Source organism: Ruegeria sp. HKCCD7303 (assembly GCF_013111185.1).
GTDB lineage: Bacteria > Pseudomonadota > Alphaproteobacteria > Rhodobacterales > Rhodobacteraceae > Ruegeria.
Genome location: NZ_WVRE01000002.1, coordinates 340595 through 567790 on the forward strand (window position 1 = coordinate 340595; position 227196 = coordinate 567790).

A 227196-nucleotide genomic window follows, 5' to 3' on the forward strand; every position below is an offset into this window, starting at 1 on the left:
CATCACGGCTGTACAATGTAACCGCGCGGTTAGCTTTGGCGATAGTGTCCTCGACCAAAGCGCGTGGAAATCTAATGCGTCCATCGTCCCCAAAGGTGCAGCCTGCATTTACAAGGTAGTCGATACCGCTTTGCGGGGCGTCAGCCAGACCGATGGTTTCCAGCGCGGTCAGTGCGGCCTCGTGAATACGTTCAATTTGTGCCTGCGTCAGAACATTTAGAACTCCGCCCTTCATTCCAGGGCGCACGGGGCGAAGATGGTCGGGCAGGGCCGTTGCGCGGGCGGCACGGCGTGCAGCGCGGCCTCCGCTGCGTGACGTGTTGCGGGATTGGTCGTTCATGTCTTGATCCGGTTGTTGAGTGATGCTTTGGGGCGCGGAATATCCCCTTACGGCCGTCCCCGAGCGGCACGTCCACGATCCGCACCAATGGTGCGGCTGATCAGGCTGATTTTCCAGTCGTGGTCTGTCATTCGGGTTCTCAACTTCTGGCCTTAGCCTTCCAAAACACTACGACACAATCTGTCCTGTTTACGACCTTTGTTGGTTTTTGCAGCTCATCGTGACGGTTTGCTGCCGGATAAAGGAGGATCGGGCAGATTTTCTCCCGTTTTGGAAGAATTCTGTTATACTGCATTCACTTACTTTTGAGTTTTGTGACCCTAGAATTGAATTCTGATGAAGCGAAACGCAGATTAGAATAAGTTTGCGTCTTTAGATCGAAACAAGAGCGACATAATTTTGTACCCGTGCAAAAAACCTCTTTCTGTCCTGTTCGTGGCGACCTGTCTCGCCAGCGCAGGCCCGGTTTTTGCCGAAGATTGGACAGGTGGTTATGTGGGCCTCAGCTTTGGATATGCGGATGCGGATGGACCGGGCGGCTCCAGCGGTGATGACACCGCTTTTGGTGCGCATATTGGTTATGATCAGGACTTTGGGAATTTTGTCCTGGGTGGTGAGCTGGAATACAACCGGCTCTCGTTGGATTTGGGCTCGTCCCAAGGCAGTTTGGACAGCATGACTCGTCTGAAGCTGCGCGGTGGATATGATTTCGGCAACGCGCTTGGCTATGTGGTTATCGGGGCGGCGCGGGCTGAAACCTCGGTCGACAGCGACACGGCAGCGGTTTACGGCATCGGCGTGGCGTACCCGATTGGAGAAAACTTTGTGATCAGCGGCGAGGCGTTGCGGCAAAATTTCGACGATGTCACCCGTTCCAGCGGCAGTCTGGATTCCAACGTTTTCAATTTACGAACAACGTTTCGTTTTTGAATACTATTCCGCAGCGTGACGCTGCGCGAGCTGTTCGGCAAAAGAGCACAGCGTTTTCAGTGCGCTAGCGAAACGGTTGTCTTCAACAGTCATGGCCACCCGAACATGCCCGGCGGCGGCTGAGCCAAAGCTTTCTCCGGGCATGACGGCAATGCTGTGCGTGTCCAACAAAGCATTGGCAAAACTTTCCCCGGACAACCCGGTCTTGCGCACGTCCAGCATCAGGTACATCGCCCCCTGTGCGGGCACCAGGCCAACGGTGGATTGATCCTGAAGAATCGCCACGGCCTGTGAACGTCGACGACGAAACGGGGCGGCGATCTTTTCCTCCAGCTCGTGTCCTGCGGTCAGAGCATAACTGGACGCGTCCTGTATGAAGCCTGGTACGCCATAGGTTGTGTGGGTGGCCAGATTGATCAGATGGGCGATGACCTCTTCGGGGCCGACAATCCAACCACAGCGCGATCCTGTCATGGCATGGGATTTGGACATCGAGCCAATGACAAGCGTCCGATCCTCCATACCGGGTAGAGCGCGCGGCGACAGGTGTTCACCCTGCCAAACCTGCGTGTCATAGACTTCATCCGAGATCAGCCACAGGTCGCGTCGCTGGCAAATTTCGGCAACGTCTTCAAGCGATTGGCGGGAATAAACAACCCCGGTTGGATTGTTTGGTGTGTTGATCAAAAGCGAAACAGCACCGTCAGCCGCAGCATCGATCCGTTCGGCGCAGGGCTGAAAGGCGTCTTCTGCTGCGGTCTGAATTGCGCGGGCAACTGCTCCGACCCCACGAATTGTTCCGGGATAGGTGGCGTAATAGGGATCTAGGAACAGCCCCACATCACCGGGATCACAAACTGCCATATGGGCCGCAAACAGCGCAGACTGGCCGCCGGGTGTGATCAAAACGTTGTTGCGCGTTGTTGGGACGCCCGTCCGCGTTTGCACCCGAGCCGCCACCGTGTCGCGCAGAAGATCTGTACCGGGCACCATGGCATAACCCGTGTGTCCTTCGCGGGCGGACAGGTCCATGGCATGCAGGATCGATGGATCGGTGCGGATGTCATGTTCGCCGATGGTCAACTCGGTCACGGCCTGACCTTCGCTCAGCATCCGACGGGCCCGATAGAACACGTCCCAGCCGTCGCTGCCGCCGCCTGTAATCTGCGTGATGCGTTTAGAGAGTTTCATACCACTGCTCCGGGATAGCTTTTGGCTGAATGGGACAGAGCGGCAGAGCTTTGTCAATCAGCTTCGCGGCGGCAATGTCGCTTGCAGCTTTTTAGTCAGCGATGCCCGGACAATGTCGTATGACACCGTCAGGCGGTGGCGCAATTCCTGAGGATCAGCATCAAACGGAAGGCGCACCCAACTGCGGTGGAAATAGGAGGCTTTCACGCCCACACCGGCATCAATCACCATCTGGGCCGTTTCCACATCGGGTGTTTTGACGGAAACACCATCGTTCGCTGTACCGATGCAGGCAAACATCTTGCCACCGATTTTCCACGCATCGTGCCCGCCGCCCCAGGGGTCCGACAACGCGGCCCCGGGGAATTCCTTGCAAATCGTGTTGACGTAATCTCGGTCCATGATCCGGACGGTGACTGAGGCGACGTGCAAACTCAATACTTGGCTTGAAGATCAACCCGTGCTAACCGAAGGACATGAACCCGATGACCTGCATCATTATCTGCTGCATTACCTGCTGATTTATCAAGCGGGCCGGTTTCTTTCGTTTTCATCCCTGAGACAAGTTGCTAAGCCCGCGCCAACGCGCAAGCACATGCTGTTTCTGAGGAGCCCGACCGATGACGACGATCAAGCTGCACAACACACGGACGCGGACGAAGGAAGACTTCGTGCCGATCGACCCTGAAAATGTGCGGATGTATGTCTGTGGTCCGACGGTCTATGACCGCGCGCATCTGGGCAATGCCCGCCCGGTGGTGGTGTTTGATGTGCTGTACCGCCTGCTGCGTCATGTCTATGGCGCGGATCACGTGACTTATGTGCGCAATTTCACCGACGTCGACGACAAGATCAACGCCACCGCGCTGGCGCGTAAAAAGGCGGGCGCGGAAGGCTCGTTAGAGCAGTTGGTACAGGAACGATCCGACGAAACCATCGGCTGGTATCTGCACGATATGGGCGCTTTGGGAACTCTTGAACCCAACGAGATGCCGCGTGCGACCCAATACATTGACCAGATGATTGCAATGATCGAGGATCTGATCGTTAAGGGCCATGCCTATGCCGCCGAGGGCCACGTGCTGTTTGCCGTCGACAGTTGGAAAGAGGGCTATGGCAAGCTGTCGGGCCGCTCGGTCGATGACATGATCGCAGGCGCTCGGGTCGAGGTGGCACCCTACAAAAAGAACCCGATGGATTTCGTGTTGTGGAAGCCGTCAACCGACGAACTGCCGGGTTGGGACAGCCCGTGGGGTCGGGGGCGTCCTGGTTGGCACATTGAATGCTCGGCCATGAGCTATGAGTTGCTGGGCGAGAGCTTTGACATTCACGGCGGCGGCAACGACCTGATGTTCCCGCACCACGAGAACGAGATCGCCCAAAGCTGCTGCGCGCACCCGCAAGGTGAGTTTGCGCGGGTTTGGCTGCACAATGAGATGCTGCAGGTCGAAGGGAAGAAAATGTCCAAATCGCTGGGCAATTTCTTCACCGTGCACGATCTGTTGGAACAAGGCGTGCCGGGTGAGGTGATCCGGTTCGTGTTTCTGCAGACCCACTATCGCAAGCCGATGGACTGGACTGAGAAAAAGGCGCGTGAGGCTGAGGCGACGTTGCGCAAGTGGCGGGCGCTGACAGCGGGCGTCGAGCCCGCCGCCAGCGCGGCACCTGCGGTGGTGGTGGCACTGAGCGATGATCTGAACACTGCAGGTGCAATGACCGAGTTGTACCGTCTTGCATCGGACGGTGACGCAGAGGGTCTGTTGGCGAGCGCGCAGTTGCTGGGGCTGTTGCTGCCAGAGATGGGCGCGTGGGCGGATACGGCATCTGTTGACTTGACTGCACATGCTGACCGTTTGGCCAACGCACGGGCGTCCGCCATGCAGAACAAGGACTTCTCGGAAGTTGACCGCCTCAAGGCCGCGTATATCGCGGCAGGGCTTGAAGTGCGCATGAGCAAGGAAGGTGTGGAACTGGTGCCCGGTGCCGGGTTTGATGCCTCCAAGTTGGAGGAGGTCTTATGACCAAAGAACGCCTCTACCTCTACGACACCACCCTGCGCGATGGGCAACAAACGCAGGGCGTTCAGTTCTCCACCGCCGAAAAGGTGCAGATCGCTCAGGCTCTGGATACTTTGGGAGTGGATTATATCGAAGGCGGCTGGCCCGGTGCGAACCCCACCGACAGCGCGTTTTTCGAGGTTGCACCGAAGACCTCAGCCCGTCTGACGGCGTTTGGAATGACCAAGCGGGCAGGGCGCTCGGCCGAGAATGATGATGTGCTTGCAGCCGTGATGAATGCGGGCACGCAGGCCGTCTGTCTGGTGGGCAAATCGCACGATTATCACGTGACCCATGCGCTGGGGATCTCGCTTGAGGACAATGTCGAGAACGTCCGTGCCTCGGTCGCACATATCGTGGCGCAGGGTCGCGAAGCGCTGTTTGATGCCGAACATTTCTTTGACGGCTACAAGGACAACCCGGATTATGCGGTCGCGGTCTGCCGCGCCGCGCTGGACGCTGGCGCGCGTTGGGTGGTCCTTTGCGACACAAATGGAGGCGCTTTGCCGTCGGACGTTGGGCGGATCGTATCAGACGTGATCGCAGCAGGTCTGCCCGGTGATCGGTTGGGTATTCACACACATAACGACACCGAGAACGCGGTGGCCTGTTCCCTGGCGGCCGTAGAAGCAGGTGCGCGCCAAATTCAGGGCACCCTGAACGGTTTGGGCGAGCGTTGCGGGAATGCCAACCTAACCGCTTTGATCCCGACGCTGCTGCTGAAGGAACCCTATGCTTCGCAGTTTGAAACCGGCGTCAGCCTGGATGCTCTGGCGGGGCTGACCCGTATCAGCCGGATGTTGGATGACGTTCTGAACCGGGTTCCCAGCAAGCAGGCGGCCTATGTGGGGGCGTCTGCCTTTGCGCATAAGGCCGGACTGCATGCCAGTGCGATCCTCAAGGACCCATCGACCTATGAACATGTCGAGCCTGCAAGTGTGGGCAACTCACGCATCATTCCAATGTCGAACCAGGCCGGGCAGTCGAACCTGCGCAAACGTCTGACCGAAGCCGGGTTGTGCGTTGAGGCGGGTGATCCCGCGCTCGGTCGGATCCTTGAACGGATCAAAACGCGCGAAGCGGATGGGTACTCCTATGATACTGCGCAAGCCAGTTTCGAACTGTTGGCGCGGGACGAGCTGGGACAACTGCCCGAGTTCTTTGAAGTCAAACGCTACAAGGTCACGGTTGAGCGGCGGAAGAACAAGTACAACAAGATGGTCAGCCTGTCCGAGGCTGTTGTTGTAGTGAAAGTGGACGGTGAAAAGAAGCTGTCCGTCAGCGAGTCCATGGATGGTTCCGGCAGTGACCGGGGGCCTGTGAACGCTCTGGCCAAAGCCTTGGCCAAAGATTTGGGGCGGTATTCGCAAGTCCTGTCAGATATGCGACTGGTCGACTTCAAGGTGCGGATCACACAAGGCGGGACCGAAGCGGTCACGCGTGTCATCATCGACAGCGAAGACGGGCAGGGGCGGCACTGGTCTACCGTGGGCGTCAGCGCGAACATAGTCGATGCATCGTTCGAGGCTTTGCTGGATGCGATTCAGTGGAAACTGGTGCGCGATTGCGATCCGCAGAAGGCAGCAGCTGAGTGAGCGTGGTCTTTGACGACGATGTCAAAGCCTGTGCCGCGCTGGTACAACGGGCTGATCCTGACCGGTTCCGTGCCGCAATGGCAGCCCCGGTGGCGGCCCGTGTCGTTCTGTTCCCGTTATACGCGTTGAACGTCGAAGTGGCGCGCGCGCCCTGGGTTTCACAGGAACCGATGATAGCCGAGATGCGGCTGCAATGGTGGCGTGACGCTTTGCAAGAGATTGCCGAAGGCGCCACTGTGCGACGGCATGAAGTTGTAACGCCCTTATCGCGTGTGCTCTCGCCGCATCTGGCCGGTGTTCTGGATGAATACGTGGCCGTAAGGCGTTGGGATATATACCGTGATCCGTTTGAAGATCAGGAGCATTTCGACGCCTATATCGACCACAGTTCGGGGTCTTTGTTTGTGGCTTCCGCTCAGGCGCTGGGTATGGCGGATGAGGATGTTCTGCGCGACTATGGGTATGCGGTTGGTGTTGCAAACTGGCTTCGCGCGACCCCCGAGCTGGAAAACAGGGGTCGGATACCTTTGTTGGACGGCACCCCGGAAGGTGTGCAAACCCTTGCGCAATCTGCGCTGGAGCGTCTTAACAAGGCCCGGGCAAACCGGGTTGCGATCTCTGTCGAAGCCCGTCCAGCGCTTGCGGCAGGGTGGTTGGCTGAATGGGCGTTGAAAGAGGCTGTTGCGCGGCCTGAACGTGTTGCTTCTGGCAGTTTGATACCGGGCGAAATGCGGCAACGCTTGTCCCTGATGTGGACGGTCAGCAGTGGGCGCTGGTGATCAGGCCCGTTCCGGGTCGGCGGGACGCAGCACCAGCCACAGCAACGCGCCACCCGCTAATGTTAGCAACGGAACCATGGCCAGGTTAACCGCTGTCCAGCCTTCGATCGCAGAGCCGCCCGAGCAGTTCATCAACCCGCCTGAGGCCAGCGAGGCCAATGTGACACCTCCGAAAACCAGCAGGTCGTTCAGGCCCTGCATCCGGCCACGCTCTTGCGGGTCATGCGAATCTGCCAGCATCGTCGTTGCGCCGATAAAGCCAAAGTTCCACCCAATACCCAGCAGAACAAGCGCGAGGAAGAAGTTCCCAAGTTCAACCCCTTGCAAGGCAACAACCCCGGCGCTTGCCAAAATGGCCAGGCCCAGCGCCACGATCTTCTCAACCCCGAAACGGGCGATCAGATGACCGGTAAAGAAACTGGGGATGTACATGGCCAACACATGGCTTGTAACGATATCCGCTGCGTCGTTGGCCGAGAATCCACACCCAACGACGGCCAGCGGGGTCGAGGTCATCACAAGGTTCATCAGGGCGTAAGACACCATCGCACAAATGATCGCCACAGCGATACGCGGTGTTTTCAGCAACTCAAGCCGAGAACGTCCTTTGGGTTCGTTCTCAGTGGGTTTTGGCGGCGTTGGGATGTCGAGAAAGAAGAACAGGGCAGAGCCCAGAACGTTAATCCCGATCACAGCCAGATAGGTGCCGAGAAACGGGATGACATAGGCCTGAGAGGTGAGTTTCACGATTTGTGGGCCGATAATCGCCGCAGCCAGTCCCCCGGCCATCACGTATGAAATGGCCTTTGGGCGGTACGCGTCTGACGCTGTGTCCGCCGCAGCGAACCTATAGAATCCGTGTGCGCTCATGTAGATACCTGTCAGCAGGCTGCCAACAAGGAAGATAGGGAAAGAGCCAAGGAACAAGCCGTAAGCTCCGATCAGCCCACCCAACGCGCCAGCGGTTGCTCCAACAAGGAATCCGGCACGACGGCCCCAGCTCTGCATGATCGCCGAGATCGGCGTGGCCGCTAGCATGGAACCCAGAACAATCAAGGAAATGGGCAATGTCGCAAGGCAAGGGTTTGAGGCCAGCGACTGGCCTGCCAGCCCTCCGACAATGAACATAATGGGCATCTGTGCACCCAGAATGGCCTGTGCGGCCACCAAAACAGCTACGTTGCGCTTGGCCTGACGGTCGTCTGGAAGGGTTGAGGTCATTGTCATGGGCGAATGGTTATCGGCTAAGCCTTTGGGGTACAAGCGGCTTGCATCTGCGGCACATGCGCCTAACGTGCCCATGAACACCGAGCAGGGAGGCCGCATGTCCGTAGGCCGCATCATCGAAACGCCAGATTGCGTGGCCGAAGGCGCCGAATGGCTGGCGCAAACTTGCCCGCGCATGGCCTATGCCATCGAACAAACTGGCCCTTTGCCTCTGCGCCGCCGCCCCGATGGTTTCGCACAACTGCTCAGCGCTATTGTCAGCCAGCAGGTCAGCGTAGCTGCCGCGCGTGCAATCTGGAAACGGTTACAGGACGCGAAACTGACCGGTCCACGCAAGATTATGTGGGCCACAGATGAAGATCTGCGCGCCGTGGGTCTAAGCCGTCAGAAGATCAGCTATGCACGGGCGTTGGCTGAGGCGCGCATTGACTTCAAAGCATTGCGCGACGCGCCTGACGACGAGGTGGTTAAAACTTTGACGCAGGTGTCCGGGATCGGCGTCTGGACGGCCGAGATTTATGCGATGTTTTCCCTGGGCCGCGCCGACGTGATCGCACCCGGTGATCTGGCGCTGCAAGAGGCCGCGCGTGTCCTCTATGACCTGCCCAAACGCCCCACGGACAAGGAACTGCGCCAAATGGCACAAGCGTGGTCGCCGTGGCGCTCGGTTGCGGCGCGGGTGCTGTGGGCCTATTACCGGGTTGATAAACAAAGAGAAGGGATCAGATGACACGGGTTTTGAATGCGCTGAGGAAAGAGCCTGTTTCGGGTGACACGCGATCAGTCGTGGTGTTCGTGCATGGCTATGGCGCAAACGGCGCCGACCTGCTGGGGTTGGCCGATCCGTTGGGCGAGCATTTGCCCGATACTCTGTTTGTAGCCCCAGATGCACCCGAGCAGATTCCGGGGATGCCGAACGGCTTTCAGTGGTTCCCGATTCCTTGGATCGATGGGTCGTCCGAAGAAGAGTCGCGCCGGGGTATGGAAATGGCGGTTGAGGACTTCAACGCCTTTCTGGACGCCCTGATGGTGGACGAAGATGTACTGCCCGAGCAGGTTGTGCTGTTTGGCTTCAGCCAGGGCACTATGATGAGCCTGCACGTTGCGCCGCGCCGCGAAGACCCCGTGGCTGGGATCGTCGCCTTTTCTGGCCGGTTGTTGGAACCCGATCTTCTGCCCGACGAAGCTGTCAGCCGGATGCCGGTCCTGCTGGTGCATGGTGATGCGGACGACGTCGTGCCACCGCAATCGCTGCCAGAGGCCGCTGAAGCCCTGCAGGCTGCGGATTTCAAAGAGATCTACGCGCATGTCATGAAAGGCACCGGCCATGGCATTGCCCCCGATGGTTTGAGCGTCGCGCTGGCTTTCATGCGCGACAAGCTGAGCCTTTAACTTTACCATCCAGATCAGCGGAACGCCTTGGCGTTCCGTGCAAGATCAAGACCAAAGATGCGCTTCGGCAAACTCGATCGAGTTTCCCGCCGGGTCGCGCACGTACAAAGACCGTGCACCGCCGGGCCAGTCAAACTCGGCATCCACGGGGATGTTCCAATCCAGCAGGTGTTTGCGCATCACTGTGATTTCATCGCGTGACAAAACAAGACACACATGTCCGGGGCCGCGCGCACCATGAGGTGGGACAGGCATGTCAGGGTTAAGGGGCGGCTGTTCTGTTTGGTCGGGGTTAAAGATAAGCAGAACAGATCTGCCGATGCGGTAAAATACATGGCGGTTGTTGATGCGCTGAATACGCTCAAGCCCTAAAACCTCGCTATAAAACTGTTCCGCCGCATCCAGATCGTCCGCGTAAAGCGCGGCCTCCAGAATGGCCGAAGGGGCCGGGATATCTGGCGTGATTTTCATGCCCCAAGTATAACAGAAAAGGGCGGGTTTTGTCACCGGCGCGGACGTCGGTCACGTTTGCGTTGCGGAGCGGTGTTCAAGGTGGGCATCGGCAGGCTGTCCCATTGACCGGGCCCCAGATTATCCAGTGTCCAGTCTCCGATACGATAGCGGATCAGGCGCAGGGTTGGCAGGCCCACCGCCGCCGTCATGCGCCGCACCTGCCGGTTCTTGCCCTCTCGGATGGTCAGTTCCAGCCACCTGTCGGGTACGCTTTTTCGTTCCCGGATAGGTGGGATGCGAGGCCAGAGCCCCTCGGGCTCATCAATCTGCCGTACCTTTGCGGGGCGCGTCTGGCCGTCCTTCAACTCAACCCCGTTCCGTAACGCTTTCAAGGCGGCCTCATCAGGGATGCCTTCGACCTGTACCCAATAGGTCTTTGCCATCTTGTGCTTTGGATCTGATATCTGAGCCTGCAGTTTTCCGTGATCAGTCAGCAGCATCAAACCTTCGCTGTCACGATCCAAACGACCAGCGGGATAAACGCCAGGCAGGTCGATGAAATCGGACAGCGTGCTGCGCGGGCTTTCGGCATCGGCGCGGTCCGTGAACTGTGGCAGCACGTCATAAGGTTTGTTGAAGCGAATGAACCAGGACATGACCCGCCCATAGCCCGAAGGACGCACCCGGTGCAAGTTGTGGATAACTGTCATGTGACTGTCACAGATTCGGCTTACCCAGTCTGCGACATATTGTGGAAAATCAGGGCTTGTCAGAGTTTTAACACGATATATAGTTATCTTAAGGCCGGGGCGGGTGCTCTCCGCTCTGGTGTCACAAACGGGCAGCCGAGAGCGAGGAGCGATTCTGTGATGGACGGAGATTTCAGGACCGAATTTGTAAGAGAGCCGGGTATGCTCAAACAACACCCGGCCCTGGTTTTGAACGCCGATTACCGCCCCTTGTCCTACTACCCGCTGTCATTGTGGCCCTGGCAAGAGGCGATCAAAGCGGCCTGGCTGGATCGGGTCGACATCGTGGCCGAATATGACGAGGTCGTCCGAAGCCCGAGCACCGAGATCCGAATACCCTCGGTCGTTGTTTTGAAAGACTATGTAAAACCCAGAAAGCGCGTGGCCTTCACGCGCTTTAATTTATTTTTGCGGGATGAATTCCGCTGCCAGTACTGCGGCAGCCGCGATAACCTGACATTTGACCACGTGGTCCCACGCGCGGCAGGCGGCGTGACCAGCTGGCAGAACGTGGTGGCAGCATGCAGCCCGTGCAATCTGCGCAAAGGGTCCAAATCGCTGCGTCAGGCGGGGATGACATTGCGCAAACCGCCGCGTCAGCCTGATGCTGAGGCTCTGCGCAATATCGGTCGGAAGTTCCCGCCCAACCACCTGCACGAAAGCTGGATCGACTTCCTGTATTGGGATGCGGAACTGGACGAGTTTTAAGCGCGTGCCCGCCAGGCCGCGATCCAGATCAGCATCAGCACTGCCGAAGCGATGGCGTTCCACCCTGCCATCGAGATACCGAACATCTCCCACGGAATATCGTCGCATCGCACCAGCGGCGCATTCATGATCTGATCGAACAGGTCATCGGTGCTCAACCCACTGATATCGCCCGAGGTGCAGCTGCTGGGGCCTTCCCACCAGCCTTGTTCGACGCCAGCGTGAAAAACGCCGATGGCCGCGGTTGTTGCAGCCGCAGCTGCACCCAGCAACGGCAGGATACTAAATCTTGGCAATGCCAGCGCGACCGCACCGATCGCGATAGCCACTGCGTGCGGGTAGCGCTGCCAGATGCACATCTTGCACGGTGCAAGCCCGCCCAAATGCTGAAAGCCGAACGCCGCCAATAAAAGGGTTGCTGAACCAATCGTGGCCAGAGCCACAAGTCCGGATTGTTTTGTCATAAATATTTAACCGCCACGAACCCGCCAAAGAGTAGGATGATGAACAGCGTGAACATAAGACCCAGACGCTTTTCGATAAAGTCCCGGATCGGTTCGCCAAAGCCCCAAAGCAGGCCGGCAACCAGAAAGAATCGCATGGCACGCGCCAGAATCGATGTGGCGATGAAGGTGCCCAGCGGCATTCCGGTCCAGCCGGACATGATGGTGATGACCTTGTAGGGGAAGGGCGTGACGCCCGCAGCCAGCACAGCCCAGAACCCGAAATCGTTAAATCGGGTGTTAAATTCTTCCATCGCGTGTGCCTTGCCCATGGATTCCAGAATGGGCTGGCCGATGCTTTCATAGAAAAACGCTCCAATCGCATATCCCAGCATCCCGCCCAACACCGAAGCCACCAACGCGACGGTCGCAATCAACCAGGCGCGCGATGGACGCGCTAGAATCATCGGAATCATCAGGACGTCAGGAGGAATCGGAAAAAACGAGCTTTCGATAAAGGCGACGATGGCCAAGGCCCACAGGGCATGAGGGTGTTCGGCCAGACGAATGGTCCAGTCATAAAGCGATCGTAACATATACAGTACTCAAATCCCGTTTAGCGGCCCCAAGAAGGCAAACCATGCACCTGACGGACCGTCAACCGCCCAGATTGAAACAAATGGAATATGGGATGTTTTTTGCCTCTGGACCTTCCCGCGCTTGGGCGCTAATCCAGTGTCCGTGGCCCAAGTGGCGGAATGGTAGACGCAGGGGATTCAAAATCCCCCGCCTTCACGGGCGTGAGAGTTCGAGTCTCTCCTTGGGCACCACATTTTCTTTTAACCTGCTATTTGTTTCTCGTGATCAGATAGTTGCGTCGCTTTGTTGTCATGGCTTTTGATGCGCTGCCTTGAAACGCGCGATTGATCTGCCTTGCGAAAACTTGGGTGCAAAAAACGAAGCGGCAACGATTTGGTGTGGTTTTCTTCAACGCCTAAAATCTGAGCGGTCCAAGAAAACGAGTCAGGGGAACAGGGAAACAATTACGGCGCTGCGCTTCAATTGTTCACCGCACGTTTTTAACTTCATGGCCAAAGGCGAAGCCGGACATATGCCTCAAACCTTGTTCTGATACCATTTCAGAACAAACACCCGAATGGCCGAAGCAAGGCCAGTTTCAGGATCGCGTTCAACATCAATTTCAGCGGCCAAAACATTGATCGGAATACTTTTTTCAGCAGCTATGTCGCGGAAAGCTCGCCAGAATTCATCTTCAAGCGACACGGATGTTCGGTGACCCTTGAGTGTCAGAGAGCGTTTGATTGGGCGGCCGCTCATTCGTCTAACTCGCGCTTGTCGAGTTCGCGCTTCAGCTTGTCCCGTTCGAACTTGACGATTTCTTTCTCGGCCTTGGTGCGTCCGAAAGCGACAGCATTCTGATCCGCGCGGGCTTTCTTTTCAGCCCGCGCTTTTTCTTTACGATACCGGTTCAGGTTAACCGGCTTGCCCATTAGTCCTTCGGACCGATCATCTGTTCCGGGCGGACGACGGCGTCAAAGGTCGCCTCATCCACAAAACCCAGCGCGATGGCCTCTTCCTTGAGGGTTGTGCCGTTCTTATGCGCCGTCTTGGCAACGGTAGTCGCATTGTCGTAGCCGATTGTAGGCGCCAGCGCCGTGACCAACATCAGCGATTCCTTCATCAGCTTGTCGATGCGCGGCTCGTTGGCTTTGATGCCCATCAACATCCGCTCGGTAAAGCTGTCAGAGGCATCACCCAGCAGTTGGATTGACTGCAGCAGGTTGTAAGACATCATCGGGTTGTAGACGTTCAACTCGAAATGACCCTGGCTGCCTGCGAAAGTCATCGCAGCATTGTTGCCCATTACGTGGGCGGCGACCTGTGTCAGCGCCTCGGCTTGTGTCGGGTTCACCTTGCCGGGCATGATCGACGAACCGGGTTCGTTCTCGGGCAAGATCAATTCGCCCAGACCCGACCGCGGGCCGGAGCCCAGGAAACGGATATCATTGGCGATTTTGTAGCAGCTGCCTGCAATCGTCGCCAAAGCACCGGACAGGAAGACCATGGCGTCATGGGCCGCCAATGCTTCGAACTTGTTTGGCGCGGTGACGAAGGGCAGGCCGGTGATATCGGCCATATGTCCAGCGACGGCCTCGCCCCAACCGTGCTGGGTGTTCAGTCCTGTGCCAACAGCGGTACCGCCTTGCGCCAGTTCGTAAATCCCAGGCATCGCCGCGTGAACGCGGGCAATTCCCTGACGGATTTGATGAGCGTAACCGCTGAATTCCTGTCCCAGCGTCAGAGGCGTCGCGTCCTGCGTGTGGGTCCGACCGATCTTGATGATGTCTTTGAACTCTTCGGCCTTCTGTTCCAGCCCCGAGGCAAGTCTCTCGAGCCCCGGAAGCAGCACGTCACGCACGCTGGTCGCGGTTGCCACATGCATGGCGGTGGGGAAGGTGTCGTTCGAAGATTGACCCATGTTGCAGTGATCGTTCGGATGCACTGGGTCTTTTGAACCAATCACACCACCCAAAATTTCGATGGCGCGGTTTGCGATGACCTCGTTCGAGTTCATATTTGATTGCGTGCCCGAACCCGTCTGCCAGACAACCAGCGGGAAGTTGTCGTCAAACTTGCCTTCGATCACTTCACCTGCGGCTTGTATGATTGCGTCGGCGATCTTGGCGTCCAGCTTGCCAGTGGCCTTGTTCTGCATGGCGCAGGCTTTTTTGATCACGCCCAGCGCGCGTACGATAGCGACGGGCTGTTTTTCCCAGCCAATAGGGAAATTCATGATCGAACGCTGCGTTTGTGCGCCCCAATACTTGTCGGCAGGGACCTCTAGCGGGCCAAAGCTGTCGGATTCGGTGCGGGTCTGAGACATCTGTCACTCCGTCTGGTATGCAGTTGTATGCCGTTTAGCCGCAGCAAAGCCATGACGCAATCGGCCAGTTGGGCGCACCTTAAACTCAGGCGTACCAAAGGTATAGGTGCCGGGGTGCGTCACTTTAATGAGAAAGAGATGGATTGTGCCATTGTGCGCAGCCCCCTCTGAGCTACAATAGAAAGGTGAATCCCGTGGAGGACAAAATGCCAAATTTCCATAGATTTGCACTAGCCAAAGCCGTCGCGGTCTTTGCGGTGTGCATGGTTTGGTTGTCCGTGTTCAGCGTGTCCGCGCGCGCGGCGGACATTGCGCCGTTTGTCGGGGATTACATTGGGTCTGCAAACGTTGTGGATGCTGATGGCACCTCTACCCCGCGGGATATGAGCGTTTCTATTTTCGAAACCGAAGACGGTTTTAATGTGAGCTGGCGTACCACAACCTATAAGCTGGACGGGCGTGTAAAGAACCAAAAGTTCTCAATCGACTTTGTGCCTTCGGGGCGTGGGGATTTGTTTTCAGCCGCAATGAAGCGCAATGTGTTTGGCCACGAAGTGCCGTTGGACCCGATGAAAGGGGAGCCTTTTGTTTGGGGTCGAATCGTTGGTGATACGTTGACAGTTTATTCCTTGTTCATTGATTTGGATGGCGGGTACGAATTGCAGCAATACGATCGTACGCTTGCAGAAGGCGGGTTGAACTTGTCGTTCTCTCGCTTCATCGAAGGTGTGAAATCACGGTCGGTCGAGACTTTCCTACAAAAGAAATAACCCCGCGCGTGGCGGGGTTGAGGTCTATTTGCGGAAGCTGTCCAGTGACACGACGTCTGCGTCGTGGTGTGGTTCTTCTTCTTCGACTTCAATCGTCTCTTCTGCGATATGATCGTCATCCATATCGTCCTCAGGGCTCTCAAAGCGCAGGCCGAACTCCACAGAGGGGTCAACAAACGTCTTGATCGCGGCGTAGGGGATATAAAGCGGTTCGGGCGCATCACCGAAATTCAGAGTGATGGCAAAGCCGGTCTCACCAACCTCGAGGTTTTCGAACCAATGCTGCATGACAATCGTCATTTCTTCCGGATAACGTTCGCGCAACCAGTCGGCGATATCCACACCGTCCTCGCGCGTGTCGAAGGTAATGAAGAAATGATGTGCACCGGGTAATCCGGTTTCGGAAACATCTGTCAGCACTTTCTTGATAAGCCCGCGCATGGCGGAGTGCATCAGGTTGCCGTAATCGATGCCTTGCGACATGTGTGATCCTCAAAAGTGGTTATGCCCAGCATAGGGCTTTTGTTCGGAAACGAAAGAGCGGGTATGACCGGATTGATCAGATATTGTGAGTGACCAGCCCTGCGATGGACATCAGGGCCAACACCGTGCCCATCCCCAATTTTAGTCGAAATATCAAGACCCCAGCCAGAGCGGTTAAGCCTAATGCAGTAAAATTTAGCTGGGAAAGCTGTGGGGCAGGTATTGCCAGCGGCCCCCAGGATATGTTCGGCACTGATTCGAATAGAACGTTCAGGGCGAACCACACGGAAAGGTTGAGAATCACGCCGACAACAGCGGCGGTGATGCCATTGAGGGCCGATGACAGGCGCGGTCGCGTGGCAAGCCGATCCAGGTACGGGGCGGCCAGGAAGATCCATAGAAAACAGGGCACAAAAGTCGCCCAGAGCGCAACTGCACCGGCCGCCAACGCCAAGCTGAAGCCTCCGCTAAGTTCACCGGCAAGCATTGCAACAAATTGGGTGACAAGGATCAGGGGGCCGGGTGTCGTTTCCGCAAGACCCAATCCGTCGATCATTTGATCTGTGCTGATCCAGTGGTACTGATCCACAACCGTCTGCGTCATATAGGCCAGCACCGCATAAGCGCCGCCAAAGGTGACGACGGCCAGTCGCGCAAAGAACCAGCCCAAATCGCTGAGCAGTTGATGCCCGCTGAGGGTCAGCGCGACCAATGGTCCAAGCCAAAGCGGCAACCAGATAGCAACTGTTTTGAGTGATCGCTTCAGGTGCGATGGCTGAACTGGGCCAGGCGGTTCCGTTGGGCCACGAAACGTCGCATATCCCCAAAGCGCAGCGGCAAGAATTATCAAGGGAAAAGGCAGGTTCAGCAGAAAAATGGAAGCGAAAGACAGTCCGGCGATTATGCGGTGGTCTTTGTCCATTAAGGCTTTGCGCGAGAGATTGCGCAGCGCCTGCAAGACGATCATTATAACCGTTGCTTTGATGCCAACAAATGCGGATTGGACCAACGGAACATCGCCAAACGTGGAATATAGCGCTACCAATACCGCAATAACCAAAGCGCCGGGCAAGACAAACAAACTGCCGGCGATCAGCCCGCCTGTTACGCCGCGCAGGCGCCAACCGGCATAGGTGGCCAGTTGCATCGCCTCCGGACCCGGTAGCAACATGCAAAGTGACAGGGCGCGCAGGTAGGTCTGTTCATCAAGCCATGGTCGGCGCTCGACAAGTTCCTGATGCATCAGGGATATTTGCGCAGCCGGACCCCCAAAGGACAGCAGCCCGATCCTGCCAAAAACCCGGATGAGGTCTTTAATCGACGGCGTCATGGTCTTGCTCACGTCGCAAGATCCGAAATCTTTGACCCGATCCCGAAACTGGAGCCGTTGAAAACACTCAAGGCTATCAGGATCTGCTGTGTAGTATCGGGCGGCCAAGTCACAACATGAAATCCTGCAAGTGTCGAAAGATGCGAAACTTGCGGCACCGCCTTGGGTGTTCGCACTTGGACCCCATGGCGCTTGCTAACGTGCAAGCGCGATTGGGGTCAAGATTGGTTTGGGGTCAGGCCCAGTCCAGACGCTGCCCTGTCATGCACACGGGCAGGGTGTCGGATGGGAACTGGCCCAACTCTTCAAAGAACGAGATGAAATCAAAGTGATTATAGGCTTCAACCATCTTGTCGCCTTTGAACCGAGCCATCACCTGACCGGTGACCTCCAAAGGCGCGCCGTTATCGGCGCGGAAAGTGCGAACATTCAAAATGGCTGACACCCAATCCCCATTTTCAATGATCTTGGGCAGCTCGACCTTGATGTCGCCCAGAATATGGCGGAAAGCAGTGACCAGATCGCGGAAGTCATCAGCCCCGACCTGCATTTCGGGAATCAACCCTTCGGCCATTGTTTCAGGTGCAAAATACTGATCGATTGCCTCGGTGTTTCCGTGTTCCCAAACTTCGGAATACCACTTTCTGAGTATCTCTGAATTTGTCATTCCAGCTCTCCTGTCCAAGTGAGGGCACGATGACACTCAGAAATGAACAAACTCTGAATGCGCCCTAAAAAGGGAAATAACGTCAGACATTTCGGGGAATAATGCAGGTTTCTGTTGCCAGGTACCTGCGAACCCCGCCTTACGCGGCTAGGCGCAAGGGCTTAGATTTCGGTCTTGTTACTGCTTACGCAGCAACTGCAACCGGAGCACGATTGTCGTTTGCAATTGTACTAGTTTCGCCGATAACGGTGGCAGACAGCCGAGACAAAGCTAACCCCTTTAGACGTTCGTCGATCCTATTTCGGCCCCAAAATCCCCAAACGAAGGATGGTTGGTGGAGCCGCCGGGTACCGCCCCCGGGTCCGATCCGCTTATTACGAGCGCGTTTATGTCCATAGTCCCGAAGGACATCCCATATATAGGTGAGGAGATGGAGAGATGCAAACTCCGATTGCATCCAGATCTATGTAGTAACCCCAATTGGTTAAGTTGTCTTGTTAATGTTTGCAGCTATCAGCCAAACGGCTAGAACCAGCTCGATTCCCCCAAAGATCAACGCCTTGGTCAGAGGTGGGTTATCAAGTGCAATCGACACGAACCGGCCCAATGCCGCCCCAGCATAAACAACGCCCAGCATCACATAGGCCATCGGGTTATTCAGCCAGATCACGGCAAGTCCGGTGACGACAAACAGCCCTCCGACCGAGGCGCGCATCTCAGATAAGCCCATCGTGCTGTTGGTCGGGGCCAGATCAAGGGCCGACGCAGTGTGGGCCGGGGCCAGAAATCCAAACGCGCCGAACCCAACGGTCAGCAAGGCAGCGATGACGTTCAATGTTGTGACCATACCAGCCCCCTTGTGATTCAGGCCGCGTAGGCGGCGTCGAAGAAATCGCGTTCCAGTTCGACCGCACGATGGAACAAACGCGTGACCTCGGCCTGTTCTGCCGTATTCAGCGTTTGCCAAACCTTATCCAGCTGTCCACGCAGGTATTCGACCACGCTTTCGAATCCTTCACCTGCATGTAGCGTGATCCATTCGGCAAACCAGAAGGGCAGGTCGTCTTTGGGTGGGTTTTCCGGGCTGGCCCAGCTAAGGTAAACCCATTCTGCAACGACCAGCACCGCCAGCATGTTCTGATAACGGCCCGAGGCCACGGCCTCGGCCATCAGGTCCTGAAACGCCCGTGTGGCAGGGGCAGGCTGGGTGCTGGGTTCTGTGCCCAAAGCCTCCATCGCACGCAGGAAATAAGTGTTCTCGGGGCCTGTGATCACCGCGAGAAACTGAGCGGCAGGCACGCTGTCGCCCAGGGTCGGGGCATGCGCAATTGCACTTGCAAGCAGGCGCACAAAGCCGTCGACGAACTGATAATCCTGCTGAAGGTACCAGCGCATCTTGTCCTCGGGCAGGGTGCCGTCCGACAGTTCGCGCGTAAAGGCATGGGTGGTGGCGGCTTGCCAATCGTCACTTCTGCCGAGACGCAGCATTTCGGTTGGGCGGGTTTGGTCCTGCATTCGGAAGCTCCGTATTTGTCTTTCCGCAGACAAAGCGCGTTTCAAATCAAAGTACAAGATCAACCAAGCGCCGACCAAAGACCAAGACCGCCCACCAATATCAGACTTATCGCCCAGATGAGTTCGAGGTTAAACCAACTGCGCGACAGAACCTGCAGGCCCAGCCAGCGATAGACAGCAAAGGCCAGCAGACCGCCGCCCAGAACCATGGCAGCAGTGTGCAGCGCGGCGACGCCCAGAACCAGCAGGGTGTTTGTTGTCATGATCTGAGAAATCGCTTGATGGCCAGCATCCAGTTCATCTACGGCACACAGCCCCAGATAGATTGGAACCAGCATAAGCGCGGCCCCATGCGCGAGGGCCACAAGGAAGGACCAAAGAGCCAGCTTGCTGGGGGGAATCCGTGACAGGAAACGGGGGTGACGACGGGTGATCGCGATGTATAAACCCATCCCGATCACGATCAACGCGGCACCAATTCGGATTTCTTTCTGATAGTCGACCAGAACCGCCATCAGGGCGAAAGGCAGCAAGACCCCCAGCATGGCCACAAAATGCCCGCCTGCCAATGCCGCCAGCGCTTGCCATAGCGCAGACGGGCGTCGCTCCATCAAGGCGGAAGAAACAGCCAGCGGCCAGCCCATGCCCGGATTCAACCCGTGATAGGCGCCGCTGAGAACAACGGCCAGCCAGAGGCCAGCCGTTGATGTCATCAAGACCTCCAATTCAGACCGACGGGTAACAGAAGCTGTCGGTTGAACAGTCTCCGCCCTCTAACCTTATCTGATGGCTGCGATAGCCTTTGGGGAACTCCACCCAGAAATTCGGATCCAGCGTCAGTCCACCGCTCTCTCCAACATCCGCCTTGACCATCGCCGCGCCGCCTTCGCCCGGATAGAACTGATCGTCCCAGGTGGAATAGAGCGAGTTGGTCCAATAGACGCGTTTGCCGTCACGGCTGATTTCAACCATTTGCGGACCATAGCCGAAATCCTGACCGTTCGGGTGCTTGGTTTTCTTGACGATACCACCAATCTCTACTTTGCCAGCCAGGGTCGGATTCATTGGGTCCGAGACATCATATTGGTGCATCTCACCGGTGCCCCAGCACGAGACGTAGAGGTATTTGTCATCCAGACTCAGGTCGATGTCAGTGACCAGCGGTGGCACTGCCGAAAACCCTTTGAGCAGATCTGGCAGATCATCGGGATCGGCTGGTTGCGGATCGATGGTGATGGTTTTCTTGGCCTCGAATGTGCCGTCATCATTGCGCCACCATGTAAAGATCGCACCTTGCAGGTTGGTAGTATCGACAACAACCCCGCAGAACCCGTATTGCTTGACCGGATCATGGGCCGGGCGGATTTCCAGCGCCATCTGGTGATTTTCTCCCAGATCGATGGTTTGGATATTGGTCCGGTTGCGCAGGTTCCAGAAATGTATGCGATGGCCGTATTTATTCGACAGCAGGTCCTCAGCCACGATACCGTTCTCGAATTGCGGCGGCAGACCCCATTCGGAACTGACCATGTAGTCGCGCGGTAGATTCCACCAGAAATCATAGTGCTTGTCCTGCACGCCACGCTCGATCTCATAACGCCCGATGATCTCGAAGCTTTCGCAATCCATAATGAAGATGCCCGGAGGTCCGTCGGTACCATCCGCGCCACCGCCGCCCAGAGTACTGACATAGATGCCCTCAGGCCCGCAATGGATCGTATGCGGGCGTGAATATCCAGTCTTTGCAAAGACTTCTTCGGGTTCGATAATCTTGTGGATCTTCGCCTCAAGCGGGTTTTTGACGTCAATGACGTAAATCCTGCTGGACCGAATGCCGGGGATGATTAGATAACGTCGCTCTAGAAACGCGTGCCCGGTCAGCGGCGACAGGGCGGACGAACATGCATTCCAACCGAAATGGTGAAACTCATCACCTTTCTCAGGCATTATTACCTGATGCACGATCTTTCCGAAGTCGTCAGATGTCGGATCGACATTCACAACCGCCAGCCCGTCTGGTTGCGAAAAATCAGGGCTTAGCATCAAGGTGAAAGCAAGCGTTTCGGTGGGGCCCTCCATTGCCAGTTTGGCGGATGGATAAAAGGTTGGGTCCGGTCTTGTATTCATAACGTCCTCCCGTAAGTCATTGGTCTTCAATTCATATTGAGAGTTCCGGTCTTGTCGCCGGGTGACATTCTACCTGCTCGTCTGCCTTTCGTTCTGGTTGCGTTGCAAGTTTGGCCTTTAGGCCGGTTTACGTTTGCGATCGGCCACGTCCTGGGCCAGTTGTCGGGTGTAATGCTCCAGATCCACCAACGCGGCGTCTACGGCATCCGCATTCTGGGCCTCAAGCGCGTCCACTATTCTTGTATGTAGTCCTATTATCGCCTCTCGAGACCGCGCGGTGAATGTGATCATGTTCATCAACGGTTGCATCGCTTCTACAGCTCCGGCCAGTTGGTAAGACAAAACGGGATTTTCCGCACCATCCACCAACGCACGGTGGAATGTGACATCCGAGGCGCAAAACGCTTCATCCGTAAGGCCAGGTTGCGACTGGCGAAAGATCTCCGCCCGCATGGTGGCCAGTTGATCCGCTGTGCGTCGCTGGGCGGACAAAGGCGCACAAGCCCTTTCCAGTGCATAGCGCGCCTCGCATGCGGTATCGAAGCTGACGGCGTTCATCGATAGCAACAGGGTCGAGGTTGTAACTTGCTGTGAATAGGCGTCCTCAAAACTCAAACGGTTTACAAACGCGCCACCCGATGCGCCACGTTGTGTGCGGATCAAAGACTGAGCCGCCAGCCGTTTTAACGCTTCTCGCACGGTAGGGCGCGAGACCTGAAACTGATCGGACAACTCAGCCTCTGACGGCAAGCGGGCGTCCCCGATAAGCTCACCCGACACAATCGCATCCCGAATGGCTTGAGCGATCTGGGCGGACAGGTCAGCGGTTTTTCGGGGGGCGGTTTTCATGTTCAGAGGACCTTGGGCAAATTTTTATTTGTCTGACATTTAAAAGTCTGACATTTGAAAAGCAAGGGAGTTGAGTCGGGAGGCTGAAGTGAGTCGTACTTGGCTGCGCAGCGGAATGTGGCTGGGCTTTTATGTTCTGATCCTGTGGGCGTGGTGGGTCATGTTCTCGATGAGCCGGGACATGGACCTTGATCTGATCGGTCGCCCCGGACCCATGGGGCAGGCCATGGCGGCCATGGATCCGCGCATGGACATGTATATGCCCATGGCCGAGTTTGGGCCGCTGTTTTCAATGTGGGCGATCATGATGGCGGCTATGATGCTGCCCACGCTTGTACCAACCCTGCGCAGCTATGACGACCTGATCCGCAGCGCCAATGGAAGCCGTGCGGGTTGGCTGGGTGTTCTGGCGGGGTACTCGATCGTGTGGGTTGGGTTTGCGGCTCTGATCGCCGGGATTCAGCTGGCTTTGCTGTTTGGCGGTGCGGTCGATATGCTGGGCATCGCCAAGTCCGGCTGGATTGCAGGCGGATTGATGATTGCAGTGGGGGCCTTTCAGTTCACCCGCGCGAAAGAGGTCTGCCACGGCGTTTGTCATGCCCCGATGACCTATTTCCTGGGCCATTGGAAAACCGGCTTCGCGGGCGGGGTCCGCATGGGTTTGGGCCTGGGCGCGTTTTGCGTCGGCTGCTGTTGGGGTTTTATGGCGCTGGGATTTGTGGGCGGTGTCATGAGCTTGTTGTGGATGGGTCTCGCGACACTGTTCATGGTTTTGGAGAAACTCCCCCAAATCGGGCACGCGATCACGCGGCCCATGGGGTTTGCATTAATTGCGGGCGGTCTCGTCCTGCTCGTCTATCCAATTAGCTACGGAGGTTAAGCCAATGGCAAAAAACAGAAAACCAGAAGCCGATCGGTTGCCCATCAGTCAGCGGATTGACAGCCGGATGCCAAACCCGAAACGGCGCGAAATGAGCCCAACGGAATGGTCGATCAAGGGCGAATTGATCCTGAATTGCTCGTGCGATGTATTCTGCCCCTGTGTTGTGTCGCTGGGTGCGCATCCTCCGACCGAGGGCCATTGCCATGCTTGGATGGGCGTCATCATCGATGAAGGGCACTATGAGGGCGAAGATCTGTCTGGGCTGAATGTCGGTCTGTTGGTCGATATCCCGGGCCGTATGGGCGAAGGCCAGTGGAAAGTGGCGGCCTATGTCGACGAGCGCGCCAGCGGAAAGGCGTATAACGGTTTGCTTCAGATTTTCAGCGGGCAGGCCGGGGGAACCACCGGGCTGTTTACCATGCTGGTGAGTGAGATCATCGGGGCCGAGCGTGCCCCTGTGCAGATCGAACGCGACGGGACCAAGCGCCGCATCATGATTGGCCGCAAGATACAGGGCGAGATCGAAATGCTTGGAGGCAAGGACCCAGAGCATCCTGTCATGGTTTCGAACTCGAAATACTGGATGGGCCCTGATATTATCGTGGCGCGGGGCACGAAGTCGAAAGTGCGTGATTACGGCCGGGTTTGGGATTTTGGCGGTAAGTCAGCCGAGATTTGTCCGATTGACTGGCATGGGCCTAAGTAATGATCACCGGCGCTTATGCACGTGAGATGGCGCAGTATAATCATTGGCAAAACAAGCAGTTGTCGGAGTTTATGCAAGCTTTGAGTCACGAGGAGCTGATCCTTGAACGCGGAGCGTTTTTTGGTTCGATCCTAGGTACCGCCAACCATCTGCTCTGGGGGGACTGGATCTGGATGTCCCGCTTTGACAAGGGGGACGGGCCAGAAAGCAACATTCACCGCGCGGGCGGCGGTATTCATGAAAGTGTGTATCTGTGCCCCGACCTGTCTGCATGGCTGCCCCTGCGAGAAAAGATTGACGCCCGCATCATCCGATGGGCTGACAGCTTGGGCGACGAACCTCTGACGGGTCCGTTCACGTGGTATTCAGCCGCGAAGGAGGCTGACATTACTTTGCCCTATGCGCGGTGCGTCATCCACATGTTCAATCATCAAACCCACCACCGGGGACAAGTGCACAAGATGCTGACTGAGGCGGGATCTGAAGCGCCGGTCAGTGATCTTGTCTTCATGCCGCAGGAGGATTGAATGCCGCAAATATCTCCTTCGCGCCGTTTGAGGCGCACGCCATTCTCGGATGGGGTCGAAGCTGCTGGGGTCAAAGGATATACGGTATATAACCGTATGTTATTGCCTACTGTTTTCGAAAGCGTTGAGGCCGACTATCGGCATTTGAAGACCCATGTGCAGGTGTGGGACGTCTCGTGTGAGCGACAGGTCGAACTACGCGGGCCGGATGCCGCACGCCTGATGCAGATGCTCACTCCGCGAGATTTGCGTGGGATGTTGCCGGGGCAGTGTTTCTATGTGCCGATCGTCGATGAAACAGGTGGAATGCTAAACGACCCGGTGGCTGTGAAGCTGTCCGAAGATCGTTGGTGGATTTCGATTGCGGACAGTGACCTGTTGCTTTGGGTCAAAGGGATCGCTGTGGGATACCGTCTGGATGTTCTCGTGGACGAGCCGGATGTGTCGCCGCTTGCTGTTCAGGGCCCCAAGGCGGACGAACTCATGGCCCGCGTATTTGGCGACCGCGTGCGGGATATCCGGTTTTTCAAGTTTGACATGTTCGAGTTTGAGGGACGCGATCTGGCCGTGGCGCGCTCGGGTTATTCCAAACAGGGCGGATTCGAGATTTATGTTGAGGGCAGCGACATTGGTATGCCCCTCTGGAATGCATTATTCGCTGCAGGAGAAGACCTTGAGGTGCGTGCCGGCTGTCCAAACCTGATCGAACGGATCGAGGGTGGCTTGCTGTCCTATGGCAATGACATGACGGATGATAACACTCCGCACGAGTGTGGCTTGGGCAAGTTCTGCAACACGCATACCGCAATCGGCTGCATTGGCCGCGATGCATTGCTGCGTGTGGCCAAAGAGGGGCCCATTCAGCAAATCCGGCCTATTGCCATCGCGGGCGATCCTGTGCCGGGCTGCGATAGGCCCTGGGGTCTCTACGCGGATGGAAAATGGGTCGGGCAGGTGACTTCGGCGACCTGGTCCCCTGACTTCAAGACCAACGTAGCCATTGGCATGGTGCGATTGAGCCATTGGGACGCGGGAACGGAACTGGATGTTGAGACACCGGACGGGATGCGTCACGCAACCGTGCAGTCACATTTCTGGATTTGACACGGGGGTTGGGGGCGCTGCCCCCGTCGCTGCGCGACTCCCCCGAGGTATTTTGGGCCAGGTGAAGAACTGGTCCGGGCGCAGAAACACGAAAGGAATTGAGATATGTTCAATGCTCTTGTGATGGAGAAGGACGAAGAAATCGGTTTGGCGAGCCCATCGGTCAAGCAGTTGTCGGAAGATGATCTGCCGCATGGTGAAGTCACCGTTGCTGTCGAGTATTCGACGGTCAACTACAAGGACGGGCTCTGCCTGTCTCCTAAAGGCGGCGGGCTGGTCCGGTCCTACCCGCACGTTCCGGGCATTGACTATGCCGGTACGGTAGAGGCTTCGTCAGATGATCGCTACAAGCCAGGGGACAAGGTCGTTCTAACCGGTTGGCGTGTGGGTGAGGCGCATTGGGGCGGTTATTCTCAGAAAGCCAATGCGCGGGCCGATTGGTTGGTCCCACTACCTGACGGGTTGGACACGCGGCAGGCCATGGCTGTGGGTACCGCCGGGTTTACGGCGATGCTTGCGGTGATGGCGCTGGAGGATCATGGACTGACCCCGGATCGGGGACCGGTTCTGGTGACAGGCGCTGCAGGTGGTGTTGGATCGGTGGCCACGGCAATTCTGGGCAAGCTGGGATATGAGGTCGCCGCAGTAACCGGGCGGCCCGAAACCGGGGACTATCTGAAATCCTTGGGCGCGACGACCATTGTGCCGCGCGAAGACCTGAATGAGACCACCAAACGCCCGCTGGAAAGTGAAACCTGGGCTGGCTGTGTGGATGCAGTGGGTGGCGATATGTTGGCGCGTGTTCTGGGTCAGATGAAATACGGCTGTTCTGTTGCGGCAGTTGGTTTGGCTGGCGGGGCTGGATTGCCGGCGACAGTGATTCCATTCTTGCTGCGTGGGGTGAACCTGCTGGGCATCGACAGTGTAATGCAGCCCTTTGACAATCGGCTGCGCGCCTGGAAACGGATCGCCACGGATCTGCCGATGGACAAGTTGGACGCGATGATCCAACCCGCTGTGTTGTCAGATTTACCTCAACTGGGTGCCGATATCCTGAAAGGACAGGTCAAGGGTCGCGTCGTAGTGGATGTAAACGCTTAGGTTCGAGCTTTCCAGCAGACCTGGACGGATGATTCCGACCAGGTCTGAGGTCGCAGGTTTGGTACAAAATGGTCGCAGCGCCTCTGGCCATTGATACAATTCCCGATCATGATTGCTATACATCCCATTTGCGATGGCGTAAGACCCATCGAAAGAGTACCTGAATACGGGGAGTGAGCAGCATGTCTGACGACTTCGAACTGGACACCGACGATCTCAAGCGCCGCATGGATGGCGCCATGGCCAATCTGAAAACCGAATTTGCCTCGCTGCGCACGGGGCGCGCATCGGCTTCCATGCTGGAACCTATCATGGTTGACGCGTATGGCTCGATGACGCCGATCAACCAAGTGGGCACAGTGAACGTGCCCGAACCGCGTATGGTGACTGTAAATGTCTGGGACAAGTCACTGGTGGGAAAGGTGGAAAAAGCCATTCGAGAAAGCGGACTTGGCATCAATCCTCAGCTGAACGGCACCATCATCATGTTGCCGATTCCCGAGCTAAATGAAGAACGCCGCCGCGAGCTGGGTAAAGTTGCCGGGCAATATGCGGAAAGCGCGCGGGTTTCGATCCGCAACGTGCGCCGCGACGGTATGGACCAGATCAAAAAAGCCAAGGCGGATGGAATGTCGGAAGATGACCAGAAGCTTTGGGAAAGCGAAGTTCAGGATTTGACGGATGAAATGATCAAGGCCGTTGATGTTGCGCTTGAGACCAAGCAAGCTGAAATCATGCAGGTCTGAGCTGGACTGATGCCCAAAGATCCCCAAATCGATCCGGTTTCCGGCCCACGCCACGTGGCTATCATCATGGACGGCAATGGTCGTTGGGCACAGGCGCGTGGCCGCCCCAGACTGTATGGTCATCATGCGGGCGCGCGGCGTGTGCGAGAGGTGGTTGAGGCCTGTCCTGGCCTTGGGATCAAGTATCTGACTGTTTTCGCCTTTTCGACCGAGAACTGGAAGCGGACGCAGGTTGAGGTTGCAGGTCTGATGAGCCTGTTTCGTCGCTACATCATCAAAGAAACCCGGACACTTGCGGACAACGGAATCCGCGTTCGGTTCATCGGTGATCGCGTCCGGTTGGATTCGAAGCTGACCGATTTGATGGATGCTTTGGAACAGGAAACCAAGGACAACGACCTCGTGCATTTGACGGTGGCGTTGAACTACGGTGGCCGTGATGAGGTGGCGCGCGCCACCAAACGGTTGGCGCGTGATGTTGCCGAGGGGCGATTGAAGCCTGAAGAGGTGGACGAAGAAACTCTTCCTAAGTATCTGGATACGCGTGTTCTTCCTGATCCGGACCTTGTTATTCGCACCAGTGGCGAAGCGCGTATTTCAAACTTTCTTTTGTGGCAGTCGGCCTATTCGGAATACGAGTTTATCGATACTTTGTGGCCGGACTTTACGGCCGCCGAACTGGAAGCGCTATGCCGCAACTATGGCTCGAGAGAGCGCCGGTTCGGAGCGGTGCTGGCATGAGCGAAGGCCGATGGTCTGACCTGACAGCACGGGTTCTTTCTGCAGTCGTGCTGGTTATGGTGGGCGCGGTCGAGGTGTGGCTGGGCGGTGTTTGGTTTGAAACTTTTATCGCTGCAGCTTGCGGTTTAATGACCTGGGAACTGGTTCGGATGATCGATCCAAAAAGCCAGGGTACGGCCATTCAGCTTGGCGTCCTGACAAGCGCTGCGGTTTTGCTGAGTTACCATCTGCCACCTCTGTACACATTACCTGTCATTGTCGCGCCCGCCTTGGTGGGAATGGGGCAGGTGAGCCGATCCAAGATCCTTTATGGGCTGTTTGCTGTCTGGATTGTCGGCGCCGGGTTGGGGTTCATCTCGGTCCGCGAGAATTTTGGCTTTAGTTGGATGGTTTGGCTGATTGCCGTGGTCGTCGCCACGGATGTCGCAGGGTACTTTGTTGGAAAAATGATCGGCGGACCTAAGTTCTGGCCCAAAGTTAGCCCTAAGAAAACATGGTCGGGAACAGTGGGTGGATGGGCTGCCGCCGCCTGCGTCGGGGTGGCCTTTGCGGCCCATGCCGGTTTCGGATTCGCGTTTGTTGTTGTTTCGATATTGGCTTCAATGGCCAGTCAAGCTGGTGATATTATCGAAAGTGCAGTCAAACGAAAGTTTGGGGTCAAGGACAGTTCAAACCTGATCCCAGGCCATGGCGGCTTTCTGGATCGCTTTGACGGCATGATGGGCGCTGCCTTGTTTGTCCTTATAGCTGGGCTGTTTTACGCGCCGGGTGGGATGTAATGCGCAGGGTTTCTATTTTTGGGGCCACAGGATCGATTGGGCAAAACACGATCGATCTGATCTCACGCGCGCCAAGCGACTATGATGTCGTGGCTCTGACAGGTGGGGCGAATATTCAGAAACTGGCCAATGACGCGCGCCGTTTAGGGGCCGATCTGGCGGTGACGGCACATGAAGACAAGTTGGACGATCTGCGCGCCGCGCTTACTGGCAGCGAGGTCGAAGCAGCGGCTGGCGCAAACGCCATTGCCGAGGCTGCAACGCGCCCAGCGGATTGGATCATGTCAGCCATTGTGGGCTCAGCAGGGCTTGCGCCGGGGATTGAGGCGCTGAAACAAGGTTCAACGCTGGCGCTGGCCAACAAAGAAACGCTGGTCTGCGCAGGGTCTCTGGTCATGGAGACGGCCAAGGCTCATGATGCGCGACTGCTGCCGGTCGACAGCGAGCATTCAGCCGTTTTTCAAGCTTTGGTCGGAGAAGACATCACTGCCGTTGAGCGCGTGATCATTACGGCCAGCGGTGGAGCATTCCGGGACTGGCCGATGGAAGATTTGGTCAATGCCACGGTGGAACAAGCGTCCAGCCATCCGAACTGGGACATGGGACAGCGCATTACAATCGACAGTGCTTCGATGTTCAATAAAGCCTTAGAAGTGATTGAAACAAGGGAATTCTTCTCTGTTTCGCCTGCGCAGATCGAGGTTTTGGTGCACCCTGAATCCATCGTACATGCAATGGTCGGGTACCGCGATGGGGCTGTGATGGCCCATATGGGAGCACCGGATATGCGCCATGCCATCGGCTACGCCTTGCATTGGCCAGAACGACGCGATCTTCCAGTGGATCGGCTTGACCTGGCGAAGATCGGACAATTGAACTTCAAAGCGCCTGATCTGAAGCGATACCCGGCTTTGAAACTGGCGTGGGATGTAATGGAGCGCGGTGGTCTGGCGGGGGCGGTGTTCAATGCAGCCAAGGAACGAGCGCTGGATCATTTTATTGCGCGCCGGATCTCATTTCTGGATATGGCAGATGCCGTGGCCGCCGTTCTTGACCGATTTGACGCATCAGACGGCCTTATTGATGCCCCGATGACCCTTGATAACGTGCATCAAACGGACCATTTGGCACGTCAATGGGTCGATGACACCGTGGTGGAACGAGCAGGATAGAATTTTGGACGTACTTTCGCTGATACCTCAATTTGGCAATCTTCTTTGGACGATTGTGGCTTTTGTCATCGCGTTGTCCGTTATCGTGGCCGTGCATGAATACGGCCACTACATTGTGGGGCGCTGGTCTGGTATCCATGCCGAGGTGTTCTCGATCGGGTTTGGCCCTGTACTTTGGAGCCGCGTAGACAAACGCGGTACCCGCTGGCAGATCGCATTGTTGCCGTTTGGCGGATACGTGAAGTTCCTGGGCGATGCCAATGCCGCGTCAGGGAAAGATGAAGAGGCGATGGGCGAAATCGCCACTCAAAACCCTGAAGAGTTGCGGCGCACAATGCACGGGGCACCCTTGTGGGCGCGGGCTGCTACAGTGGCGGCAGGCCCGGCATTTAACTTTGCGATGTCCATTCTGGTTTTTGGCATGATTTTCTGGTCGCAGGGTGTTTCGCGCGAACCGTTGACCGTGGGTTCATTGCAACCTCTGCCAGGGACGGTGCAAGAGCTGCGTGAAGGTGATGTGATCATCGCGATCTCGGGCATCACTACGCCGGACTATGATGAAGAAGGGGCATGGCAGGATTTCATCGATGCACTGCCGGTGCAACCAGTTCTGGATTATACAGTAATCCGAGACGGCGAAACGCTGGACGTTCAGGCGCCTTGGATGTTTCCACCACTTATCCGGCAGGTCGCCCCGCGCAGCGCCGCAATGGATATCCAGCTTGAGCAGGGCGATGTTATCACTGCCGTGAATGGCGAGCCGATCTTTGCCTTTGATCAATTGAAGGACTTTGTCGAAAGCTCGGATGGCCGCGTTCTACTTTTGAACGTATGGCGAGACGGATCCGATCTGGAGTTTGCACTTGCGCCTCGACGCACGGACGAGCCTCAACCGGAAGGTGGGTTTGTCACCCATTGGCGGATCGGCATCATCGGTGGAATGATGTTAGAACCCGCTACTGAACCCGCCGGTCTTGTGGATTCACTGCGCGGCGGTGTCATTCAAACAGGTCGGATCATCGAAGGGTCTTTGTCCGGTATGTGGCACATGGTGACGGGAGCGATCAGCACCTGCAACATTTCCGGGCCAATCGGAATCGCCGAAACCTCGGGTGCGATGGCCAGCCAGGGGGCGCAGAACTTTATCTTCTTTATCGCAGTGCTGTCGACAGCCGTTGGTTTGTTGAACCTGTTCCCGATTCCGGCACTGGATGGCGGCCACTTGGTTTTCTACGCCTACGAAGCCGTCGTAGGTAAACCACCCAGCGACGGCGCATTGAGAATTCTCATGGGGCTGGGCATCACTATTATCCTGACTCTGATGCTGTTTTCGGTTAGCAACGATCTGTTCTGCTGATTGTGGCGTTAGGCGCTAATTTGGGCCGCATTCCTGCCTTATTTCGGGACTATGCTCTTTGCGTCGAAAGGGTATCACCATGACCAAAGCGCTTAAAAAATCGTACCAGGGGTTCAGCTTGCTTTTCATGCTGAACCGTGACGTGTTGTTGAGCTTTGCGATGACAGCGCTGGCGCTGGCAGGTGCAGCTTATCTGGCCGGGATCTATCTGGCGGGATTCTGATTCTTACCGAAATGCTGGCAGCTTCTGGTCCACCCTCGTAGTGGAATGCTTCTATTTCGCCTTTTGACAAGCTCATTTAATCCCGTTACTCAGCAATAAAGTTCTAAAATTCTGGGTAGAGCACAAAATGACTGACAGGCGAAACGCGGGCACATCCTGCGGGGGGCAAATGCCGACAAACAATATTTTGTGGCAGGCGCTAACGGTTCTTTTCCTTTTTGTTGCAGCGAGTTTGACGGCTTTTCCGAACGCGGCGCAGGCGCAAAACTTCACGATCAACTCCTTCCAGGTTGAGGGCAACCGTCGGATCGAAACCGGCACAATTATAGCCCGAACCGGAATCGAACCGGGCCAAACAGTCACCGCCGGACAGATTAATGATGCCTATCAGCGATTGCTTGACAGTGGTGTATTTGAAACAGTCGAGCTGACGCCGCGTGGCACTACTCTGGTGATCGAAGTTCAGGAATACCCCACGATCAACCAGATCAGCATCGAAGGAAACGCTCGGGTTAAAGATGACGTTTTGTTGGACGTCATCCAATCCGAACCGCGCCGAGTCTTTACCCCTCAGGTGGCAGAAGCAGACGCGGATTTGATTGCCGAAGTTTACTCAGCGCAGGGCAGGGTTGCCGCAACGGTCATTCCACGGATCATCCGCCGCAGTGACAACCGGGTCGATCTGGTTTTTGAAGTCGCGGAAGGCACAACCATCGAAGTTGAGCGTGTCAGCTTTGTTGGCAACCGGGCATTCTCGGACCGCCGTTTGCGCCGGGTTCTCGAGACCAAGCAAGCAACGTTCCTTCGGACCTTCTTCCGTAACGATACGTTTATTGGCGACCGCATCGAGTTCGACAAACAGGTCATTCGCGATTTCTACCTGTCGCGTGGCTACGTCGATTTCCGGGTGAACAGCGCCAATGTCGAATTCACGCGTGAACGGGATGCGTTCTTTCTGGTTATGAACGTCACAGAAGGGCAAAAGTTCTCGTTCGGCAAGATCACTACGGTCAGTGAAATCCCCGGCGTCAACGCCGCAGAATATCAAGATGCGCTGAAGATCAAACCTGGTGTGACTTATACGCCCACGCTGATTGAAAACTCGATTGCCCGGCAAGAACGTTTGGGCGTCAAGAAGGGCGTGGACTTCCTGCGGGTCGAGCCGCGCATCACCCGCAATGATCGCGACCTGACACTGGATGTGGAGTTTGTCCTGACAAAAGGTCCGCGCATATTTGTTGAACGGATTGACATTGAAGGCAACACCACCACGCTGGACCGCGTCATCCGCCGTCAATTTGACACGGTCGAGGGTGACCCATTCAACCCGCGCGAAATTCGTCAGGCGGCTGAGCGGATCAATGCTCTGGGTTTCTTCGCCACCGCAGATGTCGAGCCGCGCGAAGGGTCTTCGCCCAGCCAGGTGATCTTGGATGTGGATGTAGAAGAACAACCCACAGGCTCGCTTAGTCTTGGTGGTAGCTACTCGGTAACGGACGGTTTCGGGATCGCGATTGGTCTGAATGAATCCAACTTCCTGGGTCGTGGTCAGAACCTAGGTCTGACGATTTCGACCGCCCAGGACTCCGAGCAGTATTCGATCAGCTTTACAGAGCCGTATCTGCTGGGCCGTAAGCTGCGTTTTGACTTGGGGCTGGGGCTGTCGGGAACAAACTCGGGCTTTGCCAGCTATGATACCAGCTCGCTGTTCTTCACCCCACAACTGACCTATGCCATCGGGGAACTGTCGTCGCTGCGGTTGCGCTATGGTTGGGATCGCAGTGAAATGACCCAGCAGGACAACGAAGTGAACGGTGCGGTTATTTCGTCGGAAATCGCTCAGGGTAAGCGAACGTCCAGCTCTTTGGGTGTGTCTTACGTGTATGACAGCCGTCGCGGTGGTTTGGACCCGAATTCCGGCGTTCTGTTCGAGGTTGGCGTTGATGCTGCGGGTCTTGGTGGCGACAACAAATACTTCAAAACCACCGCACGCGGCATCGCACAAACCCGCGTTTGGAACGAAGAGGTCGTGCTGCGGGCGTCGATGGAGCTGGGTGCGCTGCACTGGCGGGGGAACGATTTCAGCCGTACGATTGACCGCTTTGTGCTGGGGCCCAATACGTTCCGCGGATTCGAGCCTGCAGGTCTTGGCCCACGGGATCTGTCCAACGGTCAGGATGACGCCATCGGTGGTAACTATTACTGGGTTGCACGCTTTGAAAGCGATTTCCCGCTTGGCCTGCCCGAAGAATTGGGTCTGCGCGGCGGTGTCTTTTACGACGTCGGTAACCTCTATGACATCGACAACGTCAACACCGCCGGTGCGAATATCGTCGGTGCAAACGGCTCGATCCGCCACGTGATTGGCATCGCTGTTCTCTGGGACACACCGTTCGGACCGTTGCGGTTCAACTTCTCGCAGGCTCTGAAAAAAGAGAGCTTCGACAAGGAACAGAACTTTGACTTTACGATTCAGGCTCGGTTCTGATCAGACATGTTGGATAAGATAATGAGAACAGCACTGGGCCCTTTCGGGGCCCTGTGTCTTTTGTCGGTTGTTTTGACTGCACCGTTGGTTTCGGCACAACAACTCGGCGTACCGCAAGCCAGTGTCGTTACCTTGTCCAGCGAAGAACTGTTTTCCAAGTCGGCCTTCGGTCAGCGTGTGCGGCGAGAGGTCGAAAAAGAAAGTGCCCTGCTTGCGGAAGAAAACGAACGGATTGTGGTTGAGCTCAGCCAGGAAGAAAAAGAACTGACGGAACAGCGCGCGACCTTGCCGGCTGAGGAATTCCGCCCATTGGCCGAGGCTTTTGACTCCAAGGTTCAGTCTCATCGCGAAGGCCAGCGCGCCAAGCTGGATGCCTTGGCGCGGCGCAGTGAAGAAGCGCAACAGACCTTTTTCGAGATCGTCCGCCCCATCCTTGTGGACTTGCTGCGCGAATTTGGAGCCAGCGTAATGATCGAACGATCCAATGTGGTCGTCAGCACCACCGACATCACTGACGCAGCCATCGCCCGTATCGACGCTGCAATCGGGGATGGCAGTTCCCTCCAAGAGGGCAACGGCGAATAGGGTTGCTTGCCCTTGGGTTGCTGTATTGCTAACCACGCGGAAAAGAAACATCCAAAACGGGATATCTGATCAATGACCACGGAAACCAAAAGCGCCGACATTCAGCTGATCCAGAGGATCTTGCCACATCGCTATCCGTTTTTGCTGGTCGACAAGGTGGTGGACATCTCGGGCTATCAGTCGGCGCGCGGCATCAAGAACGTGACTATGAACGAGCCGCACTTTCAGGGGCATTTCCCCGGCACACCGATCATGCCGGGCGTCACAATCGTCGAAGCCATGGCTCAGACTGCGGGTGTGATGCTGGGTGTTGGCATGGATGTCATCGATACTGAATTGCTGATCTATTTCATGAGCATCGACAAGTGCAAGTTTCGCCGCAAGGTAGTGCCAGGTGACGTTCTGGAAATGCATGTGGAAACAGTGCGCGGTAAAAAAGGCGGCAAGCTGTTCAAATTCAGCGGTCGGGCCACGGTTGAAGGAGAAGTAGCAGCCGAGGCCGAGTTTTCGGCCTATGTTGATTGGGATATGGAAAAAACAACATGAGTGGAATCCATCCCAGCGCAATTGTTGAAGAGGGCGCTCAGATCGGGCAGGGCTGTACGATTGGTCCATTCTGCTATGTCGGCGCGCAGGTCAAACTGGCGGATCGGGTCGAGCTTAAATCTCATGTGGTTGTGACCGGAGATACATCGGTTGGCGAAGACACCGTCATTTTCAATTTCTCGGTGATTGGTGAAATCCCGCAGGATCTGAAGTTCGGTGGCGAAAACACCCGCCTGGAAATCGGTCAACGTAACCGGATTCGGGAACATGTGACGATTAACACCGGCACCGACGGTGGCGGCGGCGTCACGCGCATCGGGGATGATTGTCTGTTGATGGCAGGCGTTCACGTGGCCCACGACGTGCAGATCGGCAACCGCGTCATCATGGTCAACCACGCAGGGGCAGCTGGTCACTGTATCGTGGAAGACGATGTGATTGTCGGCGGCATTTCAGGGCTGCATCAATGGGTGCGCGTCGGGCGCGGAGCAATCATTGGTGCGCTGACCATGGTGCCCAAGGACGTTATTCCCTACGGTCTGGTGCAGGCCTCACGTGGTGAGCTGGACGGCTTGAACCTTGTTGGTCTGAAACGCAAGGGTGTTTCGCGCGAGGATATCTCGGCGCTGCGCGCGGCCTTCAAGGAACTGTCCGAAGGCGATGGAACCTTTATGGACCGCGCCAGCCGGATCGGCGAAGGCAATGAAAGCGATTACGTGCAGCGGATCGTCGATTTTGTCACCGGCCACAGTGATCGCTCATTCCTGACACCGGGGAAATAAACCCATGCTGGCGTTGATTGCGGGAACAGGGGCATTGCCGACCGAAGTGGTGGCACAGTTGACCGAACGACCTTTGATCTGCGCAATGGAAGGGTTTCTACCTGACGATTTGACGGCGGATATTGTGTTTCCGCTGGAACAGCTGGGCAGCTTCATCGCCGATCTGAAGGCGCGGGGCGTGACGCAGATTTGTCTGGCCGGTGCGGTTCAGCGCCCGCCTATCGACCCAAGCCGCATTGACGCCGCGACGCTACCATTGGTTCCGGTGATCCAAAAGGCAATCATGTCCGGAGATGACGGCGCGTTGCGTGCGGTCATCGGGATCCTTGAAGATGCAGGGCTGCAAATGCGGGCCGCACACGAAATTGCGCCCGGGTTGCTTCCTCCATTGGGCTGTCTGACGGATGCGCAACCCTCCGAGGCCGACATGGCCGATGCGGTCCGTGCTTCAGGTATTCTGCGTGCAATGGGGGCCGCAGATACAGGGCAAGCCTGCGCTGTGTTAAATGGCCAGGCCCTGGCGATTGAAGGGATATTCGGCACCGCTTGGATGCTGAAATCTTTGACCCAACGACCAGATGCGGGCGGAGGAATACTGTTCAAAGGGCCCAAACCCGATCAGGACCGGCGCGCCGATCTACCGGCCATCGGACCCGATACCGTCACCGATGCGGTTGCGGCCGGGTTGTCTGGAATCGTATTGGAAAAAGGCGGCGTGCTTGTACTGCGGCAAGAGCAGGTCATCGCAGAATGTAACCGTCTGGGTCTGTTCCTATACATCCGCGAGCGGGCGGCCTGATGCGTGTCTTTCTGGTCGCCGGAGAACCTTCGGGCGACCGGCTGGGTGGCGCGTTGATGGCAGGCTTGAAAACTCTGATCCCCGATGTGGAATTTGACGGGGTCGGTGGCCCGCTGATGGAGGCGCAGGGTCTGACCAGCCGGTTTCCCATGTCCGAGCTTTCAGTCATGGGCCTTGTCGAAGTTCTGCCGAAGTTCTTTCACCTCAAGCGCCGAATCTCCGAGACCGCGCAGGCCGTGCTGGATACGAAACCGGATGTGTTGATCACCATCGACAGTCCGGATTTCAGCCTGCGTGTTGCCAAGATTGTAAAGGCCGCAAGCAACATCCGCACAGTTCACTATGTCGCCCCTAGTGTCTGGGCCTGGCGGCCGGGGCGGGCCGATAAGATGGCCAAGGTTATTGACCATGTGCTGGCGCTGCTTCCTTTTGAGCCGCCGTATATGGAACGGGCAGGGATGGAGTGCGATTTTGTCGGTCACCCCGTGGCCAGCGAGCCTGTTGCCACGCCGGAAGAGATCGCCGCGTTTCGGAACCGCTTTGATCTGGGGGATGCGCCGATCTTGTTGGCCTTGCCCGGATCACGTCGGGGCGAGATTGAACGGCTGGCAGAGTCCTTTGGCGGTGCATTGCGGCTGTTTATCGAGGCTCATCCGGGCTACCGCGTGGTGATCCCGACCGTTGGCGCGACAACCGAGCTTGTTAAAGAGCGGGTCGCGGGCTGGCCCGGAGACCCGGTAGTGTTGGACCCGCGCTATGAAGGCGCGGATCAAACGCTTGCCAATAAGCGTTCCGCGTTTGGCGCGGCCAGTTTGGCGCTTGCGGCGTCGGGAACCGTGTCACTTGAGCTTGCTGCGCAGAATACGCCGATGGTCATTGCCTACAAACTCAACTGGCTGACACAGAAGATGGCCGAACGGATGGTCAAACTGGACACCGTAACTCTGGTTAATCTGGTGTCAGATACGCGCGCTGTGCCGGAATGTCTGCTGGATGACTGCGAACCAGCAAAGATCGCCGACGCCTTGCGCAATGTGATCAACGCCCCGGATGCGCAGCAGCTTGCCATGGGTCTGACCATGGACCGATTGGGCCGAAGTGGCGAAGCCCCCGGTTTGCGTGCCGCGCGGGCTGTGTTGGATAGAATGCAGGTCGATTATGCTTGACCATGCGCTGTTCGCGGTGTCTGCCGGGATCGCGATGGTATCCACCAATCTCGACAATTTGGCCGTCTTGTTGGGTCTGATTTTGGTGATGGAACAGCGCCGCGCCATCATTGGCTTTGCGGTTGCTCAAACCCTTGTTCTGACCCTGGCGATGACCGTCGCGCTTGGTCTGAACCAAAGCGGTGTCCCGTTCTGGATCGGGTATCTGGGCATCGTGCCCCTGGTTTTTGGTTTCCGCGGTATCTGGAAACAGTATCGTGACGCCGAAGCGCAGGACGCGGATTCCAATGCGGCCGTGACTTCGGTAGTGACGCTTTTCCTAAGTCTTTCGATTGACAGTTTCGCGGTCATGACCCCTCTGCTGGCGGACTCTGCGCCCACTTTTCGCGTTGCTGCGCTGGTTGGCGCAGTAGTGGCTGCCACCGGTCTGGTCGCCGTTGCGACGTGGGGTGCGCCCCGCGCCAAAAGCCTCGGCCCTCGCGTCGCACGTCTGGATCGGATCGCGCCGTACATCATGGTCTGTGTTGGTCTCTATATTCTCTTTAATTCGCCCACGGATGTTATGTGACAGAGAGAGGATACGCCGTATATCGCATATGTGATCCTTATCCGGGTGGTGCACCGACACGGGGCTGCGATATCCTCGTCGAAAAAGGAGCTTTGCTATGACCCGCATTCCCCCATTGTCGGATCAAGAAATGACCGAAGAGGCACGCGCGTCTCATTCGGCTTTGGGCGCATATGGGCCGTTCGATAATTGGGCTCGTGTTGCGGCCTATTGCCCTTCGATTCTGGAACATGTGACGGGAATGCTGACCACATTGCGCGAACAACAGAATCTGCCCCAGCGCGCGCTTGAACTGGCGATGGTGACGGTATCCAAGCTAAACGCCTGCGACTATTGTGTTTCACATCATACACCGATGCTGACCGTCGCGGGCCTAAGTCCCGAGGGTGCTGCGCGTCTGCCGGACGTTGAGGATCATCCAGAACTGGACGCTTGTGACAAAGCCGTGGTGCGCTATGCAGAGGCCGTGACAACACGATCCGGTCGGATGCGGGACGCCGAAGTATCGGACCTGCGGGAGTGGTTCAGTGATGCGCAGATCGTTGAGCTGACCTGGCGCATCGCCCTTTGTGGAGCGTTCAACCGCTTCAACGATGCCCTTCAGATCCAGATCGAAGCAGAGGTCGAACCGGTCTCAGCCTAATTCGCGGTTGCAAGGATTTCCCTGAAAACCCAACCTTCCAATGTTCCAGACGCAATGGCCACGCTGTCCCCATCATGGTCGATGGCGGACACGGTGATCTGGTCATAGGTCGTCAGGATATTGCATTCATTTGCTGTCGCCAGTTCAGCAAGCTTTGAATGGCGATCCTTTTGCCCGTCGGCACCGAGTTGCAGTTCGATTGAAGACTGAAAATGCGATACCCAATCCGAAGTTTCGCATAAGGCAAATGTGCCGGGGTGAAGGGTATAAATTCCGTCTTCTGGAGGATGAGCAACGCCATTGGCCGCAGTGATGGGGGTGGCATCCGGAGTGTCGTCATACTGATCGTCCAGTGAGTCGAAGAAACCTCGTTGATCTTTTTCCGGTGCTTGGCTGGGATCGTCCGCGATCCGCAAAAGATGGTCGATCGCATCAGGCAGATCGCCATCTTCTTCGACGAGATCAACAGTGAAGCTGGTCTTTCCTCCATCCCATTCCAACTTGGATTTCACTTTGTAGTAATAAAATTTTGCATATGTCGAGTGACGCAGGATTTGGATCTGCTCATCGCTCAACGGAACCCTGATCGTGACGGCTCCGGTGTAGGCGTCAGGTCGAGCGCATCCACCGCAGACGCTTGCAGGGATGGTCAGTATTTCGGTGTCGTATTCATCAAAAAAAGCAAGTCGATCAAAGCTGGCAATAGCCTCGGGATTGGCCTGGTCGAGCATGTCGCTGTCTGCAAGTTTATTCAAAAAATCATGATCGTAAGCGTTCGCAGGTTCGGACCCAAACAGCCCGGTGCCGAACTGTAGCCCCGGGTTGGTTTGAAAGTGGTTTGAATCAATGCCGACCGGCTCCGGGTGGTCCAACCTGAACCACCACCGTGTATCCCGGTCGTCCTCAAGGCGTAGGCTGACATAGAAATCGCGCCATTGTATTCTTGCCTGCCAGCCGTCTGCTTCATCAAGCAGCGCTTTCAGGGTCCATTCTTCTGCATTCTCAGCCAGCGATATTGCTGGAATAGCCAGGAACAAAATAAGAAAACGGTAGAGTCTAAGCATTGTGTATTCCGGTTAAGGTATTACTTTGAAACCGAAATATCCTGTGCGATCTGCTATTTCAATAACTTGTTCAGTATCCACGCCAGATCCAGCCGCCGCCAAAAATGCGGCTGCCTTCACTTGCATAAAACACACATGCCTGACCTGGTGAAATACCTTCCTCGGGTGTCAGCAGTTCGACCTCGGCTGTGGTGTCGGACAGGGGCCTAACAATCGCCTCACGCGGGGGACGGGTCGAGCGGACTTTGACTGACAGATGCCATTCGTCGCGCGAGGTGAAAGGTTCATCGCCCAGCCAGTTGATCTCGCGTACCGGAACGACACGGGTGGCCAGCATCTCCTTGGGGCCGACAACGACCTGTTTCTTGTCGACGTCCAGTTTGATGACATAAAGCGGCTCAGTCAGGCCGCCGATGCCAAGACCGCGCCGTTGACCGATCGTGTAGTGAATCACGCCATCATGCTGTGCCAGAACGCGGCCATCCGCGTGAACGATCTCGCCCGGCTCTGCCGCACCGGGACGCAGCTTTTCGATCACGCTGGCATAGTTGCCATTTGGCACAAAGCAAATGTCCTGACTGTCGGGTTTGTCCGCAACGGACAACCCGTATTGCGCCGCCATTTCACGCGTTGCGTCCTTGGACGGCAGGTGGCCCAGAGGAAAACGCAGGAAATCCAACTGTTCCGGTGTGGTCGAAAACAGGAAATAAGATTGATCGCGGTTCGCATCCTCGGCGCTGTGCAACTCGGGTCCGTTGGGACCCATCTTGCGTTGGATATAGTGGCCGGTGGCCATGCAGTCGGCCTCAAGATCTTTGGCGGTTTCCAGCAAATCCTTGAACTTCACCCGTTCATTGCAGCGAATGCAGGGCACAGGGGTAGCTCCCGCCAGATAGCTGTCGGCGAATTCGTCGATCACAGCATCTTTGAAGATGTTCTCATAATCCAGAACGTAATGCGGAAAACCACGTTCTTCGGCCACACGACGCGCGTCGTGGATATCGATCCCAGCGCAACACGCGCCTTTCTTGGCCAGCGCCGCTCCGTGGTCATAAAGCTGCAACGTAACCCCCACAACGTCATAGCCCTGATCCGCTAGATAGGCCGCCACAACCGAGCTGTCGACGCCACCCGACATCGCAACGACCACCCGCGTTTCCGAAGGCGGCTTTGCAAAACCAAGCGAGTTCAGCGGGGTCTCGGTATCGAGGGCCATGATCAGTTCCGTTTCGGGTTAAGGAAGACCGCCGGAATATAAGAAAATTCTAAACATTCTCAAGGGGCGGTTTCACGCGCTCTTAAGTAGCCTGATGTCAGCTGTGATGCAGTAAGAAAAGGGTTGAAAGATGTTTTTGCACAAAGTGGAAGGCCCTCGGTCTGTGACATTGCCTGACGGTACCATTCTGACACGCGCTGATCTGCCACCTTCTGATACACGGCGTTGGGTGGCCTCACGCAAGATTTTGGTTGTGCGTGGCGTGCTTTACGGCCTGATCAGCTTGTCTGATGCCAAGAAAAATTACGGGATCAGTGATGAGGAGTTCAATGGCTGGGTGTCTCTTGTTGCGGAACATGGTGCCGACGCACTGAAAGCCACAGCCCTAAAAAAATATCGACAACCTAAGGGAGAGTGTGAAAAACTGATTCAACGGTAACGTCAGATTAACCATTCTTGTTCAGGTTTATTTTTAATTGGAATTGTTGACCGAATTGGAGCAGTAAAAAATGCGCGTACTTCTTGTCGAGGATGATCCGACCACGTCTAAAAGCATTGAGCTCATGCTGACGCATGCAAACCTCAACGTCTATGCAACGGATCTTGGCGAGGAAGGAATCGATCTGGCGAAACTCTATGATTACGATCTAATTTTGCTGGATCTGAACTTGCCGGACATGAACGGGAACGAGGTGCTGCGCCAGTTACGTATCGCACGGGTTGAGACACCGATTCTGATTCTGTCAGGGGCCGATGACACTGAAAGCAAGATCAAAGGCTTTGGTTTTGGAGCGGATGATTACCTGACCAAACCCTTCCACCGCGAAGAACTGGTAGCGCGTATTCACGCCATTATCCGCCGGTCGAAGGGGCATTCGCAGTCCATCATTCACACCGGTCGAGTTGCGGTAAACCTGGATGCCAAAACCGTTGAGGTGGACGGAAAGACTGTTCATCTGACCGGCAAGGAATATCAAATGCTTGAACTGCTTAGCTTGCGTAAGGGCACGACCCTTACCAAAGAGATGTTCCTGAATCACCTCTATGGCGGCATGGATGAACCTGAACTGAAGATCATCGACGTGTTCATCTGCAAACTGCGCAAAAAGCTCAGCAATGCGACCGGCGGCGAGAATTATATCGAAACCGTCTGGGGGCGTGGCTATGTGCTGCGCGATCCGCAAAGCAATACTCTCGACGAGACGCGGATGGCTGTCGGCCTCTGATTGGAACCACCCGTGCCGCTGGTGGTCCAGGGCGGCACTTTACACTCACGGCTCAGCACGTCTGGACCTGGCCATGGCCTCGCCCTATCACTGAGGTCCAAGAACGCGTGACAGGGCGAGGCCATGAGCAACTCCAATTCCATATCTGATCTGACCGAAGACCAAGCGCGCGCCGAATTGGCGCGCCTTGCGGCTGTGCTGTCTCGGGCAAACACGCTGTATCATGGGTCAGACGCGCCTGAAATTTCGGATGCGGAATACGATGCGTTGAAGCGCCGAAACTCTGAGATTGAGGCGCGATTTCCCAACCTCAAACGTGACGACAGCCCGTCGGACCAAGTCGGCGCCAAGGCAGCGGACGGGTTTTCGAAGGTAACGCATGCTGTTCGAATGATGTCGCTGGGCAATGCCTTCGATGACGAGGACGTGGCCGATTTTGACAGATCGATTCGAAAGTACCTGGGTCTGGGCTCCGATGAGCCATTGTCTTTCACGGCTGAACCAAAGATCGACGGTCTGTCGCTGTCCTTGCGCTATGAAAACGGCCAACTTGTTCAGGCCGCGACGCGAGGGGACGGTGAGGTCGGCGAGAATGTGACGGCGAATGCGCGTACCGTCTCGGATATTCCTCAGCAGTTGAATGGCGCGCCCGAAGTGCTTGAGGTCCGTGGCGAGGTCTATATGTCTCATGCCGATTTCGAGGCGCTGAATGCGCGGCAAGCAGAACGAGGTGGAAAGCCCTTTGCCAATCCACGTAACGCAGCGGCCGGGTCTTTACGGCAAATAGATGCGGAAATCACGCGATCCCGACCCCTAAAGTTTTTTGCCTATGCGTGGGGTGAGGTGTCCGAACCCTTGGCAGACACACAATTGGGTGCGATTGAGCGACTGCAATCTCTTGGGTTTTCGACAAATACACTGACGCGCCTATGTCAGACGACCCAAGAGATGATCGCGCACTATCGGGAAATCGAGGCGCAACGGTCCACCTTGGGATATGACATTGACGGGGTTGTCTACAAGGTCAACAATTTGTCGCTTCAGGCGCGTTTGGGGTTTCGCTCTACTACGCCGCGATGGGCAATTGCGCATAAGTTCCCCGCCGAACTGGCCTGGACGAGGCTAGAGGCAATCGACATTCAAGTTGGCCGCACTGGTGCGCTCAGCCCCGTGGCCCGTTTGCATCCAGTGACAGTTGGCGGCGTTGTGGTTTCGAATGCCACTTTGCATAACGAAGACTACATTGCCGGGCGCGATGCCAAGGGCAGTACGATCCGAGAAGGCAAGGATATACGTGTCGGGGACTGGGTACAGGTTTATCGCGCGGGTGACGTGATCCCGAAAGTTGCCGATGTCGATCTGACCAAACGCCCTGAGAACACTGAGACATTTCCGTTTCCGCAAGAATGTCCTGAATGCGGTAGTGCGGCTATTCGCGAGGAAGGCGATGCCGTGCGCCGCTGTACGGGCGGTTTGATTTGTCCGGCGCAAGCGGTAGAAAAATTAAAACATTTTGTGTCTCGCAAGGCGTTTGATATCGAAGGCTTGGGCGCAAAACAGATTGAAATGTTTTACGATGACCCGGTCCTTCCGATTAACACCCCTGCTGACATCTTCACATTGGAACAGCGCGACAACGGTAATCTGGCCCGGTTGAAAAACCGGGATGGATGGGGCGAGACCTCGGCCGGAAATCTGTTTGCTGCGATTGACGAAAAACGCAAAATTCCATTTGCGCGCCTACTGTTTGCCTTGGGTATTCGGCATGTGGGCGAAGTTGGCGCGCGCGATTTGGCGTTGTATTACCGTGAGTGGGATGCCATGGCGCAGGCGTTGGATGCTGCTCGCCCGGCGGCTTTGGCGCAGCGGCAAGCCGATGAGGCCGAAGATGCGGAACGAGCGACAGCGGCGACCGAGGGCCGTCGTGCCCGCGTCAAGGAAGTGCGTGATGCGGCTATCGCAACGGCCTGCGTTTCTTCAGAGGCCAATGCAGCCTGGGCTGATCTGATCGGGATTGATGGGATCGGCGCGACGCTTGGCCTTTCCCTTTCAGATGCTTTTGCAAATGAGGAAGAGAGGCGCGCATTTGATACGCTACGACAGGAGTTGACTGTCATTGCTCCGGATGCACCCGCATCGGACAGCCCGGTGGCAGGAAAAACCGTGGTGTTTACCGGGACGCTGGAAAAGATGACGCGAGCTGAAGCTAAGGCTCGGGCCGAGGCATTGGGTGCGAAAGTTTCGGGATCTGTCAGCAAGAAAACTGATATTTTGGTTGCAGGACCGGGTGCCGGATCGAAAGCCAAAAAGGCCGCAGAACTGGGTATCGAAACCTTGGACGAGGATGGCTGGTTGCAGCTGATCGAAGGCGCATGAGCGGACGGCCGGAACAGCTTTTTCCGCTTTTTGCGGATTTGGAGACGCTCGATGGTGTCGGTCCCAAAACCGCGCAAGTCATGGCGCAGACCGGCGTGGAAAGTCCGCGCGATGTTTTGTTTGGTTTGCCCTACGCAGTGGTTGACCGTCGTAGGCGTGATACGATCCAAGGCGCTGATTTGCCTTCCACGTTGACAGTTGAGGTCACTGTGGGCACGCATCGCCCGCCACGCAGTAAGGGTGGGGCCTATCGTGTTCATGTCGAAGACAGTCAGGCCGATTTTCAGTTGGTCTTCTTTCATGCGCGCGGAGATTATCTGAAAAAGGTGCTGCCTGAGGGATCGCGCCGGGTGATTTCCGGTAAGTTGGAATTGTTCGACGGTATGACCCAAATGGTGCATCCGGATCATATGCTGCCAGTAGAAAAGGCCCGAGAGATCCCGGAATTTGAACCTGTTTACCATCTGACACAAGGGCTGACCCAGAAAACCGCGTTCAAGGCCAGTCGCAGCGCGTTGGCGCGGGCGCCTGAGCTTGAGGAATGGATCGACCCCGCTCAGGTGGCGCAACAAAATTGGCCGGATTGGGCTTCAGCCATTCGCGCCGGTCACAATCCGCAGGGGGCAGATGATGTCGCTCCCTTTGCACCCGCGCGGCAGCGTTTGGCCTATGACGAATTATTTGCGCATCAGTTGACCCTGGCATTGGCCCGCCAACGGGAACGTAAATCTCGTGGAATTGTTAGTGTCGCGACCGGGAGGTTGCAATCCAAGGTGTTGGCCAGCCTTCCTTATCATCCGACCGGGGCCCAAAGCCGCGCGATCGAAGAGATCGCGGCGGATATGGCTTCGGACGCTCGGATGAACCGTCTACTTCAGGGCGATGTGGGTGCAGGCAAGACCCTGGTGGCTTTCATGGCGCTTTTGATCGCTGTTGAAGCAGGCGGGCAGGGTGTGATGATGGCCCCGACCGAGATACTGGCGCGCCAACATCTGGAAGGGTTGCGCCCGCTGGCCGAAGAGGCCGGGGTGGTTTTGGAACTGCTCACGGGGCGAGATAAGGGTGCTGAGCGTCGTGCCAAGCTTGAGGCGCTGAAACAAGGTAGTATTCAGATACTGGTCGGCACCCATGCGGTGTTTCAAAGTGACGTGGAGTTCAAGGCTCTGCGCTTGGCCATCGTCGATGAACAGCACCGCTTTGGTGTTCGGCAACGGATGGAACTGTCGGAAAAAGGGCAGGGTGCCGACGTTCTGGTGATGACGGCAACTCCAATCCCGCGAAGCCTGGCGCTTGCGCAATATGGGGATATGGATGTCTCGGTTCTGGACGAAAAACCGCCCGGGCGAAAACCGATCAAAACGGCGATTGTCAGCACGCAGCGTATGGATGAGGTCGTGTCGCATCTTCGCCGCGCGATTGAAGAGGGGCGACAGTGTTACTGGGTCTGTCCATTGGTTGATGAATCCGAGGTTTCAGACCTGACCGCTGCCGAAGAACGGTTCAAACGTCTGCGCGCTATTCTGGGGGAAGGCGTTGTGGGGCTGGTCCATGGGCAGATGCCGCCCACTGACAAAGACGCGGCGATGAGCGCGTTTCAGAACGGTGACACCAAGGTTCTGGTGGCGACAACTGTGATCGAGGTTGGGGTCAATGTTCCCAATGCCACGATCATGGTGATTGAAAGGGCCGAGATTTTCGGGCTTGCGCAGTTACACCAATTGCGAGGGCGTGTGGGGCGTGGCGATGCGGACTCAACCTGCCTGCTAATGTACCAACCGCCGCTCAGCGAAGGTGGGCGCAGACGGCTGGAGGTTTTGCGTGAAACCGAGGATGGGTTCCGCATTTCCGAAACCGATCTTGAAATGCGCGGGGCCGGGGATCTGATCGGGACCGCACAATCCGGCCTTCCTAAGTTCCATATCGCCGATCTTGAACGTCAGGCCGGGTTGATGGCTGTCGCCCAATCAGATGCGCGCGCATTGCTGAATGCAGACCCGAAACTGACGTCGGAACGGGGCCGTGCCGCGCGTGTTCTTTTGTGGTTGATGAAACAAGATCAGGCTATCCGTTTAATTTCAGTGGGTTAGGTGAAGTGTTCTAAAAAGTTCACAAATGTTCTTAAAAAGTTCTTTACCGACTCGGTTAAATATGAGAACAAAAGGTCAACAAAGGATTAAAGCTCTGACCGGAGGTGACCCTATGCTGACCCAGATCAAGACCGCTTTCACCCGCGCGCAATCGACCATTTTTCAGGATGCGGTTGGCGTGATGTCTTTGGTCGTGATCCTGATGGTAGCTTTGCACCTGCCGGTTGGTTTCTAAGCCTTTCTGCCTGCGATCTCGTGCCGAAAAAACCGCGCTGTCATCCCCATTTCAGTCAAGGGTGACCTGCCTGTCCCAAACCCCTTGAGGGGCCATGCCTCGGCCCCGCGCGGTGAACCGGACCCCACACGAGACACGCAATGCCTGCCGCCGCCCTTTCGCCCGGAAGGAGCGGCGGTTTTTTTACAGCAGACCAGTTTTGAAGATCCCAAGCAGCGCGGACAGGACAGAGTTGAGCGCGACAAACACAGCTATTATCCCGATCGGGTCAATAACAACCCAAAGCGTGACGAAATGCTCTCGCAGTTTGTTCTAACCCATTCCTCCTGAAATCTGACCTGAGGCGGAATAGGTTTACTTTAATTTGCCAAGTTTATGCGCAATGGGCCTGTTCGGCCTGTGCCATGGCCTCGGCTGTGGCATCCAGCGCCAGAAGGATCGAGGCGTGCCGGTTCTTATAATCCCGTGCCGGCATAAGGACTTCGAGCCCGTCGAAGGGAGCATCTGGGGCAGGTCCATCTTTTTTCAGCATTGCAGCCAACTGATCGCGAGCAGCTTCGACCTGAGCACGCGTCGCGCCAATGATCGCATCCCCCACGACCGCGGCAGAAGCTTGACCCAAGGCGCAGGCTTTGACGTCCTGACCAAAGGCACGCACCCGGCCGTCCTGAACCTTGACATCCACTGTCACGGTCGAGCCGCACAGCGGTGACCGTTTCTTGACCGTTGCATCTGGGTCGTCCAGACGGTCAAGATGCGGAATATCTGCCGCCAGCGCTAGAATGCGCCCGGAATACAGCTTTATCAGGTCGTTCTCGCCGCTCATGGCTTTCCCTCGTCGTGTGTTCCTCATACATAGTGGCCAGCCCACCGGATGCAAAAGGTTTTTCGAGATGACTGAGCCTGTCATATTTGACCCATCGACATTAAAATATAATGAGGCGGGCCTGATCCCCGCAATCGCACAGGATGACGCGTCTGGCGAGGTTCTGATGATGGCCTGGATGAATGCTCAGGCCGTTGAAAAGACGCTGGAAACGGGCAGGGTGACCTATTGGTCGCGGTCTCGTCAGTCTTTCTGGATCAAGGGCGAAACATCAGGCCACACACAAGAGCTTGTGGATTTTCGGATCGATTGTGACCGCGATTGCCTTCTGGTACTGGTGCGTCAGACCGGGGCTGCTTGCCACACAAATCGCCGGACCTGCTTTTATACTGCTGTTCGTGACGGGGCCGAGACAGAATTGATGGCTCCGATGGAATAAGCGCGCCGGATCAAAGCCCGACCATACGCCGAATGTCAGCGGGGCTGGCGCCTTCAGCGCGATATTTTGCGATCGCACGCGCATCGTCGCGCTTGGCCAATCGTTTGCCTGCATCATCACGGATCAGATCGTGGTGAAAATACTCGGGCGTTGGTAAATCCAATAGAACCTGAAGCAGAACATGGATGCGGGTCGCTTCGAACAGATCCCGACCCCGAACAACACGCGTGATTCCTTGCGCCGCGTCGTCCAGGACAACGGACAGATGGTAAGACGTGCCCATGTCGCGGCGGGAGAGAACAACATCTCCGACGGTTGTTTCCATCTCATCCGGAGTGAAGGTGATTACACCTGTTTCCCCGTCGGGGCCGGAACCGAGTTCAGTGAACTGAAGTCTGGACCTCTCCTGAATCGCTTGACAAGCCTTGGAAATGTCCAGCCGTACAGCTTCGTGTTTTGGGCGAAGGTGTTGGGTTAAATCTTTGCTTGCATTGAATTTACGACAGGTCCCGGGATAGATTATTCCGTCAGGCCCGTGCAGCGGTGCGCCTTCCTGCGGAGCGCTGGCTGCAGCGGCAATATCTTTGCGGTTGCAGGTGCAGGGATACAGAAAGCCCCGCGCCCAGAGTTGATCCAGGGCGGCATCGTAAACCGCCATGCGATCCGATTGGCGCATAAGAGGACGTGGCCAATTCAGGCCCAGCCAGGTCAGATCATCATATATCTGATCCTCCCAATGCCGTCGCGAACGGGATTGGTCGATATCCTCGATCCGCAGCAGGAACTGACCACTTTCAGCTTTGGCCATGTCGTTGGCCATCAATGCGGAATAAGCGTGGCCCAGATGAAGTGGCCCGGTTGGAGATGGCGCAAAGCGCGTCAGGAAAGTCACGCTTTTTCTATTATATACACGTCTGCGTTAAGGTTGATTCCGGGTAGATGCGGCCCATGTTCACGAAATAGCAAACGTGCGGCCCCCATGTCGACCCAATCCGTAACGCGGCAGGTGAAAGTGTGATCTGCCAGCGCGTGATCATTCAAAGAAAACGCAAACAGCCCTCCTTTGGGTAAAGCATGCATCAAAGCGTCGATTGTCTCTGCCGGGGCAGCGCCCTTACCGATGACACCGATGGCTGTGACAATCGAATATGCACCACGTTTGAGCGGAGCTGGCTTGGTGATATCGAAGCCGGTCAGCTTTCTGTACACACCCTTAGCATTTGCCTCTTCCAGCATTTTGGGAGTGGGATCCATGCCATCGATAGTCTCGAACCCGACTGAGCGCAAAGCCTGACCGGACATTCCGGTTCCACATCCAAAGTCCAGCACCGGGGTTTCAGGGTGGGGGTGGGCAGACCACAACGCCGCCGCCACGCGACCTGGCGTGACATATCCATGATCTTCGACCTCTTTATCATAGGTCGCCGCCCAGTTCTTGTAGTGCGATTCTGTTTCTTGTGGTGTGTCGAGGTTGTAGGTGCTGTCTAGGAACTTGTCGGTCATACCTGCATGCTAGGCCGAGACCGTATTGTGCGTCCAGTCAGCAATGCTCCAACCAGGTGCTCCATTCCAACTTGGCGCGGTCCGTATAGGCTTTGTACCGGTCCTTCCGGCCTCGCCGCCCACCTTTCAGACCATCCACCGGACGGAATAGACCAAAATTCACATTCATCGGCTGAAAGGTCTTGGCCTCGGCCCCACCGGTAATGTGATGAATCAAAGCGCCCATTGCGCTGTCCTGCGGCACGTCCGGCAGATCACGCCCAAGTATTTCTGCTGCTGCCAGACGCCCTGCCAGCAAACCCATTGCGGCGCTTTCGACATAGCCCTCGACGCCCGTGATCTGCCCGGCGAACCGGATATTCGGCTTGGATTTCAGTCGCATCTGCGCGTCAAGCAACGTGGGTGAGTTGATGAATGTGTTGCGGTGAATGCCGCCCAAGCGAGCAAAGCTGGCGTTTTCCAGGCCGGGGATCATGCGGAACACCTCGGTCTGGGCACCGTATTTCATCTTGGTTTGGAAACCCACGATGTTGAACAACGTGCCCAGTGCATTGTCGCGGCGCAGCTGCACCACGGCATGAGGTTTGACGTCCGGTGCATGTGAATTGGTCAGGCCGACCGGTTTCATAGGACCATGGCGCAAGGTTTCGCGCCCGCGTTCTGCCATGACCTCGATGGGCAGGCAGCCGTCAAAGTAACCGGCTGTTTCGCCCTCGTGGAACTCGGTCTTGTCAGCAGCCAGAAGTGCGTCGATGAACGCCTCGTACTGATCACGGTCCATCGGGCAGTTCAGATAGGCTGTGCGCTCTTCTTCTGTTTCGCCTTTGTCGTACCGCGACTGCATCCAGGCCTTCGACATGTCGATGCTCTCGGCATAAACGATGGGCGCAATGGCATCAAAGAAGGCCAGCGCCTCGGCACCAGTTTCCGAGCGGATCGCTTCGCCCAGTGCTGGCGAGGTCAAGGGCCCTGTTGCAAAAATCCATTGGCCGTCATCGGGTAGGGTGGTCACTTCTTCATCCGTGACCGAAACGCGTGGGTGGGCGCGGAGTTTTGCGGTGACGCTTTCGGCAAAAGGGTCACGATCCACCGCAAGCGCCCCTCCTGCGGGCAGGCGATGGGCGTCGGCCGTTGTCATGATCAGCCCGTTGGCAGCCCGCATTTCCCAATGCAGCAGGCCCACAGCATTCTGTTCGTCATCATCTGACCGGAACGAGTTCGAGCAGACCATTTCAGCCAGATTGCCGGTTTGATGGGCAAAGGTACCAACGGTTGGGCGCATTTCGTGAATCACCACGTCAACGCCCATTTCCGCCGCTTGCCACGCCGCCTCGGATCCGGCCATGCCGCCGCCTACAATGTGCAAAACTTGTGTCATGCGCTGCCACATAGGACAGACCACAATCGGGCGCAACTCAGCCAGCGCCAGTTTCGCTAATTTTAAAGGGGGGTCTTGGGGTCGCCGGTGCGGGAATGTCAGCGCTGGTGAGAGAGACCAGCTGGAGGGACCTTCCGCCCACGGCGACCCAAAAGTGTCCTGAGGCCTCAGCCTCGACCCAGCTTTGCCACAGAGTCGCCGTTTTGAAAAGTGCAAAAATCAAAACAGTGGCAAAAAATGTGCAAAACAATTGCCTCATTGGGTCCAATTGGGGGGGCGCTTTTCAATAAAGGCGGAAATGCCTTCTTCTGTGTCCCGGTGCAACATATTCTGCGCCATTACCTCTCCGGTATAGGTGTAGGCCTGATCCAGGGGCATCTGAAGTTGTTGATAAAACGCCTCTTTTCCGATTTTCACGGCAACGCCAAGCTTTGAGGCTACAAGCTCAGCCAATGCATTGGCTTCATGGTCCAGCTGCGATTCCGAAACGACGCGGTTGATCAGCCCAAGTTCTGCGGCCCTTTCGGCTGAAATGAACGCACCCGTCGTAAGCATCTCAAAAGCTTGCTTTCTGGGGATGTTACGGCTGAGCGCCACCATCGGAGTCGAGCAGAACAACCCAATATTGACCCCGTTCACGCCAAAGCGCGTACCCTCGGCTGCGACAGCCATGTCGCAGGTCGCAACCAGCTGACACCCGGCGGCAGTGGCGATTCCATGAACCTGAGCGATTACGGGTTGAGGAATCGATTGGATCGACATCATCATCCGGGCGCACTGTGCAAACAGATCCTGAAAATAAGCTTTTCCGCCATCCTCAGATTGACGCCCGGCCGTCATCTGTTTCAGGTCGTGCCCGGCACAGAAAGCCTTTCCAGCGCCTGACAGGATCACTGCGCGGATGGACCTGTCATCGCGCAAAGCGTCAAGTTCATCCTGAAGCGCAGCCAGCATCTCTTCGCTCAGCGCGTTCAACCGCTCGGGCGCGTTCATTGTAAGCCGTGCCACCGCGCCAGTGTCGTTACGTTCCAGAATTGCCATCTTGCCCTCCGATCCCAAGTTGGGCCAACTCTAGGTCGGGAAGAGCAGGAGGGAAAGTATGGCTTTGGCAATGAACAGGGATGAACTGTCGCAATACCTAAAAGAGGTGTTTCCTCAGGTTCATGAGGATTTTGTTGTCGAAGAACTGGCCGAAGAAAACATTACCATGCGCCTTGTGGTCCAGGACCGGCACTTGCGCCCCGGGGGCACAGTGTCTGGCCCGTCCATGTTTGGTCTGGCGGATGTCAGTGTGTACGCTATGGTTTTGGCGCGAAAAGGGCGGCAATCCCTGGCGGTGACGACCAGCAGTTCGCTGGATTTTCTTCGCAAACCCGCAGGTGGCGCCGATCTGATTGCGACTTGCCGATTGCTTAAGTTAGGTCGAACATTGGCCGTCGGCGATGTTTTGATCTATTCCGAAGGCATGGACGAGCCGGTTGCGCGGGCCAGCATGACGTATTCCATTCCACCGGCAGGCTCGGCCGCGGCGCGGTTCGGCTAAAAAAGGCCGGGGACTGGCCCCGGCCCAGGAAGAGGTCCCAATAATTGGGACTGGGGATGATTCAGATCTGCCAGAAGTAGCGTTTTACTTCACGGTCCGCCTGCGTGCGGGTCAGGCCAACATCTTTCAACAGCCGATCATCCAGATTGCCCAGATTGACGCGACTGCGACGGCGGCGTTCCCATTGAGTGACCGCAGCCGCAAACCGCACGGCCAGCACAGCGATCAGCGGCAGCCGAGGGCTGGCGTTCAGCAGTATAAGGGCGGGGTTGTGCATTGTGCGTGTCATCTCAGAGTTCCTTTCAAATTGTATTGACACAAAGCAGTGATATTCGGTACAAGATGTTGATACATTCAATATTGTGTCAAAATCAAAGGAAGAATTGTAATGGATACAATTTGGCCGGAAGAGTTGCCGAAAGCCAAGGGGCCAAAGTATACTTTGGTTGCTGACACAATACGAAAAGCAATTGAGAGCAAAGCGTTAGACATCGGATCTAAGCTGCCGCCGGTGCGCGAACTGGCGTATCGATTGCAGATCACACCGGGTACTGTTGCACGGGCCTATACGATTTTGACGGATGAAGGCTTGTTACAAGCAGAGGTCGGACGTGGTACATTTGTAGCCCCTCCGAAATCCCCGATTCTGGATGATGTCTGGTCACGTCAGTTGCATTTGGCCGAAGCACAGAATGCCAATCACGTCAGCCTGTTCAGTCCAAGATTGGCGGATATGGGGCAGGTGTCGTTGATACGGGAGTGTTTGCAGAAAGTTGCGCAGTCCGATCCCGCATTATTTATGAACTATCCAACCCGCGATGCCTACAAGCCAATGCGCCAGGCCGTGGTCGACTGGTTGTCGGATTTGCCGTTGGGTCCGCTGACAGATGACGACATCGTTTTGACTCATGGCGGTCAGAACGGATTGTGTCTTGTGTTTCAAAGTATTCTTCAAGGTCCCAAACCGGTCGTACTGGTCGAAGACCTGTCCTACGCGGGCTTTCGCCGCGCCGGTGAATTGATGCGGGCTGAGGTGGTTGGCATTCGGATGGATAAATGGGGTATCGACCCCACCGCGATGGAACATGTTTTGCGGCAGACACCCGCGCAGGCGATTTGCGTTTCACCCGAGGTGCAGAACCCGACCGCGCTGCACACCCCGCTTGAGCGGCGCAAAGAAGTGGTTGAAGTTGCGCGAAAATTCGATGTGCAGATCGTGGAAGATGACTGTTATCGCATGGGTGAGGCTAAAGAGCCCAGCTATCGTGCCTTGGCGCCCGAGCGGGGCTGGCATGTATCGTCGATCTCAAAAGTGCTGACGCCATCACTGCGCGTCGGGTTTGCCATTGCCCCGAAAGAGCGAAGTGTGGATCTGAGACGCTCGGCAGAGTACGGGTATTTTGGGCTGGCGCAGCCGTTGGCAGAGCTCACCCGATTGCTTTTGTCTGATCCCCGTACGCGGCAGATCGCCAAAGATGTCAGAACCCGAATGGGCGAATATGTACGCGTTACGGTGAACGCGTTGGGTGGTTTTGACCTCACGTGGGCACCAGACGTACCGTTTGTCTGGCTAAACCTGCCATCTGGGTGGCGGGCAGCGGCCTTCAGCCGGGCGGCAGAGCGTGAAGGAATACAATTGCGTTCGGCGGACGAATTCGCTTTGCGCGATGGCCGTGCACCAAATGCGGTTCGCATTGCAATGAACGGGCATGTCTCGTTGCAACGGTTCGAGGACGCAATGCTTCGGCTGCGTGCGTTACTGGACAATCCACCCGAGCAAATCAGCGTTTAGATTGGGGTAAAATAATACCTATTTTTTAAGATGTTGTTTTGCCTAGTAAAAAACAGGTTTACTGCGCTTGACGTGCGCGCGGCCACCCCATAGAACCCCACCATCGAATTCGGACCGCTCTGTCTTGGGGCGGTCTTTCACATCAAACAGGACTATCCTGCCATGAAAACCTTTTCTGCAACACCTGCAGACATCGACAAGAAGTGGATCCTGATCGACGCCGAGGGCGTTGTTCTGGGCCGTCTTGCCTCGATCGTCGCCATGCGCCTGCGTGGCAAGCACAAAGCGTCGTTCACCCCGAACATGGACATGGGCGACAATGTCATCGTGATCAACGCTGACAAAATCCAGATGACCGGCAAGAAGCGCGAAGAAAACTTCTACTGGCACACTGGCCACCCGGGCGGCATCAAATCGCGCACCAAGCAGCAGATCCTTGAGGGTGCACACCCCGAGCGCGTTGTGACCCAGGCGGTCAAGCGCATGCTGCCGGGCAACCGCCTGGCGCGTCAGCAGATGACCAACCTGCGCGTATACGCCGGTGCCGAGCATCCCCACGAGGCGCAAGCGCCCGAAGTTCTGGACGTTAAGTCCATGAACAAGAAAAACACCCGGAGCTAATGACCGATGGCTGATCAGATCAATACTCTCGAAGAGCTGAGCGCCGTCGCAGGCGTTGAAACCGTGGCCGAAGAAGTCATCGTGCGTGAACCCGTACGTGACGAGCTGGGCCGCTCCTACGCCACCGGTAAGCGTAAAGACGCTGTTGCCCGCGTTTGGATCAAGCCGGGTTCCGGCAAGGTCACCGTAAATGGCAAAGACCAGGACAAGTATTTTGCGCGTCCGGTTCTGCAGCTGATCCTGCGCCAGCCGTTCCAGGTTGCTGGTGTTGAAGGTGAATTCGACGTTGTCGCAACCGTCAAAGGCGGGGGCCTGACCGGTCAGGCGGGTGCGGTCAAGCACGGCATCTCGAAAGCGCTGCAACTGTACGATCCGAACCTGCGTGGCGCTCTGAAAGCCGCAGGCTTCCTGACCCGCGACAGCCGCGTTGTGGAACGTAAGAAATTCGGTAAGCGCAAAGCCCGCCGTTCGTTCCAGTTCTCGAAGCGTTAATCGCCGGGACAATCCAAAAGAAAGGGCTCGCATCTGCGAGCCCTTTTTCGTTGCATTTACTGCGACTTATTCTTCGTAGACGAGCTTCCACGCGCCGTTTTCAACAACATTGACGAACACGGTATCCGCGCCTTGATGATCATCCGGCCCATAGGTGATGTGGTTGCCGACCAGATCGTCCTGATAGTCCAGCGATTCCATGGCCTCGATGAAACTGTCATGGGTCAGATCAGGACCTGCGGCCTCCAGCGCTTTGACCATCATCTCGGCGGCGGAATAGCCCAGCATTGCAAACCCAACCGGATCTTCACCCGTGGCGGCCTTGTACTCTTCGATGAACGCGGCGGGGGCGGGCTCATCGGCGCGGGCCCACAGATCCTGCCACGAGGCGGCGGCATAGAAGCCGTCGGTCACGCCTCCGGGAACCTGCGCCACGACTGTCAGGAAGCTGGCCGAGGTGCCCAGGAATTTCATATCCGTCAGGCCCATCTTCTTGGCAGTACCCACCACAGTGATCGCCTGACGAACGCCCAGCGCCATCGTGACAATGTCACAACCTTCTTCCTTGAGTTTACTGAGCGAACCCACGAAATCGGTCTCATCTGGTTTATGAGTGGTCTCGGATCCAAATGTGATCCCGGCCTCTTCAGCCCCGGCCTGGCTGCCCTCAAGAATTTCTTCGCCGAAATCGGTAGGCAGGTACATCGTGCAAACGGTTTGTGATCCAAATTCACCTGCGAGGTATTTCACGCCAATGCGGGCTTGATCATAGTAAGTCGAGAATGAGGTGAACTTGTTGCGCATAGGCTCTTGCAACATCTGCCGCGCCGCCGTCAGGGGGGCAACGTTCGGAATTCCCTTTGGATCCAGCAGTTTGAAGCCGGCCATGTTCATCGGTGTGCCCAGTGATTGCAGCATCGCAAACACTTTGTCCCGGTTCAGCAGTTTGTTGTAACCCTGCATTGCACGCGGCATCTGATAGCCATTGTCTTCGACGACAAAGCGGATTTGTCGCCCGTGCACGCCTCCGGCTGCATTGACACGGTCAAACACAACATTTGCGCCTTTGGTGGCCGGAACGCCCACGGCTGCGAAGATACCACTCAGATCGTTGACCGACCCGATCACGATTTCATCGTCGGTTACGCCTTGGGTTTGCGCCAAACCTATGGTCGCCGAGGCGGTCAAGGCCGTGGCGACAGCCAATAGTTTGAATGACTCTCTCATTTCTCTCCTCCCGAAATTCCCTTGTCTAACTGTACATGTCTTCAATCAGATGTCCGTGTTTCTTTTCCACCAAACCCCGTTTCAGCTTCATCGTAGCGGTCAGTTCATCGTCTTCGGCTGTTAAAAGCACGTCGATCAGCCGGAAATCCTTGATCTGTTCAACCCGTGCAAACTGGGTATTCACGGCTGCAACTTCGGCACCGATCAGATCGCATACCTCAGGCGCGGCACAGAGTGAGGCGAAATTAGAAAACGGGATTTTTTGATCTTGTGCAAATTTCTCGACATTCTCCTGATCAATCATGATCAGGGCCGTCAGGTATTTTCGCCGGTCACCGATCAGGATCGCATCAGAAATATAATGACTGAACTTCAACCGGCTTTCGATCTCGGCCGGGGTAATGTTCTTACCACCCGCGGTGATGATAATGTCTTTAAGGCGGCCCGTTATGGTGACGTAACCGTTCTTGTCGACATGCCCCATATCCCCCGTGCGCAGCCAGCCGTCAGCGGTAAATGTCTCGGCCGTCTTGGCATTGTTGCGCCAATATCCCTGAAAAATATTCATGCCTTTCAGCTGGATTTCACCGTCTTCTGAGATACGGATGTCGCAGCCTTCGACGGCTTGGCCGATGGTCCCGATCCTGTTGCTTTCAACGGTGTTGAGCGTGGCCAACCCGGCGGTTTCAGTCATCCCAAAACCTTCGACCAAAGGTACTCCGATGGCCCAGTACCATTTCAGCAAGTCAGTCGAAATCGGTGCAGCTCCGGTGCCGCCACGACGCAGTTGGTCCATGCCCAGCATACGACGCAGGTTCTTCAGAACCAGTTGATCCCATATCCAGAACTGCACCGCGATACCGATCGGAACGTGTTTCCCTGCCGCCCTGTATTCGGCGCGGCGAGCGCCTGCTTTCAATGCCATCCCAAAGGCCGCGCGCCCCAACGGTGTGGCCTCCTGCGTCAGAATTTGCACATGCGCATAAATCTTTTCCCACACGCGCGGCACAGCCGTGAAGGTCGAGGGCGAGACCTCCTGCAGGTTCGCAAATACGGTTTCCGGGCTTTCCGCGAAATTCACAGTGCAGCGGGCCGCAAGCGGGAAATAGACCGACACGTCCCGTTCCAGAATATGACACAGCGGCAGGAAGCAAAGCTGCTCATCACTGGCAAGAACCGGTAAGGCCCGCGCGCCGGATTCAATGGCAGCAAGGATATTCTCGTGGCTCAGCATCGCGCCCTTGGGCTGTCCTGTGGTGCCAGAGGTATAGACAAGCAGCGCCGTATCCTGCGGTTTCGCCAGCGCGATTTCGGCCTCGAACCGCCCGTGATCGGCTGTTTCTGCCTCTCGGCCAAGCGCGTAAAGGTCGTCGATCATCATGCAGCGTGGGTGCTTGAGGTCGTGCAGACCTTCGTCTTCCAGAATGATCACCTTGATCAGGTCCGGAACTTCGGCTTCGATTTCCAGGAACTTGTCCAGATGTTCTTCATCTTCGACAATCAGGAATTTGCTGCCACTGTCATTGATCAGGTATTGCAACTGACTGGCGGAATCGGTGGTGTAAACGCCCGAGGCTATCCCCCCGACGCCCTGAATACCCATGTCGAACCACGCCCATTCCTTGCGATCCTCGGATAGGATCGAGACCACATCGCCCCGTTCCAGCCCCAGTTTCCGTAGCGCCAAACCAATCCATTTGGCGTGTTGCCAGTAATCGGCCCATGAATAGGATCTCCAAATGCCTAGATCTTTTTCCCGATGCGCGGTGCGTTCGCCCAGCTCGGCGCAGCGGTGTTGAAACAGCTCGCTTATGGTGATGCAGCCGTCCACCCGCAGCGGCCTTTGACCTGTTGTTGCGTTAAAGCGCACGCCGTTGATTGTGGTCTGCGGGGGCAGGGGGCTGGCATCCATCCGTCTTACCTCCACGTCTTTTTCCGTTTCCAGCGCCGGTTTTCCCGCGCGCCGTCTTCACGCACACCAAGATAGAAGTTCTGAATGTCCTCGGATTTCAACAAAGCCTCGGCGCTACCGTCCATGACGATGCGTCCAACCTCCATCACATAGCCATGATGGGCCAGATCCAGTGCCGCATGAGCGTTCTGTTCGACCAGCATCATGGTCATCTTCTGTTCTTGGTTGAGGCGCCTGAGGATCTCAAAAATCTCTTGCACCAGCATCGGCGACAGGCCCAGTGATGGCTCATCCAGCAACATGATGCGAGGACGGGCCATCAGCCCACGTCCGATCGCCAACATTTGCTGCTGACCGCCTGACAGTGTGCCAGCCTCTTGCCCGCGTCGATCTTTGAGGACGGGGAAATAGCTAAAGACCAGTTCACGATCCTGCTCGATCTGGTCTTTGTCCTTGCGAGAATAGGCACCAAGGCTGAGGTTTTCATCAACAGTCAGAAGGGGAAAGACCTCGCGCCCTTCGGGGATATGCACGATCCCGCGTTGCACGACCTTATGTGGTTCGGCCCCCTGAATGTCTTGACCATCAAAGGTGATTTGTCCCTTTTCCGGGTCCATCACGCCCGACACGGTTTTCATCAGCGTCGTCTTTCCCGCGCCATTGGCCCCGAGGATCGACACGATCTGCCCCTTGTGCACATCCAATGAAACCCCGCGAATGGCCATGATGGGGCCATAAAAGCTTTCGACATTGCGTATTTTCAGGATCGGCTCGGTCATGAAACTTTTCCCAGATACGCTTCGATAACAGCCGGGTGGGCCTGCACCTGCGCCGGAGAGCCCAATGCCAGTTCAGCGCCGTCTGCCATGGCCAAAACCCGATCTGACACGCCCGAGACCAGGCCCATGTCATGTTCCACCATCAGCACGGTGATGCCCATCTGACGCCGGATGTCATCGATCCACCACCGCATGTCACTGGTTTCTTCGACCGACAGGCCTGAGGCGGGTTCGTCCAGCAACAGCAGTTTGGGATCAGTTGCCAGTGCGCGCGCGACCTCAACCACTTTTCGCACGCCATAGGGCAGCCCTGCGATCATCTTGTCGCGATAGGCCTGAAGATCGAGGAAATCGATGATCTCTTCGACCTTCTCGCGGTTTTCGATTTCCTGCCGTCGGGCGGACGGAAGGAACAAAAGCTCGGAAAGCAGATTTGTTTGTCGATGCCTATGCCGCCCAACCAGAAGGTTTTGCAGAACGGTTGCGTGCTCGAACAGTTCGATGTTCTGGAACGTCCGTGCCACGCCAAAGGTTGCAACGCCCGAGGGTTTGACACGTAGCAGATCATGGCTGTCGAACCGGATCGACCCGGCGTAGGGCTCGTAGAACCGCGAGATCAGGTTGAATACAGTCGATTTGCCAGCACCGTTGGGGCCGACGATGGCAAAAACCTCGCCCTCCAGCACTTCGAACGATAGGTTATCGACCGCAGTGAGGCCGCCGAACTTCAGGGTTACGTTTTCAAACTCCAGCAGGCTCATCTTAGACGCTCTGTCTTTAGATAAGATTTTTGCCGTTTGAACATGTCCTTGCGGTAGAAGGGGAACAACTCGAACCAAGTGCGGATCTTTAGCCAGCGACCATAAAGGCCCATGGGTTCGAACAGGATGAAGGCAATCAGGATCATGCCAAAGATTCCGAATTCCAGGCCTGGAATGGCGACTGTGTTTCCTCCGAACAAGGCTCCGACATATTCTTTAGAGATCGAAAGGAATTGCGGCAGGAACCCGATCACGATCGCACCCAGAAATGCCCCGTGGATCGACCCCAGTCCGCCAATCACGATCATCATCAGCAACTGGATCGAGATCAGAACACTGAAGGTTTCATTGTTGAAGGCACCGGCAAAAAGCCCCATCAAAGCCCCGGCCCAGCCCGTCACAGCACAGGACAAGGCAAATGAGATCATTTTGGTGCGCGCAATGTCGATGCCCATCGCCTGAGCCGAAACCTCTGAGTCACGCACAGCGATAAAACTGCGCCCCAGCGGTGCTCGCAGCAGGTTGATATAGCCCAAGGTGACTAGAACCGTTACGGTTAGAACCAGCCAAAAGAACAGATCCGGCGTACCCCAGCGATCTACCAAATGGCCAAAGATCTCGACCCCGCCGACATACTTGCCTGCGACGCCTCCAGTGATGGGTTCAGACAGAACGATGATGTCATCCATCAGGATCGAAAGGGCCATGGTGAAGATGGCCAGGTAGATACCGTGAAGGCGCAAGGCAGGGATGGCAACTGTCACGCCCGCGATGCCAGTCAGTATTCCTGCCAGTGGGAAAGCGACCAGAAAGGGAACCCCTGCTTCGATCAGTGCAACGTTGGCATAGCAGCCAAAAGCCAGAAAAGCGGCATGTCCCAGACTGACTTGCCCGGTATGGCCGGTCAGGATCATCAGGCCCAGCCCAGCAATGGTCCAGATTAAAACATTTGTCAGTTCACCCAGATAGAATGCGTCCAGCCACCATGGGGCCGCTGCAACGACGGCCAGAAGGATCAGATAAAGACACAGTTGATACCGGTCTTTCCAAGGCCGGATATCCTGCATGTAGTTGGTTTTAAACACGATCCGCATGAGTCAGACCTTTTTAACCCGAACCTGACTGAACAGCCCGTTGGGCCGGAAAATCAGCACGGCCAGCAGCAGAGCATAGGGCGCGACCTGGCTATAACCCGCGGCAATATAGCGGCTGGCAAAGGGTTCAATCACACCGACGATCAGCCCTCCGGCCAATGCGCCCGGCAGACTGCCAAAGCCGCCAATGACCGCTGCTGCAAAGGCCTTGATGCCCAGCAAACCGGTGGTCGGGTCCACCGCTCCCTTGGCGGCAAACAGGATACCGGCGATCCCGGCAACGATCCCGGCCAGTGCCCAGATAAAGCCCTGAACGCGTTTGACCGGAATGCCCATGTAATAGGCCGCCAATTGGTTTTGCGACGCGCCCTGCATCGCAAGGCCCAGTTTTGTGCGGCTGAAGAAGACATAAAGCGCCCCGGTCAGAAGGATCGTAACAACAATCACCGCCACATCTTCCATCCCCAGAACCAGACCGCCAAAGCGGACCTCTTTACCGGCAAGCGGGTTTTGCAGCGTTTGCGGCTCGTGCCCCCAGATCAACCCCGCAACAAAGCGGATCACGAACCCCAAAGCGATGGTCAGGATGACGACTGCGGTCTGGCTTTCACCGAACAATCGACGGATAATCAGCCGATCCAGCAGATAGCCTAAGGCACCCATAATCCCCAGTGAGATCGGCAGGGCGAGCCAGAAGGGCAGGCCCATATATTCAGTATTCGTCAGGCCGATAGTCACAAAGGCCCCCAGCATCATGAAATCACCCTGCGCGAAATTCACCGCTTCGGTCGCCTTGTAGATCAGAACAAAGCCAAGTGCGATCAGGCCATAGACGCAGCCATTCGCCAGTCCGCTGATCAGCAGCTGTGCGTTATCCAAACTGTCCTCCCTCCAACGAGCAACAGGTGCCGTCAGCCTCACGCAAGTCTTCGGGGTGCGTGGGGTTCTTCTACTATGGCGTGATTATCACCTTTCCGTCACTCTTTTTCAGCGCATTGGCTAAATTTGGCACCAGATCTCTGAGTGTAAGGTGTTCAGAAACATCTGTTTTCCAGCGCCCGTCTGCAAAACGCGCCTGAACCTCGGCCACCACCCGCATCTGATCGGCCGGTGGCGTCGACATCATCCATTGCGTCAGCCAAAAACCTTCGATCCGCTTGCCCATAAAGATCAACTGGCCGGTTTGGGTGAGCGTCGGCGCTTCGGTCGAAAGCTTGCCATAGGTGATCCAACGCGCTCGGTTTGGCATGGCGCAGAATAATTGTTCCGACAGTTGGTCAGTCACGGCGTCAAGGAAAACGCGTGGCTTCATGGACGTGCTCAGTCCGGCAAATTGCTCAACAACATCTGAATCTGTCGTCACCAGGACTTCGGCAGCGCCGAGGCTTTTCAACGTCTCAACGGTCTCCGCGCGCCGCACGAGCGCAATGGGTTTCAGCCCAAGATCACGCCCAAGGCTGCACATCAGTTTTCCAAGCTGGCTGGTTGCGGCAGACACGACAAACGCGTCGCCGTCGGCCTTGGCCATGTCTACCATCGCCATCGCGGTCAGCGGATTGACGATCTGCGCGGCCCCGTCATCGTCCGAGATATCCGGCCTTAACGGAATGCACATTTGCATCTGCGTGACAACATATTCCGCCCAGGCCCCCGATCCGGCAGCAACAAAGGCAACCCGCTGACCTTGCAGGGCTTCGGCACCTTTTCCGGTGGCCACAACATCACCGCATCCTTCGAAACCTGCAGGGGATCCCTTTACGCGAGGTTGGCCGTACTCGCCCTTGATGAAATGCAAGTCGGACGGGTTGACCGATGCGGTTCTCAATCTGATCAGAACCTGACCAGGGCCAGGCTGTGGCACGGGTATCTCTGCGGGTTCCAACCATTCGGCTGCGTCAGATATGGCTGGCCCGCTGGATGTGCCAGAATATCCTTCATGTTTTAATAGAGTGGCAAACATGGTCTGTGGCAGTTCTGTCATTTGGTCATCCTCAACAAATCTGAAGTCGAAATCGCCGTATTAAACACGTACCCTTAACAGGCGTGGCGCGTGCCGAGCTTTGGAATGAGCCAATCAAAAGCCGCTCGGGGCGTCAATTCAATGCCGAAATAACGTGGGGGCACCTAAGATGCGCCCATAGGGTGGGGCCAAACCACAAGGTCGACCCCAAGTATTTTATTGTTGTGTCAACAGGTTGGTCAGTTCCTGGATTTTCTGAGCGATGGTCTCAGGCGACGCTTTGATATCGTTTACGATCTGGATCGCCTGCTTTTTCAGGTCGGCCGCCAGAGTGCTTTCTTCCAGCGAAGCCATGATCCCGTCATAGTCGAAATTGGCTGGGTTTAGCTTGCCTTCCTGAATCCAGGAATTCAGCAACTCCTGCCCCTGATCGGTCAGCGCGGCGACCTGATCGCCCGCCTGTTGCGCAGCTTCTGACGCCTGATCCGCGACCGACGATGCCGCTTCGGCTGCCTGATCGGCCACTGATGCAGCCGCCTCAGAGGCTTGTTCCGTTGCGGTTTTAACGGCCTCTGACACAGCGTCTTGAGCGTCAGAGGCAGCGTCGGTCAAGGCATCGCCAGCTTCCTCTGCGGCTGTTTGCAAACGCTCTGCCGGAGTAGGTTCGGGTTGGTTGAGGTAATAGTAGCCGCCAACGCCGATTACAGCGATGATGACGGCCAAAATAAGAGTGCGCGACATATGAATCTCCTTTGAATTTGTGTCGCCGGGATGCCTGAAGACTAACGCAATGACAAAGGGGAATTCCTTTGAATTCTCAGCAGAATAGAGGTTTGAGCCAGCCTACGCTGATACAAGGCTTTGCATACGGCAACATCACGCTGCTTTGGGAAATCGCGCATTGCAATTGCGCAGCCATCCGCTTGCCCCACTAAAAGCCAGAGCAATTCTCTGCACAACTTTTGAATTCAAGGCCAAGCCGGGGAGTGGCGGAGAGACAGGGATTCGAACCCTGGGTGGGCTTGCACCCAAAACGGTTTTCGGTGCTGTCAAAAAGGTTTAGTCTGCTATGCTTTTGCTGACAATAAGGTGACCGCCACGAAAGGGGCGTGCAGTAATTCACGTAGGACAAAGTCAACAGATGTGGGTTAAACCGCCAAAGCGATTAACTTTCCAAGCATACGAACCACTTTCCCTTTTTCGACCTACCAATTGGTTGGGATCTGGTTTCATTTTCAAAAGCCAGCGTCGTCAGCGTCGACCGTTTATCGATGGGGAAAGTTCACCACGTAGGTCGATAACTGGCTTCCGTTTATGACTTGCGAATAATGAATTTTGCGAAGGATTTAATCAAACCAATATGTGTGCGATAGCGGCTACCTTCGACAGCCAGACTTAATTTAGCCCGACCCTAGTTTGTCTATAAGTCAAATTCGCGCTGTACACGGCTCACCACATCAAGCCTTGGTTTCGCGTGAGTTGTGTCCGGGTTCGCATTACTTTTCGAAAAAAGCCCGGCAGGATTTGTGAACCAACGTTTGCGAACACGCTCGGTAGAGTTATCCCGAAGTTTGTTGCTATTCGGAAAAAGCTCCGCTCGGTTTGGGAACCAACGTTCACGCACACGCTCATTAGAACTTGCGTATCGATTCATTATTGTTTCACGCTGCTCGTCGCTTAGACAAGTTGCAGGCCCGTCAATCATTGACGAAGCGTTGGGATCCTCAGCTTTGGAATTAAAAGCGCGTCGTGTCGCCGTTACGATGTCAGAAAGTTTTTCGTGATTACCTGCAAGACGCTTTACTTCGCGCATTGTCTCAAGTTCGACAGCGCTAAGTGCGGGGTTGACGCGTCCGCTTGTCAAACTCGCTGGCGCATCCAGCTTTACTCCAACAGCCTTAGAAAAAGAGATATGCGAGGAAATTGATTTGTCATAGACCAAGGGAACTACACGATTGAAGCCTGCCCCAATCCTATCGAGTATCATTTCGTAATCTAACGACAATTTGCCCTCGAGCAAATCACTTTGCACCTTATTTGCCTTTTCCCAGGAAACTTTGTGCGCCTTCCACATTTGGTTTATTAAGCTTTCCGCGTATTCGTCTTGCTTTCTCAAAAACAGCATTGCCCAGGTCTCGTTTGCTGCCGTTCTGGCGCGGTCAGAGAGTATCTTCAGCGCTTCGTCAGGTAGCGCGGAGAAATTCTCGTAGGAGATTATCGCCAATCGAGTGCCAGCGACTTCTTCTAAGCTTGAAAGGAGCGGGCCATCGTCCATTTTTAGAAGTGCGTCGTGAATTGACCGATGCCACCGCCCTTGTGAAAGAGGGTAAGCAAGATCATCGGACACGTTTCTTCGAATTATTTTTTGAAGAGCTTTAGAGCCGGTCTTCGGCATGCCAAAGTGGACAATCAGGCGATCGATCTTTGGTTCTTGAACGCGACTGGTGCGAATGGATGTCATTTTTGCGGGTTGAGTTTAATTTGGTAATTCACGTGTATTCCAAAGAATATCTCGTTCGTTTTTTAGTGCTTAAGCTGGTATCATGGCAGTTACTGGTGCTCAAGCGTATTTAGTTGTTGGGTTTCGCCTGATGATCCCGATGCCAGAAGATGGCCGTTCAACATGGAATATCTCTCATAGCTCGTGGGACCGATAGGGGGTATGACCGGCGTGTCGCTCGTCGTCTTGCCGGTTCATAACCTTAGGCATCATACCGGCCCTCAATGTTGAAGCACTAAGAGAAACAGGGTTGCGGCAACGAGGAAATCTGGACACGCGTGTTTGAGTCTACGGAGCAATATTTCACGTGCGAATGATTTTTAGATGACGCGGTAGCGCTTGGGTGAAAACTGTTCACGGTTCAGCAAAAACCAGGCAAAAAATACCTTTGAAATGCGAGCCCCGATTATCTGTTCGTCTTGCGGCTATTTTTTGCGTAGCCAGGCCGTAGCCTCAATTCCAATTTAGGTGCTAATTTCTTTAAAAGTGAGAGCAATGCCAAACGGACGAACAGCGTTTTTAGGATTTCGACCAGGACAAGTTTTTAAGCCATTGAAGCAGTGGCGGAGAGACAGGGATTCGAACCCTGGGTGGGCTTGCACCCACAACGGTTTTCGAGACCGCCCCGTTCGACCACTCCGGCACCTCTCCGCGGGGGTCTGTGAGGGGGGGATTTAGTAAGGAACGGGCAGGGGTGCAAGCAGAAAATTCCAGAAATTGTCAAAGCCGGGTTTTTCCGTTGCCTGCGGGCGGAAAACGCCTACTCTAATTGCCATGACACAGCTTGCACATCGCGTAACATCTCTGCTTTTCTTGGCAGCCTTGACGCTTGTTTTGGCGGTCGCGCCCCTGTTTGCGGCCAACCGGGACCGGATCGAGGCGTTTCTGACCACAACCGGATTTGATGTGGCGCTGGAAAGCATCACGCTCAGCTCTCGTTCTGCGCCTGAGATGCTTGGCATTGACCCGGACGGGTTCGGCTCGGATTGGGCACGCCTGACAGATGAAGTATTCGATGTCGATGCCATGCATGAGACAGCTGTTTCCATTCTTGAGGAAACGCTAACCGATAAGGCCTTGGCACATGCGGTTGAATTCTATGCGTCCGATCTGGGGCAGCGTCTGGTTGCGGTCGAAAACGACTCGCACATGAATGAAGACGACGAGGCCAAGCAATTGGAAGGCCAGCAGATCATTTCGGATTTGATCAAGGACGGGTCTCAGAGGGTCGAAAGCTTCAAGCGTATGAATGCGGCGATTGATTCGACCGGCACAGCGCTTCGGGCGTGGCAGGAAATACAGCTGCGCTTCCTTCTGGCCGCCAGCGCATCGGGCGTGATCGAATTGCAGACGGATGCGGAAGGCTTGCGGGAGCTTTTGAAAAGAAATGAACCTGCGATGCGCCAGTCTCTGCAACTCTCCAGCCTTGCAGGCGCGGCTTATACGTACCAGGACTTTTCGGACGAGGATGTCAACGCATATGTCGAAGCGCTGGAACAGCCGTTGATGCAGGAAGTCTATGAGCTTTTGAATGTCATTCAATTCGAGATCATGGCCCGGCGCTTCGAGGTTCTTGCCGCGCGGATGGCTGATCTGCATCCCGCTCAGGATATTTGATGCGGCGTCTTTTGCTTGCTTTGGCCCTTGCCGTTTTAGGATTGCCTGCATCGGCTAACGAAAAGATCGATCGGTTGGCGCAGGCAATGCATTTGGCTGAGGTGATGGAGATTTTGGTGCTTGAAGGACAGGAGCACCGAAAAAATCTCGATGAAACGCTTTTGAACAATGCGGGGGGTGCGTTCTTTGAGGCCCAAGTGCAAGACATCTATGACCCGATCTGGATGCAGGACCATTTGACCGAAGCGTTTGAGACCGGCATGTCGGACACGCAACTTGATCAGGCCATTGTGTTTTTTGAAAGCGACCTTGGTCGGACCATAGTGACGCTTGAAAACTCGGCCCGCCAGGCCATGTCGGATCCCACGATCGAAGAAATGGCCCGTGATGCGTTTGCAGCAACCGAGCGCGCAACAGCTAGGTTTGCTTTGGTCGAGGAATATATCGAAGTGAACGAACTGATTGAAAAGAACGTTCAGGGCTCTTTGACATCGGACTACAACTTTTTTCGCGGGCTTGATGTTGATTCAAGCGCCGACACGCAGGGCCTGTTGGCCGAGCTTTTGTCGCAAAAGGACAGCCGGACCGAAGACACCGAAGCCTGGCTTTATGCGTTTTTGTTGCTGGCCTATCGTCCGTTGGACGAGGCGCAGATGCGTGAGAACATCGCCTTTTCAAGAACGGAAACTGGGCAAGCTCTGAACGACGCGCTTTTTGAGGGCTTTGACCGCATGTTCAACGATATTTCTTACCAATTGGGGCAAGCGGTTGCGCGCACTCTCAGGGCCTCTGAGTTGTGATGCTGCTTTGGTGTTGACTTTCCCGCCTATTCTATGGATAAGCGCGCATCCCGGCCGGTCATCCGCGCCGGGTATCGTTATTATTTGACCCTTAAGATATGTCGAAAGGGTCAGTCACACAGCCCGAGAAGGGCGCGCTGTTCGAGGTGGCTTAAGCCAGCAACACCCGAAAAGGGGACCACAGAACGCGGGTATGAAAAGGAAAGACGCATGTTTGCGGTCCTCAAGACTGGCGGCAAGCAGTACAAGGTTCAGGCGGGCGATGTGCTCCGCGTTGAAAAACTGGCTGCCGACGCAGGTGAAAAAGTTCAATTCAACGATGTTCTGATGCTGGGCGGCGACGCTCCGGTTGTTGGTGCACCTTTCGTTGAAGGCGCGGGCGTACAGGCCGAAGTGATCGAACAGATCAAAGGTGACAAGGTCATCAAATTCGTCAAGCGCCGTCGTAAGCACAGCTCGAAGCGTACCGTTGGCCACCGTCAGAAACTGACACTGGTAAAGATCACCGACATCCTGTCGTCGGGCGCTGACAAGTCGGGCATCAAAGCTGCAACCGGGTCTGCTCCGGCTGGCGAAGCGGCACCTGCTGCAAAGCCTGCCAAGAAAGCAGAAGTCAAAGCAGAGGCACCCGCCGCTGCTGCTGCCGCTGACGATCTGACCAAGCTGAACGGTGTCGGTCCTGCCGCCGCCAAAAAGCTGGTTGAGGCCGGTATCGAGAGCTTTGCCGCTCTGGCCGCCTTGTCGGACGAGCAGATTGCTGCTATCGACACCATCAAAGTGAAACCCGAATGGGTTGAGCAAGCCAAAGAGCTGGCTCAAGGCTAAGGAGAGAGAGAATGGCACATAAAAAAGCTGGCGGTTCCTCCCGTAACGGTCGCGACTCAGCTGGTCGCCGCCTTGGCGTGAAACTGTATGGTGGCCAGGCAGCCATCGCAGGCAACATCATCGTACGTCAGCGCGGCACTAAGTTCTGGCCGGGCGAAGGCGTAGGCATGGGCAAAGATCACACCATCTTTGCAACCACCGATGGCGCCGTGAAGTTCCATAAGGGACTCAAAAACCGCACCTTCATTTCGGTCCTGCCAGTGGCGGAGGCCGCAGAGTAAGCCGAGACCCAGAAGGTTAATAAAAAATTCATGGGGGACCGGCAGAAAATGCCGGTCCCTTTTTCGTTTTAACGCAGTTGTGATCCCAAAAAACCGATGCCCGTCGCAACCACCAGTTTTCTAATCTTCGCCGCCTCACAGGTGGGCACGCCGGGACCGGCCAATATGGTTCTGTTGGGAACAGGTGCGCGCTATGGTTTCCGGGCGGCCCTGCCGTTTGTTGCAGGTGTCGTGCTAGGCAAGCAGTTGATTATCTGGCCGGTGGGTTTTGGTCTCATGCAAATTGCGGAACAAGCGCCATTTGTGTTTTCCGCGCTGAAATACGCCTCTGCTGGTTATGTGTGCTGGTTGGCCTGGAAGATCGCCAATCTTCGCTTGTCGCGAAATGGAGCAAGTGGTTCGGTGCCGGGTTTTTGGGCCGGACTGATCGTGCATCCGCTGAACCCCAAGGCCTGGGCCATGATCATTGCTGGGTTTACTGGTTTCGTCGCGGCTGGCACGTCCAGTTTGGACGCAACGTTCACGATCGCTCTTTGTTTGTTTATCTGCCAGGTCGTCTTGCACCCGATCTGGACCTTCGCAGGCGATAGAATTGCTCATTCGGTTGAAGGTCGCCCTGCGGAAAAATATCTAATGTGGACGTTGGCCGGGCTTACGGTTGCGTCCGTCCTTTTTGTGTTGTTCGGAGGAGGAACACACCAATGAAGCTTGAAGCAATAATAAATCAGCCGGTCATAGAAACCGAGCGGTTCGATCTGCGCCCGCTGCGCCGTTCGGACATGGGACTGATCGAGCACTACGCGGGGGACGAGCGCGTGGCACGCATGACCACAAGCATCGCGCACCCGCTGGCGCCCGGCTCGACCGAGGCTTTTGTGACGCGTTCGATGGCAGAAGACCGGGACGAAGATGTTTGGGTTATGGATGCAATAAAAGACGGTGGCCCGGAACTGATCGGTCTGATCACACTGAAACGACTGGATCGGAACCAGTCCGAGGTTGGATATTGGGTTGCGCCTATTTATTGGAACACGGGCATTGCATCTTTGGCCGTTGAAGCATTGGTCAATGCCAACCCTCTGCAGAACGCGACCATGTTTGCCAGTGTTTTTCAGGACAATCCCGCCTCGGCTCGGGTGCTGACCCATTGCGGGTTCCAGTATCTGGGCGATGCGGAAAGCTATTCGGTGGCGCGTGATGCGAATGTGCCCACCTGGACATACAGTAAAAAACTCTGACTTGTGGCCGATGGGGCCTTTGCAGTAGGGGACAGACCATGAAATTTCTCGATCTTGCAAAGGTCTACATCCGGTCCGGGGCCGGAGGTAGCGGCTGCGTCAGCTTCCGACGCGAAAAATACATCGAATACGGCGGACCTGATGGCGGGGACGGCGGCAAAGGCGGGTCTGTGTGGGCTGAAGTTGTGGACGGGTTGAACACCCTGATCGACTTTCGGTATCAGCAGCATTTCTTTGCTAAGAATGGCCAGCCAGGCCGGGGCCAGCAGCGTACCGGTAAGGACGGAGACGATATCCTTCTGCGCGTGCCCGTTGGTACCGAAATTCTGGATGAAGACGAAGAAACCGTAATCTGTGATCTGACCGAAGTTGGGCAACGGGTTCTGCTGGCCAAGGGCGGCAATGGCGGTTTCGGAAACCTGCATTTCAAGTCCGCTACCAATCAGGCACCACGCCGGGCTAATCCGGGACAGGCCGGTATCGACAGAACCATCTGGCTGCGGCTCAAGCTGATCGCGGATGTGGGGTTGCTGGGTATGCCCAATGCGGGCAAGTCGACCTTTCTGGCAGCCACATCGAATGCGCGCCCGAAGATTGCGGATTATCCCTTCACCACGCTGCACCCCAATCTGGGTGTTGTTGGGGTCGACAACGTTGAATTCGTGGTTGCCGACATTCCCGGCCTGATCGAAGGCGCACATGAAGGGCGTGGCATCGGGGACCGGTTCCTTGGCCACGTTGAACGCTGTGCCGTACTGTTGCATCTGGTTGATGGTACCTCTGAATCAGTCGCTGACGATTACCGGACTATTATTCACGAGCTTGAAGCATATGGCGGTGAGCTGGCTGAAAAACCCCGGATCACCGTATTGAACAAGGTCGATGCTCTGGACGATGAAGAGCGTGAACTGGTCAAAGCCGAACTGGAAGAGGCCGTGGGTGGCCCTGTCATGACCATGTCGGGCGTCGCGCATCTAGGCGTGACCGAGGTTCTGCGTGCGTTGAGGGCACAGATTGACGACAATCGCGTGCGCCGGAAACCCGCTGAGGAGGCGCAGCCTTGGCAACCCTGACCTCAGCCCGCCGTCTTGTTGTAAAAATCGGATCTGCTTTGTTGGTGGATCGCGATACCGGGTTGCTTCGGTCTGACTGGTTGAACTCGTTGGCGCAGGACGTGGCCTGGCTTAAGGGGCAGGGGACAGATGTAATCCTGGTCTCTTCCGGATCGATTGCGTTGGGTCGCGGTGTGCTGGGCTTGCCGATGGCTACGTTGCCTCTGGAGAAATCACAGGCGGCTGCCGCAGTGGGACAGATCCGTCTGGCGCGGGCCTATGAGGAGGCTTTGACGCCGCACCAGATAACGACGGCGCAGGTGCTTGTGACGCTGGAAGACAGCGAGAACCGCCGCCGCTATCTGAACTCACGTGCCACATTGAAGACCTTGTTGAACCTTGGTGTGGTTCCGATCGTGAACGAAAACGACACCGTTGCTACGGACGAAATCCGTTATGGTGACAATGATCGCCTGGCCGCTCAGATTGCAGTGACGGTTGGGGCCGATCAACTGATTCTGCTGTCCGATGTAGACGGGTTCTATTCGGGCAATCCGAGCGAGGATTCCTCGGCCACGCGCTTCGAGAAAATTGATCGCATCACGCCCGAGATCGAGGCCATGGCAGGCGATGCGGGCTCAGGCCTGTCCAAAGGCGGGATGAAGACAAAACTGCTGGCCGCCAAGATGGCCACCGCCGGTGGCTGCGCAATGGCCATCACTGAAGGATCGGTTTTGAACCCCTTGAAAATGCTTGAAAATGGAGCAAGTTCAACCTGGTTTACTGCCACCTTGGACCCGCATGCCGCCCGCAAACGTTGGATATCTGCGATGAAACCACGCGGAGAGATCACCGTGGATGACGGGGCTGCCAACGCTCTGGCCAATGGCAAAAGCCTGCTGCCTGCGGGTATTCTAGAAGTTACTGGCGATTTCGGGCGCGGTGATCCTGTTGCCGTTCTTGACGCCAAAGCACGGCGACTGGCTCAGGGCATCAGCCGATACACCGCACAAGAAGCGGACGCGATCAAAGGGCGCAGGTCTTCTGAAATTGAAGCGACTTTGGGGTACCCGGGTCGCGCAGCTTTGATCCATCGGGATGATCTGGCTCTGTAAGCACTGAAAAGACGACCTGAAAGGCACGCGACATGAAAGATTTTGACAACATCCCCGCATTGATGGCCGATCTTGGGAAACGCGCCAAAGACGCATCGCGTGATCTGGCTTTTGCAAGCGCCGAGCGTAAACACGCTGCCTTGATTGCCGCTGCGGATGCGGTTTGGGCCAATCGTGCGAAGATAATCGAAGAGAACCAAAAAGATCTGGAGTTTGGCCGTGAAAAGGGCCTGAGCCCGGCGATGATGGATCGGCTGATGCTGGATGAGGCCCGTATTCAGGGCATGGTCGACGGGCTGCGCACCGTAGCGGATCAGGCGGACCCGGTGGGCGAAGTTCTGGCTGAATGGGAGCGCCCCACTGGATTGAAAATTCAGCGGGTCCGTACACCTTTGGGCGTCATTGGCGTGATCTATGAGAGCCGTCCCAATGTGACTGCTGATGCCGGTGCTCTGTGTTTGAAGTCCGGCAACGCTGTCATCTTGCGCGGTGGGTCCGAGAGTTTTCATTCCTCGACCGCGATCCATGCGTGTCTGGTCGAAGGGTTGAAAGCGGCCAACTTGCCCGAGGACGCCATTCAACTGGTGCCCACTCGGGATCGCGCGGCGGTGCAGGAGTTGTTGACCCTGACCGACTGTGTCGATGTCATCGTTCCGCGCGGTGGCAAGGGGCTGGTGGGTCTGGTTCAGCGCGAGGCCCGTGTGCCGGTCTTTGCTCACCTCGAAGGCATTGTTCATATTTACATCGACAAAGCTTCTGATCCGCAAAAGACGCTCGATGTTGTGTTGAACGCAAAGACCCGCCGCACAGGCATCTGCGGGGCCGCCGAATGTTTGCTGATCCATCAGGACGTTGTTGAAACACTGGGGCGCGATGTGATCGAGGCGCTGCTGGCCGCTGGAGTCGAGGTTCACGCCGAAGGCGCTTTGGCGGTAGATGGTGCACAGGCCGCGACGTCAGACGATTGGGGAAAGGAATTCCTTGATAGCGTGATTGCAGCCAAACCCGTGGCAGATATTGACGCAGCGATTGCGCATATCCAGCAATTTGGGTCCAACCACACTGATTGCATCATGACCGAAGACGATGCGGCGGTGGCCCGTTTCTTTGAACGTCTCGACAGTGCGATACTGATGCACAATGCCTCCACCCAGTTTGCAGATGGCGGTGAGTTCGGAATGGGCGCGGAAATCGGGATCGCCACAGGCAAAATGCATGCGCGCGGCCCGGTGGGCGCGGCGCAACTGACCAGTTTCAAGTATCTGGTCCGTGGGGACGGAACGACCCGGGCTTAAAACCTGAGCGAAACGCGCGTTGCGGTGGTTTCAACCGCGACGCGCCGTCCAATCGCCTTGGCTGTTTCCGGCAGCAGGGCAAACTGTACCTGCGCGGGCGTAAGCTTGTTTGGAAAACGTCCTGTGACCACGTTTTTCCATAGGTCGCCGTCCACGTTCAGCTTGTCTGCCGTGCCGGTCACCGTCAAATTCGCGCCCAGACTTGTGATATCGACGGTGCCACCCAACGGCATCGCGCTTTCGCAACACATCAGTGCCAAAAAGGCGAGTTTGACCTGATTGCGTGGCACAGGTTCGGTCAGGTTCCAGTTGACCCGCACACGACCTGCGCGTTCGACATCATTGAGCAGTTCAGTGATTTCGGCTCTCCCAAGTGGTTGCTCGCTGGCCGACCCGAACGCCACCCGGAAAAAGCGAATACGTGCGCCCGCACTGCCCACACTGCCCGAGATCAGCTCCATCTCGGGGCCTTGCACAGCGCCAACCATATCCAACAGCTCAAGCCCGTTGGTGATGGCCCCGATTGGGCTGATCAGATCATGGCAGATCCGAGAGCCGATCAACTCGGCCAGGTTGACGTCCGAAGCGCCCATGCGTACCTCCTGCTGTATCTGCCGCCGGATTCAGGAGCCCAGCATGACAGACATGAATGCCATTCTTGCACCGGGCATGTTTGTCCGCCACCCGGATTTTCCCGAATGGGGCGTTGGACAGGTTCAATCCAACATCGCAGGCAAGATCACCGTGAACTTTCGCGAGCAGGGGAAAGTGGTAATCGACGGAACGCGCATCGCCCTGATGCCGGTCTTTGATCCGTGAAACTGGTTTAGGAAAGGTTAACAACATGGGGCAAACCACCGGTTGTTGCCTTCGGTTGATCAACTGAGGTATCAGCGGCGAAAAGAAAGCGGATACCACCTTTATGCCGGATACAGGCAAAACCTTTACCGTCAAGCTGGCCGAGACCGAGGCGGAGTTAAAAGCTGCGCAACGCCTGCGCTATGACGTCTTCGTGCGCGAACTGGGTGGTGGTGGCGACTTGGTCGATCACGAGGCAGGGTTAGAGAAAGACCGGTTTGATCCCTATTTCGATCACATGTTGGCATATGACGACAACACTGGTGAAATCATTGGTGTTTACAGGATGTTGCCGGGTGAACGTGCCGCGGAAGTGGGCCAGTTTTATTCAGAAGATGAATATGATCTGACGGTGTTGAAAAGCAGTGGCCGCAAGTTGCTGGAGCTGGGTCGGTCCTGCGTGCATCCCGACTATCGTGGCGGCACCGCCATGTATCATCTTTGGAACGGGCTAGCGGCCTATGTCACTGAACGTGAGATCGAAGTGCTGTTTGGGGTCGCAAGTTTCCACGGCACGGATGTCACCGCATTGGCGCAACCTTTATCCATGTTGCATCACAACCATCTGGCCCCTCCCGAGTTGCGGGTGCGGGCGCAGCCTGACGTTTTTCAATCCATGGATTTGGTTGCCAAGGACGCCTTGGACCGACGGGCGGCCATGGTTCAGGTGCCTGCTTTGATCAAAGCTTACCTGAGACTTGGCGGTTTCGTAGGCGAGGGCGCCTTTATCGATCACAAATTCAACACCACCGATGTGTGCCTGATCCTAGACACTGCTCGTATGAACGACCGGCAGCGTCGCATCTATGGTGGAGCCTGACACCCGTGAACGACGCACTCTGGAACAGTGAGGACGCACCCGATCCGATCGAACTTGGAGTGATGGGGTGGCTGCTGGTAATCCTTCGAGGGCTGCCGCTGGCCGTTCTGGTCTTTGGTGGTTTGATCGTGCTTTTAACCGTGCGAATGGTTGAGTATCCGTTGTGCGGAGTGCGCAGACCCGTCACGCCGTTCATCACGCAATTTGTGTGCCGCAGTGCGTTTCGGATACTCGGCATTGGGTTCCGATCCTCTGGCGTGTTAATGAAAGAGCAGGGGGCGGTGGTGGCCAATCATACCTCTTGGCTGGACATTTTTGCCCTGAACGCGCGTAAGAGGGTCTATTTTGTGTCGAAGGCCGAAGTCGCGAAATGGCCCGGAATCGGATGGTTGGCCCGCGCCACCGGCACCGTGTTCATCCAACGGGACCGTGCAAAAGCCAAAGAACAGACCAAACTGTTCGAAACCCGCCTGAAAGCGGGACACAAGCTGCTGTTCTTTCCCGAAGGCACTTCGACGGATGGATTGCGTGTTTTGCCATTTAAAACAACGCTTTTCGCTGCGTTCTTTACGGATGAGCTGCGCGACTTCATGTATATCCAACCGGTTTCCGTCGTCTTTCATGCGCCCAAAGGGCAGCCCAAACGGTTTTACGGCTGGTGGGGCGATATGGAGTTCGGCCCGCATTTGCTCAAGACACTTGGCGCGCACAGGCAAGGTTCTGTTGAACTGATTTATCACGCTCCGGCAAAGGTAAGCGATTTTGAAAACCGCAAAGCGTTGGCAGCGCATTGTGAAGATGCCGTCAGGCACGCCCATGCTTTGGCTTTGCTTGAGAAATAAGGGCAATTGGCCCTTGCGTTGCTTCCAAACCTGCCGTATACGCGCGCCATTCAAACCCGCAGGCGGGGTTTGGGCTTTTTGAGGGAGACATCCTCATCAAGACCGCCGGTTGGAGCATCCGCTTCTTTCACCCCCGCCCAGGCGTAAACCGGAAAAGGAAAATAGCATGGCTCTTCCCGAGTTCTCCATGCGTCAGCTGCTGGAAGCTGGCGTTCACTTTGGTCACCAGACACAGCGTTGGAATCCCCGCATGGGCCCGTTTATCTACGGCTCGCGCAATGGCATCCACATCATGGACCTGACCCAGACCGTTCCGATGCTGGATCAGGCTCTGCAGGCTGTTCGTGACACCGTTGCCAAAGGCGGCCGCGTTCTGTTCGTTGGTACCAAGCGTCAGGCAGCTCAGCCGATCGCAGATGCTGCTGAAAAGTCGGCTCAGTACTACATGAACCACCGCTGGCTGGGCGGCACGCTGACCAACTGGAAAACCGTTTCCCAGTCGATCAACCGTCTGAACCAGATCGACGAAGCAATGGAATCGGGCGCCGAAGGCCTGACCAAGAAAGAGCGTCTGGGCATGGAACGTGACCAGGCCAAGCTGCAAGCTTCGCTGGGCGGTATCCGCGAGATGGGCGGCGTACCGGATCTGCTGTTCGTCATCGACGTCAAGAAAGAAGCGCTGGCCATTGCCGAAGCCAACAAGCTGGGCATCCCGGTTGTGGCTGTTGTCGACACCAACTGCTCGCCCGACGGCGTTGACTATATCATCCCCGGCAACGACGACGCAGCCCGCGCAATCGCGCTGTACTGTGATCTGGCCGCACGTGCCGCTCTGGACGGTATGACCGCTCAGATGGGTGCTGCTGGCGTTGATCTGGGTGCCTTCGAAGAAGCTCCGGTTGAAGAAGCCGTTGCAGAAGAAGCCCCCGCCGAAGCAGAAACACCTGCCGAAGCGTAAGCTGCCCGTCACGTAAATGACATATGGGGCAGGGTATGACCTGCCCCAATTCCGTTTGAATTGAGGAGAGCCAAAGATGGCAATCACAGCAGCAATGGTTAAAGAACTGCGCGACTCGACCGGCGCAGGCATGATGGACGCGAAAAAAGCGCTGACCGAAACCGGCGGCAACATGGACGAAGCCGTTGACTGGCTGCGCACCAAAGGCCTGGCCAAGGCGGCCAAGAAATCGGGCCGTACCGCAGCAGAAGGTCTGGTTGCAGTTCACGTGAACGGTGGCAACGGTGTTGCTGTCGAAGTGAACTCGGAAACCGACTTCGTTGCGAAGAACGCTGAGTTCCAGGAAATGGTTGGCAAGATCGCATACGCCGCGGAAGGCGTCGACAATGTCGAGGCACTGCTGGCCGCTGATCTGGGTGGCAAGAACGTTGCCGACACCCTGACCGACAAGATCGCCACCATTGGCGAAAACATGTCGGTGCGTCGTATGGCCAAACTGTCGGGCGACACCGTTGTGTCCTACGTTCACAACGCGGCCACCAACGGCATGGGCAAAATCGGCGTTCTGGTTGCGCTGTCGGGCGGCGACGAAGCCATCGGCAAGCAGGTTGCGATGCACATCGCAGCTGTGAACCCCGCTGCTCTGTCTGAGGCCGACATGGATCCGGCTGTTGTCGAAAAAGAAAAGCAGGTTCAGATGGACATCGCCCGCGAATCCGGCAAGCCGGAGCAGGTGATCGAGAAGATGATCGAAGGCCGTATGAAGAAATTCGTCGCCGAATCGACCCTGCTGAACCAGTCGTTCGTTGTGAACCCTGACCTGACCGTTGAAGCAGCGGCCAAAGAAGCGGGCGCAACCATCACTGGCTTTATCCGTCTGGAAGTTGGCGAGGGCATCGTGGTCGAAAAAGAAGACTTCGCAGCCGAGGTTGCCAAGGCCGCTCAGGGCTAAGCACGTTATTGAGAAAGGTTCCGCTTGGGGCCTTATCTCTGCAAAACGAAAGGGTTACGCTGTGCGTAGCCCTTTTTTGTTCGCGCAAAATCAGTCGCGATGAACGTTTTTTTGTTGTCTGAGAATGAAATGGAGGGCCCCGCTTGATGGGGATGGTCGGGGCCCCCCAAAATTCCGACACTGGTACGCGGAAGAATAAACGCCCCTTTGTCAGAGTGATTGGAGAGCTCTGTTATTGCAAAGATCCAATCGAATGTTCCCTGGCTAAAGCCACCACTCACGGAACACTCTCACTTTGCAACTTTTAGGATAGATCTGAAAAGTAGTGATTTCCTTACCTAGGGTAAACTGACGCGGGATGGCGTCAAAATCTAGCGGTCAGGCTTCCATTATGAACATCTGATTGTGTAGCGATGCCTTGAGAACAGCTTGCGCCGTTGTTTCGACCGACAACGCTTCGCGCGCGAGTCGCAGGTGCTTTTCGACCGTGGCCGATGTCAGCCCCATCAGCAAAGCGATGTCTTGCGTTGTCTTGCCATCACCCACCCACTGCAAGGCTTCCCGCTGCCGTTTTGTCAGCGCGCGGTTTGGCGGGTTGAACGGTAATGTAAGAATTTTCAGGTGTGCGACGTTGTTCATCAACAGAATGTCTTCGCCATGCTCTTCCCAGATCGAGTCAATCTCTTCCTGGCTCATCCCGGACTTTGCCGAAAGGGATATCGCGCCTTTCGATCGCATGGAGACTGAGTTGAAACTGACTGTATAGCCAGCCACAACGCCCATGGACTTGTTGAACTCATACACTTTGCGTTCTTCGTTCGTAAAAGCGCCGCTGGAGTTCATGTCCTGGAGCATCTTCCAGCTTGCAGCGCCTTCGTTGTCCAATGCCCATTTCAACATTGGGGCATGAAAGTACAGGCCGTCCTTTAGAAATCCGTCGACATAGGCGCGCTTGTGATTGGTCAGAATTACAAAGTCTTCGGGATCGCCCAAAGACGTCGCAGTTCTGTAAAGCGTATATCCATAGATAAGACGTTCGAACCCATACTGGGACATCTGGCGACAATGCGCATCCCACAGGTCTTCCATGGTTTTGGTATAGCTGACAAAACGCAGGTATTCCTTCAAGGTCATACGGCGTCACCTGCCTTCAAATGCGCGGCCAGCGCGTCCAACGCCAGGATATAGCTCTCGGCGCCGAAACCACAAATCTGACCCAGTGCCACCGGAGCGATATAAGACTTGTGCCTGAAGGGTTCGCGGGCATGAATGTTGGACAGGTGCACTTCGACCAAAGGCAGCTCAACCGAGGCAATGGCATCCATCAGGGCAATCGACGTGTGCGTATAAGCGCCCGCATTCAGGATCAGTCCAGACTGCACACCGCGCGCGGCATGGATTGCGTCAAGTAAGACGCCCTCGTGGTTGGACTGTAAATGCGACACGTCCAGCCCAACGGACGCGCCATGCTGACGGCAGCGTTCCTCGATCATATGTAAAGTCGTACTGCCGTAGACCTCAGGCTGACGTGTGCCAAGTAGATTGAGGTTAGGTCCGTTTAATACCAGAACTTTATGCATATCTATACAATCCCCATTAATGGTTCATAGACAGCAAAAGGCCGGATTGTCCACCTGACATTACATTACAAATTCCAATTTGCGACTTTGGTGCAAACCCTCGCGCAAGGTGGTTGTTTCGCGTTCAGCTCAACCCATTGTGACAACCAGTTTTCCGAGAACCGCGCGCTGCGACATCTGCTCGAGCGCCTCATGCGCGCGTTCGAGTGGGAACCGCGCGCTGATACGAGGCTTTATTTGTCCTGAAGCATAAAAGGCGAACAGATCCGCGACGTTCTGGGCATGGCCTTTGGGGTCACGGAAGACAGAAGCGCCCCAGAAAACGCCGACGATTTGACAGCCCTTCAAAAGCGGAAGGTTTAAAGGGATCTGCGGAATACCTGCGGGAAAACCGACCACAAGATAGCGTCCATTCCAGGCCATGCAGCGTAAGGACGGTTCAGCCAATGCACCGCCCACAGCATCATACACCACATCCACGCCGTTGGGACCGGCGATCTTCTTGACCTCGGCTGAAAAGGCTTTCTGCGCGTCTTTGTTCAAATCGCGTGGGTAGATGACAACCTCATCCGCGCCAATCTGGCGACAAAACTCGGCCTTTTCGGCAGAGGAGACGCCGGCAATCACTCTGGCGCCCATGGCTTTTCCAAGTTCGATAGCCGCGGATCCGACGCCACCAGATGCCCCCAGAACCAATAGAGTTTCGTTAGTCTTCAGGTTCGCCCGATCCTTCAGTGCGTGATAGGACGTACCATAGGTGAAAATGAAACAAGCGGCCTCATCATACGGTATCGCATCAGGTATCTTGATGGCGCTGTCGGCACGGATCGTTGCGTGGGTCGCGAACCCATCATGCCCTGTAAGCGCCAAAATGCGGTCGCCAATCTTGAACCCCGTGACGTTTTCACCAAGGGCTAGCACTTTACCTGCGATTTCGCCGCCGGGTGCAAATGGGCGGGGCGGTTTAATCTGATACAGATCCCGGATGATCAGCGTATCCGGGAAGTTCACGCCGGCCGCTTTTACGTCTACCAACAGCTGCCCTTTACCGGGCTGCGGATCGGGCAGGGTGGTAAGCTTCAGTGTTTCGGGTCCGCCCGGTGCGACGCTGAGTAACGCTTGCATAAGACCTCTGTTCTGCCTGTAACTTGTGATTAGGAAGTTTTGGTGCCGAACATGGGTTTGTCAACGTGAACGACCGCTGACTGCCGTAACGGCATTAAGCGGGTCAGCGCAGGCTCTAACAGGCGGGAACAAAAACGAGGAGCACGATCATGACGCCAGACACCCTGTTTTCTCTTGAGGGCAAGACTGCACTGGTCACAGGTGGCGCGACAGGGATCGGGCGCATGGCGGCCGAGGCGCTGGTCAGGGCGGGGGCGCGTGTTCTGATCGCGTCGCGCAAAGGGGATGCCTGCGCCGAAGTGGCCGCTGAACTGAACGCATTGGATGCGCCAGGCAGCGCCGAGGGGTTTAGCGGAGATATCGGAAGCGAGGAAGGGATCGCCAGCCTTGTTTCTGACATTCAAGACCGAACCGAACGACTTGATATTCTTATGAATAACTCCGGTGTGTCGTGGGGTGCTCCGCTGGGCCAGTTTCCTTATGACGCGTGGGGCAAGGTGATGTCCGTCAATGTGACGGGGATTTTCGAGCTGACCCAACGGCTTTTGCCTATACTGATGAAGTCGGGAACGGCCGATGATCCTGCCCGAATAGTCAATGTGGGGTCTGTGATGGGTGAAGTGCCCATGGGGGACGGAGCGTACAGCTATTCGGCTTCAAAGTCTGCGGTTCTGCATCTGACCAAGATCATGGCCAAAGAGCTTTCGCCATACCACATCACGGTTAACGCGCTGGCGCCGGGACCGTTTGTCTCTCGTATGACGGCGTTTGCCACGGCGGACGAGGGTACACGCGAAAAGGTTGGCAAATCGGTTCCATTGGGCCGGGTCGGGCGCGACGAAGACATTGCAGGATGTATGCTGTTTCTGTGCGGGCGTGGCGGCAGCTACGTAACCGGTGCGGTGATCCCGGTTTCGGGTGGAATCAATGTGGTAACAGCCGGAAATATCTTTGCAGAAGCCCTGTGACTGGAAGGCAAGCCATGAGCAATGACATCCATCTGGATCTTGCGGCGGTAGACAGGTATCTCAGCGCAAATCTCTCTGGTTACGAAGGTCCGTTAGAGGCGACAAAGTTTTCAGTTGGGCAGTCCAATCCAACATTTGAGCTTAGAACGCCGGGCAAAACCTATGTGCTAAGGCGAAAGCCACCTGGCGTTCTTCTGAAATCGGCACATGCCGTAGACCGCGAGTTCAGAGTTCAAAGCGCGCTGGCAGGCAGCCAAGTGCCCGTGCCCATGATGTTTCTTCTGTGCGAGGACGACAGCGTCATAGGCTCGGCCTTCTACGTGATGGAGCGTCTGCACGGCAGAATTTTTCCCGAACCAACGCTGCAGGGCGAAACCAACGAAACGCGCGCGGCCGTGATGAATGAGATGAACAGGGTTCTTGCCCAGTTGCACATGGTCGACATCGATGCCGTGGGGTTGTCCGATTATGGGCCGACTGGCAATTACTATGAGCGTCAGATCTCGCGCTGGACCAAACAGTATCGTGCGTCAGAGACTTCGGTGATCGAAGACATGGATGCCTTGGCCTCCGAGCTTGAAAACTCTGTACAGCAAGATGACGGGCAGCGAACGCTGGTGCATGGTGACTATCGTATAGACAATCTGATGTTCGCAGCTGAAAGCGCTGACTGTATCGGCGTATTGGATTGGGAACTGTCAACGATCGGGCATCCCTATGCAGATCTGGCAGCCGTGATTATGCAGTGGCAGTTGCCTCCGGGAAAACAAGGGCGCGGGTTGGCCGGAGTTGATCGCGGCAATCTGGGCTTGCCCAGTGATCAGGCCTTTGTCGCCCAATACTGCAAGCGGCGCGGTTTGGATGGAATTGAAAATTTCGGTTTTTACCTAGCTTTCAATTTCTTTCGCATGGCTGGAATTCTGCAAGGTGTCTATAAACGCGCGCTGGATGGAAATGCCTCTGACCCAGAGCGAGCCAAGGCATACGGCGCTTATGTTCCCCTGTTCGCGCAGCACGGTCTGAAAGCGCTTCACGGCACTTTCACATAAACCTGTAAGTTACAGGTTTTACACGCCGTTTGACATTAGAAGCTCAACTTCGACATTGGGCAGACTGTTCTTGCCAAAGAACATCTCGGGCCCGACGAACAGGCTTGGAACACCAAATACTCCGCGTCGCACGTTGGCTTTGGTTTGATCTTTCAAGTCCTGTTTGACGTCAGGATCGCTCATTGCCTCGCGGATCTTGCGAACGGGCAGTTCGTTCTCTTGCAAGATGTCGATCAGCACGGCGAGCTCATCGACCTTTTGCCCGTGCACCCAAATCGCATCAAAAACCGCGCTTATGTATTTACTTTCCCAAGATTTTCCCCTTGCAAAATGCGCGCCGCGCATCGCGAATTTTGTGTTCATCGGAAAATGCGGACTCATGTGAAAACTCAATCCACGCCGACGCGCAAAGCGGTGCAGGTCATGCGTGAGATACGCTGTTTTCTGGCGGTTCTCGGAAAAGGCTTGAAACGGGCTTTGGTTATGGGTCGCTTTGAACACGATAGGTAGTAGGACAGGGACATAAGTGAACTTAACATCATACCGTGCCGAAAGCTCTGGCAACGTTTTATGCGCCAAAAAGGCATTTGGGCTGCAAAAATCATAAACAAAATCTATGCTTTGCGTCATGGTGTTCCTTTCCAGTGGTCTGGTGATACCTGACTCTGTCAGCCCTTTCGAATCCAGGCCAGCCTCAGTTTAACACTTCATCGCAACGCGGGCTTGCGAAGTCTTTGGGGAAGCTACCTACTAGTAAAAAAATTCTCTGTTAACTCGCCCCTTAAACCGACACACTCAGCACGGAAACCAGATGGAAGAGGTCGAATGCCCCACCAAAACGTAAGTTTTGATCCGTCGCGATTGGATCATATTCGGGCCTGGATGGACCGCTATGTTGAGCAACGAAAATACGCAGGGTCGTCTTTTCTGTTGCGGCAAAGCGGGTCCGAAGCCTTTTATCACGCAAGCGGTCTGCGCAATCGGGAAGTCAACCTGCCATTTCAACGCGATACACTGGTGCGCATCTATTCCATGACCAAGCCGATTACATCGGTTGCCCTGATGATTCTGGCTGAGCGCGGGTTATTTCATCTGGACGCTCCGCTGTCTGATTTCCTTCCTGAATTCAAAGAAATGCGCGCGCTTGTTGCAGGAGCTGAAACTTTGGAGCAGACGGAAGACGCTCCATCGCCAAGCTTGCATCAGATGATGACTCATACCAGTGGTTTTAGCTATCCCTTCAACCCCGGAATTCTGCCCCAAGCCATGGATGAACAGGATCTTATGTTCAAGCCTGATCAAGGGCTTTTGGAAGATCGCGTCCGGGATCTGGCACGGTTTCCTTTGGCCTTTCAGCCCGGTGCGCGTTGGGAGTATTCGGTCGGCACAGATGTTTTGGGTCGTGTGATCGAGGTGGTATCAGGTCAGACGCTGGATCAATTCTTTCAACAGCACGTATTTGAACCGCTGGACATGCGTGAGACCGGGTTTTCGGTGCCACCTGGGGCAGGGGACCGATTTGCGTCGCTCTATACACCGTTGGCAGGGGACGCGATGGCGCTTAATTCAGCAGATCAGGGCGGCGACAGCTTGCGATTGGTCGACAGCTATGACGGATCGCCGTTCAATAGCACGACGACTTTATCAGGCGGCGGCGGTTTGATTTCGACACTGGATGATTACGCCAAGTTTGCAGATATGTTGCGCAATCGCGGCACTGGGAACGGCCACCGTTTGCTTGGATCCAAGACCGTAGAGTTCATGATGCGCAATCACTTACCGGGTGATATCGCATCGATGGGTCCAAAAAGTTTTGCGGAACAGCCGATGGAGGGGATGGGCTTTGGCCTTGCGGGGTCGGTGGTTTTGAACCCCGGACGTGTGCGGGTGCCCGGTTCGATTGGGGATTTCAGTTGGGGCGGTATGGCCTCGACCTACTTTTGGATTGATTGGCAGAATGACCTGACAGCCGTTTTCTTTACGCAATTGTCGCCATCCAGTTCGTACCCATCGCGGGCCGAGCTTAAAGCGCTGGTTCACGCGGCCATGATTGGATGATTTCTGTCTGCCTGATACCCGGTGGTCGAGCAAATGATCATGCGAGCACAACATGACCGAAGCAGAACGCATCTTACTGGATCTTCTGGACATTGAACGACTCGAAGTCGATTTGTTCCGTGGTACGGGGTCCGGGGGTGAAACACAAACACGCATTTTCGGCGGACAGGTCATTGCACAGGCTCTGGCCGCTGCATATCGAACTGTGGAAGACCGTCTGTGTCATTCCCTCCATGCGTATTTCATTCGTCCGGGTGATCCTGAAAAGCCCGTTATTTATCAAGTTGATAGGGCGCGAGATGGAGGTTCGTTTACAACCCGACGCGTGGTTGCCATTCAGCACGGAAAGCAGATCCTGAACATGTCAGCTTCGTTTCACGTGCAGGACGAAGGCTGGGATCATCAGCACCCGATGCCAACTATGAACGCGCCGGAAAGCTATCCGTCCCGTTCCGAGTTGCGACAGTCTTATGTTGACCGAGTGCCCGAGCGCCTACGCGGCGAGTTGTTGCGAGAACGTCCGATCGAAGTGCGCGATGTGGACCATTTGGATCCGTTCACGCCGAAGGTGTCGGATGATCGGAACCAAACCTGGTTTCGCATGGCTGCTGCGGCTTCGGCGGACGAAATTACGCAGCACCTATTGCTGGCCTATGCCTCTGACATGAACCTCATGTCCTCAGGCTTGCGCCCACATGGATTGAGCTGGTTTACCGGAGAGTTCAACGGCGCAAGTCTGGATCACGCGCTTTGGTTTCATGCGCCTGTTCAGTTTCAGAATTGGCATCTCTATGTAATGGATTCGCCCTGGACGGGGCAGGGACGAAGTTTTAACCGCGGCTCTATCTATTCCGAGGACGGAACGTTGATCGCCTCTGTAGCTCAGGAAGGGTTAATGCGCAGGGTTCAGAAAAAAGGCTAAAGGTCGCTGGTAAATTTTTGATTTAGTTTACCCATTCCCGATAACCACCTGTCATAATCGGCTGATTTGTGCTGCATGTAATCCAGAACTTGCGGATGCGGCAGGACCAAGAATTGTTCTTGCTCAATAGCTCTGACGCAAGCTCCGGCGACGTCACTGGGATCGAGCATACCGTCAATGGATGCAACCGACACGTCATGTCCTTCGGTCATTTTTGACCGGACACCTTGTGGGCACAATACCGAGACCCGTAAACCTTGTGATCTGTATGTCAGTGCAAGCCATTCTGCGAAACCGACGGCAGCGTGTTTGCTTACAGCATACGGAGCGGCTCCTGGTTGGTTCAGCAAGCCGGCCGCTGAGGCGGTTGTCAGAATGTATCCGCCACCGCGAGCGATCATACGTGGAACCAGATGCCGCGCTGTCCAAACATGTGACATCACATTGATTTTCCAAATCCGCTCCCAGTCTTCATCTGGAACGTCGAATCCGCCAAGCGTCAGAATTCCGGCATTTGCGCAAAACAAATCAATCGGACCCACAGTGTCTTCTGAGAACTCTATCAGTGCTTTGATTTGATCCTCGTTGGACACATCGCAGGGAAATGCATGGCCATCGATCTGATCCGCCACAGATTGCGCGCCGGCATCGTCGACATCGGAACACACGACAAGCGCACCTTCATCGGCAAAACGTTTGGCCAGTCCACGACCGATGCCATGCGCAGCACCGGTTACGACAACTGTTTTGTTTCTAAGGTCCATTTTCGTTCCTATACGCTCGGTTGGAATACATCGACATTGAATACATGCGTACGGTTAAGCAACCTTAGTGACTATTTACCATAATACCTATTACACGCATTATTTATGAAAGGTTTTTAGATGCTGTCATCCCGTCAACAAGTGCTCGCAAGCTCTTGGTTTAAAAGCCTTTCAGCTCATCCGAGTGCGTACCCTGCGCCGCGTACGGTCCGCACTGGATCTTCACCGCCATGTTGCGTCAACGCTTTGCGCAGCCGTCCAATGTGGACATCAACAGTTCGGGTATCCACATAGATGTCTCGGCCCCAAACGCGGTCCAGCAATTGTTCGCGGCTCCAGACCCTGCCCGGCTTTTCCATGAAGGTGCTAAGCAGACGGAACTCTGTTGGACCGAGTTTCAAAGGTTTGCTGTCTCGGCTGACTTTGTGTGTCTCAGAATCCAGAACGATGTCGTCAAACTCCAGACGTATCCCAACCGTTGCCGGACGAACCCGGCGAAGCTGTGTGCGAACGCGCGCCATCAATTCGACAACAGAGTACGGTTTCACCACGTAGTCGTCCGCACCGGTTTCCAGACCACGCACTTTGTCGACTTCTTCCGTGCGCGCCGACAGCATGATAATCGGGATCGAACGTGTCTCGGGACGACTTTTCAGGCGACGACAAACTTCGATCCCGCTGAGGTTCGGCATCATCCAATCCAGAACGATGATATCCGGACAATCTTCGTCTACCAGCAGCATGGCCTCATCGCCGCTGGCGGCTTTCGAGACGCGAAACCCTTCTGCTTCGAGGTTGTAGGCCAGCACTTCGCGTTGCGCCAGTTCATCCTCAACCACCAGAACTGTCGGTTGATCTGCGGACATCTCGGTCGTCTCCTACACGGTTTGCGACGTTGTGTCGGCCTTGGGCCGTGCCTCGGTTGGGCGTTCTCCGGTGACCAGATAGACCACCTGCTCGGCAATCGAGGTGACGTGATCGCCCATACGCTCGATGTTCTTGGCGATAAAATGCAGGTGCATACAGGACGAGATATTGCGCGGATCCTCGGCCATGAAGGTCAGAAACTCTCGGAACAGCCCATTATACATCTGGTCGACATCTTCATCGCGGTTGATGACATCGGTCGCCAGTTCCGCATCGCGTTGAATATAGGCATCCAGCGCATCGCGCAGCATCCGCTCGACTTCGCGCGCCATGCGGCGCAGGGCTGCGGCACTTCCGTTGATCTCGCCCGCATCGACCAGGACCGTGGTGCGTTTGGCGATGTTCTTGGCATAATCACCGATCCGCTCAAGATTGCCCGAGACTTTCAGGACAGACAGAACCAACCGCAAATCGCTGGCTGTGGGCGCACGCAGTGCGATCAGGCGCGCGGTTTCTTCGTCGATGATATCTTCCAGCGCATCGATGGCTTTGTCGCCTTGCCGCACTTGCTGCGCCAGTTCCACATCGCGGGTCTCTAACGAGCGCGCGGCGCTCATGATGGCGGCTTCGACAAGGCCGCCCATCTTCATGATATGCGCTTGGATCGCCTCGAGATCGCGATCGAATACGGATGCAATATGTTGTTCGCTCATTGTCAAATACCTGAACTCAGCCGATACGGCCGGTGATGTAGCTTTCCGTGCGCGGATCTACAGGGTTGGTAAAGATTTGTCCGGTTTCCCCGAACTCGACCAGATTTCCCAGATGGAAGAAGGCGGTTTTCTGGCTGACCCGTGCAGCCTGCTGCATCGAGTGGGTCACGATCACCACCGAATAGCGCGAGCGCAGTTCGTCAATCAGTTCTTCAACTTGCGCAGTCGCAATTGGGTCCAACGCCGAGCATGGCTCGTCCATCAGCAGAACTTCGGGTTCAGTCGCAACGGCGCGTGCTATGCACAGACGCTGTTGCTGACCACCCGACAGACCTGTGCCGGGCGTGTCCAAGCGGTCTTTTACCTCATCCCAGATCGCGCCACGACGCAGGGATTTTTCAACGATTTCATCCAGTTCTGCCTTGTTCTTTGCAAGACCGTGAATGCGTGGACCATAGGCCACGTTATCGTAGATCGATTTTGGGAACGGGTTCGGCTTTTGGAACACCATGCCCACCTTGGCGCGCAGCTGAACCGGGTCAACGCGTTTGTCGTAGATGTCTTCGCCATCCAGCAGGATATCGCCTTCGACCCGGCAGATGTCGATGGTGTCGTTCATCCGGTTCAGACAGCGCAGAAACGTGGATTTGCCGCAGCCCGACGGGCCGATAAAGGCGGTCACAGTCTTGTCTTCAATCGCAACATCCACGTCTTTGATGGCGTGAGTGTCGCCGTAATAGACCTGAACCTTTTTGGCGTTGATCTTGATGTCTTTGGAGTCCACGGCTCTCTCCACTCGTGTCATATCGTTCATTGTTGCCCCCTCTTACCAGCGGCGTTCAAAGCGGCGGCGCAGGATGATTGCGATGATATTCATGGTCAGCAGGAACATCAAAAGGATGATAATGCCGCCCCAGGCTTTCTCATAAAACCCAACATCGGCGCGCGCGGCCCAGGTGTAGATCTGCGCTGGCATGGCCGAGTTCGGCTCGGTGAAGCCAGCGACGAAGCCATCGGGATATCCGCGGGCCACAAAGCCCACCATGCCGATCAGAAGCAACGGTGCGGTCTCGCCCAGGGCTTGCGCCAGACCAATGATGGTGCCGGTCAGAATACCCGGTGCGGCCAGCGGCAGAACGTGGTGGAACACGGCCTGCATTTTCGAGGCCCCTACCCCCAACGCCGCGTCACGGATCGACGGGGGAACTGCCTTCAGCGAAGCGCGGGTCGAGATGATGATTGTCGGCAACGTCATCAGGGTCAGCACCAGACCACCGACCAAGGGCGCCGATTGCGGCAGATGCATAAACTGGATGAACACGGCCAGACCCAGAATACCGAACACAATCGACGGAACAGCGGCGAGGTTCGAGATGTTCACCTCAATCAGGTCAGTAAATCGGTTCTGCGGTGCGAATTCCTCAAGGTAAATCGAAGCCGCGACACCGATGGGCAATGACAGCGCCAAAACCACCAGCATCATGAAGAACGAACCAACAACCGAAGCGCCGATGCCCGCCCCTCCGGGGTTGTCCACGCCCGAGTCTGCACCTGTAATGAAGGGCCAGTTAAATGCCTGTTTGATGATCCCCGCCTCTTTCAGCGCATCAACCAGATCCAAGTCGCTCAGTTGCAGAAAGCGGCTGTCTTGCAGGGTGTCACGTGAAACGCGTCCCTTGAAGTATCCGTCAACCCGGCTTGAGGCGGCCAGATCGAACTGTACCGCTTCCCCCAGTTTGTCTGGGTTGTCCGCGTAAAAGGTGCGGATCGTGCCACCCACTTTACCCAAAAGACGCTCAATCGCGTCCTGATCGAAATCGACGGTGACACCGCTTTCGGTCAACTGATCGTTCAGCGCACCGATAAACAGGTCGGAATAGGCTTTGGTCTTGAACAGAGTGCCTTCCGCTTCGTCGCGTTGTGCCGGCGACAGTGTGAACTCGACGCTCACGACGGTACGCTGAAAGGCTGGGATGCCCTGCGAAAGGATCGAAGCGAACAGCACGATCAGAAAGAAAAGCCCGGTCGCGATTGCAACGATGCCGTAGGCCCGAAAGCGTTTTTCTGCATTCGCTCGCTTCTTTGTCCGTGCATCCGTGGCCATCAAAGAAGTCGCGTGGCGGGTCGTGTTCGGGCTGTCCATGCTTGCGTCGGTCATTCGTACTGCTCCCGATACTTACGCACGATGTAGAGGGCAAAAACGTTGAGCCCCAGCGTGAGGATGAAAAGGGTCATGCCAAGGGCAAAGGCGACTAGCGCCTCGGGCGAGGCGAAGTCCGCGTCGCCGGTCAACTGACTGACGATTTTGGCGGTGACGGTTGTCATTGCTTCAAAAGGATTGAGGCTGAGCCGGGCGGCGGCCCCTGCCCCCAAAACCACGATCATGGTTTCACCGATCGCCCGCGATGCCGCCAGCAGGATCGCACCCACGATACCGGGCAATGCGGCTGGCAGAACAACTTGGCGAATGGTCTCGGATTGGGTCGCACCCAAACCGTAAGATCCGTCGCGCATCGCCTGAGGTACCGCGTTGATGATGTCGTCAGACAGAGACGAAACAAATGGGATCAGCATGATCCCCATCACAATACCGGCGGTCATTACGGCTGTACCTGCCTTCATCCAGCCCAAACCGTTATCGCCGAACACGTCCAGCAAAAGCGGGCCGACAGTCAACAGGGCAAACAGACCGTAAACGATGGTCGGGATCCCGGCCAGAACCTCAAGCAGCGGCTTTGCGACAGAGCGCACGCGGGATGAGGCGTATTCGCTGAGGTAAATCGCGGCAAACAGTCCGATAGGAACAGCCACCAGCAGAGCCACCAGCGAGATATAGAACGTGCCCCACAGCAGAGGAATGATCCCTAGATCCGATGCGCCGCCGCGGCCCGAAAAGCTGGGCGCCCAGGTTGTCCCAAAGAAGAAGTCAGACGCGGGATAGAGCTTGAAGAACTCCCACGTGTTGAAGACCAGCGACAGAACGATTCCGATGGTCGTCAGAATCGCGATAGATGCCGCAGCCAGAAGCAGAAAGCGTATCCCCTGCTCGACCACGTTGCGGGCACGGTAGTCGGAATGTGTCTGAAACCAACTGATTGCGGCTCCAATCAGAGCCACCAGAATGACCGCACCCGTCATGATCGCGTAACCGGTGGAGTTCATGGCGCGGTAGCTTTGTGCAGCTCGCAGAACTGGCTGAGTGATCTCGGACGTCACCACCTGCCCGGCATCTTTCAGGCGTTGCGTCACGTCGGTTACGTCCGCGCGCGCGTTGCGGGCCTGATCTTCCGAAAGTACGCCGGCGGCCACAGCGTTGTTCAGCCCGTCCGCCGTGCGGCGTACTTCAGCCATAACCAGGCTTAGTGACGAGCCTTCTTTGACGGAAGTCTCTGGGATCATTTCGGAAACCTGAGACGACACGTAAAGTGGCTGTGCCAGCAGCCAAATGATCAGTAGACCAAAGGCGGGGACAACGGCCTTGAGGGCTACATTTGCACCGTAGTAAGTTGGCAGCGAGTGCAGGTTCCTGCTGTCTCCACCGGCGCTTTGCAAGGCGCGTGCGCGTCCTGACACATAACCGACTGCGGCGATCGCAAGCACGATCAGAAAGAGCCATAGTATCGGCATGACACCCCCGTAAGGTCTTGGCTGGGAATTTCGGAAAACACAGTTGGGGGCGGCATAAGTTGCCGCCCCCGGTTATTCAAGCCAAAGGCGGGATTAGCTTCCCGAACCCATGGTAACTTCGTTAGCGATGGCGTCCTGGGTCTTGGCCAGCTCAGGATCTGCAACCAGGCCGTAGTTGGCCAGAGGGCCGGAACCGCCTGCGATTTCGTCAGCAGTAAAGAACTGTGCGTATTCTTTCAGGCCAGGGATCACGCCGATATGCGCTTTCTTGACGTAGAAGAACAGCGGACGCGACACAGGGTATTCACCCGACGCGATGGTCTCGGTCGACGGTGCGATACCGCCCATGGTGGCCACTTTCAGCTTGTCGGTGTTGTTCTCATAGAACGCCAGACCGAACACGCCGATGCCGTTGGGGTTGGTGTCGATACGCGCCAGAGTTTCGGTGTAGTCACCGTCGATGTCGACCGACTTACCGTCGGTGCGGACGTCCAGGCATGCGTCTTCGGCGTCATCCTCGCTCATGCCGCCTGCAACCATGGCTTCCATGGCACCAGTGGCTTCGCAGCCTTCCAGCAAAACTTTGTCTTCGAACACTTCACGGGTGCCGTGCTTGGTGCCCGGGATGAACATTGCGATTTCAACGTCCGGCAGATCGGCGTTGAACTCGGCCCAGCTGTTGAAGCTGTTGTCGACCAATGCGCCGTCTTTCATGACTTTCGAACCGATGGCGTTGTAAATGTCGGCAGGCTCGAACGCAGTGAAGGCAGGGCCCGACTGCTGGCTGGCAAATACGATGCCGTCATAACCGATGCGGACTTCCATGATGTCGGTCACGCCGTTTTCGGCACAGGCTTTGATTTCTTTTTCGCGGATTTTACGCGATGCGTTTGCAACGTCGATGGTGTTTTCGCCAACACCCTCACAGAAACGCTTCAGACCGGCCGAAGAGCCGCCGGATTCTACAACCGGGGTCGGGAAGTCGGTGTTTTCACCGAACAGTTCAGCAACAATCGAAGCATAAGGCAGAACGGTCGACGAACCGGCAACCTGTACGTTGTCACGGGCAGCAGCAGTGGTTGCCGAGACGGCAGCAATCGCCAGCGCAGAAGCCGACAGTTTTACAAAGGACATTTCAGTCTCCCTGAAAAGGTATGTTTGATCACCCCCATGATGATCCTGCGCGAACCCCTAGGCCGCATGCGTAAGCCTTTTGTGACAAGTGTGTAACGGTTTTATGACAACATGCGTTTTGTAACGCTTTACTTGTCGTAAAGTGATCCGACTGGGCGAAGCGGCGGTTTTTAAAGTCCGCTCTGGCAACGCGTCACCGTGGCAAAATCACCGTAAAAACAGAGCCTTTTCCCAATTCGCTCTCAACTCTTAGCCGTCCCCGGTGCCGGTTGACGATGTGTTTGACAATGGCAAGCCCAAGCCCTGTTCCCCCCAGTTGCCGGGATCTGTGGCTGTCCGCGCGATAGAATCGCTCTGTCAGACGTGGCAGATGAATCGGATCTATGCCGGGGCCTTTGTCGATGACCTGAACCCGCACCGACGGCCCCCTCAGCGCAGTGTCTCGTTCCATGGACAAAACGCGTACTGTCACGTTGCCGCCGCTGCCCCCGTATTTTATGCCGTTTTCGACGAGGTTGGTGAAAACCTGACGCAACTGGTCGCTGTCGCCGGTGACCGACACCGGTCCGTCCTGCGCTTCGAGTACCAAGGCCACGCCTGCGTCCTCGGCCAGAGGGCGCACTGAGTTCAGAATGGATTGTAACAGCCCCGTTAGTTCTAGCTGTTCAATGGGTCGGACGCGTTCTTCGCTTTCGACCCGATTGAGAGACAGAAGATCGCCAACCAATCGGTTCATTCTGTTGGCTTCATCCGTCATGATCTGAAGAAACCTCTCCCGCGCGCCTGGATCATCGCGCGCCGGGCCACGTAAGGTTTCGATAAAGCCCATCAACGCGGTCAGCGGGGTGCGCAACTCGTGGCTGACATTGGCCACAAAATCCCGCCGCATCTGGCTGGCGTGTTCCAGATGGGTGATGTCCTGAAATGAGGCCAAAACAGCCCCACCTGATACCGCGCCAACACCGTTCATATAGCGGCAATCAACCTCAAACGTCGTATCCTGCGCGCCGTCATTGGACAGGTGGCGCGTCTTTTTTGTGCTTTTGGTTTGGAGGCTTTGTTCAATGGCTTCCAATACCTGCGGTTGCCGCAGGATCGTGGCGAAGTGGCGTCCGACGATATTCTGACCAAGCAGAGTCTTTGCATCGGTATTGGCGGCAATGATCCGTTCCGTCTGATCCACCATCAGCGCGGGCATCGGAATCGCTTGGACAAATTCGTCTAACAGCTCGGTGGACATGACTTAAAACTCAATTGGCCCGAACGCCTTACGAGACAGGTTTTAAAGTTTTGCGAAACTTGCGCATGTTTTCCTGATAGTGAAGTGCGCTGAGTGTGATGCGTTGCGCCGATGCCTCGTCCAACTGTCGCACAACTTTGCCCGGCGCACCCATGACCAGCGAATTGTCTGGAATTTCTTTGCCCTCGGTGATCAGGGCCCCTGCCCCAATCAGACAATTTCGCCCGATCTTTGCGCCGTTCAAAATGATCGCGCCCATACCGATCAGTGAGTTGTCTCCAATTGTACAACCATGAAGCATGACCTTATGCCCGATCGTGCAGTTTGCCCCGATGGTCAAAGGAAAGCCCGCATCGATATGCATGACGCAATTCTCCTGCACGTTGCTTCCCGCGCCTACGCGGATTTCTTCGTGATCGGCGCGTATCGTACAGCCAAACCAAACCGAGGCACCCTGCTCCAACACCACTTTGCCAATCAGGTTGGCGTCGGGCGCGACCCATGTGTCCTCGTGTAAGTCCGGTGCGTGATCTCCCAAGGCGTAAACGGTCATGACAGGCCCTCGAACTCATTTTGCAATTTGCGCACATGCTGTTGCAGCTTTGGTTGCTGGATACGGCGCATTCGCTCGGCGCTGACAATGGTCTTCAGCTTTTCTTCGGTTGCCTCAAGATCATCATTAATCAGGACATAGTCGTAATAGCCCCAGTGGCTGATCTCATCCCAGCTTTTGAGCATGCGCTTGCCAATGACGTCATCGCTGTCCTGACCACGTGTCTCAAGACGGCGGCGCAGTTCGGGGATCGACGGTGGTAGAATGAAGATCGACAGGGCATGTTTGCCAAGGTCAGAGTTTCTGATCTGCACCTCACCTTGCCAATCAACGTCGAACAGAACATCCTTGCCAGTGTTGATCGAATTGCGCACGGGTTCCGCCGGTGAACCGTAGAAGTTCCCGAAAACATGGGCGTGCTCCAGCATCTGCCCTTCGGCCACTTGTTGCTTGAACTCGTCCTCTGACAGAAAGAAATACTCGCGCCCATGTTCTTCACCGGGACGCGGTGCGCGGGTCGTGGCCGAGATCGAGAATTCCAGATCTGTGTCCCAGGCCATCAGCCGTTTGGCCAACGTGGATTTGCCTGCCCCGGACGGAGAAGACAGGATGATTAAAAGGCCGCGGCGATCCGCCATGTCAGATGTTCCCATTCTTATTCTACGTTCTGCACTTGCTCGCGCATTTGATCGATCACCGCTTTTAGCTCAAGCCCAACAGCTGTCAGATCCGAGCTTTGGGCTTTGGAACACAGTGTGTTGGCTTCGCGGTTGAACTCCTGCATCAGGAAATCCAGCTTGCGGCCGACGGCACTGTTTTTCCCCAACAGATCGCGCGCGGCTTTGACATGTGCTGTTAATCGGTCGATTTCTTCCGTGATATCGGCCTTAACTGCGATCAGGGCCAATTCCTGCGCAACTCGTTCCGGGTCGGCGCCTTGTGAATTGTCCAGCACCCGCGCCAGATTTTCCCGCAAGGCCTGTGCCATATTATCCCTGCGATGTTCGGCCAGTTCTGCCGCTTTCGCGGTCAGCGTGGCGACCTGATCCAGTTGCGTGTTCAGAACCGCTGCCAACGCGGCGCCCTCTGTTCGGCGCATATCCAAGAACGCGTCGACAAGAGCGTCAAATTCAGCCGTGAGGTGGGCAACCAGTGGCCCCGGATCATCTGAATCCGATCCCGCATCCAGCATTCCCTTTAACGCCAACAGGTCTGAGGCACGCGATGGGGCCAGAGTTATGCCACGCGCCGAGGCCATCTGTTCTGCCTGCTCAAGAGCGGTCAGCGCAGCGTTCATGGCTGTCTCGTTCAGAGCCAGTTCTGGGGCCGAGTCCTCGCGGTTCAGGCGCATCGACAGAGTAACATTCCCGCGGCTGAGGGATTTGGACAGTTTTGCCCGCAGCGCGGCCTCAAGCCCGGTCAGCCAATCCGGCACGCGCAGGCGCATGTCGAGCCCCTTGCCGTTCACACTGCGCAGTTCCCACGTCCAGCTATGTGGCCCGTGCTGCCCCTGTGCCGAGGCAAACCCGGTCATGGATCTGATCATACCCGCCCCTTCATTTGGCCCTGATGCGTCTCACTCATGTCGCACCTAATGCCATTGACCGGTGCAGGGCAAGTATTTGCTGAAAGCGCAATTGTTTGGTTCGAGTTAACCATTCGTTAAAGAATTGCTCCAAAATTGATTTAACCCGAGTCAAACTGCCCAGAGCAATGGTTTGCAGGCTGCCGCTGCTCCCGATGTGTTGCATTTTAGAAAAATGGCAGCCTTTTGGCGTAAGGGTAAAGAAGATGAAAACCTTATTCGGGATTGGTTCCGGGTCAGAATTTGGAAAGATCGTCGCAATGGATCGCTTTGACAATGGGCGCAGCCTTTCGCCGATCCGCCAGGCCGAGGCGTATTGGACCGCATTACTGAATCGTGACAGTGTCCCGATGCGGTCCCAGATTGACCCGCGCGGTCTGGAAAATATCCTGGAATACACGTTTATACTCGAGCGCATTGCGCCTGGCTTGGCCCGTTTTCGTCTAGCCGGAAGCCATTTGAACGCGCTTGCGGGTATGGAAGTGCGGGGTATGCCGTTGACTGCGTTCTTCCAGCCTGATGACCGCGCAGGCATTAAGGATGTTCTGGAACAAGTGTTCGCGGCCCCTGCTGTTGCCGAGTTGGGCATGACTTCGGGTGGAGTACTTGGTCGCACGCCTATGCAAGCCCGAATGATATTGCTGCCGCTGAAAAGTGATCTGGGCGATGTCAGCCGCGTTCTGGGCGTCATGATCGCTGACGGGGCAATTGGAAAAACGCCGCGGCGGTTTTCAATCTCGGATACGCGGATCAAAATGGTGTCTGACATTCACGTCCAAATCCCAGTGAAACCAACGCCGGCCCATGGGTTTGCGGAAGTCGAGGGAAAATTCAAACACCCTGCCAAGCATTTGCGATTGATCGTGTCACGGGACGATTAGCGTTTCCTGAAACGAAAAACAGCGGACCAAAGGCCCGCTGTTTAAATCTGTTTTTACGCGCTTAACTAGCGACGCGCTTGCTGCCGTTGCGGCGCAGATTTGTCAGTTCTTCTGCCACCAGGAAGGCCAGTTCCAGCGACTGTGACGCGTTCAGGCGCGGGTCGCAGGCGGTGTGATAGCGATCTGACAGATCTTCTTCGGTCACCGCGCGCACGCCGCCGGTGCATTCGGTCACATCCAGACCGGTCATCTCAAAATGCACGCCACCGGGGATGGTGCCTTCGGCCTGATGTACGCCAAAGAAGTCGCGCACCTCACGCAAGACTGAGTCGAACGGACGGGTCTTGTAACCGGTCGCCGATTTGATCGTGTTGCCGTGCATCGGATCACAAACCCAGGTGACCTTGGCCCCTTCTTCCTTCACAGCTTTGACCAGACGCGGCAGGTGCTCACCTGCTTTACCCGCACCAAAGCGCGCGATCAGGGTCAGGCGACCCTCTTCGTTTTCGGGGTTCAGTTTGGACATCAGAACCTTAAGGTCTTCCACGGTCGTTGTCGGACCACATTTCAGACCAATCGGGTTCAAAACTCCGCTGCAGAATTCAACATGCGCACCGTCGGGCTGACGTGTACGGTCGCCGATCCAGATCATGTGACCAGAACCAGCCAGCCAGTTGCCCGAGGTCGAATCCAGGCGCGTCAGCGCCTCTTCATATTCCAGCAGCAGCCCTTCGTGGCTGGTATAGAATTCGACGGTCGAGAATTCATGTGTGGTATCTGCCGTGATCCCGGCCGCTTCCATGAAGTCGATGGTGTCCTGAATACGATCGGCAATCTCGGAGTACTTCTGCACGTCCTGTTCATCTGTGAACCCAAGGGTCCACGAATGAACGCGGCTCATGTCCGCGAATCCACCGGTCGAAAAAGCCCGCAGCAGGTTCAGAGTGGCAGCAGCCTGTGTATAGGCTTGCAGCATCTTCTGAGGATTCGGGATGCGCGCTTCTGGTGTGAATGCCAATTCGTTGATGATGTCACCACGATAGCTGGGCAGTTCCACACCATCCACAACTTCGGTTGGTGCACTGCGCGGCTTGGCGAACTGACCGGCCATGCGGCCGACTTTGATCACCGGGACTTTTGCGCCATAGGTCAGAACCATTGCCATCTGCAGCATCACCTTAAAGGTGTCACGGATCGCATCCGCGCTGAATTGTTCAAAGCTTTCAGCACAATCCCCACCTTGCAGCAGGAAGGCCTCGCCGCGACCGGCGGCACCCAGATGTTGTTTGAGACGCCGCGCCTCACCGGCAAAGACCAGCGGGGGATACTGTGAAAGCTGGGCCTCGACCTTGGCCAGAGCGGCCGAGTCGGTATAGTCTGGCATCTGAACCCGGGGCTTGTTGCGCCAGTTCGATTTTTGCCATTCGGTCATAGCTTTGATCTCCGCTGAAGTGTTCAGGTGGCCTCTATACAAAATGCTTTGAAGAGTGACCATATCCCATTTGCGCCTCTTGACGGCGCAAACAAGCTTTGATCATGGTGAACTCTAAATATGTCGCTGGATAAGGCTGTATTCAGTGCCAAAGTAAGGACAACCCGCCATGCAAGTGCAACGCCAGGCAGTCACAGTGGAAAACGCTGAGGCCATCCCGCGCCATTATGTTTTTGTTCTTCTGGACAAGTTCTCGTTGCTATCATTTGCTTCGGCTCTTGATAGTTTGCGGATCGCAAACCGCATGGCGGACCAGGAATTGTATACTTGGACACTGTCTGGAGAAGGCGGCGGCACGGTCAAATGCTCGGCTGGAACCGAGTTCAAACTCGACACGGATCTAGAAGAACTGCAGCGCGATGATGTCGTCCTCATCTGCGGAGGCGTAAACGTTCAAACAGCGACCACAAAACGCGTCCTGAACTGGGTTCGTCGCGAGGCGCGGCGCGGCCTTCGAATCGGTGGTCTGTGTACTGCCGCGTATACGCTTGCCAAGGCAGGGTTGCTGGACAACAAGAAGGCGACGATTCACTGGGAAAACTCTGACAGTTTTATCGAGGAATTCGATGAGGTCGAACTGACGAAATCGGTTTTTCAGGTTGACGGCAACCGCATGACAACTGCTGGCGGCACATCCTCGATAGACTTGTCGCTTAAACTGATTGCGGATGATTTTGGCGAAGAATTGGCCAATGCCGTAGCGGACCAGATGATCTATTCGTCCATTCGTACTGATCAGGACACGCAACGTTTGTCGACACCGACGCGGATCGGCGTGCGACATCCAAAGCTGAGCCAGGTCATTTTGATGATGGAAAAAAACATCGAAGAGCCAATCTCGCCTTCTATTTTGGCCAAAGATGTCGGCATGTCGACCCGCCAGCTAGAGCGTCTATTCCGCAGGTATCTCAGCCGTTCCCCTAAACGCTACTACATGGAACTGCGACTGCACAAAGCGCGGAATCTTCTTATGCAGACGGATATGAGCGTCATCAACGTTGCGCTTGCATGTGGGTTCGCCAGCCCTTCGCATTTCTCGAAATGCTACAGGGCACATTATAATACGACACCCTACCGGGAACGTGGCGCGCAGAGCACGCGATTGTCGGTTTAGCCCTGCGGGGTCATGCGGTACACCGCGCCCTGCCCGACTGAAATGAACCAGATCGAACCATCCGGTGCTTCAACGATATCGCGCACACGTTCGGTTTCCGGCCCTTTGATCTGTTCGACCTCACGCAGAGACTTTCCGGCAAGTCGCGCGATATAGTCGAATTTCAGAGACCCGACAAAGATATTCCCCTTCCATTGGGGCCAGAGTTTGCCGGAATACACCAACAAACCCGAAGGCGCGATGGACGGATCCCAATACAACTCGGGCTGCTCCATGCCGGCTTTGGACGTACCTTCGCCAATTTTTTGGCCGGAATAATGCGTGCCGTAAGAAATGACCGGCCACCCGTAATTGCGGCCCGCGCGGGGTTGGTTGATCTCATCGCCTCCGCGAGCGCCGTGTTCCGAAACCCACAGCCTCCCCTGCGCGTCCAGTGCAGCTCCCTGCGGGTTGCGGTGGCCGAAGGACCAGATTTCAGGTTTGATGTTTGATTGCCCGACAAAAGGGTTGTCTACAGGGATCGATCCATTCCGGTTTATCCGAATGACCGACCCCATCGGAGAAGACCGGTCCTGTGCGTTGTCGGGCTGGCCGCGATCGCCAATGGTTACAAAAAACGTTCCATCCTGTGCTTCGACGATGCGGCTGCCAAAATGCCGCCCGCCGGAACCGCCGGGTGTTGCTTCGTAGATCACCCGAACGTTGGTCAGACGTTTACCGTTCTCCGACAGCCGCCCAACGGCAATGGCAGTGCCAGCGCCCCCGTTTTGAGGCTTTGAGAAGCTCAGAAATACCTCGCGGCTTTGTCGAAAATCGCGTGGAACCGTCACATCAAGCAACCCACCTTGTCCTCTGGCGGCAACTTTCGGAACGCCCCGCACAGTGGTCGCCTTACCATTCTGAACAAACAGCAAATCTCCGTCCCGCTCGGTGATCAGGAACGCCCCATCCGGCAAGACTCCGACGGCCCAGGGCGTATCGAGACCGCTTACCATCTTGGTCAGTTCAATGCCTCCGGCGGACGTTGACAGGGTTTGTGCGGCAACTGAGAACGCATTGAGCGTGAAAAACAGAAGTGTAACAATGCGAAGCATGTCGGCCCCTTTCGGCGGCAATCACGGAAGAGTTTCTAACAAAACAGTTAGTTTCCCAAACGGTAAAAACACGTTTGCGTTAGGACTTTTCTTTTCCAAACAGCTTGCCTAGGGTCGAGGCCAGAACAAAGACGTTCAATACAGGGAGTAAACATATGAAAAAGCTGCTGACTGCTACTGCAGCCACCGCCTTGCTTGCGGGAACCGCCATGGCCGAGGATGTGAAGCTGGGCGTGCTGTTTGGCTTTACCGGCCCAATCGAATCGCTGGCACCGGCAATGGGCTCTGGCGCCGAAATGGCGATGGCCGAAGTCACCGAGTCCGGCAAGCTGCTGGATGGTGCAACCGTCACCGGAATGCGTGCCGATACAGGCTGTATCGACAACGGTCTGGCCACCTCGAACGGTGAGCGCATGATTGCGGATGGTGTCGCCGGTATCATCGGTGGTGACTGCTCGGGCGTGACCGGTGCGATTCTACAGAACGTCGCGATTCCGAATGGTATGGTTATGATCTCGCCGTCGGCCACCTCGCCCGGCCTGTCGACCATGGAGGATAACGGCCTGTTCTTCCGCACCGCTCCGTCGGATGCGCGTGAAGGTCAGGTTATGGCGGACATCCTGAATGACCGCGGCATCAGCTCGATTGCTCTGACCTACACCAACAACGACTATGGCAAGGGTCTCGCGGACGCGATTCAGTCGTCTTTCGAGGCATCGGGCGGCGAAGTGACGATTGTTGCGGCACACGAAGACGGTAAGGCCGACTATTCGGCTGAAGTGGGCGCGCTGGCCTCGGCCGGTGGTGACATTCTGGTCGTTGCAGGCTATCTGGACCAGGGTGGTCTGGGCATCATCCAGTCTGCACTGGACAGCGGTGCCTTTGATACATTCGGCCTGCCAGGCGGTATGATCGGTGACTCGCTGCCTGCAAATGTTGGCCCCGACCTGAATGGTTCGTTCGGTCAGATCGCCGGATCCGGCGGTGAAGGTGCCGAGAAGTACTTTGCCATGGCAGAAGCCGCTGGCTTCGACGGCTCGTCACCTTACTCGCCCGAAAGCTATGACGCGGCCGCGCTGTTCATGCTGGCGATGCAGGCCGCAGGGTCAACCAACCCGGCCGATTATGGTTCAAAAGTCTTGGACGTCGCTAACGCTCCGGGTGAAAAGATCTATCCGGGTGAGCTGGCCAAGGGTTTGGAACTGCTGGCTGCTGGTCAAGACATCGACTATGTCGGCGCGTCTGGCGTTGAGCTGATCGGCCCCGGTGAAAGCGCGGGTTCCTATCGCGAAATCGAAGTGACCGACGGCGAAAACAAGACCGTCAACTTCCGTTGATCCAACGTTAAAAACCATAAAAACAAGCAGCCCGGTCCTTGTGTCCGGGCTGTTTCAATGACAAAAGGCTGCACCTCGTTTCACGGGGCAAAGGCAAGGGGATAACATGATCGTCGTCGAAGACGTGCATAAGCATTTCGGCGGGTTTCACGCGGTGGACGGGGCATCGCTGGAAATCCAAAAAGGGTCGATCACCGGCCTGATCGGGCCGAACGGTGCAGGAAAAACCACTCTGTTCAATGTGATCGCGGGCGTTTTGCCGCCAACCAGCGGCAAGGTCTTTATGGATGGTGAGGATATCACCGGCCTGCCCCCTCATGAGTTGTTTCACAAAGGTCTGTTGCGCACCTTCCAGATCGCGCATGAGTTTTCATCGATGAGCTGTCGCGAGAACCTGATGATGGTGCCCGGTGCGCAATCGGGTGAATCGCTGTGGAACACCTGGTTTGGCCGTAAGCGCATCGCGGATGAAGAACGCGCGCTGCGTGCTAAGGCAGACGAGGTGCTAGAGTTTCTGACCATCGAGCATCTGGCCGATCACAAGGCCGGTCAGGTTTCGGGCGGACAGAAGAAACTGCTGGAGCTTGGCCGCACCATGATGGTCGACGCCAAGATCGTGTTCCTGGACGAGGTCGGCGCAGGCGTGAACCGTACCCTGCTGATGACCATCGCCGACACCATCCTGCGCCTGAACAAGGAACGCGGCTACACCTTCGTGGTCATCGAACATGACATGGATTTCATCGGCAAAATCTGTGACCCGGTCATCTGTATGGCCGAGGGCAAGGTTCTGGCCGAAGGCACTTTGGACGAGATCAAGGCAAACGAGCACGTGATCGAAGCTTATCTGGGCACCGGCCTGAAGAATAAAGACAAGCTGGAGGCAGGCGCGTGAGCGACAATCCTTATCACGACGACAAGGGGAACAAGGACGCCTCTATCACCAATACGCACGGGGCTGGTACGATGATGCCAGCGAATTCAGCAAGCGGTGAAGCGCGTTACGTTGGCGGCGGCCCTTTTCTGATCGGCGACACAATGACCGGCGGTTACGGCAAAGGTCCGGACATCCTGCATGACTGCACCATTGCCGTCGACAAGGGTGAGATCGCGGTGATCGTTGGCCCCAACGGTGCGGGCAAGTCCACGGCGATGAAGGCTGTGTTCGGCATGCTGGACGTACGTGCCGGTTCGGTGCGGCTGGACGGTGAAGACATCACCAAGCTGTCACCGCAGGACCGGGTGATCAAAGGTATGGGTTTTGTGCCGCAAACCTCGAATATCTTCACGTCCATGACGGTGGAAGAGAACCTTGAAATGGGTGCGTTCATCCGCCGTGACGATATCACTGAGACAATGGAACAGGTTTATGATCTCTTCCCCATCCTGCGCGACAAACGCAATCAGGCCGCCGGAGAGCTGTCAGGCGGTCAACGCCAACAGGTCGCCGTGGGTCGCGCGCTGATGACTCAGCCGAAGGTTTTGATGCTGGACGAACCCACTGCCGGTGTCTCGCCCATCGTGATGGATGAGCTGTTCGACCGGATCATCGAGGTATCGCGCACCGGGCTGCCGATCTTGATGGTCGAACAGAACGCCCGTCAGGCGCTGGAGATTGCGGACAAGGGTTATGTTCTGGTTCAAGGACGGAATGCGTATAGCGGCACGGGCAAAGAACTGCTGGTCGATCCTGAGGTTCGTAAGAGTTTTTTGGGGGGGTGAGGATGAAAGTTTTAGCCCTCGTAGCAGTTCTTTCTGCCACTACCGGTGCGGCCACCGCACAAGACGTCACGAGATGTAAGCTGGAATACACGTGTGTTAATGTCGATGCATGTCAGACAACCAAAACGGGTCTCGGAGTTGATTTCGACTTTGTAACCTTGCCAGACAACCAGCTTCGTATTGACCTTGGAGATGACAGGTTGCCGTTGCTGAAGGTCCAGCAAGTGACAGATGACTTGATGACCGCACACGGCTGGGATTCTGATCGATCAGCATCTTACACCTTCAGCTTGTTCGCTGATGGGATTGTCGCGTACACGACCCACGTCTTTGTAGGCAAAGGTATAAGCCTGACCGGCCTTGGCCGCTGCGAGGTAAATAGCTAATGGACTTCCTCAACGCCCTTGTGGCGCTCTCCAACTTCGTCCTTGTTCCCGCAATCGCCTATGGCAGCCAATTGGCGCTGGGTGCTTTGGGGGTAACGCTGATCTACGGCATCTTGCGGTTTTCGAACTTTGCCCATGGCGACACGATGGCCTTTGGTGCAATGATCGCTGTTCTGGTCACGTGGGGCTTACAGGCCGCCGGGGTCAGTTTTGGACCTCTGCCAACTGCTCTGCTGGCCCTGCCCTTTGCCATTCTGGGCTGTATCGTTCTGGTGTTGATCACCGACCGGCTGGTTTACAGGTTCTACCGGGAACAAAAGGCCAAACCGGTGATCCTCGTGATCGTCTCGATGGGCGTTATGTTCATCATGAACGGCCTTGTCCGCTTTGTCATTGGGCCAGATGATCAGAGATTCTCGGACGGTGCGCGGTTCATTATCTCGGCGCGCGATTTCAAGGCACTGACTGGGCTGCGTGAGGGGCTTGCGATCAAGACCTCTCAGGGCATCACCGTGATTGTGGCTGTTGTCGCCGTGGCGTTGCTGTTCTGGTTCCTCAACAAGACCCGCACAGGCAAGTCCATGCGAGCCTATTCGGATAATGAAGATCTGGCGTTGTTGTCCGGCATCAACCCCGAGCGTGTTGTGATGATCACATGGATCATCGTCGCTGCATTAGCGACTACGGCCGGGGTGCTCTACGGTCTCGACAAGAGCTTTAAACCCTTCGTCTATTTCCAGCTTCTGCTGCCGATATTTGCCTCGGCCATCGTGGGCGGACTTGGTAATCCTCTGGGTGCCATCGCAGGTGGTTTCATCATCGCGTTTTCCGAGGTGACCATCACCTATGCGTGGAAGAAGGTGCTGACCTACCTGGCTCCAGAAAACTTGGAACCCTCAAGCTTGGTCCAGTTCCTGTCCACCGACTACAAATTTGCCGTCAGCTTCATCATTCTGCTGATTGTGCTTCTGTTTAAGCCCACGGGCCTGTTCAAGGGGAAAGCGGTATGACCGAGTCTGTCAAAAACACGCTGCTTTTTGCTGTTGTCGCCGGTTTGATCCTACTGACAGGGTTCACTCAAAGCTGGAACACCGCCATCCTGATCCTGAACATGGGGCTGATCTCGGCCATCATGGCCATTGGGGTCAACCTGCAATGGGGCTTTGCGGGCCTATTTAATGTGGGTGTGATGGGCTTCGTCGCGCTCGGCGGTCTGGCCGTGGTTCTGGTATCAACACCGCCCACCCCGGGGGCCTGGAGCGCTGGCGGTTACGGGATTGTATTGTCACTGCTGTTGGGGGCCGCGACCGTTGTGGCTGCTGTTCTGGTGGCGACCAAGATGCCAAAAGGCCGGGCGCAAACCCTTACCATCATCGCTGTTCTGGTCGTGGGCTTCTTTGTCTACCGCGCAGTTTTTGATCCCAATGTTGCAGCTGTCGAAGCCATTGATCCCGCGATTGCAGGCAATATCGGCGGTCTGAACCTTCCGGTTCTGCTGGCCTGGCCTGCCGGTGGATTGCTTGCGGCGGGCGCTGCATGGCTGATCGGCAAGACGGCGTTGGGTCTGCGGTCGGATTACCTGGCCATTGCGACGCTGGGCATTGCCGAGATCATCATCGCCGTCATGAAGAACGAAGACTGGTTGGCCCGAGGTGTGAAAAACGTCTACGGTATCCCGCGCCCGTCTCCTGTCGTCGGTTACGAAGTTGAGTTGCAGCAAGACCCAGCGTTCCTGGCGCGCGCGGAATGGTTCGGGCTTGACCCGGTCACGGCCTCTACCCTTTCGGTCAAGTTGGGTTATTCGCTGCTGTTCCTGATCGTCCTGTTGGCTTTGCTGTGGATGGCCCAGATGGCGTTGAAAAGCCCGTGGGGCCGTATGATGCGCGCGATCCGCGACAATGAGGTCGCAGCCGAGGCGATGGGCAAGGACGTGACCCGCCGCCATCTGCAAATCTTTGTTCTGGGGTCGGCCATCTGCGGGATCGCAGGGGCGATGATGACAACGCTGGACGGTCAGTTGACGCCAAGCGCCTACCAGCCTCTGCGCTTTACCTTTCTGGTTTGGGTAATGGTGATTGTTGGCGGATCGGGAAACAACTTCGGGTCCGTTCTTGGCGCGTTTCTGATCTGGTTTTTATGGGTTCAGGTTGAACCAATCGGCCTATGGCTGATGAACCTGATCACCGCAGGTATGCCGGATGGAAGTTGGCTGAAAGCGCATCTGGTCGAAAGCGCTGCCCATATGCGCTTGTTCACTATGGGTCTTATCCTGTTGATTGTTCTCAGATTCAGCCCAAGGGGCCTGATCCCCGAAAAATAGGGCTGATCCATAACCATTTCGTGAAGCCGCGCCGGCACTTCGGCGCGGTTTCTTGATTCTTGGCGTTTTTTTGAATAAACGGACCCACCGCAATGTTTTTCTTCTGCGGTCTGTTGCTGGCACTCACACCCGCTCAAGCCGATCTAAAACGATCATTCAAACGTGTTGATAAGAGTAAAAAATGAAAGCACCACGCTTCGGAACTGTTTTCCTACTTTCGGTTGTTGTCGTTACAACAGCCGCCTGCATCCCCAGACCAGAAGACCTGGAAACAGCACCTGTTAAGGTACAGACGCCCCAGGGCGTAGTGACTTGTCAGCTGTATCGCCAGGATAGAGTCACCTGGGATCGCGCCATCGATTTTCCAGCGACGAAGATGTCGGTACCCCAAGCAGATGCCTATTGCCGACAAGAGGGTCAACGTCGCCTGAAATAACTGTGTCGGCGCCCATTTTGGGCGCCGCGCCGCTATCTGTTTTTGAACAAACCACCCAGAATACCGCGCACGATACGTCGCCCGGTTGTTCCTTTTAGCTCCTTGATGACGGCTTCGGTCATCGCCGTCGCAAACGTGTCTTTCTTGCGCTGCACACGAGAAGACGATCGCCCCACCCTGCTGCCTGAGTATCTGCGAGCTGCAGAAAACTCCCGCTCCATTGGTGATTGAGCCTCTAGCACCTCGTCTGCTTCTGCCTGTTCCGCAGATTTTGCCGCCGCATCGGCACGAGCCTGCAGGATTTCAAATGCAGACTTTCGGTCCACACCTTTGTCATACTTGCCTGCCATCGGGGACGCCGCCAAAATCGCTTTGCGATCAGCGCCAGAAATCGGCCCCAGCTGAGATCCCGGAGGACGAATCAAGGTGCGTTGGACAATGCCCGGAACGCCCTTCTTTTGCAGCATCGAGGTCACGGCCTCTCCGACCCCGACCTCTCGGATCGCGGCTTCGGTGTCGAAAGCCGGGTTCTCTCGGTACGTTTCGGCGGCCATACGCAGGTTCTTGCGGTCTCGCGCTGTGAAGGCGCGCAAGGCGTGTTGGACGCGATTGCCCAGTTGGCCCAGAATGTCTTCAGGAATATCCGCCGGGTTTTGCGTGATGAAATATACCCCAACGCCCTTCGATCTGATCAGACGCGCCACCTGTTCTACCTTGTCCACCAAAACCTTGGGGGCATCGTCAAACAGCAAATGCGCTTCGTCGAAGAAAAAGACCAGCTTTGGTTTCTCGGGGTCGCCGACCTCGGGCAGTTCTTCGAACAATTCACTCAACAGCCAGAGCAGGAAAGTGGCATAGAGCCGGGGCGAGCCCATCAATTTGTCAGAGGCGAGGATGTTCACCATGCCCTGCCCGTTATCATCCGTGCGCATAAGGTCGGCCAGATCCAGGGCAGGTTCGCCAAACAGTTTCGAGCCACCTTGGTTTTCCAGCACCAGCAAACGTCTTTGGATTGCGCCAATCGAGGATGTCGACACGTTGCCATAGCGCAAGGATAGCTGCGCACGGTTCTCTCCGATCCAGACCAGCAACGCCTGAAGGTCCTTCAGATCCAGCAACGGCATCCCTTCTTCATCGGCCACACGGAACGCGATGTTCAAAATACCTTCTTGCGCTTCGCTAAGTTCCATCAAACGCGACAGCAGCAGCGGCCCCATTTCCGTGACCGTCGTGCGCACCGGATGGCCTTGTTCGCCAAACAGGTCCCAGAAGGTCACCGGGCAGGCAGAATAGTTGAAATCCGAAAACCCGATACGTTCAGCGCGGTCCAGAAATGCCTGATGCAGTTTATGTGCCGGACTTCCGGCCAAGGCCAGACCAGACAGGTCCCCCTTGATGTCCGAAAGGAAAACCGGAACGCCGGCTTGCGAGAACCCTTCAGCCAGGATTTGCAGCGTTACGGTTTTGCCCGTTCCGGTTGCTCCGGCGATCAAGCCGTGGCGGTTTGCGTAGTTCAACGCCAATTCCTGCGGAGTGCCATACCCTTCGCCACCGCCGCCCAAAAAAATAATTTTGCCCATTAACACTGCCTTATAGTTCACCGATCCGTGTCCAGCATACAAAGTTAACCTTTGACTGCGATAGTCATTTTGCCCTGCGGAGGCTCCGATCACGTGGGGCAGACTTCCTCCCTGTCGACTGGCCGTGCCTTCGGGCACGGCTTTTTTGTCTGCGCCAATACATGTGTATGTGCTGATTGGCAGATTAAATTTTCAGGATAGCTGTTGACCCACCAGCGCCGCTCTCGTAGGGTTTGCGCATAAATAAGTCGGCCAGTCCGACGGGGAGAACCTTTTGAGGGAGGGAGCTGATCAAACGGCTCCCTTTCTTTATGGCCGAAGGACCCTTTTCCGCCGTAAGAGCAAGAATTTGTTCACGTTGATCAGGGCGGGTCTGTTAGTGCCTGACACCGGTTCAGAACAATGCTACATGAGGCAAAAAGCGCAATCATCAAACCGAGGCATTCATGATCAAGCACCTTCTTTCTGCGAACGTACTGGCCGCCGTCTTTCTGAGCAGTGCGGTCAACGCTCAAGAATCCACTGACGAAACCCAACAACAGGCCGAGACACCTCAGACCGAAGCGGCGCAAGAGCTAGACCTGGGGGAAACTGGCCCCCGTGTTGGCGAGCAATACGTTAAGGAAACAAGTGGCGACTGGAACATTACCTGCCTTAAGACCGAAGCAGACAATGACCCTTGTTTGTTGCGTCAAATTCTTTCAGGTGCCGAGGGTCAACCCATTGCGGAAATCTCGATCAACAAGCTTCCCGAGGGTGCTGCAGCCGTGGCTGGTGCCAGCCTGATCGTGCCGTTGGAGACCTTGCTGCAAGCGCAGATCGCCGTATCCATCGATGGGGCACCAAGCAAGCGATACAACTATCATCACTGCAACCCGGTTGGCTGCGTTGCTCAGTTGGGTTTCACGCAAGGTGACATCGACGCAATGAAGGCGGGCAGCACGGCCACCATATCTATGGTTTCCATCCTTGCCCCCAATCAACTGTTGCAAATCGAAATGTCGCTGGCCGGTTTCACCAGTGGATATGATCAGTTGGAAGTCTTGCAAAACTGATTTAATGCAACAAGGGCCGCTTTGTCACAAAGCGGCCTTTCAAAACTGAGCGTCAGGTATTCTCAGACGCGCTTCAAAGCCAAGACGGCATTCAGCCCACCGAACGCAAACGCGTTGCTTAAAGCAACGTCAACCTTTGCTTCACGAGCTTCATTCGGCACCACGTCCAACGCACATTCCGGGTCCGGCTCTTCATAGCCGATGGTTGGTGCAATGACACCGTCCCGCAGCGCCATGATACAGGCCAGAAGCTCTACCGCTCCGGTGCCGCCAATCAAATGTCCATGCATGGATTTGGTGGACGAGATCATCAGATCATCCGCGTGCGGTCCGAACACATCTGCGACTGCTGCACATTCGGTTTTGTCATTGGCTGCAGTGCCTGTGCCGTGGGCGTTGATATAACAGACATCGCTGGCGTTCAGCCTTGCATCCGCCAGAGCGCCCGCCATTGCACGTGCAGCCCCTTGCTTGCTTGGCATCACAATATCTGCTGCATCCGACGACATCGCAAAACCGACAACTTCACACAGTATCTCCGCGCCGCGCGCGCGCGCGTGCTCATATTCTTCGAAAACAAAGATACCAGCCCCTTCGCCCTGAACCATTCCGTTGCGGTTGGCGCTGAACGGGCGGCAGGCGTCCTTGGACATCACGCGCAAACCTTCCCACGCTTTGATCCCGCCGAAACACAGCATGGATTCAGACCCGCCTGTGATCATCGCCGGGGCGGCCCCGCTGCGTACCATCTGAAAGGCCTGCGCCATGGCGTGGTTGGAAGAGGCACAGGCGGTCGAGACCGTAAAGCTGGGGCCTTTGAGGTTATGCTCCATGGACACGTGGCTGGCAGCCGCATTGTTCATCAGCTTTGGAACAACAAACGGGTGAACCCGGTTCTTACCATCCTCATAGACCGAACGGTAATTGTCATCCCAGGTCGAAACGCCCCCGCCCGCCGTGCCAAGTACAACACCGGATCTGGCGGCCAATTCGCCGTGAAACTCAATACCCGACTGGTCAATCGCTTCTTTGGCAGCAGTCAGAGTGAACTGAGTGAACCGGTCGTACAAGGACATCTGCTGACGATTGAACCGCCCTTCCGCCTCGAACCCCCGAACTTGACCACCGATCTTGATGGCCAGACGTTCGACGTCGCGAAACTCCAGTTCCGAAATGCCACAGCGCCCTTCGCGCATGGCCTCCAAAGTGTCGGGAACCGAATGGCCCAGAGAGTTGATCGTACCTGCGCCGGTAATGACAACACGTTTCATGAGAGCAGGTCAGACCTTTTCCGACACAAGCTGTTCGATCCCGGCGATGATCGCAGCCACATTGGAAATGTCGAAATCGTTAGCTTCTGGTTCGTTCGCATTGAACGGGACTGAAATGTCGAACTCTTCCTCGATTGCAAAGATGCTTTCGACCAGACCCAGACTATCGATGCCCAGATCTTCCAGCGTGCTTTCGGGCGTCACATCCGATGGCTCCAGCACGGCCTGCTCTGCAATGATTGCGATGACGCGGTCGCTGATGCTCATGTCGATCCCCTGATTTTCAATCTGTCGATGATTTAGTCGCTTGAGGACTGTTTGAAAACAGCCTTTTTGAGTGCCTCGACGTCGCGGGCCAGACGAGGCAGTCGGCGCTGGGATTTATAGATATTGGTGTGGGTGTCCATCTTGACCGCCGGATAGCCCATAATAACCCTTCCAGCAGGGACATTAGACAGGATTTTGGTACCCCCACCGGCGATCACGCCGTCGCCTATGAAAATGTTGTCGGCGACCCCGGTTTGGCCACCAAGGACAACATTGTTCCCAATCTCTACAGACCCGGACACGCCGGTTTGCCCACATAGCAGACAATCCCGTCCGACTCGGGTGTTGTGACCGACATGGACAAGATTATCCAGTTTCGAGCCGTCCCCGATCCGGGTGTTTCTGATCGTGCCGTTATCGACCGTGCAGTTCGAGCCAACCTCGACGTCATCTCCGATCTCAACCGCCCCCAGAGAGTGAATGCGCAGCCAGCTTTGTGCCTTGGCTTCGCCCTGATCGCCCATTGTTTTTCGCGCATTCTCAGCACCCGAAACTTCGGGGGTGACATAGCTGAAGCCATCGCCCCCGATCCGCGCACCAGGTTGTGCAATAAAACGGTCTCCGATCTGCGCGCGGGCCCCAATACTGACCATTTCGCGCAGTAACGCACGCTTTCCTAGCGTGGCATCGATGCCTATCGTGCAATGCGCGCCGATTTCGGAACCTTCGCCAATCCGTGCGCGCGCACCAACAACTGTCAGAGGCCCGATAGAAACGTTAGCACCAATCTCTGCCGTTGGATCAATAACGGCTGACGGATGAATGCCCGGCTCGGCCCCCTGCCCGCGATCAAGCATCGAAGTAATGCCTGCCATGGCCATGCGAGGGCGCGTGACAAAGATGGCCGCGCGCAGACCCAACGCTTGCCAATCGGCCCCTTCCCAAAGAACCGCAGCACGTGCCTCTCCACCCGAAAGTGCCTCGGCATATTTCGGAGACATCGCCATCGCCAAATCTGTTGGACCCGCGTCTCCGGGTTCGGCGGCACGCAAAATTGTAAGGCCGCCATCGCCCTGACATTCTGCACCCAGAGCTTCAGCAATGTGTTGAACGGTAAACTGCATGACGGGTTTCCTTTTGGCAGGATTTGACCCGTGCTTACCCCTGAACGTCTTGCAGGGCCACCCCTGCCTTTTGCAGAGCGTCCCAAATCTTGGCATCGCGGTTATAGACGTCGCGACGATACTGCACTTGACCCTTGGGGCCGATATAGGCCGTCCGATAGATCAGATGCACCGGCACATGTTGATCCAGTTCAACTTTGGTTTCCTTGCCGGTCTTGAGAACACGGTGAAAGAACGCCTTGGGGTCTTCCTCTTGTTTTGCCAGCAGCGCATACGCAAACTCGAAAGGCTGCGCCAAACGGATACAGCCATGTGAGAACGCCCGCACTTCACGCGCAAACAAACTTTTCTGAGGCGTATCATGCAGATAGATGTTGTGCTTGTTGGGAAACATGAACTTCACCAAACCCAGCGCATTGCTTTTGCTGGGGGGTTGGCGCATCGCAAACGGGAAGTTTCGCGCCGTGAACTGAGTGAAATCCACCGCCCCGCGATTAACCTGACGACCGCTGCGGTCGGTGATTTCTATGTGACCCACCGCATTTGGATTGGATTGCAGTTTCGGCAGATATTCCTTGGTTATGATCGAGCGCGGCACATACCAGCTGGGGTTGATCACCATATGCTCCATCACATCCGAAAACTCGGGGCTGCGGCGATCATGGGTGTTTTTGCCAATCACCGCACGGGTTTCAAACGTGACTTGCCCGTCATCGACAATTTTGGCTGAAAAGTCCGCCTGATTCACAAGGATATGGCGCGTGCCACGTTCCCTTGGCAACCAGCGTTCGCGTTCGAGCGCTACGTGAACAGCTTTCAAACGGTCCGATGCTGGCCGGTTCAACTCGGTGATTGTTCCCTTGCCCGCAACGCCGTCAGGCTCCAACCCATGTGCAGTTTGAAACGACTGAACGCCAGCCAGCAGTGCGTCGTCAAAAGACGGGCTGGCCGATGGCTTCATGTAACCCATCATCACCAGACGATTGCGCAGTTTAACAACATTCGGTCCTGTGTCACCGAATTCCAGTTTGGAAACGGGCACAGTTGCGCCCCAACCTCCCTGATTCACCAGGTCCTCCAGCAGCAGCTTTTGCTTCATCAGTGCTCGGTACTGACGCGTTTGGGGCGGCAATTGTTCCAGATATTGCGCGCCTTGATCAGCCAAACCGGCCAAATGCTCGGCCGCGCTCCGACGTTTCAATGTCCGAACAAGGCCATCGTCCACACGTCCGGGCTCAACAGTTCCCGAGTAAAGCGCGTCAGCATATTCGATAAAAGCCCGGCTGAGTTCTGCCTCAACCGCACCAAGATCACGAACTGAACGGGCCTGCTCCATTTTCTCTATCAAGGCTGCGACTGTTGCATCCGCCTGTGGCAGACCGTGCATTTGGGCCTTGGACAACGCATTTATCAGCGCGGTACGACGACTTGCATGCTCAACCGTTTCACCGACCCAAATGGGTGAAAACCCATTCGTGCGATAGAACTCGGCTATGTTCGAGGTCTGCGGAGTGTGTTCCGCAACTGCCATTTGAAACGCGGTGTTCGGCGCGGGGTCAGAAGCCGTGTTCGCAAAGCTTGCCGTCGCGGTAAAACACGCGGTGAGAAGGATACTGGTACTGGTGCGGAAAACAGAAAACATTATAGGGCCTTGAGTATTCAATAGCTTGGACTTGGGATATGTGCGTCAAACAACTATGGATTTGGGCGGCAAAGTTTGTCTATTCACAAATACCTTATTCAATCGCTTCTGTTGGTGGCTGATGCGTGTTTGCATCGGCCTGTCGGCGAAAGCTTCGCAGTTGCACAGTTTCTAAGAAGTACTGTGTCATTTGCGCAAAAAACTGCCGAAATTTCCCCCTTGAAATGGTGAATCTGAAACACTTCTTGGCCACCGATTTCGATTGTGTCATAAAAATCGCATCTGGGATGGGAAAAAATTAATACGGCGCGCGTAACATCGTGCGCAGGCAGGAACAGTACGGGACGAACCAAAAATGACAAAGAGCAGTTCCTCGGGCTTGACCCGGCGTGCCCTATTGGGCGCGTTTGCAGCAACCGCAGTCGCGGCAGCTCCCACCTACTCCAATGCAGCGGGCTTTTTGCGTGGCGGCGGCGATATTCGTCGCATTCGTATGTATTCCGGTCGCACGGGCGAACGGTTGGATATGATTTATTGGGTCGATGGTAAGTATATCAAGGACGCTGTTAAAGAAGTGAACCACTTCATGCGTGATTGGCGTACAGATCAGGTAAAATCCATCGATTTACGCGCGATTGATATCATGGCAGCATCACACAACCTTTTGGATGTGAACGAACCTTATATGCTGCTGTCCGGCTATCGCTCTCCGCAGACCAACGCTATGTTGCGTTCCCGGTCGCGTCGCGTAGCGCGCAAATCGCTCCATATGGAAGGTCAGGCTGCTGACCTGCGTCTAGCTTCGCGCTCGGTCTCGCAGATGGCCAAAGCAGCTATCTCGTGCCGCGCAGGTGGTGTCGGCCAATACTACGGTTCCAATTTCGTTCATATGGATTGCGGAGTCGTTCGCAGCTGGCGTGGTTAAAGCGCACACCAAACGGTTTTCGCGTTTCTGAAACGCTTTAGCAGGAAAACTGGTTTTACCTGCTATATCCCCGCATCTCCACCTCCTCCGCCTGCGTCACCCGAGTCGCTACTGGATGCAGCCTCGGCGGTCGAGCTGCCAGACTCACGCGCCTTTTCCTTTTCGACATCAGAATAAACATTAGACACAGACACATCGCTGCTCTCTGCTTCATCGTCGCTGTTTGGATCGTCGTCGGTCAGCTTGCCAAGGATGAATGCAAGCACCACTCCGACTATTATCCAGCTTATAACGCTGGGGAGGGAATAACCCGAAATAACAGTACAGCCCAAAACCGCTACTGTTACGACCACAACGAAAAACAATTTTTTTGAAGAGATGACTTGCACGTTCTTTCCTCCATCAAAGGTGACGCGAACCAACCCCATCGGGAAAGTGTATAGCAAAATGTGCTGATAAAAAATTACACTTCGAAGAGTGTGCCTGCGGGCGTTCTCAATATCCGACGAAACTGTACTTAGAATCCGTTCAAAGTGGTTGAGAACATGCAAGAAAGTGGCGCACCTGAGAGGATTCGAACCTCTGGCCTCTGCCTTCGGAGGGCAGCGCTCTATCCAGCTGAGCTACAGGTGCGTTGGTCGTTAGCTAACCTTGATCCGACTTGGGTGCAACTGGAAATCGTGCCCGTTGCGCCCAGTTTCGGATCAAAGTCAGGCGAAAAGATCATGTGCCAATTCAAGGGCATCGATCAGAATGTCGACCTCTTCCGTGGTGTTATACAGACCGAAACTGGCGCGGCATGTTGCAGTTACACCCAGGTGGTCCATCAGTGGCCCGGCGCAGTGATGACCTGCGCGAACAGCGACGCCTTTTTTGTCCAGGATGGTCGACACATCATGGGCATGCCCCGCCCCGTCCAGTGTAAAGCTGAAGATAGCGGCCTTGTCGGGGCGCGTGCCTTGAACCTGCAACCAGTTCAAGCCCATCAATCGCTGCATGGCATAATCGCGAAGGCTGGATTCATGAGCTGCAATGTTCGCCATTCCCAGATCCATCATGTAGTCCAAGGCCACGCCCAAACCTATCGTCTGAACGATACCCGGCGTGCCAGCTTCGAACTTCATTGGTGGATCGTTATAAATGACCTGATCTTTGCTGACCTCTTTGATCATGTCCCCGCCGCCAATAAAGGGGCGCATTTCTTGCATGCGTTCAGATTTGATAAAGATCGCTCCGGAACCTGAGGGACCATAGAGCTTGTGACCTGTGATCGCGTAGAAATCACAGCCGATCTCTTCGACATTCACCGGCATATGGACTGCACCCTGGCTGCCATCGACCAGAACCGGAACGCCTTTGGCATGGGCGCCATCTGTGATGGCTTTGACATCCACGACAGTACCCAGCACGTTTGAACACTGGGTCACCGCGACCAGCTTGGTCTTTGGGCCAATCGCATCAATCACGGCCTGAGGGTCCAGCCCACCCTCTGTATCCACATCAACCCATTTCAGAACAACGCCTTGCCGTTCCCGCAGAAAATGCCAGGGCACGATGTTGGCGTGATGTTCCATGACGCTCAGAACGATCTCATCCCCGGCTTCAAGGCGCGGCATTGCCCAGCCGTAAGCGACAAGGTTGATCCCTTCGGTCGTGCCCGAGTTCAGGACGATTTCGTCTTCATTAGATGCGCCAAGAAAGCGGGCGATGGTGCCGCGCACGGATTCGTATTTCTCGGTCGCAAGGTTGGACAGGTAGTGCAGACCGCGATGGACGTTGGAATATTCCTCGGCATACGCCCGCGTCACAGCGTCTATGACGACCCGTGGCTTCTGAGCCGAAGCGCCATTATCCAGATAGGTCAAAGGCTTGCCATTGACCTGACGCGACAGGATCGGAAAGTCAGAGCGGATTTTCTGCACATCATACATAAGCGTATTTCCTAGACAGGTCCGGTTGGGGTGAACATCAGAACAATGGGCAAGGCGACGATCGCGGCCAGCAGGACCACGGCAAAAGCCTTGCCGAGTGAGCCGAACTGATGCGCCTCGTTTAAAAAATGGAGCGTTATGTACAGGCTCCACCCCAGGGTCGCCAGCAGCAACAAAAGCGTCAGGGCGGGTATTGTCACGCTGGTGATGACCATAGCCAGCAAAGCACCGCTTTGTAGAAAACTCAGCCAGATCATGAGGGTCAACAGGCCGGAAAGCGTTGCATTTCCCCCAAGCACCCGCCCGACCAACAGAAAGGCGACAACGCTCAATAGCATCGCACCGGCTGATCGGATCAGGATGAATGGGATGCTTTCTGCCTCGGGGGTCAGTTGGGCGTCCGGTGTCGGGATGATCAGATCAGTGCTGAGTTGGATCAGGCAATTGAAGACCACCACAAGGAAAAAGCTTAGCCAGACTGCTTCTCGCCCCATATCCAGGGCCAAAATCTGACGGGCCGCTTCGGCAGGCCGTCTGAGCGTCAGAACAGCCAGTGGACCTAGTGGTGGAATAGTCATTCAGCCGCCCTTTGTACTTGCCTGAGACCGGATAACCAGAACCAGACAAAAACAGCAACCCACAGGAAGCCTACAATTGACAAAGCAGGTCCGGGTCCGATGAACCCGGCCACCAGACCGTTGAGCAAAACCAGCGGTGCAGACGAAAGCAGCGCCCAGAACAGGGCCAGCCTTGCCCCATAAGCAGAGCCCTTTCCGCCAACAAGGCGCGCGGCCCAATGCGAGACCAAAGCCAGCGTGTAGAAGAACAACGGCAAGATGAACACGGTGCCCAGCAGCGCACCGCCCAGCAACATATTCAGTTCAACACCTTCCAGATGAGCCTGCCGTGCGAGCCCTGGCATCTGCGCAATGAACGCGACGATGCAAAAGCCCATGACAAACACTAGCGCGCGGTCTTCACGAGGCCCCAAATCCAGAAGCCGACGCACAACGCGCCCCGGCCCCCGGTATGTCGCCAATATATCTGACGAAAGAGCCATCAGTTGCGGCGGGCGAGCCACCCCTCCAGACGGCTGACAATCGCTTCTGCCAACGCGCTGTCTTCGATTTCGTCCACCGCTTCGGCCAGGAATGCAAGTGTCAGCATATTGGTCGCGTCCTTGGTCGGAACTCCGCGCGAACGCAGGTAAAACAGCGCAGTTTCATCAATCGCGCCCGAAGTCGAGCCATGCGAACACGCCACATCATCGGCGTAAATCTCAAGCTCGGGTTTGGCTAGGAACTGGCTGTCGTCATCCAGAAGCAGCGACTGGCTGATCTGGTAGCCGTCGGTTTTCTGAGCCCCTTCCTTCACAAGAATCTTGCCTTGGAACACGCCGGTCGCACCGTTGCGCAGCACTTTCTTGAACACCTGACGGCTTTCACAATTCACTGCGTCATGCGTGATGAAGACTGTGTCGTCATGGTGAAACTCGCCATCGCCAACGCAGGCCCCCGCCACATGCGCAACCGCATCGTCGCCGGTTAGTTCTACAACCTGTTCATTGCGGGTCAGAACGCCATTCACCGTCAAAGTGAAGGATTTATAGACCGATTCCGTGCCCAGACGTGTGAACATATGGGTCGCCGCGCGACGCTCATGGTCCCTGCCCTGTGCACGGACATGATGCAGCGTACCCTTGTCGGCAATGTCGATTTCCATGCATTTGTTAAAGCGCGAGGCTGCTGGACCTGTTTCAAGGATGGTCGCCTCGGCCCCGCTTTCCACCCGAACCACGTGATGCAGGATCGCGTCTGACGTCGGCGAAGCGTGGCGATAGATCAGGTTGATCGGTTTGGACGGTTTGCCTGTCACGTGAATGGCAACACCATCCGACGCAAATGCCGTGTTCAGCGCTGCCAGCGGGCGCTGGACCGGTACCTGACCGCGGGCTTCCAGAACGCCATACAGGTCCTTGGCCCAGTGAATGTCTTTGCAGCAGATGTCTTCAAGCCGGTCGATGCTTACACCTTCCATCGACAGATCATCCGATTCCTCGGCACTGAATACACCGTCCACGAAAACGATATTCAGCCGGTCGAACTCACTGAATACCAACGGCTCATCATCTGAGAAGACAGCAGCAGGCATCGCTTCGGGCGACACCAAAGTGTCAGGTTGGGTGTATTTCCAGTATTCGTCGCGACGGTTAGGCAGGCCAGTTTCAAGCACACGTGCCAGAGCGTCTTCGCGCGCGGCACGCGTGCAACCTGCGTCAGGCATGGTCAGCGCAGATAGCCGCGCCTCGGTTGCGGTTTGTTTTGCTTCGGGCAAGGCCATCAGTTCACCTCGGCAAGAATGTCAGCATAACCGTTGTTTTCGACCTCAAGCGCGAGGTCCGGACCGCCGGTCTTGACGATACGACCATTGGCCATAATGTGCACGACGTCCGGTTTGATGTGATCCAAAAGACGCTGGTAGTGCGTGATCACCAGGAAACCACGGCCTTCATCGCGCAGGGCATTCACACCTTCGGCCACCAGCTTCATCGCATCCACGTCAAGGCCCGAGTCTGTCTCGTCCATGATGCACATCTTAGGTTCCAGCATGGCCATCTGAAGTATTTCGTTGCGCTTTTTCTCACCGCCCGAAAAGCCAACATTGACCGGACGCTTCAACATGTCAGCGTCGATCTTCAGAGTTTTCGCCTTCGCGCGCACTTCTTTCAGGAAGTCGGCGGCCGACAGCTCTTCTTCGCCACGTGCCTTGCGTTGCGCATTCACTGCAGTCCGCAGGAAGGTCATATTGCCAACGCCCGGAATTTCCACCGGGTACTGGAACGCCAGGAATACACCCGCAGCGGCGCGCTCTTCCGGTTCCATTTCCAACAGGTCTTCGCCGTCCAGCGTGGCCGAGCCTTCGGTCACCTCGTAACCGTCGCGACCGGACAGAACATAGCTGAGCGTCGACTTACCCGACCCATTGGGCCCCATGATCGCATGCACCTTGCCGGCCTCAACCGTCAGGTCCACACCTTTGAGAATTTGCTTGTCTTCTTCTTCAAGCTGCACGTGCAGATTCTTGATTTCCAGCATATTTTCCTCGGCTCTCATCTCTATTCGCGCGTCATCTTGCGCGGGTGTCATTTCGATTTGAACGTGTCGGCCTTTTCGGCCGGAACGATCAGGAAGTTTTCATTGTCGCGGTCTTGCCCAAAGCTCCGAAGAGTTTCGTAGTTTTGCTCGGCCATCCATTTCTGAAAGAACGCGCGGTTTTTGTGATCTACCTCGACAAAGATGATGGGGCGCGTCGCAGCCACCGTGCGGGACAACCCTGCCAACACGTCCAGCTCCATGCCCTCAACGTCGATCTTGATCAGATCCGGTGTCATACCTTCTAAAAGCGTATCACCGGGCTCTACCCGCAGATTTCCAGATCCCAGTGTCAATTGCGTGCCGCCTAGATTGCCCGCCTCTGGCTTAAGCTCAAAGCCAGACGCAGCCTCGCGCCCTGCTCCAACACCCAATTTCGAACTGTCAACAACATCTTCCAGGCCGTTAAGCTTGATGTTGCGCTTCAAGATGGCGATAGCGTCCGGGTTAACTTCGATCACACGTACGATCTTAGTTGCACACACGCGCCCCCAATACACTGCATGGTTACCAATATTGGCTCCAATATCAGCGATTTGCGCGTTTTTCGGCAGATAGCGCGATATGTCTTGGAGCAGACCCAACTCATACACATCACCCCAAAAATGACGTCCTTGGATCACATCACGTGGATTGGACACTTCGAACAACAGAAATTGACCGCCGGCATCGCAATACCGCACGAACGGGCCGCATAAGCTGACAAATAGTTTGGCAACCGTGCGGTCAACAAACCGTTTGATCTTGGAACGCGGGCGCATTGTTAGCCGACGCTCCCCTCAAGCGAGATCGCCACCAGCTGCTGCGCTTCCATGGCAAATTCCATCGGCAGCGCCTGCAATACGTCCTTGCAGAACCCGTTCACAACCAGCGCAACGGCCTCTTCCTCGTCCATGCCGCGCTGACGGCAATAGAACAGTTGATCGTCATCCACTTTCGACGTCGTCGCCTCATGCTCAACGCGGGACGAGTTGTTCTTGACCTCAATATACGGAACCGTATGCGCGCCGCATTTATCTCCGATCAACAGACTGTCACACTGCGTGTAGTTCCGGCTGTCTTTAGCTTTCGGATGCATCGAGACCAGACCGCGATAGGTGTTCTGCGCTTTACCTGCGCTGATGCCTTTGGACACAATGCGCGATTTGGTGTTCTTGCCCAGATGAACCATCTTGGTGCCGGTGTCGGCCTGCTGATAGTTGTTGGCAATCGCAATCGAGTAGAACTCGCCTTGGCTTTCATTGCCGCGGAGGATGCAGGACGGGTATTTCCAGGTCACGGCAGACCCAGTTTCCACCTGTGTCCACATGACTTTGGAACGATCGCCCCGGCAATCGGCGCGTTTGGTCACAAAGTTATAGATGCCACCCTTGCCATTCTCATCCCCTGGGAACCAGTTTTGCACGGTCGAATACTTCACCTCGGCGTCTTCTTCGACGATGATCTCGACAACAGCCGCGTGCAGCTGCGCCGTATCACGCTGGGGCGCAGTGCAGCCTTCCAGATAAGAGACGTACGAGCCCTTGTCAGCGATGATCAGCGTGCGTTCGAACTGGCCAGTGTTTTCGGCGTTGATGCGGAAATAGGTGCTCAGCTCCATCGGGCACCGAACGCCCGGCGGGATGTAGACAAAAGACCCATCCGAAAACACAGCCGAGTTCAGTGTCGCATAAAAGTTGTCCGAAACTGGGACGACAGTCCCAAGATATTTCTTGACCAACTCGGGGTGTTCTTTGATCGCTTCCGAGATCGAGCAGAAGATCACCCCGGCCTTTTTCAGTTCGGCCTGAAAGGTCGTACCTAAAGAAACCGAGTCGAACACCGCGTCCACAGCAACCTTGCGCCCTTCGGCAGGCGCGTCTTCAGCGCCTTCGACACCAGCCAGAATCATCTGTTCTTTCAGTGGGATACCAAGCTTTTCATATGTGGCCAGCAGCTTGGGATCGACCTCATCCAGAGACCTTGGCTTTTCTTCCATCGATTTCGGACGCGCATAGTAATACTGGTTCTGGAAATCGATTTCAGGGTAGTTGACCATCGCCCATTTTGGTTCGTTCATCTTGGTCCAGCGCTCGAACGCGGCCAAGCGCCATTCGGTCATCCACTCTGGCTCTTCGTTCTTCTCCGAGATCAGACGGACGATATCCGGGTTCACACCTTTCGGCGCGTACTCCATCTCAATATCAGTGTCCCAGCCGTACTTGTAGGTTCCGACCTCGCGTACCGCATCCACGGTTTCCTGATCGACACCCTCTTTCACCTGGGTCTGGTCCAAAGCGGCCATAACTTACCCTCCGTCAGATCACGCGGCCCGCGCGCGATGCTTTTTCTCTTTTTCAAGCCACGTTTCGGCGAAACGCAGCACATCTTCTTTCGTTGTCCGAGGGCCCAGCGAAACGCGGATTGCGCTGCTGGCTGTCACCTCGTCAAAACCCATTGCGGTGAGCACCGCGCTGGCACGAACCTTGCCGCTGGAACAGGCAGAGCCCGCACTGACCGCAAAACCCGACAGATCCATCTGCATGACCTGGGTTTCACCCTTCCATCCCGGCGAGGCAAAACACAGGGTGTTCGGCAGGCGTTGCCGCCCTTTCCCGACAAAAATAGGTGATTTTACAGCGCCCTCAAGAGCGTTTTCTAGAATATTTCTAAATTCTTCGATTTGCTCCCAAACGCCATCCGCCAAGTCACGTGCTGCGGCTTCAGCTGCGGCTCCGAAGCCAGCGATTCCAATGACATTTTCAGTGCCGGAGCGGCGCCCCATTTCCTGGCCTCCGCCCTTAATCAGAGCTGGCAGGTCGGTACCGCGCTTCATCACGACGGCGCCAACACCCTTGGGTCCGCCAAGTTTATGCGCCGAGACCAAAGCCATCTGGGCATACATCCAATTAAACGCAATCGGCAGCTTTCCAAATGCCTGCGTGGCATCTGTCACAGCCAATCCGGGCGGTAATGTCTGAACGATACCAGTCTCGGAATTTGCCAGTTGAACGGTTGAAGCCTCTGGTGTCTCAACCAGAACCTCTCCGGCCGCAGAAACCGGAAGATCCTCATGGATCCAAGCCCTTACCGCATCATGTTCAACTGCGGCACCATGCAAATTGCGCCCGGCCAAAGTTAATGCCGCGCCCTCGGTCGAACCCGAAGTGAAAACGATATCCGCACCATCAGCACCGAAAGCAGCTGCAACCTGTGCACGCGCCCGTTCGACAAGTGCCTTTGCAGCTCGGCCCTCGGCATGAACAGAGGACGGATTTCCGCAGACTTCCATCGCGGCAATCATCGCCTCTCGTGCCTCAGGGCGCAGTGGTGTTGTTGCGTTATGATCCAGATAAACACGATTCATGGATGCATCTTTTTGCCAGCAGATTTCATATGACGGTGCCGCCTTTTCGTCTTACTCGTCCACCACCGAGAACAGGCTCGGCACTGCGGGGCATGGAGCCAGGTCGTTCTTAATCACGTCAGACAGGCGCGTCTGATGCAAAAACACATAGACATGTGCGCTCAGGCTTTCCCAAAGGCGGTTGGTCAGGGATTGCGCCCGACTGCCTGAAGACGCACCAGAGGCCCCGGCCCCTTTCTGCAAAGCATCTACCGTTTCGTCCACTGCTGCCAAAATTTCGACCACACGGATTTCCGACGCGGGACGCGCAAGACGATACCCGCCGCCCGGGCCACGGACTGAAGACACCAGCTCGGCGCGACGAAGTTTGACAAAGAGCTGTTCCAGATAAGGCAGCGACACATCCTGGCGCTCTGAGATCTCGCCAAGGGTTACAAGCCGGTCTGTTGGCTGCAACGCAATATCCGCCAAGGCAACCATCGCATATCGGCCTTTGGTCGACAGCTTCATATTTAGCCCCTTCTCAGCAGGATTTGCGCGAAATCATTGACGCCGACGCTGCCAGTGCGTATCTCCGACTGACAGCGCTGACGCGCAACGTTATGTAATTAGAACCGTTCTAAGGTGTCCGACGATTATCGTCAAGTATATCCGGGCACCCGTACGAAAAAGACAGGACCAAAGCACACATGCCCGAGGTGATTTTTCCCGGACCCGAAGGCCGCCTGGAAGGCCGCTACCACCCGCAAAAGGAAAAAGACGCACCGATCGCAATCGTGCTTCACCCGCATCCACAATTTGGCGGGACCATGAACAACAAGGTGGTCTATAACCTGCACTATGCCTTCTACAACATGGGCTTCACCGTGCTTCGCTTCAACTTCCGTGGCGTTGGCCGCAGTCAGGGCGAGTATGATCAGGGTGTAGGTGAGCTGAGCGATGCGGCCTCGGCGCTGGATTATCTGCAATCCATGAACAACAATTCGAAACACTGCTGGGTCGCAGGGTTTTCGTTTGGGGCATGGATTGGAATGCAATTGCTGATGCGCCGTCCCGAGATTACCGGCTTTATCAGTGTATCGCCCCCAGCCAACATGTACGACTTTTCGTTCTTGGCGCCCTGCCCGTCTTCGGGCCTGATCATTAACGGATCAGCCGACCGCGTGGCCCCACCGGCGGATACCACGTCACTGGTGAACAAGTTGCACGAACAAAAAGGCATCACGATCACCCACACCGAGGTCGAGGGCGCAGACCACTTCTTCCAGGATCGCCACATGGACACGCTGATCACCGATGTCAGTGACTATGTGAAACGTCGCCTGACCGAGAACACCCGCTAATGTCCGACACCATCACAACTCTTGCGGCCAAACTGGCTGAAGACACGATGAAGGTTATGGACGAAACTGGCGAAGACCGTTTCTTTGTCGAGGTCGGCGAAGTTCTTGGGGCCGCTTCACAATCGCTGGAAGAGGCCTACTTGACCGAAATCCGCGTGCGCTTGGCGGAACGCAAAGCCAGGCAGTTTGTCATCAAACGCCTGGCTGCGCATCGCTCGAAACAAAAAGCGATCGAAAAACAATGACGGAACGGTTGTCGGCACAAATTGCGTTTTTAAAACGGGCCGACATGTTGAAGATGGTTGAGCGGGCAAATGTCCTGCTCAATCAGTCCCGGCCTGAAAACTCTGCCGAACACAGCTGGCATCTGGCGCTTTGGGCCTTGGTCATGGCCCCCTTGGCGGGGCCAGATGTATCAATTGATCGAGTCATCCGTATGTTGCTGTTACACGATCTGGTCGAGATTGTGGTTGGCGACCATCCTATTCACTTGGAAACCGACTGGGATCATCTGGCTGAGGCGGAACAGGCAGCCGCCTCAGAACTGTTTGGGTTACTGCCGCGGGATCAGACGCAGAAATTCCTATCTTTGTGGAAGGAATTCGAATCGGATCAGACACCAGACGCGCAATTTGCCAAAATCCTGGATCGGTGTCAGCCGCTGTTTCAGGTTCTGTGCGCTTCGGACCCTCACCCGGACCATGTGAAAATTGCACGGGCCAATCTGGATGGCGGTCGCGCGGCCTATCTTTCACAGGTTTTCCCGCTTGCTTATCACCATGCCACGGCCTTGTTGGCCGGATCACCAACCGAAGAAAACGCATTCTCAACGCGCATCGCGTTTTTGACCGAGGCAGACAAACTGAAATTGGTTGTCCGTGCGTCGCGTCTGATGGCCGGGGATCGGTTCGAGAACTCTGCCGAGCATTCGTGGCATATTATGCTCTACGCTTGGGTTTTGGCTGAGCACGCGCAATCAGAAATTAACGTGGATCGTGTGCTTCAGATGCTTCTTCTGCACGATATCGTCGAGATCGACGCCGGAGATCACCCTATTCACGGACAGGTGAATCACGCCGAACAAGAAGCCAAGGAACAGGCCGCAGCTCAGCGATTGTTTGGCTTATTACCGGACATGCAGCAGGCGCATTTCACGGATATGTGGCTCGAGTTCGAAGCCGCCAAGAGTACAGACGCAAGGTTCGCAAAGGCAGTAGATCGTTTTCAAACACCGATAGCCAATCTGGAAAACGGTGGTGGGTCGTGGGCGGACTACAACGTTACCCTCGCCCAGCTCAAAGCGCGGGTTGAACCCTCCATTACGGCCGGAGCACCTGAACTATGGAACTGGCTTCACCCGCAACTTGCGGCATTTTTCCAAAGTTTCGAAGCGACGCCGTTAGACGCATAACAGAAAAAAGGAGCCCAAAGGCTCCTTTTCCCTTCTTAGTTCTGAGTGGCGTTAAAAAACACGGCTACCATCAAACTGTTGAACCACACCGGCTGCTTCATTTTCGACGGACCCCCCGTCAGCAAGCCACCCAACTGCCACTATCAGACCAGAAACAAAAACGATCGACTTTGCGAATGTCGTCATCAAACAAAAACTCATTAACAATTAATAAAATATGTGGAGTATCTTACACTTATTCTAGGCTGATAACAGTAAGGTATACCTGACCCGACGGAAGTTAAACTTTGAGACTGACCTTGCCTTGTCCACACATTCTGTGTTCGAGGTGCTGAAACCCTATAGCCCCGCGAGACTGCAATGCCTCAAGCCTATCTGTTTTTGTTGCTGGCCGTTATGGCGGAAACCATTGGCACAACCGCCCTACAGGCGAGCCAGCAGTTCACCCGGTTTTGGCCGTCCGTTCTTGTCATTTTGGGGTATGGTGTTGCTTTCTACTTGCTGGGACTAACCCTGAAATCCATGCCCGTGGGCATTGTCTATGCAATCTGGTCCGGCCTGGGCATTGTTCTGATCGCGCTCATCGGGTTTGTGGTTTTCGGTCAAAAGCTGGATTGGCCTGCAATACTTGGACTGACCATGATTCTGGCCGGAATTCTGATCATTCACTTGTTTTCGAAGACTGCTGGCCACTGATCTGCGGTTAGGGCTGGTATATTTTGCCGCGCCGCGTTATGCGCGCGACAACTTCCCGTTCAAAGGCTGACCTCTCATGGACCTGCGCAACATCGCAATCATCGCTCACGTGGACCACGGCAAAACGACCCTGGTGGATGAGCTTCTCAAACAATCCGGTGCGTTCCGGGAAAACCAAGCTGTGGCAGAACGAGCCATGGACAGTAATGACCTGGAACGCGAACGCGGAATCACCATTCTGGCTAAGGCAACATCCGTCGAATGGAATGGCACCCGCATCAACATCGTCGACACCCCCGGTCACGCCGATTTCGGTGGCGAGGTTGAACGGATTCTCAGCATGGTCGACGGCGTGGTTCTGCTGGTCGATGCCGCGGAAGGCCCTATGCCGCAGACCAAGTTTGTGACCTCCAAGGCGCTAGCGTTAGGTCTGCGCCCGATCGTAGTTCTGAACAAGGTCGACAAACCCGATGCCGAGCCTGACCGCGCTCTGGACGAATGTTTCGACCTGTTTGCCAACCTTGGCGCCGATGACGACCAGCTGGATTTTCCGGCCATGTATGCTTCGGGCCGTTCTGGCTGGGCGGATATGGAACTGGACGGTCCCCGCAAGGATCTGAGCGCACTGTTCGATCTGATCGTCGATCACGTCCCTGCCCCCAAGCAGGTCGATCAAAAAGACCAACCGTTCCGGATGTTGGCCACGACGCTTGGCAGCGACCCGTTCATCGGCCGCATTCTGACCGGTCGCGTCGAAAGCGGAACTTTGAAGGCGGGTGACAGCCTGAAGGCGCTTAGCCGCGACGGCACGCTGATCGAAAACTTCCGAGCCTCGAAGATCCTGGCATTCCGCGGCTTGGCGCAACAGCCCATCGACGTAGCCGAAGCTGGTGACATCGTAACCATTGCAGGCATGAGTAAGGCAACCGTGGCGGATTCGCTGGTTTCGCCGCAGGTCGAAGAGGCGCTGCCCGCGCAGCCCATCGACCCGCCAACCATCACCGTGACCTTTGGTATCAACGACTCTCCGTTGGCTGGCCGCGACGGTAAAAAGGTTCAGTCCCGCGTCATCCGCGACCGGCTCATGAAAGAAGCCGAGTCGAACGTTGCGATCCGGATTACCGACACGCCGGGCGGTGAAGCGTTCGAAGTTGCCGGCCGCGGCGAACTGCAAATGGGTGTTCTGATCGAGAACATGCGCCGCGAGGGTTTCGAACTTAGTATCTCGCGCCCACAGGTTTTGTTCCGCGAAGAAAACGGCCAGCGGCTGGAACCGATCGAGGAAGTCACAATCGACGTGGATGATGAGTATTCTGGCTCGGTCATCGAAAAGATTACAGGTGCGCGAAAAGGTGAGTTGGTCGAAATGCGCCCTGCCGGTGCTGGCAAAACACGCATCATCGCGCATGTACCTTCGCGCGGTCTGATCGGGTATCACGGCGAGTTTTTGACGGATACACGTGGCACAGGTGTTCTAAACCGAGTGTTCCACGACTGGGCCCCACATAAAGGTCAAATCCCGGGCCGTCGCGCGGGCGTTCTGATCTCGATGGAAAACGGCCAGGCCGTGGCTTATGCGCTCTGGAATTTGGAAGAGCGCGGCCGCATGTTCGTTGGCCCTCAGACCGACGTCTATCAGGGCATGGTGATCGGAGAGCATTCGCGCGACAACGACCTGGAAGTCAATCCGCTCAAGGGCAAGAAACTCACCAACGTCCGCGCAAGCGGTTCGGACGATGCAGTACGCCTGACGCCTCACGTTCAATTTTCGTTGGAAGAAGCCATCGCCTATATCGATGACGACGAATTGGTCGAGGTGACGCCGAACGCTGTGCGGCTGCGCAAACGCTTTTTGGATCCGCACGAACGCAAACGAATGGCGAAATCGGCCTGATCAACCTGCGCCTGTATCGGCCCAAATGGGAAACAATGGCGATACTGTGGCATTTTTGCTTCCTATGGGTCAAAAAACGAAATTCGGAGAGCCGGGCAAAACGCCCGGCTTTTTCTTGAAAACATGTGCTTTTCTACCTTAAATTGCATTATTTTTGCTCCATTCTCTCTTCCCACATATTGCGATTAAGTCGATCTCAAGGTGTAAATGTGCCCGAAGTGTGATGATCTTCACTCACACGACCAAAATAATGGTGCATAGGGATGCACGTGATAGGTACCGAGTTCCAAGGAGTTAATGATGGTTTTTCGTTCCCTTAAGTTACCAGTTTTTTTAGCCGCCACGACTTTTGTGGTCGCTCCTGTAACCGAAGCTTTTGCAAGTGGGGCGTGTACTGTCAAAACGGCGCGCCAGTCTGCTGGTTCTCCTGGAGTGCTCTGCGAATGCGATTCAGTTACATCCGCGATGCTGCGCTATATCCAGCGTCGGGCTGATTTTCAGGAGATCGTTGCACGCTTGGGCGCAGAGTGCTCGCCGCTTGCGGATTTGCTGACTGACCTCCCCACAGCATCAATCGGCGCTTCCGATCAGAGAGCGGGGGATGGTCCAGCAAATGAAGGCCAAGATACAGGCCTTACTGGCGGGCCGGGCCCATCTGGTCCGAGCGGAAGTCCGGAAACCACCGGAGGAGAAACTCCAGGAGGAGAAGGACCACGTGGGGGCGAGCCAGAGGGCGAACAGCCCGGTGGCGAACAGCCTGGTGGTGAAGAGCCTGGTGGTGAAGAACCCGGTGGTGAAGAGCCCGGTGGCGAAGAGCCTGGTGGTGAAGAACCCGGTGGCGAAGAACCCGGTGGCGAAGAACCCGGCGAAGAGTTGCGGTGATCGCAAGCTAACTTGGTCGCTGAACCTTATTCGAAGGCCTGCTTTTTTGACGAATAAATATTTGTCGTTGCCGGTTTGGTTGGTGCAAAATTTCGAAGTACCAAGGTGAGCTAAAAAGAGATTACGGGCGCGTAATAACCTTGCGCCCGTGAATCAAATACCCAAAGTTAAAAATACACACTAGCCTTAGCTGTGCCCGTAGATGCCGACCCATCCACTGGGCCGTTTCGGGTCTTGCATCCGCAGAAACAGGTAACGTGTAGCTGCCCAGGGTTTGATGCGATTGGTTTGGTTGTCCAGGATAAGATCTCCTTGATCCGACCGGTAAACCAGAACCGCATGTGGGATACGGCGCGTGTCCAAAACTGTGGCGATCAAAAGTTTGTTTGGATCGACACCGGCATGAACCAGCTCTCGCTTTTTCAGAAGCGCAAAATCCTCGCAGTCACCCCCAAGGGCCGTCGGCAGCGCCCACCGTTCGCGAGTTTTATATTGAGATTGATCAGTAATTTCACGGGTGGATCTGTTCACCCGCCGGTTTATTTGTTCGACAACCTTTAGTTCTTGTTGACTGGACAGGGCCGCCGAACGTTTCGCCGTACATGCCCAACGGTACTGATCACACAGGTTTATCGCTCCGGACGGTGGCGGTGAAGAAGCAACAGCAGGAATAAAGCGCCCTTCCGACGCCTGGGCATCTGTTGTGCTAATAGGCGAAGCCAGGAACACGACCCCAAGGCCAATGACACACGCGGCAGCGGTCAAAACCTTTGCAATCTGTTCGTTGGTCGTTTTGATCAATGATGTCATGCCTATTCCCTGGTTCAGTATCATTCGTATGATTGCCGATACCGCAGGACTATATTCCACTTCTTGAACCTATCGCTGAACGGGCCTCAGTCGCAATCATAGAGAACCTGCAAAAGAAAAAGGGCGAAAATTCGTTCTACAATTTGACAATTTCGGGTGGGAAATTGGATAGAGTCGCCACAATTCTGGAAAACTCACGCGGAAAAAAACATTAAGAAGGCGACGTAAGATTTTGTAATAAAGTAGAATAAAAAAACAGCCTGCAAATGCAGGCTGCTCTAAGGGCTCGATACCCAACATTAAGCTGAAAACTGCTGAAACCAGCAAAACAGCGTTATGTTCTACACTTATTCGGTGATCTCGACCACGACCAACTCTCGTTCACTGGCGGTTCGGGCGTGATTCAGCGCCTGTTGGTACTCGTCTGAGTTGTAGCACTCGACCGCTGCCTCCAAAGAAGGGAATCGGGCGACCACGTTGCGGGGCCGCTCTTTTCCTTCCAGCTGAACATACCGTGCGGCGCGCGCTATGAATTCACCACCGTGCTTGGCAATGGCTGGTCCGGCAAGTTCAGCGTATTTTCCGTATGCCTCGGCGTCCGTTACCGTTACATGCGCGATCCAGAGTGCTGCCATCTTAACCTCCCATTACTTGTTCCGCGGCCTCAATTGCGGCTTCTGCATTCGATGCGTCCTTGCCGCCGCCTTGGGCCATATCCGGTCGGCCACCACCGCCCTTGCCGCCCAATTCGACGACAGCAGCTTTGACCAGATCTACCGCCGAAACGGTCCCGGTCAGGTCTTCCGTTACACCGGCTGCAACCGCTGCCTTGCCTCCCGTATCTGCAATAAGAAGGACTGCACCCGACCCCAGGCGGGCCTTGTGTTCGTCGATCAGCGCGGGAAGATCCTTACCCGAAACTCCGCTGAGCGTTTGGGCCAGGAATTTTACACCGTTGACGTCACGCGCATCAGCCCCGCCGCCCTGTCCGGCGCCTCCGGCCATTGCCAGATCGCGACGCAGTTGAGCTACTTCGTTCTGCAAGGATTTGCGTTCGTCCAACAGTCCTTTCACACGGGCGACCACGTCATCTGGCTGCGCTTTCAGTTCCAGCGCCACCTGAGCAAGCCGGTGATCTTGGGCCGAGAGGTAACGGTTGGCCTCGTCCCCGGTCAGCGCTTCGATCCGGCGTACACCGGCACTGCTGGCGCTGTCGCCCAGTACCACAAAAGTGCCGATATCCCCTGTCTGGCGCACATGAGTACCGCCGCACAGTTCTATCGACCATGTTTCACCATCCTGTCCCTTGCCGGTCGGGGCCTTGCCCATCGAGACAACACGTACTTCGTCGCCGTATTTCTCTCCAAACAGCGCCTGCGCCCCCAGTTCGCGCGCGTCGTCGGGTGTCATGACCCGGGTTTCGACGGTTGAGTTCTGGCGAATGAAGCTGTTCACTTCGCGTTCGACCTTTTGGATTTCCTCAAGGCTCAGTGCTTTGGAATGGCTGAAGTCAAACCGCAAGCGATCCGCCGCATTCAGCGAGCCGCGCTGCGCCACATGATCCCCCAGCGCCTCCCGCAACGCTTCGTGCAGCAGGTGTGTGGCCGAATGGTTGGCCCGAATGGCGGATCGGCGGGCGTGATCGACCTCAAGCTCGACCGCGTCCCCTTTGGAGAGTGTGCCGTTTTCGACTGTAACCTTATGCGCATAGACTTTGCCATCGGCAAACTTTTTGGTGTCATCCACGCGGCTTAGGTCGTCGCGATCATCAACGCGGCGCAATTCTCCGGTGTCACCGATTTGACCACCGGCCTCGCCATAAAACGGGGTCTGGTTCACGACAACCCAGCCGCTGCCACCGGCCTTGATCGCATCGACGAGAGTGCCTTCCACGACCAACGCGGCAACCTGCGCTTCGGCCTTCTCGGTCTCGTAGCCCAAGAAATCTGTCGCACCTGCCGTATCTAAGACATCAAACCACACGGCCTGATCTGCAGCTTCGCCGGACCCGGCCCAAGCCGCCCGCGCCTTGGCTTTTTGCTCTGCCATCGCAGAATCAAACCCGTGGGTATCCACGGCGCGACCCTTCTCGCGCAGCGCATCCTGCGTCAAGTCCAACGGGAAGCCATAGGTGTCATAGAGTTTGAAGGCCGCAGCCCCTGGCAAAGGCGCGCCTTCGGCAAGCCCGGCTACCTCGTCATCCAACAGCTTCAAGCCGCGATCCAGTGTTTGCTTGAACTTAGTTTCTTCAAGCAACAAAGTCTCTTCAATCAGGGGCTGGGCCTGCGTCAGTTCCGAGTAATGCCCGCCCATCTGCTGCACCAGCGTTGGAACAAGGCGGTGCATCACCGGATCCTTGGCCCCCAATAGGTGCGCATGGCGCATGGCACGGCGCATGATCCGCCGCAGAACGTAACCGCGCCCATCATTGCTGGGCATGACGCCATCGGCAATCAGGAACGAGGTCGATCGCAGGTGGTCCGCAATGACGCGGTGATGCACGTTTTGATCCCCATAGGGATCCACGCCGGTCGCATCTGCAGACGCCTCGATCAGGGTTTTGAATAGATCAGTGTCATAGTTGTCATGGCTGCCCTGCAACAACGCACCGATCCGCTCCAGCCCCATGCCAGTGTCAATGGACTGCATGTCCAGTTCGACCATCGAACCATCTTCGAACTGCTCGTTCTGCATGAAGACGACGTTCCAGATTTCGATGAAACGATCACCATCTTCTTCGGCCGATCCCGGAGGGCCTCCCCAGATGTGATCGCCATGGTCATAGAAAATCTCGGTGCACGGTCCGCAGGGACCGGTCGGGCCCATCTGCCAAAAATTATCATTGGTGGCGATGCGGATGATGCGGTCCTCGGGAACACCGACCTTTTTCCAGATCTCAAACGCTTCGTCATCGGTGTGATAGACGGTGGTCAGCAGGCGGTTTTTGTCTATGCCGAATTCCTTGGTAATCAGGTTCCAAGCGAACGGGATTGCTTCATGCTTGAAATAGTCGCCAAAGGAAAAGTTACCCAGCATCTCGAAAAACGTGTGGTGACGCGCGGTATAGCCCACATTGTCGAGGTCGTTATGTTTGCCACCGGCCCGCACACATTTCTGGGCGGTTGTGGCACGTGTGTAGTCGCGGGTTTCCAAACCAGTGAACAGGTTCTTGAACTGGACCATGCCAGAATTCACGAACATCAGCGTTGGGTCGTTGCGTGGAACCAGCGGGCTGGATGCCACAACCTCATGCCCCTGTTTTTCAAAGTAATTCAGAAAGGTCGATCGGATATCGTTCAGGGTTGGCATTGGGCTCTCTCGGCGCACATAAATCTTGGTCTCCGCAGGTTTATCCCCCTGTCAGAAAAGTGTCCACAGCAGAGGTGTGCCAGAATGCGGCAAGGCGATCCTATGGACCGCCTTGTTACAGGAGTTTCCTATTCTGTTTGAAACGAAACCCACCGAATGATCTTGCTCCGTTCTGCGGCCTTTAAGCTTCCAGGATATCGTCATCCTCAGCAGCACCCGGAGGCATATCGAAATCCAACCCATGCGCGGCGCGGATCTTATCTTCGATCTCAAATGCGATCCGGTTGTTGTCGCGCAAGTATTGCTTGGCATTTTCACGCCCCTGCCCGATCCGTTCATCGCCATAGCTGAACCATGAGCCTGACTTTTCAACCACGCCTGCTTTGACACCGAGGTCCAGCAGCTCACCCATTTTAGAGATGCCTTCGCCGTACATGATGTCGAATTCGACCTGTTTGAACGGCGGCGCAACCTTGTTCTTGACGACTTTGACGCGGGTCTGGTTGCCGACAACCTCATCCCGATCCTTGATCGCACCGATGCGGCGGATATCCAGACGCACCGAGCTGTAGAATTTCAGCGCGTTACCACCGGTGGTGGTTTCCGGGCTGCCGAACATCACGCCGATTTTCATCCGGATCTGGTTGATGAAGATCACCATGCAGTTCGAACGACTGATCGAACCCGTCAGCTTACGCATCGCCTGGCTCATTAGACGGGCCTGAACGCCAACATTACTGTCGCCCATATCGCCTTCCAGCTCGGATTTCGGCGTCAGAGCGGCCACCGAGTCGACCACGACCATGTTGACCGCCCCCGAACGCACCAGCGTATCGGTGATTTCCAGTGCCTGTTCACCAGTGTCCGGCTGCGAGATCAGCAACTCATCCAAATCGACGCCCAGTTTGCGAGCATATTGCGGGTCCAATGCGTGCTCTGCATCAACAAAGGCGCACACACCTCCACGTTTTTGTTGTTCGGCAATACAGTGCAGCGTCAGAGTCGTTTTGCCCGAGCTTTCCGGGCCATAAATTTCAACAATCCGCCCCATTGGCAGACCACCGATTCCCAGCGCGATATCCAGTCCCAGAGAGCCGGTCGAGCTTGCTTCGATATCCTGCTTGGCACCTTCGCCCAGCTTCATGATCGAACCCTTACCGAATTGCCGTTCGATCTGGGCCAGTGCGCTGTCGAGCGCCTTTTGCTTGTCTGCGTTTTTCTTGTCGCTCATTGTCAGAAGATCCGCCATTGTCCTGTCGCCTTCCCTTTTGTCACACCCTTGATCGGGCGGCAATCGCTGCTTTGTTCGCCTCTTGTTCCTTATGGGACCAAAAAGAGAACATTTCAACTAAAACTTACAGAACTCACTCTTCTGCAATTGTGTTAAAGAGTCGTTTACGACAATCTGCTCAGAGGATCAGATTGAAGCGGAACGCGATATATGCTTGTTTTTTATGAAGAACGTCTGGCTTTTCTTGCCGTTCCAAAAACCGGCAGCACGGCGTATCACAGTGCATTGCGTGACCGCGCGGATTTTGTTGTGACACATCCTCCTGAGTTGAAACATGCGCCGGTGCGCCGATTTGATCGTTTTTTTCAGAACATCTTCCTGAAAATGTACGATACAGAAATGGAAATAATGGCTGTCGTCCGTGAACCCATCGATTGGCTGGGCAGCTGGTATCGGTTTCGCAACCGCGATGACCTGATTGGACACCCTCATTCCACACATGATGTTAGTTTCGACGCTTTCGTCCAAGCCTATATGCAAGACAAGCGTCCCGAGTTCGCCGATGTTGGCAGCCAAAGCCAGTTCTTCCGCACCCGCAGCAACGGTCGTGGTGCTACGCATATCTTCAAATACGAAAACCAAACCCGGATTCTGGAATTCCTGCAGACACGGCTAAACATGGAAATCGACTTGCCGCTTGAAAACGTGTCGCCTGCCGCAAACCTGAACTTGTCAAAAGATACGGAAAGCCGATTCCGCAACAGGTTCGCCGCCGAATTTGCGATCCACGATGCGGCGTTGTAATCAGTTCAATTGTTGAAAAACGGCCTCGGTCAGTTGATTAAGTGAGAACGGTTTGGGCAGGAATGTCGAATTAGCGATACCCGGTCCAGATTCGCCGAACGCGCCCTCGGTATAGCCCGAGACAAACACCACCCGCGCGTCCGGGCGTGTTTCGTGCGCTTTGCGCACCCAAGTTGGCCCGTCCATACCCGGCATAACCACGTCGGTTACAAAGACATCCACATTCAAAGTGGTATCCTCAAGCAACCTGAGCGCCTCTTCCGCCGAGTCCGCCTCAAGCACCGTATACCCTTTCAAACGCAATGCACGCGTTGCAAAGGCGCGTACCGGCGCTTCGTCTTCGACCAAAAGCACAACCCCTTCGCCTTGCCGCGTGCTTTGTGGGTCGGGTTGGTCAGAAGTTTTTTCTTCGACCTCGTCAGCGGCGGTGCAAATCGGCAAAATGACCGTGAACTCTGTACCACGCCCCATCACACTGTCGACAAAGATAAAACCTCCGGTTTGTTTCACAATGCCATAAACGGTCGAAAGCCCTAACCCAGTGCCTTCACCCGTGCGTTTCGTTGTATAGAAAGGCTCAAACACTTTTTGCAGCTTGTCAGCCGGTATACCTGAGCCGCTGTCCACCACTTTTACCGTTACATATTCTCCGGGATGCACCGTTGCACGATCTCGGCTGAGAGGGTGTGACAGACGCATGACCTCAGTCTCAATGCGAATCTCGCCACCATCAGGCATCGCGTCTCGGGCATTGACCACAAGGTTCATCAAAACCTGTTCCAATTGCCGCTTGTCAGCGCGCACCGGTTTGAGAACTGGATCGTGGCTGAGCGTCAACTGAACCTTTTCGCCCACCAATCTGTTCAAAAGGTGAATGAGGTCCGAAATCGTGTCGCGCAGATCAAGAACTTCGGGCCTGAGCGTTTGTTTCCGGGAAAACGCCAAGAGCTGGCTGACCAATGCTGCTGCGCGGTTGGCGTTCTGATTGATCTGCACCAGATCTCCATAGTCTGGGTCATTTTGATCATGCCGCAGCAGCAACAAGTCGCAATGACCCGAGATTGCCGTCAACAGGTTGTTGAAATCATGCGCGACGCCGCCGGCCAATTGTCCCACGGCTTGCATTTTCTGGCCCTGGACAAACTGCGCCTCCAGTGTTTTCAGCTCGGTGGCATCATTCAAGACGGCAATCAGACCCGCCTTGCCCTCTAAGGCAGCTTTGCTCAATGTGACTTGCACAAAGACCTCTTTGTCATCCCGGATCAACTGCAGGAACTCTGATCGCGGCACGTCTTCGTCCGAAGCCGTTTGCGCCAGCCAATCGCGAAGTGGAATGCGCAGCCCCCGCATAATTTCATTGATGCAGGTTCCCTTGAGGCTGTCTTTCCCCAAGAGCTTTGCAGCCAGCCTGTTAGTGTCAAGAATTGTGCCATCCGAAGACAAGTTAAGGATTGGCACTGGCAGATCCTCAATCGACGCGCCTGCCCCGGGAGGTGAAGACAGTTGTATAGGGATCAATCCCAATCGCCGATGCGACCCGGATGAGGACAATTCGGCAACGGCAACCGAATCCACACCATTTCGAGTTCGAACCTGGTTGATCGCCCCCACACTTGGCGCCCCACCACAAAACAGGTCCTGAAAATCGCCAAGATCAGCCCCAAACATCTTTTCGGCGACAGAATTGAACTGCAGGATTTCACCTTTGCGTCCAACGGAGAGAACCGGGATGGTTAACTCTCGGCAGCTTTTGTCGTCGCATTCCTGAAAGCGCCAGCAATATACCTCGGGTCTCAATCGGAAAACTGTTACAGCCATCATGTTGGCATTGCTGGGAAATTCCTCGTATGCACGGTCGCTCAAATGTGCCTGAGATTGCAGCCTGAACAAAACTGCTTGCGGGTTCGAAAATGTCGACCGCAGGCACAAGGTCAGTGGTTTTTCGGCTTCGGCACCAAACCGCCTTTGTGCGTGCGTATTGGCAAGCAGAATATCACCATACCCGTTAGCAACTAGAACCGGAGCATCTTCTAGTTCCGAAAATAAGCGCATAATGGAAATGCTACGCAGTTCGAATCTGAGCTCCACCTGTTTTTTGGCTACGAAACAAAGCAGAACACCTAGCAGAGAGAGACCCGCCACTTTCAGGCCTGCGCCCCAGTTGGGCGGCACCAAATCTGTGAAAGGTGCTATCGTGATTAATAAAGCCAACACCAGCAACGATCCTACGCGCATCGCTGAGGGTTGATGGGCAGCAGTAGGGTCGCGTAACAAAGCGGCAGTATCAGGCATTAAAAAGGCTCAAGGGCAAAGGTATCGGCAGTAACAGCACAAATGGTTAACGCGCGCTTAACAAAACGCGAAAAGCGAACTTCTACCTAAGGTTGTTATTTGCCGAAAGGTCAGCGCGTCAAGTGCGCGGTGAAAAAACCATCAGACCCGTGTGTGACCTGCCATGATTTGCGGAACGTTTCTGTCCATTCGGGGTTTTGCTGCAAAAAGTCATCGACTACAGCCCCGTTTTCGTCAGCCAGGACCGAGCAAGTAGCGTAAGCCAAAACGCCGCCTGATCGGATCAAGGGGGAAATTCTTTCCAGAATACCTGCCTGAACAAGCGTGAGGTCATGCAAGCGTTCTTCGGTCAACGACCACTTTCCAGCAGGTGCACGCCGCCATGATCCGCTGCCGGAACAGGGTGCATCAGCCAGCACGATGTCATAGGGCTCGTGTTCAGCAATATCTTTTGAAGTCAATATCTTGACGTTGGCTCCCGCGCGTTCTGCTCGCGCGGGAAGGTCACGCATGCGCCCCGCATTTACATCGTGGGCGAAGACTTCTACCCCCTCATGCGCGGCCATAGCCAGCGCTTTGCCGCCACCCCCGGCGCAATAGTCAAGAACACGCATGCCTGGCTGAAGATCCAGCACTGCAACAACCCCCTGACTGGCCGCATCCTGCAACTCCACCAACCCATCTTGATAGGCCCTACCTTGCGCGATCTTCCGCGCGCCATCAGTCACTTCCAAAGCCGTTGTGCAAAACGGATGCGGTTGAGCCGTAACGCCATCCGCCCGGAGTGCGGCAATCGCAGACACCGGGTCAGTTTTCAGCAGGTTCACCCGCAGGTGTACCTGCGCGCGAGACTGCAAGGCCTCGGCCGACGCCTGTGTGTCAGGCCCTAACGAGGCGAAAAATCGAGGCCAAAGCCATTCGGGAATATCAAGCCGTTCGGCGTCGGACCGGAAGGCGCGTGGCGTCTCTGTGGGTAGCACCGGTTCAGGAGCATGACGGTCGCCGGTGAACATTGCGGAAACGTCGCCGTCCTGTGCCCGGATCGCTCCGATCATCAAACCGCGTCCAGTGTCGGCGCCACCAAGTGTTGCAAAGGACCGCTGACATCGCAGGGCGTCAAAAACGTGATCCCGCACTGCCGCGCGATCCTTTGAGCCCGCAAAACGGCTGCGACGGGCCCATCCGGTCAACGCTTTTTCAACCGGAGCACCGTCCAGAATCTCGTTGAGGATTTCAATCGCGGCCTGAACACGAGCTGCCGGGGTCATGTCGACTTCCTTAAGGTGTTAGTGAACGCAAAACGGCGCCCGTATCTGGGCGCCGCATGCAACAGGTCAGAAGATCACATCACCCGGTAATTGGGGCTTTCGCGTGTAATCTGAACATCATGCACGTGGCTTTCCTTAAGGCCTGCACCGGTGATTTTGACAAAGCTGCAGTTTTTGCGCATCTCTTCAACGGTCGCACACCCCGTGTACCCCATCGCTGCGCGCAAACCGCCCACAAGTTGATGAATCACAGCGCTGGCCGACCCTTTGTAGGGCACCTGCCCTTCGATGCCTTCCGGTACCAGTTTGTCGTTGGCTGCGTCCTTCTGAAAGTAACGATCAGCCGATCCACGTGCCATGGCACCCAGACTGCCCATCCCACGATAGGATTTGAACGAACGACCCTGATACAGAATCACTTCGCCCGGGCTTTCATCGGTGCCTGCAATCATCGAGCCGACCATGGCGCAGGAGGCCCCCGCCGCAATTGCCTTGGCAAAATCGCCCGAGAATTTGATGCCCCCATCTGCAATGACCGGAACGTCACCCGCTGCGGCGGCGCAATCTCCGATAGCAGTCAACTGAGGCACGCCAACACCCGCCACCATGCGCGTCGTACAGATCGACCCAGGGCCGATACCTACCTTGATGGCATCAGCACCCGCATCGATCAACGCTTTGGTCGCCTCGCCCGTGGCGACGTTTCCTGCAATGATTTGAACCTCATTCGACAGGGTTTTCGCGCGTTTGACGGCGTCCAGAACACCCTGAGAATGACCATGCGCCGTATCGACCACAATGATGTCGACGCCGGAATCAACCAGCTGTTCGGACCGCTCAAATCCTGCATCACCCACCGAAGTTGCAGCAGCCACTCGCAAACGACCAAGCCGATCTTTGCAAGCGGTGGGGTTCAGGACGGCCTGTTCTGTGTCCTTCAGCGTCAGAAGGCCAGTTAGTTTCCCCTGGCCGTCAACCACAAGCAGCTTTTCGATGCGTCGTGCCCGCATAAGGCTTTTGGCTTCTTCCAGATCAGCGGGTTCTTGCAGCATGGCCAAATTGTCAGCCGTCATCATCGCCTTGATCGGAGTATCGTCCGATGTTGCAAAGCGCATGTCACGGTTGGTCACGATACCCACGACACGACCTTCCGCATCCACAACAGGGAAGCCGGTGAAGTTATAGCGTTCCACCAAGGCCTGTGCATCCGCCAGCGTCTGATCCGCGCGCAATGTCACCGGGTTATAAACAATGCCCGATTCAAACCGTTTGACACGCCGCACTTCACGGGCCTGCTCTTCGACCGAAAGGTTCTTGTGGATGACCCCGATGCCACCTGCCTGTGCCATGGCGATGGCCATGCGGGCTTCGGTCACAGTATCCATAGCTGAGCTTAGCAGCGGGATGTTCATTGTGATTTCACGCGTCACCCGCGTGGTGGTATCCGCCGTTGCCGGCAGCACAGAAGATGCGCCCGGAACCAGGAGAACGTCGTCAAAGGTGAGTGCCTCACGAATCTGCATCTGAAAACCCCATGCAAAAGCCCGTTTGACGGCGACCCTATCGCATGGATTTAACCAAAGGGAAAGCCCCCCAGCGCAACTCTGAGCCATCGCTGTGCAGAAAACGCCGCTAGCTGAGCAAATCGTGCCGCTGATAGCCCTTTCCCTTTGCGCTCAACATCATATCTTGCGCCCCATACGCGCGAATATGAAAAGGTATGTCACTGATGACCACCGATCCTCTTGTAGTCTTTACGCCTTCTGGCAAACGCGGACACTTCCCCGTCGGGACCCCGATTCTCACTGCGGCCCGCCAGTTGGGTGTGGATCTGGATTCGGTCTGTGGCGGGCGTGGGATCTGCTCTAAATGCCAGATCACACCCAGCTATGGCGAATTTCCCAAGCATGGTGTCACCGTATCCGAAAACGCGCTGAGCGAGTGGAACGCGGTTGAACAGCGCTATGACGATAAACGTGGTCTGAAACCGGGTCGTCGTCTGGGGTGTCAGGCGTCGGTGCAAGGCGATGTGGTGATCGACGTCCCGCCCGAAAGCCAGGTGCATCGTCAAGTTGTACGCAAGGCTGCGGCGGCGCGTTCTATCACCATGGATCCCGCGACACGCTTGTATTTCGTGGTCGTCGAAGAACCCGACATGCACTCGCCCACCGGGGATCTTGAGCGTTTGGAACGTACCCTGCGCGAACAATGGAAGATCGAAGCTGTCACAGCCGATCTATCGCTATTGTCCAAGCTTCAGCCCGTTCTGCGCAAAGGCAAATGGGAGGTCACAGTGGCCGTTCACAAGGGCCACAACGACAGCGTTGCCCGAATTGTCGAAATCTGGCCGGGCCTGCATGAAGGCGGGCTCTATGGCTTGGCGATCGACCTCGGCTCGACCACCATTGCGGCCCACCTGACCGACCTGGAAACCGGCGAGGTCAAGGCGTCCTCGGGTCTGATGAACCCGCAGATCCGGTTTGGCGAAGACCTGATGAGCCGCGTTTCATATTCGATGATGAATCCTGGTGGCGATCAGGAAATGACCAAGGCCGTACGCGAAGCGATCAACGATCTGACGACCTCAATTGCCCAAGAGGCCGAGATCGACGCATCCCTGATCGTGGAAACCGTATTTGTTTGTAACCCGGTCATGCACCACTTGCTGTTAGGGCTGGATCCGGTTGAGCTTGGGCAAGCACCTTTTGCGCTGGCAACTTCGGAGAGCATGTCCCTGCCCGCGCGTGACATGGATCTGACGACCATGAATCCACGCGCGCAGGTTTATATCCTTCCTTGTATTGCAGGCCATGTGGGCGCGGACTGCGCCGCCGTGGCGTTGTCAGAAGAACCAGGCAAATCCGAAGATCTGGTATTGATTGTGGACGTCGGCACCAACGCGGAAATCCTGTTGGGCAACACCAGCCGCGTTCTGGCCTGTTCGTCGCCCACCGGACCTGCATTCGAAGGCGCTCAGATCAGCTCGGGCCAGCGCGCAGCCCCCGGCGCAATTGAGCGGATTGAGATCGACCCAGTCACAAAAGAACCCCGCTTTCGCGTGATCGGATCCGAGAAATGGTCGGATGAGGACGGGTTTGACCTTGATATCGCAACCACAGGAATCACCGGCATCTGTGGTTCCGGCATCATCGAAGCCGTTGCCGAAATGCGCATTGCAGGCTTGCTGGACGAAAGCGGGTTGATTGGCTCGGCCGAGCAGACTGGCACAGCACGCTGTGTCCCCGAAGGCCGAACCCATGCCTATCTGATCCACGATGCCAGCGCCGAAGGTGGCCCGCGTATCACCGTCACCCAAGGCGACATCCGCGCGATCCAGCTGGCAAAATCGGCTCTTTATGCCGGTGCACGCCTGCTGATGGATGAAATGGATGTCGACCGTGTGGACCGTGTGGTTTTGGCCGGCGCGTTTGGGGCGCATATCTCAACCAAACACGCAATGGTACTAGGCATGATACCGGATGCGCCGCTTGAGAAAGTCTCAAGCGCGGGCAACGCCGCAGGAACCGGCGCACGTATTGCACTGTGCAATATCGCAGCGCGGACTGAGATTGAACGCGTCGTACGCAAGATCACGAAAATTGAAACCGCCATTGAACCCAAGTTCCAGGATCATTTTGTCGCGGCCAACGCGATTCCACACAAAACTGATCCATTCCCGGAACTGGCGCAGGTTGTCAGGCTGCCCAACCCAAGCTTCAACACCGGCGGTGCCGACGCCGAAGCCGGTGGTGGTCGTCGCCGTCGGCGTCGCGGGTAATCATGCATTGGAGCGACCGGCTTACGTTAGCCGGTCGTTCCTTGCAGAACTTCCAAGTTCAATGGCCGTCAATGCCAGAAATCAAGTCAAACCGCGGTGCACATGCACGGCGCACGGCGCGTGACGAACAACGCGTGAAGCTGTCGATCCTAGGAAATAGTCGCTCAACCCCGGTTGGTGAGAACCAATGACGATACAATCGACACCCTGGCTTGTGGCATAATCAATGATCGTTCGGGCCGTATGGCCTTTGACGATTTCGGACTTCACCCCTTCAAGGCCCTCGACTTTTTCAAGCAATTTCAGTCGCGCTCGTTCAAAACCTTCTGCGACAAGGGATTTGTCCAGATAGGCACTGACAGACCCCTGCGGCATTTCATAAACGTGCAACGCGATTATGTCGGACCCGTTTTCCGACAATGCACGTGCAACTTCCAGCGTGTGCTGCGATATGCCGTGATCCAATGCCATAGGGACAAGAACTTTTTTATACATCGAGGCCTCCAAATCTGGCGGGACTATGCCCAGGGTCTCAGGATAATCTTGGGAGCGGCCACAGCACCAGAGCGGATATCACGAAATGCCTGCGCTCCGTCGGCCAGGGCACGTTCCTCTGCCCAGTCCAACGCACCAAGCCGTCCGTCAAAGATCGCTTCTGCCGTTTGGCGGAAATCCTTAGCCGTATAGGTGTATGTGCCGATGAAGGTGATTTCTTGCAACGTCATGCGACGCACGTCCAGACCGCCGGTGTCTTCGCCAAGACCAACATGCGCAATCACGCCGCCGGGGTCTGCGACAGCTGATGCGACGGATCGTGTTGCCGCATATCCCACAGCGTCGATAACGAGCGGGAAGTTTCCAATCGCAGCGTCCGCGATTTTGAAGTCCTCAACCTTCTGCAGATAAGTCCGGCGCAAGGCATTGGGTTCTGCAATTGTGACATCTTCGACCTCCATCGCACGCAAGGCCAATGCGGCGGCAAGCCCGATCGCGCCGCCGCCAATGACCAGAGCGCGACGGGGCATCGCCGGGTGCAACGCTTCCAGCGCCAGCCGCGCCGCATGCCAACTGACGGCCAGTGGTTCGGCCAAAGCGGCCTTCGCAAACGAGACATGATCCGGTACAACAACCAGATTTCTGTCCTGCATCGAGACAAACTGCGCAAAGGCCCCTTCGCGTGGTGGCATTGAAATGATCTGACGATCCGGGCACAGATTTTCACGACCTGCCACGCAGGCTGGACATTGACCGCAGCTCACCAGCGGATTGATCGTCACGCGATCTCCTGCGCGAAGACCCTCGACAATCACCCCGGCGGCCTCATGGCCAAGGATCAAAGGAGCCGGTCGCCGCGCATCATGGCCAAGATACGCGTGCATGTCTGATCCACAGATGCCTACGGCTTCAATCCGGATCAGATGTTCAGATGCATCGGGTACTGCATTCGGCACATCCCCGAACTCCATCTGCTCTACACCTTTGTAAACCAGTGCTTTCATTTGGCTGTGAACCCCCCATCCACCATCAAAACCTGCCCGGTCACATAGTCCGAGGCCCGTGAACACAGGAAAAGAATCGGTCCGTCGATATCCTGCATCCGACCATTGCGTCCGATGCAGGTTTGCGCCGCATTCCGCTTGGCACGCTCGGGGTCATCGAACACGGCCTGCGTCAGTTCTGTGGGGAAGAACCCCGGTCCGATGGCATTTGCAGTAATGCCAAAGGGCGACCATGCCTCGGCCATCGCCCGGGTCAATTGCCCGATCCCCGCCTTGGTTGCGCCATAGGCGATACCGCCGGGAAAGGCGCGCGTTGTTTGCAGCGAAGCAAAATTGACAATGCGCCCCCACCCCTTTTCTTTCATCGCAGGCACCATGGCCTGACTTAGAAAAAACGGTGCGCTGAGGTTCACCGCCAGCGTGGCGTCCCACCCTTCTGGCGTCACATCATCGGCGACCTCACGCGTGTTTAGCCCAGCCGCATGTACCAAAATGTCGGGCGCGCCGAACTTGGCACTGACGGCTTCCGCCACGTGCTCAATTCCGTCACGATCAGCAACATCGGCTTCCACCGAAGCGGCCCGAGAGCCAATCTCGGCTTGCAGCTGCGCCAACGCATCTTGGCGTCGAGCCACGCCAACAACCTGCGCGCCTGCGGCTGCAAGCGCGTGTGCCACTTGCCGCCCCAGCCCCGAGCTTGCGCCGGTGACACAAGCCACCCTGCCCGTCAGGTCAAACAAGGCGCGCGGGTCATCCATCTGCGGTCAGATCGAACTGCTCATCCGGGAAATACTTGGCCAAACGCACATCTGCGGCGCGTGCATGCCCTTCCATCCCTTCCAACCGAGAAATCCGCGCGGTGGCGACGGCAATGGGCTTGGACCCTTCGCGTGTTGCCCGCTGCCACGTCACGATCTTCATATATTTGTGGACACTCAGACCACCGGTATAGCTGGCCGCGCCAGAGGTCGGCAGAACATGATTGGTTCCGGTGGCTTTGTCGCCGTAGGATACAGTAGTTTCCTCACCCAAAAACAGCGAACCATAACAAGTCAGCCGGTCCAGCCACCAATCCAGATCCTCGGCCTGCACGGTCAGGTGTTCGGGGGCGTATTCATCGGAACACGCAGCCATGTCTTCGCGATTATCGCAGACGATGACTTCTGCATAGTCCCTCCACGCGGCTGCAGCGTTTTCCTTATTCAATTCGGGCAAATCGTCGATCAGCTGCGGCACCAGGTCCATGACTTTCTGAGCCAGAGCACGATCATCCGTCACCAGCCAAACCGGAGAGTTATACCCATGCTCGGCCTGACTGACCAAGTCTGTGGCGACCACATGTGCATCTGCGCTGCTATCGGCCAGAATCAGGGAGTCAGTTGGTCCTGCGATCATATCGATACCGACTTTGCCGTAAAGAATGCGCTTGGCCTCGGCCACGAACTGGTTGCCCGGCCCAACAAGGATGTTTGCGCGTGGAAGGCCGAATAGACCATAGGTCATTGCGGCCACGCCCTGCACGCCGCCCATCGCCAGAATACTGTCGGCCCCGCAAATATGGGCCGCATAGACGATCGCTGGCGCGACCCCTTCGCCCGGACGGGGCGGAGAGCAGGCGGTGATGTGGCGGCACCCGGCAACCTTGGCCGTGGTTACAGTCATGATCGCACTGGCGATATGGCTGTAGCGCCCGCCGGGCACGTAGCACCCTGCCGCATCTACGGGTATGGCCTTTTGTCCCGCCACAACTCCGGGCACGATCTCGGTCTGAACGTCCGACACAGTGGCTTTTTGTGTTTCGGCAAAGCGACGCACATTGTCATGGGCAAAGCGGATATCGGCTTTTAGTTTCTCGGGCACCAACGCTATGGCCGCGTCGATCTCGTCCTGGGTCATCAGGACATTTCCGTCGAACTTGTCGAATTTGGCGGCGTATTCCAATGCCTTGGCGTCGCCTCCGGTCTCGATATCAGACAGGATTGTCTTGACCGTATCATGCACCTCGGTCGCATGAGACTGCGCCGTCAGGGTTGCCTTTTTCAGATAGTCACGGGGCATGTTGCAAAGGTCCTATTGGTAGATTTCAGGAAGCAAGGTGGTCGAGACAGCTGGTACGTAGGCGATCAAGAGCACCACGATCAGCATAGTCAATACGAAAGGCACGGCCCGGGCGGCAATCTTCAGAATCGACTCGCCGGTAATGCCAGACACAACGAACAGGTTCAGACCCAGCGGTGGCGTGATGAAACCAACACCCAGCGCGGTGATCATCATGATGCAGAACTGGATCTCGTTCATACCGATATTGTCGGCCAAGGGTTTCAGGATCGGTGCCAGGATCACGATGTTGGGCGTCGTTTCCATCACGCACCCCGCAGCGATCAGAATGCCGATCATCAACAGGATCAGCAGATAAGGATCATCCGTCAGCGACGTTACCGAGGCCACGAACCCCTGGGGCACGCCCATGATTGCCAGCGCTTCGGCCAACGGCGCGGAAAAAGCGATGATGGGCAGGATCACCCCGTTCACTTTCGCCGAGCTGACCAACATGGACGGGAAGTCAGCCAGCGTCAGCGTGCGCAGAATGAACCCCATGATGATGGTGACCACCACGGCGGTCGCACCGGCCTCGGTCGGCGTCAGTCGGCCCGAAAAGATGCCGTAGAAAATGATGCCCGGCACGATAAAAGCGTACCAGCCTGATTTGAGGGCTTTGCCCAAGTTGGACAGCCATTCGCTCATAGTCATCATGCCGCCGCCCTCATAGGCGTATAGACGATTCATGATGATGTTGGTGATCAGGATCGATACCAGAATGGCCAGTCCTGGGATCAGAGCGGCCAGAAACAGTGTCGAGGCGGAAATACCCAGCACAAGGCCGATGATGATGTATGCGATAGAGGGTGGGATCAGGATGCCGGTACAGGCCCCGGCGGCTACTAGTGCACAGGCATAAGGGCGCGGATACCCGCTTTCGACCAGACGGTTGATGGTCATCCGGCCCACGGCAGCAGCGCCCGCCGCGTCCGAGCCCGAGATCGCCGCGAACATGCCGCAGACAAGCACGGTGGCCGAGCCGAACCCGCCCTTGGCGAAGCAGGTCAGCGCCTCGGCCACGTCCAGAAACTTGCGCGACAATCCTGTACGAACCAGAACGTCTCCGGTCAGGATGAACAGGGGCACAGCGGTCAGCGCGAATGCATCGATACCGGTGAAAAGGCTTTCGCCCACCAAGCTTAGCGGCAAGTCGCCAGACATGATCAGCATTACAATAGCTGCCGACCCAATAGCGGCCCATACAGGCACGGCCATGGCGATCAAAGCAACGAAAAGAATTACAGGGACATAGAAATCCCAGCCGAGTTCAACGGTTTGATTGAGGGAATTCCAAAGCATTCAATTTCTCCTCAGTCAAACAGCTTGTCGCCTTCGAAGACGGGGGTGCCGTCTCGCAGACATTTCAGATCGCGTATCAGGGATTGGATCAGCCGCCAGATCATCAGCGCAAACCCAGTTGGAACGGCCATGAGGAACCAGACTTTGGAAACCCGCAACCCATCTGTGACTGAGCCGAACTTGGCTGAGACATGAACCGCCTCGTAAGACCAATAGAGCGCGATCACGGCCACGACGAACATCACCAGATCGCCGAAGATATAAAGCAACGCCTTGGGGCGCAGTCCAAGGTAATGCATGATGACGTCAATTCGGATATGCGCACGTTCCTTGACCGCAGCGGCGGCCCCGATCCAGGCGAGGTAGATGAAGGAATAGCGCACGATCTCTTCGCCCCAGATCGAGGAGTAAGCGAAGATCTCACGCCGCAGCACTTCGATCGCCATGGTGATCACCAGCATCACGTAGAACACCAGCAACAACCAGCGCTCTGCGTTTCGGTCAATGTTTTGAAGAATGGCCATCTGATCCTCCGGCGACAGCACAGCCAGACCCTCGCCCGTCGTGGCGGGCCGATAACAGACTGACTGCAGAAAACAATCGTGGACGCCCGGATGGCGTCCACGGATAGCGCCTTAGGCGTCGTGAACGTAGTATTTGCCCTGCGTTCCGGCGGCTTCGACCAGCTTTTCGAAGTTTTCCATCGACCCGGCCAGTTCGGTCTTGAACGGATCCCAATCGGCGTTCTGATAGCCGCCCGCATCCTGCCATTCGGCCAGTTGGTCTTCGCTGAGCGAGTGGAATTGGACGCCTGCCTTGTTCAACTCGGCCATGGCGTATGCACGTGCTGACGGAACTTTGGAGAGGTTCTGATGCGCAGTCATTTCAGACCCCCACATGATGCCTTCCTGAACATCAGCGGGCATCGAGTTGAACCACTCGAGGTTACAGGAATAAACCTGACTGTCCGGAACCGCCTGTGTGAAGGTTACATGGCTCAGGATGTCCTTGAAGCCAAAGACAAACAGCGCCCCGACCGAGGGGTCAAGCGCATCCGCGACACCCTGCTTGATGGCCGAAGGCGTCTCACCCCAGGCAACAGGCGTCGGGTTGGCACCAACCATACGGTAATACTGCTGGAGCATCTTAGAGCCGGGAACGCGGAACTTTATGCCACTCATATCGCCCGGCGTGATGACCGCATTGCCACCCTGCCGAACCGCGACAACACGCGGGTCAATGTTAACGTAGAACAGGGCCTTGAAGCCCGCAGCTTCGACCTTGGGATGAACTTCGTTCTTCCACGTGTCAGAATGGACAAGATTGGTAAAACGCTGGTTCGAACCGCACAGATACGGCATGTTGATCAGGTCAACAGTCGACGCAAAAGGCGCGAAGTTCGAAAGCGAATGCTGCGCCGCCTGAATGGTCCCGCCCTGCACTTTCTGAACGAGGGAACCGCCAGCACCCAACTGCCCGCCCGGTGCCAGTTTGACATAGACTTTGCCATTAGTGGCGTTCTGGATGTTCTCTTTCAGGTCCAGCTGCATGATTGGATAGCTGCGTGAGGCGCCCAGAACGTAGGCCGTGGCGACCGTCATCACATGGTCTGCAGCTTGCTCGCGCTCGCGCTCTTCCTTAGCGGTCTGCGCTGCGGCCTCCGACGACCACAACACCCCGCCTGCCCCGGCTACCAAGGCAGCTGTGAACGCACCACTTGCGCTCAGCTTTAGAAAATTACGGCGTTCGGCTGACGCCAGTTCGGTCTTGTCGTTGTTCATGAATTGCCCTCCCAAGCAAAAATTCAGCTACCGTTTGTTGCGTCGCGGTCAGCTTCCTTTTTCAGAATTGCGACAACGAACAAGATCGACGCCGCGAACAGAACCAACATCTCTCCAACGTCCCCAAGAAACGCGCTGTTCGCATAGGCACCAAGGGCGACGTTGGCGAAGTAGATCGCAAAAACGACAGCAGATGCAGCGACAAACATATTCGGGGCTCCCAATAGAATCGGCTCTCAAATTCATTTGTAAGCGCTTACATGATAAATGCAAGCGCTTACATAACCACTTTCATCACACCCAAAAAACGCATAACTTAGGGCAAACGGAACTAAGAGTTTGAAAATGTCAAAGCACCGATCCGCACCGACGCTGGATGACGTTGCCAAGGCGGCGGGTGTTTCCACCGCCACGGTGTCGCGCTGTCTGAACAATCCGCAACGCGTTGTTGAAACGACGCGCCAGCGTGTTTTGTGCGCGGTTGATGAACTGGGATATACGCCAAACTTTGCAGCCCGAGTGATGGCGGCAAAGCGGTCTTTCACAATCGGTGCAATCATTCCAACGATGGAAAACTCCATTTTTGCGCGCGGTTTGCAGGCGTTTCAAGAAGAGATTCACAAACGCGGTTACACGCTGCTTGTCTCAAGCTCTGCCTACAAACCCGAAGCCGAGGAAGAGCAGATCAGAACTCTGGTTGCGCGCGGCGCTGACGGGCTTTTGCTGATCGGTCATGACCGTGAAGAACGGATCTATGACTATCTGGAACGGCAAAAGATACCAGCGCTGGTTGCTTGGTCTTTCAACCCAAGCAACCGCACACCTTCGGTCGGATTCGACAACCGGCAAGCGATGAAAACCCTGGCACAACAAGTTATCGCGCTTGGGCATCGACGTCTCGCCACGATTTCAGGCATCAGCAAAGGCAACGACCGTGCTCGGTTGAGAATCGCGGGCATCAAAGACGCGATGGCGGAAAGCGGACTGCTGCCAGACGACCTGATCGTAGTGGAAACCACTTATGAAATCGAAAGCGGTGCCGACGCTTTCAAGAATCTCATGTCTCAAACCCCTGCCCCGACGGCGGTTCTGTGTGGCAATGATGTTCTGGCCGTGGGCGCAATGCGCCAAGCGCAAGAGATGGGACTAAGCGTGCCTGACGAAATCTCGATCACCGGGTTCGATGACATCGAATTGGCCTGTATAGTTTCACCTACTTTGACAACGGTTCATGTCCCCCATCGTAAAATGGGTCAAAAAGCAGCATTGGAATTGATACATATGATTGAAACAAGCGCGCCCGGACGTTCCGTTGAACTGTCCACCCGCTTGGTTGCGCGAGATTCTTTGACCGGGGCAAAGGAAAACCAGATCCGTTAGACTCCGCATGGCCGTGGCGTGCTCTGGAGCGGGTAGCGGGAATCGAACCCGCGCGTTCAGCTTGGGAAGCTGACAGGCTACCATTACATCATACCCGCCGCGCCTTTTGAGATATCACCAGTAATGACAGAGGTTCAAGCCGGCGCGAGACAGATCAGGCGAAATTATCACTCAGTCCGGGCGCGCAGGCTGTCGATCAACGATTGGTCTACGTCAAGCGCTTCTCCGGCAGCTTCCAAGGTCCGTTTGTCCAAGTGCTGAGGGTTCAGGTCAACACCATCAGAAAACGCTTCAACAATGGCTTGCATCGCCTTGATACGAGCGTGTTTCTTGTTGTTCGCAGGTATGACGTGCCATGGGGCCAACTCGGTCGAGGTGCGCGCCAGCATTTCGTCAACGGCAACCTCAGCAACATCCCACTTTTCGCGATTTCGAAAGTCTTCGTACGTCAGCTTCCAGCGTTTCAAAGGGTTTGTCAGCCGCTCGGTAAAGCGACGCATCTGTTCTTCTTGTGAGATGTGAAAGAACAGCTTCACGATCCGCGTGCCGTCATCGACGAGCATGCGTTCAAAATCATTGATTTCCTGATAGGCCGCGCGCCACCGTTCTTCCGGTGTCAGTTTTTCAATCCGCTCGACCAGAACCCGACCGTACCAGCTGCGGTCAAAAGCCGAGATCGCGCCCGCAGGCGGCAAACGTTCCCAAAATCGCAAAAGATAGTGCCGGTTGAGGTAGTAGTTTCGCGGGGCACCGATGGGCCAAACCTTGAAACTTCGCGGGTCCAGCGCTTGGCTGATCCGGCGAATAGTTCCCCCTTTTCCTGCAGCATCCCACCCTTCAAAAACCAAAACGCCCTTGAGGCCATGAAAAAGATAAGCTTGTTGAATTCTGGCAAGCTTGGCTTGTAAATCGATCAGTTGATCAAAATAATCCTTCTTGTTTAGACGCTTAGTCAGGTCTGCATCCGAAAGTTTCGGGGGATGATGTTTACTCATGGTGCCACCTGATCTTTGTGCGAATGATCTGGCTATTGTGAAACCTTCTGCGCAATCGACATTGATCAGAGTCAAAAAGGCCGGGCACTGGGCCCGGCCTTTGGTGTCAAATTAGATCCGATCAGGCGCGGCGGCGACGGCCACCACCGCGACGGCCACCGGCGGCACCGGCTTCGTCAGGCGCTTTGTTGAACCGGATCCACTCGCCGCCATGCGGGTCGTTGTTGGTCAGCAGGTTGGCGGCCCGAATGGCCTCCATCTCTTTGCCAGCGCGCGGCTTGGTCGAACCCAAACCGAACATCTGTACAAATGCTTCGTCATCCATGCCTTCAGGCAGAATGATGCCAGCTGCGGCCACGGCTTCTTTCTTCTCGGCGATCTTTTTCTGTGTCACCGGCAACGCGACCGGGTTCATGATGGCCGAGGTCATGCCAGCGCCCATTGCCATCGGCAGGAAGGCGTTGTTGATGCCGTGACGGTTTGGCAGACCAAACGAGATGTTCGAGGCACCGCAGGTGGTGTTCACGCCCAGCTCTTCGCGCAGACGACGGACCAGAGCAAACACCTGTTGACCGGCAGTCGCCATAGCTCCAATCGGCATAACCAGTGGGTCTACCACGATGTCATGTGCCGGGATGCCGAAGTCAGCAGCACGCTCAACGATTTTTTTGGCAACGTCAAAGCGTACATCGGGGTCTTCCGAGATACCGGTGTCATCGTTCGAGATCGCCACAACCGGTACGTTGTACTTTTTGACCAGCGGCAGAACCAGTTCCAGCCGCTCTTCTTCACCAGTGACCGAGTTCAGCAGCGGACGACCCTCAGCCGCCTCAAGACCGGCCTCCAAGGCACCCGGAACCGACGAGTCGATGCACAGCGGCACTTCGACCAGACCCTGCACCAGTTCAACGATCTTGCGCATCAGCGGCGGCTCGGTCTCGTTCGGGTTGGGGTTCGAGTTGTAGACAACGCCTGCGTTGATATCCAGAACGGTTGCGCCCGCCATCACCTGCGCCAGCGCGTCTTTCTCAACGGTCGAGAAATCGCCCGCTTCCAGTTCGGCCGCCAGCTTTTTGCGGCCGGTCGGGTTGATCCGCTCACCGATCACACAGAACGGTTCGTCAAAGCCCAGAACGGCGGTTTTTGTTTTTGATTCTACGACTGTACGGGTCATGTCCGTTCCTTAGGAGTTTACAGGCTTTGCCGAAGCGCCGCCGTTATTGATCGCCCAGTTGGCATTGGTTTTGATTCCACCCAGCGGGAAGAAATGCACGTTGGTGATGTTGAAATCCGGGTTGGCCGCTTTGTGCTCGGCCAGTTCCGTAATCACGTCAGTCGGCTCATAAGGAAGCAGCAACTTGGACACGTCCATAGCGCGTTTCTGTAGAACCTTCAGCGACGGGCCAACGCCACACGCGATGGCAAACTTAATCAGCGTTTGCAGCTTTGCCGGACCCGCGATGCCGATATGGATCGGCAGATCGATACCCGCCCCTTTCAGGCTGTCAGCCCATGCGATAATCGGCTTAGCGTCAAAGGCAAACTGGGTTGCCAGCGCCATTTCGGCATCGGTGGTTTCGTTGAACTTCTGCTTCCAGCGCAGAGCATCGTCCACGTTCTTGGTCGAGCCATCGGGGTCGATGTCCTTGTTGCCTTCCGGGTGACCGGCCACGTGCAGGCGCTTGAAGCCAGCCTTGTCGAACAGGCCGGTTTCCAACAATTGCATCGAGCTGTCGAAGTCGCCATGCGGGTTGGTAACGCCACCGGCCAGCAGCAACGCCTGATCAACGCCCGCTTCGCCCTGGTACATGGAAATCCAGTTTTCCAGCGTCGCCGCGTCTTTGATGATCCGCGCCGGGAAGTGCGGCATCACCTGATAGCCGTCGGCCGCGATGCGCTTGGCGGTCTTGACCATGTCCTCAATCGGGGTGCCCTCGATATGAGCGATATAGACGCGTGTGCCTTCAGGCAGCAAAGCGCGGAAATCGTCGACCTTTTCAGCGGTACGCGGCATCACCTCGATCGAATAGCCCTGCAAAAAGGCTTCGACGGTTGGGTTCACAGGGCCGGTTTCGACCGCATCACGTTTTTTGAAGTTCAGCAAAGCCATTTCGGCCTCCCTTAAAATCTGGGCTTACGCCCAACCGTCATTGGCGATCAGCGCTTTGACGCGGTCCTGATCGTATTCTGTTTCCAGACGCACCGCCTCGGTCTCGGCAATCTCGGCGGGATCGCCATCTACTGCAAAGGGTGCGGCTTTGCGCCATTCGGCCAGGTAGGCATCACTGTCCTTGGCGTTCACCTTCATGGCAGCCCGGTCGATGGCTTGCTCGAACCGTTCTTCCAACTGCCGCTTTGCGCCACGACGGCCTTTGCCGACGATGACCTGAGCGGGAATGTCGCGCCAATACACGATTGTGACGTCAGGCATTGCTGTGATTCCTCCTAACCCGATGGGCCGGTTCTAAACTTCAAACTTAGCTTTGGTCGGTCGGTTTTCGACACACGACGCTTTTCCAGCGACCTTTTTACCAAAGCTAGCCAAGGGCGCTTTTACACAAACAAACGGCAGACGCGCATATCATAATTCTCAACGTCACTATGAAAGCGCTGCATAAAACGCAAAAACCCTGGACGGAGTTATCCGTCCAGGGCGGTATTTCAAAGGTCAGTGCGGTTTAGCCGACCAAACCACCATCTTCGCGAGTCACCGCGATGATCGCCGAACGCGGAACTGCATCACCGCCTTCGGGCCAGTGGCTGTTGCCATCCTCACCCGGGTGCTGAATGCCCACGAACATGGTACGGCGATCCGGTGACCAGCTGAGGCCGGTGATCTCACACTCATTCGGGCCGACAAGGAAACGGCGGATTTCACCGGTGACCGGGTCACCTGCCAGCATCTGGTTGTTGCCCTGCCCTTCGAAGTCGCCTTCATTGCCATAGTTGCCGTCGGTCTGGATCCACAGCAGGCCATTGCTGTCGAATTTCAGACCGTCGGGCGAGTTGAACATGTTGTCGGCATTAACGTTGTCAGACCCTCCGTAGGCATCCTGATGCACATTGGGGTTGCCCGCCAGCACATACAGATCCCAAGCAAAGCCCGAGGCGGTATGATCACCACCTTCAGGACGCCAGCGCACGATCTGGCCGTAGTTGTTGGCCTCACGCGGGTTCGGACCGTTGACCGAAGTGTCATCACCACCGGCATTCGGCTTGACGCCCCGGTTCTTGTTGTTGGTCAGACAGCAGTAAACCTCGGCCACGTTCGGGTTTGCAGCAACCCACTCCGGGCGATCCATGGTGGTCGCGCCTACGGCAGAACCGGCCTGACGAGTGTGGATGCTGATTTCAGCTTGCGAAGCCAAACCGGTCGTCTCGGGCGTCAGATCCAGCCATTCGCCCGTACCGTCGTCATTGAACTTGGCAACAGACAAGGTGCCGTTTTCCAACAAGGCATTGGTGTCAACTCCAGCGGCGTAAACGCCATCCGAAACAAAGCGATACAGGAACTCGCCACGTTCATCGTCGCCCATGTACACAACAACACGACCGTCATTGTTCACCACCGACTCGGCGTTTTCATGCTTGAATCGGCCCAGAGCGGTCAGCTTGCGCGGAGTCGAATTTGGGTCAGTTGGGTCGATTTCGACCACATAACCGGCGCGGTTCGGTTCGTTGGGGTTTTTCGAGACGTCGAACCGATCATCGATCTTGGCCCAGCCATAGCCCCAATCTTTCGACGAGACGCCATAGCGCTTCAGTTCTGCACTAACCTCGTGGTTTTCATCTTCTGCCGAAAAGTAGCCGTTAAAGTTTTCTTCACAGGCCAGGTAGGTGCCCCACGGCGTCATGCCATTGCCGCAGTTGTTCCAGGTCCCTTTCGAGGTGGTGCCTGTCGGGTCCGCAGCGGTTTTCATCAAGTCATGAGCAGCCGCAGGGCCGGTGATCGTCATATCGGTCTGCGGTGTAATACGACGGTTGTACGGGCTGTCTTTGACGATGCCCCATGTACCGTCCGTGTTGGCAATCTCGACCACAGTCACGCCGTGCGCCATCATACCCTTGGCCACATCGTCGTCCGAGGCCGCCTTGGCATCAGGGTTGTTGCCCCAAAGGATGTCACGGTTGGTATATTCGTTGTTTACGACCAGCAGCACGTGGCCATCGTGGAAGAACACGTCCTGACCGTCAGTGTTGTCGCCAAATGCACGCTCTTGGCTGGCAGCGGTGCCACGGGTCGCGTGATCGAACTCGGGCGCGTCAGACCACAGCGGGTCGCCCCAACGCACCATAACCTCGGCTTTGTAGCCTGCAGGAACAACAACATCGTCTGCAGTGGAAACCGGAATCGCTTCAAACGAGAACCGGTCGGCTGCCGCGCGTGCGCCCGTAGGAATCAGTGCACCGCCAACAGCCGTAAAACTTCCCATGGCAAGAACGCCGCCCAGAAAACCGCGACGCGACAATGCGCGTTCGACAACACGATCAAATTCGCATTCTTCAGGGCGTGGATTTACGACTTCATCGAATTCGTCAAAGGAAAGGGGACGCTCATCATTCATGGCAGGCTCCGTATCTGGCTGTAAGCTAGTAAAGAATCCCAAAATCGGGTTCGGGCACTCAAATCGCATTTCAGTATGAACGACATGTGACACTGACGTTAATTTCAAAATTGAAATCACTTGCACGTCGGCAATCCCCCGCCTAGGGTCAAGTTAACTCGAAAATCGGAGGGCGTGACGAATGGCGCCCAAGCGTCCCAAAGGTGCGGGCGCGTTCCCGAAGGCGGTCGAAAGCCCCGCGCCGGCAAGACCCGATCCGGATGCCCTTTATGCAGCACTGGATCTGGGGACAAATAGTTGCCGCATGTTGATAGCCCAACCCAAGGGGAGCGGGTTCCATGTGGTCGACAGCTTCTCCAAATCCGTGCAGTTGGGCGCGGGTCTGGAACGCACCGGACGGCTGTCGCGGGCGTCGATGGCTCGCACCGTACAAGCATTGAGAATCTGCCAGCAAAAGCTGAAACGCAACAAGGTCAATCGAATGCGTTTGATCGCAACCGAAGCCTGCCGTCGCGCTAAGAACTCGCGCGACTTCATCCGGCAGGTGAAGCGGGAAACCGGGTTGACGCTTGAGATCATCCAACCCGAAGAAGAAGCACGCCTGGCGGTGATTTCCTGTGCTCCGTTGGTCTCGACCAAGACTGAACAATTGTTGGTCGTGGACATTGGTGGTGGCTCGACCGAGCTTGTTTGGATCGACATTTCGTCCGTCCCACGCCGTGATCGTCCGGCTGCGATTATGCGGCTTCACAATGGTTTTCATACGGCCGACAGCCCTTTTCCAGCGGCGAAAGTCGTGGATTGGATCAGCGTTCCCTTGGGTGTCGCCACCCTACGAGATCAATTCAACGACGTTGAAGACGACGCGGCCCGTTTCGCACTGATGAGTTGGTTTTTTGAAGAAAACCTTGCTGACTTCGCACCCTATAAAGACGAACAGACACGTGAGGGGTTTCAGATCGTCGGAACCAGCGGCACTGTGACGACCGTTGCAGCCTCGCACCTTGGGCTCAAGCGGTATGACCGGACTAAAGTGGACGGTCTGCGCATGACCAGCGATCAGATTGACAAAGTTATCCGCGGGTATTTAGAACTCGGCCCTCACGGGCGACGCCGGGACCCCAGAATTGGAGATGACCGGCAAGCTCTGATCATGTCCGGCTCGGCCATTTTGCAGGCTTTACTTAGATGCTGGCCCACCGACCGCCTTTCCGTGGCGGATCGTGGGCTGCGTGAAGGTCTGCTCTATGCGCAGATGAGCGCGGACGGCGTATTGGAAGACGGACCGTTTTGATGGCGAAGACACCGAGTGGGAAAAACACCTCAGGCCGCGGCCAGCGCGACCTGAAGGTCAAAGTCAAAACCGCGCGCGGGCGCAAGCTCAGCTCGACCCGGTGGCTTGAGCGGCAATTGAACGATCCGTATGTGAAACGTGCACAGGCCGAAGGGTATCGCGGTCGCGCTGCATTTAAGATACTGGAACTGGACGATAAATTCAGGTTTCTCGTACCGGGAGCGCGGGTCGTAGATTTGGGCTGTGCGCCCGGAGGCTGGCTGCAAGTCGCGGTTAAACGCGTAAACGCGCTGGGCGAGAAAAGCGGTAAACGGATCGGCACAGTTTTGGGCGTAGACTTGCAAGAGGTCGAACCCGTTGCTGGTGCAACCGCCCATGTTCTGGACTTCATGGAAGACGACGCCGACGTAAAGGTCAAAGAGTGGCTGGGTGGCAAGGCCGATGTTGTGATGTCAGACATGGCCGCCGCGTCTTCGGGTCACAAACAGACGGACCATTTGCGCATTATGGCCTTGTGCGAAACGGCGGCTTACTTTGCGTTTGATGTGTTGGAAGACGGCGGCACCTTCGTAGCCAAGGTTCTGGCCGGAGGCGCCGAGGGCGATTTGCAAAAGCTGTTGAAGCAGAAATTCCAGAAAGTCGCCAACGTGAAACCGCCTGCTTCACGCTCGGACAGTTCCGAAAAATTTGTTGTGGCAACAGGGTTTCGCGGCGGAGATTAATCCTCTAGACGAATGCGTTCTTCGGTCAGGCGCTGCACGCGGAAAGAAGCGGTGGCCATACCCTGCAACATCAACGCTTCCCCATGTGACACGTATACCGGTGCGCGCCCACGCAGCTCTTCTATGCGTTGGGCAAGTGTAACCGAGCTGACAACCGCAGTTGGTCGCTTTTTCGCATTTTTAGACATGTTTCACCTCTGAACAGCACACTCATCCCGTCCTTAGCGTGAAATTTTGCCGTGAAAATGGAGCAATTCGGGCGGGGATGTGCCGGATCAGGGACCAAGCTGTTGCGACAATTGTTGAAGGTTCGGGTCGTTGGGCAACAGCTCTAGCGCCTCACGCAGAACAGCGCGCGCGGCGCCGGGACCGCGATTGATATGCGCCAGCTGCACCAACATGGGCCACGCCTCGCCCCTTTGCGGATCCAAAGTCACGACTTCGCGAAAGGCTTGTTCGGCGGCAGGCGCATTGCGCAGTGTCAAAGCCATGCCCCCCAGAACAAGGTGGGTTTCCGGGAAATCCAATCGGTTCGCAATCGCCTGCTGCCATTCTGACATACCCTGCCCGGCCAGCGATTGTTGCCGAGGTGTAAGTGCTTGCGGTGGTATCGTCAGGAACTCTTTCGCAGCAGCAATACGTACATTGCGCAGGGGGTCCGACAACAAAGGTTCCAATCTCTGAACCTGCTCAACCGGGTTGGCCTGACGCTGCAGGGCGGCTGCGTTGGCGCGGATAAGGGGGTCGTCGTCTTGCAGCAATGACGCAGTCGCCGTGGCCAAGTCCGGGGAAGCGAAGGGTTGCAGCAAGTAGGCCGCTGTTGCCCGCACGATTCCGGCATTGGAGGGGTCCATCGCAACGGCCAGCAAACCTTCGGGCGTGCCCAACCTGCCCTCAGCAGCGGCATTGAAAACCGTCCCAAAATGCGGGCCACGATGAGTGTCATCCGGGAACCACCCTTCGATCTGATTGGCCGCCCAGTCCTGATCCTTTTCTTCATGACAATCGGTGCAGGCATCGACGCCCAGCCCCAAATCAGGCCGTGGAATGCGGAAGCTGTGATCGCGGCGCCAATCGACGCCCATATAGACCCTTTCGATCATATGGCAGCTTTTGCACTGCGCGCCGTCACTGTTTTCAGGATGATTATGATGCGCGGGCGTATCATATTCCTTTGCTGTAAGCGTCGGAAAGTCCGGGTTCCCTGCCGGGGAATGACACTGTGTGCAAACACCGTTTCCTTCCGCCTTCAGCTTTGCGCTGTGGGGTTCATGACAGTTCATACACCCGACGCCTTGCGCGTACATCTTGGATTGCAGGAACGAGCCGTAAACATACACCTCATCCAATATCTGCCCGTCCGGGTGGTACGATCCGGGTCTCAACAGCGCTAGATTATAGGCATCGTGAAAGGGTGTGCCGGGCAAAGGGTTTCCATCGCCATGCGCTTCACGCCGGGAATGGCACCCGGCACATTGCTGAATTTCTGCCTCGGTCTGGCCTTTGCCCCAGCTGATCAAAAAACCAGAAGGTCCAAGATTTTCGGAAGCGCCCTGCCCCTTCACCCAATCGATGTGGGCTGAGCCGGGACCGTGACAGGCCTCGCACCCGACGCCGATTTCAACTTGTTGCGACGAATAGGATTTTGTTTCCGCGGAATAGTTCTTTTCAAACCCCGTGGCGTGGCACTCGGCGCAGCGGCTGTTCCAATTCTTGTAAGGGCCCGTCCAATGCAACCCGTCATCGGGCGGCAAATCCTGATCAGGATACAGATGATACCATTGCTTGCGCTCGGTATCCCAAACCACGTCAAAGCTCTGCAGACGCCCAGCTTCGGTTTCGAACAGGTATTGCTGCAACGGTTCGATCCCGACGACGGAATGCACGTCATAGCCTTTTGTTACGCCGTCCTTTTCGGTGACACGGGCCGAATATCTGCCAGCATCTTCCGCGAACGCGACTGTCATCCCATCAAGGTCAAATCGCGTACCGTCAAAATCTGCATCCAGCGCGCCGTGATCCACATCTGTCCAGGCCAGCGCGTGGTGCGAACTTGCCCAGGCTGCGGCTTCTGCTTGATGGCAGTCAGCACATTGTTCCGAACCAACATAGTTTTGGGCCTGTGCCTCGCTTGCCAGCATCAGGCAAATTGAAAGAGCTACACGCCTCATGTCACGGCCCCATCTGCTGCGTTTTTCAGATCCATCAACGCACCATTGAATTCAGCACCAAGGATCAGCAACGCCGAGCAAAGATACAAAAAGATCAACGCGGCCATGGCACCCGCCAACCCTGCATATGTGGCGCTATAGGTGGCGAACTGGCTGATATAGATCGAAAACGCCCATCCTCCGGCAGCCCACAAGGTCAGCGTCAGGATCACACCGGGCAGGATTTGCGTCAGTCTGTGCCGACGGGTCGGCAGTATGAGATGCGCCAAAAGGACCGTGCCTGCAGGAACGCCCACGGTAAAAGTCCAGCGCAGGCGATCGACCGATAGCCACTGCGTCACTGCCACATCAGTATGTGCAGCCACCAAGTTGGTATAGACTGGCAGTATCACCTCCACGGCGGCGATGACCAGAATTGCTGCACCCCCTAGGATAACCAGCACCAGACACAACAGCCGGGTTTTCCAAAACGGCCAGCTGTCCTGATCGTGGTAGGCTTGATTCATGGCGGCGCGCACTGCTGCCACGCCGTTCGAGGCAAAGTAGATTGCCAGAAGACCACCCAAAGTAATGACACCCGTGCCCGACCCGGCCAGAACCGCGCGCAGCTCGGCCACAATGGGGTCAGCGACGTCCTTGGGCCAAGCGCCAAAAATCAACTCGATCAACTCATCAGTCACATAGCCCTGCGACAGGGAACCGGCCAAGGCAACTGTAAACAGTACAAACGGAAACAGCGCCATCATCAGTGACATGGCGACATGACTGCTCATGACGGCTCCGTTCTTGTTGCCAAAGCGGCGGAGCGCCAGCCACAGGGCCTGGACAGGACGGCCAAACAGAGGATTCGCGGAATTGGTCATCCTGCAACCCTAACCTGCCGAAATAAAACACAGAACCCGTCATCGGTATCAAATTGACAAAAGCAGTCAGGCGCGAGCGGGAACGCATTGCATCCGAACAGCGCCGCGTGCAGGATTGTGTGGTTAATGACCGAAACGGCCCAATCAGCGTCGAACATGCAGGAAGGTAAATGACCCCGGATCATAATGACACCAATGTTCGACCCAGGCTACGTCTGTCTGTTGTCCGCGACACATGCATCATTGCAACGCTGATTGTTGTGGGTCTCTACGCGGGCGCGGCTTTTCTGATCCCGTTGGCCATGGCGTTGCTGATCAACGTCCTGATCCTTGCGCTCAGCGATCGGGTGTCGGCCCTGACCCGCGCACCCGTTTGGGTGGCCAATATTGCCGGTGTCACTGTGGTTTTGGCCGGTTTGTTCATGATTATGTACGTGCTTGGCAGTCAGGCAACACAATTTGCACGGTCGATCAGCACATATGAGAACCAGTTCGACGGCGCGGTTGAACGAATCACCGGGCTGGTGGGCAATGACGTAACCCGATTCATTCGGGACAATCTGGTCAATATCGACATGAATTTCGTCGGTCGCCTGCTTTTGGGCAGCGCCACATCGCTGTTGAACCAGTTCTTTCTCATCAGCCTCTATGTCGCCTTCTTGATGGCCGAGCGTCTGGCCTTTCGCAAAAAGATACAACTGGCCGCAGGTGACCCAAAAACCGGTGCTGAGTTTTCAACCATGCTGGACGCAATCTCGATTAGTCTCCAGCGCTATGTTGGCGTCAAAACCCTGATCAGCCTGATTACCGCAGGCATCAGCTATAGCGTGTTCCGGGCCCTGGGTCTGGAATATGCAGAAACCTGGGCTGTCCTGACCTTTGCCTTGAACTTCATACCTTCCATCGGGTCGATCATCGCGGTGTTCTTTCCTGCTATGATCGCACTGGTTCAGTTCGAGACCATCGGTCCGTTTCTGGTCATCGTCTTGGGTTGTGGGACATTGCAATTCCTGATCGGCAATTTTCTGGATCCCGCCATGCTGGGCCGTTCGCTGAACATGTCGACATTTCTGGTTATTCTGGCCCTGACCTTCTGGACAACCGTTTGGGGTCTGATCGGCGCTTTCCTGAGCGTGCCGATGACAGTGTGTATTTTGATAGTCTTCAGCCATATTCCAGCGCTGCGCCCGGTTGCCATCATGATGTCTTTGGACGGCAGATTGGGCGAAGATGATCAACAGGTCCCTGCCCGCTAAGCCATGCAGAGCCCAATTTTCATTGGATCAGAAATTTATTGCAACTCGACTTACGGATCGAAGCACCCGTTGGCCATTCCAAGAGTTTCAACCGTCATTGACCTCTGCCGCGCGTTGGGCTGGTTGACGCCCGAAAACTATCGTGTCAGCCCCTGCGCCAAACCCAGCGCGTTAGAGACATTTCATACCCCGGACTACATCGCCGCATTACAAAAGGCGGAACAGGATCAATACGTCTCGGATGAAACTCGTGAACGCTATGCGCTGGGCACATTGTCGAACCCCGTATTTCCCGAAATGTACCGACGCCCAGCCACAGCGGCTGGCGGTTCTATGCTTGCAGCGGAACTCATCCGAGATGGCGGTATCGTTTTCAACCCGGCCGGTGGCACGCATCACGGGCTGGCTGATCGGGCCAACGGGTTTTGTTATCTCAACGATCCGGTGCTGGCGATCCGGACGCTGCTGAATTCTGGTCTCGACCGCGTGGTTTATATCGACATTGATGCCCATCATTGTGACGGGGTCGAAGCTGCGTTTCATGGTTCAACAAACCTGCGTATGATTTCCATGCACGAAGCGCGGCGATGGCCTCTTACCGGTACACTAGACGATGACGCAGGCGGGGCCGCTTTCAACCTTCCGGTTGCCCGAGGCCTGAACGACGATGAATTCAGCGCGATCATGGACGAATTGATCCTTCCTGCCACGGCAGCCTTCAAGCCGCAGGCCATCGTCCTGCAATGCGGTGCGGATGCCGTGACCGAGGATCCTCTGTCGCGTTTGACCTTATCCAGCTCTTCGCACTGGAACGCGGTCGCCGCGCTGAAGGAGCTCGCACCCCGATTTCTGGTGTTGGGCGGCGGTGGTTACAATCCGTGGTCCGTCGGGCGGTTGTGGACCGGAGTGTGGGCGACGCTGAACGGGTTCTATATTCCCGATAGACTAGACACGGACACCCAAACCATTCTGCGCGCGTTGACCTGGAACCGGTCGGCAGGCCGGAACCCACCCCCACACTGGTTGGACACGCTGCGGGACGCTCCTAATTTCGGGCCGATCCAAGAAGAACTGAAACAGGACTTGCGCCGATTAACCGCGCGGATTTCTCGGTAGATCGTCCGAAGGAACACTGCTAACTTACGGGCGTCACGACAGTTTTTCTGCTCTCAGCCCTTTTCTGAACAACCACGCTGCTAACGCCGAAAGTGGACGCCAATTGGACCAGCCAAATGAATGCACTTAATCAGATAAATGATCTCAAGGCCCGCATGGGGCAATCCATCATCGGACAAACAGACGTAATCGACCGCTTGTTGATCGGGATATTGGCCAACGGCAATTTGCTGATCGAAGGACTGCCCGGTTTGGCCAAAACCCGCGCGGTAAAGGCGATGGCCCGCAATCTGGACGCAAGTTTCAGCCGCATCCAGTTCACGCCCGACCTTTTGCCCTCGGACGTCACAGGCACCGAGGTCTTTCAGCAAACCGACGATGGCGGAACCTTCCGGTTCGAGCCTGGCCCGATCTTTGCCAATATCGTTCTTGCGGACGAGATCAACCGCGCACCCGCCAAGGTTCAGGCAGCACTGCTTGAGGCAATGGAAGAACGGCAGGTAACTGTCTCAGGCACCACACATAAAATGGAACCGTTGTTCATCGTTATGGCAACGCAGAACCCGATCGAACAAGAGGGTACCTACCCCTTGCCCGAGGCGCAAATGGACCGTTTCCTGATGCATGTCCAGATCACTTACCCCCCAGTCGAAGACGAAGTAGAAGTAATCCGACTAGTGCGCGGAGAAGAGATTGCGGCGGGCCAAAGCGGGGCCAAGGATGCGCCGCCGACGATCCCTCAGGACGCCGTATTTGCCGCACGCGCCGAGATCGGGCAGATGCACGTTTCAGACGCGATGGACCGTTACATGGCCGATCTGGTGCAAGCCACACGGACCCCCGGTGCGCTGAGCGAGGAACTGGCCAGTTGGATAGACATCGGAGCTAGCCCGCGCGCTTCGCTGGCACTGGACAAGTGCGGACGCGCCCATGCCTGGATGAACCAGCGTGATTATGTAGACCCAGCCGACGTACGCGCCATCGCCCATGACGTATTCCGACATCGCATCACCCTAAGCTTCGAGGCGCAAGGCGGCGCGAAATCCGCCGACGATGTAATCTCGGAAGTCCTGCAGCTTGTTGCGCTGCCCTGATAGCTAAGGAACGCCGCGTGTCACAGACCGCCGCATATCGCGACGACCCGCGCATCCATGTGGATGCGAACCACCTTCTAAGGTTGGGGCCAAAGTCGCGCGCGATCAGCCTTTTGCCGCGTCAACCCGCCCGTTCTATTCTCAACGGACGGCACGCCTCGCGCCTGCGCGGGCGCGGTTTGAACTTTGAAGAGTTACGCAACTATCTGCCCGGCGACGACATCCGCACCATCGATTGGAAAGTCACGGCTCGCACAGGAAAACCCCACGTTAGGGTCTATACCGAGGAACGCGATCGCCCGGCCCTTTTGCTGGTCGACCAGCGTGTTTCGATGTTTTTTGGCACGCAAGTTTATATGAAGTCGGTCATCGCGGCTGAGGCTGCAGCAATTTCCGCCCACAGTGTGCTAGGCCAAGGCGACCGGGTCGGAGGGCTCGTCTTTGGCGACACTGATCTGGCGGAACATCGCCCGCAACGGCGGCCTGCCGCGCTGATGCGTTTTTTGGCATCCGTGGGTGCGCTGAACAGTAGTCTGCGCGCCTCGCAGAGCGCCTACGCGACCGTGACTTTGAACGCCGTGCTGAAACAGGCCGCCCAGATTACGCATACCAACACACTGATCTGCGTCTTTTCGGATTTCGATGGGCTGGATGACAGCTCCGAGATATTGATACGTGAACTTTCCGCGTCAAATGATCTGATTTTGTTCAATATTTCAGACCCAAGCTCTCGTGAATTGGTTCCCAACCTTAGGCTGACTGTATCGGACGGAGACAAGCAGATCGAACTGGACAGCGCGGACACGGGTTTGTCGGACCGCATCCGTCAAGCGATGGAAGATCGGTTGGCACAGTTGCAAACTTGGTCGCGCCGCTATGGCTTTCCCATCGTGCCTTTGACAACCGCGCAACCAACTCTCGACCAGTTGCTCATGCTGTTTGGTCATACCGGAGGCCGCAGATGAGTGTTGACGTCGAAGGCAAATCACTGGTGGATCTGCTTGACATGCTTGAACCCGCTCCGGCACCGGGCCCGGTTTCCATGGTGCCGCAGACTTGGGGATGGGTCGTTCTTGGCGTCCTTGTTGCAGGGCTGATCGCTTTCGGTGCTCATGCGTATCTTCGCCATCGACGGATGAATGCCTATCGGCGCGAGGCGCTGACTGAACTGGCGGTGGCGAAAGACAATCCCGCAAAGATCGCCGAGATTCTGCGCCGCGCAGCACTTGTTGCCTTTCCACGTAGCCGGGTTGCTGCCCTGCATGGAGACGAGTGGATCAGTTTTCTGACGCAAACCTCTGACCATACACATTTTTCTGATGTAGAGGCTCGCGTACTTACTGCAGCACCCTACACGACCATACCCGCCAGTCCCGAACTGACGAAGCTGGCACAGCAATGGATCAGGTCCCACAAACGCGAAAGGAGTACGTAATGTTCTCCTTTGCCGCGCCTTGGGTTTTCGTCCTGCTGCCGCTTCCCGCGTTGGTGTACTGGCTTGCCCCGCCTCACCGCGAGAAAAGCAGCTCGATCCGCATTCCTTTTTTCCGCCATGTTGCAAAGGCTGCTGGCGTCGAGCCCCGGCCAGGGTCTGTCATCCCGCGCCGTGCAGTCTTCCAGACTGTGACCGTCGTTGTGATCTGGTGCCTTCTGATCATCGCAATGGCCCGGCCGGAAAAACTGGGAGAGCCGATCGTGATTGAAAAGTCTGCCCGAGACGTGGTTCTGGCCTTGGATATCTCGGGTTCAATGAACCAGAAGGATTTCACCTCGTCCGACGGTGTGCCGACCCAACGCCTTGCTGCGGTTAAGGATGTTTTGCGCCAGTTCATTGCGGAACGACAAGGCGATCGGATGGCCCTGATCATCTTTGGCACCCGCGCCTTTGTGCAAGCCCCGTTTACCGAAGACCTCAATAGTTTGAATGGCTTTCTGGGCCAAACTCAAGTAGGTATGGCCGGTCCGAACACAGCCCTTGGGGATGCCATCGGACTGGGTATCCGCACGTTTGAATCCAGCGAGGTTGACCAACGTCTGATGATCGTCTTGAGCGACGGCGCTGACACCTCAAGCCGCATGACGCCAGTCAATGCGGCGGCTATCGCGGCGGAAAAAGGCGTTGTCATCTATACGGTCGGCGTAGGCGACCCAGACGCGTCGGGCGAGGATCGGGTCGACCTGGATGCGCTAAAGGATATCGCAGACAGAACAGGTGGAGCGTATTTCTTTGCCAATGATCAGGAAGCGCTGGCCGAAACATACGCCCGCATTGATGAGCTCAACCCAAGAATTGTGGAAACGCAAAGCTACCGACCACGTGAAAGCCTTGCGCACTATCCACTTGGGCTGGTCGTATTTTTGATGCTGATGACACTGGCCTTCCAACACGTTGCCCAACGGCGCAGAGGTGCAGCATGATTGGCGTTTTTGCAGATTTCCATTTTATTCGAGTGGCTTGGCTCCTGCTCCTCATACCGATTGCAGCACTGTGGTGGTTGATCCGCCCCACGCCAAAAACCCGTGCTCAAGCAATGTCCGGTATTGCACCGCACCTTGCCGCTGCGCTTGAGTTGGGGGCTGACAATGCGAGACGCCTCTATCCAATTGACGTTGCGATGATTGCGGCGATTTTGGTCACACTGGCTGCTGCGGGGCCAACATGGTCACGGGCACCCAACCCGCTGGTTGCGAACGCCGCTCCATTGGTGATCGCCCTGAAGGTGACCGACAGCATGGAAGAACCAGACTTGGCCCCGTCCCGTCTGGATCGCGCCAAGTTTAAAGTCACCGATCTGATCAATGCGCGCGTGGGTGCCCGAACTGCCTTGATCGCATATGCCGGTACCCCGCATCGCGTCGCACCTTTGACCGAAGACGCCAATATCCTGCGCCCGCTGCTAGAGGGCCTCACCCCCACCATTATGCCTAAACAGGGGGATGCAGCCGCTAATGCGCTGACGCTGGCCGAGACGGTTCTGAACGATAGCGAAACGCCCGGCGCTGTCCTTTTTGTGTTGGACGACCTCGACCCCTCACAACTGTCGGGTTTCGAGACCGCCACCATGCCAGTGTTCTTTCTGACCATGCTGCCAAATGGTCACAGCATCGCGCAACTCGACGGCTTGAAAGGGACAACTGTGGTTCCGTTCTCAAGCGATGATCGGGATATCAATCGCTTACAGCGTCACATTCAATCAGCATACACAGCCTCACTGGATGATGAAGACCGCCTAGACTGGCAAGACAAAGGATGGTTGCTGGCCTGGCCAACCGCCTTTCTGTCATTGCTTTGGTTTCGCAGAGGTTGGGTGATCCGGTTGATACTGCTCACCTTCTGCATTTGGTCCCCGTCTGGCCCGGCTTATGCCGATGGCTGGCGGGATTGGTTCTTGACCCCGGACCAACAGGGCCAAATCGCGATGAACCAAAAGCGCTATGCTGAAGCGGCCGAGTTGTTTCAGGACCCATATCAGGAAGGCTATGCACGCCTAAAGGCCGGGCAATATCCCGAAGCTGCTGCGATCTTTGCCGAGCTGGATACGCCCGAAGCCGCGTTTTCCGAAGGTATGGCGCGCATACGAAACCGCGAGTATCGTCCAGCCATCGCGTCCTTTGAAACCGCATTGGAACGCCGGCCGGATTGGCCAGAAGCGCAGCATAACCTCGAGGTCTCGAAAGCGATCCTCGACTATGTTGAAACCACGCGCGAACAGTCTGATACAGGTGAAGAAGCCGGGATCGGGGCTGATGACACGGTCTTTGACAACGACGCCGGGCGTGGTGAACAGACGACAATTCAGGCTCCGACAGACGGATCGCAGGCCATGTCCGCTGACCAGTGGATCAGCACAATTGATACCGACATGCAGGATTTTCTTCGCAACCGGTTCCTGTTGGAAAATCAGGAGCAGCAGCAATGAGATACCTCGCTCTTCTCATGCTTCTAATTCCGACTGAACTGTTCGCCCAGACCGGCGTCCAGCCACAGGTGACCGCCGAAACACCTACGGAACCCGTTATCGTTGGGCAACCCGCAATTGTGCGCATCAAGGTGCTAGTGCCAACATTCATGCCCTCGCCTCCGGTGTTCCCATCGCTTGAGCAAGAGAACCTGCTGGTGCGCCTGCCGGAACGTGCTTCGGGACCAGTGAGTGAAACCGTCGAAGGCGAAACTTGGTCCGGCGTTCAACGCAGTTATCGCCTCTATCCTCTGAGCGCAGAAGAAATTGCGTTTGGTGCGCAGGACGTCGTGGTCACCTTTGCCGACCCCGAAACAAATGCGCCGGTTCAGTTCAGCGTGCCCTTGCCGGACTTGACCCTAAACGCCGTGGTCCCAGAGGGCGCACGCGACCTGGATCCGCTTATCATCGCAACCGGTCTTACGGTAGATCAGCAGATCGACGGGGACAAAAATATGGAGAATGGTGGATCAATCACGCGCCGCCTGACCGCCAAGATCTCAGGAACAACGCCTTTTCTGGTGCCCGAATTGATCCCGGACAGCCCGCAATCGCTGCTGCGAGCCTATCCCAAAGAGCCACGCTTTACTGAAAATGAAGACAGGGGTGTTCTATCCGGGCAGCGTGTGGATGAGGTCGTTTACCTGGCTCAGGAAGGCGGTCAGACGCAGCTGCCTCCGGTCTCGATCCGCTGGTACAATCTGGACAGCGACCAGGTCGAAACTATCGACATTGCCCCGGTCGACTTGACACTGGCCCGACCGAAATGGAAGCCGCCAGACACAGAAACCACTATTAGGTTCGTCGTATGGTTGGTGGCTTTTGCGCTGTTCTTATGGCTTACTATCCGTTTCCTGCGCCCGCGGATCGATCGCTGGCGCCAGCTTCGTCGGGATGCGTTCCTGGCTTCGCCCGACTATGCGTTGGGTGAACTCAAGAAATCACTGCAAAATCGTGATATTGCAGCGGCTTACACAGCTTTGGAAATGTGGAAGTCCCGCAGCGATATGGCCAGTCAAACCACCAGTTTGGACCAACACCTCGCCCAGATTGGAGCCGCCAGATACTCGGCGCACCCCGACACCAAGACCGAGGATTGGGCCGCGGCGTTGTCGGCGCTCGCGTCATTGAAGCAATCCGCGCAATCGCCAACGAACCCGTTACCGCCGCTCAACCCCTGAGCTTAGCACTGACATGAGGCAATCAACTGCCGTCGGTCCTTCAGGCGCACGCGTCCATACCCAAGCTCGATCAGCCCCAAATCCGCGAGACGATGCAAGTTGCGATGCAACGTCGGTTGGGACACGGCCACCATTGCGGCCAGCTCATCCTGGGATATCACGATCCACCCATCGGACTTCGCCGTCCCCTCGTCCAAGTGCAATAAGCGCAGAACAAGACGCTTTTCCGTTCCTGTCACGGCAAGATTGGCCATGATACGCAAAGCAGTCTGCATGTTTTCATGCGACAAAGCGTAAAAATCACGGATGTAATCGGGATTGTCGTCGACCAGCCTGTCCAACCGTGACGACGGGAAAAACAGCGTTCGCGTGGTTTGGGTGGCCACGACACTCACAAGCCTGCTGGCTTCGGCAAACAGAGCCAGATCACCGATCCAGAACCCACCGCCTTGTTTGTGAACAACGAATTCCTGACCATCATCAGCGGGGGCCGTGATTTGAACCGCACCTTCCAGAACCGCATAAACCCCATTGGCCAAATCACCATACAGGTAAAGCGCTTCGTCCGCCTTGAAGTTTCTTCCTATCCCGCAGGCCAGCAGATCCGCCTGAAACCGCGCCCCACGCGCACCAAACCAGCCAGAGCCCAACAATCGCTGTCTATCATGCGGATTATCAAACATTAGTATTCTTCAATCTCATCATATGATAGGTTTCAAGACATTGTCATAGCCTAAGGTAAAGCTATCCGATTCTCGACGTAATGCGAATTTTTCCTTCCGGGAATCAATACCTTGTTGGACGATCTAATAAGATAATGATCGCCTTCCATTACTTTTACTTCAACGGGTCATTAAAACCCGGTCAGTTCAGGAGCAAACTATGTCACCACCTCGTTCGATTACAGAAAGTTGGCGCAGCACAATACGCAAATTCGCTTTAGCTTCGGTCGCTGTTGCACTGGCCCTGCCCGCATGGGCACAGGATCAAAAGCCCAACATCCTGGTTATTTGGGGTGACGATATCGGTCAGTCGAACATCTCGGCCTACACAATGGGCCTGATGGGCTACCAGACGCCAAACATCGACCGCGTTGCGAAAGAGGGCATGATCTTCACCGACTATTATGGCGAGCAGTCCTGCACCGCCGGTCGGTCGTCGTACATCATGGGTCAGTCGGTGTTCCGCACAGGTCTGTCGAAAGTGGGTTTGCCCGGTGCCGATCTGGGTATGCAAGTCGAAGATCCAACAATTGCAGGCCTGCTGAAGGACCATGGTTACGTAACCGGTCAGTTCGGTAAGAACCACCTTGGTGACAAAGATGAGCATCTGCCGACAAACCACGGTTTTGATGAGTTTTTCGGGAACTTGTATCACCTGAATGCTGAGGAAGAGCCGGAAAACGAAGACTATCCCGGCGATCAGGTTCTGGCCGATGGCCGCACGTTCCGCGAAGCGTATGGTCCGCGTGGCGTGATCAAGTCCAAGGCGGACGGCACGATCGAGGACACTGGTCCGCTGACTCGCAAGCGCATGGAAACGGTGGATGATGAAACTGTTGCTGCGGCAATCGACTTCATCAAGCGTGCGCATGAGCAGGGTCAACCCTTCTATGTTTGGTGGAACGGTACGCGCATGCACTTCCGCACCCACGTCAAAGATGAAATGCGCCAACAGGCCAACGAAATCTTTGGTGGCGTTGCGGACGAGTACACCGCCGGCATGATCGAGCACGACATGCATGTCGGACAACTGCTTGATCTGTTGGACGAACTTGGCATTGCCGACAATACCATCGTTCACTACTCGACCGATAACGGCCCGCACATGAACACATGGCCAGATGCCGCGGCCACACCGTTCTGGGGTGAGAAAAACACCAACTGGGAAGGCGGCTGGCGCGTTCCTTCAATGGTCCGTTGGCCCGGTCAGATCGAAGCTGGATCGGTTACGAACGAGATCGTGCACCATATGGACTGGTTGCCGACCTATCTGGCGGTTGCTGGCGATCCTGACATCAAGGAAAAGCTGAAAGCAGGTTATAGCTCGTCCGGCATGGGGCGTGACTACAAAGTGCATCTGGATGGCTACAACATCCTGCCCCTGCTGACCGGTGAGACGACAGAAAGCCCGCGCGCCGAGATATTCTATTTCTCGGATGACGGCGACCTGACAGCGCTGCGCTACGACGACTGGAAGCTGATCTTCCTTGAGCAGAAAGCTTGGGCCACGCTACGCGCATGGATTGAACCTTGGACCGAGTTGCGCATCCCGCTGATCGTGAACCTGCGTCGCGACCCGTATGAGCGCGCCTATCGCACGTCCAACACCTACTATGACTGGCTGCTGGATCGCGCGTATTTCCTAGTGCCGGCACAGCAATACGTGGGCAATTTCCTCTCAACCTTCGAGGAATTCCCACCGCGCCAGAAAGCGGCAAGCTTCAACCTGGATCAGGTTATGGAGAAGCTGACGACACCGACAAACAACTAAGTCGCGTGTAAATCCAAACCGGGCCGCCACTTCGATGGCGGCCCTTTTTTTCTTGAAACTAAACGAGCAATTCATGCGATACCTAGTTCTCAGCGCAGTTCTTGCCTTCGCCCCGCTGTCACTGCTTGCCGACCCGCTGCCTAGTTGGACCAATAGTCATGCCAAAGATCAGATTGTCGCTTTTGTTGACGGCGTGACCAGCCAAGACAGTCCCAACTATGTTACCCTATCCGACCGGATTGCCGTGTTCGACAATGATGGAACGCTTTGGGCCGAGCAGCCGGTATATTTCCAGTTCATCTATGCCATGGACCGTCTTGCAGAAATGGCCGAGCAAGACCCATCGATCCTGTCAACGCCTGCTTTGAAAGCTGCGGCCGAAGGGGATTTGGCCACGGTTCTGCAAGGCGGCCATGACGCCCTGATTGAAGTCGTAAACGCCTCGCACTCAGGCAGCAGCGTCGACGCGTTTCAATCTTCCGTGTCGAACTGGCTGGCCACCGAGCGCCACCCGGATACCGGCCTGCCCTATGACCAGATGACCTATCAACCAATGGTAGAACTTTTGCGCTATTTGCGAGATGAAGGGTTCACTACCTATATCGTCTCAGGCGGTGGCCTGCATTTCATGCGTGTCTTTGCCGAAGAAGCCTATGGCATTCCACCCAATCAGGTTTTGGGCACTTATGGTAACACCAGCTATGAGGTGATTGATGGCAAGCCGACGATCGTCAAGGCGCCGGGAATCGCGTTCATTGATGACAAAGAAGGCAAACCCATCAACATCGAACGCACAATTGGCAAGCGCCCGATTCTGGCCGGGGGCAACTCGGACGGTGATTTTGCGATGATGGAGTGGGTGACCGCTGGTGACGGCCCCCGACTGGGCGTGCTGATCCACCACACAGATGCAGACCGCGAATGGGCTTATGATCGTGAAGGCCTTGTTGGCAAGTTGGCTGACGGGCTGGACAAAGGCCCGAATATGGGTTGGGTCATTGTGGATATGGCGCAGGATTGGACTCGGGTCTACACTGGGGCAAACTGACAAACCCGGAGCCTTAACCCTATGTGGACATTGCTTGTTTCTGCCGTCGTCTTTGCCCTCTATGCGACGGCAGCGGTGTTTGTCGTCCGCGCTGCGCAAACAGCGCGGACCCCTCAAGGTGCCGTTGGGTGGGTCGTGTTTCTGGCCTCAGCCCCCTTTATCGCAGTGCCCGCCTACCTGTTTCTAGGCCACCATCGCTTTCGCGGATACCGCATCGCACGTCAGGAAAGCGAACGCGTTGTCGAAGGCATCAAAACCTTCGCCGATTATTCAAAACCCGATCCGTCGCGCATGTCGATCAACCCGCGCCCGTTCGAAGTTCTGGCGCATTTACCAGTTTCACGCGGGAACGGGGCCGAGCTGCTGATTGATGGGCAAGCCACATTTGATGCGATTTTTGACGCCATTGACTCAGCCAAAAGCTATATCCTTATTCAATTTTATATCGTGCGCGCTGATGAATTGGGGCTGAGGCTGCAGGAAAAGCTGATCGCTGCGGCGAAACGCGGGGTGCGCGTCCGTTTCATGGCCGACGCAGTGGGCAGTTACGGCCTCCCCTCGGATTATCTTGGGGCACTTCAGGAGGCCGGGATTGACGTGGCCAATCCGAAGGATCAGCGCGGCCCCAATTTCCGATTTCAACTCAACTATCGAAACCACCGCAAAACCGTGGTCATCGATGGGGAAACCGGATTCATAGGCGGCCACAACATTGGCGTGGAATACCTGGGACAGGACAAGCATTTCGGTCATTGGCGCGATACGCATCTGAAAATGACCGGCCATATCGTCCGCCAACTGCAGCTGATCTTCACCGAAGACTGGCACTGGGCCCGTAACGAAGATCTGATCGACGAATTGGACTGGGCGGGCTCAGAGGCCGAGCAAGACATGAACGCCTTATTGGTTGCCACCGGCCCCGGTGATGAAACGGAAACCGGTGCGATGATGTTTTTTGCCGCCATTGCCGCAGCCAAGGAAAGGCTCTGGATCGCTTCGCCTTATTTTGTGCCGGATATCGACGTAACGACTGCCCTGCAACACGCGGCAATGCGCGGCGTGGACGTACGAATTCTGGTACCGGACATGATCGACCACCGCTTACCCTGGCTGGCCGCGTTCGCCTATTTTGACGAGGTCCGTGACTGCGGCGCGCGTATTTTTCGCTATACCGACGGCTTCATGCATCAAAAGGCCTTTGTGGTTGATGACACGCTTGCGGCGGTAGGCACCACCAATCTGGACAACCGCTCATTCCGGCTGAATTTCGAGGCGATGGCCCTGTTCTTTGATGTCAGGGCCGCGAACCGGGTCGCAGACATGCTGCAAGCAGATTTCGAGAACAGTTATGAACTGACGCGCACGCTGGCCCAGCAACCTGCTCACATTCGCTTTGGCTCTCCCCTGGCACGGTTGTTTGCACCGATCCTTTAGGAAAAGAACTTTTCCTGAAAGACCCGTGTCATCATTGCGACTAGGTAAGCCGTCGACAGACCAAAGGCCAACAGTCCGGCGACCGACGCGAAAGAGCCAAAGATACGCAACCCTTCACCCAGCACGATGTCGCCGTAGCCCAATGTCGTGAATGTCACCAATGAAAAATAAATGGCCGTATTCCAATCCGGCAGCACCTCAAGCAGTACCCACACGATCGCCCAAATCCAGACCTGTATCGTGTGCGTCGCGACGATGAACGCCAAAGATACTGCAATGGGCGCAGCGGTTCCGACATACACACCTTTGTCCGCCCATTTTTTGTCCCAATTGATAATCGTGACGGTGCACCAGGTCAGCAACAGGATTTCGATCACAAAGCAGAGCCCGAGAAAGGTACTGCCCCAAATGATCTGATGCAGCAACGTCATGTTTTTCATCCTGATTTACGGCAGTGGATCTTCAGGGCAGAATGACCTTTTGAGTTACAAGGCACAACCCCGGCCAATACCAAGTTCACCTGCGGCGAATGGAACCGGGTGATGGTCTGCACTGGACAGTTTGGATTTCCGCCGCAAATTCTTGGAAGAAAAGAAAGCAGATCATGTTGTTGACCATCGACCGTGTCCAGAAAACCTATCCCGGCGGACGACCGGTGCTACGCGATGTTTCACTGGATCTGGATCAAGGTCAAACGCTGGCCCTGACCGGTGAAAGCGGAAGCGGGAAAAGTACCCTTTTGAACCTTGCCGCAGCTTTAGACAGCTTTGACGGTGGTGAGATCACGTTGGACGGGACGCGTTTGTCCACGCTGGATGACGCTGGCCGGGCGCGATTACGTCGGAATCAAGTGTCGCTGGTGTTTCAGCAGTTCAATCTGATCCCGTCTCTGAACGTTGCGCAAAACCTGTCGTTTCACGCCCGTCTTGCCGGTGTAGAAGATACCACTTGGAACAGTCATCTCGCCGAACGGTTAGGCCTATCCGATTTGCTGGGCCGCTTCCCCGAAAACCTGTCGGGCGGTCAACAACAACGGGTCGCCATCGGGCGGGCCATGGCCGCGCGTCCCAATTTGTTGCTAGCAGATGAACCAACGGGTAATCTGGACGAAACCGCCAGCGAAACTGTGTTGGACTTGATGTTGTCGCTAGTGGCAGATACCGGCGCCGCGCTTCTGTTGGTGACGCACTCACAGAAAATTGCCGGTCGATTGGATCGCCAGGTCAAGCTGAGTGGCGGGCGTATCCAATGACATGGGCCACTGTTCAGGCGTTGCTGTCCCATTGGCGGGTACATCGCTTGCAATTGGCGACTTTGCTGATCGGCATCGCTTTGGCCACCGGTTTGTGGTCAGCCGTCCAAGCCATCAATGCTGAGGCGCGCGCAAGCTATGCCCGTGCCAATGCGCAATTGGCTGTTGGGCAATTTGACGAACTGCGTGACCCCTCGGGGCCTATTCCGATGTCCCGCTATGTCGAACTGCGTCGTGCGGGTTGGCAGGTTGCCGCCGTACTTGAAGGCCCCTACCGCGTCGGTGGGCGAACCTTGCGCCTGATGGGCGTGGACATGGTAGCCTATCCGGCCTTACCCGCCGTGACCGAAGCGGAACAAAGCGCAGAAGCGACCGAGCCCGCCGACATGCTTACCGCTCCAGGTCGCCTACTTGCATCCCCGGAATTACAGCCTTTGCTGAGAGGGCAAACTAACCTTCCGCCTGTTCTAATCACATCGGCCCTGCCCCCGGACGTTATCCTGACGGATATAGGCGTGGCCGAGCGACTTCTGAACCAACCGGGCGCAATCTCGAGGCTGGTCGTGTTGCCGAACCAACCACGTGATCGTTTGCCCTTGAACCAGATCGCACCCGAGCTAAAGCGGATTAGCCCTACAACACAAGTTGACACCGCACGGCTGACCGACAGTTTCCACCTGAACTTGTCAGCCTTTGGCCTACTGTCCTTTGCCGTTGGTCTATTCATAGTGAATGGCACCGTTGGTCTGGCCTTTGCCCAGCGGCGTGGGATGATCCGCACTTTGCGTGCGTTGGGCGTTTCGATGCGGCGTTTGGTTTGGCTGATCCTGACGGAACTGACCGTGCTGGCCCTGATTGGCGGCAGCCTTGGGTTGCTGTTGGGTTTCTTTCTGGCCGGAGCGCTGCTGCCAGACGTCGCGGCCACCCTACGCGGGCTTTATGGTGCGCCTGTAACAGGACAGCTTACGCTCCAACCTAAATGGGTTTTGGCCGGGCTCGCTATGGCCGTATTTGGGACGTTGCTGGCCAGCGGCCATGCGCTATGGCGCTTGTCCAACATGCCTTTGCTCGAAGGACCGGGCGTTCAAGCGTGGCAGAGCAATTCCCGCGCACGCCACATCACCGCTGCGCTTGGTCTGATCCTGGTCGTCGGCGGGGCGTTCGCTTACATCAGTGTCGGAGGGCTGGTTGCAGGGTTCGTGCTGCTGGCTGGGCTTCTGACAGGTGCCGCGCTGTTGCTGCCCGCTCTTTTGGCCACGGCGCTGTCTGCGTTGGCTCGCACGGCGCGCGAACCTGTTTCGCAATGGGTCTGGTCTGATATGCGGGCGCAATTGCCTGGTCTGTCATTGGCCTTGATGGCGCTTTTGCTGGCGCTGGCGGCAAATATCGGCGTGAGCACAATGGTTTCCAGCTTCCGGTTAACATTTGTAGGCTGGCTGGACCAACGACTGACGGCCGAGCTCTACGTGACCGCGCGAGATGAAGACCAAGCGCGCGAGATCACCACTTGGTTACGCCCACAAGTCGATGCCATCCTGCCGATCCGAAACGTGGAACTGTTCCATGAAACGGGTCCTCTTTTCTTATACGGCGTGGTCGATGATCCCGTGTACCGGCAGCACTGGCCGTTGATTGCCTCAACCTACTCCGTTTGGGATGACGTGATGGCCGGAAACGCAGTGCTTATCAACGAACAACTGGCGCGCCGCGCGTCTCTTTGGCCTGGTGATGAACTGAAACTGTCCTCTAAACACTATCTGCCGATTGCTGGCGTCTATTCCGATTACGGCAACCCAACCGGGCAGGCGATCGTGTCAATGGCGCAGCTGGACCAAATCGCACCAGGGGCCGAGATGCGGCGGTTTGGCGTCAGAATGCCCCCAGAGGGCGCGACTGCGATGGCTCAAAACGTACGGGAACAGTTTGCCCTGTCGCCGCGCGTGGTCGTGCAACAAGCCGCGATGAAGGCGCAATCACGTGCGATTTTCGAGAAGACCTTTGTTGTGACCTCGGCGCTTAACGTTCTGACCCTTGGCGTGGCTGGTTTTGCCATTCTGACCAGCCTATTGACCCTATGGACCCAACGACTGCCGCAAATCGCCCCGGTTTGGGCTTTGGGGCTGAATCGGGCGCAATTGGCGCGGCTGGAGCTATTGCGCAGCGTGCTGCTGGCCGCACTGACCGCCTGTCTGGCCCTGCCGCTGGGGCTGGTTCTGGCCTGGGTTCTACTGGCGGTGACCAATGTACAAGCGTTTGGCTGGCGTCTGCCGATGTTCTTGTTCCCTTGGGACTGGCTGTGGCTGTTCGTGCTGACCTTGCTGGCTGCGCTTATCGCTGCCGCCCTGCCCGCATTACGAATGCTGCGCCTACCCCCTGCTGATTTGCTGAGAGTGTTCGCGAATGAACGTTAAAACCCTTCTACTTTGCTTGATGACCTTTTTCCCGCTACCGCTCTGGGCCCAGGGGTATGCCGGATTGGGTGGGTCCGCCGAGGGCTTTGACGTGCCCAAAGCGGGGTATGCGTTTGATTTCCCGAAAGATCACGGACCTCACCCCTCTTATCGGATTGAATGGTGGTATCTGACGGCCAACCTCAAAGGTGAGGACGGGCGCGATTATGGAATTCAGTGGACCCTGTTCCGGTCAGCACTGAAGCCGTTTGAGACGGATGACTGGCAAAGTCCACAAATCTGGATGGGTCACGCAGCCACAACAACGCCCGACGGGCATTTCTTTGCCGAACGTCTTTCGCGCGGTGGGATCGGTCAGGCAGGCGTAATTTCTCAACCCTTTGAGGCGTGGATCGACGAATGGCGTATGGCCGGTCCAGATTTCGACACCCTGACTCTCACGGCCAACGGAGAGGATTTTGGCTATGACCTGTCACTGACTGCTCAAGGGCCATTAGTGTTTCACGGTGATGCTGGCTATTCCGTGAAGTCAGCCGATGGTCAAGCCAGCTATTATTATTCGCAGCCCTTTTACGCGGTTGAAGGTGTCCTTAGACTGCAGGGCGGTGATGTACGCGTCACCGGACAGGGGTGGCTGGACCGCGAGTGGTCTTCGCAGCCGCTTGCCGCAGATCAAAGCGGATGGGATTGGTTTTCGCTCAGCTTCGAGGGGGGCGACAAGATGATGGCTTTTCGGTTGCGTGGGGGGCGTGGGGATTTCACCTCGGCCACATGGATCAATGCCGATGGCAGCACCGAAGCTATCCCCAACGGCACTGTCCAATTGACCCCACTGCGAACCGATCAGGTCGCAGGGCGCGAGGTTCCAACACAGTGGCGCGTCGTATTGCCGGATCGAGGTGTCGAAATCGAGGTCTCAGCCCTGACCCCCAACGCATGGATGGGAACCCGCTTTGAGTATTGGGAAGGCCCTGTCACCGTAACCGGCAGTCAAGAAGGTATCGGATACCTTGAGATGACAGGGTATTGAAACGTCAAGCTACGCAATCGGCTCAGCGCACGACGTAAACCGAAACCGTCGAATGTCGCACCACGCGCGAGGCATTGGGGCCAAGAAGGTAATCTTTGAAATCCGGTTTATGCGCGCCGATCACAATCAGATCTGATCCAGCGCTTTCAGCAGTTTTCAGGATCTCCTGATAGGCCGTTCCTGTCGCGACGACGTGGCGAATATGCTCATTCCGCTCTGCCCCAAGAGCCTTGATACACAGGGCGGTCAGAGTGGTCTGCGCCTCTTCCAGTGCTTTGTCGTGGAAGTCGGGCTCAAAGAAACCCGACACCCAGCTCTCACCGAAATCCGGTAACACTGTCACAACATCCAACTGCGCGCCTTCCAAATCCGCAAGAGCAGCCGCCTTTTGGAGGACCGGCACATCAATCTCGCCATTGCTGATGTCAATGGCACACAGAACCGAATGTGTCATGCAAGCACCTCTTGTCTTGCGGCGCGGCCGCGTTGCAACAGCGCGATAAGGCCCAGAAGAACCATCGCGGGAATATAGATCAACTGCTTAGGTGGCTGGCTGGATGGCAGGCTGACCGAGGTCAAACGCACGGCCTCATCCCCATAATAGTCGAAGTTGCCCAAATCGTCCGCAACAGGTGTGCCAAACAGCGGTTCTTCCAACTTAACCAGACCGTCCTCGGGGAACAGCAGCAGGCCCATCGCCTCCACCCGTGCAGCACCACCTTCTTCTTCGCCCACGGTGACGACAACGGTTGTATCCACCATTTCAAGCGTATCGAAGTCAGGCCCGGACACCACAAGCCGCATCTCTGTACCGGGTGGAACCTGACCGATTGTCTCTTCGAACGCAGCAGGCTCAACCGTCTGGAACGGAGGTGAAATGCGGTCCATGAAGAAGTCCGGCCTGAACAAGGCAAAGGCCACAAAGATCAGCGCGATGCTCTCATAGATCCGGCTGTGCGTCAGGAAGTAACCCATTGTACCGGCGGTAAAGACCAGAATGGCTATGGTCGCGAATATGGCGACGATTATGCCTTCGACCCATGTCACATCGATCAACAACAGGTCCGTGTTGAAGATGAACACAAACGGCAAGGCCACGGTGCGCAAGCTGTAGAAGAACGCAGTGAAGCCGGTTTTGATCGCGTCCCCGCCCGAGACAGCAGCGGCCGCGAAGCTGGCCAGACCCACAGGCGGCGTCACGTCCGCCATGATGCCGAAGTAAAAGACAAACAGGTGGACGGCGATCAGAGGAACGATCAGCCCGCTTTGCGCACCCAGTTCGACCACAACGCCCGCCATCAGCGAACTGACGACGATATAGTTCGCCGTGGTCGGCAGGCCCATGCCCAGGATCAGGCTGAGGATACCGACCATGATCAGCATCAGGATCAGATTGCCGCCCGAAAGGAACTCGACCAGATCGGCCATAACCTGTCCTACACCGGTCAGCGTCACCGTACCCACGATCACACCCGCCGTGGCGGTGGCCAAAGCGATCCCGATCATGTTCCGCGCCCCGTCGATCAGGCCCTGCCACAGGTCAGCCACACCGTCGATAAAGCGATTGTACACATCGCTTTCGCCGCGGAAGATCGCCTTGAGCGGTTTTTGCGTCAGCAGGATCACGAACAGTAACGCGGTTGCCCAAAAGGCCGACAAACCGGGAGATTTCTGTTCGATCATCAGGAAGTAGACCAGCACGATAATCGGCAACAGATAGTGCAGACCTGCCTTGTAGATGTCAGCAATGACCGGCAGTGTGACTTCTTTGGCGTTTGGATCGTCGGGCTCAAGATCCGGCACCTGAGCGGCCAGATAAAGCAGCACAACATAGATCGCGCAAACGATCAGGCTGAGGATCAATCCCGCCGCCGAAGGTGCCCAACTGGTCACCGCATCCACCGGAAATTGCGAGCTATAGCACAGACCGGCAAACACCAAGAAGAAAGACAACATGCCGACTACGGTCCGCGCCAAATGCACATCCCGGTCGCCCAGAGTTGGCATGTTCCGCTTAACCGCTTCAAGATGGACGATATAGACCAGAGCGATGTAGGAAATCGCAGCAGGCAGGAAGGCGTGGGTAATGACCTCGACATACGAGATGCCCACATATTCCACCATCAGGAAGGCCGCAGCGCCCATAACCGGTGGCATGATCTGGCCATTCACCGAAGACGCAACCTCGACCGAGCCAGCTTGTTCGCTGGAAAAGCCCACCCGTTTCATCAACGGAATGGTGAAGGTGCCGGTGGTTACAACATTGGCAATCGACGAACCCGAGATCAGGCCAGTAGCAGCCGAGCCCACAACAGCCGCCTTCGCAGGACCGCCACGCAGATGGCCAAGCGCCCCGAAGGCCATCTTGATGAAATAGTTCCCTGCCCCGGCCTTATCCAACAAGGCCCCGAACAATACGAACAAAAAGACGAATTTCGTGGAAACGCCAAGTGCGATGCCAAACACGCCTTCGGACGTGATCCACATATGGCTCATGGCCTTTTTCAGGCTCGCGCCCTTCCAGCGGATCACCTCGGGAACGTATTCGGATGAACCAAAGAAAACATAGGCCAGAAAGATCGTCGCGATGATCGCCATGGCTGGGCCAAGCGCACGACGCGCGGCCTCAAAAAGCAACAGCAAACCGCCCAGAGCGACCCACTTGTCCGTATCATCGGCCAGGCCGCCCGCATTGACGATCTTGTCATAGAAGAAATAGCCGTAAAGTGCGACGAACGCGCCCAAAAGACCCATAATCCAGTCCTGGATCGGGATATAACCGCGCGGGCTTGATTTTAACGCCGGGTAAGCCGCAAAGGCCAGGAACATCGCAAAGGCCAGATGGAACTGACGCGAGTTGTTCACAACGCTTCCGGGAAGAACATAGTTCGAAATCGGCGAGGCCAGAACAACCTGAAAAATCGACCAGATCGCCGCCACGATGGCCAGAAATATCCCTACATTCCCGACTGGATTACGCCCACCGGCGTCGGAAGATGCGACCAGATCCTGAAGCTCTTCTTCGGATAGCGGACGATTGGATTGTGTGTCGGAACTCATGCAATGTCTCCCCGTCACGGCCTTTTTCGGCCTTTTGGAACCCCGTTTAACACGGGTTGCGTGCAGGGCGCCCGAGGGCACCCTGCGTCAGGTCTGGCTTACTGAATCCAGCCTTTTTCTTTGTAGTACTTCTCGGCACCCGGATGCAGCGGTGCCGACAGGCCGTCCGCGATCATCTCTTCAGGCTTGAGGTTGGCAAATGCAGGGTGCAGCTTTTTGAAGTCATCGAAGTTCTCGAAGACCGAGCTGACAACCGCGTACACAGCGTCTTCCGACACGTCCGCCGAAGTCACAAAGGTTGCGCCCACACCAAAGGTCGACGTGTCGCCGTCAGATCCACGGTACATGCCACCGGGAATGGTTGCGGTGCGGTAGAACGAGTTGTCGTTGACCAGTTTGTCCACAGCTTCCCCGCTGACATTCACCAGAACCGAGTCACACGCGGTGGTGGCTTCTTGAATCGAACCCGAAGGGTGACCGACGGTGTAAACCATCGCATCGATCTGGTTGTCGCACAGTGCGGCCGACTGTTCAGCCGCCTTCAGTTCGGTCGCCAGTTCGAAATCGCCCGTGGTCCAGCCCATTTCACCCAGCAGAACCTCCATTGTGCCCCGCTGACCGGAACCGGGGTTGCCGATGTTGACGCGCTTACCTTTCAGATCTTCGAAATTGGTGATGCCGGAATCTGCGCGGGCCACAACGGTGAACGGCTCGGGGTGAACCGAGAATACCGCACGCAGGTTTTCGAACGGGCCAGCCTCTTCAAACTTCGAGGTGCCGTTATAGGCATGGTACTGCCAGTCGGACTGCGCCACACCAAACTCCAGCTCGCCTTCGCGGATGGTGTTGATGTTGTAGACCGAACCACCGGTCGATTCGACCGAGCAGCGCACGCCATGTTCCTTGCGGCCCTTGTTCACCAGACGGCAGATTGCGCCCCCTGTCGGGTAATACACGCCGGTTACGCCACCGGTGCCGATTGTGATGAACTCTTCCGCATATGCGGCCGGCGCCATCATGGCTGCGGTCACAAACGCGCCGAGGCTCAGTTTGCTGCTGTTTTTCATGTGTTAACTCCCACTTTTTTATCTGGCAGTTGGAACCCAAATAAGTCGTCCTGCTCAGGGAAGCGTGCCGATAATACAAACCGGCCCGTCCCGCAACAGGTACAACTCTTTGAATTTTCCATTGTCTCCCAACCCTTAAGAGGTTTCATTCAGAGACACCGATTGTCAAGGCCAGCGCCAAGATTGATCCCGCCAATCCGCATATATGAGCTTAATTTCCAAAGTTTCCCCTTCGGCCTGCCAGAAACCATCCTGTTTTCCTGGCAACACTTTAAGTTCAAACATACGCCTCATTCCTGGCGCAAATAACAGGCACCTGCACGCCAGGTTCGGTCATAATGATTGCCCATTTTGCCGGACCGAGCGAACAGAAAACCCCCAAATTTGGAACTCGAAATGGCAAAGAAATACCTCTGCGTGCTCGCAATAACAGCGATGGCGGCCACTCCGGCTTTGGCCAAGAGCACACTACACAACGATGATTTTTCGTTGGAATGTGTCTCGGATGTAGATGGCAGCAACGTTACATTGAAAAGGTCAGGCGGTTCGGACAAAGGTTTCATTTCCACAGGTGATCTTGAAGGCGAGGCTGCAATTTACCCTGTCGGAGAATCGATGACATTTCTGCTGATGCAGGACGGACAGGTCGTCACATTTGTGGTGAACTACGACAGTTTGAAATACGATATGATGGTCAAAGGTGCGGCCCAGAAATTTGATCGCGGCACCTGCCCCGCGTCCTGAAGCACGCACAAGGCCGAAGTCTATACTTCTCTTACACTGTGTTGATTTCAACTGGTGGAATTCAGACGCACGGTTGAAACAGAAAAAGCGGCGCAACTGCGCCGCTTTTATCTTTTATTTCTGAATGTTAGGCCGATGCCTTAAAGATTTTATCTATGTTGCTACCCAAAGCTGTATTGAACTCGGCATCAGATTGCTGTTTCGACAGACCTTCAGTCAGCGCACGCGAAAACGACGCGATCATCTTGCCGTTCTGACCCAGCAGATCACACGCTTGTTCGGTCGAATACCCACCTGACAAAGCAACGACGCGCACGACACGCGGGTGATCAGCCACTTCATCATAAAGGTTTGCCGTGCTCGGGATCGTCAGTTTCAACATGACGTCCTGCCCCTCGGTCAACTGATCCAGGTTATTCAGGATTTCTGCCTTCAGGATCTCTTCCGCCTCGGCCTTGGTTTCCGAGTTGATGTTGACCTCGGGCTCGACAATCGGAACCATCCCTGCCGCAACAACCTCGCGGGCCACGTCAAATTGCTGTGCCACAACGGCAGCGATGCCTTCGGCGTTGGCTTCATGAATTACCGAACGTTCCTTGGTGCCAAACACACCCTCTGCCTTGGCCAGCGTTTCGGCCAGACCCGGGATCGGTTTCATCATCTGGACGCCATTGGCAGTCTCTTCCAGACCTTTGTCGATTTTCAGGAACGGAACGATGCCTTTGACCGACCAAAGGTAATCTGCAACCTTGCGGCCGTCGATTTCTTCACCCAGCGTACGTTCGAACAGGATCGCACCGATCACTTTGTCCTTGGTGAAATCGTCCGCCAGAATGATCCGCGCGCGCATGTTCTGGATTTCGCCGAACATCTCTTCTTCCGACGCGTAAGCCGACGCGTCCACCCCATAAAGCGCCAGCGCCTTTGGGGTCGATCCACCGCTTTGATCCAGTGCGGCGATAAAGCCTGCTCCGTTGGACATCTGCGCGCGCTGTTCTGCTTTGGACATAATGATTTCCCGTTCAAGAATGATTCCGATTTCATTCCTCGCATACAGCACGGCGATGGACGATGGTAGTTTGTTAGCGCTCAACCAACCTCAACCATATCCCGTCCTTGGACCGAACGGTCAGATGCGCCACCGGAACCGGTGTTTTTCCGGGGATTGTTTCGAATTTGAATTGGCGCAACAGCATCGACAGGATCAAGGGCCCCTCAACCATCGCAAACCCCGCCCCAGTGCACACTCTTGGTCCGGCAGAGAACGGAATGTAGGCATTGCGTTGACATGTTTTGCCGTTCTCTGTCTTCCAGCGCGAGGGATCGAACCCGTCGGGATTGTCCCAAAGCCTTTCTTGCCGATGCAGGTGCCACGGGCTGACTACAATTTGTGCACCCTTCGGAACCTCTCGATCGCGAAACTGTTCAGGACATTGCGTTTCTCGAACCATCATTGGCACCGGTGGATAAAGTCGCAACGCTTCGCGAAACACATCTCGGATGACATTCAGCCTGGACATGGTCGAAAAGGACGGGTCCAGGTTTGCCTGTGCCTCTTCCGCGACCATCTCTTGCCAGTCGGGGTACAGCGCCAGCAGATAAAGCGTCCAGGCCAGGGCCGAAGCGCTGGTTTCATGGCCCGCCAGAAAGAAGATCGCGACCTGATCAATCATCTCGTCGGTTTCAAAACACTTCCCCGTGGCGGGATCGGGTGTTGTCATGATTTTTGTGGCCAGATCGTTTGGTGCCGTTCCATCAGCAATGGCCGCAGCGCGATCCGCTGTAAGTTTCTGGATCAAACGCCTGACATCATGCGCATTCCGCCGCGTGTCGCCGGCATGTAGACGAGGAACCCAACGTGGCAGAGGCAAAAAAGCCGCAAGGTTCAAAAGCGGTTGCCGCCTTTGATAGGCGCGGAATTTCTGGAATACTTCGGCTGCGATTTCATGTTCGATAGGCACCGAAAACAGTGTTCTGAAAATGACATCAGCGGCGACATGGCTGGTGATTTCCTCTACTTCAACCTCCGTTCCAACACTCGAATGCAGCCGATTGGCGCAGGCTTGTGAGGCATCTCGCATCGCTGGAAACGTGTCTTTTAACCGCCCGCCTTCAAACGCTGGATCAATGATACGACGTTGTCGCCTCCATGCCTCACCGTTTGTCAGAAATACAGACTCACCCAAAAGCGGCCGCAAACCTTCGCTGATCCGGTTAGACTTCGGGAAATCTTCGGGCCTCTTTTTCAAAACCAGATCAACCAGTTCCGGCTGATTGATCATGTAAGATATAAAGAACGGCGTTCGAAATTCCGCCATCCATGCGCGATAGAGCCGTTGGGGCTGTGCTGAAAGCAGGTCTTTCCGAAACAGTCTCAGATACTGCCACAGCGAAACTTTGTCTGGGCGTGGGGTCGGTTTTGGCGGGATCATGCGTGAACCGTAGTGTATTTTGAAACGGGCTGATCAATACGTGACGGTGAAGGCGCGCGCCCGGCAAATCGTGCAGCCAAGGTTTGGGGGCCCGCGGTGATCCGAAAATAATCGTATGCACCCGGACGGTCAAAGGCGCAGAGATACTGAAAATGCAGCTTGAAGAACCGCCAGCGATCCGCCTTCCAGCGCTCAGGTGACAGTGTTTGTGTAAACGCTGCGGACAAAACCAAGGGCCATTTCTTTTCTGGGCTGCCCACACCGCTGACCGCAACCGGGTCGCATAGCGCAAAGGCGCAGCCATCGCCGGGTGCGGTTATATCGACCCATGCCACGGTGGGTTGCTGGGATAGAAACAGCAAATCCGCGCGTAAACGGTGTGCGTTTGGCAGGAACGAAACCATGGGAACCACCTGCCCCAAAGTCAGAAACGACAAAACCGGGCCTCGGTCATACACGCCACAATCGCGGATCAGATCGGCCAGCACCGACACACCCAGATGCGCGCCAGAGCTGTGGCCGATCACCAAAACCTCGTCTACCTTTTCAGTCAAAGCGTCTTTGATCAGGTCTTGGAATGTGTCCAGCCGCGCCTGCAACTGCGGCGGAGTTTCCCCCTTCAACTGCGCAGAATACGCGTAGTCATGCATCAGGTAATAGGCAAACAGCCGGTTGTCGATTGTGCGAAACCAACGCAACACGGCATAAGCTAGGACACCCACCGGAACCAAAGCCCACGGCCCGACCATTGGGGCAAGCAGTTTCGCCGTCGCCCACGCAACCAGCAGCGCGGCCAGCAGTTGCAAAAGCAGCATGCCTACCGGATACAGCGCAGCAATCACCGGCCCTTTCCTCAGCCCCATCAACCGACGCAGAGTACCCGTTGAGATGTAGGTCCAAGCGGTTCGAGCCAGTTGCAGATAGGTGGACAGGATCGATCCCGTCATGCTGTCCCGCACGATGTCCGACCAGACCAGCACATCGACATCCGTGTGCACCCGTTCACCATCCTGAACCGAGGTGACACGCCAGCCAAAAACTTCGGACCGCTGCTTGGCTGAGACAGAAATCTCGTAGCCGGAAATCTCGGCTTGGGCCTGTGACTCAGACCGATACAACTCGCGATATCGTCGGGGCGGAAAGGGATCATAACCGGGTATGTAAAACACCCGACGTTTGCGCACCCGAGGCTGATTTGTCTGACTGCTCATGCCCTTACCTTCTGTCGTGCAGGTTAACGCAGGCTTGAGGTCAAGGTAAGGGGGTCAGCGGCTCATCCAAAATTTGCCAAAGCCGGGAAGGTTTCCAGTAACCACCAGCTGAACCGGGTAAAGAGGCCTGTGATCAACATGATACCCACGAACAACAGCAAGCCGCCCATAACCTTTTCGATCGTGCCCATGTAAGGCTTGATGCGGTTCATAACGGTCATAGAGCGATTCAGGAACATGGCCGCCAGAAGGAATGGAATGCCCAAGCCTGCCGCATAGACGCCCAGCAACACTGTACCACGCGCCACTGACGCCTCATTTGCTGCTAGCGAAAGGATTGCACCTAACTGAGGCCCAATGCAGGGCGTCCAGCCAAAAGCAAACGCCAGACCCAGAATATAGGCGCCAAAGACCGAGCCACCGGAATCACCTGTTTCGATCCGCGCTTCGCGGTCCAAAAACGGAATTCGGAATACGTTCAGAAAATGCAGACCGAACACGATCACCACTGCGCCCGAGAGCTTGGCGAAAAGCACCTGATTTTGCAGAACAAACGCCCCAAAGGCCGACGCGGTGAAGCCCAAAAGCAGAAAGACGGTCGACAGCCCCATCACAAAAAACAACGCCGACAGGGTTGCCTTACGCCGCGCGCGGGCTTCATCCTGCATCTCGTTGATTGTGACGCCGCTCATATACGCCAGATAGGGCGGCACAATGGGCAGCACGCAAGGCGATAGAAAGCTGATCAAGCCGCCCAGAAGGGCGACGAACATGGCGGGGATCAATCCCGCGTCTATGATTTCAATTCCGAACATGTCTCTGCACATAAGTGATGAAGGTCGATCCGTCACGGGGCCATTCAGTCACATCCTCGTGGTTGGAATCTGGACAATATTTCAACTTGGTCCTATCCCGAATGACATGACCGAGATTACAGAAACGTTGGACGCCCTTGGGCTTTTGTGTCCTCTGCCCGTCCTCAAAGCCCGCAAACGGCTTAAATCCTTGCCTGCAGGGGCCGTACTGCGTGTTTTGGCCGATGACCCGGCGGCTATCGTCGATGTCCCGCATTTCTGCGCCGAGGCTGGGCATACATTGTTGTCGCAAGATCTTGATGGGGCGCATCAGATTTATTTGATTCAAAAATCTGTCTGAAAACCCCTGCCCCAACGAAAAAAGGCGGGCCCATCAGCCCGCCTTTCATTATTTACCCAACGACCACCATCCGCGCCGTTTCGGCTTGGCAGGTCCCGGTTCCGGTTCTTCCGCTACGGTTTCCAGCACGGGTTCGGGCGTTTCTTCCACTGGCGCTTCTGCGGCGGGCTCAACCTCATTCGCAGTAGGTTCTTCAACCGCTTTTGCTGCGGTTGATTCTACATCCGCAGCGGGTTCTCCGACGTTTGCATCCGCACCGATGGCTTTGTCGGCCGCATCCGCAACGCTGGCCTCTTCGGCAATCACCGGTTCTTCAACCGCAGCTTCAGATGCCGCATCAACCGCCACGCCTTGCTCCCGAGCGACCTCTGTTACGTCGCCCTCAGGGGTTTCGGCAACTTTTTCAGCCGCAGGTGCATCCGTTACCGTCTCAGCTTCGGCAACTGCTGTTTCAGCCTGTTCGACCGTTTCTTCTGCTATTACGTCTTTCTTCCGACGACGTGGCGCGCGCTTGCGCTTGGGCTTGGCAGGTTTTTCTTCGTCAGCGGCTTCTGCCTCGACAACCTCAGTCGCAGCTTCTTCATCGGTGGCCTCGCCCTCAGAAGCCTCCTGTGTCTCGTCGTCATTGCCGTCGCTGGATTGCTCTGTCGCATCCCCATTGCCCCCGCCCTTCTTGCGGCGACGACGACGGCGCTTGCGCTTGGGCTTGGATTCCTCCTCTGCCTGGGCAACTTCGTCTTCGGCGACTTCTTCGTCCGACGAATCCACCAAATCCATCAGTGATGCATCGACGGATACAACAGGCGCAGTGGCTTCCGGGACAATCCGACTGGCGGTCTTGAATTTCTCCATCGAGAAATCGGGGCTGACCAAATGAACGTCACCCTCGATCCGCACCGACAGACCGTACCGCGCCTCAATCTGTGCAATGTGCTCGCGCTTTTGATTCATAAGGAAGTTGGCGATGCTGACAGGGCAGCGCACCAGAACCTCACGCGACCTACGGCGGGTTCCTTCCTCTTCGATCTGACGCAGAATCGACAGGGCCATATTGTCGTCCGAACGGATCAAGCCGGTTCCATGACAGGCCGGGCATGGCTGAGTCGTGGCCTCGATCATACCAGGGCGCAGGCGCTGACGGCTCATCTCCAACAGACCAAAGCCCGAAATCCGGCCAACCTGAATACGCGCCCGATCAGTTTTCAGCTTATCCTTCAGACGCTTTTCAACCGCTGCGTTGTTCTTGCGCTCGTCCATGTCGATGAAATCGATGACAATCAGACCGGCCAAGTCACGCAGACGCAATTGACGGGCAACTTCTTCGGCGGCCTCCAGGTTGGTCTTCAGCGCGGTTTCCTCGATCGAGCCTTCCTTGGTCGCCCGACCCGAGTTCACGTCGATCGCCACCAAAGCCTCAGTGACACCGATCACAATGTAGCCACCGGATTTCAGCTGAACCGTCGGGTTGAACATCCCTGCCAGATAGCTTTCGACCTGATACCGCGCGAACAGAGGCAGGGCATCCTCATACCGTTTCACGTTCTTAGCGTGAGACGGCATGATCATTTTCATGAAGTCCTTGGCGATGCGGTATCCGCCCTCACCCTCGACCAGGACCTCGTCGATATCGCGGTTATAAAGATCACGGATCGACCGTTTGATCAGGTCGCCTTCTTCATAGATCTTTGCAGGCGCAATCGATTCCAGTGTCAGGGCGCGGATCTGCTCCCACAAGCGCTGCAGGTATTCGTAGTCGCGCTTGATCTCGGACTTGGTGCGCTTGGCGCCCGCTGTACGAATGATCAAACCGGCCCCGGTCGGGACATCAATGTCCGCGGCAATTTCTTTCAGTTTCTTGCGGTCGGCGGCGTTGGTGATTTTGCGGCTGATACCGCCACCGCGCGCAGTGTTCGGCATCAATACGCAATAGCGACCGGCCAAAGACAGGTAGGTTGTCAGTGCAGCGCCCTTGTTGCCGCGCTCTTCCTTGACCACCTGCACCAGCAGGACCTGACGAACCTTGATAACTTCCTGAATCTTATAGCGACGCGGGCGAGGTTTGCGCGGTGGACGGATGTCTTCGCTGTCATCCTCATCCGCTACGGATTCAATTGAATCATCCTTCGAGGACGCATCGGCCCCCGTGCCTTCGGCGCCTTCTTCATCCGCGTCCTGATCATCGTCGGAGTCTGAGGAGGTTTCAGCCGAGGTATCATTATCTTCAACAGCCGAAGCCTCTGCCGCTTCCTCATTCGCTTTGTCCGAAGCTTCCTCGGCTTGATCTACGACATCTGCTGACGCCTCATCCGAGGCTTCAGCAGGCTCTTCGGTGGTCTCACCAGCAGCGTCGTTGACCCCTTCAGCTTCATCAGTCGCGTCATCGACCTCAACAACAGCCGCTTGCTCAGCGTTGTCAGATACAGCGTCCGACGGGGTCGCATCGCTGTCTTCCGGCTCTTCTACCGGTGTTTCGGCGACAATTTCCATGGGCGAGGTTCCCTCAGGCACCTCTGCATCCGTATCTTCGCCGTCGGCCAGATCGATGGTTTCCATACCAGTCGGCTCGGATGAAACTTCCATCGTTTCAACCGGATCGTCCGATTTCACATCGGCCGCCTTGGACCGCGACCGAGACCGCCGCTTCTTGGGCTTGGATTCTTCGGCTTCATCAAGCGCCTTCATCGCCTCGGCGTAGGCGCGTTCTTCCTCCATCAATGCCTCACGGTCGGCGACGGGGATCTGGTAATAGTCCGGATGAATTTCCGAAAACGCCAGGAATCCATGCCGGTTCCCGCCATAGTCGACAAATGCCGCCTGAAGCGACGGCTCAACCCGTGTTACTTTTGCAAGATAGATGTTGCCAGCAAGCTGGCGTTTGTTTTCGGACTCAAAATCGAACTCCTCAACCTTGTTTCCGTCGACCACCACGACGCGGGTTTCCTCCGCGTGGGTGGCATCGATAAGCATTTTCTTAGCCATTTTTCCTTGGTGCACCGCGCCAAACGCGTTGTCCTGACCTGTCCAGGCGGACAGGCGCATTTGGGGAGGTGTCTTGTCAGGGCGATTTCGGACGGCGCGCGGCAAGGTCTGGCGCTGTGGCCCCCTGCCCGTTCTCTCAATCGTTGCGCGCGCGTCATCGCGGTTCTTCTCCGACAGGCGCGTCTGACCGCTGCCTGCCCATTTATTCCTTTCGCCCAAGGATCCTGGGCTCAGGTACTACACTGCCCCGTTCGGGGCACAATCGGCCTGCTGAACCGCGAGGGCTTGATCCTCATCAACAGATCAGCAGCGAAACTCAAAAATTCGGGTCTTATGGGCGTCAAATTCGCCTGGCCCGTTCGCACACCATAAAAGCAACCCTGTGGAAAAGACAATGGGCAAACTGCATTCCGCCAAAATGCGCGCGGGCGGATCCCTTTCATCTGGCTAAAAATACCTCGGGGGAGTCGCCAAAGGCGACGGGGGCAGCGCCCCCATTCGCGTCACTTAAAGATAGTCTGAACGCTGAAGACCATATTTGGCCATTTTTTCATTCAGCGTCCGGCGCGGCAGGCAGAGTTCGTCCATAACAGACGCAATCGAGCCTTTGTGGCGGCGCATCGTATTGTCGATCAGCATCCGCTCGAACGCTTCGACATATTCCTTCAGCGGCTTACCTTCGGTGGTCATCACCGGCTGCATCTCTTCATGGTCCGACATCAACAGCGACGCAATCGTTCCCGATCCACGGCGCGATTGCAGCACGGCGCGCTCGGCAATATTGATCAATTGGCGCACGTTGCCCGGCCAGGGCGCTTGCAACAGTTGCGCTGCTTCCTGAGCGCTGACCTGAGGCGCATCACAACCGTATTCCTCGGCAAACTGCTCGCTGAGGCGCGTGAAGAGGGTCAGAATGTCCTCACCTCGCTGACGCAGTGGCGGCATCGTGATCCGCAACGCGGCCAGTCGGTAAAACAGATCAGGGCGCAGAACATCCTCAGAGGTTTTTCCCGCTTCCTGCAGATTCGAGATCGCAACGATCCGGGTCTCGGCAGGCGTGCCCTGCTCGTTCATCACGCTCAGCAGCTTGGCCTGTAACGTATCGCTCAGCGCCTCAACATCTTCCAGCACCAGCGTGCCACCGCGCGCTTCTTCGATTGCGGGCAATTGCGCATCCTCGGGCATCATCGGGCCAAACAACCGTTTGGCCAGCGCATCTTCCTCGAGCGCTGCGCAGGATACCAAAACAAACTTCTTGCCCGCGCGGCTGCCCACCGCATGCAGCGCATGCGCCACCAGCGTCTTGCCGGTTCCGGTCTCGCCGTCGATCAACACATGTCCGTCGGCCTGCCCAAGGTCCAGAATATCCTCTCGCAACCGCTCCATCACCGGGCTGGCACCGATCAGCTTATTCATGATCTGCGTGCCACCCGACAGCTCGCGTCGCAGTGCACGGTTGTCCAATGTCAGGCGACGGGCATTGCTGGCGCGCTTGGCCAGTTCGGACATGCGATCGGGATTGAATGGCTTTTCGAGGAAATCGAACGCACCGACACGCATCGCCTCGACCGCCATTGGAACATCACCATGTCCGGTGATCATGATCACAGGCAGGGTGCTGTCGGCGCCCATCAATTTTTTCAGAAGCTGGATGCCATCCATCCCCGGCATTTTGATATCCGAAATCACGATCCCCGGGTAATCCGGCCCCAAAACCTTGAGCGCATCTTCCGCACTGGCAAAGGTTTCAGTGTCATATCCGGACAAAGCAAGCCACTGGCTGATCGACTGGCGCATGTCCTGTTCGTCATCCACAATGGCAATTTTCATGGCCTGTGCCATAGTCATTCCTCGTTATTCCGCGGCCTCAAGGCCGTCGCTTCCCAGTGCTGGCAACTGCATTTCAAACACCGCGCCGCCGTATTGTGCATTGCGCGCAGTCAGCCGTCCCCCATGGTCGTTCACGATCCCAGACGAGATAGCAAGCCCCAGACCTACGCCATCTCCAGGCTGTTTGGTGGTATAGAACGGCTCGAACAGGTTCTCGATATCCTCGATACCATGCCCGTTGTCGCGCACGGTCAGGACCGCCATGTCGCCCGCCGCCAGGATGATTTCCACATCCGGCTCTGCTACTGATTTGGTGGCATCCAGCGCATTTCGCAAGAGGTTGACCATCACCTGCTCGATCCGCATCCGGTCCCCCATCACCATCACAGGTTCTTCCGGCAGGATCTGAGTGATCTTCACATGACGCTGACGCAGTTGGGGCTCCATCATAGACAAGGCCGAGGCCAGCGCTTCACCAAGATTTACAGGCGAAAACGCATCCGCCCCTTTGCGTGCATAAGACTTAAGCTGGCGCGTGATCGCACCCATCCGTTCGATCAGGCCATCGATGCGCCCAAAGCTGGCCAGCGCCTCTTCCGGTCGGTTGCGCCGCAACAACAGACGCGCCCCGGCGAGATATGTTTTCATTGCAGCCAGAGGTTGATTGAGCTCGTGACTGACCGCAGCCGACATCTCGCCCAACGCCGCCAATTTCGAGCTTTGCGCGAGGGTCTGTTCTGCCAAATCCAGCGTCTTTTCAACCCGTTCCCGCTCAGCAATTTCTCGCTGTAGCCGCGCGTTCAATGCGCGAAGCTCTGCCGACTCGCGCTGAAACAGGGCCATGCGCAAGGTGGCCCGACGGCTGAGCGCATAGAACGTCAGCGCCAGAAGAATCGCAAAACCCATGATTTCCAGCGCAAGAACGCTGTTCACCTTTTCGCGGATCGACTCAAAGGTGGTGAAAGATGTCATCTGCCAACCCCGGAACGGGATGCGTGTTTCCATCCGCATCACCGCCTCGCCTTGCAGGTACGCGTCAGGTGGCAAAGCCGTCCAGTCGGTTGTGGCCCGAATGGCGCGTTGAATTGCGCCCTGCGGCGGCTGGCGCAGCATTGCCGTGCTTTCTTCCAAGCCGCGCCAACGTGGCTCGGTGGACAGGATGATCGTTCCGGTGCTGTCCGTGACCATCACCGCGTCTGATATACCGGCCCATGCGCGCTCGAATTTCTGAAGATCCACCTCAACAACGATGACGCCCAGAATTTCCGATCCATTTTCCAGTCGCCGGGAATACACAAAACTGTATCCGCCGGATTCTCTCGGAATGACGGAAAAAATTGTCGCGTTCGATCGGACGGCGTCCACAAAATATGCGGTATTTCTGTGCCCTTCGCCTAGTCTGTTCCGATCGGTCGCCGCGACTGTCCGACCGTCGCTGTCCAGCAACATCAAGGATGCGGCGCCGATTTCTTCTACAAAAGAGATCAACCGCTGCGTTGAAAGCGTGTAGTCACTGGATTGGAGGGCGGAAATCAAGGTTGGGTCACGAGCCAGCAACTGCGGCACGATTGAGTTTCGTCGCAATTCGCTGAGCAAGTTTCCGGAATACAAGGCCAGCCGTAGTTCAGCCCGGTTTCGGGTGGATTCCGTGAACCTGTCAGTCAACAGGCGGTTGGTAATCCAGACCGTTGCGATTGTTGCGACTAGCAACACCAGCACAGACAGGCGCAGCCGCCAGCCCAGCGGCGCACCACGAAACGGTTTCAACAGATTTGACCAGGCTGATCGCACGTCCGAGTTCATGTCCAGACGTTACGCGCGGGCGCGCGTGACCTCAAGTCACGCCGCTTCAAACACGCCCGACAATGCGCGGAACAGCGCCGCCCCGTCGGTGCCACCGTGACCTTCGTCAGCGGCCCGTTCGGGGTGCGGCATCATTCCCAGCACACGGCGGTTTTCCGACAGAATGCCTGCAATATCACCCACCGAACCGTTGGGATTCTCGGTATAGGTGAACGCGATACGGTCTTGATCCTGCAATGCCGACAGCGTTTCGTCGTCCGCAAAGTAATTGCCGTCGTGATGCGCAATCGGAATGCCGATCACGTCACCCGCATTGTAGCCGGCGGTAAACACGCTATCGCTGGTTTCAACCTTCAGGCCCACTGATTTACAAATGTACTTCAGCCCGGCATTGCGCAGCAACGCGCCTGGCAGGATACCCGTTTCTGTCAAAACCTGGAAACCGTTACAGATACCAACTGCATATCCACCACGTTCGGTATGATCCACAACCGCTTTGCAGATCGGTGACTTGGCAGCGATGGCCCCGCAGCGCAGATAGTCGCCATACGAAAAGCCGCCCGGTACGCCCACGATATCTACACTGTCGGGCAACGCTGCGTCTTTGTGCCAGACCATATCAACCTTGAAACCGGCCTGCTCAAAAGCGACGGCGAGGTCTCGGTCACAGTTGGATCCGGGGAATACGATTACGGCTGCGCGCATGGCGGGCCCTCCTACGAGACAAAATCAGTAACCACCGCAACGCCCGGAGGGGTCGGATGATCAAAGGCGGCAAGCTCAGCGCTTACCTGGTTGAGAGATATTTTACGCGTGACCAGTGGGCTCAGGTCGATCCCGCCCCCTGCGATCATCGACAACAAGGACGGATAACGCCAGCTTGGCATTCCCCGTGTACCGAAAACAGAAAGCTGGCCAGAGTACAGCACATCCATTGGCAGTGCCATCTGGGTGTGATCCCCCGCAGGCATTCCGATCTGCACCATGCGCGCCAGTTTGCGAAGGGACCGCATCGCGGAGACAGTCGTCACTTCAATGCCCAAGGCTTCAATTGCAACGTGCGCGCCGCCGCCAGTGATGTCCTTCACGGCTTGCGACGCATCACAGGTCGTCGCATTCACGACCGCGTCCGCGCCCAGAGACATGGCATAATCCAGCTTGTCGTCTGCGATATCGACCACCACAACCCGTGCACCAAGGGCCTTGCCCAACAGCAGGGTCGAGATTCCAACGCCACCGCCACCAAAGACCGCAATCCATTCCCCACCCTGAACCTGCGCCCGTCCGACCAATGCCTGCCATGCTGTCGTCACCCGGCACCCAAGGGCGGCCGCCACTTCGGGCGCAATGCTGTCGGGCAACAATGTAAGGTTAGCATCCGCATGGGCTACAGCAATGTATTCGGCAAAGGCGCCATCGCAGGTGAACCCAGGCACAATCTGATCGTTGCAGATTGTCTGATGCCCCTGCGCACAATCCGCGCAATGTCCGCAAGCCAGAATGAAGGGAGCAATCACCCTGTCGCCAACCCGCCACCGGGTGACGCGGGGGCCAACCGCAACAACCTCGCCACAGTATTCGTGACCGGGTGTCATCGGAAGGATTACGTCCGGGTCCGCGCCTGACCACGCATGCCAATCGGATCGGCACACGCCACACGCCAAAACCCGAACCACAACACCATCTTCGGCGGGTTCGGGGTCGGGTACCGTCGTAACCTCAAGTGGTTGGCGATAGGTGATCAGACGCGCGGCCCGCATTCGGTCAGACCAGTTCGATCTCGTAGCGTTCAATGACCGTGTTGGCCAACAGCTTTTCGCACATTTCGGTGACATCCGCTTCGGTTGCACCTTCGGTCAGTTCAAGGTCGATCACCTTGCCTTGACGTACACCTTCGACCTTATCAAAGCCCATTGCGCCCAATGCGTGCCGAACAGCTTCGCCCTGCGGGTCCAGTACCCCGTTCTTGAGCATCACATGCACCCGTGCTTTCATTTTGGCAACTCCACCTTCGGGCCGCAATCCATGGCCCATTTCGTTGCGCGGGGGATAGCGTGCCTGACCGTTTTCGACAACCCTGTTTCCCAAGCAGTTTGCCGCAGTTGTCATCAAGCGAAGCGACTCTTTCGGTTAATCACCAAGAGATGAACCTTCCGATAACGCAAAAACCAAACTGCGCCGCGGTTTTTGCCGCAGCGCAGTTTAGTTGAAACATAAGTCTCCGGAACGGATCAGTTGATCAGTGTCGGCTTGGTGACATTGGTATTCGGAAGCACACCCAACCGGCGCGCGACTTCTGAATATGCATCGGTCAGATTGCCCAGATCGCGGCGGAACACATCCTTGTCCAGCTTCTGGCCGGTCTCAATATCCCACAGGCGGCAGCTGTCGGGGCTGATTTCGTCAGCCACGATCAGGCGCTGATAGTCGCCGTCGAACACGCGTCCGATTTCGATCTTGAAGTCCACCAGCCGAATACCAACTGCCAGCATCACGCCGCTCATGAAATCGTTCACCCGCAGAGCAATGCTGAGGATGTCGTCCATGTCCTGCTGGCTGGCCCAACCAAAGGCTGCGATATGTTCTTCTGTAACCAGAGGATCACCCAGCGCGTCGTCCTTGTAACAATATTCGACGATCGGGCGCGGCAGTTGAGTGCCTTCTGCTATGCCCAGACGTTTTGACATCGATCCGGCGGCATAGTTTCGAACGATCACTTCCAACGGAACGATTTCGCAATTGCGCACCAGTTGTTCGCGCATGTTCAGGCGGCGAATAAAGTGGTTCGGGATACCGATTTGGGTCAGGCCGTTCATAAAGAACTCGGACAGGCGATTGTTCAATACGCCTTTGCCGTCAATAACGTCCTTCTTTTCCGCGTTGAACGCGGTGGCGTCATCCTTGAAATACTGCACGATTGTGCCCGGTTCGGGACCTTCATACAGAATCTTGGCCTTACCTTCGTAAATTTTCTTGCGACGCGCCATAAGCGACCTTTCCAGTCTGAGCAGAGGGATTGAGTCCCCTCTCGTTGGCGTCCTCATAGTGCAAGCCCCCTTTTCTCGCAAGTTCATGTACCCGAGAGGCTTTGACGCAGCGCAAATACCTTGCGCACGGGACGTCGTATGGTCATATCATCAGGAAACAAGATGTAACCCAAGAGGTCCTCACCCAATGACCACGTTCGACGAACGCGAAAACGCCTTTGAAGCCAAATTTGCTCATGACGAAGAAATGCAGTTCAAGGCCCAGGCCCGCTGCAACAAACTACTGGGCCTATGGGCGGCAGAGAAACTGGGCAAAACCGGTGCCGATGCCGAAGAATACGCAAAGACGGTTGTAATCGCCGATTTTGAAGAAGCCGGGCACGAGGATGTTGTGCGCAAGGTTTCAGGCGATTTGGGTAGCTTGTCCTCGGATGACGAAATTCGGGCGAAAATGGCCGAGCTTTTGCCAGAGGCCAAAGCGCAGGTTCTGAGCGAGACCGACTAAACGATTAGCGCCTGACTCATGATCTTCATGAGTTTTATGAATTTGATTTGACGCCCCTGTCGTGTGACATGGGGCGTCTCTATTTTTTAACGGCGATTTGCGCCTTTTTCTGGAATACCCCAATGACAAATGCGCTGAGCAAGCTTCTGGACACCAATGATGCCATTCTGGCGGATGGAGCGACTGGAACAAACCTGTTCAACATGGGCCTGCAATCCGGCGATGCGCCTGAACTTTGGAACGTGGACGCTCCCGAAAAAATCAAAGCCCTTTATCAGGGTTCCGTCGATGCGGGCAGCGATCTTTTCCTGACCAATACGTTCGGTGGCACATCGGCGCGGCTCAAATTGCATGACGCACAGAATCGCGTGGGCGAACTGAACCGCATCGGTGCGGAACTTGGGCGTGAAGTTGCGGACAAGGCGGGACGCCCCGTTGTGGTCGCTGGATCCGTTGGCCCGACCGGCGAGATCATGGAACCCGTCGGAAGTTTGTCTCATTCCGAAGCGGTGGAAATGTTCCACGAACAAGCCGCAGCACTGAAAGAAGGCGGTGTGGATGTGCTGTGGGTCGAAACCATCAGCGCGCCCGAAGAATTCCGCGCCGCCGCCGAAGCGTTTGCGCTGGCCGATATGCCCTGGTGTGGCACCATGAGCTTTGACACAGCGGGTCGCACAATGATGGGTGTCACCTCGGCTGATCTGGCGCAACTGGTTGAAACGCTGCCAAACCCGCCCATCGCATTCGGAGCCAATTGTGGAACCGGCGCATCAGATATTCTGCGCACTGTTCTGGGCTTTGGCGCACAGGGCACGGAACGTCCTCTGATCTCAAAAGGTAACGCGGGCATTCCGAAATACGTGGATGGCCACATCCACTATGACGGTACACCCGAATTGATGGGCCAATACGCCGCTATGGCCCGCGACGCCGGTGCCACGATCATTGGCGGTTGCTGCGGGACCATGCCCGATCACCTGCGCAAGATGCGCGAGGCGCTGGACACCACATCCCGCGGCGAGCGCCCCACCCTGGAACAAATCACTGATGCGCTTGGTCCGTTTACTTCGGCCTCGGACGGAACCGGCGATGATGCTGCACCCGAGCGCCGAGCGCGCCGCCGCCGCCGCGCCTAAATTCGACCTATTCAGCGCCCTTCGAATTTCGGAGGGCGTTTTTCCATGAATGCCACCACACCTTCGGCGAAATCGCGCGAGCGACCGCATTCGCCTTGCAGATGCGCTTCGGTCGCAAGCTGCTGAGGCAGGGTGTTTTCATATGTCCCACGAACAGCTTGCTTGATCGCGCCATAGGCGGCGGTCGGACCTTTGGCCAGGTATTCCGCCCGTTTGCGCCAATGCGCAGCGAAGTCTTCATCAGGGATGGCCTCCCAGATCAGACCCCAATCATCTGCCTGCCGTGCGCTGATCTTGTCAGCAAACAAAGCCGCCCCCATCGCCTTGGCCAGCCCCATTTGACGTGGCATGAACCAGGTTCCGCCAGCGTCGGGCAGCAACCCGATCCGAGCAAAGGCCTGCAGGAAATAGGCGCTCTCGGCAGCAATCACTACATCCGCGCACAGGGCAAGGTTGGCTCCTGCCCCAGCCGCAGCTCCGTTCACGGCCGCAATCGTTGGCACCGGACAGCTGTGAATCGTCTCCAGCATCGGCTCATATTCGTCCCGCAACGAACGTTCCAGATCAATCTTGCCGGTTGACGACGCATCACCCAAATCCTGTCCCGAGCAAAAAGCAGGTCCAGCGCCGGTGATCACGATGCACCGGGCTCGGGTCGCCGCATCTTTCATTGCGTGAGTGATTTCAGCTCGCATCTGAGTTGTCAGAGCGTTCATCTTGTCAGGTCTGTTCAATGTCAGAACTGCCAGCCCGTCAGAAATATCCAGAACAACCGTTTCGTATTTCATGAAAACCCTCCCGTCGCGCCTTGCGTTTTTGCACACTTACTGACCCAAACGGGATGGGAAAAGCAGAACCAAACGTCAGTCTTCAAGAATTCGGCGCAGGCGTTCCTTTTCGTCCTCACTCAGCGTCGTGCTCTCAACTGAAGCGTGGGCTTTGGCGCGGTTGCGCAGAAAGTTCAGCCCGACCCCGGCTGCAATCAGCAACATGATGGGTCCGGCGAGCCAAAGAAACAGGTTCGAACCGCTGGTCGTCGGCTTCAGCAGAACGTATTCGCCATAGCGATCTACGATAAAGGCAATTGCCTCTTCATCGCTGTCACCCGCGACCAAACGCTCACGCAGCAACAGGCGCAAGTCACGCGCAAGATCTGCATTGCTTTCGTCGATGCTCTCGTTCCGGCAAACAAGGCAGCGTAGGCCAGTGCTGAGGTCGCGCGCCCGCTGTTCGAGGACCGGATCATCCAGCACCTCGTCGGGCTGCACCGAAAACACGGGTGTCGCCAGCAGCATTAGGATCAGTACAAGGCGTTTCATTCTGCGGGCACTCCGCCAACCGGGGTTTTTCTGGCCCCAGCCGCAACACGGAATCGTCTGTCACATAGGCTTAGGATACCGCCTAGCGACATTAGAATGCAGCCACCCCAGATCCAGTTTGCGAGCGGTTTGATATAGGTCCGCATGACCCAGCCCCCATCGGCCTGCTGATCGCCGATCACAACGTAAAGGTCGCCCAGGAAACGATAGTCGATCGCAGCCTCAGTCGTGGGCATACGCGCCACCGGATAGTCGCGTTTTTCCGGGTGCAGGGTGCCAATCAGACGTCCATTCTTTTCAACCAGGACATCTGCCGTGGTCGAGAAATAGTTCGGCCCCTCAACCTGCCGCACATCTTGCAGGGTCAGCGTGAACTGCCCCACCACGAACGGCTTGTTGGGTTGCGCCACGCGAATATCTTCGGCCTCCCACGCAGTCAGACCAGCGACCGCGAAGATGGTGACGCCCAAACCGGTATGAGCAACCGCTTTTCCCCAATCCGCGCCCGGCAAACGGAACAGGCGCTTAAGGCTGCCATTGCGGCCTGTGCGGCTCCACAAATCAAGCGCTGCACCAAAGGTGATCCAGGCCCCAAGGAACAGCCCAACCGGCCCAAGCGCGCTGCGTCCGGTTTGCATCGCCCAAACCAGCAGAGCAATTGCCAGCGCAAGGCCAAAGGCATAGCGCAGCGACCACGCGGTCTTGCCAATCCTTCCCCGCTTCCAAGGCAACATTGACCCAATCGGCAGGATCAACCCAAGCAGCACCATGAACGGAGAGAACGCCGCATTGAAGAACGGAGCACCGACCGAGAGCTTCCGGTCGAACATCATCTCAGCCACCATCGGCCACATGGTGCCTACGAACACAACAAAACAGCTGACAGCCAGCAGCACGTTGTTCGCCACCAAAGCGCTTTCGCGGCTGACCATACCAAACACACCCTTGGCCTCCATCGCTTGGGCGCGCGCGGCAAACAGCGTCAATGCCCCGCCGATAAAGAACACCAGGATCATCAGGATAAACACGCCACGTTCGGGATCGGTTGCAAAGGCATGAACAGACGTGAGAAGCCCAGACCGCACAATGAATGTGCCGATCAGTGAAAATCCGAATGCGATGATTGCCAGCAAAATGGTCCAACTTTTCAGCGCCTCGCGCTTTTCCACAACGATAGCCGAGTGCAACAGCGCGGCTGCCAGAAGCCACGGCATGAAAGAGGCGTTCTCAACCGGGTCCCAGAACCAGAAACCGCCCCAGCCGAGTTCGTAGTACGCCCACCAGGACCCCAACGCGATCCCGATCGTCAAAAAGACCCATGCTGCCAGTGTCCAAGGCCGCACCCACCGCCCCCATGCGGCGTCGACGCGGCCTTCGATCAGGGCGGCAACGGCAAAGCTGAACGCCATACTCAGCCCCACATATCCGAGATAGAGAAACGGTGGATGGAAGGCCAAACCGGGGTCTTGAAGCAGTGGGTTCAGGTCGCGCCCGTCAAACGGCGCAATTGCAAGCCGGTCAAACGGGTTTGACGTGAACAAAATGAAGGCAAAAAATGCGACAGCAATTGAAGACTGCACGGCCAACACACGTGCCTTAAGCGTTGGCGGCAAACCGCCCCCAAAAAACGCAGCCATCGCACCGAACAAGGTGACAATCAGCACCCAAAGCAACATGGACCCTTCGTGGTTCCCCCATGTCCCACTTATCTTGTAGATCATCGGCTTGGCCGAGTGGCTGTTCTCAACCACGATCCTCAGGGAAAAGTCGGACACGACGAAAGCCCAGATCAGAGCACCGAAGGAAAATGCCGTTAGCAGGAACTGAACAATGGCCGAAGGCTCGGCAAATGCCATCCATCCGGTCCAACGTTTCGAGGCACCGATCAGGGGCACCACGCTTTGCACGATTGCGACAAAGAAGGCGAGAATTAGGGCAAAGTGGCCGAGTTCTGTAATCATGCCCCGGAATATACTCCGGGGCCAATCCGGGGGCCAATAACTTTCGCCAGATCCGGGGGCACATAGTGTCGCGGGTCAGGTCCCACGACGCTTGCGCCAGTCTTCCAGCGCAGGGTTGGCATCAGGGCGCGTGATGTCTTGCGTCAAAGCTGAATCCGGGCCAGGATCCGCAGCCCCCGGGCTGTCGGCTCGCAGGGCGCGCAACTGCTCGATATTGTTCAGGACGGCAGGCAATCGCAGCATTGAAACACCGATATCCCTTTGAAACTCCTGCATCTTCACCTGATGCCGTGCTCCAAAGTAAAAGGAAACGATAACGCCCAACAACCACCATAAAGGTTCCGGCACCAAAGCCATGCCTTGCATCCTAGCCGCAAACCACAGCGGATCGACCATGGCCGCGATGAACAACCCCAGCGTCCCCAAGGCCAAAGCCGGACGTAGCAGTCGATTCACACCATCCATAAACCGGTCAAATGAACCTTTTTGCGCAGTTTGGAATTCACCACCAAATTGCAACATGGCTTGCGCTTGAACCTCGGCTCCTCTCTGCGCGCCTGCTTCGGCGTTTTCGCGGTAAAGCTCAACGGTTTCTCTTACCCCATTGCGTCCATTCCCAAACAACAGCGCCAAGACGCCCGAGATCAATCCCATGCTTCCACCCTTCTTTGAAACGCGTCATCTGACATGTGATAGCGGTGCGACAGAAATTCTTCGGCGCGTTTAATCCAGCCACCTTTGCCCCCTGACCGGCTTTGCGCATATTTTCTTAACGCCGGTCGTCGATCCGCCAGACGAAAGTAGTAATTCCGCCGCGCAATCCCGTATGCATCCCGCAGTGTGGATGGGTCCGGCTGGGCTGCACTTACACAAGCTGCTGCGGTCTTTGGACCAATCACGCCATCCACTGCCACATTGAAGCCCATGTCTCGCAAAAGTCGTTGCAAGATTTTCACTGCCTGAGATCCGGCGTTCACATACATGTCAAAGACCGAAGCGTGCAGCACATTCGGCAACGACGAAACACGTGGCTTATCAAAGTAATGCTGAACAAAGATGTCGACCGCTTTTTGCCGCGTGAGCAACCGCACGTCGGCAACATCCACAGCACCATCGCCAGTCAAATCCAATCCCAGACGTCGCATTGTGTGAATGGTCACACCGTATTTCGTGGCACCGCCGGGGTCGTCCGGATCATCCACAAACCCGCCTTCTCGTGCAACGATGTCTTCTGCGATCTGCCGAACCGTTTGCATGACATCCCCCAATTTTAACAATCGCGGCAACGGTCCGACAAACCTGTTAACATCCAGAAACGACAAAGGGCGCTGCAGTTTGAACACGTGCAACGCCCTTTATTCTTTTGTTCAATGGCTACATTTGCCCGAGAAGCCCGACGATCAGCTGCCTTCCGCTTCTTTGTAAACACCTTGCTCTTTCAGCGCGTCCATTACCTCTTTCGGCATGTAAGTTTCGTCATGTTTGGCAAGGATTTCAGTTGCTTCAAACACGCCGTTTACGTAGCTTCCGGTGCCAACCATGCCTTGGTTCTCGGTAAACAGATCCGGCAGAACGCCCGTGAACGAGACCGGGACACTCTCCCCCCCATCCGTAACCACAAAATGAACGGTTTCGCCCTGCCCACGAATGATCGAGCCTTCTTCAACAAGCCCGCCTATGCGGAACACCTCGGTCGGTTTGGGCGGCTCCGCAATTACCTCGCTGGGCGAACGGAAGAAATTGATGCCATCCTGCAAGGCCCACCCAATCAACGCCGTCGATGCCACCAAGGCAACGACCGCTACCAAAATGACTTGTACTCGACGACGTTTCTTAAGCGTTTTCATACCGTCCTCACGGAAATAGAGGGGCCATCATCAGACCCACAGTTTCATCTTCACCTAACATCAGGTTGGCGTTCTGCAAGGCTTGGCCACTGCTACCTTTTGTCAGGTTATCCAGCGCGGCAATCACAATCGCGCGCCGTTCGATCCGGTCAGCCACCACACCGATATGACAGAAATTCGACCCGCGTACATGATGGGTCGACGGCGCCTGTCCCATCGGCAGCATCTGGATGAAAGGCTCATCCACATAGGTCTTTGCCAACGTTTCATAGACGCTTTGCGGGTCGCCCTTGACGTAGGTCGTTGCCAGAATGCCCCGGTTAGCCGGGACCAGATGCGGTGTGAATTGCACATGCACTGTCCGCCCGGCCAGCTTCGAAAATTCCTGATCGAATTCACCCAGATGCCGGTGTGCACCGCCGACCGCATAGGCATTGTACCCTTCACTCAATTCAGCGTGCAGCAGGTTTTCCTTGAGCGACCGCCCGGCCCCGGAAACTGCGCATTTCAGGTCCAGAATGATGTCATCAAGATCAATAACCCCGGCCGAGATCAACGGCCGCAGCACATATTGCCCTGTCGCGGCGTTGCAGCCTGTACCGGCGACCAAGCGCGCCGACCTTATCTCATCCCTATAGAACTCAGTTAGGCCATAAACGGCCTCGCCCTGCTGTTCCAAAGCGCTGTGCGGGTTGCCATACCACTTCTCATATTCATCCGGGTCTTGCAGCCGGAAATCCGCTGACAAATCAATGATCTTCAAGTCTTTCGGCAGGTCCCGGATCACCTCTTGGCTGGTTTTGTGCGGCAAAGCACAGAAACACAGATCAACATTGGAAAAATCGATCTCGGAAATCTTGCACAGATCCGGCAAGTCCATGTGCCGCAGATGCGGAAAGACCTGCGTCATACTCATCCCAGCCTTACGTTCGGCGGCCAAAGCAACGATGTCCATGTTCGGGTGCTCGGCGATCAGCCGCACCAGTTCAGCGCCGGTGTAACCAGAAGCGCCCAGAATTGCGATTTTATGGGTCATGTCAGACCTCTTCTTTACGTGTGTCACATATCACGACCGCCGATGTGACGGTCTTTGAACTAGAAAATTCGGGGAAGTGCGTCCTTGACCTAAATCAGGCCGCCTCGAACGATATTTGTCGTCGGAGGAACTGCGTCGCTCGGTCACTGACAAACCCTGGCTTGCCCGTGGTCAGAAAACCACCGCCGCCGTCGCCCAGCATGTTGGGGTGACGTTGCAGGTAATCGGCCAGACTTTCGGCCACCAGATCCCCTTGGCTAAAGACCTGAACATCCGAACCCAGGGCCGCCTGAAACGTCTCGGCCATCAACGGGTAATGCGTACAGCCCAGAATTGCGGCCTGCGGGTCCGGCATTTTGCGTTTCAACGCATCAACATGGCTCCGCACCAGCGCCTCGGCCAAGATCATATCGCCATCTTCAATAGCATCAACCACACCACCACAGGCCTGCGCTTCGACGTCCACGCCAATCGCGCGGAATGCCAGTTCCCGCTGAAAGGCCCGGCTGGACACAGTGGCAGGCGTCGCGAACAAGGCCACATGCTTAACGGCCACTTCGCGTGGTGGAGAGTTGTCCCCCCATTGCCGCTCGGTCAGCGCTTCGATCAAGGGAACAAAGACGCCTAGCACTCTCTTACCCTCGGGCACGCCCTCTTCCTGCATCCTGCGCAGGGCGGCAGCGCTTGCGGTGTTGCATGCCAGAATCACCAGATTGCACCCGCGATTCCACAGTTCGTGCACGGCCTTGCGGGTCAGCTGATAGATATCCTCGGCGTCGCGTACACCGTAGGGCGCATGCGCACTGTCCGCGAAATACAGGAAATCCACGTCGGGCAGCCGTTGCTGCGCGGCATTCAGGACGGTCAGACCGCCCAAACCGGAATCAAAGATACCTACTGCCATTAGCCCCTTCAGGCGCGATGCCGTTCCTCAAATTCATAGCCGTAGTCATAGGACTCCAACGGCTTCGGAGACAGCTCATACGTGGCTTTGCGCAGGAAATCCATCATCTTGCGCGTATCCTTGCCAAGCGGGTCTAAAACATCGCGCCCAATAGGCTCTCCGATCACCACTTTCACAGGGGTATCGACGCGCTTTTTGAATTCTTTGATGAGCAGACCCATACGCAGGGTGTTGTGCAGATGGCTTGCGATCTGGAACAAGCGCGATGTGTGCCCGTCGAAGAAAACCGGCACAACCGTTGCATTGGATTTCGCCACCATTCGAGCCGTGAAGCCACGCCAGCCCGGATCCATAGGGTGCGCAAACGGCTTGACCCCGGTGCTGACTGTCCCGCCCGGAAAAATGCCAATCGCCCCACCCTCGCCCAGATAGTTGAGAGCCGTTTTGCGAGTCTCCAAATTCAGCTTCATCGCTTCTTTCGTTTCATCAAACGAAATGGGCAGGATGATGCGGTTCAGATCTTCAGCCTTGCGGAACACGCGATGCGCCAGAATTCGGAAATCTCCGCGCGCCTCAGACAGAATGTGACCCATTATTAGACCATCCAGAATGCCATAGGGATGATTGGCAATCAGGATCAGGGAGCCATCCGTCGGAATGTTTGCAAGCGATCCCCCCACAACATCCAATGTCAGCCCATAGCGTTCGACCATAACGGCCCAAAAGTCGCGCCCGTTGGCAACGTCTTTTTCGTATCCGTCGGCGCGTTTGATCAGGCGCATACGGCCAGTCGTATTCTCCATAAGCTTAATAACCATTCGCCCGCCTTTGGTCTCGGCAGAATGGGCATAAGAAATGTCACGAACGGCATCACGACGCGATGGCATGTGGGTCTCCGGTTTGTTGCCTGCAAAATAGGTGCAAGTAACAATTTTGCCTAGCTATCGTGACGCCCTTGTGACGATTTACTCCGCCGCTGCCTGCAACTCGGGCCCGCCGCTGCGGATGGATGCCAGCAACTCCTCGCGCCGTTTGGCTGCCTTGGCCTCGTTTTCCTGCAAAACAGGTCCGAAACCACGGATATCCAATGGCAGTCGAGCCAAGGCAGAGATCGCATCACGTGTGTCCTGCGACAATAACGGCAACACTTCGCGCATGTCCTTTTCGTACTGCCGGATCAAAGCACGCTCCATTTTGCGTTCGGACGAATACCCGAAGACATCGAACGGTGTGCCGCGCAGCGCCTTCAACTTTGTCAGCAGCTTCAATGGGCCTATGACAGATTCGCTGAATGCGCGCTTCTTGGGCCTGCCGTTGCTGCCCGATCCTCCGAAAATCGGCGGCGCCAGATGAAACGTCATCTTGAAATCGCCATCAAACTCGGCCGCCGCCTTTTCCCGACTGGTCAGCAGAAGGCGGGCAACCTCGTATTCATCCTTGTATGACAAAAGCTTGTGATAACCCTTTGCGACTGCTTCGCGCACCTCAGCGTCCTCAACGCTGTCAACCAACTTACGATACCGTTTCGCCAACCGGGCGCTTTGGTATTCGGTCAGGTGCTGTGCACGGAACTCGATGATCTGGTCCAGCGTTTTCGGCATCTCCGCCACGGTTGGGGACAGTATGGACTGTACCTCATCCGGATGCAGCACCGCCCAGCGGCCGATATCAAACGCACGCTTGTTTCGTTCGACCGCCGTTCCGTTCAACTCAATGGCGTCAAAGATCGCCTGATGGCTGACGGGCAACAACCCGCGCTGCCAGGTCGCGCCAAAGATCATCATGTTGGAATAGATCGAATCCCCCATCACGGCGCGCGACAGATCGGTTGCGTCAAACAATGAGACATCTTCTTTCAGCCGCGCCTGCAAGGCCAGTTCCAGCTGATCGGCTGGAATGCGGAATTCCGTATCGCGTGTGAAGTCGCCCGTGACCGTTTCATGGCTGTTTACGACTGCGCCGGTGCGTCCGGTGCGCGTCAGGCCCAAGGTCTTCGCCCCGGCGGAAACCACCAAATCGCCGCCGATCAGGGCGTGGGCTTCACCGGTGGCAACGCGGATCGCGCTGATATCTTCGGGGCGATTGGCCAGACGGCAGTGGATATGAACCGCACCACCTTTCTGCGCCAAGCCCGCCATTTCCATCATGCCCGCGCCTTTGCCATCGATCTGCGCCGCCTGAGCAAGAATTGCGCCAAGGGTAACGACGCCAGTACCCCCTACACCCGTGATGACCACGTTATGCGTTCCCTTGATCTCGGGAAGCTCGGGCATTGGTAGGTCCGGCAGATCGATCTCGGTCGTTGCCTCTTTGCGGATTTTCGCACCCTCAAGTGTCACGAACGAGGGACAGAACCCGTTCAGGCAGGAAAAGTCCTTGTTGCAACTTGACTGATCAATGGCTCGCTTACGGCCCAGTTCGGTCTGTTTCGGCACGATCGATACGCAGTTCGACTGCACCCCACAATCGCCACAGCCTTCGCAGACATCAGTGTTGATGAACACTCGTTTGTCCGGGTCCGGGAACGTGCCCCGCTTGCGACGGCGGCGCTTTTCAGCCGCGCAGGTCTGAACATAGACAATGACCGAAACGCCTTCGATCTCGCGGAATTTCTCCTGCACTTGCATAAGATCCGCGCGCTCATATGTTTGAACGCTGGCTGGCAGAGCCTTGAAGTTAACGTCTTCCTTTTCGTCATAAACCAGAGCGACCTCACGGACGCCCATCGCTTTGACCTCTGCAACGATCCGTTCTGCGGTCAGGTCGCCTTCGTTGTCCTGCCCACCGGTCATGGCGACCGCGTCGTTGAACAGGATTTTGAAGGTGATGTTCGTTCCTGCAGACAACGCCGCCCGGATCGCTTGAACGCCCGAATGGTTATAAGTGCCGTCGCCAAGGTTCTGGAACACGTGTTTGGTGGTCGAAAACGGAGCTTCACCAATCCAGTTCGCGCCTTCACCGCCCATTTGGGTGAAACCTGTCGTCTCGCGGTCCATCCACTGAACCATGTAGTGACAGCCGATACCGGCATAAGCGCGGCTGCCATCAGGCACTTTCGTCGAACTGTTATGCGGACAGCCCGAGCAGAAATACGGAAGCCGTGTCGCGATTTCCTGCGCGTTATCGGCCCGACGCGCTTCGGACAATGATGACAGCCCAGCCCGAATACCATCGGTTTCGCGCCCCTCTTCGATCAGGATTTCACCCAGTTTTTCGGCGATCATGATCGGATCAAGCGCACCACGCGTCGGGAACAGTTCTTCCCGGTGCAGCGCCCCTGCCCCACCTTTGTACCAGCCATAAACCCTGCGGCCGCGCCGATCGTCAAAGATGGCCTCCTTGACCTGAACCTCAATCAGCTTGCGCTTTTCCTCGACGATCACGATCAGGTCCAGCCCTTCGGCCCAGTCATGGAACCCGGCCATATCCAACGGGAAAGTCTGCCCCACCTTGTAAGTGGTGATCCCCAGCCGTTCGGCCTCGGCCTCGTCGATATTCAAAAGCGAAAGAGCATGTGTCAGATCTAGCCAGTTCTTGCCTGCAGCCACAAAGCCGATCTTGGCACCGGGTTTGCCCCACATCCGCTTGTCGAGCTTATTGGCATGGGAAAACGTTTCGGCCGCGAACCTTTTGTAGTCGATGACGCGCGTTTCCTGCAGGTGCGGAGTGTCACCCAACCGAATGTTCAACCCACCTTCCGGCATGTCGAATTCAGGCACAACGACCTGCATCCGGTTCGGGCTGCCATCCACAACCGAAGTGACCTCGATTGTGTCTTTCATCGTTTTCAAACCGACCCAGACCCCAGCAAAGCGACTGAGTGCGAAGCCGTATATGCCGTAGTCCAGAATTTCCTGAACGCCAGCGGGGCTGACAATCGGCATATACATGTCAACCAGCGACCATTCGGACTGATGCAAAACCGTCGAGCTTTCACCGGTATGGTCATCACCCATCGCCATAAGGACGCCGCCATGTTTGGCCGTTCCGGCCATGTTCGCGTGGCGCATAACGTCGCCGGACCGGTCAACGCCAGGACCTTTGCCGTACCAAAGCCCGAAAACGCCATCGAACTTGCCATCCGCGCGCAATCCCGCCTGCTGACTGCCCCAAAGCGCAGTTGCAGCCAGATCTTCGTTCAATCCGAACTGAAACGTCACATCGTTTTCAGCCAGCGGCTTTTGGGCGCGCATCATCTGCTGATCGACCGCACCAAGGGGCGAACCTCGATAACCGGTAACTAGGCCCGCCGTGTTCAGGCCCGCTTGCCGGTCCCTTGCTTTCTGCATCAGCATCAACCGGACAAGCGCCTGAGTTCCGTTCAAAAGAACGGGGTTTTTCTCAAGATCAAACCGGTCGTTTAACGTTATCTGTGGCTGACTCATCAGACGTCTCCCCTCGTCAGATCAGTGTGCTTCATTTCGATGCATTTTAGGTCATAATTTCTGACCTGTATAGGATTTATCCACTGATAAGTAACGATTTCGCCCTTTGAATGTGGAACTTGTCACCTCTTTCATATAGGCATCCAAAAGGATAACGAAAGTTGCGGTGATGGATTGGGACAAGCTTAGAATATTTCACGCAGTGGCCGATGCAGGCAGCCTGACCCACGCAGGTGACAAGCTCAATCTGTCTCAATCCGCCGTGAGCAGACAGATCCGTGCATTGGAAGAATCGCTGGATGCGACCCTTTTTCATCGTCATGCGCGGGGACTGATTCTTACCGAACAAGGTGAATTGCTGTTTGACGCCACATCCGCAATGTCGAAACGGCTGGATGCTGCAGCCGCGCGCATTCGGGACAGCGAAGAAGAGGTCTTTGGCGTCCTGCGGGTTACGACCACATTCGGCTTCGGAACTCTCTGGCTGGCCCCGCGCCTGCCTAAACTGTACGAGCAGTACCCCGATCTCAACATCGACTTGATGCTGGAAGAACGCGTTTTGGACCTTCCCATGCGTGAGGCGGACGTCGCCATTCGCATGAAAGAACCCAGTCAAGCCGACTTGGTTCGCAAGCGTTTGATGACGGTGCAAATGATGCTGTACGCGACGCAGGACTATATCGAGGCTCATGGTGGAACGTTGAATTCGTTGGACGAAATCAAAGACCATCGACTGATTTGCCAAACCCCCGCAGCACCGCAAGTCGGAGCCAGCGCAGCGATGGTGCGCCACCTGATGACCTACAATCCAGGGTCGTTACTGACCGTGAACAACTATTTCGGAGTACTTCAGGGCGTTCTGCACAATCTGGGTATTGGGGTTCTTCCTGATTATGTAACGCAGGATTTTCCGCATCTGGTGCCGGTACTGTCCGACATCGAAACCGCTGATGTTCCTGTATACTTGGCCTATCCCGAAGAGCTCAGGCATTCGAAGCGCGTCGGCGCGTTCCGTGATTTCGTTCAGGATGAGATCATTGCGCAGCGCAAGCAATTGAAACAGATGGGTAAACTCTAGATATGCACCCATAGCATATCGGGCATGAGGTCTTAACAGGGTTAAACTCCTTGAACCTTCACAAACTGACACCTAAATGAGCACTCGAAGGCGGTGATGCTGAAACGCTCATCATCTTCATACCTCCCTGTTGGACTACGGCCGAGCTTATAGCTCGGCCTTTTTTTTGCGCGGCCAAAAGCATTTAGCCAGCGAAAGCTCTGGGAAAAATACACGCATAGGCATATGATCCCCAAAAAACGAAACAATTTCGTGTTCGAGGGAAAATCAATGTTCCACCCACTCCGCCTCATGCTGGCGATCATTTCCGCTTTATTTTTAGCGACCCCACTTCTGGCACAAGGCACCAGCACGCCGTCCTCAGTGACGATTCCCGAAGATCTGACACCCGAACAGGTCGACGACCTTGTTGCGCGGATGTCTGACGACCAGGTGCGCGCGATTCTGTTGGAGCGGCTTGATGCTGTTGCAGAAAAGCGGGCCGAAAGTGGCACGACCGAAAAGGGTATATTTCAGGCCATCTCGGACACCGTTAGCACCATGGCCGCGTCCTGGATGGATGTTATCAGAAAGATCCCTCTGTTAATTTCAGCTCAGGTTCAAGCATTCTCGAATTTCGGAAGTAGCTTTGGGTCCAGCGGGCTAGTTAGTCTTTTTGGCTTCACTTTCATCGCCCTAGCGGTTGGTTTTGCCGCCGAGAAGATCGTTGGGCTGTGGACGCGCCGATGGCTTAAAGTAGTTGATGGAGATGCTTCTACAAACCTTCGAGGTGCGGCCACCTATTTGTTCAAACGCTTTTGCGGTGAGTTTCTTGGCCTTCTGGTCTTTTATTACACTCTGGTTTTTGTAGGGCGTCGGCTTTTGGACGAGCCTCAGATCGCGCAGGCTGCACCATTTGTTTTCTTCCTAATTTGGTTCCCTCGTTTGGGTGCAGCCATTTCGCGTTTCATTCTAGCCCCGCAACAGCACGATCTTCGTATGGTCAATGTTAGCGACCACTGGGCGAGCTACCTGCATCGCAACTTGATCGGCTTATTCCTGCTGATTGGGTTCACCATGTTCATTTTGGACTTCAACGCCATCAACGGCGTCCCACCGGGTGAATCCCGTTTGGGTTTCTGGCTGAATACAGCGATTCACATCTACATCGCGGTGATTGCCTGGACGGCACGTGATGGATTGTCCGACATGATGCGTGGTTCAGACCCTGATCGTACACGGTTTGATGAAGAGGTAGCGAGGCTCTACCCTTACATTGCTATCGGTGTTTCCGCCGGCACTTGGCTGCTGGTCGAGTATCTCGCAGCGCAGAACAACCCTGTGGTATTTGGCCTTCTGGCACATGGAGCACACTTCGTCACCATGTTCTGGCTGCTGATCGCTCCTGCTTTGGATACGCTGATCCGTGGCCTGGTACGTCACCTTCAACCACCTATGCTTGGCGACGGCCCTGTCGCAGAACGCGCCTATAAGTCCACCAAGCGAAGCTACATTCGTATCGGGCGGGTTCTGGCCGGTGTTTTGGTCATTCTTATGATCGCCAATGCGTGGGACCTTGACCTCCAGGAAATCGCAGGCGGTGGAACTGAGTCCGGCAGCAAAGTGATCCAGTTCTTTATTATAATCGCGGTCGGGTACATCCTGAACGAAATCGTTTCACTTTGGATAAACCGCCGCCTCGCAAAAGAACAAACAGCCGCCGAACAAAGCCCGGATGAAGAAGCCGGTGAAGGCGGAGGTTCCGGCGGATCACGTCTGGCTACTGTTCTGCCACTGCTACGCGTTACTGCACAAGTAGCCATTGCCGTTATCTTTGTTCTTCTGGCTTTGGGTGCGTTGGGCATCAACATCACACCTCTGTTGGCCGGTGCCGGTGTTCTGGGTCTGGCCATCGGTTTTGGCGCACAGAAACTGGTCGCCGATATCGTGGGCGGGATTTTCTTCCTGATCGACGATGCCTTCCGCGTAGGTGAGTATGTGGATGTGGGCGGCACAATGGGCACGGTTGAGAAAATCTCGATCCGCTCGATGCAACTACGCCACCACCGCGGTCCCGTTCACACCATTCCCTATGGTGAGATTCAGAAACTGACCAATTTCAGTCGCGACTGGGTGATCATGAAGCTGAAGTTCACCGTGCCTTTCGACACTGACCCCAACAAGGTCAAAAAGATCTTCAAGAAGATCGGTGCCGAGATGATGGAAGACGAAACTCACAAGGATGGTTTCCTTCAGCCCTTCAAGTCTCAGGGCGTGTTCGACTTTGACGATGTCGGCATGATCATCCGCGGCAAGTTCATGGCAAAGCCGGGCAAGCAGTTCACCCTGCGCAAGGAAATCTTCAACCGGGTCAAGGCCGCCTTCAAGGAGAACGGCATCGACTTTGCCCGCCGTGAGGTGCGCGTTGCAATCCCGGGCCTGGATGATGCTGAAAACCTGACCCCCGAACAGAAAACAGCTGTTGGTGCCGCCGCGGCAGCTGAACTCAACAAGGACCAGGGACAGGCGTAACCTTCGCGGTTTGTTCCTGCGATCTGCACCAAAGCTTCGGTGCTTTCATACGGAACCGGCGTCGCCGTCGGTTCCGTTTTTCTTTGAAAGACGCAGCCTGCGCCGTCTTGACCCTTTCCACACGCGCGCGCTTGCCCTACAAGGCGCGCAATCTCGGCCCACTTGGACACAGGACAGAAGATGCAAGAGCCCGCCATCACACCCGATCTGATTGCTGCACACGGGCTCAAGCCCGAGGAATACGACATGATCCTCGAGATCATCGGGCGTGAACCGACCTTTACCGAACTGGGCATCTTTTCCGCGATGTGGAACGAGCATTGCTCGTACAAGTCGTCCAAGAAATGGCTGCGCACCCTGCCTACATCGGGGCCTCAGGTGATTTGCGGACCTGGTGAAAACGCAGGCGTTGTTGATATTGGCGACGGTCAGGCTGTTGTTTTCAAAATGGAAAGCCATAACCACCCGTCATACATCGAACCCTATCAGGGTGCGGCAACGGGCGTTGGTGGCATTCTTCGCGACGTCTTCACCATGGGCGCGCGCCCCATTGCATCGATGAACGCGTTGTCATTCGGCGAACCCGACCACCACAAGACCCGTCAGCTGGTGAATGGCGTGGTCGAAGGCATCGGCGGCTATGGCAACTGTTTTGGCGTGCCATGCGTCGGCGGCGAAGTCCGATTCCATCCGGCCTATAACGGCAACTGTCTGGTGAACGCATTTGCTGCTGGTCTGGCCGACAGCGACAAGATTTTCTACTCCGCCGCGTCCGGCGTCGGGATGCCCGTCGTCTATCTGGGCGCTAAAACCGGTCGAGACGGCGTTGGCGGCGCGACGATGGCCTCTGCTGAATTCGACGACACCATCGAAGAAAAGCGCCCGACAGTACAGGTTGGCGACCCCTTCACCGAAAAACGCCTGATGGAAGCGACGCTCGAACTGATGCGGACCGGAGCAGTGATCTCGATCCAGGATATGGGCGCGGCGGGTCTGACCTGTTCTGCCGTGGAAATGGGTGACAAGGGTGGTCTGGGCGTACGCCTCGATCTGGAAAACGTACCCCAGCGCGAAGAGAATATGACAGCCTATGAGATGATGCTGTCGGAATCTCAGGAACGTATGTTGATGGTTCTCAAGCCGGAACTTGAGGCCGAGGCCCGCGCTGTTTTCGAAAAATGGGATCTGGACTTCGCCATCGTCGGTGAAACCATCGCCGAAGACCGCTTCCTGATCATGCATAACGGCGAAGTCAAGGCGGACCTTGTCTTGTCCAAGCTCTCCTCCACCGCGCCAGAATATGACCGTCCGTGGGAGCCGACGCCTGCTGCCGAAGAATTGGCCGATGTGCCTCAGATCGACCCGATCGATGGGCTGCGCGCCCTGCTCTCTTCGCCCAACTACGCTGGAAAGCAGTGGGTGTACGAACAGTACGACACCATGGTGATGGCGGACAGCGCCCGCACACCGGGTCTGGGCGCTGGCATGGTGCGTGTCCACGGCACCGACAAGGTGCTTGCCTTTACCTCAGACGTGACACCGCGCTATGTACGCGCAAACCCGGTTGAAGGCGGCAAACAAGCTGTTGCCGAAGCCTATCGCAACTTGACCGCTGTTGGTGCCAAACCTCTGGCCACCACTGATAACCTGAACTTCGGAAACCCCGAAAAGCCCGAAATCATGGGCCAGTTCGTCGGTGCCATTCAAGGCATCGGTGCCGCCGTTGGCGCGTTGGATATGCCGATCGTTTCGGGCAATGTGTCGCTTTACAATGAAACCGATGGTCAGGCGATCCTACCCACCCCAACAATCGGTGCGGTTGGCCTGCTGAACCATTCAGATGAGATTATCGGCAATGAAGTCCGTGAGGGTCACGTCGCCCTGGTCATCGGTGAAACCAAGGGCCATCTGGGCCAGTCCGCACTATTGGCCGAGGTGTTCAACCGTGAAGACGGTGATGCGCCGCGTGTTGATCTGGATGCTGAAAAGCGCAACGGTGACTTCATTCGCGCCAACCGCGAGATGATCAAAGCCTGTACCGACCTTGGCGATGGCGGTCTTGCATTGGCCGCCTTCGAACTGGCTGAAGCGGCTGGCGTTGGTGTCCATCTCGACGAAGCCCCAACCGAATTCCTGTTTGGCGAAGATCAGGCGCGTTATCTGATCGCCTGCAACTTTGACCAGGCAGAGGCACTTATGATTGCAGCCGGCCAAGCCGGTGTACCGCTGGTCTCTGTCGGTCGATTTACAGGTGATTGCGTGAAGGTCGGCAGTTCCGAGGCACCGCTGGCCGAGCTTACAGAGACCTTCCGCACCAGCTTTGCCGCGGCCGTGGCTTAAAATACAGGCTTCTTCTCGTCCCAAATACGGAAATCCTGCGCGTCTAAAAAGGCGCAGGATTTACCGGATTTGTCCGCACGTGCCATCTTGCACGCCCCGCCCCACCGCTCTACATCTTGATAAAGACCTTTAGGAGTAAACCTACATGCCGATGAGCGCCCACGAAATTGAAACCCTGCTGCGCGAGAGCTTTCCCAACGCGGAAATTCAGGTTGGCGGCAGCGATGGCGTTCACATGTCCGCCATGGTCGTGGACGAAAGCTTTCGCGGCAAGAACCGCGTACAGCAGCAGCGCGCTGTCTACGCGGCCTTGAAAGGCAAAATGGACGGCCCAGATGGTGAACTGCACGCGCTGGCGCTGACCACCAAAGTACCGGAATAATAAATTTCTTAGGAATGTGCTTAAATCAATGGGTGGATGGCAACCGCCCCAACCTAATGAGAAACCACCATTGGGAATGGAAGCAACTGACCTAAATCTAGTAAAGAAAACAAACGACGACACGCGTGGCGGCAAGTAGTAATCGACAGCCAAAGACGCGATCTTTGAAGGAAACGCGAAATGACCGATGTGAAGACCCAGATCGACGAAACCGTCAAAGCCAATGATGTGGTGCTGTACATGAAAGGCACCAAGGAGATGCCTCAGTGTGGCTTCTCCTCCCGCGTGGCCGGTGTGCTGAACTATATGGGCGTTGACTACGCTGACGTGAACGTTTTGGCCGACGAGGAAGTTCGTCAGGGTATCAAGGACTACTCTGACTGGCCGACCGTACCTCAGCTTTACGTCAAAGGCGAATTTGTCGGCGGTTGCGACATCATCACCGAAATGACCCTGTCGGGTGAGCTGGACACTCTGTTTGACGAAAACGGTGTCGGCTACAACAAAGATGCAGCCGACAAAATTCGTGAAGCAAACGCGTAAGCCTGCTTATCGGCTGGAACAGTCCTGAAAAATTGCCTGCTCATTGGCGGCGCCCGCCGCCAAATAGCTGATCGATGCCTTCCAGCCTTTTGAGCGCAGAATATAGGTTCCTTGATCTCCGCTGGATTCATAGCGGATACCTGACCCGCTTTCCACTTGGCGCATAGCAACCAGAATATTGTCCACGATCGTCGCCGCAGCGCCTGAACCGTCGGACGCGTTGAAATAGGTCACCGGCAAGGGTATTCCGTTTTCGCAAGTGAATGTGACTGACAGAATGTCAATCTCTGCCAAAGCGGAAGTCGCAGGCACAGCCAGTGCAGCCGCAAACAAGGCGTTTCGCAACACAGTCATCAGGCTTTCTTCTCCTCGACAACGGCCGCAAGCGCTTCTGCCCGCGCGGCCAGCTCTGCCAGTGTATCGGTGACAGATGGCGGAACAACTGCCACTTCGACGCGTTCTGGTTCCGGCGGAGGAGCGTTCCTGAGGTTCTGAAGCTGGGCCTCGACCTCGGCCAACTTTGCCTCAAGCGATTTGACCTTGTCTTCCGTTGCTGCAGTCTTGTCAGCAAGCATGAGCCCGGCCATCAAAAGCATGCGGGATTCAGGCATCCTGCCGATCTGATCGGACAAAACCTGGGCTTCATCGTCCAGCATTTTGGCTGCGGAATGCAGAAAGGGCTCCTCACCGTCCCTGCACGAGACGTCAAAGCCGCGACCGCCGATATTTATGGTCACTTCGGGCATTATTCTACCTCACCTTCTACAAGTTTCGCCTGCGACAGCAGCGGCTCAAGACGCGCAAGAACGGCCTGCGCCTCGGCCGCGTCCGAGGCTTGCGCTGCTCGCGTGGCTTCAAGTTCGGCGACCGTGGCCTTGTTGAGAAGCTCTGCATCCGTCAGGCCCTCAGTTGCGGCCGCGCGCAACTCGTCAACGGCATGGCGCAATTGTTCATTTGCCTTTCGCATACGTTGAAGATCGTCGTCCAAACGAGACATTGCGGCACCATGGCTTGCGCGTTCAGCACGCAGCATTTCCAACTCGGCGCTCAGGTCACCGACACGTTCCGTGTCTTCTAACTCGGCCTTGAGGCGGCTGTTTTCAGCCTCCACTGCTTTAGCCTGATCCAACATGCCACGCAGCTCTTCCAACTCGGCTTTCAGTGGCTCGGGATCTTCCTTTCCATCAAGCTCTGCCCGCATTTCTTCGTTTTCGGCTTTCAATGCGTCCAACTCGGTGCTGTTGTCCAGTGCCGCCTTGGCTTCGGCCAGCTCGGCGCGCGCAGCCTCGACCGAGGCGATCTTGGCGCGGGCTTCTTCCAACTCTGCGCGCAGTGCGTCGATTTCCGAACCGTCAGACGGTGCCGCACGCAGCTCTTCCAGATCAGCGCGTAAGCCATCCATTTGCTCTTCGTGCTGCTGTTTCAGAGATTTCAGCCGTTCCTGAAGTTGCGCGTTGGCAATGCGTTCATCTTCCAGCGCAGTCTGAAGTCCGTCATCCGGCCCGGTGCCCCGAGATTCAGCGCCCAATGCCTCGACCCCCACGCTAATACGGTCCATCGCGGCAATTATGCGGTGCTGTAAGTCTTCTATCTGGCTCATGCCCCTGTCACCTCTTTATCAAGGTTCATTCTGTTTCGATGCGATCCGAATCAAAACCGAATCCCGCCTGCAGACAGTCTAGCGGAATGCGACAGAAAATACCCACTGTTTGCTTTCAAACACTTGAGCTCCGCTCTTCATGCAGTGCGGCCCGATTCACCCCGGTTCCGCTTGCACTTTGGGTACTGAGTGGTATTGAGCCCGCAATCTGCTTCAAACCCAAAGGAACAACGCCCGTGGACCTGACTGCGCTGCGCAAAGCCAACCCCGAACACTGGGACAAAGCTGCGGCCATCCGCACTCTGACCCTTGATGCCGTCGCCGCCGCCAATTCCGGCCATTCCGGTATGCCCATGGGCATGGCCGATGTTGCGACCGTACTGTTCGAAAAGCACCTGAAATTCGACGCTTCAAACCCAAGCTGGCCGGACCGCGACCGGTTCATCCTGTCCGCCGGACACGGCTCGATGCTGGTTTACTCGCTGCTGTACCTCACCGGCCACGCTGACGTGACCCTCGAAGAGATCAAAAACTTCCGCCAATTGGGTGCAAAAACCGCCGGTCACCCGGAAAACTTTTTGATCGACGGTGTTGAAACCACAACCGGCCCGCTGGGTCAGGGCATTTCGAACGCCGTGGGCTTTGCCATGGCCGAAGAGATTCAGCGCGCGCAGTACGGCAAGAAGGTCGTCGATCACTATACCTATGTGATTGCTGGCGACGGTTGTCTGATGGAAGGCGTCAGCCAAGAGGCGATCACGCTGGCCGGTCGCCACGAACTGAGCAAACTAATCGTCTTTTGGGACAACAACAACATCACCATCGACGGTACCGTCGATATAGCCGACCGCACTGATCAGGTGCGCCGTTTTGCGGCCTCAGGCTGGCATGTAATCGAGATTGACGGCCACGATCCAAATGCGATCGACGCAGCGATTGTGGACGCGAAGAAGTCCAGCAAGCCGACCATGATCGCATGCGAAAGCCACATCGCCTTGGGTCACGCAGCACAGGATACATCGAAAGGCCATGGTGCTCTGACCGATCAGGATCAGTTGAAAGCCGCCAAAGAAGGCTATGGCTGGCCGCATGACGCATTTGAAATCCCGGCCAATGTTAAATCCGCGTGGGAAGCCATTGGCGCACGTGGTGCTGCTGAACGAGCGGCCTGGGAGGAGCGTTTCGCGCAACTTTCTGAACGCAAGCAGGCCGAGTTCAACCGTGCCTACGCGTTTGAAGCCCCTAAAAAGCTGGCTGGCGCCATTCGTTCTTTCAAAAAGCAAGTTTCGGAAGATCAACCAAAGCTGGCTACCCGCGCCTCGTCAGAAAAAGTACTGAACGTCGTGAACCCGATCATGACCGAAACCGTTGGCGGCTCGGCTGACCTGACCGGCTCGAACAACACCAAGTCGGCCGATATGGGTGTGTTCCTGCCGGAAAACCGCAAAGGACGCTACATCCACTACGGTATTCGCGAACACGGCATGGCCGCTGCGATGAACGGCATGGCGCTGCATGGTGGCATCCGCCCCTATGGCGGCACGTTCATGGCCTTCACCGACTATGCCCGCCCGTCCATGCGTTTGGCGGCCCTGATGAAAATCCCGTCGGTCTTCGTGATGACCCATGACTCGATCGGTCTGGGCGAAGACGGCCCGACCCACCAGCCGGTCGAGCATCTGGCCATCTCACGCGCAACGCCGAACACCTATGTGTTCCGCCCCGCTGACACGGTTGAAACGGCTGAAGCGTGGGAACTGGCGCTGACCTTCAAGGACAGCCCCTCGGTCCTGTCGCTGACCCGTCAGGGTGTTCCGACCGTGCGGACCCAGCACAAAACCAAGAACCTTGTTGCACAAGGTGCTTATGTCTTGGCTGAAGCCGAAGGCAAACGTCAGGCCATCCTGATCGCGACCGGGTCCGAAGTGTCCCTGGCGATGGAAGCCAAAGCGATGCTCGAAGCCGAGGGCATCGGAACCCGTGTTGTCTCGATGCCCTGTATGGAACTGTTCGCTGAACAAAACGAAGCCTACCGCAAACGCGTTCTGCCTGCCGGTGCGGTTCGCGTCGGCATCGAAGCCGCCGTTCGCGCCGGAGGCTGGGATCGCTGGCTTCTGGGTGAGCGTGGTCGCGAGGCCAAAGCCGGGTTCATCGGCATGTCAAGCTTTGGTGCTTCAGCCCCGGCAGGAGAGCTTTACAAGCATTTCGGCATCACCGCCGAAGCAACCGTAGCCAAAGTCAAAGAACTGCTGGGCCTGTAAAACAGACGCATCTGATCAAGCAAAGGGCGGCTTAGGCCGCCCTTTTCATTTGGGTTTCAATGTGTTTGTGACTTCTTCGAAAGCAAAGGCCCAATCACTTTGGTCGCCACCGGGATCAAAACCAATCCCCAAGCCAAACCAAATACGCCATCCATCGTGGCCTTGGACATCCACTCAACTGCGCCAACCCATTGATCGGAAACCGAATGACCAATGGCGTAGGCCCAATCGTGGATGTGATGGCCCAACCATCCGAAGCCTAACACCTCCATCCCGTGGATCACAATCGACCCGCCGACCCACAGCATCGCTGCTGTCCCAACAATGGACAGGGTTTTCATCACGCCGGGCATCGCTTTGACCAACCCACGGCCAAGACCACGACCAATCGGGGTCGGTGCGTTTTGCGCCAGATAAAGCCCGACATCATCCATTTTTACGATCAGCGCAACAGAACCATAAACAGCCACCGTCACCCCGATCCCAACAACGGCCAGAGTCGCCGCCTGCATCCACAGGTTCGGCGCTTCGATCGCCGCCAAAGCAATCGTCATGATCTCGGCCGACAAGATAAAGTCCGTCTTGATCGCGCCTTTGACCTTTTGTTCCTCGAGGTGACCGGGGTCACGAACGTCCATGTCTTGTTCAATGGCGTGGCTGCCATGGGGGAACAGGACGTGGAATATCTTTTCGGCCCCTTCAAAACAAAGGTAAGACCCTCCAATCATGAGTAATGGTGTGATCAGCCACGGCGCGAAGTTGGCCAGTAGCAGCGCCACCGGCAGCAGCAATATGATCTTGTTGAAAATCGACCCGCGCGCAATGCGCCAGATGATCGGCAACTCTCGCGCAGGCGCAAACCCCTGAACATATTTGGGCGTGACCGCCGCGTCGTCGATGATCACCCCGGCAGTCTTGGCCCCGGCCTTACCTGCCGCCGCAACCACGTCGTCGACCGAAGCCGCCGCCACTTTGGCAATTCCCGCCACATCGTCCAAAAGGGCCAACAGTCCGCTCATCGCGTGTCCTTTCCTGTCACCTGCCGCACCGGGACCCTACCTGATCTCTCAGCTAGCGCAAGCGTTAGCGCAATCGGCGCAGGTTTGCGCTAACACCTTAAAAATATGCCGTTTTTGCCCTTTTGAGATTCCCATTTCGCCGCTATATGGCCCACAAAGCAAGCGCATCTGGAGACGTCATATGACCATCAAGGTCGGTATCAATGGTTTTGGCCGTATTGGCCGCTGCACCCTGTCGCACATCGCCGCTTCGGGGCGTAACGACATCGAAGTGATCAAAGTCAACGCCACCGGCCCATTGGAAACCTCGGCGCACCTTTTGAAATACGACAGTGTTCACGGGCGTTTCCCGCGCGAAGTCTCCATTGACGGAAACACGATGGATCTGGGTCGCGGCCCGATGCAGATGTTCTCAACCTACGACATGAACGAGCTGGACTGGGAAGGCTGCGACGTCGTTCTGGAATGCACAGGCAAGTTCAACGACGGCACCAAGGCGAAAACCCACCTTGAGCGCGGTGCCGGAAAGGTTCTGCTGTCCGCTCCGGGCAAGAATGTCGACAAGACCATCGTCTTCGGCGTGAACCACAATACGCTGACCGCCAATGACAACATGGTATCGAACGGCTCTTGCACCACCAACTGCCTGGCCCCGTTGGCCAAGGTACTTGACGAAGGCGTCGGTATTGAAAACGGCATTATGACCACCATCCACGCCTATACCGGCGACCAGCCGACACTGGACCGTCGCCACAGCGACCTGTACCGCGCCCGTGCCGCAGCTATGTCGATGATCCCGACGTCGACCGGAGCCGCCAAGGCGTTGGGCGAAGTTTTGCCGAACCTGAAAGGCCGTCTGGACGGGTCCGCGATCCGCGTCCCCACTCCGAATGTCTCTGCTGTAGACCTGACCTTCCGTGCCGCGCGCGATGTAACCGTCGAGGAAGTCAACGCTATCGTCGAAGAAGCTGCCAAAGGCCCAATGCAGCGCGTACTAGGTTTTGAGCCCGCACCGCTGGTCTCAACAGATTTCAACCACACCGAAGAAAGCTCTATCTTCGCACCGGATCAGACCCGCGTTGTAGACAATCGCCTGGTCCGTGTTCTGGCCTGGTATGACAACGAATGGGGCTTCTCAGTCCGTATGGCCGACGTGGCCGTAGCGATGGGGCGTCTTAACTGACCATTCGGACTTCGCTTGTACCTTAATGCCCGCTCAGGTTATCTGGGCGGGCATTTTTGTTCGGAACGGCCATGACCAATCTTATCGCCATCTGGCTCGGCATCCTACTGCTTGGGGGCGCAATGCTGGATATGACCCTGTACGGCGGCGACCACCTGCTGTTCCTTGCCAAGAAGCTCTACGAATTTTTGGACTGGCTCGCCTTCTGGCGCTGATCGAGGTTTCTCTTGACTCTTTCGCTGATCTGGAGTTGTTAGCGCTAACTAATCTGATATAGGTTTTCCGACGGAGCAGACCATGACCCTGAAACTTGCCATCAACGGATTTGGACGGATTGGGCGCGGGGTTCTGCGCGCAGTGATGGAAAGCGGTCGCACAGACGTTGAAATCGTGGCGATCAACGATCTGGGCAAACCTGACATGAACGCACATCTGTTTGAGTTCGACAGCGTGCATGGTCGCTACGCCAACCCGGTTACACTCAGCGACGCAGGTTTGGACGTTGGTCGTGGGCCGATCCGCCTGACCAGCGAACGCAACCCCGAAGACCTACCTTGGTCGGATATTGATGTCGTTCTGGAATGCACCGGTGTGTTCCGTACGCGAGAGGCCGCTGAGCGTCACTTCAAAAACGGCTCGAAAAAGGTTCTGATCTCGGCCCCGGCCCGCGGTGATGGCAACATCAAGACCGTCGTGTTTGGTGTAAACGATCACGAACTGACCGCCGAAGACCTGGTCGTGTCGAACGCATCCTGCACCACCAACTGCCTTTCGCCGGTCGCTGCTGCCCTGGATGCGGGGCTTGGCATCAAGCATGGTAATATGACGACTGTCCACGCCTATACGGCCAGCCAGCCCGTACATGACTTAGTTGGAAAAGACCCTTA

At 56.1% G+C, this 227196-nt stretch carries 225 protein-coding genes, 4 tRNA genes and 1 other RNA gene (2 of these 230 only partly in view); 104 read left to right on the forward strand and 126 right to left on the reverse strand.

The features are described from left to right. Positions 1–340: the 5' end (the start) of a trimethylamine methyltransferase family protein gene (locus GS630_RS06275; protein WP_171618963.1), read on the reverse strand. Its footprint begins 1205 nt before the window's first position; only the first 340 of its 1545 coding nucleotides appear in the window; it begins with the start codon at positions 338–340; its stop codon lies off the left edge, out of view. A gap of 435 nt (positions 341–775) precedes the next feature. Between GS630_RS06275 and GS630_RS06280 the strand changes: the two genes are divergently transcribed. After that, positions 776–1270, forward strand: coding sequence for an outer membrane protein (locus GS630_RS06280; RefSeq protein ID WP_371809061.1), 495 nt, complete (start codon positions 776–778; stop codon positions 1268–1270). A 3-nt stretch (positions 1271–1273) separates the two neighbouring features. Here GS630_RS06280 and GS630_RS06285 read toward each other — a convergent pair whose 3' ends face one another. Both GS630_RS06285 and GS630_RS06290 read right to left on the reverse strand, forming a co-directional pair. Then, positions 1274–2461, reverse strand: a complete 1188-nt coding sequence (locus GS630_RS06285) for a pyridoxal phosphate-dependent aminotransferase (RefSeq protein ID WP_171618965.1) — start codon at positions 2459–2461, stop codon at positions 1274–1276. A 57-nt stretch (positions 2462–2518) separates the two neighbouring features. Then, complete coding sequence (locus tag GS630_RS06290) at positions 2519–2863, reverse strand: MmcQ/YjbR family DNA-binding protein (protein ID WP_171619453.1); 345 nt, start codon at positions 2861–2863, stop codon at positions 2519–2521. Positions 2864–3081: 218 nt separating this feature from the next. Here GS630_RS06290 and cysS point away from each other — a divergent pair, with 218 nt between their 5' ends. The 3 genes from cysS to GS630_RS06305 are packed head-to-tail and all read left to right on the forward strand — an operon-like array spanning position 3082 to position 6892. Then, positions 3082–4482, forward strand: coding sequence for a cysteine--tRNA ligase (gene cysS / locus GS630_RS06295; protein ID WP_171618967.1), 1401 nt, complete (start codon positions 3082–3084; stop codon positions 4480–4482). Then, positions 4479–6113 (forward strand): citramalate synthase, encoded by a 1635-nt coding sequence (gene cimA / locus GS630_RS06300; RefSeq protein WP_171618969.1) that lies wholly within the window; start codon positions 4479–4481, stop codon positions 6111–6113. Before cysS ends, cimA begins: the two co-directional genes overlap by 4 nt. 2 nt (positions 6114–6115) lie before the next feature. Further along, positions 6116–6892 (forward strand): squalene/phytoene synthase family protein, encoded by a 777-nt coding sequence (locus GS630_RS06305; RefSeq protein WP_171619455.1) that lies wholly within the window; start codon positions 6116–6118, stop codon positions 6890–6892. Here the strand turns inward: GS630_RS06305 and GS630_RS06310 are convergent, their stop codons facing one another. Then, positions 6893–8119, reverse strand: a complete 1227-nt coding sequence (locus GS630_RS06310) for an MFS transporter (protein WP_171711909.1) — start codon at positions 8117–8119, stop codon at positions 6893–6895. It lies immediately after the preceding gene. Between the two features lie 97 nt (positions 8120–8216). Here GS630_RS06310 and GS630_RS06315 point away from each other — a divergent pair, with 97 nt between their 5' ends. Next, the gene (locus tag GS630_RS06315) at positions 8217–8849 is read left to right on the forward strand and encodes a DNA-3-methyladenine glycosylase (protein WP_171619457.1); all 633 of its coding nucleotides are present in this window, start codon (positions 8217–8219) and stop codon (positions 8847–8849) included. Continuing rightward, positions 8846–9511 carry an alpha/beta hydrolase gene (locus GS630_RS06320; RefSeq protein ID WP_171618973.1) on the forward strand — a complete coding sequence of 222 codons (666 nt, stop codon included), beginning with the start codon at positions 8846–8848 and terminating at the stop codon, positions 9509–9511. Before GS630_RS06315 ends, GS630_RS06320 begins: the two co-directional genes overlap by 4 nt. 45 nt (positions 9512–9556) lie before the next feature. Here the strand turns inward: GS630_RS06320 and GS630_RS06325 are convergent, their stop codons facing one another. Beyond that, positions 9557–9982: a VOC family protein gene (locus GS630_RS06325; RefSeq protein ID WP_171618975.1), complete on the reverse strand. Its 426-nt coding sequence runs from the start codon at positions 9980–9982 to the stop codon at positions 9557–9559. Positions 9983–10014: 32 nt separating this feature from the next. After that, the gene (locus GS630_RS06330; RefSeq protein ID WP_171619459.1) at positions 10015–10620 is read right to left on the reverse strand and encodes an rRNA large subunit pseudouridine synthase E; all 606 of its coding nucleotides are present in this window, start codon (positions 10618–10620) and stop codon (positions 10015–10017) included. 213 nt (positions 10621–10833) lie between these two features. Between GS630_RS06330 and GS630_RS06335 the strand changes: the two genes are divergently transcribed. Further along, positions 10834–11421 carry an HNH endonuclease gene (locus GS630_RS06335; protein ID WP_171090203.1) on the forward strand — a complete coding sequence of 196 codons (588 nt, stop codon included), beginning with the start codon at positions 10834–10836 and terminating at the stop codon, positions 11419–11421. Here the strand turns inward: GS630_RS06335 and GS630_RS06340 are convergent. Beyond that, complete coding sequence (locus GS630_RS06340) at positions 11418–11885, reverse strand: disulfide bond formation protein B (RefSeq protein WP_171173863.1); 468 nt, start codon at positions 11883–11885, stop codon at positions 11418–11420. The two genes, GS630_RS06335 and GS630_RS06340, sit on opposite strands and share 4 nt — an antisense overlap. Next, positions 11882–12460: a YqaA family protein gene (locus GS630_RS06345; protein WP_171090199.1), complete on the reverse strand. Its 579-nt coding sequence runs from the start codon at positions 12458–12460 to the stop codon at positions 11882–11884. Before GS630_RS06345 ends, GS630_RS06340 begins: the two co-directional genes overlap by 4 nt. Positions 12461–12608: 148 nt before the next feature. On the opposite strand from GS630_RS06345, the gene GS630_RS06350 reads away from it, so the two are divergent. Then, positions 12609–12694: transfer RNA gene (locus GS630_RS06350), tRNA-Leu, on the forward strand. A 286-nt stretch (positions 12695–12980) separates the two neighbouring features. On the opposite strand, the gene GS630_RS06355 is transcribed toward GS630_RS06350, so the two are convergent. The 3 genes from GS630_RS06355 to fumC are packed head-to-tail and all read right to left on the reverse strand — an operon-like array spanning position 12981 to position 14769. Next, on the reverse strand, positions 12981–13202 hold the full coding sequence (locus tag GS630_RS06355) for a ribbon-helix-helix domain-containing protein (RefSeq protein WP_171237621.1): 222 nt from the start codon (positions 13200–13202) through the stop codon (positions 12981–12983). Continuing rightward, positions 13199–13375: a DUF4169 family protein gene (locus GS630_RS06360; protein ID WP_171173868.1), complete on the reverse strand. Its 177-nt coding sequence runs from the start codon at positions 13373–13375 to the stop codon at positions 13199–13201. The genes GS630_RS06355 and GS630_RS06360 overlap by 4 nt, the downstream gene beginning before the upstream one ends. Then, positions 13375–14769, reverse strand: a complete 1395-nt coding sequence (fumC, locus tag GS630_RS06365; protein WP_171173870.1) for a class II fumarate hydratase — start codon at positions 14767–14769, stop codon at positions 13375–13377. Before fumC ends, GS630_RS06360 begins: the two co-directional genes overlap by 1 nt. A gap of 206 nt (positions 14770–14975) precedes the next feature. On the opposite strand from fumC, the gene GS630_RS06370 reads away from it, so the two are divergent. Further along, a complete protein-coding gene (locus tag GS630_RS06370; RefSeq protein WP_171173872.1) occupies positions 14976–15539 on the forward strand; it encodes a hypothetical protein in 564 nt (187 codons plus the stop codon). Positions 15540–15563: 24 nt separating this feature from the next. Here the strand turns inward: GS630_RS06370 and GS630_RS06375 are convergent, their stop codons facing one another. The 9 genes from GS630_RS06375 to GS630_RS06415 all read right to left on the reverse strand — a co-directional run bounded on the left by GS630_RS06375 (position 15564) and on the right by GS630_RS06415 (position 22510). Next, the gene (locus GS630_RS06375; protein WP_171173874.1) at positions 15564–16022 is read right to left on the reverse strand and encodes an SspB family protein; all 459 of its coding nucleotides are present in this window, start codon (positions 16020–16022) and stop codon (positions 15564–15566) included. A 76-nt stretch (positions 16023–16098) separates the two neighbouring features. Continuing rightward, on the reverse strand, positions 16099–17352 hold the full coding sequence (gene chrA, locus GS630_RS06380; protein WP_171619461.1) for a chromate efflux transporter: 1254 nt from the start codon (positions 17350–17352) through the stop codon (positions 16099–16101). Positions 17353–17587: 235 nt separating this feature from the next. Next, on the reverse strand, positions 17588–18019 hold the full coding sequence (locus tag GS630_RS06385) for an ester cyclase (protein WP_171173876.1): 432 nt from the start codon (positions 18017–18019) through the stop codon (positions 17588–17590). 100 nt (positions 18020–18119) lie between these two features. Next, positions 18120–18467: a transfer-messenger RNA gene (gene ssrA / locus GS630_RS06390) on the reverse strand. A 36-nt stretch (positions 18468–18503) separates the two neighbouring features. After that, entirely contained in the window at positions 18504–18866 is a 363-nt protein-coding gene (locus GS630_RS06395; RefSeq protein WP_171173878.1) for a DUF4345 family protein, read from the reverse strand. A 17-nt stretch (positions 18867–18883) separates the two neighbouring features. After that, entirely contained in the window at positions 18884–19534 is a 651-nt protein-coding gene (locus tag GS630_RS06400; protein WP_171173880.1) for a TenA family protein, read from the reverse strand. 59 nt (positions 19535–19593) lie between these two features. Beyond that, positions 19594–20247: a hypothetical protein gene (locus tag GS630_RS06405; protein WP_171618981.1), complete on the reverse strand. Its 654-nt coding sequence runs from the start codon at positions 20245–20247 to the stop codon at positions 19594–19596. A gap of 13 nt (positions 20248–20260) precedes the next feature. After that, a complete protein-coding gene (locus GS630_RS06410) occupies positions 20261–21661 on the reverse strand; it encodes a selenium-binding protein SBP56-related protein (RefSeq protein WP_171618983.1) in 1401 nt (466 codons plus the stop codon). A gap of 117 nt (positions 21662–21778) precedes the next feature. After that, positions 21779–22510 carry a FadR/GntR family transcriptional regulator gene (locus tag GS630_RS06415; protein ID WP_171618985.1) on the reverse strand — a complete coding sequence of 244 codons (732 nt, stop codon included), beginning with the start codon at positions 22508–22510 and terminating at the stop codon, positions 21779–21781. Positions 22511–22625: 115 nt separating this feature from the next. Here GS630_RS06415 and GS630_RS06420 point away from each other — a divergent pair, with 115 nt between their 5' ends. The 19 genes from GS630_RS06420 to GS630_RS06510 all read left to right on the forward strand — a co-directional run bounded on the left by GS630_RS06420 (position 22626) and on the right by GS630_RS06510 (position 39426). Beyond that, positions 22626–23390: a DUF2182 domain-containing protein gene (locus GS630_RS06420; RefSeq protein ID WP_171619463.1), complete on the forward strand. Its 765-nt coding sequence runs from the start codon at positions 22626–22628 to the stop codon at positions 23388–23390. A 4-nt stretch (positions 23391–23394) separates the two neighbouring features. Then, entirely contained in the window at positions 23395–24099 is a 705-nt protein-coding gene (locus tag GS630_RS06425) for a DUF1326 domain-containing protein (RefSeq protein ID WP_171234325.1), read from the forward strand. Continuing rightward, positions 24099–24626 carry a DinB family protein gene (locus GS630_RS06430; protein WP_171173891.1) on the forward strand — a complete coding sequence of 176 codons (528 nt, stop codon included), beginning with the start codon at positions 24099–24101 and terminating at the stop codon, positions 24624–24626. Before GS630_RS06425 ends, GS630_RS06430 begins: the two co-directional genes overlap by 1 nt. Next, the gene (locus GS630_RS06435) at positions 24627–25730 is read left to right on the forward strand and encodes a dimethylsulfoniopropionate demethylase (protein WP_171173893.1); all 1104 of its coding nucleotides are present in this window, start codon (positions 24627–24629) and stop codon (positions 25728–25730) included. A gap of 105 nt (positions 25731–25835) precedes the next feature. Continuing rightward, a complete protein-coding gene (acuI, locus tag GS630_RS06440; protein WP_171173896.1) occupies positions 25836–26831 on the forward strand; it encodes an acryloyl-CoA reductase in 996 nt (331 codons plus the stop codon). A 182-nt stretch (positions 26832–27013) separates the two neighbouring features. Continuing rightward, positions 27014–27577 (forward strand): ribosome recycling factor, encoded by a 564-nt coding sequence (gene frr, locus GS630_RS06445; protein ID WP_171173898.1) that lies wholly within the window; start codon positions 27014–27016, stop codon positions 27575–27577. Between the two features lie 9 nt (positions 27578–27586). Then, on the forward strand, positions 27587–28318 hold the full coding sequence (locus tag GS630_RS06450; RefSeq protein ID WP_171173900.1) for an isoprenyl transferase: 732 nt from the start codon (positions 27587–27589) through the stop codon (positions 28316–28318). Beyond that, positions 28315–29097 carry a phosphatidate cytidylyltransferase gene (locus GS630_RS06455; protein ID WP_171618987.1) on the forward strand — a complete coding sequence of 261 codons (783 nt, stop codon included), beginning with the start codon at positions 28315–28317 and terminating at the stop codon, positions 29095–29097. Before GS630_RS06450 ends, GS630_RS06455 begins: the two co-directional genes overlap by 4 nt. After that, complete coding sequence (gene dxr / locus GS630_RS06460; protein ID WP_171173905.1) at positions 29097–30269, forward strand: 1-deoxy-D-xylulose-5-phosphate reductoisomerase; 1173 nt, start codon at positions 29097–29099, stop codon at positions 30267–30269. The genes GS630_RS06455 and dxr overlap by 1 nt, the downstream gene beginning before the upstream one ends. Before the next feature lie 4 nt (positions 30270–30273). Then, complete coding sequence (rseP, locus tag GS630_RS06465; protein ID WP_171618989.1) at positions 30274–31626, forward strand: RIP metalloprotease RseP; 1353 nt, start codon at positions 30274–30276, stop codon at positions 31624–31626. A gap of 79 nt (positions 31627–31705) precedes the next feature. Then, on the forward strand, positions 31706–31849 hold the full coding sequence (locus GS630_RS06470) for a hypothetical protein (RefSeq protein WP_171173909.1): 144 nt from the start codon (positions 31706–31708) through the stop codon (positions 31847–31849). A gap of 127 nt (positions 31850–31976) precedes the next feature. Further along, the gene (gene bamA, locus GS630_RS06475) at positions 31977–34337 is read left to right on the forward strand and encodes an outer membrane protein assembly factor BamA (RefSeq protein WP_171173911.1); all 2361 of its coding nucleotides are present in this window, start codon (positions 31977–31979) and stop codon (positions 34335–34337) included. A 21-nt stretch (positions 34338–34358) separates the two neighbouring features. Beyond that, positions 34359–34922: an OmpH family outer membrane protein gene (locus tag GS630_RS06480; RefSeq protein ID WP_245223198.1), complete on the forward strand. Its 564-nt coding sequence runs from the start codon at positions 34359–34361 to the stop codon at positions 34920–34922. Positions 34923–34994: 72 nt separating this feature from the next. After that, a complete protein-coding gene (gene fabZ / locus GS630_RS06485) occupies positions 34995–35468 on the forward strand; it encodes a 3-hydroxyacyl-ACP dehydratase FabZ (RefSeq protein WP_050602398.1) in 474 nt (157 codons plus the stop codon). Then, on the forward strand, positions 35465–36250 hold the full coding sequence (gene lpxA, locus GS630_RS06490) for an acyl-ACP--UDP-N-acetylglucosamine O-acyltransferase (protein WP_171173915.1): 786 nt from the start codon (positions 35465–35467) through the stop codon (positions 36248–36250). Before fabZ ends, lpxA begins: the two co-directional genes overlap by 4 nt. Positions 36251–36254: 4 nt before the next feature. Continuing rightward, positions 36255–37049, forward strand: coding sequence for an LpxI family protein (locus tag GS630_RS06495; RefSeq protein ID WP_171173918.1), 795 nt, complete (start codon positions 36255–36257; stop codon positions 37047–37049). After that, the gene (lpxB, locus tag GS630_RS06500; protein ID WP_171173920.1) at positions 37049–38215 is read left to right on the forward strand and encodes a lipid-A-disaccharide synthase; all 1167 of its coding nucleotides are present in this window, start codon (positions 37049–37051) and stop codon (positions 38213–38215) included. The genes GS630_RS06495 and lpxB overlap by 1 nt, the downstream gene beginning before the upstream one ends. Continuing rightward, entirely contained in the window at positions 38208–38783 is a 576-nt protein-coding gene (locus tag GS630_RS06505; RefSeq protein WP_216598991.1) for a hypothetical protein, read from the forward strand. The genes lpxB and GS630_RS06505 overlap by 8 nt, the downstream gene beginning before the upstream one ends. A 97-nt stretch (positions 38784–38880) precedes the next feature. After that, positions 38881–39426, forward strand: coding sequence for a carboxymuconolactone decarboxylase family protein (locus GS630_RS06510; protein WP_171173922.1), 546 nt, complete (start codon positions 38881–38883; stop codon positions 39424–39426). Here the strand turns inward: GS630_RS06510 and GS630_RS06515 are convergent. Together GS630_RS06515 and mnmA are read right to left on the reverse strand one after the other, a co-directional pair. Continuing rightward, a complete protein-coding gene (locus GS630_RS06515) occupies positions 39423–40490 on the reverse strand; it encodes a hypothetical protein (protein ID WP_171173924.1) in 1068 nt (355 codons plus the stop codon). The genes GS630_RS06510 and GS630_RS06515 overlap by 4 nt on opposite strands. 70 nt (positions 40491–40560) lie before the next feature. Next, a complete protein-coding gene (gene mnmA, locus GS630_RS06520; RefSeq protein WP_171173926.1) occupies positions 40561–41706 on the reverse strand; it encodes a tRNA 2-thiouridine(34) synthase MnmA in 1146 nt (381 codons plus the stop codon). Between the two features lie 130 nt (positions 41707–41836). Between mnmA and GS630_RS06525 the strand changes: the two genes are divergently transcribed. The 5 genes from GS630_RS06525 to GS630_RS22500 all read left to right on the forward strand — a co-directional run bounded on the left by GS630_RS06525 (position 41837) and on the right by GS630_RS22500 (position 47630). Continuing rightward, positions 41837–42145: a DUF1153 domain-containing protein gene (locus GS630_RS06525; RefSeq protein ID WP_171711911.1), complete on the forward strand. Its 309-nt coding sequence runs from the start codon at positions 41837–41839 to the stop codon at positions 42143–42145. Positions 42146–42215: 70 nt separating this feature from the next. Further along, the gene (gene ctrA, locus GS630_RS06530) at positions 42216–42932 is read left to right on the forward strand and encodes a response regulator transcription factor CtrA (protein WP_171618991.1); all 717 of its coding nucleotides are present in this window, start codon (positions 42216–42218) and stop codon (positions 42930–42932) included. A gap of 123 nt (positions 42933–43055) precedes the next feature. Next, positions 43056–45308 (forward strand): NAD-dependent DNA ligase LigA, encoded by a 2253-nt coding sequence (gene ligA, locus GS630_RS06535; protein ID WP_171618993.1) that lies wholly within the window; start codon positions 43056–43058, stop codon positions 45306–45308. Next, positions 45305–47395 carry an ATP-dependent DNA helicase RecG gene (gene recG, locus GS630_RS06540; protein WP_171173934.1) on the forward strand — a complete coding sequence of 697 codons (2091 nt, stop codon included), beginning with the start codon at positions 45305–45307 and terminating at the stop codon, positions 47393–47395. The genes ligA and recG overlap by 4 nt, the downstream gene beginning before the upstream one ends. 112 nt (positions 47396–47507) lie before the next feature. Beyond that, the gene (locus GS630_RS22500; RefSeq protein ID WP_256368504.1) at positions 47508–47630 is read left to right on the forward strand and encodes a hypothetical protein; all 123 of its coding nucleotides are present in this window, start codon (positions 47508–47510) and stop codon (positions 47628–47630) included. A 373-nt stretch (positions 47631–48003) separates the two neighbouring features. On the opposite strand, the gene GS630_RS06545 is transcribed toward GS630_RS22500, so the two are convergent. Then, complete coding sequence (locus GS630_RS06545; RefSeq protein ID WP_171234306.1) at positions 48004–48456, reverse strand: iron-sulfur cluster assembly scaffold protein; 453 nt, start codon at positions 48454–48456, stop codon at positions 48004–48006. A gap of 67 nt (positions 48457–48523) precedes the next feature. Between GS630_RS06545 and hisI the strand changes: the two genes are divergently transcribed. Further along, positions 48524–48895, forward strand: coding sequence for a phosphoribosyl-AMP cyclohydrolase (hisI, locus tag GS630_RS06550; protein WP_171173938.1), 372 nt, complete (start codon positions 48524–48526; stop codon positions 48893–48895). A 10-nt stretch (positions 48896–48905) separates the two neighbouring features. Here the strand turns inward: hisI and gluQRS are convergent, their stop codons facing one another. From gluQRS to GS630_RS06570, 4 genes are all read right to left on the reverse strand, one after another. Continuing rightward, positions 48906–49787 carry a tRNA glutamyl-Q(34) synthetase GluQRS gene (gene gluQRS, locus GS630_RS06555; RefSeq protein ID WP_171618995.1) on the reverse strand — a complete coding sequence of 294 codons (882 nt, stop codon included), beginning with the start codon at positions 49785–49787 and terminating at the stop codon, positions 48906–48908. Then, entirely contained in the window at positions 49784–50398 is a 615-nt protein-coding gene (locus tag GS630_RS06560) for a class I SAM-dependent methyltransferase (protein ID WP_171173943.1), read from the reverse strand. The genes gluQRS and GS630_RS06560 overlap by 4 nt, the downstream gene beginning before the upstream one ends. Positions 50399–50435: 37 nt before the next feature. Continuing rightward, on the reverse strand, positions 50436–51776 hold the full coding sequence (gene trmFO / locus GS630_RS06565; protein ID WP_171618996.1) for a methylenetetrahydrofolate--tRNA-(uracil(54)-C(5))-methyltransferase (FADH(2)-oxidizing) TrmFO: 1341 nt from the start codon (positions 51774–51776) through the stop codon (positions 50436–50438). A 255-nt stretch (positions 51777–52031) separates the two neighbouring features. Beyond that, a complete protein-coding gene (locus tag GS630_RS06570; protein WP_171618998.1) occupies positions 52032–52817 on the reverse strand; it encodes an enoyl-CoA hydratase in 786 nt (261 codons plus the stop codon). Positions 52818–52875: 58 nt separating this feature from the next. Between GS630_RS06570 and GS630_RS06575 the strand changes: the two genes are divergently transcribed. Continuing rightward, on the forward strand, positions 52876–53319 hold the full coding sequence (locus GS630_RS06575; RefSeq protein WP_171173949.1) for a PaaI family thioesterase: 444 nt from the start codon (positions 52876–52878) through the stop codon (positions 53317–53319). Between the two features lie 61 nt (positions 53320–53380). On the opposite strand, the gene GS630_RS06580 is transcribed toward GS630_RS06575, so the two are convergent. Further along, positions 53381–53608, reverse strand: coding sequence for a DUF1127 domain-containing protein (locus GS630_RS06580; RefSeq protein WP_171173951.1), 228 nt, complete (start codon positions 53606–53608; stop codon positions 53381–53383). Between the two features lie 99 nt (positions 53609–53707). On the opposite strand from GS630_RS06580, the gene GS630_RS06585 reads away from it, so the two are divergent. The 3 genes from GS630_RS06585 (at position 53708) to rpsI (ending at position 56224) form a co-directional block, all read left to right on the forward strand. Next, positions 53708–55111, forward strand: a complete 1404-nt coding sequence (locus tag GS630_RS06585; protein WP_171619000.1) for a PLP-dependent aminotransferase family protein — start codon at positions 53708–53710, stop codon at positions 55109–55111. A gap of 162 nt (positions 55112–55273) precedes the next feature. Continuing rightward, on the forward strand, positions 55274–55732 hold the full coding sequence (gene rplM / locus GS630_RS06590; RefSeq protein WP_039536983.1) for a 50S ribosomal protein L13: 459 nt from the start codon (positions 55274–55276) through the stop codon (positions 55730–55732). A gap of 6 nt (positions 55733–55738) precedes the next feature. Next, positions 55739–56224 (forward strand): 30S ribosomal protein S9, encoded by a 486-nt coding sequence (rpsI, locus tag GS630_RS06595; protein WP_171090107.1) that lies wholly within the window; start codon positions 55739–55741, stop codon positions 56222–56224. 66 nt (positions 56225–56290) lie between these two features. Here the strand turns inward: rpsI and GS630_RS06600 are convergent, their stop codons facing one another. From GS630_RS06600 to GS630_RS06645, 10 genes are all read right to left on the reverse strand, one after another. Then, positions 56291–57451 (reverse strand): ABC transporter substrate-binding protein, encoded by a 1161-nt coding sequence (locus GS630_RS06600; protein WP_171173955.1) that lies wholly within the window; start codon positions 57449–57451, stop codon positions 56291–56293. 25 nt (positions 57452–57476) lie between these two features. Next, positions 57477–59363 carry a long-chain fatty acid--CoA ligase gene (locus GS630_RS06605; protein WP_171619002.1) on the reverse strand — a complete coding sequence of 629 codons (1887 nt, stop codon included), beginning with the start codon at positions 59361–59363 and terminating at the stop codon, positions 57477–57479. A gap of 5 nt (positions 59364–59368) precedes the next feature. Continuing rightward, complete coding sequence (locus GS630_RS06610) at positions 59369–60142, reverse strand: ABC transporter ATP-binding protein (RefSeq protein WP_171173959.1); 774 nt, start codon at positions 60140–60142, stop codon at positions 59369–59371. Beyond that, the gene (locus GS630_RS06615) at positions 60139–60903 is read right to left on the reverse strand and encodes an ABC transporter ATP-binding protein (RefSeq protein WP_171619004.1); all 765 of its coding nucleotides are present in this window, start codon (positions 60901–60903) and stop codon (positions 60139–60141) included. The genes GS630_RS06610 and GS630_RS06615 overlap by 4 nt, the downstream gene beginning before the upstream one ends. Then, entirely contained in the window at positions 60900–61997 is a 1098-nt protein-coding gene (locus GS630_RS06620) for a branched-chain amino acid ABC transporter permease (protein ID WP_171619006.1), read from the reverse strand. Before GS630_RS06620 ends, GS630_RS06615 begins: the two co-directional genes overlap by 4 nt. A gap of 3 nt (positions 61998–62000) precedes the next feature. Further along, the gene (locus GS630_RS06625; protein WP_171173965.1) at positions 62001–62876 is read right to left on the reverse strand and encodes a branched-chain amino acid ABC transporter permease; all 876 of its coding nucleotides are present in this window, start codon (positions 62874–62876) and stop codon (positions 62001–62003) included. A gap of 73 nt (positions 62877–62949) precedes the next feature. Beyond that, the gene (locus GS630_RS06630) at positions 62950–63978 is read right to left on the reverse strand and encodes an alcohol dehydrogenase catalytic domain-containing protein (RefSeq protein ID WP_171237594.1); all 1029 of its coding nucleotides are present in this window, start codon (positions 63976–63978) and stop codon (positions 62950–62952) included. 195 nt (positions 63979–64173) lie between these two features. Continuing rightward, positions 64174–64698 (reverse strand): hypothetical protein, encoded by a 525-nt coding sequence (locus tag GS630_RS06635; protein WP_171173969.1) that lies wholly within the window; start codon positions 64696–64698, stop codon positions 64174–64176. A 679-nt stretch (positions 64699–65377) separates the two neighbouring features. Further along, positions 65378–66418, reverse strand: a complete 1041-nt coding sequence (locus GS630_RS06640; protein ID WP_171619008.1) for a hypothetical protein — start codon at positions 66416–66418, stop codon at positions 65378–65380. Positions 66419–67018: 600 nt separating this feature from the next. After that, positions 67019–67108, reverse strand: a tRNA-Ser gene (locus GS630_RS06645). 123 nt (positions 67109–67231) lie between these two features. On the opposite strand from GS630_RS06645, the gene GS630_RS06650 reads away from it, so the two are divergent. The 9 genes from GS630_RS06650 to GS630_RS06690 all read left to right on the forward strand — a co-directional run bounded on the left by GS630_RS06650 (position 67232) and on the right by GS630_RS06690 (position 74680). Next, positions 67232–68074 (forward strand): DUF2059 domain-containing protein, encoded by an 843-nt coding sequence (locus tag GS630_RS06650; protein WP_171173971.1) that lies wholly within the window; start codon positions 67232–67234, stop codon positions 68072–68074. Then, positions 68074–68874 carry a DUF2059 domain-containing protein gene (locus GS630_RS06655; protein WP_171173973.1) on the forward strand — a complete coding sequence of 267 codons (801 nt, stop codon included), beginning with the start codon at positions 68074–68076 and terminating at the stop codon, positions 68872–68874. Before GS630_RS06650 ends, GS630_RS06655 begins: the two co-directional genes overlap by 1 nt. Before the next feature lie 210 nt (positions 68875–69084). Further along, positions 69085–69699 (forward strand): 50S ribosomal protein L21, encoded by a 615-nt coding sequence (locus GS630_RS06660; protein WP_171173975.1) that lies wholly within the window; start codon positions 69085–69087, stop codon positions 69697–69699. Positions 69700–69710: 11 nt separating this feature from the next. Beyond that, complete coding sequence (gene rpmA / locus GS630_RS06665) at positions 69711–69980, forward strand: 50S ribosomal protein L27 (protein ID WP_039535512.1); 270 nt, start codon at positions 69711–69713, stop codon at positions 69978–69980. Positions 69981–70076: 96 nt separating this feature from the next. After that, positions 70077–70685: a LysE family translocator gene (locus GS630_RS06670; RefSeq protein WP_171619010.1), complete on the forward strand. Its 609-nt coding sequence runs from the start codon at positions 70077–70079 to the stop codon at positions 70683–70685. After that, positions 70682–71218 carry a GNAT family N-acetyltransferase gene (locus GS630_RS06675; RefSeq protein WP_171090081.1) on the forward strand — a complete coding sequence of 179 codons (537 nt, stop codon included), beginning with the start codon at positions 70682–70684 and terminating at the stop codon, positions 71216–71218. Before GS630_RS06670 ends, GS630_RS06675 begins: the two co-directional genes overlap by 4 nt. 38 nt (positions 71219–71256) lie before the next feature. Beyond that, complete coding sequence (gene obgE, locus GS630_RS06680) at positions 71257–72291, forward strand: GTPase ObgE (RefSeq protein ID WP_171238843.1); 1035 nt, start codon at positions 71257–71259, stop codon at positions 72289–72291. Next, positions 72279–73385, forward strand: a complete 1107-nt coding sequence (gene proB, locus GS630_RS06685; protein ID WP_171619012.1) for a glutamate 5-kinase — start codon at positions 72279–72281, stop codon at positions 73383–73385. Before obgE ends, proB begins: the two co-directional genes overlap by 13 nt. 32 nt (positions 73386–73417) lie before the next feature. Beyond that, entirely contained in the window at positions 73418–74680 is a 1263-nt protein-coding gene (locus GS630_RS06690) for a glutamate-5-semialdehyde dehydrogenase (protein ID WP_171619014.1), read from the forward strand. Here GS630_RS06690 and GS630_RS06695 read toward each other — a convergent pair. After that, positions 74677–75273 (reverse strand): histidine phosphotransferase family protein, encoded by a 597-nt coding sequence (locus GS630_RS06695; RefSeq protein ID WP_171173985.1) that lies wholly within the window; start codon positions 75271–75273, stop codon positions 74677–74679. The two genes, GS630_RS06690 and GS630_RS06695, sit on opposite strands and share 4 nt — an antisense overlap. A 43-nt stretch (positions 75274–75316) precedes the next feature. On the opposite strand from GS630_RS06695, the gene GS630_RS06700 reads away from it, so the two are divergent. The 5 genes from GS630_RS06700 to tsf all read left to right on the forward strand — a co-directional run bounded on the left by GS630_RS06700 (position 75317) and on the right by tsf (position 79110). Beyond that, positions 75317–75499 (forward strand): DUF3553 domain-containing protein, encoded by a 183-nt coding sequence (locus tag GS630_RS06700; RefSeq protein ID WP_050602459.1) that lies wholly within the window; start codon positions 75317–75319, stop codon positions 75497–75499. A gap of 103 nt (positions 75500–75602) precedes the next feature. Further along, entirely contained in the window at positions 75603–76358 is a 756-nt protein-coding gene (locus tag GS630_RS06705) for a GNAT family N-acetyltransferase (protein WP_171711913.1), read from the forward strand. A 62-nt stretch (positions 76359–76420) separates the two neighbouring features. Beyond that, positions 76421–77200, forward strand: coding sequence for a 1-acyl-sn-glycerol-3-phosphate acyltransferase (locus GS630_RS06710; protein ID WP_171619465.1), 780 nt, complete (start codon positions 76421–76423; stop codon positions 77198–77200). A 166-nt stretch (positions 77201–77366) separates the two neighbouring features. After that, the gene (gene rpsB / locus GS630_RS06715) at positions 77367–78158 is read left to right on the forward strand and encodes a 30S ribosomal protein S2 (RefSeq protein WP_171234285.1); all 792 of its coding nucleotides are present in this window, start codon (positions 77367–77369) and stop codon (positions 78156–78158) included. A 76-nt stretch (positions 78159–78234) separates the two neighbouring features. After that, a complete protein-coding gene (tsf, locus tag GS630_RS06720) occupies positions 78235–79110 on the forward strand; it encodes a translation elongation factor Ts (protein WP_171238847.1) in 876 nt (291 codons plus the stop codon). Positions 79111–79488: 378 nt separating this feature from the next. On the opposite strand, the gene GS630_RS06725 is transcribed toward tsf, so the two are convergent. The 3 genes from GS630_RS06725 to GS630_RS06735 all read right to left on the reverse strand — a co-directional run bounded on the left by GS630_RS06725 (position 79489) and on the right by GS630_RS06735 (position 81815). Beyond that, the gene (locus GS630_RS06725; RefSeq protein WP_171711915.1) at positions 79489–80244 is read right to left on the reverse strand and encodes an autoinducer binding domain-containing protein; all 756 of its coding nucleotides are present in this window, start codon (positions 80242–80244) and stop codon (positions 79489–79491) included. Further along, entirely contained in the window at positions 80241–80690 is a 450-nt protein-coding gene (gene aroQ / locus GS630_RS06730; protein ID WP_171238848.1) for a type II 3-dehydroquinate dehydratase, read from the reverse strand. The genes GS630_RS06725 and aroQ overlap by 4 nt, the downstream gene beginning before the upstream one ends. Before the next feature lie 129 nt (positions 80691–80819). Further along, positions 80820–81815 carry an NADPH:quinone oxidoreductase family protein gene (locus GS630_RS06735; protein ID WP_171619020.1) on the reverse strand — a complete coding sequence of 332 codons (996 nt, stop codon included), beginning with the start codon at positions 81813–81815 and terminating at the stop codon, positions 80820–80822. Positions 81816–81964: 149 nt separating this feature from the next. Here GS630_RS06735 and GS630_RS06740 point away from each other — a divergent pair, with 149 nt between their 5' ends. Together GS630_RS06740 and GS630_RS06745 are read left to right on the forward strand one after the other, a co-directional pair. Continuing rightward, on the forward strand, positions 81965–82783 hold the full coding sequence (locus GS630_RS06740; protein WP_171619022.1) for an SDR family oxidoreductase: 819 nt from the start codon (positions 81965–81967) through the stop codon (positions 82781–82783). 14 nt (positions 82784–82797) lie between these two features. Continuing rightward, positions 82798–83832 (forward strand): phosphotransferase, encoded by a 1035-nt coding sequence (locus tag GS630_RS06745; protein ID WP_171619024.1) that lies wholly within the window; start codon positions 82798–82800, stop codon positions 83830–83832. 18 nt (positions 83833–83850) lie between these two features. Here GS630_RS06745 and GS630_RS06750 read toward each other — a convergent pair whose 3' ends face one another. Continuing rightward, positions 83851–84462 carry a 2-hydroxychromene-2-carboxylate isomerase gene (locus GS630_RS06750; RefSeq protein ID WP_171619026.1) on the reverse strand — a complete coding sequence of 204 codons (612 nt, stop codon included), beginning with the start codon at positions 84460–84462 and terminating at the stop codon, positions 83851–83853. Between the two features lie 195 nt (positions 84463–84657). Between GS630_RS06750 and GS630_RS06755 the strand changes: the two genes are divergently transcribed. Beyond that, entirely contained in the window at positions 84658–85890 is a 1233-nt protein-coding gene (locus tag GS630_RS06755; RefSeq protein WP_171711917.1) for a serine hydrolase, read from the forward strand. A 52-nt stretch (positions 85891–85942) separates the two neighbouring features. Further along, positions 85943–86812 (forward strand): acyl-CoA thioesterase II, encoded by an 870-nt coding sequence (locus tag GS630_RS06760; protein ID WP_171619030.1) that lies wholly within the window; start codon positions 85943–85945, stop codon positions 86810–86812. Here the strand turns inward: GS630_RS06760 and GS630_RS06765 are convergent. The 11 genes from GS630_RS06765 to GS630_RS06815 all read right to left on the reverse strand — a co-directional run bounded on the left by GS630_RS06765 (position 86809) and on the right by GS630_RS06815 (position 97256). Further along, positions 86809–87576, reverse strand: a complete 768-nt coding sequence (locus GS630_RS06765; protein WP_171174008.1) for an SDR family oxidoreductase — start codon at positions 87574–87576, stop codon at positions 86809–86811. The genes GS630_RS06760 and GS630_RS06765 overlap by 4 nt on opposite strands. Positions 87577–87752: 176 nt before the next feature. After that, complete coding sequence (phoB, locus tag GS630_RS06770; protein ID WP_171090046.1) at positions 87753–88442, reverse strand: phosphate regulon transcriptional regulator PhoB; 690 nt, start codon at positions 88440–88442, stop codon at positions 87753–87755. Between the two features lie 12 nt (positions 88443–88454). Continuing rightward, complete coding sequence (gene phoU, locus GS630_RS06775; protein ID WP_171090044.1) at positions 88455–89156, reverse strand: phosphate signaling complex protein PhoU; 702 nt, start codon at positions 89154–89156, stop codon at positions 88455–88457. Positions 89157–89172: 16 nt separating this feature from the next. Beyond that, positions 89173–89970: a phosphate ABC transporter ATP-binding protein PstB gene (gene pstB, locus GS630_RS06780; protein ID WP_171619032.1), complete on the reverse strand. Its 798-nt coding sequence runs from the start codon at positions 89968–89970 to the stop codon at positions 89173–89175. Positions 89971–89982: 12 nt separating this feature from the next. After that, complete coding sequence (gene pstA, locus GS630_RS06785; protein ID WP_171619034.1) at positions 89983–91314, reverse strand: phosphate ABC transporter permease PstA; 1332 nt, start codon at positions 91312–91314, stop codon at positions 89983–89985. Then, positions 91311–92783 carry a phosphate ABC transporter permease subunit PstC gene (pstC, locus tag GS630_RS06790; RefSeq protein ID WP_171174013.1) on the reverse strand — a complete coding sequence of 491 codons (1473 nt, stop codon included), beginning with the start codon at positions 92781–92783 and terminating at the stop codon, positions 91311–91313. The genes pstA and pstC overlap by 4 nt, the downstream gene beginning before the upstream one ends. 93 nt (positions 92784–92876) lie before the next feature. Then, positions 92877–93917, reverse strand: coding sequence for a substrate-binding domain-containing protein (locus GS630_RS06795; protein WP_171090036.1), 1041 nt, complete (start codon positions 93915–93917; stop codon positions 92877–92879). Between the two features lie 193 nt (positions 93918–94110). Further along, complete coding sequence (locus GS630_RS06800; protein WP_171238858.1) at positions 94111–95157, reverse strand: ATP-binding protein; 1047 nt, start codon at positions 95155–95157, stop codon at positions 94111–94113. Between the two features lie 28 nt (positions 95158–95185). Then, on the reverse strand, positions 95186–95710 hold the full coding sequence (locus GS630_RS06805) for a gamma carbonic anhydrase family protein (protein ID WP_171174017.1): 525 nt from the start codon (positions 95708–95710) through the stop codon (positions 95186–95188). Next, entirely contained in the window at positions 95707–96348 is a 642-nt protein-coding gene (gene gmk, locus GS630_RS06810; RefSeq protein ID WP_171090030.1) for a guanylate kinase, read from the reverse strand. The genes GS630_RS06805 and gmk overlap by 4 nt, the downstream gene beginning before the upstream one ends. A 17-nt stretch (positions 96349–96365) precedes the next feature. Then, a complete protein-coding gene (locus GS630_RS06815; protein WP_171174019.1) occupies positions 96366–97256 on the reverse strand; it encodes a YicC/YloC family endoribonuclease in 891 nt (296 codons plus the stop codon). Between the two features lie 245 nt (positions 97257–97501). Here GS630_RS06815 and GS630_RS06820 point away from each other — a divergent pair, with 245 nt between their 5' ends. After that, complete coding sequence (locus tag GS630_RS06820) at positions 97502–98176, forward strand: PAS domain-containing protein (protein ID WP_171619036.1); 675 nt, start codon at positions 97502–97504, stop codon at positions 98174–98176. Between the two features lie 61 nt (positions 98177–98237). On the opposite strand, the gene GS630_RS06825 is transcribed toward GS630_RS06820, so the two are convergent. Next, entirely contained in the window at positions 98238–99608 is a 1371-nt protein-coding gene (locus GS630_RS06825; RefSeq protein ID WP_171174023.1) for a class II 3-deoxy-7-phosphoheptulonate synthase, read from the reverse strand. A 169-nt stretch (positions 99609–99777) separates the two neighbouring features. Between GS630_RS06825 and GS630_RS06830 the strand changes: the two genes are divergently transcribed. Next, positions 99778–100782, forward strand: coding sequence for a GlxA family transcriptional regulator (locus GS630_RS06830; RefSeq protein WP_171174025.1), 1005 nt, complete (start codon positions 99778–99780; stop codon positions 100780–100782). On the opposite strand, the gene GS630_RS06835 is transcribed toward GS630_RS06830, so the two are convergent. Then, a complete protein-coding gene (locus tag GS630_RS06835; protein WP_171174027.1) occupies positions 100779–101876 on the reverse strand; it encodes a PQQ-dependent sugar dehydrogenase in 1098 nt (365 codons plus the stop codon). The two genes, GS630_RS06830 and GS630_RS06835, sit on opposite strands and share 4 nt — an antisense overlap. A 155-nt stretch (positions 101877–102031) precedes the next feature. Between GS630_RS06835 and GS630_RS06840 the strand changes: the two genes are divergently transcribed. From GS630_RS06840 to GS630_RS06865, 6 genes are all read left to right on the forward strand, one after another. After that, entirely contained in the window at positions 102032–103213 is a 1182-nt protein-coding gene (locus tag GS630_RS06840; RefSeq protein ID WP_171174029.1) for an ABC transporter substrate-binding protein, read from the forward strand. Between the two features lie 106 nt (positions 103214–103319). Further along, positions 103320–104108: an ABC transporter ATP-binding protein gene (locus GS630_RS06845; RefSeq protein ID WP_171174031.1), complete on the forward strand. Its 789-nt coding sequence runs from the start codon at positions 103320–103322 to the stop codon at positions 104106–104108. Next, positions 104105–104935 carry an ATP-binding cassette domain-containing protein gene (locus GS630_RS06850; protein ID WP_171619038.1) on the forward strand — a complete coding sequence of 277 codons (831 nt, stop codon included), beginning with the start codon at positions 104105–104107 and terminating at the stop codon, positions 104933–104935. Before GS630_RS06845 ends, GS630_RS06850 begins: the two co-directional genes overlap by 4 nt. A gap of 2 nt (positions 104936–104937) precedes the next feature. Continuing rightward, positions 104938–105321 (forward strand): hypothetical protein, encoded by a 384-nt coding sequence (locus tag GS630_RS06855; RefSeq protein ID WP_171174035.1) that lies wholly within the window; start codon positions 104938–104940, stop codon positions 105319–105321. After that, complete coding sequence (locus GS630_RS06860; protein ID WP_171619040.1) at positions 105321–106331, forward strand: branched-chain amino acid ABC transporter permease; 1011 nt, start codon at positions 105321–105323, stop codon at positions 106329–106331. The genes GS630_RS06855 and GS630_RS06860 overlap by 1 nt, the downstream gene beginning before the upstream one ends. Next, complete coding sequence (locus tag GS630_RS06865; protein WP_171619042.1) at positions 106328–107641, forward strand: branched-chain amino acid ABC transporter permease; 1314 nt, start codon at positions 106328–106330, stop codon at positions 107639–107641. The genes GS630_RS06860 and GS630_RS06865 overlap by 4 nt, the downstream gene beginning before the upstream one ends. Before the next feature lie 468 nt (positions 107642–108109). Here GS630_RS06865 and GS630_RS06870 read toward each other — a convergent pair whose 3' ends face one another. Next, positions 108110–109657, reverse strand: a complete 1548-nt coding sequence (locus tag GS630_RS06870) for a helicase HerA-like domain-containing protein (RefSeq protein WP_171619044.1) — start codon at positions 109655–109657, stop codon at positions 108110–108112. A 446-nt stretch (positions 109658–110103) separates the two neighbouring features. Between GS630_RS06870 and GS630_RS06875 the strand changes: the two genes are divergently transcribed. Further along, complete coding sequence (locus tag GS630_RS06875; protein ID WP_171174043.1) at positions 110104–110712, forward strand: invasion associated locus B family protein; 609 nt, start codon at positions 110104–110106, stop codon at positions 110710–110712. Positions 110713–110774: 62 nt separating this feature from the next. Here the strand turns inward: GS630_RS06875 and GS630_RS06880 are convergent, their stop codons facing one another. From GS630_RS06880 to GS630_RS06895, 4 genes are read right to left on the reverse strand one after another with little or no spacing between them, the layout of a single operon-like run. Then, on the reverse strand, positions 110775–111983 hold the full coding sequence (locus GS630_RS06880; protein WP_171174045.1) for a beta-ketoacyl synthase: 1209 nt from the start codon (positions 111981–111983) through the stop codon (positions 110775–110777). A 9-nt stretch (positions 111984–111992) separates the two neighbouring features. After that, entirely contained in the window at positions 111993–112250 is a 258-nt protein-coding gene (locus GS630_RS06885) for an acyl carrier protein (protein ID WP_171089997.1), read from the reverse strand. A gap of 32 nt (positions 112251–112282) precedes the next feature. Then, the gene (gene lpxD / locus GS630_RS06890; RefSeq protein ID WP_171174047.1) at positions 112283–113374 is read right to left on the reverse strand and encodes a UDP-3-O-(3-hydroxymyristoyl)glucosamine N-acyltransferase; all 1092 of its coding nucleotides are present in this window, start codon (positions 113372–113374) and stop codon (positions 112283–112285) included. A gap of 34 nt (positions 113375–113408) precedes the next feature. Continuing rightward, entirely contained in the window at positions 113409–115016 is a 1608-nt protein-coding gene (locus GS630_RS06895; RefSeq protein ID WP_171174050.1) for a murein L,D-transpeptidase, read from the reverse strand. Positions 115017–115371: 355 nt separating this feature from the next. Between GS630_RS06895 and GS630_RS06900 the strand changes: the two genes are divergently transcribed. Next, the gene (locus GS630_RS06900; RefSeq protein ID WP_171234259.1) at positions 115372–115941 is read left to right on the forward strand and encodes a DUF882 domain-containing protein; all 570 of its coding nucleotides are present in this window, start codon (positions 115372–115374) and stop codon (positions 115939–115941) included. Between the two features lie 62 nt (positions 115942–116003). Here the strand turns inward: GS630_RS06900 and GS630_RS06905 are convergent, their stop codons facing one another. The 11 genes from GS630_RS06905 to GS630_RS06955 form a co-directional block, all read right to left on the reverse strand. Then, a complete protein-coding gene (locus GS630_RS06905) occupies positions 116004–116492 on the reverse strand; it encodes a hypothetical protein (protein ID WP_171174053.1) in 489 nt (162 codons plus the stop codon). A gap of 5 nt (positions 116493–116497) precedes the next feature. Then, positions 116498–116574, reverse strand: a tRNA-Arg gene (locus tag GS630_RS06910). Between the two features lie 77 nt (positions 116575–116651). Further along, positions 116652–117872 (reverse strand): cysteine desulfurase, encoded by a 1221-nt coding sequence (locus tag GS630_RS06915; RefSeq protein ID WP_171619046.1) that lies wholly within the window; start codon positions 117870–117872, stop codon positions 116652–116654. 11 nt (positions 117873–117883) lie between these two features. Beyond that, entirely contained in the window at positions 117884–118450 is a 567-nt protein-coding gene (locus tag GS630_RS06920) for a YIP1 family protein (protein ID WP_171174057.1), read from the reverse strand. Next, complete coding sequence (locus GS630_RS06925; protein WP_171174059.1) at positions 118447–118932, reverse strand: YIP1 family protein; 486 nt, start codon at positions 118930–118932, stop codon at positions 118447–118449. Before GS630_RS06925 ends, GS630_RS06920 begins: the two co-directional genes overlap by 4 nt. Further along, positions 118932–120212 (reverse strand): SufD family Fe-S cluster assembly protein, encoded by a 1281-nt coding sequence (locus GS630_RS06930; protein ID WP_171619048.1) that lies wholly within the window; start codon positions 120210–120212, stop codon positions 118932–118934. The genes GS630_RS06925 and GS630_RS06930 overlap by 1 nt, the downstream gene beginning before the upstream one ends. After that, the gene (sufC, locus tag GS630_RS06935) at positions 120212–120967 is read right to left on the reverse strand and encodes a Fe-S cluster assembly ATPase SufC (protein WP_171176171.1); all 756 of its coding nucleotides are present in this window, start codon (positions 120965–120967) and stop codon (positions 120212–120214) included. Before sufC ends, GS630_RS06930 begins: the two co-directional genes overlap by 1 nt. 47 nt (positions 120968–121014) lie before the next feature. Beyond that, positions 121015–121785 (reverse strand): FkbM family methyltransferase, encoded by a 771-nt coding sequence (locus GS630_RS06940; RefSeq protein WP_171174062.1) that lies wholly within the window; start codon positions 121783–121785, stop codon positions 121015–121017. A 2-nt stretch (positions 121786–121787) separates the two neighbouring features. Further along, a complete protein-coding gene (sufB, locus tag GS630_RS06945; protein WP_171711919.1) occupies positions 121788–123308 on the reverse strand; it encodes a Fe-S cluster assembly protein SufB in 1521 nt (506 codons plus the stop codon). Between the two features lie 18 nt (positions 123309–123326). Continuing rightward, a complete protein-coding gene (locus GS630_RS06950) occupies positions 123327–124370 on the reverse strand; it encodes a cysteine desulfurase family protein (protein WP_171619054.1) in 1044 nt (347 codons plus the stop codon). A 51-nt stretch (positions 124371–124421) separates the two neighbouring features. Beyond that, positions 124422–124880 (reverse strand): Rrf2 family transcriptional regulator, encoded by a 459-nt coding sequence (locus tag GS630_RS06955; RefSeq protein ID WP_171238877.1) that lies wholly within the window; start codon positions 124878–124880, stop codon positions 124422–124424. 179 nt (positions 124881–125059) lie between these two features. Between GS630_RS06955 and GS630_RS06960 the strand changes: the two genes are divergently transcribed. The 6 genes from GS630_RS06960 (at position 125060) to GS630_RS06985 (ending at position 130705) form a co-directional block, all read left to right on the forward strand. Then, complete coding sequence (locus tag GS630_RS06960) at positions 125060–125713, forward strand: alpha/beta hydrolase (protein ID WP_171174070.1); 654 nt, start codon at positions 125060–125062, stop codon at positions 125711–125713. Next, complete coding sequence (locus GS630_RS06965) at positions 125713–125958, forward strand: hypothetical protein (protein ID WP_171174072.1); 246 nt, start codon at positions 125713–125715, stop codon at positions 125956–125958. The genes GS630_RS06960 and GS630_RS06965 overlap by 1 nt, the downstream gene beginning before the upstream one ends. Continuing rightward, positions 125955–127124: an HD domain-containing protein gene (locus GS630_RS06970; RefSeq protein ID WP_171619056.1), complete on the forward strand. Its 1170-nt coding sequence runs from the start codon at positions 125955–125957 to the stop codon at positions 127122–127124. The genes GS630_RS06965 and GS630_RS06970 overlap by 4 nt, the downstream gene beginning before the upstream one ends. A 360-nt stretch (positions 127125–127484) precedes the next feature. Continuing rightward, positions 127485–127820: a multidrug efflux SMR transporter gene (locus tag GS630_RS06975; protein WP_171619058.1), complete on the forward strand. Its 336-nt coding sequence runs from the start codon at positions 127485–127487 to the stop codon at positions 127818–127820. 76 nt (positions 127821–127896) lie between these two features. Beyond that, positions 127897–129714: a translational GTPase TypA gene (gene typA, locus GS630_RS06980; protein ID WP_171174078.1), complete on the forward strand. Its 1818-nt coding sequence runs from the start codon at positions 127897–127899 to the stop codon at positions 129712–129714. Positions 129715–130315: 601 nt separating this feature from the next. Further along, complete coding sequence (locus GS630_RS06985; protein WP_171619060.1) at positions 130316–130705, forward strand: hypothetical protein; 390 nt, start codon at positions 130316–130318, stop codon at positions 130703–130705. A 77-nt stretch (positions 130706–130782) separates the two neighbouring features. Here the strand turns inward: GS630_RS06985 and GS630_RS06990 are convergent, their stop codons facing one another. From GS630_RS06990 to recA, 4 genes are all read right to left on the reverse strand, one after another. Next, positions 130783–131406, reverse strand: coding sequence for a transglutaminase-like cysteine peptidase (locus tag GS630_RS06990; protein WP_171174082.1), 624 nt, complete (start codon positions 131404–131406; stop codon positions 130783–130785). A gap of 347 nt (positions 131407–131753) precedes the next feature. Continuing rightward, positions 131754–132041: a DUF1330 domain-containing protein gene (locus GS630_RS06995; RefSeq protein ID WP_171174084.1), complete on the reverse strand. Its 288-nt coding sequence runs from the start codon at positions 132039–132041 to the stop codon at positions 131754–131756. 1 nt (position 132042) lies between these two features. Further along, positions 132043–134715 (reverse strand): alanine--tRNA ligase, encoded by a 2673-nt coding sequence (gene alaS, locus GS630_RS07000; protein ID WP_171711921.1) that lies wholly within the window; start codon positions 134713–134715, stop codon positions 132043–132045. 181 nt (positions 134716–134896) lie between these two features. Further along, the gene (gene recA, locus GS630_RS07005) at positions 134897–135964 is read right to left on the reverse strand and encodes a recombinase RecA (RefSeq protein ID WP_171174088.1); all 1068 of its coding nucleotides are present in this window, start codon (positions 135962–135964) and stop codon (positions 134897–134899) included. A gap of 192 nt (positions 135965–136156) precedes the next feature. Here recA and GS630_RS07010 point away from each other — a divergent pair, with 192 nt between their 5' ends. Further along, positions 136157–136750, forward strand: a complete 594-nt coding sequence (locus GS630_RS07010; RefSeq protein ID WP_171174090.1) for a sulfotransferase family 2 domain-containing protein — start codon at positions 136157–136159, stop codon at positions 136748–136750. On the opposite strand, the gene GS630_RS07015 is transcribed toward GS630_RS07010, so the two are convergent. The 3 genes from GS630_RS07015 to guaB form a co-directional block, all read right to left on the reverse strand. Then, positions 136751–139042, reverse strand: coding sequence for an ATP-binding protein (locus GS630_RS07015; protein ID WP_171619064.1), 2292 nt, complete (start codon positions 139040–139042; stop codon positions 136751–136753). It abuts the gene before it with no gap. A gap of 110 nt (positions 139043–139152) precedes the next feature. Continuing rightward, the gene (locus GS630_RS07020; RefSeq protein ID WP_171619066.1) at positions 139153–140310 is read right to left on the reverse strand and encodes an RsmB/NOP family class I SAM-dependent RNA methyltransferase; all 1158 of its coding nucleotides are present in this window, start codon (positions 140308–140310) and stop codon (positions 139153–139155) included. Between the two features lie 74 nt (positions 140311–140384). Continuing rightward, positions 140385–141833: an IMP dehydrogenase gene (guaB, locus tag GS630_RS07025; protein WP_171238884.1), complete on the reverse strand. Its 1449-nt coding sequence runs from the start codon at positions 141831–141833 to the stop codon at positions 140385–140387. A 206-nt stretch (positions 141834–142039) separates the two neighbouring features. On the opposite strand from guaB, the gene GS630_RS07030 reads away from it, so the two are divergent. Beyond that, on the forward strand, positions 142040–144088 hold the full coding sequence (locus GS630_RS07030; protein WP_171619068.1) for an ASKHA domain-containing protein: 2049 nt from the start codon (positions 142040–142042) through the stop codon (positions 144086–144088). A gap of 81 nt (positions 144089–144169) precedes the next feature. On the opposite strand, the gene GS630_RS07035 is transcribed toward GS630_RS07030, so the two are convergent. The 8 genes from GS630_RS07035 to GS630_RS07070 all read right to left on the reverse strand — a co-directional run bounded on the left by GS630_RS07035 (position 144170) and on the right by GS630_RS07070 (position 150976). Then, positions 144170–144583, reverse strand: coding sequence for a universal stress protein (locus GS630_RS07035; protein ID WP_171174101.1), 414 nt, complete (start codon positions 144581–144583; stop codon positions 144170–144172). Positions 144584–144606: 23 nt separating this feature from the next. Continuing rightward, on the reverse strand, positions 144607–145587 hold the full coding sequence (locus GS630_RS07040; protein ID WP_171174103.1) for a zinc-binding dehydrogenase: 981 nt from the start codon (positions 145585–145587) through the stop codon (positions 144607–144609). Further along, a complete protein-coding gene (locus tag GS630_RS07045; RefSeq protein WP_171174105.1) occupies positions 145584–146345 on the reverse strand; it encodes an SDR family NAD(P)-dependent oxidoreductase in 762 nt (253 codons plus the stop codon). Before GS630_RS07045 ends, GS630_RS07040 begins: the two co-directional genes overlap by 4 nt. Beyond that, positions 146338–147645: a histidinol dehydrogenase gene (hisD, locus tag GS630_RS07050; protein WP_171174107.1), complete on the reverse strand. Its 1308-nt coding sequence runs from the start codon at positions 147643–147645 to the stop codon at positions 146338–146340. The genes GS630_RS07045 and hisD overlap by 8 nt, the downstream gene beginning before the upstream one ends. Positions 147646–147657: 12 nt before the next feature. Continuing rightward, entirely contained in the window at positions 147658–148986 is a 1329-nt protein-coding gene (locus GS630_RS07055; protein WP_171174109.1) for a TRAP transporter large permease, read from the reverse strand. Between the two features lie 11 nt (positions 148987–148997). After that, positions 148998–149510: a TRAP transporter small permease gene (locus tag GS630_RS07060; RefSeq protein WP_171619072.1), complete on the reverse strand. Its 513-nt coding sequence runs from the start codon at positions 149508–149510 to the stop codon at positions 148998–149000. 111 nt (positions 149511–149621) lie between these two features. Further along, positions 149622–150767, reverse strand: coding sequence for a TRAP transporter substrate-binding protein (locus GS630_RS07065; protein WP_171234234.1), 1146 nt, complete (start codon positions 150765–150767; stop codon positions 149622–149624). 23 nt (positions 150768–150790) lie between these two features. Beyond that, positions 150791–150976 carry a hypothetical protein gene (locus tag GS630_RS07070; RefSeq protein ID WP_171174115.1) on the reverse strand — a complete coding sequence of 62 codons (186 nt, stop codon included), beginning with the start codon at positions 150974–150976 and terminating at the stop codon, positions 150791–150793. Positions 150977–151112: 136 nt separating this feature from the next. Here GS630_RS07070 and GS630_RS07075 point away from each other — a divergent pair, with 136 nt between their 5' ends. Next, entirely contained in the window at positions 151113–152147 is a 1035-nt protein-coding gene (locus GS630_RS07075) for a LacI family DNA-binding transcriptional regulator (protein WP_171619074.1), read from the forward strand. A gap of 24 nt (positions 152148–152171) precedes the next feature. On the opposite strand, the gene GS630_RS07080 is transcribed toward GS630_RS07075, so the two are convergent. From GS630_RS07080 to GS630_RS07105, 6 genes are all read right to left on the reverse strand, one after another. Further along, positions 152172–152245: transfer RNA gene (locus tag GS630_RS07080), tRNA-Gly, on the reverse strand. 69 nt (positions 152246–152314) lie between these two features. Then, on the reverse strand, positions 152315–153142 hold the full coding sequence (locus GS630_RS07085; RefSeq protein ID WP_171237550.1) for a polyphosphate kinase 2 family protein: 828 nt from the start codon (positions 153140–153142) through the stop codon (positions 152315–152317). A gap of 121 nt (positions 153143–153263) precedes the next feature. Then, on the reverse strand, positions 153264–154316 hold the full coding sequence (locus GS630_RS07090) for a methyltetrahydrofolate cobalamin methyltransferase (RefSeq protein WP_171174122.1): 1053 nt from the start codon (positions 154314–154316) through the stop codon (positions 153264–153266). Between the two features lie 9 nt (positions 154317–154325). Continuing rightward, positions 154326–155252, reverse strand: coding sequence for a methylenetetrahydrofolate reductase (locus tag GS630_RS07095; RefSeq protein WP_171619076.1), 927 nt, complete (start codon positions 155250–155252; stop codon positions 154326–154328). A gap of 24 nt (positions 155253–155276) precedes the next feature. Continuing rightward, entirely contained in the window at positions 155277–155573 is a 297-nt protein-coding gene (locus tag GS630_RS07100; protein ID WP_171174126.1) for a virulence factor, read from the reverse strand. 247 nt (positions 155574–155820) lie between these two features. Continuing rightward, complete coding sequence (locus tag GS630_RS07105) at positions 155821–157707, reverse strand: PhoX family phosphatase (protein ID WP_171711923.1); 1887 nt, start codon at positions 157705–157707, stop codon at positions 155821–155823. Between the two features lie 181 nt (positions 157708–157888). Between GS630_RS07105 and GS630_RS07110 the strand changes: the two genes are divergently transcribed. After that, positions 157889–159001, forward strand: a complete 1113-nt coding sequence (locus tag GS630_RS07110; protein WP_171174130.1) for a Ppx/GppA phosphatase family protein — start codon at positions 157889–157891, stop codon at positions 158999–159001. Beyond that, on the forward strand, positions 159001–159723 hold the full coding sequence (locus tag GS630_RS07115; protein WP_171174132.1) for an RlmE family RNA methyltransferase: 723 nt from the start codon (positions 159001–159003) through the stop codon (positions 159721–159723). The genes GS630_RS07110 and GS630_RS07115 overlap by 1 nt, the downstream gene beginning before the upstream one ends. Here the strand turns inward: GS630_RS07115 and GS630_RS07120 are convergent. From GS630_RS07120 to GS630_RS07130, 3 genes are all read right to left on the reverse strand, one after another. Further along, the gene (locus GS630_RS07120) at positions 159720–159911 is read right to left on the reverse strand and encodes a hypothetical protein (protein WP_171711925.1); all 192 of its coding nucleotides are present in this window, start codon (positions 159909–159911) and stop codon (positions 159720–159722) included. The genes GS630_RS07115 and GS630_RS07120 overlap by 4 nt on opposite strands. 87 nt (positions 159912–159998) lie before the next feature. Beyond that, on the reverse strand, positions 159999–161894 hold the full coding sequence (locus GS630_RS07125; protein WP_171711927.1) for a cytochrome c3 family protein: 1896 nt from the start codon (positions 161892–161894) through the stop codon (positions 159999–160001). After that, a complete protein-coding gene (locus tag GS630_RS07130; protein WP_171619080.1) occupies positions 161891–162757 on the reverse strand; it encodes a YihY/virulence factor BrkB family protein in 867 nt (288 codons plus the stop codon). The genes GS630_RS07125 and GS630_RS07130 overlap by 4 nt, the downstream gene beginning before the upstream one ends. A gap of 170 nt (positions 162758–162927) precedes the next feature. Between GS630_RS07130 and GS630_RS07135 the strand changes: the two genes are divergently transcribed. From GS630_RS07135 to GS630_RS07170, 8 genes are all read left to right on the forward strand, one after another. Further along, entirely contained in the window at positions 162928–164013 is a 1086-nt protein-coding gene (locus GS630_RS07135) for an AI-2E family transporter (protein ID WP_171174139.1), read from the forward strand. Positions 164014–164016: 3 nt separating this feature from the next. Beyond that, the gene (locus GS630_RS07140; protein ID WP_171711929.1) at positions 164017–165129 is read left to right on the forward strand and encodes an acetoin utilization protein AcuC; all 1113 of its coding nucleotides are present in this window, start codon (positions 164017–164019) and stop codon (positions 165127–165129) included. Positions 165130–165245: 116 nt separating this feature from the next. Continuing rightward, entirely contained in the window at positions 165246–166223 is a 978-nt protein-coding gene (locus tag GS630_RS07145; RefSeq protein ID WP_171711931.1) for a MoxR family ATPase, read from the forward strand. 17 nt (positions 166224–166240) lie between these two features. Beyond that, positions 166241–167188, forward strand: a complete 948-nt coding sequence (locus GS630_RS07150; protein ID WP_171237544.1) for a DUF58 domain-containing protein — start codon at positions 166241–166243, stop codon at positions 167186–167188. Beyond that, positions 167185–167658: a DUF4381 domain-containing protein gene (locus GS630_RS07155; protein WP_171174147.1), complete on the forward strand. Its 474-nt coding sequence runs from the start codon at positions 167185–167187 to the stop codon at positions 167656–167658. Before GS630_RS07150 ends, GS630_RS07155 begins: the two co-directional genes overlap by 4 nt. Beyond that, on the forward strand, positions 167658–168641 hold the full coding sequence (locus GS630_RS07160; protein ID WP_171174149.1) for a VWA domain-containing protein: 984 nt from the start codon (positions 167658–167660) through the stop codon (positions 168639–168641). Before GS630_RS07155 ends, GS630_RS07160 begins: the two co-directional genes overlap by 1 nt. Continuing rightward, entirely contained in the window at positions 168638–170143 is a 1506-nt protein-coding gene (locus GS630_RS07165; protein ID WP_171237542.1) for a VWA domain-containing protein, read from the forward strand. Before GS630_RS07160 ends, GS630_RS07165 begins: the two co-directional genes overlap by 4 nt. Next, the gene (locus GS630_RS07170) at positions 170140–171363 is read left to right on the forward strand and encodes a BatD family protein (RefSeq protein ID WP_171619084.1); all 1224 of its coding nucleotides are present in this window, start codon (positions 170140–170142) and stop codon (positions 171361–171363) included. The genes GS630_RS07165 and GS630_RS07170 overlap by 4 nt, the downstream gene beginning before the upstream one ends. A gap of 2 nt (positions 171364–171365) precedes the next feature. Here the strand turns inward: GS630_RS07170 and GS630_RS07175 are convergent, their stop codons facing one another. Continuing rightward, positions 171366–172046, reverse strand: coding sequence for a Crp/Fnr family transcriptional regulator (locus GS630_RS07175; RefSeq protein WP_171174155.1), 681 nt, complete (start codon positions 172044–172046; stop codon positions 171366–171368). A 199-nt stretch (positions 172047–172245) separates the two neighbouring features. On the opposite strand from GS630_RS07175, the gene GS630_RS07180 reads away from it, so the two are divergent. From GS630_RS07180 to cls, 3 genes are all read left to right on the forward strand, one after another. Further along, positions 172246–173856 (forward strand): arylsulfatase, encoded by a 1611-nt coding sequence (locus GS630_RS07180; protein WP_171174158.1) that lies wholly within the window; start codon positions 172246–172248, stop codon positions 173854–173856. A gap of 73 nt (positions 173857–173929) precedes the next feature. Continuing rightward, a complete protein-coding gene (locus GS630_RS07185) occupies positions 173930–174904 on the forward strand; it encodes an HAD family phosphatase (protein ID WP_171711933.1) in 975 nt (324 codons plus the stop codon). 21 nt (positions 174905–174925) lie between these two features. Further along, positions 174926–176338 (forward strand): cardiolipin synthase, encoded by a 1413-nt coding sequence (gene cls / locus GS630_RS07190; RefSeq protein ID WP_171234217.1) that lies wholly within the window; start codon positions 174926–174928, stop codon positions 176336–176338. Here cls and GS630_RS07195 read toward each other — a convergent pair. Next, positions 176335–176769, reverse strand: coding sequence for an ion channel (locus GS630_RS07195; RefSeq protein ID WP_171234216.1), 435 nt, complete (start codon positions 176767–176769; stop codon positions 176335–176337). The two genes, cls and GS630_RS07195, sit on opposite strands and share 4 nt — an antisense overlap. 173 nt (positions 176770–176942) lie before the next feature. On the opposite strand from GS630_RS07195, the gene GS630_RS07200 reads away from it, so the two are divergent. From GS630_RS07200 to GS630_RS07210, 3 genes are read left to right on the forward strand one after another with little or no spacing between them, the layout of a single operon-like run. Further along, positions 176943–177590, forward strand: coding sequence for an ABC transporter ATP-binding protein (locus tag GS630_RS07200; protein ID WP_171234215.1), 648 nt, complete (start codon positions 176943–176945; stop codon positions 177588–177590). Continuing rightward, positions 177587–180001, forward strand: a complete 2415-nt coding sequence (locus tag GS630_RS07205; protein ID WP_171619088.1) for an FtsX-like permease family protein — start codon at positions 177587–177589, stop codon at positions 179999–180001. The genes GS630_RS07200 and GS630_RS07205 overlap by 4 nt, the downstream gene beginning before the upstream one ends. Further along, the gene (locus GS630_RS07210; RefSeq protein WP_171174170.1) at positions 179991–181031 is read left to right on the forward strand and encodes a lipocalin-like domain-containing protein; all 1041 of its coding nucleotides are present in this window, start codon (positions 179991–179993) and stop codon (positions 181029–181031) included. The genes GS630_RS07205 and GS630_RS07210 overlap by 11 nt, the downstream gene beginning before the upstream one ends. 22 nt (positions 181032–181053) lie before the next feature. Here GS630_RS07210 and GS630_RS07215 read toward each other — a convergent pair whose 3' ends face one another. The 3 genes from GS630_RS07215 to GS630_RS07225 all read right to left on the reverse strand — a co-directional run bounded on the left by GS630_RS07215 (position 181054) and on the right by GS630_RS07225 (position 185158). Continuing rightward, positions 181054–181485: a universal stress protein gene (locus tag GS630_RS07215; RefSeq protein ID WP_171619090.1), complete on the reverse strand. Its 432-nt coding sequence runs from the start codon at positions 181483–181485 to the stop codon at positions 181054–181056. Then, complete coding sequence (locus GS630_RS07220) at positions 181482–184091, reverse strand: TRAP transporter permease (RefSeq protein WP_171237534.1); 2610 nt, start codon at positions 184089–184091, stop codon at positions 181482–181484. Before GS630_RS07220 ends, GS630_RS07215 begins: the two co-directional genes overlap by 4 nt. Positions 184092–184189: 98 nt before the next feature. Then, entirely contained in the window at positions 184190–185158 is a 969-nt protein-coding gene (locus GS630_RS07225; protein WP_171089876.1) for a TAXI family TRAP transporter solute-binding subunit, read from the reverse strand. A gap of 396 nt (positions 185159–185554) precedes the next feature. Here GS630_RS07225 and GS630_RS07230 point away from each other — a divergent pair, with 396 nt between their 5' ends. Continuing rightward, on the forward strand, positions 185555–185902 hold the full coding sequence (locus GS630_RS07230; RefSeq protein ID WP_171174175.1) for a hypothetical protein: 348 nt from the start codon (positions 185555–185557) through the stop codon (positions 185900–185902). Between the two features lie 127 nt (positions 185903–186029). Here the strand turns inward: GS630_RS07230 and GS630_RS07235 are convergent, their stop codons facing one another. From GS630_RS07235 to GS630_RS07250, 4 genes are all read right to left on the reverse strand, one after another. Next, a complete protein-coding gene (locus GS630_RS07235) occupies positions 186030–186911 on the reverse strand; it encodes a fructose bisphosphate aldolase (protein ID WP_171619092.1) in 882 nt (293 codons plus the stop codon). A 73-nt stretch (positions 186912–186984) separates the two neighbouring features. After that, the gene (locus tag GS630_RS07240; protein WP_171619093.1) at positions 186985–188334 is read right to left on the reverse strand and encodes a cytochrome P450; all 1350 of its coding nucleotides are present in this window, start codon (positions 188332–188334) and stop codon (positions 186985–186987) included. After that, positions 188331–189545: a hypothetical protein gene (locus GS630_RS07245; RefSeq protein WP_171174189.1), complete on the reverse strand. Its 1215-nt coding sequence runs from the start codon at positions 189543–189545 to the stop codon at positions 188331–188333. The genes GS630_RS07240 and GS630_RS07245 overlap by 4 nt, the downstream gene beginning before the upstream one ends. Before the next feature lie 62 nt (positions 189546–189607). Beyond that, positions 189608–190360, reverse strand: coding sequence for a cytochrome c biogenesis CcdA family protein (locus GS630_RS07250; RefSeq protein ID WP_171174191.1), 753 nt, complete (start codon positions 190358–190360; stop codon positions 189608–189610). Between the two features lie 106 nt (positions 190361–190466). On the opposite strand from GS630_RS07250, the gene GS630_RS07255 reads away from it, so the two are divergent. Further along, the gene (locus GS630_RS07255; RefSeq protein WP_171174194.1) at positions 190467–190700 is read left to right on the forward strand and encodes a sulfurtransferase TusA family protein; all 234 of its coding nucleotides are present in this window, start codon (positions 190467–190469) and stop codon (positions 190698–190700) included. 48 nt (positions 190701–190748) lie between these two features. Here GS630_RS07255 and GS630_RS07260 read toward each other — a convergent pair whose 3' ends face one another. The 7 genes from GS630_RS07260 to purC form a co-directional block, all read right to left on the reverse strand. Then, the gene (locus GS630_RS07260) at positions 190749–193679 is read right to left on the reverse strand and encodes a ribonuclease E/G (RefSeq protein WP_171711993.1); all 2931 of its coding nucleotides are present in this window, start codon (positions 193677–193679) and stop codon (positions 190749–190751) included. A 507-nt stretch (positions 193680–194186) separates the two neighbouring features. Beyond that, entirely contained in the window at positions 194187–195521 is a 1335-nt protein-coding gene (locus GS630_RS07265; protein ID WP_050603452.1) for a sigma-54 dependent transcriptional regulator, read from the reverse strand. A gap of 12 nt (positions 195522–195533) precedes the next feature. Next, positions 195534–197312, reverse strand: coding sequence for an ATP-binding protein (locus GS630_RS07270; RefSeq protein WP_171619095.1), 1779 nt, complete (start codon positions 197310–197312; stop codon positions 195534–195536). 36 nt (positions 197313–197348) lie between these two features. Further along, complete coding sequence (gene purQ, locus GS630_RS07275; protein ID WP_171619097.1) at positions 197349–198017, reverse strand: phosphoribosylformylglycinamidine synthase subunit PurQ; 669 nt, start codon at positions 198015–198017, stop codon at positions 197349–197351. Positions 198018–198028: 11 nt separating this feature from the next. Further along, positions 198029–199072, reverse strand: coding sequence for a zinc-dependent alcohol dehydrogenase family protein (locus GS630_RS07280; protein ID WP_171619099.1), 1044 nt, complete (start codon positions 199070–199072; stop codon positions 198029–198031). Positions 199073–199076: 4 nt separating this feature from the next. Further along, positions 199077–199307 (reverse strand): phosphoribosylformylglycinamidine synthase subunit PurS, encoded by a 231-nt coding sequence (purS, locus tag GS630_RS07285; protein ID WP_171234565.1) that lies wholly within the window; start codon positions 199305–199307, stop codon positions 199077–199079. A 236-nt stretch (positions 199308–199543) separates the two neighbouring features. Beyond that, positions 199544–200299, reverse strand: coding sequence for a phosphoribosylaminoimidazolesuccinocarboxamide synthase (purC, locus tag GS630_RS07290; RefSeq protein ID WP_171234202.1), 756 nt, complete (start codon positions 200297–200299; stop codon positions 199544–199546). Between the two features lie 187 nt (positions 200300–200486). Between purC and GS630_RS07295 the strand changes: the two genes are divergently transcribed. After that, a complete protein-coding gene (locus GS630_RS07295; protein ID WP_171174201.1) occupies positions 200487–200804 on the forward strand; it encodes a DUF1476 domain-containing protein in 318 nt (105 codons plus the stop codon). A gap of 122 nt (positions 200805–200926) precedes the next feature. Continuing rightward, positions 200927–201940 (forward strand): betaine--homocysteine S-methyltransferase, encoded by a 1014-nt coding sequence (gene bmt / locus GS630_RS07300; RefSeq protein ID WP_171174204.1) that lies wholly within the window; start codon positions 200927–200929, stop codon positions 201938–201940. A gap of 11 nt (positions 201941–201951) precedes the next feature. On the opposite strand, the gene GS630_RS07305 is transcribed toward bmt, so the two are convergent. The 10 genes from GS630_RS07305 to GS630_RS07350 all read right to left on the reverse strand — a co-directional run bounded on the left by GS630_RS07305 (position 201952) and on the right by GS630_RS07350 (position 213392). Continuing rightward, positions 201952–202728, reverse strand: coding sequence for an enoyl-CoA hydratase-related protein (locus tag GS630_RS07305; protein WP_171174206.1), 777 nt, complete (start codon positions 202726–202728; stop codon positions 201952–201954). A 75-nt stretch (positions 202729–202803) separates the two neighbouring features. Further along, on the reverse strand, positions 202804–203259 hold the full coding sequence (locus tag GS630_RS07310) for a cytochrome c-type biogenesis protein (protein ID WP_171174208.1): 456 nt from the start codon (positions 203257–203259) through the stop codon (positions 202804–202806). Then, positions 203256–205220, reverse strand: a complete 1965-nt coding sequence (locus GS630_RS07315; protein WP_171174210.1) for a heme lyase CcmF/NrfE family subunit — start codon at positions 205218–205220, stop codon at positions 203256–203258. Before GS630_RS07315 ends, GS630_RS07310 begins: the two co-directional genes overlap by 4 nt. Positions 205221–205295: 75 nt before the next feature. Further along, positions 205296–205874, reverse strand: coding sequence for a holin family protein (locus tag GS630_RS07320; RefSeq protein WP_171619101.1), 579 nt, complete (start codon positions 205872–205874; stop codon positions 205296–205298). Then, positions 205865–206476, reverse strand: coding sequence for a holin-associated N-acetylmuramidase (locus GS630_RS07325; RefSeq protein ID WP_171174215.1), 612 nt, complete (start codon positions 206474–206476; stop codon positions 205865–205867). The genes GS630_RS07320 and GS630_RS07325 overlap by 10 nt, the downstream gene beginning before the upstream one ends. A 144-nt stretch (positions 206477–206620) precedes the next feature. Then, positions 206621–207067, reverse strand: a complete 447-nt coding sequence (gene ccmE / locus GS630_RS07330) for a cytochrome c maturation protein CcmE (RefSeq protein ID WP_171089834.1) — start codon at positions 207065–207067, stop codon at positions 206621–206623. A gap of 7 nt (positions 207068–207074) precedes the next feature. Further along, positions 207075–208103 (reverse strand): N-acetyl-gamma-glutamyl-phosphate reductase, encoded by a 1029-nt coding sequence (gene argC / locus GS630_RS07335; protein ID WP_171174217.1) that lies wholly within the window; start codon positions 208101–208103, stop codon positions 207075–207077. A gap of 94 nt (positions 208104–208197) precedes the next feature. Next, on the reverse strand, positions 208198–209007 hold the full coding sequence (locus GS630_RS07340) for a glutamate racemase (RefSeq protein ID WP_171174219.1): 810 nt from the start codon (positions 209005–209007) through the stop codon (positions 208198–208200). An 8-nt stretch (positions 209008–209015) separates the two neighbouring features. After that, positions 209016–209894, reverse strand: coding sequence for a lysophospholipid acyltransferase family protein (locus GS630_RS07345; RefSeq protein ID WP_171174221.1), 879 nt, complete (start codon positions 209892–209894; stop codon positions 209016–209018). Positions 209895–209972: 78 nt separating this feature from the next. Next, the gene (locus tag GS630_RS07350; RefSeq protein WP_171174223.1) at positions 209973–213392 is read right to left on the reverse strand and encodes an indolepyruvate ferredoxin oxidoreductase family protein; all 3420 of its coding nucleotides are present in this window, start codon (positions 213390–213392) and stop codon (positions 209973–209975) included. Between the two features lie 169 nt (positions 213393–213561). Between GS630_RS07350 and GS630_RS07355 the strand changes: the two genes are divergently transcribed. The 5 genes from GS630_RS07355 (at position 213562) to grxD (ending at position 220246) form a co-directional block, all read left to right on the forward strand. Further along, complete coding sequence (locus GS630_RS07355; protein WP_171174225.1) at positions 213562–214470, forward strand: LysR family transcriptional regulator; 909 nt, start codon at positions 213562–213564, stop codon at positions 214468–214470. Between the two features lie 270 nt (positions 214471–214740). Then, on the forward strand, positions 214741–216981 hold the full coding sequence (locus GS630_RS07360) for a mechanosensitive ion channel family protein (protein WP_171174227.1): 2241 nt from the start codon (positions 214741–214743) through the stop codon (positions 216979–216981). Between the two features lie 180 nt (positions 216982–217161). After that, entirely contained in the window at positions 217162–219321 is a 2160-nt protein-coding gene (purL, locus tag GS630_RS07365) for a phosphoribosylformylglycinamidine synthase subunit PurL (RefSeq protein ID WP_171619103.1), read from the forward strand. A 145-nt stretch (positions 219322–219466) separates the two neighbouring features. Continuing rightward, complete coding sequence (locus GS630_RS07370; RefSeq protein WP_039530494.1) at positions 219467–219703, forward strand: BolA/IbaG family iron-sulfur metabolism protein; 237 nt, start codon at positions 219467–219469, stop codon at positions 219701–219703. Positions 219704–219883: 180 nt separating this feature from the next. Next, positions 219884–220246: a Grx4 family monothiol glutaredoxin gene (grxD, locus tag GS630_RS07375; RefSeq protein WP_171174231.1), complete on the forward strand. Its 363-nt coding sequence runs from the start codon at positions 219884–219886 to the stop codon at positions 220244–220246. Between the two features lie 6 nt (positions 220247–220252). Here grxD and GS630_RS07380 read toward each other — a convergent pair whose 3' ends face one another. From GS630_RS07380 to GS630_RS07390, 3 genes are read right to left on the reverse strand one after another with little or no spacing between them, the layout of a single operon-like run. Beyond that, complete coding sequence (locus GS630_RS07380) at positions 220253–220600, reverse strand: MliC family protein (protein WP_171174233.1); 348 nt, start codon at positions 220598–220600, stop codon at positions 220253–220255. Then, positions 220600–220992 (reverse strand): cell division protein ZapA, encoded by a 393-nt coding sequence (locus GS630_RS07385; protein ID WP_171174235.1) that lies wholly within the window; start codon positions 220990–220992, stop codon positions 220600–220602. The genes GS630_RS07380 and GS630_RS07385 overlap by 1 nt, the downstream gene beginning before the upstream one ends. Further along, entirely contained in the window at positions 220992–221846 is an 855-nt protein-coding gene (locus tag GS630_RS07390) for a hypothetical protein (protein WP_171174238.1), read from the reverse strand. The genes GS630_RS07385 and GS630_RS07390 overlap by 1 nt, the downstream gene beginning before the upstream one ends. Before the next feature lie 236 nt (positions 221847–222082). Here GS630_RS07390 and tkt point away from each other — a divergent pair, with 236 nt between their 5' ends. Next, on the forward strand, positions 222083–224107 hold the full coding sequence (gene tkt / locus GS630_RS07395; RefSeq protein ID WP_171619105.1) for a transketolase: 2025 nt from the start codon (positions 222083–222085) through the stop codon (positions 224105–224107). A gap of 56 nt (positions 224108–224163) precedes the next feature. On the opposite strand, the gene GS630_RS07400 is transcribed toward tkt, so the two are convergent. Continuing rightward, complete coding sequence (locus GS630_RS07400) at positions 224164–225126, reverse strand: DUF808 domain-containing protein (protein WP_171174242.1); 963 nt, start codon at positions 225124–225126, stop codon at positions 224164–224166. Positions 225127–225307: 181 nt separating this feature from the next. Between GS630_RS07400 and gap (GS630_RS07405) the strand changes: the two genes are divergently transcribed. The 3 genes from gap (GS630_RS07405) to gap (GS630_RS07415) all read left to right on the forward strand — a co-directional run. After that, entirely contained in the window at positions 225308–226309 is a 1002-nt protein-coding gene (gap, locus tag GS630_RS07405; protein ID WP_171174252.1) for a type I glyceraldehyde-3-phosphate dehydrogenase, read from the forward strand. Positions 226310–226380: 71 nt separating this feature from the next. Continuing rightward, positions 226381–226524, forward strand: a complete 144-nt coding sequence (locus GS630_RS07410; protein WP_171174254.1) for a hypothetical protein — start codon at positions 226381–226383, stop codon at positions 226522–226524. Positions 226525–226606: 82 nt separating this feature from the next. Next, positions 226607–227196 carry the 5' portion of a type I glyceraldehyde-3-phosphate dehydrogenase gene (gene gap, locus GS630_RS07415; RefSeq protein WP_171234188.1) on the forward strand. Its footprint extends 415 nt past the window's final position, so only the first 590 of its 1005 coding nucleotides appear in the window; it begins with the start codon at positions 226607–226609; the stop codon falls past the right edge of the window.

Bases quoted from the DNA above. Each gene is read 5' to 3' on its own strand.
- GS630_RS06925 (WP_171174059.1), bottom strand. From the start codon at position 118,932: ATGGCTCTTTCGTCAGATATATTGGCGACATACCGGGGGCCGGGGCGC.
- GS630_RS06660 (WP_171173975.1), top strand. From the start codon at position 69,085: ATGTTTGCGGTCCTCAAGACTGGCGGCAAGCAGTACAAGGTTCAGGCG.
- sufC (WP_171176171.1), bottom strand. From the start codon at position 120,967: ATGCTGGAAATCAAGAATCTGCACGTGCAGCTTGAAGAAGAAGACAAG.
- GS630_RS07380 (WP_171174233.1), bottom strand. From the start codon at position 220,600: ATGACTGTGTTGCGAAACGCCTTGTTTGCGGCTGCACTGGCTGTGCCT.
- pstB (WP_171619032.1), bottom strand. From the start codon at position 89,970: ATGAACGATATGACACGAGTGGAGAGAGCCGTGGACTCCAAAGACATC.
- GS630_RS06695 (WP_171173985.1), bottom strand. From the start codon at position 75,273: ATGGGCGCTTCGGACGTCAACCTGGCCGAGTTGATCGGCTCTCGGATC.
- guaB (WP_171238884.1), bottom strand. From the start codon at position 141,833: ATGCAGATTCGTGAGGCACTCACCTTTGACGACGTTCTCCTGGTTCCG.
- GS630_RS07200 (WP_171234215.1), top strand. From the start codon at position 176,943: ATGTTGTTGACCATCGACCGTGTCCAGAAAACCTATCCCGGCGGACGA.
- GS630_RS07270 (WP_171619095.1), bottom strand. From the start codon at position 197,312: ATGAACTCGGACGTGCGATCAGCCTGGTCAAATCTGTTGAAACCGTTT.
- GS630_RS07070 (WP_171174115.1), bottom strand. From the start codon at position 150,976: ATGTTTGTCGCTGCATCTGCTGTCGTTTTTGCGATCTACTTCGCCAAC.
- GS630_RS07205 (WP_171619088.1), top strand. From the start codon at position 177,587: ATGACATGGGCCACTGTTCAGGCGTTGCTGTCCCATTGGCGGGTACAT.
- GS630_RS06385 (WP_171173876.1), bottom strand. From the start codon at position 18,019: ATGACAAATTCAGAGATACTCAGAAAGTGGTATTCCGAAGTTTGGGAA.
- lpxA (WP_171173915.1), top strand. From the start codon at position 35,465: ATGAGTGGAATCCATCCCAGCGCAATTGTTGAAGAGGGCGCTCAGATC.
- GS630_RS06355 (WP_171237621.1), bottom strand. From the start codon at position 13,202: ATGAGCGGCCGCCCAATCAAACGCTCTCTGACACTCAAGGGTCACCGA.
- GS630_RS07115 (WP_171174132.1), top strand. From the start codon at position 159,001: ATGGCGAAGACACCGAGTGGGAAAAACACCTCAGGCCGCGGCCAGCGC.
- GS630_RS07305 (WP_171174206.1), bottom strand. From the start codon at position 202,728: ATGAAATACGAAACGGTTGTTCTGGATATTTCTGACGGGCTGGCAGTT.
- GS630_RS06920 (WP_171174057.1), bottom strand. From the start codon at position 118,450: ATGACTATTCCACCACTAGGTCCACTGGCTGTTCTGACGCTCAGACGG.
- GS630_RS06855 (WP_171174035.1), top strand. From the start codon at position 104,938: ATGAAAGTTTTAGCCCTCGTAGCAGTTCTTTCTGCCACTACCGGTGCG.
- GS630_RS06655 (WP_171173973.1), top strand. From the start codon at position 68,074: ATGCGGCGTCTTTTGCTTGCTTTGGCCCTTGCCGTTTTAGGATTGCCT.
- ctrA (WP_171618991.1), top strand. From the start codon at position 42,216: ATGCGCGTACTTCTTGTCGAGGATGATCCGACCACGTCTAAAAGCATT.
- GS630_RS06700 (WP_050602459.1), top strand. From the start codon at position 75,317: ATGACAGACATGAATGCCATTCTTGCACCGGGCATGTTTGTCCGCCAC.
- argC (WP_171174217.1), bottom strand. From the start codon at position 208,103: ATGACCCATAAAATCGCAATTCTGGGCGCTTCTGGTTACACCGGCGCT.
- GS630_RS07105 (WP_171711923.1), bottom strand. From the start codon at position 157,707: ATGAATGATGAGCGTCCCCTTTCCTTTGACGAATTCGATGAAGTCGTA.
- GS630_RS06615 (WP_171619004.1), bottom strand. From the start codon at position 60,903: ATGAGCCTGCTGGAGTTTGAAAACGTAACCCTGAAGTTCGGCGGCCTC.
- GS630_RS06675 (WP_171090081.1), top strand. From the start codon at position 70,682: ATGAAGCTTGAAGCAATAATAAATCAGCCGGTCATAGAAACCGAGCGG.
- GS630_RS07230 (WP_171174175.1), top strand. From the start codon at position 185,555: ATGGCAAAGAAATACCTCTGCGTGCTCGCAATAACAGCGATGGCGGCC.
- GS630_RS07240 (WP_171619093.1), bottom strand. From the start codon at position 188,334: ATGATCCCGCCAAAACCGACCCCACGCCCAGACAAAGTTTCGCTGTGG.
- GS630_RS07370 (WP_039530494.1), top strand. From the start codon at position 219,467: ATGCCGATGAGCGCCCACGAAATTGAAACCCTGCTGCGCGAGAGCTTT.
- GS630_RS22500 (WP_256368504.1), top strand. From the start codon at position 47,508: ATGCTGACCCAGATCAAGACCGCTTTCACCCGCGCGCAATCGACCATT.
- GS630_RS06950 (WP_171619054.1), bottom strand. From the start codon at position 124,370: ATGAATCGTGTTTATCTGGATCATAACGCAACAACACCACTGCGCCCT.
- GS630_RS06435 (WP_171173893.1), top strand. From the start codon at position 24,627: ATGCCGCAAATATCTCCTTCGCGCCGTTTGAGGCGCACGCCATTCTCG.
- GS630_RS06760 (WP_171619030.1), top strand. From the start codon at position 85,943: ATGACCGAAGCAGAACGCATCTTACTGGATCTTCTGGACATTGAACGA.
- GS630_RS06830 (WP_171174025.1), top strand. From the start codon at position 99,778: ATGCAAGTGCAACGCCAGGCAGTCACAGTGGAAAACGCTGAGGCCATC.
- GS630_RS06290 (WP_171619453.1), bottom strand. From the start codon at position 2,863: ATGGACCGAGATTACGTCAACACGATTTGCAAGGAATTCCCCGGGGCC.
- GS630_RS06955 (WP_171238877.1), bottom strand. From the start codon at position 124,880: ATGAAGCTGTCGACCAAAGGCCGATATGCGATGGTTGCCTTGGCGGAT.
- GS630_RS07015 (WP_171619064.1), bottom strand. From the start codon at position 139,042: ATGCCTGATACTGCCGCTTTGTTACGCGACCCTACTGCTGCCCATCAA.
- GS630_RS06420 (WP_171619463.1), top strand. From the start codon at position 22,626: ATGTGGCTGGGCTTTTATGTTCTGATCCTGTGGGCGTGGTGGGTCATG.
- dxr (WP_171173905.1), top strand. From the start codon at position 29,097: ATGCGCAGGGTTTCTATTTTTGGGGCCACAGGATCGATTGGGCAAAAC.
- GS630_RS07065 (WP_171234234.1), bottom strand. From the start codon at position 150,767: ATGAACAACGACAAGACCGAACTGGCGTCAGCCGAACGCCGTAATTTT.
- GS630_RS07085 (WP_171237550.1), bottom strand. From the start codon at position 153,142: ATGAGTAAACATCATCCCCCGAAACTTTCGGATGCAGACCTGACTAAG.
- GS630_RS07030 (WP_171619068.1), top strand. From the start codon at position 142,040: ATGACCACCGATCCTCTTGTAGTCTTTACGCCTTCTGGCAAACGCGGA.
- GS630_RS06470 (WP_171173909.1), top strand. From the start codon at position 31,706: ATGACCAAAGCGCTTAAAAAATCGTACCAGGGGTTCAGCTTGCTTTTC.
- GS630_RS07320 (WP_171619101.1), bottom strand. From the start codon at position 205,874: ATGGGATTGATCTCGGGCGTCTTGGCGCTGTTGTTTGGGAATGGACGC.
- GS630_RS07350 (WP_171174223.1), bottom strand. From the start codon at position 213,392: ATGAGTCAGCCACAGATAACGTTAAACGACCGGTTTGATCTTGAGAAA.
- cysS (WP_171618967.1), top strand. From the start codon at position 3,082: ATGACGACGATCAAGCTGCACAACACACGGACGCGGACGAAGGAAGAC.
- GS630_RS06990 (WP_171174082.1), bottom strand. From the start codon at position 131,406: ATGACATCATTGATCAAAACGACCAACGAACAGATTGCAAAGGTTTTG.
- GS630_RS07390 (WP_171174238.1), bottom strand. From the start codon at position 221,846: ATGAGCCAGATAGAAGACTTACAGCACCGCATAATTGCCGCGATGGAC.
- GS630_RS06825 (WP_171174023.1), bottom strand. From the start codon at position 99,608: ATGACCGAATGGCAAAAATCGAACTGGCGCAACAAGCCCCGGGTTCAG.
- GS630_RS06605 (WP_171619002.1), bottom strand. From the start codon at position 59,363: ATGGATGCCAGCCCCCTGCCCCCGCAGACCACAATCAACGGCGTGCGC.
- GS630_RS06860 (WP_171619040.1), top strand. From the start codon at position 105,321: ATGGACTTCCTCAACGCCCTTGTGGCGCTCTCCAACTTCGTCCTTGTT.
- GS630_RS06995 (WP_171174084.1), bottom strand. From the start codon at position 132,041: ATGGCAGCACTCTGGATCGCGCATGTAACGGTAACGGACGCCGAGGCA.
- GS630_RS06975 (WP_171619058.1), top strand. From the start codon at position 127,485: ATGCCTCAAGCCTATCTGTTTTTGTTGCTGGCCGTTATGGCGGAAACC.
- GS630_RS06725 (WP_171711915.1), bottom strand. From the start codon at position 80,244: ATGACCTTGAAGGAATACCTGCGTTTTGTCAGCTATACCAAAACCATG.
- GS630_RS06600 (WP_171173955.1), bottom strand. From the start codon at position 57,451: ATGAGAGAGTCATTCAAACTATTGGCTGTCGCCACGGCCTTGACCGCC.
- fabZ (WP_050602398.1), top strand. From the start codon at position 34,995: ATGACCACGGAAACCAAAAGCGCCGACATTCAGCTGATCCAGAGGATC.
- GS630_RS07185 (WP_171711933.1), top strand. From the start codon at position 173,930: ATGCGATACCTAGTTCTCAGCGCAGTTCTTGCCTTCGCCCCGCTGTCA.
- GS630_RS06755 (WP_171711917.1), top strand. From the start codon at position 84,658: ATGCCCCACCAAAACGTAAGTTTTGATCCGTCGCGATTGGATCATATT.
- GS630_RS07165 (WP_171237542.1), top strand. From the start codon at position 168,638: ATGATTGGCGTTTTTGCAGATTTCCATTTTATTCGAGTGGCTTGGCTC.
- phoU (WP_171090044.1), bottom strand. From the start codon at position 89,156: ATGAGCGAACAACATATTGCATCCGTATTCGATCGCGATCTCGAGGCG.
- GS630_RS07125 (WP_171711927.1), bottom strand. From the start codon at position 161,894: ATGAGGCGTGTAGCTCTTTCAATTTGCCTGATGCTGGCAAGCGAGGCA.
- GS630_RS06510 (WP_171173922.1), top strand. From the start codon at position 38,881: ATGACCCGCATTCCCCCATTGTCGGATCAAGAAATGACCGAAGAGGCA.
- grxD (WP_171174231.1), top strand. From the start codon at position 219,884: ATGACCGATGTGAAGACCCAGATCGACGAAACCGTCAAAGCCAATGAT.
- GS630_RS06915 (WP_171619046.1), bottom strand. From the start codon at position 117,872: ATGTATGATGTGCAGAAAATCCGCTCTGACTTTCCGATCCTGTCGCGT.
- GS630_RS07060 (WP_171619072.1), bottom strand. From the start codon at position 149,510: ATGGCCATTCTTCAAAACATTGACCGAAACGCAGAGCGCTGGTTGTTG.
- GS630_RS07045 (WP_171174105.1), bottom strand. From the start codon at position 146,345: ATGGATGACCCGCGCGCCTTGTTTGACCTGACGGGCAGGGTGGCTTGT.
- ligA (WP_171618993.1), top strand. From the start codon at position 43,056: ATGAGCAACTCCAATTCCATATCTGATCTGACCGAAGACCAAGCGCGC.
- GS630_RS06650 (WP_171173971.1), top strand. From the start codon at position 67,232: ATGACACAGCTTGCACATCGCGTAACATCTCTGCTTTTCTTGGCAGCC.
- GS630_RS06840 (WP_171174029.1), top strand. From the start codon at position 102,032: ATGAAAAAGCTGCTGACTGCTACTGCAGCCACCGCCTTGCTTGCGGGA.
- GS630_RS07160 (WP_171174149.1), top strand. From the start codon at position 167,658: ATGTTCTCCTTTGCCGCGCCTTGGGTTTTCGTCCTGCTGCCGCTTCCC.
- GS630_RS06610 (WP_171173959.1), bottom strand. From the start codon at position 60,142: ATGACCGAGCCGATCCTGAAAATACGCAATGTCGAAAGCTTTTATGGC.
- GS630_RS07235 (WP_171619092.1), bottom strand. From the start codon at position 186,911: ATGTCCAAAGCAGAACAGCGCGCGCAGATGTCCAACGGAGCAGGCTTT.
- gap (WP_171174252.1), top strand. From the start codon at position 225,308: ATGACCATCAAGGTCGGTATCAATGGTTTTGGCCGTATTGGCCGCTGC.
- GS630_RS06415 (WP_171618985.1), bottom strand. From the start codon at position 22,510: ATGAAAACCGCCCCCCGAAAAACCGCTGACCTGTCCGCCCAGATCGCT.
- trmFO (WP_171618996.1), bottom strand. From the start codon at position 51,776: ATGACACAAGTTTTGCACATTGTAGGCGGCGGCATGGCCGGATCCGAG.
- GS630_RS06330 (WP_171619459.1), bottom strand. From the start codon at position 10,620: ATGTCCTGGTTCATTCGCTTCAACAAACCTTATGACGTGCTGCCACAG.
- GS630_RS06560 (WP_171173943.1), bottom strand. From the start codon at position 50,398: ATGACCGACAAGTTCCTAGACAGCACCTACAACCTCGACACACCACAA.
- GS630_RS06310 (WP_171711909.1), bottom strand. From the start codon at position 8,119: ATGACAATGACCTCAACCCTTCCAGACGACCGTCAGGCCAAGCGCAAC.
- GS630_RS06765 (WP_171174008.1), bottom strand. From the start codon at position 87,576: ATGGACCTTAGAAACAAAACAGTTGTCGTAACCGGTGCTGCGCATGGC.
- GS630_RS07255 (WP_171174194.1), top strand. From the start codon at position 190,467: ATGACCGAGATTACAGAAACGTTGGACGCCCTTGGGCTTTTGTGTCCT.
- phoB (WP_171090046.1), bottom strand. From the start codon at position 88,442: ATGTCCGCAGATCAACCGACAGTTCTGGTGGTTGAGGATGAACTGGCG.
- GS630_RS06405 (WP_171618981.1), bottom strand. From the start codon at position 20,247: ATGACATCAACGGCTGGCCTCTGGCTGGCCGTTGTTCTCAGCGGCGCC.
- GS630_RS07095 (WP_171619076.1), bottom strand. From the start codon at position 155,252: ATGGCTTTGCTGAACTTCAAAAAACGTGATGCGGTCGAAACCGGCCCT.
- GS630_RS07245 (WP_171174189.1), bottom strand. From the start codon at position 189,545: ATGAGCAGTCAGACAAATCAGCCTCGGGTGCGCAAACGTCGGGTGTTT.
- GS630_RS06570 (WP_171618998.1), bottom strand. From the start codon at position 52,817: ATGGCAATTCTGGAACGTAACGACACTGGCGCGGTGGCACGGCTTACA.
- GS630_RS06580 (WP_171173951.1), bottom strand. From the start codon at position 53,608: ATGACACGCACAATGCACAACCCCGCCCTTATACTGCTGAACGCCAGC.
- GS630_RS07315 (WP_171174210.1), bottom strand. From the start codon at position 205,220: ATGATTACAGAACTCGGCCACTTTGCCCTAATTCTCGCCTTCTTTGTC.
- GS630_RS07020 (WP_171619066.1), bottom strand. From the start codon at position 140,310: ATGACCCCGGCAGCTCGTGTTCAGGCCGCGATTGAAATCCTCAACGAG.
- GS630_RS07035 (WP_171174101.1), bottom strand. From the start codon at position 144,583: ATGTATAAAAAAGTTCTTGTCCCTATGGCATTGGATCACGGCATATCG.
- GS630_RS06670 (WP_171619010.1), top strand. From the start codon at position 70,077: ATGCCCGTCGCAACCACCAGTTTTCTAATCTTCGCCGCCTCACAGGTG.
- lpxD (WP_171174047.1), bottom strand. From the start codon at position 113,374: ATGCAGTTTACCGTTCAACACATTGCTGAAGCTCTGGGTGCAGAATGT.
- alaS (WP_171711921.1), bottom strand. From the start codon at position 134,715: ATGCCAACCCTGAACGATATCCGATCGACCTTTCTGAATTACTTTGAA.
- GS630_RS06705 (WP_171711913.1), top strand. From the start codon at position 75,603: ATGCCGGATACAGGCAAAACCTTTACCGTCAAGCTGGCCGAGACCGAG.
- GS630_RS06395 (WP_171173878.1), bottom strand. From the start codon at position 18,866: ATGGTCACAACATTGAACGTCATCGCTGCCTTGCTGACCGTTGGGTTC.
- GS630_RS07215 (WP_171619090.1), bottom strand. From the start codon at position 181,485: ATGACACATTCGGTTCTGTGTGCCATTGACATCAGCAATGGCGAGATT.
- GS630_RS07210 (WP_171174170.1), top strand. From the start codon at position 179,991: ATGAACGTTAAAACCCTTCTACTTTGCTTGATGACCTTTTTCCCGCTA.
- GS630_RS06545 (WP_171234306.1), bottom strand. From the start codon at position 48,456: ATGAGCGGCGAGAACGACCTGATAAAGCTGTATTCCGGGCGCATTCTA.
- GS630_RS07145 (WP_171711931.1), top strand. From the start codon at position 165,246: ATGAATGCACTTAATCAGATAAATGATCTCAAGGCCCGCATGGGGCAA.
- GS630_RS06635 (WP_171173969.1), bottom strand. From the start codon at position 64,698: ATGTCGCGCACTCTTATTTTGGCCGTCATCATCGCTGTAATCGGCGTT.
- cls (WP_171234217.1), top strand. From the start codon at position 174,926: ATGTGGACATTGCTTGTTTCTGCCGTCGTCTTTGCCCTCTATGCGACG.
- GS630_RS06735 (WP_171619020.1), bottom strand. From the start codon at position 81,815: ATGCAAGCGTTACTCAGCGTCGCACCGGGCGGACCCGAAACACTGAAG.
- fumC (WP_171173870.1), bottom strand. From the start codon at position 14,769: ATGTCTCAGACCCGCACCGAATCCGACAGCTTTGGCCCGCTAGAGGTC.
- GS630_RS07075 (WP_171619074.1), top strand. From the start codon at position 151,113: ATGTCAAAGCACCGATCCGCACCGACGCTGGATGACGTTGCCAAGGCG.
- GS630_RS06640 (WP_171619008.1), bottom strand. From the start codon at position 66,418: ATGACATCCATTCGCACCAGTCGCGTTCAAGAACCAAAGATCGATCGC.
- GS630_RS06325 (WP_171618975.1), bottom strand. From the start codon at position 9,982: ATGAAAATCACGCCAGATATCCCGGCCCCTTCGGCCATTCTGGAGGCC.
- GS630_RS06690 (WP_171619014.1), top strand. From the start codon at position 73,418: ATGAAAGATTTTGACAACATCCCCGCATTGATGGCCGATCTTGGGAAA.
- GS630_RS07010 (WP_171174090.1), top strand. From the start codon at position 136,157: ATGCTTGTTTTTTATGAAGAACGTCTGGCTTTTCTTGCCGTTCCAAAA.
- GS630_RS06410 (WP_171618983.1), bottom strand. From the start codon at position 21,661: ATGAATACAAGACCGGACCCAACCTTTTATCCATCCGCCAAACTGGCA.
- GS630_RS06400 (WP_171173880.1), bottom strand. From the start codon at position 19,534: ATGCAGGACCAAACCCGCCCAACCGAAATGCTGCGTCTCGGCAGAAGT.
- GS630_RS06875 (WP_171174043.1), top strand. From the start codon at position 110,104: ATGATCAAGCACCTTCTTTCTGCGAACGTACTGGCCGCCGTCTTTCTG.
- GS630_RS06750 (WP_171619026.1), bottom strand. From the start codon at position 84,462: ATGACGCAAAGCATAGATTTTGTTTATGATTTTTGCAGCCCAAATGCC.
- recG (WP_171173934.1), top strand. From the start codon at position 45,305: ATGAGCGGACGGCCGGAACAGCTTTTTCCGCTTTTTGCGGATTTGGAG.
- GS630_RS07135 (WP_171174139.1), top strand. From the start codon at position 162,928: ATGACCCCGGATCATAATGACACCAATGTTCGACCCAGGCTACGTCTG.
- GS630_RS06630 (WP_171237594.1), bottom strand. From the start codon at position 63,978: ATGACAGAACTGCCACAGACCATGTTTGCCACTCTATTAAAACATGAA.
- GS630_RS06450 (WP_171173900.1), top strand. From the start codon at position 27,587: ATGCCCAAAGATCCCCAAATCGATCCGGTTTCCGGCCCACGCCACGTG.
- GS630_RS07310 (WP_171174208.1), bottom strand. From the start codon at position 203,259: ATGAAACGCCTTGTACTGATCCTAATGCTGCTGGCGACACCCGTGTTT.
- GS630_RS07100 (WP_171174126.1), bottom strand. From the start codon at position 155,573: ATGCCTGACGTCACAATCGTGTATTGGCGCGACATTCCCGCTCAGGTC.
- GS630_RS06985 (WP_171619060.1), top strand. From the start codon at position 130,316: ATGGTCCAGCAAATGAAGGCCAAGATACAGGCCTTACTGGCGGGCCGG.
- lpxB (WP_171173920.1), top strand. From the start codon at position 37,049: ATGCGTGTCTTTCTGGTCGCCGGAGAACCTTCGGGCGACCGGCTGGGT.
- GS630_RS07170 (WP_171619084.1), top strand. From the start codon at position 170,140: ATGAGATACCTCGCTCTTCTCATGCTTCTAATTCCGACTGAACTGTTC.
- GS630_RS06345 (WP_171090199.1), bottom strand. From the start codon at position 12,460: ATGTTACGATCGCTTTATGACTGGACCATTCGTCTGGCCGAACACCCT.
- GS630_RS07260 (WP_171711993.1), bottom strand. From the start codon at position 193,679: ATGGCTAAGAAAATGCTTATCGATGCCACCCACGCGGAGGAAACCCGC.
- GS630_RS06340 (WP_171173863.1), bottom strand. From the start codon at position 11,885: ATGACAAAACAATCCGGACTTGTGGCTCTGGCCACGATTGGTTCAGCA.
- GS630_RS06480 (WP_245223198.1), top strand. From the start codon at position 34,359: ATGAGAACAGCACTGGGCCCTTTCGGGGCCCTGTGTCTTTTGTCGGTT.
- GS630_RS06370 (WP_171173872.1), top strand. From the start codon at position 14,976: ATGCCAAATTTCCATAGATTTGCACTAGCCAAAGCCGTCGCGGTCTTT.
- typA (WP_171174078.1), top strand. From the start codon at position 127,897: ATGGACCTGCGCAACATCGCAATCATCGCTCACGTGGACCACGGCAAA.
- pstA (WP_171619034.1), bottom strand. From the start codon at position 91,314: ATGACCGACGCAAGCATGGACAGCCCGAACACGACCCGCCACGCGACT.
- GS630_RS07355 (WP_171174225.1), top strand. From the start codon at position 213,562: ATGGATTGGGACAAGCTTAGAATATTTCACGCAGTGGCCGATGCAGGC.
- bamA (WP_171173911.1), top strand. From the start codon at position 31,977: ATGACTGACAGGCGAAACGCGGGCACATCCTGCGGGGGGCAAATGCCG.
- GS630_RS07130 (WP_171619080.1), bottom strand. From the start codon at position 162,757: ATGACCAATTCCGCGAATCCTCTGTTTGGCCGTCCTGTCCAGGCCCTG.
- GS630_RS07120 (WP_171711925.1), bottom strand. From the start codon at position 159,911: ATGTCTAAAAATGCGAAAAAGCGACCAACTGCGGTTGTCAGCTCGGTT.
- purC (WP_171234202.1), bottom strand. From the start codon at position 200,299: ATGGCGCGTCGCAAGAAAATTTACGAAGGTAAGGCCAAGATTCTGTAT.
- acuI (WP_171173896.1), top strand. From the start codon at position 25,836: ATGTTCAATGCTCTTGTGATGGAGAAGGACGAAGAAATCGGTTTGGCG.
- GS630_RS06880 (WP_171174045.1), bottom strand. From the start codon at position 111,983: ATGAAACGTGTTGTCATTACCGGCGCAGGTACGATCAACTCTCTGGGC.
- rpsI (WP_171090107.1), top strand. From the start codon at position 55,739: ATGGCTGATCAGATCAATACTCTCGAAGAGCTGAGCGCCGTCGCAGGC.
- GS630_RS06360 (WP_171173868.1), bottom strand. From the start codon at position 13,375: ATGGGCAAGCCGGTTAACCTGAACCGGTATCGTAAAGAAAAAGCGCGG.
- GS630_RS06940 (WP_171174062.1), bottom strand. From the start codon at position 121,785: ATGCGCCCGCGTTCCAAGATCAAACGGTTTGTTGACCGCACGGTTGCC.
- GS630_RS06930 (WP_171619048.1), bottom strand. From the start codon at position 120,212: ATGGCCTTGCCCGAAGCAAAACAAACCGCAACCGAGGCGCGGCTATCT.
- GS630_RS06865 (WP_171619042.1), top strand. From the start codon at position 106,328: ATGACCGAGTCTGTCAAAAACACGCTGCTTTTTGCTGTTGTCGCCGGT.
- GS630_RS07325 (WP_171174215.1), bottom strand. From the start codon at position 206,476: ATGCAAACGGTTCGGCAGATCGCAGAAGACATCGTTGCACGAGAAGGC.
- GS630_RS07265 (WP_050603452.1), bottom strand. From the start codon at position 195,521: ATGGCACAGGCCATGAAAATTGCCATTGTGGATGACGAACAGGACATG.
- GS630_RS06885 (WP_171089997.1), bottom strand. From the start codon at position 112,250: ATGAGCATCAGCGACCGCGTCATCGCAATCATTGCAGAGCAGGCCGTG.
- GS630_RS06795 (WP_171090036.1), bottom strand. From the start codon at position 93,917: ATGTCCTTTGTAAAACTGTCGGCTTCTGCGCTGGCGATTGCTGCCGTC.
- GS630_RS06315 (WP_171619457.1), top strand. From the start codon at position 8,217: ATGTCCGTAGGCCGCATCATCGAAACGCCAGATTGCGTGGCCGAAGGC.
- GS630_RS07360 (WP_171174227.1), top strand. From the start codon at position 214,741: ATGTTCCACCCACTCCGCCTCATGCTGGCGATCATTTCCGCTTTATTT.
- GS630_RS06585 (WP_171619000.1), top strand. From the start codon at position 53,708: ATGGATACAATTTGGCCGGAAGAGTTGCCGAAAGCCAAGGGGCCAAAG.
- GS630_RS06815 (WP_171174019.1), bottom strand. From the start codon at position 97,256: ATGATCAGATCCATGACCGGGTTTGCCTCGGCACAGGGGCAGCACGGG.
- GS630_RS06835 (WP_171174027.1), bottom strand. From the start codon at position 101,876: ATGCTTCGCATTGTTACACTTCTGTTTTTCACGCTCAATGCGTTCTCA.
- GS630_RS07090 (WP_171174122.1), bottom strand. From the start codon at position 154,316: ATGACCCGTACAGTCGTAGAATCAAAAACAAAAACCGCCGTTCTGGGC.
- hisI (WP_171173938.1), top strand. From the start codon at position 48,524: ATGACTGAGCCTGTCATATTTGACCCATCGACATTAAAATATAATGAG.
- aroQ (WP_171238848.1), bottom strand. From the start codon at position 80,690: ATGCATAAAGTTCTGGTATTAAACGGACCTAACCTCAATCTACTTGGC.
- sufB (WP_171711919.1), bottom strand. From the start codon at position 123,308: ATGGCCGCTTTGGACCAGACCCAGGTGAAAGAGGGTGTCGATCAGGAA.
- GS630_RS07385 (WP_171174235.1), bottom strand. From the start codon at position 220,992: ATGCCCGAAGTGACCATAAATATCGGCGGTCGCGGCTTTGACGTCTCG.
- GS630_RS06285 (WP_171618965.1), bottom strand. From the start codon at position 2,461: ATGAAACTCTCTAAACGCATCACGCAGATTACAGGCGGCGGCAGCGAC.
- GS630_RS06870 (WP_171619044.1), bottom strand. From the start codon at position 109,657: ATGGGCAAAATTATTTTTTTGGGCGGCGGTGGCGAAGGGTATGGCACT.
- purS (WP_171234565.1), bottom strand. From the start codon at position 199,307: ATGAAAGCACGGGTGCATGTGATGCTCAAGAACGGGGTACTGGACCCG.
- purQ (WP_171619097.1), bottom strand. From the start codon at position 198,017: ATGCGCGCAGCCGTAATCGTATTCCCCGGATCCAACTGTGACCGAGAC.
- GS630_RS06515 (WP_171173924.1), bottom strand. From the start codon at position 40,490: ATGCTTAGACTCTACCGTTTTCTTATTTTGTTCCTGGCTATTCCAGCA.
- pstC (WP_171174013.1), bottom strand. From the start codon at position 92,783: ATGCCGATACTATGGCTCTTTCTGATCGTGCTTGCGATCGCCGCAGTC.
- GS630_RS07295 (WP_171174201.1), top strand. From the start codon at position 200,487: ATGACCACGTTCGACGAACGCGAAAACGCCTTTGAAGCCAAATTTGCT.
- GS630_RS07195 (WP_171234216.1), bottom strand. From the start codon at position 176,769: ATGACGTTGCTGCATCAGATCATTTGGGGCAGTACCTTTCTCGGGCTC.
- rplM (WP_039536983.1), top strand. From the start codon at position 55,274: ATGAAAACCTTTTCTGCAACACCTGCAGACATCGACAAGAAGTGGATC.
- gmk (WP_171090030.1), bottom strand. From the start codon at position 96,348: ATGGCGGATCGCCGCGGCCTTTTAATCATCCTGTCTTCTCCGTCCGGG.
- GS630_RS07140 (WP_171711929.1), top strand. From the start codon at position 164,017: ATGCAGAGCCCAATTTTCATTGGATCAGAAATTTATTGCAACTCGACT.
- GS630_RS07180 (WP_171174158.1), top strand. From the start codon at position 172,246: ATGTCACCACCTCGTTCGATTACAGAAAGTTGGCGCAGCACAATACGC.
- GS630_RS06805 (WP_171174017.1), bottom strand. From the start codon at position 95,710: ATGACCGTTTACGCCTTGGGAGATCACGCACCGGACTTACACGAGGAC.
- GS630_RS07250 (WP_171174191.1), bottom strand. From the start codon at position 190,360: ATGTTCGGAATTGAAATCATAGACGCGGGATTGATCCCCGCCATGTTC.
- GS630_RS07110 (WP_171174130.1), top strand. From the start codon at position 157,889: ATGGCGCCCAAGCGTCCCAAAGGTGCGGGCGCGTTCCCGAAGGCGGTC.
- GS630_RS06375 (WP_171173874.1), bottom strand. From the start codon at position 16,022: ATGTCGCAAGGCATCGATTACGGCAACCTGATGCACTCCGCCATGCGC.
- GS630_RS06620 (WP_171619006.1), bottom strand. From the start codon at position 61,997: ATGCGGATCGTGTTTAAAACCAACTACATGCAGGATATCCGGCCTTGG.
- chrA (WP_171619461.1), bottom strand. From the start codon at position 17,352: ATGACGCCGTCGATTAAAGACCTCATCCGGGTTTTTGGCAGGATCGGG.
- GS630_RS06745 (WP_171619024.1), top strand. From the start codon at position 82,798: ATGAGCAATGACATCCATCTGGATCTTGCGGCGGTAGACAGGTATCTC.
- GS630_RS06900 (WP_171234259.1), top strand. From the start codon at position 115,372: ATGACAAAGAGCAGTTCCTCGGGCTTGACCCGGCGTGCCCTATTGGGC.
- GS630_RS06425 (WP_171234325.1), top strand. From the start codon at position 23,395: ATGGCAAAAAACAGAAAACCAGAAGCCGATCGGTTGCCCATCAGTCAG.
- hisD (WP_171174107.1), bottom strand. From the start codon at position 147,645: ATGCCCCGTGACTATCTGAAAAAGGCAACCCTGACGGCGCAGTCTCAT.
- recA (WP_171174088.1), bottom strand. From the start codon at position 135,964: ATGGCGGATCTTCTGACAATGAGCGACAAGAAAAACGCAGACAAGCAA.
- purL (WP_171619103.1), top strand. From the start codon at position 217,162: ATGCAAGAGCCCGCCATCACACCCGATCTGATTGCTGCACACGGGCTC.
- GS630_RS06740 (WP_171619022.1), top strand. From the start codon at position 81,965: ATGACGCCAGACACCCTGTTTTCTCTTGAGGGCAAGACTGCACTGGTC.
- obgE (WP_171238843.1), top strand. From the start codon at position 71,257: ATGAAATTTCTCGATCTTGCAAAGGTCTACATCCGGTCCGGGGCCGGA.
- ccmE (WP_171089834.1), bottom strand. From the start codon at position 207,067: ATGAAAACGCTTAAGAAACGTCGTCGAGTACAAGTCATTTTGGTAGCG.
- GS630_RS07040 (WP_171174103.1), bottom strand. From the start codon at position 145,587: ATGAAAGCACTGGTTTACAAAGGTGTAGAGCAGATGGAGTTCGGGGAT.
- GS630_RS06495 (WP_171173918.1), top strand. From the start codon at position 36,255: ATGCTGGCGTTGATTGCGGGAACAGGGGCATTGCCGACCGAAGTGGTG.
- GS630_RS06505 (WP_216598991.1), top strand. From the start codon at position 38,208: ATGCTTGACCATGCGCTGTTCGCGGTGTCTGCCGGGATCGCGATGGTA.
- GS630_RS06845 (WP_171174031.1), top strand. From the start codon at position 103,320: ATGATCGTCGTCGAAGACGTGCATAAGCATTTCGGCGGGTTTCACGCG.
- GS630_RS06970 (WP_171619056.1), top strand. From the start codon at position 125,955: ATGACGGAACGGTTGTCGGCACAAATTGCGTTTTTAAAACGGGCCGAC.
- GS630_RS06895 (WP_171174050.1), bottom strand. From the start codon at position 115,016: ATGTTTTCTGTTTTCCGCACCAGTACCAGTATCCTTCTCACCGCGTGT.
- GS630_RS07280 (WP_171619099.1), bottom strand. From the start codon at position 199,072: ATGCGGGCCGCGCGTCTGATCACCTATCGCCAACCACTTGAGGTTACG.
- GS630_RS07155 (WP_171174147.1), top strand. From the start codon at position 167,185: ATGAGTGTTGACGTCGAAGGCAAATCACTGGTGGATCTGCTTGACATG.
- GS630_RS06965 (WP_171174072.1), top strand. From the start codon at position 125,713: ATGTCCGACACCATCACAACTCTTGCGGCCAAACTGGCTGAAGACACG.
- GS630_RS07225 (WP_171089876.1), bottom strand. From the start codon at position 185,158: ATGAAAAACAGCAGCAAACTGAGCCTCGGCGCGTTTGTGACCGCAGCC.
- GS630_RS07345 (WP_171174221.1), bottom strand. From the start codon at position 209,894: ATGCCATCGCGTCGTGATGCCGTTCGTGACATTTCTTATGCCCATTCT.
- GS630_RS06335 (WP_171090203.1), top strand. From the start codon at position 10,834: ATGGACGGAGATTTCAGGACCGAATTTGTAAGAGAGCCGGGTATGCTC.
- GS630_RS07400 (WP_171174242.1), bottom strand. From the start codon at position 225,126: ATGAGCGGACTGTTGGCCCTTTTGGACGATGTGGCGGGAATTGCCAAA.
- rpmA (WP_039535512.1), top strand. From the start codon at position 69,711: ATGGCACATAAAAAAGCTGGCGGTTCCTCCCGTAACGGTCGCGACTCA.
- GS630_RS06820 (WP_171619036.1), top strand. From the start codon at position 97,502: ATGAAAACCTTATTCGGGATTGGTTCCGGGTCAGAATTTGGAAAGATC.
- GS630_RS06960 (WP_171174070.1), top strand. From the start codon at position 125,060: ATGCCCGAGGTGATTTTTCCCGGACCCGAAGGCCGCCTGGAAGGCCGC.
- GS630_RS06710 (WP_171619465.1), top strand. From the start codon at position 76,421: ATGGGGTGGCTGCTGGTAATCCTTCGAGGGCTGCCGCTGGCCGTTCTG.
- GS630_RS07410 (WP_171174254.1), top strand. From the start codon at position 226,381: ATGACCAATCTTATCGCCATCTGGCTCGGCATCCTACTGCTTGGGGGC.
- bmt (WP_171174204.1), top strand. From the start codon at position 200,927: ATGACAAATGCGCTGAGCAAGCTTCTGGACACCAATGATGCCATTCTG.
- cimA (WP_171618969.1), top strand. From the start codon at position 4,479: ATGACCAAAGAACGCCTCTACCTCTACGACACCACCCTGCGCGATGGG.
- GS630_RS07055 (WP_171174109.1), bottom strand. From the start codon at position 148,986: ATGCTTTGGAATTCCCTCAATCAAACCGTTGAACTCGGCTGGGATTTC.
- GS630_RS06525 (WP_171711911.1), top strand. From the start codon at position 41,837: ATGTTTTTGCACAAAGTGGAAGGCCCTCGGTCTGTGACATTGCCTGAC.
- GS630_RS06800 (WP_171238858.1), bottom strand. From the start codon at position 95,157: ATGTCCACCGAGCTGTTAGACGAATTTGTCCAAGCGATTCCGATGCCC.
- GS630_RS06455 (WP_171618987.1), top strand. From the start codon at position 28,315: ATGAGCGAAGGCCGATGGTCTGACCTGACAGCACGGGTTCTTTCTGCA.
- GS630_RS06430 (WP_171173891.1), top strand. From the start codon at position 24,099: ATGATCACCGGCGCTTATGCACGTGAGATGGCGCAGTATAATCATTGG.
- GS630_RS06320 (WP_171618973.1), top strand. From the start codon at position 8,846: ATGACACGGGTTTTGAATGCGCTGAGGAAAGAGCCTGTTTCGGGTGAC.
- tsf (WP_171238847.1), top strand. From the start codon at position 78,235: ATGGCAATCACAGCAGCAATGGTTAAAGAACTGCGCGACTCGACCGGC.
- GS630_RS06575 (WP_171173949.1), top strand. From the start codon at position 52,876: ATGGCTTTGGCAATGAACAGGGATGAACTGTCGCAATACCTAAAAGAG.
- GS630_RS07220 (WP_171237534.1), bottom strand. From the start codon at position 184,091: ATGAGTTCCGACACACAATCCAATCGTCCGCTATCCGAAGAAGAGCTT.
- mnmA (WP_171173926.1), bottom strand. From the start codon at position 41,706: ATGGCCCTCGATACCGAGACCCCGCTGAACTCGCTTGGTTTTGCAAAG.
- frr (WP_171173898.1), top strand. From the start codon at position 27,014: ATGTCTGACGACTTCGAACTGGACACCGACGATCTCAAGCGCCGCATG.
- GS630_RS07175 (WP_171174155.1), bottom strand. From the start codon at position 172,046: ATGTTTGATAATCCGCATGATAGACAGCGATTGTTGGGCTCTGGCTGG.
- rpsB (WP_171234285.1), top strand. From the start codon at position 77,367: ATGGCTCTTCCCGAGTTCTCCATGCGTCAGCTGCTGGAAGCTGGCGTT.
- GS630_RS07340 (WP_171174219.1), bottom strand. From the start codon at position 209,007: ATGGCAGTAGGTATCTTTGATTCCGGTTTGGGCGGTCTGACCGTCCTG.